We start from the raw sequence: 230,686 nt of genomic DNA, 5'->3' as shown, positions 1-230,686 counted from the left end.
GGGACGCTTCTCGAAGTGCTTGACGGCCTTCGGGGTGAGCGCGATGCCCAGCGCGCGGCTCAGGCGGACCTGGCGGCGCGAACGGGTCACTGAAGACATAGAGAGTTCTTCCGTTCCTGTCGTGGATGTCGATCACACGCCGCTGCGGTGCAGCAGCGTGCGGGACCAGCCGACGGAGACCCACGATCGTGCTCGAGCGGGTCTCACCGGGCCGAGGTCCCAGGCGGTCGCCCCAGAGGGCAACCTGAGAAGTCTAGCACCGGGGACGGGCAGCTCCGGCCGGAGTGGTCGGAGAGGTCGGAGGGACGAGACGACCCGCTCAGCCTGGTTCGCCGCGCAAGATCTTCTTGACCCGCTCCATGCGCTCGGACACCGACCGCTCGAAGCCACGGTCGCTCGGCCTGTAGTACGTCGTGCCGACGAGGTCGTCCGGGAGGTACTGCTGCGTCGCGACGGCGTGCGGGGCGTCGTGGGCGTACCTGTAGCTCTGCCCGTGCCCGAGAGCCTTGGCCCCCGAGTAGTGGGCGTCCCGCAGGTGCGGCGGGACCGTACCGACCTTGCCGGCCCTGACGTCGGCGAGGGCCGCGTCGATCGCCATGTAGGCGGCGTTGGACTTCGGGGCCGACGCGATGTGCACGACAGCCTCGGCAAGGATGATCCGCGCCTCGGGCATGCCGATGAGCGCGACAGCGTTCGCCGCGGCCGTCGCGGTCTGCAGCGCGCTCGGGTCCGCCATGCCGACCTCTTCGGCCGCGGCGATGACGATGCGCCGCGCGATGAACCGGGGATCCTCCCCCGCAGCGATCATCCGGGCGAGGTAGTGCAGCGAGGCGTCGACGTCGGAACCACGCATGGACTTGATGAAGGCGCTGATGACGTCGTAGTGCTGGTCGCCGTCCCGGTCGTAGCGGACAGCGGCCACGTCGATCGCGCGTTCCATCGTCGCGAGGTCGACGACCACAGGCGGGTCGTCGGCACCGGCGACGGGGTCACCAGTCCTGTCATGGTCGGAGAGCGCCGCCCCGGCGGCCGCCTCGAGGATCGTCAGCGCCTTGCGGGCGTCTCCTCCGGCGAGCCGCAGCAGGTGGTCCTCGGCGTCGTCGTCGAGGGTGACGGTCCCGCCGAGCCCGCGCTCGTCGGCCACAGCGCGACGCACGAGCACCCGCACGTCGTCGGTCGTCAACGGCTGGAGGGTCAGCAGCAGGGAGCGGGAGAGCAGCGGGGAGTTGACCGAGAAGCTCGGGTTCTCGGTCGTGGCCGCCACGAGCGTGACCCAGCGGTTCTCGACGCTCGGCAGCAGCGCGTCCTGCTGCGACTTGGAGAACCTGTGCACCTCGTCGATGAACAGGACGGTCTCCGACCCCCCGGTCGCGAGCCGCCGCCGGGCGTCCTCGATCACCGAGCGGACGTCCTTGACACCCGCGGTCACAGCCGAGAGCTCGACGAAGCGCCGCCCAGAGCTGGTCGCGATGAGGTACGCGAGCGTCGTCTTGCCGGTGCCGGGCGGACCCCAGAGGATCACCGAGCCCGGTGCGGCACGTCGGGAAGAGTCGTCGGCGGGCTCGACGAGCCTGCGCAGCGGCGAGCCCTGGACGAGCAGGTGCTTCTGCCCGGCGACCTCGGCGAGGGAGGCCGGGCGCATGCGGACGGCGAGCGGAGACCCGGAACCGACCCTCGGGACACCGCTCACGTCCTGCGTCGTCGAGTCGAACAGGTCCATGGCTCCAGCCTAGGCGCTCCCACCGACGCCGGCGGTCGACCCCGCACGCCGCAGACCTCTCGCGTAGCCCTCGACCCCTCCGGGATGGGATGCTGGCCAGCGTGTTCGAGAACCTAGGACGTCGCGTGAGCGACCACCCCCGCACCACCATCTCCGTCTGGGCCGTGCTGACGGTCCTGGGCATCGCGCTCGCGCTCTTCGGGGTGCACGGCGAGAGCCTGTTCTCGAGGCTCACGACGGGTGACCCGACGGTCGCCGGGTCGGAGAGCTCGGAGGGTCAGGAGATCCTCGCGGCGATCGGCGACGACGGCGAAGACGTGACGCTCATCGTCGATGGTCTGCCGCCCACGACCGAGGGCGTGTCCGAAGTCCTCCAGCCCGCCCTCGCAGCCGTCATCGCGATCGACGGGGTCGAGACCGTCCTCGACCCGGTCTCGCTCCCCGACGGCCCGACGAGCGAAGCAGGGAAGCTGCTGACGGCGGACGACGGCGACGGCTTCGTCGTCATCGTCTCCCTCGACCCGGCGCTGAGCGAGGACGACGCGTCGTCGGCCGTCGCCGCCGTGGTCACCGCCCTCGACGCGACCACCTCGGCGCTCCAGGAGCTGGAGCCCGCCACGACAGGCCTCGTCGGCTCGACATCGCTGGTCATCGATGCCATCACGCACCAGGTCGAGCAAGACCTCGCGACGGGCGAGACCGTCGCGCTGCCGGTGGCGCTGCTCATCATGGTCCTCGTCTTCGGCGGCTTCCTCGCCGCGGCGATGCCCATGGCGGGGGCGCTCGCCTCGATCGGCACGGGGCTCGGTGTCCTGCTCGGGCTCTCCTACCTCATGGAGGTCGACGCCTCGATCGTGAACGTCGTCACGGTCCTCGGGCTCGGGCTGTCGATCGACTACGGCCTGCTCATCGTCTCGCGCTTCCGTGAAGAGCTCACCCGCCTCGACGGTCTCGAGGGGTCCGAGCCTGCGGACGCGCCACGACGGCGCAGCCGCAAGGACACCCGGGTCGCCGACGCGCTGATCCGGACGATGGCCACAGCCGGGCGCACCGTCGCCTTCTCGGCACTGACCGTCGCCATCTCGATCGCCGGGCTCATGGTCTTCCGCCCCGACATCCTGCGGGCCATCGGTGCTGGCGGGCTCTCGATCATCCTCGTGGCTGTCGCGACGGCCCTCACCCTCGTGCCGGCGCTGCTGCGCCTGGCAGGCCGGCGGCTCGTGCGGCCCGGTCTGCTCACCAAGATCCCCGGGGCGGAGCGCGTGCTGCGCCACACCGCCGCCGTCGACAGCGACGAGGGCGTGTTCTCTAGGCTCGCGGCGCGGGTCCAGCGACGCCCGGGGTGGGTGGCCGTCGGCTGTGTCGTCGTGCTGCTCGGCCTCGCCTCCCCGGTCCTCGGGCTGCAGATGCGCAACTCGGGGATCGAGATGCTGCCGACGTCCTCCGACCAGCGGCAGTTCGTCACGCGGCTCGCCGAGCAGTTCCCGTCGACGTCCTCCCCCGAGATCGTGGTCGTCGCAGACGTCGACGTCTCCGAGGAGGTCGACGCCGACGGCGCGATCACCGGGCCGCTCGCCGACTGGGGCGTCGCCGTCACCGAGATCGAGGGTGTGGACACCGTCACCCCGCCCTCGCCCGAGGGCCGCTACTCGGTGGTCGGGATCACCCTCGACTCGGGCGACGCCGGAGGCCAGCAGGCCCTCGACGTGGTCGCCGAGATCCGGGCTCTCGACCCCGGGTTCGACACCTGGGTCACCGGTCAGGCGGCCAGCCAGGCCGACTTCGTCTCAGCCCTCGCCGACAGGGTCTGGTGGGCCGTGGCGATCGTCGTCCTGGCCACCTTCGTGCTGCTGTTCCTCATGACCGGGTCAGTGGTGATCCCCCTCAAGGCGCTGCTCACCAACGCGATCTCGATCTCCGCGTCGATGGGGATCCTCGTCTGGGTGTTCCAGGAGGGGCACCTGTCAGGTCTGCTCGGCTTCACGTCGACGGGCGGGATCGAGACCTTCGTCGTCGCGCTCGTGGTGGCCTTCGCCTTCGGGCTCGCGATGGACTACGAGGTGTTCCTGCTCTCGCGGATCAAAGAGCTCTACGACGAGGGAGTCGACCCGGAGACCTCGGTGCGCCTGGGGCTCCAGCGCTCGGGCCGGATCATCACCTCGGCCGCGGCGATCATCATCGTGGTCTTCGCAGGGTTCGTGCTCGGCGACCTGCTGATCATCAAGCAGGTGGGCTTCGCGCTGGCCGTCGCCGTCTTCATCGACGCGACCCTCGTCCGGATGCTGCTGGTCCCGGCGACCATGACCCTCCTGGGCCGGTGGAACTGGTGGGCTCCGGCTCCGCTGCGGAGGGTGCACGAGCGGCTGGCGATCATCCACTGAGCGGGAGCCTGTGAGCTGGTGGGGCCTCGCGCGGAGACCCCACCAGGATCACCTGCTCGCCCTGAGACGCACGCCAGGCCGGCTCAGCCTGGAGCGCGCCGCACCGACATGAACTGGTGGTCGAGGCTGAACCCGAGGCGCTGGTACACACGCCGGGCACGGTCGTTCGTCGCGTAGAGCCCGAGGTGGACCATCGGACCGCCGACACGAGGCGTCCGCCGCAGACCGTCGTCGACGGCCGCTGCGAGCACGAGACCGGCCAGCCCTCGGCCACGGTGCGCAGGGTCGACACCGAGCGAGACGAGGTGCGGGGGCGCGCCGGGGAAGATGTCGAGAGCACCGACGGTCGCGACGAGAGCCCCGTCCTCGCTCTCGCGCACACCCCACCAGCCGGTGAGTCTGGGGTCGCCGGGCAGCGTCGACGCGATCGGGTGCGCCCTGTCGAGGCAGTCGGTCACGAGCGCGTCGGTCTCCGGACCCGGGGTGAACCTCTCGACCGTCACCTCACGCGACCCGGACCCGTCGGGCAGGACGACCGGCGCGTCGGGCAGGACCAGCGGTGCGCGGGTCGACATCCAGTCCCACTCCGACGTCGTCGTCGACGGCCCGGCGAGCTGGTCGCGGACCTCGCCGTCGACAAGCTCCCACGACCCCCGGGCGAGGGTGAGCGTCTGCGGCGCGGGCGCGGCGAAGGCCGCCGCCGACTGCGTGAGCAGCCGGGCGACGGCCTCCGGGCGTCCGATGCCGACGAGCGACCGACCCGGGTGGCCGTCGAGGACCAGCACGCACGCCTCGTCGTCGCAGGCGTGCGCGTGGAGCTCGTCGTCAGCGCGTTCCCCCACCAGGTAGGGGTCCGCGTCCCACGGGGTCGGCAGCGAGCCGACGGTCCTCACTCGACAGGAGCCTTCGGGACGCTGTCGACACCTGCTTCCTTGCGCTGCTGGGCCGTGATCGGCGCAGGAGCCTGGGTGAGCGGGTCGAAGCCGCCACCGGACTTCGGGAAGGCGATGACGTCGCGGATCGACTCCGAGCCCGTGAGCAGAGCGAGGATGCGGTCCCAGCCGAAGGCGATCCCGCCGTGGGGCGGTGCACCGAAGGCGAAGGCGTCGAGCAGGAAGCCGAACTTCTCCTGCGCCTCCTCCTCGCCGATCCCCATGACCGCGAAGACGCGCTCCTGGACGTCGCGGCGGTGGATACGGATCGACCCACCACCGATCTCGTTGCCGTTGCAGACGATGTCGTAGGCGTAGGCGAGAGCCTCGCCCGGGTTCTCCTCGAAGGTGTCGATCCACTCCGGGGTGGGCGACGTGAAGGCGTGGTGGACCGCGGTCCACGCGCCCTCGCCGACAGCGACGTCGTCGTCCTCACCCGTGGGCTTGAACAGCGGGGCGTCGACGACCCAGACGAAGGCCCAGGCGCTCTCGTCGATGAGCTCGGCCTTCTTGCCGATCTCCAGACGAGCCGCACCGAGGAGGGCACGCGCGTCGGTCGGCTTGCCAGCAGCGAAGAACACGGCGTCACCGGGCTTGGCGCCCGTCGCAGCCGCGAGGCCCTCGCGCTCGGAGTCCGAGAGGTTCTTCGCGACGGGGCCGCCGAGCTCGCCGTCCTCGGTGAAGGTGACGTACGCGAGGCCCTTGGCGCCGCGCTGCTTGGCCCACTCCTGCCAGGCGTCGAAGCCACGGCGCGGCGTCGAGGCACCGCCGGGGAACACGACGGCACCCACGTACGGCGCCTGGAACACGCGGAAGGGGGTCTCGCTGAAGTACTCGGTCAGCTCGACGAGCTCGAGACCGAAGCGCAGGTCCGGCTTGTCGGAGCCGTAGCGCTCCATCGCGTCCTTGAAGGTCATCCGCGGGATCGGCGTCGGGATCGTGACCCCGATGAGGTCCCAGAGGGCGACGACCAGCTGCTCGCCGAGGGCGATGACGTCGTCCTGCTCGACAAAGCTCATCTCGACGTCGAGCTGGGTGAACTCCGGCTGACGGTCCGCACGGAAGTCCTCGTCGCGGTAGCAGCGGGCGATCTGGTAGTAGCGCTCCATGCCAGCGACCATGAGCAGCTGCTTGAACAGCTGCGGGGACTGCGGCAGCGCGTACCAGGACCCGGGGGCCAGGCGCGCGGGCACGACGAAGTCGCGGGCACCCTCGGGGGTCGACCGGGTGAGGGTCGGCGTCTCGATCTCGACGAACTCCTGCGCGTCGAGCACGCGGCGCGCGGCAGCGTTGGCCTTGGCGCGCAGACGCAGGGCACGGGCGGGCGCCGGGCGGCGCAGGTCGAGGTAGCGGTGCTTGAGGCGGGCCTCTTCACCGATGGTCTCCGTGCCGTCGAGGGCCGTGGACACCTGGAAGGGCAGCGGCGCGGACTCGTTGAGCACGACGACCTCGGCCGCGACGACCTCGATCTGGCCCGTCGCGAGGTTCGTGTTCTCGTTGCCGTCGGGACGGCGCGAGACCTCTCCGGTCACCTGCAGGACGAACTCGGCGCGCAGCGGGTGCGCCACGGCCTCGTCACGGATGACGACCTGGGCCACACCGCTCGCATCACGCAGATCGATGAAGGCGACGCCTCCGTGGTCACGACGACGGTCGACCCACCCGGTCAGGGTGACGGTCGTGCCGATGTCCTCGGCGCGCAGCGATCCGGCGGTGTGGGTGCGTAGCACGAAGAAGCCTCTCAGACGTAGGGTTCCCGTCCGGTCGGACCGGACGGTCGGGGTCGAGTCTAGTGCTAGCCGACGGGCAGGACCCGCGGCCACCAGTCCTCGGCCGAGGGCTCCCACGTCGCGGGGTCGGCCTCGACCTGCTCCCCCGAGCGGATGTCCTTGACCTGGTGCGGGACAGGCTCGCCGTCGTGCCCGAGCCCGGCCGGGAACCAGACGAAGGGCACCCCGCGGCGGTCCGCGTACTTGATCTGCTTGCCGAACTTCGCCGCAGCCGGGGCCACCTCGACGGGGATGCCGCGGGCACGCAGTGCTGTCGCGACGGCCTCGGAGGCTGGGCGGGTCTCGTCGGAGGTCACGGCGACCACGACCGCGCTCGGCACCGACCGTGACGCCTGGACTAGGCCCGCGCCCAGCAGACGCGAGACGAGCCTGGAGATGCCGATCGACAGACCGACCCCCGGATAGGTGTTCGCCCCGTCGGAGGCGAGGGTGTCGTAGCGTCCGCCCGAGCAGATCGAGCCGAGCTCTTCGTGGCCGACCAGGACGGTCTCGTAGACCGACCCTGTGTAGTAGTCGAGGCCACGGGCGATCTTGAGGTCCGCGACGACGACGCCCGGGGCGCGCACAGCAGCCGCCTCGATGAGCGCACCGAGCTCGACGAGGCCCTCGTCGAGGAGCTCGGACTCGACGCCGTGCGTCTGGGCCAGCGCTCGCACGCGGTCGACGACCGTGAGGTCCTCACCCGAGATCGACGCGAGCTCGAGGCACGCCTGAGCCTGCTCGTCGCTCGCCCCGAGGTCGGCGACGAGAGCCGCAGCGACCTTCTGCGGTCCGATCTTGTCGAGCTTGTCGATGATCTGCAGGACACCGTCGACGGCCTCGAGCCCGAGCCCGCGGTAGAAGCCCTCGGCGACCTTGCGGTTGTTGACGAGGATGCGGACCGGCGGCACGCCCACGGCGCGCAGCGCACCGAGCGCCTCGGCCATGACCAGGGGGACCTCGACCTCGAAGTGGTAGGGCAGCGCACCGGCGCCGACGACGTCGATGTCGGCCTGCACGAACTCGCGGAACCGGCCGTCCTGGGGGCGCTCGCCGCGCCACACCTTCTGGATCTGGTAGCGCTTGAACGGGAAGGCGAGGTGGCCGGCGTTCTCGAGCACGTACCGCGCGAAGGGCACGGTGAGGTCGAAGTGCAGACCGAGACCCTGCTTGTCGGCCGCCGAGAGGTTCGCCTCGGCCTGCTCGTCCTCCGTCGCCTGCAGACGCTTGAGCACGTAGACCTCCTTGGAGGTCTCACCCTTGCGCAAGAGCTGGTCGAGGGGCTCGACGGCGCGGGTCTCGATGCCGACGAAGCCGTGGAGCTCGAAGGTGCGACGCACCGAGTCCAGGACGTGCTGCTCGACGATGCGAGCCGCGGGGAGCCATTCGGGGAAGCCGGAGAGGGGTGTGGGGCGTGCCATGAGACGACATTCTTCCAGAACTCCCGGTCCCCTCCGAGCACGGCGACCGGGCCCCGCCGCACCCTGGGCGACCCTCGCGAGCCCTCAGGCGCGCGACGACTGTGAAATACGTCAGCACATCGGCGCATACTTCCCTAGACTGTGGGCAGTCCGTGGTGCGGGCGCGGCCTGCGCGCGCTCACGGACGGATCGCACACATCGGCCTGGGGCACCCCAGGCAGTCGCTGGCCCCGCGGGAGCTCGTCTTGCGCGCAGGAGCCATCATCCAAGGAGTTGAGCCCCAATGAGCGAGAGCACCGACAGCACGACGGATGCCGTCCCGGACGCTGCAGCGACAGCAGACGACGCTCAGGGAGCGTCGACCACGCAGCAGCCCCAGGCTGACGAGGCTCCTGCCGAGGCAGCAGTCGTCGCCGAGAAGGTCGAGGACGCACCGGCGGACGACGCGCCGGCCGCAGAGCCCTCGGCCGCAGAGCCGGCCGCAGCCGAGCCGTCCGCGCCTGAGGGGGACGCACCCGCGGAGGACGCGACCACCGCAGACAGCGCCGCACCTGAGGCGCCCGAGGCACCCGAGGCAGCGACCGCCACCGCAGAGCCGGCAGCGGCTCCCGAGGCACCCGCTGCCTCGTCCCGCCCGACTCCTCGTCCCGTCCCGCGCCCGGTCCCACGTCCCGCGGCGCGTCCGCAGGCCGTCGCGACGCCGAGCGCCGCCACGGAGCAGCCCTCCGCACCGGCCCCTGACGAGAGCGCCCAGACCCAGGCCGCCCTCGCCTTCGGTCGTGTGGAGGAGGACGGCACGGTCTACGTGACCGAGGCCGCCGGAGAGCGCACCGTGGGCCAGTTCCCCGGTGTCTCGACGGACGAGGCCATCGGCCTGTACGTGCGACGGTTCCTCGACCTCCAGGCGAAGGTCGCGCTCTTCGAGGCTCGCCTCGGCACCGCGGACCTCACCACCAAGGAGATCGACTCGACGCTGGCCAAGCTCGGCGCCGAGGTAGCCGAGCCCGCCGCTGTCGGCGACCTCGACGGGCTCCGCGCCCGCGTCGAGGCGCTCCGCACGGTCGCGGCCGGTCGCCGCGCCGAGCTCGAGCAGGAGCGCTCGGCCGCCAAGGCTGTGGCCCTCGCCGCCCGCACCGCGATCGTCGAGGCTGCCGAGAAGCTCGCCTCGACCGACCCCTCACGCATCCAGTGGAAGCCCGCCGGCGAAGAGCTCCGCTCGCTCCTCGACACGTGGAAGGACGCCCAGCGCAACGGACCGCGTCTGGACCGCCCGAGCGAAGAGGCCCTGTGGAAGAGGTTCAGCCACGCCCGGACCACCTTCGACCGTGAGCGCCGGCACTTCTTCGCCGAGCTCGAGAAGCAGAACTCCGGGGCCAAGGCCACCAAGGCTGCTCTGGTCGAGGAGGCCGAGAAGCTCTCGACCAGCACCGAGTGGGGCGCGACGGCAGGTGCCTACCGCGACCTCATGGCCCGGTGGAAGTCCGCTGGCCGTGCGAACCGCAAGGACGACGACGCGCTGTGGGCCCGCTTCCGCGCCGCTCAGGACGCGTTCTTCGCGGCCCGCGACGCCTCCAACGCAGAGATCGACGCCGAGTACGGCGAGAACCTCGTCGTCAAGGAGGCCATCCTGGCCGAGGCCGAGGCGCTCGTCCCCGTGAAGGACCTGGCTCAGGCCAAGGTCACCCTGCGCACGCTGCAGGACCGCTGGGAAGCCGCAGGCAAGGTCCCGCGTGGCGACGTGCAGCGTGTCGAGGGCCGCATGCGCGCCGTCGAGACCGCCGTCCGCGACGCGGAGCAGGCGAAGTGGACGCGGACCAACCCCGAGACGCGTGCGCGCGCCGAGGGTGCGGCCGCGCAGCTCGAGGCCGCGATCGTCGGTCTCGAGGAAGACCTCGCCAAGGCCCAGGCCAAGGGCGACGCTCGCAAGATCAAGGACGCCGAGGCGGCCCTCGAGGCACGCCGGTCCTGGCTCGAGCAGGTCGTCAAGGCTGCCGAGGACGCTCAGGGCTGACACCCTCAGCCCTGGAGCAAGACATCCAGCACCGGAGGCGGTGCTCGTCCACAGGACGGGCACCGCCTCTGGCGTCTGCTGGCCGTGACGGGCAGGGTGAGCCCGTGCCCCCCACCCTCAGCGAGCTGCTCCGTCGCCCGCCCGAGGTGGGACGGATGCTCTCCCCCGCGTCGCTGGGCTGCTCGCGGGTCACCTGGCAGGTGCTCTGCCGCGACGGCGCTGTCGTCGAGCTCCGCCCAGGCTTCGCGTTGCTCGCGGGCGTCACGCCGACCCCTGCCGACCGTGCTCAGACGCTGGTGGGCGCCGTGCCAGCAGGTGTGGTGGTCGCCCGGGCCTGGGCTGTGTGGATCCACGCCGGTGGACCTCCTCCGACCCCGCCGAGACGGGTCGGGGTCGTCTACAGGCCGGGTACCTCACGGCCTCGGTCGATGCCTGGTCTCGAGCCCGTCCAGACGTCCCTGCGTCCCTGGGACGTGGTGCTGGTCGGAGACCTCCCAGTCACCAGCCCGGTGCGCACCGCGATGGACGTCGCCACCTGGTCGACAGGTGCCGAGGCGGCCCGAGATCTCGTCAGGCTGCGGACGAGCGGGGCAGACCTGCCTGCAGGGATGGCGGAGCTCAGGCGCGTCACCGGCTGGCGCGGGTCGCTGCAGGCGGTCCGCAGGATCGAGGCAGCAACCCTGGTCGCTCTCGGCACGGCTGACGTCTAGCCGGACAGCGGTCCCCCGATCACCAGAGAGCCGGTCGACCGGGAGCCGCTCGAGCGCCGGTCGCTCGAGCGGCAGCCGGAGCGTCCGTCGGTAGAGCGGCCGCGGGCCGGGAGCCAGCTGGTCAGAGACTCAGGTCAGGCGTGCACCACGTTCTCGGCAGCCTTGGAGCCGGTGATGCGGTAGACGTCGAACACGCCGTCGATCTTGCGCACAGCCGTGAGGACCGAGGCGAGGTGCCCGGGCTCGGCCATCTCGAAGACGAACTTCGACAGCGCGACCCTGTCGCTCGACGTCGAGACCGTCGCCGAGAGGATGTTGACGTGGTGGTCGGACAGCACCCGGGTGACGTCGGAGAGCAGACGAGACCTGTCGAGGGCCTCGACCTGGATCTGCACGAGGAACAGCGCGCTGCTGCCCGTGGTCCACTCGACGTCGACGATCCGCTCGGGCTGCGACTTGAGCGCCTCGAAGTTCGCGCAGTCCGTCCTGTGCACGCTGACACCCTGGCCGCGGGTGATGAAGCCGACGATCTTGTCGCCGGGGACAGGGGTGCAGCACTTGGCGAGCTTGACCCAGATGTCGTCGACACCCTTGACGATGACGCCCGGGTCTCCCGTACGTGCGCGTCGCTGCGGGTGCCCCGGGCGGGCGATCTCGGCGAGGTCTTCGGCATTGTTGTCCTCGCCGCCCATGGCCTGGACGAGCTTGTGCACGACGTTCGCGGCCGAGAGCTGCCCCTCGCCGACGGCGGCGTAGAGCGCGGAGACGTCGGCGAAGCGCATCTCGTGCGCGGTCGTGACGATCGACTCGTGCGAGAGGATCCGCTGGATCGGCAGGTTCTGCTTGCGCATCGCCTTCGCGATCGCGTCCTTGCCCTGCTCGATGGCCTCTTCGCGGCGCTCCTTGGAGAACCACTGGCGAATCTTGTTCTTGGCACGAGGGCTCTTGACGAAGGCCATCCAGTCGCGGCTCGGCCCGGCGGTCTCAGACTTCGACGTGAGCACGTCGACCACGTCGCCGTTGTCGAGCGCCGAGTCGAGCGGCACGAGACGCCCGTTGACGCGCGCGCCCATCGTCCGGTGCCCGACCTCGGTGTGGACCGTGTACGCGAAGTCCACGGGGGTCGACCCAGCGGGAAGGGCGACGACGTCGCCCTTCGGTGTGAAGACGTAGACCTCGGCGCCGCTGATCTCGAAGCGCAGCGAGTCCAGGAACTCCGACGGGTCGGCGGTCTCCCGCTGCCAGTCGACGAGCTGACGCAGCCACTGCATATCGTTGCCGGCAGCGTCGGCGCCGTCCTTGGCAGCCTCTTTGTACTTCCAGTGGGCCGCGACGCCGTACTCCGCACGCCGGTGCATCTCGTGCGTCCGGATCTGGATCTCGACAGGCTTGCCGCCAGGCCCGATCACCGTGGTGTGCAGCGACTGGTACATGTTGAACTTCGGCATCGCGATGTAGTCCTTGAAACGCCCGGGGACGGGGTTCCACCGCGCGTGCAGGGCTCCGAGGGTCGCGTAGCAGTCGCGTACCGAGTCGACGAGGACACGGGTGCCCACGAGGTCGTAGATGTCGGCGAAGTCGTGGCCGCGCACGATCATCTTCTGGTAGATCGAGTAGTAGTGCTTCGGCCGGCCGGTGACCGTCGCCTTGATCTTCGACGACCGGAGGTCGGCGGTGATCTGCTCGCGGACGAGGGCGAGGTACTCCTCGCGTGCCGGGGCGCGCTCGCTCACCAGGTGCACGATCTCGTCGTAGACCTTGGGGTAGAGGGTCTGGAAGGAGAGGTCTTCGAGCTCCCACTTGATGGTGTTCATGCCGAGCCTGTGCGCGAGCGGCGCGTAGATCTCGATGGTCTCGCGCGCCTTGCGCTGCGCCGACGACGACGGCACGAACTTCCAGGTACGGGCGTTGTGCAGGCGGTCCGCGAGCTTGATGACGAGCACGCGGATGTCGCGCGCCATCGCGACGACCATCTTGCGGACGGTCTCGGCCTGCGCGGCGTCCCCGTAGGTGACCTTGTCGAGCTTGGTGACGCCGTCGACGAGCATGGCGATCTCGTCGCCGTAGTCGCGGCGCAGCTGGTCGAGGGAGTAGTCGGTGTCCTCGACGGTGTCGTGCAGGAGGGCCGCGGCGAGGGTCGGCGGGGTCATGCCGAGCTCGGCGAGGATGGTCGAGACGGCGACGGGGTGGGTGATGTACGGGTCGCCGCTCTTGCGCATCTGGCCGCGGTGGGCCTTCTCGGCCGTGACGTAGGCACGCTCGATGATCGAGACGTCGGCCTTGGGGTGGTTGGCGCGGACAGCGCGCAGCAACGGCTCGAGGGCCGGAGTCCCGACGGCGTGGCGCGAGCCGAAGCGCACGAGGCGCGACCTGACCCGGCTGGCCGAGCTGATGCCGAGCGGCGGCGTGGTCACGGCCGCGGGCTCGGTGGGCGCGTCTGTCGAGCGGGTGTCCTCAGTCATGCGCGCCTCCTCGTCCGGCATCGGGTCGAGCCCCGAAGATGCGATTCTACGACCCGGCCAGCAGCACCGTGGACACGGAGCGCCCGGCCAGCCTCTCGCGGCCGCCCAGGCCCTCGAGCTCGAGCAGGAACGCGAGGCCGACGACCTCGGCCCCGAGCTGCTCGAGCAGCTCGGCACCTGCAGCGGCCGTGCCACCTGTCGCCAGGACGTCGTCGACGAGCATCACGCGCGCGCCGACCGGGACAGTGCCCTCGCGGATCTCGACCGTCGCCTCCCCGTACTCGAGCCCGTAGGTGAGGCTGCGGGTGGGCGGCGGCAGCTTGCCGGCCTTGCGGACGGGCACGAAGCCGACACCGAGCCTGAAGGCGAGGGCGGCGCCGACGATGAAGCCGCGCGCTTCCATGCCCGAGACGAGGTCGACGTCGTCGGGCACCAGGGCTGCGAGCCTCTCGACGGCCTCGGAGAGCGCCTTCGGGTCGACGAGCAGACCGGTGATGTCCTTGAACATGATGCCGTCGTTCGGGTAGTCCGGGACGTCCCGGACGAAGCCTGAGAGCTCGGCGTCCGACATGATGCGGGCGGTCATCGTGAACCCTTGCGACGACGCGGCTGGGCCGCGTGACCCTGGTGCGAGCCCGGGCTCAGCTGACCGACGAGCTGGATCTTGGCGTCAGGCGTCCCGGCCACGGGCTCCCCGGAGGCGTCGGTCCCGGCGGCGAGGGCCTCGCGGCGCTTCTCGAGCACGAGCGCCGTGTGCTTCGCGATCGTGGGCTCGCTGGTACGCAGCGTGACCTCGAGCGGCGTGGCGAGGAAGATCGACGAGTACGTGCCGACGGCCATGCCGATGAACAGCGCGAGGGCAATGTCGCGCAGCGTGCCGGCCCCGAGGATGAACGCACCGATGAAGAGGATCGAGGCCACGGGCAGCAGCGCGACGACCGACGTGTTGATCGAGCGGACCAGGGTCTGGTTGACGGCCAGGTTCGCGCGCTCCGCGTAGGTGCTGCGGGTCTGGTCGGTGATCCCCGCGGTGTTCTCGCGCACCTTGTCGAAGACCACGACCGTGTCGTAGATCGAGTACCCCAAGATCGTGAGGAAGCCGATCACCGTCGCCGGGGTGACCTCCCAGCCGATGAGCGCGTACACGCCCGCCGTGATGACGAGGTCGTGGAAGAGCGCGACGAGCGCCGCTGCCGCCATGCGCCACGCACGGAAGTAGGCGGACATGACCAGCCCGACGAGCACGAGGAAGACCACGAGTCCCGTGATGGCCTTCTTGGACACGTCGGCGCCCCACGAGGGTCCGATGAAGGAGCTCGTCACCTCGTCGGCGCTCACGCCGTAGGCGGAGGCGAGGGCGTCGCGGACCGCGACCACCTCGTCTTCGCCGAGCTCGGCGGTCTGGATGCGCAGGGAGGTCGCCCCGACGCTCGAGATGCGCGGCTGCTCGGTCGGCGCGACCGAGGCCACGGCGTCCGCAGCCTCCTGCTGGCTGAGGCTCGTGAGCCCGGAGACCGTGAACTCAGAGCCGCCACGGAACTCGATGCCGAGGTTGAAACCACGGGTCAGGAGCACCACGAGGCTGAGCACCACGAGGACGATCGAGACGATGTAGAACTTGCGGCGCTTGCCGACGATGTCGTACGACGTCCGGCCTGTGTAGAGGTCGTTGCCCCACTGGGCGAATCCGACGGCCATCAGAGGTTCCCGTCCTTGCGCTCGTCGGACGCCGGCGTGCCGTCGGTCCGTGTCTCGTCTGCCGACGGTGCGTCGGTCGGTGCTGTCGTGCTCTCGGGTGCCTGGGCCTGTGCCTCGTCGGCGACCGAGCCGGTCGCAGCCGGCTCGGCTGCGGTGGCCTCAGCGGGCGTCGAAGCCTCCGAGGAGGTCGTCGCAGCTGCCGCGGCGGCTGCACGACGCTCGGCGATGGTCATCGCCGGGCGGGCCGCAGCCGGAGCCCCTGCCCCGACCAGCTGCTTCTTCTTCGGGCGCTTGCCCGTGCCCTCGGCCGGGCTCTCGTCCTTGGCCAGGCTCGTCGAGCCAGCGGTCTTCGAGACTGCCGGCTGCACGACCCGTCCGCGACCCGCGTAGCGGACCCCTGTGGCACCCAGTCGGTGCGGGTCGAGGCCCGAGGCCGGGTGACCGTCCGCGAAGAATCGCGTCTTGGCGAGCAGCTTCATGAGCGGGTGCGTGAAGAAGAACACGACGACCAGGTCGACCAGGGTCGTCAGACCGAGGGTGAAGGCGAAGCCGCGCACCCCGCCGACGGCGAGGAAGTAGAGCACGACGGCCGCGAGGAAGTTGACGGTGTCCGAGGCCAAGATCGTTCGGCGTGCACGGTCCCAGCCGGTGTCGACGGCCGAGGTCAGCGAGCGACCGTCGCGCAGCTCGTCACGGATGCGTTCGAAGTACACGATGAAGGAGTCCGCCGTGATGCCGATCGCGACGATCAGTCCTGCGACACCCGGGAGCGAGAGCCTGTAGCCCTGCGTCCACGAGAGGAGCGTGATGAGCCCGTAGGTGATCACCCCGGCGAAGAGCAGCGAGGCCACGGTCACCAGGCCGAGCGCGCGGTACTGGAACAGCGAGTACACGACGACGAGGGCGAGACCGATGAGACCGGCCAGCATGCCCTTCTCGAGCTGCTCGCTGCCGAGCGTCGCCGAGATCTGCTGCTCGCTCTGCACCTCGAAGGTCAGCGGGAGCGCGCCGAAGTTCAGCTGGTTGGCGAGCGCCGTGGCGGTCTCGCGGGTGAAGGACCCGGTGATCTCCGCGCGACCGTCAGGGATGGTGCTCGTGACGCCCGGGGCCGAGATCACCTGGTTGTCGAGCACCATGGCGAACATGTTCGGCGCCTGGGTGGGGTTCTCGGTCGAGATCCAGGTGGTGTAGGTCGGCAGGGTCGACAGACGCGTGGTGACGTCGGCGAACTTGTCGGTCCCGGCTGCCGTGAAGCGCAGGTTGACCGCCCACGTGTTGAGCGTGACGCCCTGGGAGTTGACCTGGAGGCCTGAGGAGGCGCTGTCGATGTCGGTCCCGGCGATCTCCATCGGGCCGAGGATGTACTTCATCGTGCCGTCGACCGAGCAGACGGCGATCGGCGACGCCGGGTCCTTGGGGGCTGTGCCCGCGGCGCTCGAGTCGGGGGTGCAGGTCAGCGCCTGGAACTCGGCGGCGAGCTCAGGGGTGATCTGCGCGAGGTCGCTCGGGTTCGTCGGCGTCGTGGCCGCCGGAGCCGTGGGCTCGACAGCGGGCTCGGTCGGCTCGACGGCGGGGTCCGCGGGGGCCTCGGTCGCCGGGGCTGTCGCCGGGTCGGTCGCGGTGGACGCGAGTGCCGCGCCCCCGCCTGAACCGGCGGGGTCCGTCGTGGCCTCGCCCGCGGGGTCAGTCGTCGCTCCCTCGGCAGGCTCGGTGGCGGCATCCGTCGGAGCCGCCGTCGTGGGCGCGTCGGTCGGGGCGAGCGGACCGACCGCGGGGTCCTCGACCTCGCCGACGGACGGGGTGACCATCGCGAAGGAGAGGACGGGCCGGAACTGCATCTGCGCGGACTCGCGCACGAGGTCGAGGGTCGCCTCGCTCGGACGCCCCGGGAGGGCCACCACGATGTTGCTGCCACCCTGGCTGGTGATCTCCGCCTCGGAGACTCCCGAGGAGTCGACCCGCTGACGGATGATCTCGATCGCCTGGTTGATGTCCTCGGACGTCACCTCCTGACCGTCGGTCGTGACGGGCTGCAGGATGATCTGCGTGCCGCCCTCGAGGTCGAGCGCGAGCTTCGGCGTCCAGGACGCGTCAGACTTCCATGCGCCGATGCCGATGGTCGCGAAGAGGACCAGGACGATGAGCCCGAGCCCCAGGAGGGTCCGTCCCGGGCGGGAGGTGGAGCGGTTGGTGGTGGCCAACGGAGTGTCTCTTCTCGTGCGCGCACCTGGCCTTCGGGCGGCAACAGGCGCTCAGACCACGCCCCGCCCTGCCCGGGCGGGAGCGTGGGACGGGTGGGTGGGCCTACTTGCCGTTCTCGTCGGTCTTCTTCTTGTCGATGAGGCTCGAGATGTCCTCAGGGATGTCGAAGGCGCGGGCGTTCTCCGCGTCGATCTGCGCAGCGGCCTCGGCCGAGGAGCCCTCGACGACGACAGCGTCAGCCGGCGGGTCGACGAGCTTGGCGATCGCGGCGCGGAGCCAGCGGGAGGTGTTGCCCGGGGTGGTCTCGAGCGTGATCGCGTCGTCCTCGACGGCGACGATCCGGCCGAAGTAGCCCGAGCCGGTCATGACCTCCTGGCCGACAGCCAGGTTGTCCCGGAAGGACATGGCCTCTTTCTGACGCTTGCGCGAGCTACGGGTCATGAAGACCATCGCGACTGCTGCCAGCACGAGGATGAAGATCGTAGTCATGACGTGGGATCACGTCTCCGTTCTGCGTAGGGAACTATCGGAGTCTAGGCGCAGAGGCGCCCAAGTCACTAACGACCCGGGGCACCGGAAAGTGCCCAGCACGTCTCGAGGGTTCCCGCGACCCGGGCCGCGACGCAGCACCTCGCCGATCGGCTAGCCGAAGAGCGTCGCGCCGTCCGCCGGCGGGGTCAGGCCCAGGTGGGCCCAGGCCGCGGGGGTCGCGACCCGACCTCGAGACGTGCGCCCGATCAGTCCCTCGCGGACCAGGAAGGGCTCCGCGACGGTCTCGACGGTCTCGGGTTCCTCACCCACGGTCACCGCGAGCGTGGTGAGCCCGACGGGGCCGCCCCCGAAGCGGGTGCACAGCGCACGCAGGACAGCGCGGTCGAGCCTGTCGAGCCCGAGGGCGTCGACCTCGTAGACCTCGAGTGCGGCGCGCGCCGCACGCAGGTCCATCGAGCCGTCGCCGCGCACCTGCGCCCAGTCGCGGACGCGGCGCAGCAGACGGTTCGCGATACGGGGTGTCCCCCGCGACCTGGAGGCGAGCTCGCTCGCCGCCTCGGCCTGGAGCTCGGAGCCGAGCAGCCCGGCCGAGCGGACCAGCACCCGCTCGAGCTCGTCGGAGGAGTAGAAGTCGAGGTGGCCTGTGAACCCGAACCTGTCGCGCAGCGGCGCGGGCAGCAGGCCCGCGCGGGTTGTCGCACCGACGACCGTGAACCTGGGGAGGGTGAGCGGTATGGCGCTCGCACCCGCGCCCTTGCCGACGACCACGTCGACCCGGAAGTCTTCCATCGCGACGTACAGGAGCTCTTCGGCCGGACGCGCGAGCCTGTGGATCTCGTCGATGAACAGCACCTCGCCCTCGTCGAGGGACGAGAGCACCGCCGCGAGGTCGCCCGCGTGCTGGATCGCCGGGCCCGAGGTCACGCGCAGGGACGCGCCGAGCTCGGCGGCGATGATCATCGCGAGGGTGGTCTTGCCGAGCCCGGGCGGGCCGGAGAGCAGGACGTGGTCGGGCGACGAGCCACGACCGAGGGCGGCGTCGAGGACGAGGGAGAGCTGGTCGCGGACCACGCGCTGCCCCACGAACTCCTCGAGCCGGCGCGGGCGCAGGGCGGCCTCGGCAGCGCGCTCGAGGTCGTCAGCCCCCGAGCCTGTCATCCGGTCTGCCGGGAGGTCGACCCCGTAGACGTCAGGGTCGACGTCATCCACGGTGGCCGCCGAGCACCTTGAGCGAGGACCTGAGCACGACGGGGACGTCTGCCGTGGTGACAGTCGTGGCGCCCGACTCGTCGAGCACCGTCGCGATCGCGTCCTCGGCCACCTTGGCCGACCACCCGAGGCTGACGAGCGCCTGGACGACCTGCTCGCGCTGGTCGCCGAGGGCCGCCGTGGGCGCCACGCCTGCGGCGTCGAGGCCCGTCGGCTGGCCGAGCTTGTCGCCGAGCTCGAGGATCAGCCGCTGGGCTCCCTTGGCACCGATGCCCGGGACACGGGTCAGCGCCTTGACGTCTCCCCCGGCCAGCGCGCGGCGCAGACCGTCGGGGGTGTGCACGGCGAGCATCGCCAGCGCGAGCCGCGGCCCGACTCCGCTGACGGTCTGCGAGGCCTCGAAGACCGAGCGCTCGTCGTCGTCGGTGAAGCCGTAGAGGGTCAGGGAGTCTTCGCGGACCACGAGCGAGGTGGACAGCGACGCCTCGGCGCCGACCCGCAGCGTGGCGAGGGTGGCCGGCGTGGCGTACACGAGGTAGCCGATGCCGGCGACGCTCAGGACGGCACTGTCCAGACGGACGGTCTGGACGGTTCCGGACAGGGACGCGATCACGGGCTCACCGATCTGCTGGGACGAACATGTGTACGAACAACCCTAGCAACGCTACCGGGTGCCCTTCGCGCGGCGCGCCGACTGCTCGGCCGCGGCCCAGGCGCGCTGGGCCGGCGTCTGCGCGAAGCGCTCGGCCTTGTCGAGGATCGCGGAGGGTCGCCACAGGTGGCAGATGGCCAGGGCCAGCGCGTCGGCGGCGTCGGCCGGTCGCGGCACCTCGGAGAGCCCGAGGATCTGCGCGACCATCTTCTGCACCTGCTCCTTGCCGGCCCGGCCGCTCCCCGTCACCGCTGCCTTGACCTCGCTCGGCGTGTGCATCGCGACCGGGACCCCTCGGCGGGCCGCTGCGACCATCGCGAGACCGGCAACCTGCGCCGTGCCCATGACCGTGGAGACGTTGTGCTGGGCGAAGACCCTCTCGACCGCGACCACGTCAGGGGTGTGCGCGTCCATCCAGGTGTCGAGCTCGTCGGCGATCTGCAGCAGCCGCGCGTCGACGGTCGACGAGGGCGGCGACATGGCGACACCGACGGCGACCAGACGCGCGCGGCGCCCGGTCACGGAGTCGACGACGCCGATGCCGCAGCGGGTCAGGCCGGGGTCGACTCCGAGGACGCGCACGCGTGGCGTCAGTCGTCGTTCTCGAGCTCGGCCATGACCTCGTCGGAGGCGTCGAAGTTCGCGTAGACGTTCTGCACGTCGTCGGAGTCTTCGAGGGCGTCGATGAGCCGGAGCACCTTGCGGGCACCCTCGGCGTCGACCTCGACCTGCATCGACGGGTGGAAGACGACGTCGGCGGAGTCGTACTCGATCCCGGCCTCCTGGAGCGCTGTGCGCACGGGCACCAGGTCGGTCGCCTCGCACAGGACCTCGAAGGCCTCGCCGAGGTCGTTGACCTCTTCGCCGCCGGCGTCGAGCACGGCCTCGAGGACGGAGTCTTCGTCGGTGCCCTCCTTCGGGACGACGACGATGCCCTTGCGGGAGAACAGGTACGCGACAGAACCCGGGTCGGCGAGCTGGCCGCCGTTGCGCGTGAAGGCGATGCGGACCTCGGCGGCCGCGCGGTTCTTGTTGTCCGTCAGACACTCGACGAGGAAGGCGATCCCACCGGGGCCGTAGCCCTCGTACATGATCGTCTGGTAGTCGGCGCCGCCGGCCTCCTGGCCGGAACCACGCTTGAGCGCGCGCTCGATGTTGTCGTTGGGGACCGAGGTCTTCTTGGCCTTCTGGACCGCGTCGAAGAGCGTCGGGTTGCCGCTGATGTCAGCACCGCCCGTGCGGGCGGCCACCTCGATGTTCTTGATGAGCTTGGCGAAGAGCTTGCCACGCCTGGCGTCGATGACCGCCTTCTTGTGCTTCGTGGTGGCCCATTTGGAGTGACCTGACATGCCTGAGTACTCCTTGCGAACGATCGGTGCGGACGTCTTCGATGACGTGGCCGGGTCGAGCGCGAGACCGCTGCGGGCTGCGCAGGCAGCTCCCGGACGGGTCAGGGCTCGGCGCAGCCGCGCCGGACTGCGTCGATCTTACCGGGGCGAGAGCCCCGGCGTGCGCCTGGCGCGCGCCGACGGTGCTCGGCGGGGGCCCGGCGAGCCCTCGGTGGGTGCTGCGACGCGGCCCCTGCGGGCTCTCGGCGCGGTCGCGGACCCACATGTGGCTACGGCTGCACACGGCTCAGAGCGCTACGCTCGGCGGACCTGCACCCCCTGTGCGTCCGCTCGCGACGGTCTGCACCTGCACCGAGGAGTCCCATGAGCCAGCCGTACCAGCCGCCCCACCCGGGGGCGTGGCAGCCCCAGGGGCCGTACATGCCTGCCCCGCCCAAGACGTCGACCCGGGGTGCGCGCGTGCTCACCCTGATCGGCGTGCTGGCGCTCGTGGTGGCCGTGGTCGTCGGGGTCGTGGGGATCACCATGCTCCGCGACGCCGTGACCGACCCCCTCAGGCCGTCGGCAGGGTCGGTGGTCATCGCACGCGGGCCCTCGGACCAGGCGCTCACCCTCGACGCCGAGGCAGGACGGACCTATTCGCTGGTCTCGCTCGACGCGACGAGCGCCGCGGGTGTCGGCGCCACGGCCGAGGTCACCGGGCCCGACGGCGAGCCGGTCCGGGTCCTCCCCGTCGACGAGTCGACCCATCTCTCCGTCGACGGGTACACGGTCTCGCGCTTCGCCTCCTTCACCACGACCACGGCCGGCACCTACACGATCGACGTCGTCTCGAGCGTCACGCGGGACTGGGACGTGGCTGTCGCCGACCCCGGGGCCGTCGACGACCTCGCACGGGACCTCGTCGTGGGTGTCGCGCTCGTCGTCGCCGGGGTCATCGGTGCCGGGATCGGGCTGGTGCTGTCGATCGCCGGCTGGATCTGGTGGGCGGTCCGCAGGTCCAACCAGCGCAAGGTGGCAGCCGTGCAGGCCGGGGCCTACGGCTACCCGCCGCAGCGGTACTGAGACGGGAGCACCGCGCAGTCCACGCGGACTCGGAGCACTCCGCAGTCCGCGCGGGCTCCGAGCACTCCGCAGTCCGCGCGGACACGGTGCCGCCGCGGCGCACCGGCAGGACGGACCCGCACAGCACCGGTCCGTCCGCGCGAGGTGGTGCAGGCTCGTGCCGGTCAGGACGTCGGACGCCGCGGGCGGCCAGCGCCCGGCTTGCCCTTCGCAGCCTTGCCCTTCGCAGCGTCGCCCTTCGCCGCCTTGCCCTTCGCAGCGTTGCCCTTCGCAGTCGCACCGCGCTGGGGTGCGGGGGCCTTCCTCGAGGCAGCCCCGTCCGTCGAGGCCCCCCTCCCCTGCGTCCTGCCCTCGCCCCGGGTCCCGGAGTCTTCGCGGGCAGCATGCCCGACGGGCAGCTCGGGGTCCCGGGCGCCGCGCTGGCCGACGGCGCGCGCCGAGCGCAGGGCCTGACCCGCGCCTGTCGTCTTGGACGGGCGCACGTACGGGGCGACCTCCCCGACCAGCCGGGTGACGACGGCGTCACCGGCGACGACCTTCTGGGGCTTGGCCTTGATCTGGGCGAGCCGCATGAGGTCGCGGACCTCGCCCGCCTGCTCGGGCAGCATGATCGTCACGACGTCACCGCCGCGCCCGGCCCGGGCGGTGCGCCCCGAGCGGTGCAGGTAGGACTTGTGCTCGGCCGGCGGGTCGATGTGGACCACCAGCTCGACCTCGTCGACGTGGATGCCCCGCGCCGCGACGTCCGTCGCGACGAGCACCCGCACGATGCCTGACGTGAAGGCGGCGAGGTTGCGCTCACGGGCGTTCTGGGCGAGGTCGCCGTGCAGCTCGACCGCGGGGATCCCCTGGGCCGTGAGGATCTTGGCGAGGTTCTTGGCCTGGACCCGGGTCCGGGTGAACAGCACGCGTCGGCCGGTGCCCGAGGCGAGGCGCGCGACGACAGCGCTCTTGTCTGCGGGGTCGACGGCGAAGACGTGGTGCGTCATGGCGGCGACGGGCGAGCGGGCGCTGTCGACCGAGTGGACCGCAGGGCGGACGAGATACCTGTCGACGAGCTGGTCGACGTCTCCGTCGAGGGTCGCGCTGAACATCATCCGCTGGCCGCCCCGGGGCGTCTTGTTCAGCAGGCGCCGCACGCCGGGCAAGAACCCGAGCTCGGCCATGTGGTCAGCCTCGTCGAGGACCGTGACCTCGATGGTGTCGAGCGTGAGGGCCTTCTGCTTCAGCAGGTCTTCGAGACGCCCGGGGCAGGCGATGACGATGTCGACGCCCCCGTTGAGCGCCGAGATCTGGCGCTTGGGCGTGACGCCGCCGTAGATCACCGTCGTGACGAGGCCCGCTGCCCGGGCGATCGGGGCGACGGTCGCGTCGATCTGCTGCGCGAGCTCCCGCGTGGGGCAGAGCACGAGGCCGCGGGGCCGACGGACCGCCTGCTTGGTGCTCGACGCCGCGAGTCGCGTGACGAGCGGGAGCGCGAAGGCGAGGGTCTTGCCCGAGCCCGTGCGGCCGCGGCCGAGCACGTCGCGGCCCGCGAGGGTGTCCGGGAGCGTCGCGACCTGGATCGGGAAGGGGCTGTCGAGGCCCTGGCGCGCCAGCTCGTCGCGCACGGCGACGGGCAGGGCGAAGTCGTCGAAGCTCGTCATGTCAGGGTGCCTCTCGCGCCCGCGCCGGAGCTGGACGCCAGGCGTCCTGCCCGACCGGGGTGGTGTTCAGGGGTCGGGCGCACACTAGTCCCGCTCGAGACCTATCGCGCGCACCACGCCGTCCCAGCCGGCGAGGAGGTCGTCGACGATGTCGGGCAGGTCCCGCGGGAACACCTCGTCGGTGGTCGCGCGGAGCTCGGTGGTCGTGAGCCAGGCCATCTCGTCGATGAACCCGGTCTCGATCTCGGTCCACCCGTCGCGGACCAGGCGCCCGTCGTGGGTGAGGCGGACGAAGAAGAACTCTTCGTGCTGGAGGCAGCTCTCGCGGGCGAAGTCGAAGATCGCCGACCGCGTGACGACAGGACCCACGAGGTCCTCGGGCGCGACCCGCAGACCGGACTCCTCGAAGACCTCACGGACCGCAGCCTCGTGGGCGCTCTCCCCAGGGTCGATGCCCCCGCCGACGGTGAACCACCAGTGGCGTGAGGGCTCGTCGGCGTCGTGGCCGCGCACGACGAGCACGCGGTCCTGGTCGTCGACGAGCAGCACGCGGGCCGCGTGGCGGGTCCGCATCCCGGTCGGTCCCACAGACCAGCCGGCGTCGAGCTGGACGCTGCGCTCCTGCGCCGCGACGAGCGCAGCCGCTGCGGCGTCCAGGGCGTCAGCAGGCTCCGGGGCAGCCCGGAAGTCTGACCGGTCGGCCCCGGGGGTGGCGTCCTCAGGCACCCGTCGTCGCCCCGGGGACGGCGCGTGGACGGCGCAGGGCCGGGGGCCAGCTGTCGTCGAGCTCGACGGTCTGAGGCATCGACGCACGTCCGGCGAGCCGCACGGCTCGGACGAAGACCTTGGCGCGCATCCGCTGAGCCTGGTCGACGGCCTCGTTGTGGAAGCGGCGGGCGAGCTGGACGCGGTACCAGGCCCCGGCGAGGGCGTCGAGGAGCGGTTCGGCCTCGGGGAGCGAGTAGAGCTCGTCGACCTCGTCTGGGTCGTCGAGGACAGCCCGCAGCGTCGAGGAGAGCGCACTCTCGGCCTGCGACCTCTCGTCGCCGAGGTCACCGTCGAGCGCGCGGGACACCGTGCCACGAGACGGTCCGCGGCCGGCGCGCCCGTCGGCGTCAGGGGCACGGACGAGCGGCTCGAGGTCGGGGACGGCGACGGCGAGCTCGCGCTCCCCGGCGTCCGAGCCTGACGACGCCTCACGGGCTGCCTCGAGGAGCAGCACCGAGCTGACAGGGTCGAGGACCCCTGAGGTCGCGATCTCGGTGGCGACGGCCGAGCGCCGGAGCAGCTGGGCGTCGAGGGCGAGCCTGGAGGCGACCACCTTGCGGTGCAGCCTGTCCAGGCGTGTCGCCGAGACCCACACGAGCCAGCCGAGCACCAGCACGACAGCCACGACGATCACCGCGGTCTCTGACCAGGTCATCGGGTCACCTCCGTCCAGCCGCCGCGTCGTCGCAGGCTGAGCGACGACGGGTCTTCTTCCACCCCACCGAGGGCGCGGGACGCCTCGAGGACCATCTCGTACACGGTGAGCACCTGGCTCGTGACGGTCGACCAGTCGTACTGGCGGACGGCGACCGACGCGAGTGCCGTGCGCCGTGCCCTGTCCTCGGGGTCGGCGAGGGCCGCCAGGACCGTGCGGGCGAGGTCGGCGCTGTCGCCCACCCGGAACACGTAGCCGGCGCGGCCGCCGTCGAGGACACGCTCGAAGGCTCCGAGGTCGCTCGCGACGACGCACGCGCCCGCGCTCATGGCCTCGACCAGGACGATGCCGAAGCTCTCTCCGCCGGTCTGCGGGGCGATGTACAGGTCGACCGACGAGAGCAGCGCGGCCTTCTCCTCGTCGGTGATCGACCCGAGGAACTCGACCGACGCGGCGTGCTCGCCGAGCTCGGCGAGGGCTGCGTCGCGGCCGTCGTCGCCGCGGCCGGCGACCAAGAACCGCGCACCCGGGATCACGCGGAGGATCTCGGGCACAGCCCGCGTGAGGACCGGCAGTCCCTTGCGCGGCTCGTCGAGACGACCGAGGAAGGCGATGGTCGGAGCGTCCGGGGTCCCCGTCCAGCGGGGGTCGGCCTCGGCGTCCTCGAAGGTGTCGACGTACACGCCGTTGGGGATCACCACGGCGTCCCCGCCCATGTGCTCGACGAGCGTGCGGCGGGCGTCCTCGGACACGGCGATCCGTGCGGAGATCTTCTCGAGGCTCTGCCGCACGAGCGGGTACGCAGCCTGCAGGGCGCGGGAGCGGATCAGGGCCGTGTGCATGGTGGCGACGATGGGGCCGCGGGCGATCCACAGCGCGAGCATGCTCAGGCTCGGTGTCACGGGCTCGTGCAGGTGGAGGACGTCGAACTCCCCCTCCTTGAGCCAGCGGCGGACCTTGGCAGCCGTGCGCGGGCCGAAGGTCATCCGCGCGACCGAGCCGTTGTACTTGACCGGGATCGCCTTGCCGGCCGACGTGATGTAGTCGGGGATGGGCGTGTCGTCGTCGGCCGGGGCCAGCACCGAGACGCTGTGGCCCTGGGCCATGAGGGCCTCGGCCAGGTCACGGATGTGGAACTGGACTCCGCCCGGGACGTCGAAGGAGTACGGGCAGACGATGCCGACCCTGAGGCTTCGCGTGGTCATCAGCTCTCCGACTTCTGCACGGTCTGTGCGTAGCGTGCGGCATCGAGGTCCTCGACGAAGACCTTCTGCAGCATGTGCCAGTCCTGCGGGTGGGCGCGGATGTCGTCGCCCAGGTCGTCGACCCACCGCTGGGTGACCGCCTGGATGCGTTCCTTGGTGCTGCCCTCGGTCGGCACGTCGATCGTCGGGTGGAACCTGATGACGATGCCCCACGGGGTGCCGGCCGCGGCGCGGCGCGCCCCGGTCAGCCGTTCGTAGTAGATGCCGGCGGCCACGAGCGGTGCGCCCGTGGAGACCGCGAGGGCCGCGGGTCCGACGGCGACCCGGGCGCGGGTGCCGAGGTAGTCGACCTCGACACCGCGGTGCGACAGGTCGCGGTCGGCCAGCAGGCAGATGATCCTGCCGGGCTTCTGGGCGGCGCGGAGCAGCGAGCGGAAGACGCCAGGGTCTCCTGCGGTGAGGATCTCCATGCCGAGGGCCTCGCGGAAGGCCTTGAACTCCTCGTACAGCTCGGGGGGCTCGAGACGCTCGGCGACGGTGAGGACCGGGGCGATGTGCTGGCTCGCGTAGACACCGGCGAGGTCCCAGTTGCCCTGGTGGGACAGCGCGACCACGGGGGTGATCCCCTGGCCGACGAGCTCGCGGACCTCGTCGTAGCCGACGACACGGACCCGGGCCTCGACCTGCTCGGGCGTCGCGTGCCGCATGACGAAGGCCTCGCCGTAGTAGCGCATGTACGAGCGCATGCCGGCACGCGCGAGCCTGCGGAGCTCTCGCTGCGAGGCGTTCGGGCGAGCGCGGGCGAGGTTGCGCGTCAGCTGCTGGACGCCCCCGGTGCGCAGCAACCAGGTCACGTCTGCCGCGGCGACAGTCACGGCGCGCAGCACGGGCGCCGGGACAGACCCGGCGTGCTGCCAGGCGAGGTGGAAGAGCCGACCGGCGTCGAGAGCCATGCCTCAGCCCTCGCTCGTCGCCGGGACGACCGCGGCGAGCGCCTGCCGGCGCACCGTCGCGATCCGCTGGCCGACGGTCACCAGGCTCGCGAGGGCGAGCACGACGAGCGCGACCACGAGCACGCCGACGGGGGCACCGAGACCCACGATCCCGGCGCACACGAGCGAGACCACGAGGCGCTCGGCGCGCTCGGCGATGCCGACGTTCGCGGTCATGCCCAGGCCCTCAGCACGCGCCCGCGCATAGGAGACCATCGATCCGATGACGAGGCAGGCGATCGCGGCGGTCGCGCCCCAGGCGCGGGTCGGACCCTCGTGGTGGAGCAAGAAGTACGCGGCGAGGCCGCAGAAGATCGCGGCGTCGGCGAGCCTGTCGAGCGTCGAGTCGAGGAAGGCACCCCAGCTGCCCGAGCGTCCCGCGAGACGCGCCATGGTCCCGTCGAGGGAGTCGAGGAAGGCGAAGAGCCCGATGATGATCGCCCCGGCCACGAGGTGGTCGGTCGGGAAGGCCCAGAGCGCCGTGACGAGCACGCCGAGGGTCCCGAAGACCGTCACGGCGTCGGGTGAGACCTTCGCGGCCAGCAGCGCCTTGGCGAGGGGGTGGAAGAGACGCCCCATGAGGCCTCTCAGACGGCTCAGCACGGATCGTCCTCCGTCGATGTGGTGGGCGCTGCGTGCGCACCCGGCCAGGCGGCCGCGAAGAGCTCGCGGGTCTGGGACAAGAGCTGGGGCAGCGCCTTGGTCCGCCCGACGACGGGCAAGAAGTTGGCGTCGCCGGCCCACCGGGGCACCACGTGCTGGTGCAGGTGGGCTGCGATCCCGGCACCGGCCACGGCACCCTGGTTCATGCCCAGGTTGAAGCCGTGCGGCGCCGAGACCGCCCGGACGACCGTCATGGCCGTCCGGGTGAGCTCGGCGACCTCGACGACCTCGTCGGTCGTGAGGTCGGTGTAGTCCGCGACGTGCCTGTACGGGCACACGAGCAGGTGACCGGCGTTGTACGGGTAGAGGTTGAGCACGACGTAGGCGTGCTCGCCGCGCGCGACGACCAGCCCGTCTTCGTCGCTGCGCGAGGGGACTGCGCAGAAGGGGCACTCCCCCGGCGTGGCGTCGGCCGGCTTGTCCTGCCCACCGATGTAGACCATCCGGTGCGGGGTCCAGAGCCGCTCGAGACCGTCGGGCTCACCCGGGTGGTCGGTCGCCTGCTCGCTCACACCTGGACCCGGTCCCGCACGGCAGCGAGCACACGCTCGATCGCCTCGGCGACGGGGATGCCGTTCTCCTGGCGACCGTCACGGTAGCGGAAGGAGACGGCCCCGGCCTCGACGTCCTCGCCACCCGCGATGAGCACGAAGGGGATCTTCTGCGTGCTGGCGGTGCGGATCTTCTTGGCGAACCTGTCGCTGCTGTCGTCGAGGTCGGCGCGGATGCCGGCCTTGCGCAGCTGCGCGACGACGTCGGCGAGGTAGTCGTTGAAGGGCTCGGCGACGGGGACCGCGAGGACCTGGACCGGGGCGAGCCAGGCCGGGAAGGCACCTGCGTAGTGCTCGGTGAGCACGGCGAAGAACCGCTCGATCGAGCCGAAGAGAGCGCGGTGGATCATCACCGGGCGCTGACGGGTGCCGTCCGCGGCGGCGAACTCGAGGTCGAACTTCTCGGGGAGGTTGAAGTCGAGCTGGATGGTCGACATCTGCCACGTACGGCCGATCGCGTCCTTGGCCTGGACCGAGATCTTCGGGCCGTAGAAGGCTGCGCCGCCCGGGTCGGGCACGAGGTCGAGACCCGAGGCGATCGCGACCTCTTCGAGGGTGCGGGTCGCCTCCTCCCACGCGTCGTCCGTGCCGACGGACTTCTCGGGGTCACGGGTCGACAGCTCGAGGTAGAAGTCGTCGAGGCCGTAGTCCTTGAGCAGGCCGAGGACGAAGTTGAGCGAGGTGGTGAGCTCGTCCTTCATCTGCTCGCGGGTGCAGTAGATGTGCGCGTCGTCCTGGGTGAAGCCACGGCCACGGGCCAGGCCGTGCACGACGCCGGACTTCTCGTAGCGGTACACCGTGCCGAACTCGAAGAGGCGCAGCGGCAGCTCGCGGTAGGAGCGTCCGCGCGAGGCGAAGATGAGGTTGTGCATCGGGCAGTTCATGGGCTTGAGGTAGTAGTTCTGCCCGGCCTTGCGCACGGTGCCGTCGGCGTCGAGCTCTTCGTCGAGGTGCATGGGCGGGTACATGCCGTCGGCGTACCAGTCCAGGTGCCCGGACGTGAGGAACAGCTGCTCCTTGGTGATGTGCGGGGTGTTGACGAAGGAGTAGCCCTCTTCGACGTGCCGCTTGCGCGAGTACTGCTCCATCTCGGAGCGGATGATGCCGCCCTTGGGGTGGAACACCGCGAGTCCGGAGCCGATCTCGTCGGGGAAGGAGAAGAGGTCGAGCTCGGTCCCCAGGCGGCGGTGGTCGCGGCGCTCGGCCTCGGCGAGGCGCTCGAGGTGCGCCTTGAGCTCGTCCTTGGTGGGCCACGCGGTGCCGTAGACACGCTGGAGCTGCGGGTTCTTCTCGCTGCCGCGCCAGTAGGCGGCGGCCGAGCGCATGAGCTGGAAGCCGTTGCCGATCAGGCGGGTGCTCGGCAGGTGCGGGCCGCGGCAGAGGTCCTCCCACGCGACGTCACCGTTGCGCTTGACGTTCTGGTAGATGCTCAGCTCGCCGGCGCCGACCTCGACCGAGGCGCCCTCGGCCGCGGTGTCGCTCGAGCCCTTGAGGCTCACGAGCTCGATCTTGTAGGGCTCGTCGGCGAGGTCGACGAGCGCCTCTGCCTCGGTGACCACGCGGCGCCGGAAGGTCTGGCCCTCCTTGACGATCCGCATCATGGCCTTCTCGAGGGCCTTGAGGTCCTCCGGGGTGAAGGGCTCGGCGACGTCGAAGTCGTAGTAGAAGCCGTCCTTGATGGGCGGGCCGATGCCGAGCTTCGCGGTCGGGTTGACCTGCTGGACCGCCTGAGCCAGCACGTGCGCTGCCGAGTGGCGCAGCACGTCGAGGCCGTCGGGCGAGTCGATGGTCACCGACTCGACGACGTCACCGTGGGCGAAGGTGCTCGCGAGGTCCTTGAGCTGGCCGCCCACGCGCACCACGACGACGTCCTTGCGGTCCGCGAAGAGCTCGGTGCCGGTGGTCGTGGTGGTCACGGTCGTCTGCGTGCCGTCGAGGGTGATGGTGACGTCGGGGGGCAGCACTGACGACTCAGGCACGGTGGTCTTCTCCTAGGACGATCGAGGGGCGCCCTCGTCCGAAGGCGCCCCTCGATGGTACCGACACCTGTGCGGCCCGTGGGGCAGGCTGCCCAGCCGCGTCGTCACCCGCCCGCGTCGTCGCGGACCAGGTGGGACGCCGGGTCGGGTCTGAGCCCGCGCACCCTGAGGTGCTGGCGACCAGGTGGTGTCAGTCGTTGGCCTTCTTGGCCTTCTCTGCCAGCTGGTCCACCTTGGCGTCGACGGAGTCCGGCGCGACAGACTTGATCGCGTCGGCCACCGAGTCGATCTTGTCGTCGGTGAGGAACTCTTTCGCCTTGCCCGCGAACTCTCCGAGCCCGCCCTTGCCCTGCTCGCTCATGTCCTGCTCCCTCGCTGCTGGTGAGCACCGGCGGACGCCGGGTCTAGGACCGAACCTAACCCCGTGACGGAGGTCACGCAGCCGGGAGCACGTCGACGGCGTGCAGCCACGACAGGACGGTGTCGGCCTCGAGGTCGTCGACCGTCGCGATCTTGGTCGATGCCATCTGGGCCGAGCCGGCCGCGGCCAGACGGCCCGTGGGGTCCTCGATCCGCTGCCCCTGCCAGAGCATGAGGGTGACGTAGGAGCTGTAGGCCTTGAAGCCGGCGACGGGGGTCTTGCCGTCCATCCACACGGGATGCCCGTGCCACATGACTCCTTCACGCCCGACGAGGCCGGAGTCGAGGATCTCGACGAGACGTCCGCCGACCTCCCTCAACGGCTCGGCGAGCCCAGCGACGTAGGTGGAGACGGGGATCGATGCCATGGCGGTCCTGCCCTTCGGTCGGAGCCTCGACGCCCGGAGGCTCATGACCAGCAGCATCGCACCGGGGCCTGCGTCGCGCCCGTCGGGGACAGACCGCGGCTCTCCCCGGGACTTTCGTCCTGGTTGCGGCCGATCAACGGAGAAGGTGACATGTGTCCGCAGTCAGGTGCAGCATGGAGGCATGATCCCGGTCTACTACTACTCGAGCGCGTCAGGGACGGTGCGGCTGTTCGCCGAGCGCCTCGGGCGGCCCGCGTACCCCCTCAGCGAGCGTGGTGTCCGACGGTCCGTCCCCGACGGGCCCTGGGTCCTCGTGACGCCCTCGTACAAGACCGGCAACCCGCAGAACGACACGATCCCCGAACCCGTCCGACGGTTCTTGTCGGACCCGCAGACACGGCGGCTGATGGTCGGGGTCATGGGGTCGGGCAACCGGAACTTCGGAGAGCACTACCAGGCCGCGTGCCGCCAGATCGCCGCCGCCTCGGGGCGACCCGTCCTGTTCGAGTTCGAGCTGCAGGGCACGCAGTGGGACGTGGCCGAGGCGCAGCAGATCCTCGCCGACCTCGACACGGCGATCGAGGCACACGGGGTCGGTCAGGCTCGGGAACCGCAGGGGACGCGACAGGTCCGACCGAGCGAGCGAATGAGCGACTGAGCGACTGAGCGACTGAGCGACTGAGCGACTGAGCGAGGAGATGATGACCGTCCTCACCCCAGCCCGGCCACCGCTCCCCCGGTGCTGACAGCACTCGCAGCGCTCCCGATGCGCCCGATGAGCTGACCCGCAGCGACCACGACCAGTGCCCCGGCGTAGAGGCTCAGGACAGCGGTCAGCGCCTGCTCGCGCGCCGACCCCGTCCGCCCGAGGACAGGCAGCGCGACATAGCCGTTGGCCAACCAGATCCGCCGGAGCACCGGAGCCTTGCGGAGCCTGCGCGGCGGCTTGACCAGGAAGGGCCACAGCAGCGGCAACCCGCCCGTGGTGATCAGGTCCCCGACCAGGTGCACGACGAAGCCCACCAGCACGGCCTGCGGCAACCACTCGAGCTGCTCGGGCGCCCAGGCGAGCACGGCCACGGTGACGAGAGCCGCCCCCGCCCAGAGGTTGACCACACCGGACCTCCCGAGGTCGAGGGCCTTGTTGGCGAAGGCGACGAGCGCGAGCAGCACGAGCGCCGAGCCGAGCGGGATGGTCCCCAGCAGCGGGACCGTAGCCGTGAGCCGGTCCGCGAATCCCGTGAGCAGAGCCGCGCCCACGGCCGCGAGCGCCGTGTGGAGCCCGTGGCGGTGACCGCCCGAGGCTGCCCCCGCCGCGCCGGCGAGGCCGCGGGTGAGGAAACCACCGGAGCGGGCGATGGTCGCGGAGTGGTGGTCGGCGTCGGGCAGCAGGGCTGCGCCGGCGGTGACGAGGGCTCCGAGGATCACGCCCTGGGGTTCGAGGGGGTGGGTACCGAGCGCGATGGGCGCTGTCGAGGTGAGCGCGACCCAGGCCGCTGCGCCGGAGACGGCGTGGCTGGCCCCCATCATCGGGCGGCGCTCCGGGCTGTGTGCTCGGAGGGGACGAGGGCCGCTGTGGGCGGGGGGTTCACGGTGGGGTCTCCTCGGATTCTTCGGGGTGGGGCCACGGGTGCGTCGCCGCTGGTGGTGGGCCTGCGGCTGGGCTTCGGGCCTGTCCGGACGCTGCGACCTGTGTGGTCGAGGTGCCGAGATTATCACCCGTCCGAACAGGTGTTCGACAGAGGTCTTCACCCGGTCCGTGGCGAGACCGTGCGAGACCATGGGGAGATGTACAGCGAACGTCCGGCACAGCTCCGCGGCGCTGCCCTGTGGCAGGTCACGGCTGGCTCGCCCGGTCCTGCTGGCGCGCTGGAGGACCGCTCGGGACCTGCGGACCTGGGCCCCGCGGCCTCGTCCGCGAGCGCTGACCAGACACCCTTGGCAGCGCGTGAGGCCACGCCCACGTTTGCGGCATCGGCATCGGCATCGGCATCGGCATCGGCATCAGCATCGGCATCGGCATCGGCATCGGCATCAGCATCGGCATCGGCATCGGCATCAGCATCAGCATCGGCATCAGCCTCGGGGTCGGCGTCGGCCGAGCTGGTGCTCCCTGACGCGTGCATGGACATCGTGTGGACGGGTGGGCGGCTCGTCGTAGCCGGCCCGGACACACGGGCGCACAGCGTCGAGATGCGGGCCGGCGAGGTGGCGGCTGGGCTCCGTCTCGCCCCGGGGACGGCCCCGGCACTGCTGGGGGTGGTGGCCCACGAGCTGCGCGACCAGCGGGTCCCGCTCGACGAGGTGTGGTCGGCGCGGGCGTCCAGGGGCGTCGCCGAGGCTGTCGAGCGGGCTGCGCCTCGCGGTCCTGGTGCTGTGGCGGCGGCGATCGAGGGCACCCTCCTGGGTCTGTCTCCGCTGCGGCAGGGCGTGAGCGGGCAGGTGATGCTGACGATGTCGGCCCGCGGCGCCGAGGTCACCGAGATCGCCCGGGAGACGGGTTGGTCAGAGCGTCAGCTGCGTCGGCACAGCCACGAGCTCTTCGGCTACGGGTTGGCGACGTTGCGCAGGGTGCTGAGGCTGCAGGCTGCGGTGCGGCTCGCCGGGACCGAGACCTCGCTGGCTGCTGTGGCGGGCGGGGCGGGCTACAGCGACCAGGCGCACCTAGCCCGGGACGTCCGCGCCCTGACGGGGACCACGCCCACGGCGTTGTTCGCTGGCCGTCTGGCAGCCGGGTAGGACCTTCCACGATTCGCCGGTCCCCCGTCCCCCGCTCGTGCGTCCCCTGTGGGCCACGAGCCGGGGGACGCACAGCGTGGTCAGCTCGAACGGTGGGCTCACCCGAGCGGTGCGGTCAGCCCCGCAGCGGGGTCACCCGAGGGGCGCGAAGAGGTCGACGGGGGTCCCGTCGGGGTCGAGGACCGTGGCGTAGCGCTGTCCCCAGAACGCGTCCCAGGGCTCGTGGTGGACCGTGGCCCCGGCGGCCTCGAGCGCGTGGGTCACGGAGTCGACCTCGGCGGGTGAGTCGCACAGGAAGGCGAGCGCGCTGCGGTGCCCTCCTGTGGGCGGTGTCCATGACGGGTCGAAGCTGTGGATGGTCTCGACGGTGTCCCAGGCGAGGCGCAGTCCCGAGTCCAGGGTGATCTCGACGTGGGGCTCGGTGTCTGCGTCGGCGGGGATGTCGAGGCCGAGGCGGCGGTAGAAGGCGAGGGTGGCGGGCATGTCGGTCGTCACGAGGCCGACCATGTCGAGTCGAAGTGTCATGCCCCCAGGCTAGGCGCGCCGCTCCCCCGTCGTCTTGGACAGAACGGCCGTCGTCGGTCTGTCCCCCTCCGGTCCCGTGGGCCGGGACCCGGACGTCCGTCGGGCTCAGATCTGCAAGGCGGCCCTGTCACTGCGGACACGGGCTCCGACGAGACGCTGCCGCGCGCGCCAGGGGTGAGATGGGACGATGGGGCGCGTGAGCCCGTCCTGCACCTGTCCTGCGCCGTCGTCCCTCCTCTCCCAGAGGCTGGTCACCACGTGGGTCCGGTGAGGCGGGTCGTCGCACGCGTCGACTGGTTCGTCGTCTCGTTGCTGCTCGCAGTCGTCGTCGCGTCGTTCTTCCCGGTGCGCGGGCAGGCGGCCGAGGGGCTCGAGGTGGCTGTGGTGGTCGCCGTCGGGTGGTTGTTCTTCCTCTACGGGGTGCGGCTGCCGACCAAGGAGGCTGTCGACGCGCTCCGCGACTGGCGCCTGCACGGGTCTGTGCTCGCGGTGACCTTCATAGTCTTCCCGCTGCTGGGTCTGGCGGTCCAGCTGGTGCCGTCCTCGGTCGTCCCGCACGACCTCAAGCTCGGTCTGCTGTTCCTCACGCTCTTGCCCTCGACCGTGCAGTCCTCGATCGCCTTCACGTCGATCGCCCGTGGCAACGTCGCCGGAGCCGTGGTCGCCGCGTCCTTCTCGAACCTCGCAGGGGTGGTGCTCACCCCGCTGCTGGTCGCCGGGCTCCTGGGTGGGGCTGTCGGGTTCTCGGTCGACTCGATCGGAACGATCGGGCTGCAGCTCTTGGCACCCTTCGTCGCCGGTCAGCTGCTGCGGCGCTGGATCGCCCCGTGGGTGCTGGCGCACAAGCGGCTCACGACCCTGACCGACCGCGGGTCTGTCCTGCTCGTCGTGTACTCGGCGTTCAGCCACGGCGTGGTCGACGGCATCTGGACGACAGTCGACGTCGGGTCCGTCGTGGCTGTCGTGGTCCTGTGCTGCGTGGTCCTGGCGGTCGTGCTGACCTTCACCAGCGTCCTGGGCAAGAAGCTGGGCTTCAGCCGCGCGGACCGGGTGGTGCTGCTCATGTGCGGGTCGAAGAAGTCCCTCGCGAGCGGGGTCCCGATGGCCACGGTCCTGCTGCCCGCCGCGAGCGTGGGGATCATGGTCCTGCCGCTGATGATCTTCCACCAGATCCAGCTGATCGTCTGCGCGGTCATCGCCCGGCGCATGGGCGACGCCGCAGAGCCGGAGCCCGCGCGCACCTGAGGCCTGGCCGGAGCCAGACCTCAGGTGCGCGGGATGCCGACGGGTCGCTGGACGGCTCAGGCCTGTCGAGCCTGCGCGCTGTCTCGTGCGGCCTTGGCGAGGATGTTGCGGGCCATCGACGGGAAGATCAGCCCGTGGAAGGGCCACACGCCCCACCAGTACAGCTTGCCGAACAGGCCTCGGGGGAAGTAGATCGCCCGCTGGCGGTAGCGGGTGCCGTCGCCGTCGGGCTCGGCGGTGAGCTCGAGCCACGCCTCGCCGGGAACCAGCATCTCCGCGCGCAGACGTAGCTGGCGTCCGGGCTCGATGTGCTCGACGCGCCACCAGTCGACGGCGTCGCCGACGACGAGGGTCTTGGGGTTGCGGCGCCCGCGGTTGTGGCCCGCCCCGCCGAGGACCTTGTCGGCCAGGCCGCGGATCACCCACGCGGCCGGCAGGGAGTACCAGCCGTTCTCGGCGCCGATGCCCTCGATGACCGACCACACAGCCTCGGGCGGGGCCTCGCCCGTGCGCGACCTGTCGTCGACGTACACGGTGCGACCGGCCCAGTCGGGGTCGCTCGGCAGGGGCTCGTAGGGCTTGCCCGAGGAGGCCCCGGTCCAGGACGTCTCGACCTCGCCGTTCTCGATCCTGCTGAGCGCGAGGCGCACGGCGTGCCTGTACCCCGTCAGCCCGGCCGCGGGGGGCGCGATGACGTCGTCGACGTCGTGCTCCTGCGCGACGGCGTCGTGCTGGAGCGACTGGACGAGCGGCACGGCCATCGAGTGCGGGATGGGCGTGACGAGCGCGACCCACCACCCGGCGAGCATCGGGGCCGGGATGGGCAGGGCGTAGATGCGGCGGTGCGGGAGACCCGCCTCGTAGCCGTAGCCGTACATCAGGGCCGCGTAGGTCAGGACGTCGCGGGACCCGATGTCGAAGGTGCGGTTGACGTCGGCGTCGACCAGCGGTGCGTGCACCAGGTAGTGCAGGACGTCGCGGATCGCGATCGGCTCGATCTTGTTCTGCACCCAGCTCGGGGCAGGCATCAGCGGGACGTTCTCCGTGAGGTGACGGATCATCTCGAAGGACGCCGAGCCCGAGCCGATGACGACCCCGGCCTGGAACACGATCGCGGGGACCGGGCTGTCGAGGAAGACCTTGCCCACGGCCGTCCGCGAGCGCATGTGCGTCGACAGCTCGACGCCCTCGGGGTGCAGTCCGCCGAGGTAGACCAGGCGGGAGACCCCGGAGCGTTCTGCGGCGTCGGCGACGAGCTGGGCGGTGTCGCGCTCCTGCTCTTCGAAGTCTGAGCCTGAACCCATCGAGTGCACGAGGTAGAAGACCGTGTGGACGTCCTGGCAGGCCTTCTCGGTGTCCTCGGGCGAGCTGAGGTCGCCCTCGACGATCTCGACCTGGTCGTGCCACGGGACGCCTTCGAGCTTGGCGGGGGTGCGGACCAGGACCCTGACGGCAAATCCTTGTGCGAGGAGGCGTGGGACGAGGCGGCCGCCGATGTATCCGGTCGCGCCCGTCACGAGGACGAGGGTGGGTGAGGTCATCTCCTGATGGTAGGTACGGGTCAGCGTCCTCGCGCGGGCTAGGAGTCGTCGTCTGCGGGGCCGGTCTCGTCGCTGTGGCGTCCTTGGCGCTGGGCCTCGAGGCGGATGGCGCGGCCCTCGGCGACGTCGTCGGCCATCTTGGTGGCGCGCTTCTCGATCCCGCGGGTGTCGCGCGGGGGCAGCTGGAGGGTGCCCTCGGCCGGCAGGCCGGACTGGAGCTCGCGGCCGCGCTCGAGCTCGGAGTCGATCTCGGCGCCGAAGAGCAGCGCGAGGTTGGTGATCCACAGCCACAGGAGGAAGACGATGACCGTCCCCAGGGTGCCGTAGGTCGAGCCGTAGGACCCGAGGGTCGCGACGTAGACGCCGAAGCCTGCCGAGGCGATCGCCCAGACGAGGATCGCGACGCCGGCGCCGACGCTGAGCCACCGGAACTTCGGCTGCTTGACGTTCGGCGTGGAGTGGTAGAGGAGCGCGACCATGACGATCACGACGAGCAGGACGACGGGCCACTTCGCGATGCTCCACACCGTGAGGGCGGCGCCACCCAGCCCGATCGTGTCGCCCACGGCCTGCGCGATCCCGCCGGACAGGACGAGCGCGACGACCACCAGGGCCGCGCCGACGGCGACGGCGAGGGTGATGAGGAGGTTGACGGGGCGCAGCTTCCAGATCGGGCGCCCCTCCTCGACCTCGTAGACGCGGTTGAGTGCCCGGCCGAAGGCCCCGACGTACCCGGAGGCCGACCAGAGGGCACCGGCCAGACCGACGACCAGGGCGAGGCCTGCGCCCGAAGACTGGCTCGCGACCTGGTCGATGAGGGGTTCGACCGTGGCGAGGGTCTCCTCGGGCAGGACGGAGGAGACGATGCCCAGCACGTCGTCGACGAGCTGTCCGCCGTCGCCGACGAGTCCCAGGATCGAGACGAGGGCGAGCAGCGCGGGGGCTGAGGCCAGGACCGCGTAGTACGTCAGGGCTGCGGCGAGGTCGAGGCACTGGTCGCGTGTGAACTGGCGCAGGCTCGTGCGGAGCACCAGCTTCCAGGACCTCTTGGTGAGGTCGGTAGGCGAGTCGGGGTGCGTCGCTCCGGCCGAGCCGGCCGGGCCTGACGGCTCGTCGGTCGACCTGCTCGCACCGGCTGGGTCGGTGCCTGTCGAGCCGGTCTGGTGCGGGTGGCTGTCCCCGGTGGCAGGCATGGGTCCTCCGTCGTGTCGCTGTCTCGGTGTCGCTGTGCCGGTGCGCGCCGACGTCGTGCGCGGGCCGCGGGCCTGATCCGACCCTAGGGACTCCCCGGGTCGGCACAACACGAAGGGCTGTGGACATCCGCCGTGCTGGCGGTTGTCCACAGCCCTCGAGCGCCTTCGGGCGCGCAGGCGACCCGTGCTGTCAGCGAGCGGTGAGCGCCGCGTCGACCTCGCGCAGGAAGTCGTCGAGGTCGTCCGGGGTGCGGGAGGTCACCAGGGTCCAGCCGTCGGTCGTGTCGGCGACCACGGACTGGTCCTGCCACGTGCCGCCGGCGTTACGGACGTCGGTCTGCAGGGACGGGTACGACGTGAGGGTCTTGCCCGAGGCGAGCCCGGCCTCGACGACGAGCCACGGTCCGTGGCAGATCGCGGCGACGGGACGCCCGGAGCGGGCGAAGGTGGTCACGGCGGCGACGGCCTTCTCCTCCAGGCGCAGGCTGTCCGCGTTGAGCGTCCCCCCGGGCACCAGGAGCAGGTCGTAGGAGTCGAGGTCGACGTCAGCGAGCGCGAGGTCGACCTCGACGGAGCGGCCGGGGTCCTTGTCGCCGACGAGGGTCTGGACGGTGTCCTTGCTCGGGGCGGCGACGTCGACGTGGGCTCCTGCGGAGCGCAGGTGCTCGAGGGGGACGACGAGCTCGTCCTGCTCGACGCCGTAGGTGGTGACGACGGCGAGGACGCGGCGGCCGGTGAGGTCGGTGGTCATGGTGGTGCTCCTCTCGGTGGCGGCGCGGGGCCGGCAGGGGTGGTGCTGGGTGTCCTTCGACCCTAGGCCGATCTGACGGGGTCACAACCTGGGCACTGGTGACGACCACCACGCCGACGAGGCGCAGGGCTGGCGCGAGGCTGGTTCGCCGCTCGGGCGCCCTCCCCCAGGTGCTCGCCCCTCGTGCGAAGATCGCGACCATGAGCGACCTGGGCCCCGAGGCCGACGGCACCGCAGGTGCAGCAGACCACCCCACCCGTAGCGCCGCCCCCGCGCGCACCCCAGGCACGTGGGGGCTGCGGGCCGACCTGCTGCGCCACGGAGCCGGGCACAGCTCGGACAAGGTCGGCTACGTCGAGCTGTTCTTCGACCTCGTCTTCGTCTTCGCCGTCACCCAGCTCTCCCACTCGCTCATCGCACACCCTGACGTGGAGACCCTGCTGCACACGCTGATCCTCGGCGCGGCAGTCTGGTACCTGTGGATCGACACCACGTGGGTGACCAACTGGCTGGACCCTGACCGTCTGCCGGTCCGCACGATGCTCATCGTCCTCATGGCGCTCGGGCTGGTGATGTCCAGCGCGATCCCGGAGGCCTTCGACTCCAAGGCGCTGCTCTTCGCCGTCCCGTACGTGACCATCCAGGTCGGGCGGTCGGTGTTCGCGGCGCTGGCGCTCAACCGGAGCTGGTCGGAGAACGGTGCCGGGTTCCTGCGCATCACTGCGTGGGTGTCGGTCTCCGGGATCTTGTGGATCACCGGGGCGCTGGTCGACGACGGCCTGCGCCTGACGCTGTGGGGTGCGGCTGTGCTCATCGACTACGCGGGACCGCGCGCGATGTTCGCCGTGCCGTTCTTCGGCCGCACCGACCCGCGCACCTGGACCGTCCGCGCGGACCACATGGCCGAGCGGGTCAGCCTGTTCGTCATCATCAGCCTCGGTGAGTCGATCATCATCACCGGGACGGCCTTCGCCGAGCTCGAGGTCACGGCGGTGACCCTGCTGTCCTTCGGGGCGGCCTTCGCCAGCACGGTCCTCATGTGGTTGCTGTACTTCGACAGGTCCGAGCGGCGCGCGACGGAGTTCTTCGCGCGTGCTGACTCGACCACGGGGATGGTCGCGCAGACGGCGTACACCTACGTGCCGTTGCTCCTGGTCCTCGGGATCGTGCTCACGGCCGTCGCCGACGAGCTCGTGCTGCTGGCCCCGACGGGTGGTGCCGGTGGCGCGGAGCACGCCGGGGGCGTGGCCGCAGGGGCGCTCGACCACGCCGGGACTGTCGCGGGCAGCGCCGCGACGCACGGGAGCGACCCGTGGACGGCCGGCCTGGTGTGCGGGGCAGCCGCCGTGTACCTGCTCGGCAACCTGCTGTTCCGCAGGTCGACGGGCGGACGCTGGTCGCTCCCCCACCTGGTCGGCATCGTCGCCGTCGCCGCGCTGTTCGCGGCGCACCCCTGGGCAGCGCCTCTCACGCTCAACTGGGTGTCGAACGCCGTGCTGCTCGCGGTGATCGTCGGCGACGTGGTCGTCTCCAGGCGCGAGCCTGCGCAGGAGCGGGCGTAGCGCCGACGGCTGGTCGAAGCAGACGAGCGGCGCCAGACCTCGTCGGTCTAGCGCCGGTCACGACATCCTCCGTCGCGGCATCCACCATCGTGCCGTCCCCGAGGCCAGCCTCGTGCTCAGGTCCTCGTCGCCTGCATCGGCGGGCTGGCAAGCCCCTCCATAGACGCCAGACCGTGCAGCAGGTCTTCGAGGGTGTCCGCAGCACTGTGCTGCGGCTCCCACCCGAGGAGGCTGCGCGCCCGGTCTGTGCTCATGAGCGGTGCGCCCATCGCCATGTCCAGCCACCCGGGGTCTGTGGGGATCAGGCGCAGGTCGTAGGCGATCGAGACGAGCCTGCGCAGCAGGGCCGGGGGCACCCCGACCGACCTGCCGTGGTCGAGGATGCTCGCGAGCTCGTCGGCCCGCAGCACCTGGTCGTGCGCGATGTTGAAGGCACCCCGCGCGGCGTCGCGGTGCAGGACCGCCGCGAGGTAGGCACGGCCCACGTCGTCGGCGTGGACCACCTGCAGACGCAGGCCCGTCGGCAGCGGGACGACCGGCAGCACCCCGGGTCGCAAGACTGACCGGGGCACGAGAGGACCGAGGAAGTACCGTGCGATCTCGGCCCCGGCGTCTGGCTGGAAGATCAGCGCGGGTCGCAGCCGCGTGACGACCATCTCCGGGTGGGCGGCCTCGACGTCGTCGAGCACCCGCTCCTGCGCTGCTTTGTCCACGCTGTAGTGCGACGTCGGGATGCCACCCGTGGACCACGACTCGTCGCGCGGGCTGTCGTCGTCGACAGGAGAGTACGCACCCACCGAGGACGCGACCACCAGGTGGGGCACCCCGGCCGCAGCGGCGGCGAGGGCCACGTGCCGGGTGCCCTCGACGTTGGTGCGCCGCAAGAGCTCGCGGTCCCGGTTCGGCTGGATCAGCCACGCCAGGTGCACCACGGCGTCAGCACCGGTGAAGACCTGCGCGAGGTCGTCGACGAGCACCCGTTCCCTGGAGCCGTCCCGCGTGAGGTCCTCGAGGGCGACATCGCGCTGGAACCACTCGACCCCGCGGAAAGGCTCGGCGTCGAGGTCGGGGCGCCGACGCGACACCCCGACGACCGACGTGACCTCGGGGGCTGCGTGCAGGGCGCGGAGCAGACCTGTCCCTGCGTTACCGCTCGCACCGACGACCACGACCCTCACGCGTGGCGTCCGGCGGGGGCGTCGTGGGGCTCGGCCGTCTGCGCCGTCTCACCGGCAGCGGTGCCCGGGAGCGTCGGGTCGAGAACCACCTTGATGCAGCCGTCCTCCTTCTTCTGGAAGGTCGAGTAGGCGGCGGGGGCGTCTTCGAGGGCGACCCTGTGGGTGCGCAGGTCCAGGACGCCGAGAGGGTCGGTGTCGTCCGAGACGAGCGGGAGGATCTGGTCGGTCCAGCGGTGGACGTTCGCCTGCCCCATCCGCAGCGTGACCTGCTTGTCGAACATCTCCATGAGGGGCATCGGGTCGATCGCGCCCCCGTACACGCCAGAGATCGACACGGTGCCGCCGCGGCGGACCGTCGAGATCGCCGTGTGCAGGGCAGCCAGCCTGTCGATCCCGGCCTTCTCGATCATCGGGCGGGCGAGCGCGTCGGGGAGCATCCCCGCGCCGATCTGCGCGGCCTTGCCGACCGGGGAGCCGTGCGCCTCCATCCCGACGGCGTCGATGACCGAGTCGGTCCCGCGACCGTGGGTGAGTGCCTTGACGGCCTCCGGGACCGAGTCGACCTCGCGCAGGTCGATCACGTCGATCCCGTGCCGGCGTGCCATGGCCAGACGCTCGGGGACGAGGTCGACCCCGATGACCTGCCCGGCCCCGCGGTGCCGGGCGATCCGCGCGGACATCTGGCCGATCGGACCGAGACCCAGGACCGTCACCGACCCGCCGTCGGGGACCTGCGCGTACTCCACGGCCTGCCAGGCGGTGGGCACCACGTCGGAGAGGTAGAGGTACTTCTCGTCAGGAGCACCGTCGTCGGGCACCTTGATCGGTCCGTAGTGGGCCTGCGGGACGCGCAGGTACTCGGCCTGACCGCCGGCGACCTGGCCGTAGAGCTTGGTGTAGCCGAGCAGCGCGGCACCCTTGTCCTGGGAGCGCACCTGGGTGGTCTCGCACTGGGACTGCAGGCCGCGCGTGCACATCCAGCAGCGCCCGCACGAGATGTTGAAGGGGACGACGACGCGATCCCCCGGGGCGATGTGCGTGACCTCGGGACCGACGGCCTCGACGATGCCCATCGGCTCGTGGCCGAGGATGTCACCGGGGTCGATGAAGGCGCCGAGGACGCTGTAGAGGTGGAGGTCAGACCCGCAGATGGCGGTCGAGGTGACCCGGATGACGGCGTCGGTCGCCTCGACGATGGTGGGGTCGGGGACGGTCTCGACGCTGACGTTCTCGCGTCCCTGCCAGGTGAGTGCGCGCACTGTGTGCTCCTCGGGTGATCCAGACGGCCCGGTGGTCCGGGTGGTGCAGCGGATAGGTACGGCGAGGCCCCCGTGCCCGTGCGTCCAGCACGGGCCCGGGGGCCTGAGGTGTCACGGGGCGGGCGTGCCGCCGTTGACGTTGAGCGTCTCGCCGAGCACGTAGCTCGACTCGGGCGAGGCGAGGAACACGTACGCGGGGGCGAGCTCGGTCGGCTGACCGGCACGGCCCAGGGGCGTCTGCTGCCCGAACTCGGGGAGCGCGTCGGCCGGCTGGCCGCCTGTCGGCTGGAGCGGCGTCCAGATCGGCCCGGGGGCGACAGCGTTGACACGGATGCCCTTCGGGGCGAGCTGCTGGGCCAGTCCCTTGGTGAAGTTGTTGATCGCAGCCTTCGTCGACGCGTAGTCGATGAGGTTCGGCGAGGGGTTGTACGCCTGGATCGACGTCGTGTTGATGATCGCCGACCCCGCGGGCAGCACCTTGGCGGCGTCACGCGAGATGCGGATCATCGCCTCGATGTTGATCGTGAAGGTCTGGGTGATCTGCTCGTCCGTGAGGTCCTCGATCGACTCGACGGCCATCTGCTTGCCTGCGTTGTTGACGAGGATGTCCAGCCCGCCGAGGCCGTCGACGGCAGCCTGGACCAGGCCCGCGGTGTACTCGGGGTCCATGAGGTCCCCGGGCAGCGCGACAGCCGTGCGGCCCGCCTCTTCGATGATGCGGACGATGTTCTCGGCGTCGCTCTCCTCGACCGGCAGGTACGCGATCGCGACGTCGGCGCCCTCGCGGGCGAAGGCGATGGCGGTGGCCGCCCCGATGCCGGAGTCACCTCCGGTGATGAGTGCCTTGCGGCCCTCGAGACGACCCGTGCCGCGGTAGGAGTGCTCGCCGAGGTCTGCCTCCGGGGTGAGATCGGAGTCGAGACCCGGTTCCGGCTTCTTCTCGGCCGGCGGCTCGATGGCCTCGAACCTCGAGACCGGGTCCTGGAAGGTCAGCTGGTCGTTCGTGCCCGACGAGCGGGTGCTCGCAGAAGTCATGTGGATGGACCTCCAAGGTCGTGATGGGGTCTTCCCACTGTGCGGTCGGCAGGCCGCTCACGCATCCGGGAGGTCTGTGGACCACTACCGAGGTCGCGGCGCTCAGGTGCCTCGTCGCGTCCAGTCTCACGTCGAGGCGTCGCCCGGGCCCAGCACGAGACGTCCGTCGAGGAGGTCGGAGACCACAGCGGCGACAGTGGTGCCCTGGGCGTAGGCGTGCGCCCGGATCAGGGTGAGCGCGTCGTCCGGGCTCACCCGCAGCTGGGCGATCACCATGCCCGTGGCCTGGTGCACCCGCGCCCGCGCAGGCCAGCCGCTGAGCATCGTCGAGGACTCGTCGTCGACGTCGCGCAGCAACGCTCCCCCGATGATCGAGGCGACCACGAGGGCCTCGTCGTCCTCCCGCGTGAGCCTGGTCTCGGACGGCGTGTGGACGCTCAGCACACCGAGGACCGCCCCGGCCACGAGCATCGGGAAAGAGCTGACACGGAGCGGGCCGACAGCGGCCCGGAGCTCTTGCGCGAGCGAGGACGGCGCGTCAGGGGCGTCCCCCACGACGAGCGTCGCCGGTCTCGCCGTCCGCTGCGCCTCGACGCGCGGCCCGGCCCCGAGCACCTCCTGGAGAGACTCCACCCGTTCCGCGACACGGTCCGTCGTCGCCAGGACGAAGGGCGCGCCCGGGGTCGAGGTGAGCGTCACCGACCCTCCGCTCGCCCCGAGCAGGGTCGCCCCGGCGCTGCACAGCCGCAGCGCGAGCGGGTTCTCGGGCGGCAGGCGGGCGACGTACAGGGCGAGCTCCGCGAGCACGCTGACGTCGTTGACCATCTGCTGCTCCCTCGTGCTGGCGTACCTGTCGTGGACGGTCTGTGCGAGGCGTGCTGCGCGCCGGCTAGAGGTGGAGGACGACGACGGGCGCGGGTCTTGCCCGCACGCGGGCGTCCGGCTCCTGCAGGCGGCCCGAGCACCGTCTTGTGCGTCACACTACGCCTGAGCCTGGTCGCGGGTCTCCCAGCCCTGTGGACGACGGCCGGCGGTCGGCCACGAAGGAGCCGTCCCGCCCGACCTGGCCTGCTCTGGCCCCTCCTGTCGCACCTGCGTGCCCGCCCCGGGAACGCACGAGGCGCCCGACCAGCGAGACCCGGAGGGGGTGGGGTCTCGCCGGTCGCGCGCCGGTTCGTGGGGGTCGCCGCCCCTGTCAGGGGCGGCGACCGGTCGGTCACCCGAAGGTGGCCGTGAAGATCTGGACGTCCTTCGGGAGCTCCAGCTCGACGGTGCCTGTCGTCGCAGCATCGCCCTCGAGGACCGGATAGAGGTTCGGGTTGCCCGAGACCTCGATCTCCTTGGTGTCGACGGTCTTGCCGTCGGCGTCCTTGATCGTCGCCTTCACGGTGCCTTCTCCGCCGAGGACTGTGAAGACGTTGGTGCCCGAGTAGGCGAGCTGGACGGTCGCACCGTCCGCGGCCGCCGTGGCGCCCTGGGGGTCAAGGGTCCAGGAGCCACCGAGGGAGAAGGTGTCCTTCGGCTGGTCAGAGTTGACCGTGAACTCACCGGTCTTGTAGTCCTGCTCGCCGGAGTAGTTGACGACCTTCGTCGAGGAGAAGTACGTCTCGGGAGTCGTCTTGTCCTGCGGGGTGCCGTCGTCGACCGAGGTCTCGGGCGGCAGCTCGACACCGGGGTTGGCCTGCTCGAGGAGCTCACGGACCAGCTTCTCGGTGTTCTCGTAGCCACCCTCGCCGAAGCGGATGTGGCGGACCGTGCCGTCGGAGTCGATGAGGTACTGCGCCGGCCAGTAGCGGTTGCGGTACTTGGTCCAGGTCGAGTACGCGTTGTCCTGGGCGACCGGGTACGTCACGCCGAGCTGCTCGGCACCGGCGACCACGTTGCGGGTCTCACGCTCGAAGGCGAACTCCGGGGTGTGGACACCGATGACCTCGAAGCCCTTGCCGACGTCCTTGTACTGGTCGTACCAGGCGTTCACGTGCGGGATCGCACGCTGGCAGTTGATGCAGGAGTAGGCCCAGAAGTCGACGAGGACGACCTTGCCCTCCTGCTTGAGGTCGGAGAGGTTCAGCGCCTCGTCACCGGGCGTGTTGAACCAGTTGTTGATGCCGCTCAGCTGGGGCGCGGGGCCACAGCTCTCGAGCTCGGACGCTCCGTTGGAGCAGTTGGACAGCTCACGGTTCTCGTCGGTGACGATGCCACCGAGGTCGAGGGCCTCCTGCACGGTGCCCGACTCGTTGATCTGGGACTGCAGTGAACCCGTGTAGTCGGGCAGTGCGCGCTGCAGGTACTGCGGGAGGTTGAAGGCCAGACCGATCGCCAGCAGGATCATGGTCACTCCGCCGAAGATGCGGATGCCCTTGGTGTGACGCTTGAAGGCACCCACGCGCTCGGCGACCCTGCGGCCGGCCAGCGCGAAGATCAGCAGCGGGATGGCCGCACCCACCGCGAAGGAGACCGTCAGGGCGACGGTGTCAGCCCCGATGTTCCCGGTCGCACCGGCGACGGTGATCGCCGCGAGGACCGGACCAGCACACGGCACGTACAGGACCCCGAGGCCCAGGCCGAGGAGAAAGGCCCCGCGGTCCTGTCGCGCCGAACCGCGCCGTGCACCCAGTGCTGCGATGCGTTGGAACGGTCGTTCGATGACCTCCTCGAGGCGCGGCACGATCATCCCGATACCGATGATGGCCAGCAGCGAGAGCCCGACCCAGCGCAGCAGGTCCTGAGGGAGACCGAGCGCGTTGAGGATCAGAGAACCGAGGAGGGTGAAGAAGGAGAAGCTCAGCACGAGGCCGGAGATGACGAGGTAGGGGCGCAGAGACTTCCGTCGCGCGGAGACCTCCTTGGCGGGCTTGCCGTCAGCAGGCTTGCCGTTCGTGCCCTTGCCCTTGCCGATGCCGACAGAGTCGCCGGCACCCACCTTGGGCCGGTCTGCCACGGCGACGGTGCCGCGGCTGTTGATGGTGACCGCGCCCGGCGCCCCTGCGAAGAGGGACGAGGTGGGCGTGGAGCTGGTCGACGTGCCCTCGGCGGGTGCCGATGCTCCGTCTGTGCCTTCGCCCGGAGAGCCAGGACGAGCGCCCTGGATACCTCCTGCGAAGAAGATCACCGGGAGCATCGGAAGGATGCACGGTGAGATACCGGTGATGAGGCCACCGATGAGCCCGATGAGAATGAGCGTTTCCATGGCAGCGGTTCGTTCTCAGAGGCCGCCCGGATGGGTCTGAGAAATATTCAGGTCCCACCCATCCGGACCCGCCACCGGCTCCGAACTGTCCGTGAGTCGCCCCGGAGAGGGAGGCCGAGAAAAAAGATTCTCGTCCACACCCATCCAGCGTCACGGCGGCTCCGAACTGATCGTGAGACGCCCCGCAGACGTGGGGCGGCAGAGCTGAGGAGAGACCGATGAACGTTCTTACCCGCAAGTCCTACGCAGTCACCAGCGTCGCAGTCCTCGCCCTCTTCGGACTGTCGGCATGTTCGTCCGACGACACCGCTGACGACAGCGCGTCGGTCAACGCCACGACCGAGGCGCCGGCCATGACCGACGACCCCACCACGGACGCCATGACGGACGACGCGACCGAAGACGCCACCGACGGCGCCATGATGGACCCGGCCGCCAACCTCGTCGGCCCCGGCTGCGCCGCCTACGCCGAGGCTGTCCCGGACGGCGCCGGCTCCGTGACCGGCATGTCGACCGACCCCGTCGCCGTGGCCGCGTCGAACAACCCGCTCCTGACCACGCTCACCGCAGCGGTCAGCGGCCAGCTCAACCCGGACGTCAACCTCGTCGACACCCTCAACGGTGGTGACTTCACGGTCTTCGCACCTGTCGACGACGCCTTCGCCAAGATCGACCCCGCCACCATCGAGGGCCTCAAGACCGACGCCGACACCCTCACCAAGATCCTCACCTACCACGTGGTCCCCGGCCAGCTGACCCCGGACCAGATCGTCGGTGAGCACGAGACCGTCGAGGGCGGCATGGTCAACGTCACCGGTTCCGGTGACGAGCTCATGGTCAACGACGCCAACGTCATCTGCGGTGGAGTCGTCACCGCCAACGCGACCGTCTACCTCGTCGACTCGGTCCTGATGCCGACGATGTGACCCTGACGTAGGTGCCTCACGGCACCGGCACGGCGTCAGCGCACCAGAAGGGCCCGCTCCCCCCGCCCGGGGAGCGGGCCCTTCTGCTGTGCCCGAGCGCTCCTGCTGTGCCCCGGCGCTTCTGCTGTGCCTGGACGCGAGCGCGGACGGAGTCCCCCGCGTGCCCTGCCGTCACCGCGGGCTGCAGGTCAGGCCAGGAAGACACCCAGGGACCGCTCGAACGGGCCGATCTCCGAATCGTCGCCGACGAGCCCGATGCGGCCGTGCGCCTCGACGAGGAAGACACCGGTCTCCCGCTCGGCGCGCTCTCGCAGCCCGGTGACCCACTCGGTCTCGTGCTGGTAGACCACGACCCGGACACCTTTCTGGACGAGCGCGACGACGACGTCGTAGGTCGCGGTGCCGGGCACGGCTCCAGTGAGCAAGAGCCGTTCGAGCCGAGGCATCTCCAGCAGGAACGAGCAGTCGGCCCCGTCCAGGTCGAGACGTAGTCGTCGTACCGGGAGAGCTGCCAGCGCCGTGAGATCGGCGTCGTGCGTCTTCTCGGTCAGGTGCAGCTCGGTCAGCTCGGTCAGGCCGAGCAGCGGAGCCACGCTGAGCAGGCCGGGCTCGAACGGCGAGGCGACCCAGAGTGTCGTCAGCCCGGTGCACTCGGCCAGCGGTGACAGGTCCGCCGGACCGCTGAACCCCACCTTGAGGCTGGTCAGACCGCTCACCGCGCCGATGCCCTCGACGGACGAGGCGAACCCGAGATCGAGACGCCACGGAGCCTGTCGGAACATCGCTGCCGCGAAGGCGCGCCGGTCGAACCGTCCCCAGGCCGTGTGCAGCTCGTCGAGGACCTTGTCCGGATAGCTGTCGGACGCGTACTGCCCGAGCACCTCCAAGGCCTGCGGTGTGGCGATCTCGCCCAGGGCACGGATGGCTGCAGTGCGGGCTGTCGCCTTCTGCTTGTCGTACGGAGCCAGGACGCTCACGTCGACGCCACCGTGCGTGCCCAGCCAGGCCTTGACCTCGGAAACCCGCTGCGGTGCGTCCGGGTGCGCCGCCTGTGGAGCCGGCGCACCCGCCGTGGGCCGGTCAGCTGCTGCGTGCCTGGCGGCGCCGCGACGGATCATCTCCAGGTGCGTCTCGTCCCAGCTCACTCCGCCGACCATGCCAGCGACCCGGTCCACCACCCCGAGGTCCGCACGAGCGGCCAGGGTCAGCAGCCCCAGGGTCGTCGTACCCACGCTCAGGACGGCCACCGCCCTCGCAAGGGTGGGGTCCGTCCCCGCGGCAGGCGACGAGACCAGGCCGAGGTCGGTGGCCATGCTCGGGTCGTCGATCAGGGCCAGCGCAGCGGCCTCGAGGTCAGGGGTCGCCGGCATCGCGGAGATACCTCTGATGAGGTTCGGCCAGCTCGCGTAGCGCGACGCCTTGGCGGTGAAGTGTGTCGCCGCACCGAGCCCGACATGCCGGGCCAGAGCGGTCGTGACGGGGGCGTCGGCCATGGCCAGTCCTCCGGTGTCGTCGGTGCACGGCGTGAGCGGCCACGCAGGCACGCGGCTCGAGACCACACGGTAGCAGCGCCGATGTCGGAGGCGGCGGACCCGCTCTCACGGCTCCACGCCGCGCTGCTCCTCGACCAGGTGTCCCCTGCCCGCAGGGGCCGGTCTCGGACGGGCCGAGCCCACTGCCTGGCCGTGGTGCGTCGTCGACCATCGAGCGTGGACACGGCCAGGCACAGGCTCCATCCCGGCGGGACGCACGGCAGAGGCGGGCGACCGGAGTGGTCGCCCGCCTCTGCGAGGAGCCGTCGTGCCGCCCTGCTGGGCGGCACGCGGTGTGCGGGTCGCGTCAGATCTCGACGGCGACGATCGGGTCCGTGGTGGGCTGCTCCGAGCCTCCACGGGGTTCGACGGTGACAGCCAGCGTCGAACCTGAACCGGCCTCGACGAGGGCCGAGGTCGAGCCGTCTTCGGGGTGCATCAGACCGAGCGAGCTGATCTGCTCCCCGTCGATGACCCAGAGCTGGTAGTCGCTGTCGGAGTCGGCGTCGGCCATCTCCGAGGTGGAGAGGAACACGCGGTCGGCCGAGACCAGAGCACTGACCTCGCCACCTCCCTCGACCTCGGCCCGCAGGACTCGTGACGTCGGGTCGGCGACCATCTGGGCGACGACGTCAGCCTCGGCCTGCAGCTGCTGCTGCTGGGAGTGCGACTGCACGGCGATGCTCGTCGGGACCGCGATCCCCGCGGCCACGGCTGCGGCGACGCCGAGGGTGACCCATCGGCGACGCGCTGCAGACGGGCGTCCTGCGGCGGACGGCTTGTGCCGCTTCTCGGCGAGCCGCACCGGTGCCGCCGCCGGCTGCGCGATCGACGCGAGCACCTGGCTGCGCATCGACGCCGGAGGTGCGGTGTCGACGGTGAAGGCCGCGACGACCTCACGGAACTCGTCGAGCTCCCGGCGTGCGTCGGGGTCGGCGGCGACGAGCCGCTCGACCTGGCGCCGTTCGAGGTCGTCGACGTGGTCGAAGACGTACGGGGCGATGAGGTCCCGAGGGCCTTCGGGGGTCTGGTCGTCTGTGTCAGGCATGGTCCACCCCCAAGCAGTTGCGAAGCCGGATGAGACCGTCGCGGATGCGGCTCTTGACGGTCGGGAGGGAGGCGCCGAGGTCTTCGGCCACCTCGCGGTACGTACGGTCGCCGTAGTAGGCACGCATGACGGCATCACGCTGGGTGTCGGTCAGAGACCCCAGACACCTGCGGACGCCTGCGGCCTCGAGCCGCTGCTCCACGTGCTCGGCAACCATGTCGTACTCACCTCCTGCGCCCTTCTCGTCCGTGTCCTTCTGGTCACGGTGTCGTCGGGCTTGCTCTGAACGGACCCTGTCGACAGCTCTGCGTCGCGCGAGGGTGACCACCCAGGTACGGGCGGACCCGCGGGCGGGGTCGAACCGTGCGGCTGTCTGCCACACCTCGACCATCACCTCCTGGGCCACCTCTGCGGCATGATCCGGGTCACGGAGCACACCGAGAGCCGTTCCGTAGGCTGCAGGCGCAAGCGAGTCGTAGACGGGGGCGAACAGCTCCGGGTTGCCGTCGGCGCACGCGCTCAGCGCTGCGTCGATCGCATCGGGTTGACTCGTCCTCGGGTTTGGCACCCGCTCAGTCTGCCTCACGTCCTGGGATTCGTTCGATCTGGACACCCCGGCGACGCCGGGGATATCAGAGGTTCGGAGCCCTCGCACGCCCGGATGGGTCAGAGTTGCCGAACTGTGACGCAGACCCGTGTGACATCCGTGACCACGCCTCGCGCGGCACAGTCGGGAGGGCTCCCGGCGATCACGTGCACAGCCTGGCGACCGTGGCCGGACCGGCACGGTACGTCCGCACAGACAGCAGCGGCCCACCCCCGTGTTACTGGGGCGGGCCGCTTCTCTATGTCATGAGACCAACAGCTGTTACCACATCGCCTGCTCAGGCATTTGTTCTCATCCCTGAGCTTGAACCGCTCCCGGCAAGCTTGGGAGCCATCGTGTGGTGCCTTCGGTTCACATGTTGTCCGTAGCCAACCGACATACGCAACCATGTGCCGAACCGGGTCGTTGGGCGGGTGTTGGCACCGCGCATCGAACCGAAGTGTGATTCCTGCGTGCCAGTTGAACGGCACCTGCAAGGATCGCCGGGCTAACCCGACTTCGTAGAACTTAGCACAGGTTCGTCGAGGCGCGCAAGGGTCGTCTGCGCGAGGTCATCGCACCTGCACGACAGGGCCGACGGTCGACCGCGCCCACGACAGATAGGCGAAGCCTGTCGGGGCGGTCGCCGAGACCACACCGATCCTCAGCGCAGCGACCGAGTAGGTCGGGCTCGTGTACGGCAGCGCGCCGGGCACCGGGACGGTCCCCGGCGGCGCACCGGCGACGTCGGGCTGGACGTTCACAGCGATCGCCACGGCACCCGGCATGCGGTTCGCCACAGCTTGGACCGCGGTGACCAGGGTGCCCCGCCGGGTCGTCAGCGTGGTCCCGAGCGTCGTGACCTGCCCGACAGGTTGTGCCGTGAGCGAGCTGTTCATCGCTGTCAGGAGAGCAGCCGGGAGGGCGGCTCGCATCCTGGTCGCGTAGGAGTTCACGGTCAGACCTGGCATGAGAGCCGACAGGATCGGGTTGACCACCCCGGCCAGGCCCGTCTCCGTGACGACAGGGGTGAAGACAGCACTCCGGTCGAGATAGGCGCCGATGGTCCCAACGTGCTGCGAGCGGGTCGACGTCACGTCGAGGAGCCCCGCGGTCCTGGAGGCCACGGTCACGTCAGAGGTCACCGTCACCGCCCGGACCGCCGAGAGCAGGGCCGCAGAGACCTGGTTCGACCAGGTCTGGACGAGGGCGTCGACCCGCGTGGCGATCGACGCGACAGCCGCGCTGCTCAGCTGGAGCGAAGAGTTCGGCGCCAACCCGTTCAACCCCGCCGCGTCACTGCCGAGGAGGGTCGCGAGGTTGACCGTCACCCGACCGTTCACGAGGTCGACAGTCACCTTCCCGTCCGTCAGCGGGGTGGTGCGCAGCGCCCCCAGGGCCGTGGTGAAGTTTGGTGTCGAGACCGTCACCGTGCTCGAGGTCCGAGCCGCGGTGAGCCCGGTGACGACAGAGTTCGAGGCGTTCTGCACGCCGTTCGTGATCGCGACGGCAACCTGCCCGTTCGTCCCGCCGAGGGCCGTCACTGCCGTACCGAGGGAGGTGACCGTCGCGTTGACGTCGGTCACGAGCGCCGCGACCGTCGGGCTGTCGATCTGCAGGCCGAGGCCCGCCACCCCGTAGCTGCGGGTGATCCCGGTGACAGTCCCGGGGCCCCAGAGGTCGTCGAGGAGAGACGAGCAGAAGTCGAGGGACGCGTTCGACCCTGTCGCCCCGACCGACATCCTCGTGGCGGTCACGTTCGTGATCCCCGAGAACACCGACGAGAGGTCCAGGACGGCCGGCTGCGGGAGCTGGTTCGCGGGGGTCGACGCGCCGACGAGAACAGCACCTGTCGCGTCCACGAGACCTGAGGCGGCGGCGGCGCGGCCCTTGGTCGTGACCTGCGCGACCTGGTTGAGGGCACCGGCCGACCCCGTCGGCAGCCCTGTGCCCAGACCCGAGACGGTGAGCCCGGTGATCCCGGTCAGGCCGGTGACCGCGAGCGGGTTGCCGTAGGTGTCGAGTGTCGGGTCGCCGTCGTTGACGCCCAGGTCCGTCGCCGTCGACGGGGTCGGGACGGCCGCCGTGGTCGGGGTGCGCACGAGACTCATGCCCTGCGCCGCCGCGAGCCCTTCGAGGTCGGTCCCCAGGAACGACCCGCCGAGCGCCTTGGACTGGGCCTGCGCCCGGAAGTTCGTGTCGGTGCCGCAGCGGATCTGCGAGGTCCCGACGGTCCCGTGCGTCCACTCCTGGTCGGTCCACGACGCGAGGGTCGGCACCGCGCGCAGCGCTCCGCCGACCACGAGCACGCAGGCGAGCAGGCAGACGAGGACGGCGTCCCAGCGCACCCTGCCGAGCGCGCCTGGGCTGAGAGGCTCGAGCCTGCGCCGGGTCGTCATCGTCGGTCTCCACGAGCCGGAGCGGCAGCCTCGACAGCGGGTCGGCGGCGCCCTGCGGCGTGGGCGGTCGTGAGCACCCCGCCGGCGACGAGCGCCAGCCCGGCGACCCAGAGGAGCAGAGCGCCGCCCGCGCCGGTGGTGGGGAGCAGACCGGCAGCCCCTCGACCGGGGAGGTCTCCCCCACCGTCACCCGCCGGTGGGGTGCCGCCGCCGTCTCCCGGGCCGCCGGGAGCACCTGGCGAGCCTGACGGGCCGCCGGTCGGCTCGCCCGTCGGAGATCCGGTCGGGTTCCCCGTCGGCTCGCTCGTCGGCGGGTCCGTCGGCGGGTCGGTGGGCGGGACTGTCGGCGGATCGGTGGGCGGCTCTGTCGGCGGGTCGGTCTCGCCGGGGATCGCCTCGACAGCCGTGATCCCGAGCCCGAGCGAGCCCGTGAGACCCATGAGGGCCGCGTCCGCCCGGTTCTCCGGGGTGTCCTCGATCGACAGCGTGACCATCACGTACGAGGGGTCCCGGGAGTCGACGGCGTCCAACCAGTACCGCGGGCTGGACGTCGACAGGTCGTCGTCGGGGGTCGCCGTGGCGACTACGGTCCGCCCGAGGTCGCAGGACGGACCCCCAGGCCCGTCGACCCACTCGACCGAGCAGCGCTCGACCACGACGACCACGCCGTTGGGGACCTCCATGAGCGCGCCGTCCTTGCGGATCTGGAGCGTGAGCCTGGCGCCGGCCACACCGTCGACCGCGGCATCGACGAACCAGTAGGCCGGCTGCCCGGGCCTGAGGTCGGACAGCTCGGCGATCCCCCAGTCCGAGGACACCAGCAGCTCCGGATCGGCCTCCGCCACCTCGAGCGCAGCCGGCGACGGGACGGTCAGGACGTCGGCGCGGGCGGCGAGGACTGCTCCGAGGACGATCATGAGCGCACCCACGGAGGCGAGCGCCACGCGGCGCGCCTTCGTCCTCTCACGTCCACGGACCTGCCCCTCCCCTGGCACCCTGCTCACCCTCCTGCCCCTTCCTCAGGCGTCCCGCCTGCGGTCGCCGGTCAGGTCGGTCTCTCGTGCGTCGTCGGCGGTGGTCGCAGTCCCTCGCGCAGCATGGCGCGTGTCGTCCCGGGCGCAGAGCCGACGGTGGTGCCAGCCGGTGCCAGGCCGTCGCTCTGCGTCGCACCGTCCTCTGCCTGCTCCGGCTCTCCGTCTGCGTCGTCCTCGTCGCGCGGCCAGAAGACCCACACGGTGAGCGCAGCGACCACCGTCGTGAGGATCGCGAGGGTCTTGGGCTGGGCGAGCAGCGTCACGGCGTACCCGACGTAGGGGGCGCCGACGACGACCCTGTCCGCCCCGGTCACCGTGTAGACCTCGAGGTCTTGCGTCGCGTTGTCGTCGCCCTTGAGCACGAGCTCCCGCGCCCCGTCTCCGGTGCCCGGGTCCGCGACCGACACGACGCGGTGGGTCACCGGGAGCCCGCCTGCGGCGCGCGGGACCGTGACGACGTCCCCGGGCTCGATCTCGTCGGCCGCCACGGGGACCGCGACGGCTGCGGCACCTGTCGGGTAGGTCGGTGCCATCGACCCTGTCTTGAACAGGACGAGGGACCAGCCGAGGAGGAGGGAGAGCAAGAACCAGAGGATCGCGAGCGCCCCGACGACGCTCGCGACGTTCAGGCAGGCCTGCTGGACGCGTCCCGACCCACGGGACGCGCGGGTCACCCGGAGACCGCCGAGAAGTTCCAGGCGGGCGCCGCGGTGCGGCCCTGGAGCGCGCTGAGCGCGGTCCCGTTGGGGAGCGTCGGGTTGGCCGGCAGCGTGATCTCGAAGCAGTAGTGCTGCACGTTGCCTCCAGCTGCGCTCAGCGCCTGACCGGCGCTCGCGCCTGTCGTGGCGAGCGGACCGTTGGCGATGATCGTCCCGGCGGTGAAGGCCGCGGCGTTGCAGGTGGTGGTCGTCGCGCTCACGGCGACGCGGACGGTGAGGGCGTTGAACAGCGCCTGGTTCGCGTCCGTGACGGTGATCCCGGTCGCCGGGACAGCGGGCTGCAGCGTGACGGTGCCGGCGATCGACCCGGTGACGGTCCGCAGCGCGACGGGTGCGTAGACCGCGTCCCCGGGGGTGAGCGTCAGCGCGGAGACCCCGAACTGGACGGCCCCACCCGGGTTCGTCTCGTTCTGGACGAAGGACGCCTCGGTGTACGGGTTGGTGACGTTCTGCTCGACCTCGAAGACCGACGTCCCCAGGCCCGGCCCGTTGCCGGCGGCGTTGCCGGCGAAGACCCACTCGGTGTCCGTCCAGGCTGCCAGGGTGACGGTGGCGCCGAGCCCGAGGACGGCGCCCCCGGCCAGCATCGCCTTGAACTTCGAGCTCCGACGCGTCCCTCGTGAGACCTTCGCCATACGCCGTCCTGTCATGGTGCTCCCCTTGTGACGTGTGGTGCTCTTCCGGTGCCCCCTGGTCACCGGAAGAGCGGCGGCGCGACGTGGTGCGCCAGCCATGAGACGACGCTAGGTCGGGCCCGGCCGATCACCATGCGTCTGGGCGTGATACCGGTAGCGGGTGGCGACCATCCACGCAGTACGGGTGAGTCTCGGGGAGCGGGACCAGTAGTCCCCCAGTAGTGTTCGCAGTGTCGAGCGTCACATCCGCGGTCCGGACGCAGCACCCCGGTCGCACCCACCCCCGGGGACAGACCTGGCCGACGGTGGGTCGTGCCGCGAGCACGGGCACCGATCTGCGGGGGGCAGAGATGACCGACGGGGCGAACGCCAGAGAGCGAGTGAGCGGACAGCGAGCACCCGGGGCTGCTGGGCGGCGAGGACGAGCACCCAGGCCGGTTCGCGACCAGCTGGTGCTGGAGGCAGAGCGCCACGTGCGCGCCGGGACGAGCGTGGTGGTCCTCGGAGTCCCGGGCTCTGGGCGGTCCTACTTCGCAGCACGGGTCGTCGAGTCTGTGCCGGACCTCAAGGTCGTGGCGGTCCGATCGGCCACGTCGACCCCAGGGCTCATCGTCTCGTCCGTGCACGACCCGGCCCGGGCGGCCGGGTCGGGCTCGGTCCGCCGGATACCCACGGTCGCTGCGGGCGCCGAGGACCTCACCGCCCTCGGCGGGACCTCGTCGGCCGCCGGGGCGACCGTCGTCCTCGCGGACGACGCCCACCTCCTCGACGAGGACCACCTGCAGATGCTCTGCGACCTGGCCTCCGACGGCCGGGTCGTGCTGGTCGCCACGACCGACACGCCCTCGACGGCGCCGACGGCCCGCGCTGCCGCGGTCGCCAGGCTCACGTCGCTCTGGCTGGACGCGGGTGCTGGGCGCATCGACCTCACGGGCCTCTCGGACGCCGACGGGCACGACCTCGTCAGGTCTGTCGCGGGCAGCGGTCGCCTCGACCTCGCGGTCCAGCACGCGATCCTCGCCGCGAGCGGTGGTTCCCCCGTGACGATCCGCGAGCTGACCCTCGACGCGCTGCGCAGAGACCGGGCAGCCGCTGACCGCGACCTGCTGGGAATCCACGGCACAGGGCACCTGCCACCGCGGGTCGCCGAGCGGGCCAGGCGCCGGCTCGCGAGCCTGTCGACCGAGGACCGGCGGGCTCTCGTGCTGCTCTGGCGGCTGGACGGCTTCGATCCGGAGCGGGCCGCCCGGTACGTCGGCGAGGGCACGCTGCGCCGGCTCGTCCGGCACGGGTGCGTCACCCCCACCGGGGCGGGGTCCTCGACGCTGCGGGCGACCCCCGTTGACGCCGAGGCCGTGCTGCTAGACGACCCTGACGGGTCCTCTGGTCCACAGCTGGCCCGTGCGCTGCGGTCGATGATCGAGCTCGACGGTGCAGGAGTCGTGCTCGGCCCCTTCGAGTGTCTCGTGCTGTCGGACGCATGGGTCGAGTCAGCCGGGGGCCCGCAGTCCGTGACCCCCTCGGTCACCCCGCAGCAGGTGAGGCGGATCTCGACAGAGGCCGCACGCAAGGCCAACGCCATGCTCCAGCACTACGGTGCGCTGTCGCACGCGATGCTCGCCCTCGACAGCGCCGTCAGCCCCGACAGCCCTGACAGCCCTGACAGCGGTGACCGCACCGGCAGCGACGCGCTCGGCGGCAGCGGCCGTGCTGCTGCGGCTGTCGAGGCGTCTCGGGCGCTGGCCGCCCTCGGCAGCGTCCGTGCTGCCCACGACATCCTCGACCGAGGCCTCGGAGGGCTCCCGGTGCCGCGCGTGCAAGACGCCGGGGAGGGACCGACAGCTGGCGACCCAGCCGGTCCGCTCTCGGCGCCGGGGCCGAGCGAGGAGCTCGAGCTCCTCGCCCTGTGGCGTGCCGAGCTCGACGACTGGGACGGCGTCCGTGGTGAGGGAGCTGGTGGTGACCAGGCCTGTTCCGACGCCGCCGACAAGCCCGTCCGGTCCGTCGAGACCCTGCGCTCTGCGGTCCACGCGCTGCGCGCCATGCACTGGCGCGAGGCGCTCGAGCACGCCCGCTCCCTCATGGAGGACGACAGCGCCGCCCTCGTCCTCAGGTTGCGCGCCTGCGCGCTGGCGGGGACGTCGGCTGCCTTCCTCGGTCACGGCGCCCGGCTCGAGTCGATCACCACGAGCGGTCGACAGCTGCATGCACGCCTCGTCGCGCAGGCGGGCTCCCCCACCGCGCAGCGCGTGGTCGACGAGGGGACCGCGTTCTTCTCGGCGTCGCTCGCCGCGCACCTGGCCTGCGCCGTCGGGCTGGTCGACACGCCGTCGCGCCTGGACGCCCTCATGCAGCGTGCCGTGGCCGCCCGGGACGTCGCGCACACGAGCACACTCAGCGCTCTCGCGGGGTACGTCGCCCTCGCTGCAGGCGACGACGTGACGGCTGAGACCGAGGTCGGCGCAGCGCTCGCCAGGGCCCCACGCCCCTCGACCCACGAGACGCACGCGTGGTTCGTGACGATGCGGGCAGCGGCCCTGGCCCGACTCGGCCGGACCGCTGAGGCCGACGAGCTCTGCGCAGCCGTCGAAGCCCCGGGGGTCACGACCTCACGGTGGTCGCGCTATCTCGTGAACTCCGTCCGGCGTCTCGTGGACCCGGCCACCACCCCACCTCCTGTCGCGCCGACCCCGTGGCGTGCCGCCGAGGCCGCAGCCCAGCCGACCATCGCGCTCCTCGCGGCGGCGGAGGCTGCGTCGAGCGTCGACGGCTCGGTGCGGCGCCAAGACCTCGTCGACGCCGCGACGGCCGCTCGCGAGCAGACCGACATCGGGTCGTTGCAGGCGGTCGCGGACTACGTCATCGCAGCGTCGACAGCCGACGCAGCGACGCTGGCCGACCTCACCCGGACCTTCGAGGGGCTGGGCATGCGCCAGCTCGCGGACGCGTGCGAGGAGCAGGCTGTCAGGCTGCTCGACCCTGACAGCCCGCACGCGCTCTCGGCGTGGCGGGACCGGGCAGCCCGGTCGGACGGAGACGAGTCAGAGGAGGCGCTGACCACCCGCGAGCGAGAGGTCGCGGTGCTCGCCGGGCGGGGGTTGAGCAACCGCGAGATCGCCGGTCGGCTGTTCTTGTCGGTGCGGACCGTCGAGTCGCACGTCTACCTCGCGCGCCGAAAGCTCGGAGCCGCGTCCAGGCGGGACCTGGCGGGACGGCTGGCGGAGCTCGACGGGCACCACCGGTCCTGAGGTCCGCAGTTCACACTGCAAGACCTGCGCCTTGGTGCGGGACCTGCGCGTGTCTGCCCAGTCGCTCCTGTGGGCTGCGCCACGAAGTTTCAGAACTTCTGAACGACCAACTAAGGTGAGCCTTCACTAAGCCGCATCCTGCGGCCTCGGACGAAAGGCTCCACCCATGCTCGCTCTCCCCTCAGCGCGCCGGCCCGTGCTCGCGGCAGCGCTCGTCGCCGGAGCCGTCGCCCTCGCCGGCTGCGGGTCCGCCGACAGCACCGCCGAGTCGTCGACAGGCACACCGGCCACGACCGACGGCGCCTTCCCCGTCACCATCGAGAGCGCCCTGGGCGACGCGGTCGTCGAGAGCACCCCCGAGCGGGTCGTCACCCTCGGCATGGGGTCGGCAGAGACCGCCATCGCGCTCGGTGTCACCCCCGTCGGGATCGAGGAGTACCCCTGGGGCTCCGACGACACCGGCTACCTGCCGTGGATCCACGAAGCGCTCGAGGAGTCCGGCGAAGACCTCCCGGCGCAGTTCACCGGCGGGACGGAGATCGACATCGAGGCGATCCTCGAGCTCGAGCCCGACCTCATCCTCGCGCCGTGGTCCGGGATCACGCAGGAGCAGTTCGACACGCTCTCCGAGATCGCCCCGACGGTCGCCTACCCCGACCTCGCGTGGAGCATCGACTGGGACGAACAGATCACCACGATCGGTGAGGCCCTCGGTCAGCCTGACGAGGCGCAGGACCTCATCACCGACATCGAAGACCAGTTCGCCGAGGCCGCCGCGGCGCACCCCGAGTACGCCGACGTGACCTTCTCGTACATCTACACCACCGATCCCGGCTCGCTCGGGGTGTTCCTGCCCGACGAGCAGCGCGTCGCGATGGTCCGCGGGCTCGGACTCACCGTCGACCCCGTCGTGGAGACCTTCGACGAGACCGAGGGCACCGACTCCGCGCTCATCGGGCTCGAGAACGCCGACAAGCTCGCCGGCTCCGACCTGATCTTCACCTTCTACTCCGACGCCGACGCACGCGCCGAGACCGAGGCCCAGCCGCTCTACCAGGCCATCCCCGCGATCAGCCGCGGGTCTGTCGTCGCACCGACCGACCAGAGCTTCGTCACCGGCTCCTCGATCATCAACCCGCTCACGGTCCCGTGGGCCCTCGAGCGCTTCGTGCCGATGATCGACGAGGCCGTCGGCAAGATCGAGCAGTAGCAGCAGAGCGGGTCAGGGCAGCAGGGCGGTCAGGGCAGCAGGGCGGTCAGGGCACCACAGCGGTCAGGGCCGGGGCGGGTTCTCGTCCGCCTCGGCCAGACCCTCCTTGTGCCGCGCCCACTCCGACCGCAGCGTGCCGTAGTAGCCGAGCAGCCACTCCATGTACCCGTGCATGTTGCGGATCCGCTCGTGCGCCGGTCCGGAGGGCGGCATGAGCTCGAGCGCCGTGCTCGCGAGCTCTCTCTGCTTGACGAGGTAGGCGTGCTCGTTGTCCAGGAAGCCACCCCACACGTCGGCGTCCATGACGAAATAGTGCGAGCGGTCCCCCGGACGCCTCACGCGGCGGACGAAGCCGATCTCGACCAGCCGCCGTGTGTACGTCGAGACCGAACCGCGGCTCGCCCCCGAGGCCTTGGCCAGCTCGTCCGCCGAGACCGGCTGGTCGCTCAGCAAGAGGTGCCCGACCATCCGTCCCTCGATGACCGAGAGGCCCTGCGACGACCAGTACTGCGCGTAGCGGTCCACGAACCAGGGCTCGAGCTCGGCTCGGTCACGCGGGGCGGAGTCGTCGCGTGGGGCGGAGTCGTCGCGTGGGGCGGAGTCGTCGTCACGCTGGGCGAGGTCGTCACGGGTCGGGTCAGGCATCTGCCGATCTTCTCAGGCGCGCGTGACCCTCGCCGCGGTGCCACGCGGGGCCTGGCCGGACCTCAGGCCTCGGGCCTCAGGCCTCGGCAGCACGTCACCGCTCCCCCGCGTCCCGGGCGACGAGGGCCGCCTGCACACGCGAGCTCACCCCGAGCTTCATGAGGACACGCGAGACGTGGGTCTTCGCCGTCGCGGCACTGACGAACAGCTCGGTCGCGATCTGCTGGTTCGTCAGCCCGCGGCCGAGCGCCTCGAGCACGTCGCGCTCCCGCGGCGTCAGGTCGCCGAGCCGGGCGACCGGGTCGCTCACAGGGTCGGTCGCAGACTGTCGCCGCGGCGGGGCCTCGGCCGACGGCAGTGCTGACGGGTGCGGCTGACCCGGCTGGTCCGACCGTCCTGCGAGGGCTGGCAAGACTGGTGCGGGCTGAGCCGCGGCCAGCGCCCGGATGACGCGTCGCGTCACCTCGGGGGCGAGGACCCCGTCACCGTCCGCGACCCGACGGACCGCGTCGACCAGCTCGTGCGGCTCGGCCGACTTCAGCAGGTACCCGGCGGCGCCGGCGCCGAGCGCTCCTGTCACGTACTCGTCGAGGTCGAAGGTGGTCAGGACGAGCACCTCGGCGAGCCCCTCGGCGGTGATGGTCGAGGTCGCGGTGATGCCGTCGGTGCCAGGCATCCGCACGTCCATGAGCACGACGTCGGGGCGCAGCCGTCGCGCCTGCTCGACGGCCGCGGCACCGTCACCGACCTCGGCCACGACCTCGATGTCCGGGGCCGTCTCGAGCAGGAACCGCAGGCCTGCCCGCACAGCAGCGTGGTCGTCTGCCAGCAGGACCCGGATCATCGGGCACCTTCCTCTGGGCGCGACGCCGGGATCGTGGCCTGCACCGACCAGACACCCGCGGCAGGTCCGGCGGTCAAGGTACCCCCGAGACTCTCTGCCCGCTCGCGCATGCCGAGCAGGCCTGTGCCAGGGCTGGCAGGGAGACCGGAGGGTGCTGGCGTCGTGGCCGGCTCGCGGTCACCGACGCCGGCGGCGTCTCGGAGCGGGCTGGTGATCCTCACGACGAGCACGCCGTCGCCAGGCTCCAGCACGACGCGCACCTCTCCGGCCGCTCCGTGCTTCGCGGCGTTCGTCAACGCTTCCTGGACGATCCGCAGCGCGGCCTGCTGGACAGCCGCCGGCAGAGCCCGGGGAGCCCTGTCGTCGAGGAGAGCCACCATCCCGGGACCTTGGTGGGCCGCGACGACAGCCGCCAGGTCGTCGAGGGTGCCCGGTGCGCTCACCGGGCCGCCGGCACGGTCGTCGGCGCGCAGCAGGACGATCATGGTGCGCATCTCCGCGAGGGCCCGCAGGCTCGTCTCGCGGGCCATCTCCAGGGTCTCTCGCTCGTGGCCTGCGGGTCCTGCGAGGGCCGCACCCGTGCGGATCGCGATGGCCGAGACGTGACCGGCGACCACGTCGTGCAGGTCCCGGGCCATCGTGCGGCGCTCTGCTTGGACGGCCTCCCGGCGGTCGAGCTCGGCGATGCGCTCGAGACTGTCGGCGTGGGCCCGGGCGAGCGTCGCCCGCTCCTCGGCGAGGGCTGCGAGCTCAGACGACGTCCGGACGTTCGCCGCCCACCACAGCGGCACCACGAGGAAGCCGACGGCCTGGATCGCACCCATCACCACGGCCCGCGGGTCGCCCTCGGAGGACACGCCGGCGACCACCGCCGACACCCCGACGAGGCACCACGCCGTGACGACGAGCACCTGGCGCCCCGTGCGTGAGGAGAAGAGGGCCGCCGAGTAGAGCAGGTCGAGCACGACGACCACGGTCCCGAGGCTGCCGCCCAGGGCTGTGTCGACGGCGAGCAGCACCACGCCCACGAGGAGGGCCAGCAGGGGCCGCCGCCGCTTGCCGACCATGACCGCGGCACCGAGCACGAGCGGGACCGCGTGCCACCAGCGGTCCGGGTCGAGGGCCTCGTCCTGCGCCCACAGGCCCGACAGCCCGACGGCCAGCAGCACGAGGCCCGCGACGAGCACGGCGACGGCGACCCGCAGGTCGGTCCGGAACCACCCGGGCTCGGTCCGCCGGGCGAGCGTCAGCCTGTCGTCGAGGTCACGGGTGAGCGCCACAGCGTCGTCAGAGGGCAGATGGTCAGAGGGCAGGCGAACGTCGAGCGGACTCTCGGGCGGTCGGTCAGACGCTGGGGACCGGGGTGGGGAGGCGGGCTGCACCCGTCGATTCGACCACATCGCGATCGCGTGCGCGTCGCCCGAAGGATGTACGGCGTGCCTGCTCCGGGCTGCCCGAGGATCGCCCGGTCGGCCGACGACCCGGCCGGGCGCGCCGAGCAGGATCGAGGCATGGAAGACCTGCTCTCGGAGAACCCCCTCGTCCTGCTCGTGATCGCCTGCGAGATCGGCTTCTGGGTCGTGCTCGCGGCCGGGCTCGTCGCCCGCTACCCGTTGCGCCGGCCGCGGCTCGGCGGGATCTTGCTGGTGTGCGTGCCGGTCGTCGACCTGGTGCTCGTCACGGCCTCGGTCGTCGACGTCGCACGAGGGACCCCGCCCGGCTTCTCGCACGGGCTCGCGGCCGTGTACCTCGGGTTCACCGTGGCCTTCGGGCACTCCCTGGTGCGCTGGGCCGACGTGCGGTTCGCGCACAGGTACGCCGACGGCCCCGCACCGGTCCGGGGCCCGCGCGACGGGATCGCCGCCCTGCCCAGAGAGCTGCGGGACTTCGGCAAGGCCGTGCTGGCCGCGGTGATCGCCGGCGCTGTGCTCCTCGTGCTGAGCCTGGTCGCCGGGTCAGGCGTCCCACCGGTCACGGCGTGGCCCGGAGACGCGCTGTGGAGCTGGATGGCACGCATCGGCGTGGTGCTCGCGATCTGGTTCGTGACCGGCCCTGTGTGGGTCGCGCTCGGTCCGCGGACGGGGCGCGCGTAGGCCCGGAGGTCGCGGTCCCAGCCGTCCGTCAGCCGCTCACCGGGGCCCCTCTGCCACTCGGGAGAGGAACGCGCTGTAGTCGTCGACCGCTCCCGGGGCGAGGAGCGCACGTGGCCAGACCGTGCCGGTGACGAGCCCGACGAGCTCGTCGTCCTCCATCACGGGTCGGGCCAGGGAGTGTGCTCCGTCGACGCGGGTGACGGAGAGCCGGGAGCCGAAGATCGACCTGTAGGTCTCTTCGGTCTCGGCCACGTCGACGTTGCGGTCGTGCGTGCCGACAATGAGGTGCACGGGGATCGCGCGCGAGGCTGAGGCGACGAGGTCGTCGGTCGCGTCGGAGTCCACGTTCTGCCGGACGAATCCCCAGCGGGCCTCTGTCATGGGGTCGGTGCTGGCCGTCGTTGCCAGGTACTCCTCGTAGGAGGCGCCGCGTCCGAGCAGGACCCGGGTCTGGTCGCTGTCCGCGAGAGCCCTCGCTCGCCCTCGCGCGTCTGCGCCGTCGTGCTCGAGCTCGGCGAGGAGGTTGAAGCGCCCCTGCCGGAGCCAGCTGATCGCGGTCCCGACGGCGACGACGCCGTCGATGTCGTCCCGTTCCTGGGTGACCTTGGGGAGCACCCAGCCCGCCTGGCTCGCTCCCCAGAGCACGATCGTCCCGGTCGGGACGTCGTCGCGCCCCTGAGCCCAGTCGACAGCGGCGGAGACCTCGCTCGCCCGGTCCTGCATCGACTGCGAGAGCCAGTCTCCCTCGGAACCTCCGACGCCTGGCTTGCTCCACGAGAGCGTGGCGTACCCCGCGTCCGCTGCACCCTCGAACCACGGGGAGTAGAGACCGCCCTGGGTCGCCTCGACCGGTCCGTCACCATGGACCATCACCACGAGGCCCCGGGCTGTGCCCTCGGGCGGAAGGGTCAGGACACCGACGAGGTCACCGTCGGGTCCTGGGATCGTGACAGCCCTCAGCTCGAAGCGATAGCTGTTGCCGACGAGCCCGACACCGACGAGGACCGCCGTGACCGTCAGGAGGCTGACGAGCACGGTGAGGATGCGCTGACGTTTCTTATGCTGCACGTTCGTAGCCTATGCGATAGGTTTGGCACATGGAAGACATGACTGTCGGAGAAGGCTTCAGCGAGGCTGAGCGCGGGCACGTCGCAGCGCTCTACTGGGAGGCCTTCGGACGCAAGCTCCGACCAGCCTTCACCGACGAGCCGACAGGGCTGGCGGTCGTGCGGGCCGCTCTGCGCAGCGACCGCCTGCTCGTCGCCCGTCAGTCAGGCCGTGTCGTGGGAGCCTGCGGCTTCTACCAGGCCGGCGTCGGAGCCGCAGACCTTCGGTGGTCTCCCCTGAGAGAGTCGCTCTCGACCCTGGCAGCCCTCCGCGCGACACTCGTCCTGTCGGTGCTCGCGCGCTCAGACCGCCCCGGCGCACTCGTGCTCGACGGCATCTGCGTCGACCACGCCGCCCGTGGACGCGGCACCGGGACGGCACTGCTGAGCGCAGCCGCCGACAAGGCTCGGCGGACCGGTGCGAGCAGGGTCAGGCTCTCCGTGGTCGACGACAACCCCAGGGCTCGCGCCCTCTACGAACGACGCGGGTTCACGCCGACGGGTCGTGGGACCCTCGGCCCCCTCTCGTCCGTGTACGGGTTCGACGGGTACACCACGATGGAGCTCGAGGTCCGCCGGTGAGACCGCAGATCTCCCCACGGACAGTCGTCGAGGCCTTCCTGCCACCTGCTGGCGGCACACTCCTGGCAGACGTGTACGACACCGCCAATCTCGCAGGGCTCGCAGACCAGCCCGTCCGGCTGGCGATCCGGCGCCTGATCGCGAGCGGCGACGTCGAGCAGACAGGGCGCGGACGCGCGGGCACGCTCAGCCTCACCAGCACCGGACGGCGACGCCTGCAGCGCGACCGGGAGAGCCTGGCCCTCGCCCGCGCCCAGGACGCGGGCGACGCCCCGTGGGACGGGCACTGGCGGTTGATGGCGGTAACGACACCTGAACGCGAGCGGGCAGTCCGCGACACGCTCCGACGTGGGCTCCACGAGTTCGGCGCTGTCGCCATCTCGACGGGCCTCTACGTGAGTCCCCACGACCTGGTCACCGAGCTCCCCGGCGACGCCCGCCCGTACCTGTCGACGGCCACGACCAGCGACCTCGACGTCCGAGGCACCACCAGCCCGACCGCGATCGCCGAGACGCTGTGGCCCAGCGAGCCCACCATCGCCGCCTACGCGGCACTCGACGAAGCACTTCGCCGAGACGCCGCCGACCCCGAGGTGCCGGTCGTCGTGCGCATGCTCCTGCTCGCCGACGCCCTCGAGGTCGCGATCCGCGACGACCCGCTGCTCCCCCTCGAGCTGCGAGGAGCCCCGTGGGCTCCGTCGCGGACCCGAGAGCGCTGGGCGGACCGATGGGAGACGCTCTCGAAGGAGAGCCCCACCCCCGTCTACCGAGGGTGGTGGCCTCCGGCAGCACAGGCCTAGCCGTCCGGACACCGTGAGCCGAGGGGTTCAGGGCCGGGCGTCCGCGGACGACCGCGTCAGGCGACGCCGGGGACCGGCACCGGCTCGACGCCGCCGAGGGTCGGTACGACCGCCCGGATGCTCCCGTCCTCCTCGAAGACCAGCCTGTCGATCGTCGTCTCGCGGTGGGTCCCGTCGCCGTCCGGGATCGCGAAGCGGTGGTAGGCGATGAACCACTCGTCGGTCCCGGGCACCTGGACGATCGAGTGGTGCCCGGTCCCCCGGATCCCCTGCTCGAGGTCCTTGGCGAGGATCACCCCGCGGTTCGTCCACGGCCCGTAGACCGAGGGGCCCGTCGCGTAGGCGACGCGGTAGTCCTCCGAGCGGGTGTCGTCGACCGACCAGGACAGGTAGTACGTGCCGTGGCGCTCGACGAGGAACAGCGCCTCACGGAAGTCGTCGATCCCCTCGACGACCCTCACCTCGGCGGGGTCGTACCCGGCCATCGTGTCGTCGAGCGGGACGACGTAGCCGGTCGTGTTGCCCCACAGCAGGTAGTGCTGGCCGTCGGTGTCGACGAAGACCGCCGGGTCGATCTGCTGGCCGTCGCCGTAGTCGCGCTTGTCGACGAGGGGGCGGCCGAGCATCTCCTGGAAGGGGCCCGTGGGTGAGTCGGCGACAGCCACCCCGACAGACTGCTCGGCTGTGAAGTAGAAGTAGGTCTTGCCGTCCCGCTCGATCGCGGCCGGGGCCCACGCGTGCTGGGTCGCCCAGGAGACGTCGGTCCCGAGGGTGAGGATGGTGCCGCGGTTGGTCCACGTCGCGAGGTCCGGCGACTCCCACACCTCGAAGTGCGTCCCGCCCCACCCCTCGTAGCCGTCGGTCGTCGCGTAGACGTAGTACCTGTCACCGATCGCGAGGATGTTTGGGTCTGCGTAGTACCCCGGGAGCACCGGGGAGGTCTGTGTACCCACGCCGTCGTGGGGGTGCTCGGTAGTCACCGGACCACCGTACCGGAAAGCGCTCGCCAGGCTCACGAGACGGCGCCGGCCCGCTCCTCGGGCAAGAAGTCACCTCGTGGCAACACGCCAGGCCCAGAGGCAACGCCCCGGAAACACAGCGCGGGCCCCCGCGAAACATGTGTCCAGGACTGTATACATCCATGAGCACAGAACTGGACCCGGTGGTGTCGACACCCCCGCAGCGCCCCGCCTCGAGGCGCGAGCAGGTGTACCTGGCGCTCCGCGACGAGCTGATGAACGGCCGCATCTCGCCGTACGAGAGGCTTGCCGAGGAGCGCATCGCCGAGCGCCACGACGTCTCCCGCACCCCGGTGCGCGAGGCCCTCGCCAGGCTCCAGGCCGACGGCCTCGTGGAGAAGCGCGACGGCGGTCTCTACCTCTACCTGCCGAGCTTCCACGAGCTCGCGGGGCTCTACGAGCTCCGCGTGACGCTCGAGCTGCGCGGCATCGAGCGGGCCATCGCCGAGGTGGACATCCACCACGACCGCACCCGTCTCGAGGCCGAGCTCGACCGCTGGTACGGCCACCGTGACCACCGCCCCACCCCCGACGCCGGGTTCGTCGCCGAGGACGAGCAGTTCCACACGACGCTCGTCGACGCCTCGGGCAACCCCGCGCTCACCCAGGCGCTGGTCCAGGTGAACAGTCGGATCCGCTCCGTGCGCATGTACGACTACCTGACCGAGAACCGGATGACGGCCACGATCACCGAGCACATCGAGATCGCCGAGCTCGTCGTCCGCGACCGCCTCCCAGCAGCGCTCGACGCGCTGCGCCACCACGTCGGCGCCTCCCAGGACGTCGTCATGGAGCGCGCCGCGAACGCCCTGGCCATGACCCGGATGATGACGTGAGAGGACTCTCGATGACCCCCGTGACAGACCTGACAGACGTACCGACCGCGAGCGCGGGCACCGCGCTCCCGGGATCCGGGGACCTTCCCGGCGAGACCATGACCATCGCAGAGACCGCCCCCGCCGAGCAGGTCTCGGGACCTGCGGTCCGCAGGGTCCTGGCAGCCTTCGAGGCTCTCGACGCCGCCGATCACCCGGAGGTGTGGACGCACGTGCGCCCTGTCGCCGACGTCGTGGCCGAGGCCGCCGAGATCGACGCCCGGGTCGCCGCCGGTGAGCGGCTGCCGCTCGCCGGGACGGTCTTCGGGGTCAAGGACAACATCGACGTCGCGAGCCTGCCGACCACAGCAGCCCACCCGGCCTACGCCCGGGTGCCCGCGCGGTCGGCGAGCGTGGTCGCCCAGCTGGTCGGGGCGGGTGCGCTCGTGCTCGGCAAGACGAACCTCGACCAGTTCGCGACAGGTCTGACGGGCTCGCGCAGCCCTTACGGCGTGGTCCGCAGCGCCGTCGTGCCGGAGAGGGTCTCGGGCGGGTCGTCCTCAGGGTCGGCCGTCGCCGTCGGGCTGGGGATCGTGGACTTCGCCCTCGGGACCGACACCGCCGGCTCAGGTCGTGTTCCTGCGGCCTTCAACGGTCTGGTCGGGATCAAGCCAACCCTGGGCCTCGTGCCCAAGGACGGGGTCGTGCCAGCCTGCGAGTCCTTTGACTGCGTGACAGTCCTGGCTCCGACGCTCGACACCGCCCGGACCGTGCTGGGGCACATGACGGCGACGAGCCCTCTCGACCCGTCCTCGCGCAGCTGGCCCGCCGGCACCCGACTGGCTGCCCCGCAGGCTGCACGTGTCGCGGTCCCGCGGGACGAAGACCTCGTGCTGCTGTCGGCCGAGTCCCGCACCCGCTTCGACGAGGCGCGGGAGCGTCTGGAGGCGACGGGAGCGACGACAGCGCCGATCGACCTCACGCCGTTCTTGCGGGCGGCGTCGCTGCTCTACGACGGCGGTCTGGTGGCCGAACGCTACGCGGCCTACGGGGAGTTCCTCGCGGGGCACCCCGAGCACGCGGACCCGACGGTCGCCCGGATCGCTGCGGCGGCCGGCGAGGTGACTGCGGCCGAGTACCTCGCGGCGCAGTCCGCCCTCGCGGAGTACAGGCTCGAGGCGATGGCGCTGCTGGAGGGTTTCGACGCCCTCCTGGCGCCGACGGCGCCCGAGCACCCGACTGTCGCGGCCGTGGCGGCCGACCCGCTCGGGACCAACGCCCGTCTGGGCACCTACACGAACTTCGTCAACCTCTTCGACATGGCCGGCGTGGCCGTCCCGGCCGGCGAGGCCGACGGCGGGCTGTTCGGCGTGAGCCTGCTGGTGCGGGCCTTCGACGACCAGGTCGCGCTCGACCTGGCGGAGCGGATGCTCGCGGTCGGGTCCGGCGCACCCGAGTCCGCAGCGGCAGGGTCTGAAGCGACCGGGCCGGGCACGCCCTCCACGCCCTATCCCACGACAGGCACGAGTCTCGTCGTCTTCGGTGCGCACCTGACGGGCGAGCCCCTCAACGGCGACCTCGTCGCCCTCGGCGCCCGCTACGTCGGACCTGTCGAGACCGCCCCCGACTACAGGATGCACGCCCTCGCGACCACCCCCGCGAAGCCCCTGCTCGCGGCCGTCGCCCCCGGGACGGGCACCCGCCTGGCCGGCGAGGAGTGGTTGCTCACCCCGCACGGGCTCGGGCAGCTGCTCACCACGATCCCCCGTCCGCTCGCCCTCGGCGCGGTCACCCTCGACGACGGACGCGAGGTCGTCGGCTTCGTCGGCTCGCTCCCGGCGACAGGGGACGTCCCGCCCGACGTGTCCCACCACGGCGGATGGCGCACGTACCGCGCGTCGCTCGCCTGAAGACCTTCCCTGCACGCTCTGCCAGCTCTGCACCCCCCTGCACGCACAGCACCCGACAGAAGAGAGACTCCCGTGAAGACCTCCCGCACCCTGGTCGCCCTCGCGACCACGATGCTCGCAGCCGCCTCCCTCACCGCCTGCTCGGGCGACGCCACGGCTGACGCCGACGGCAACACCATCGTGAAGGTCGGCACCCTCAAGGGTCAGCCGCACCTGTACGCCCCGTACTTCTACGAGGAGAACGCCCCCGAGGGCGTCACCTTCGAGATCGTCACCTTCGACACCTCCCCCGACATCAAGAACGCCGTGGTCAGCGGCAGCATCGACTTCGGTGTCGCCGGTGTCCCCTCGGCCATCTCGGGAGCCTCGGCCGGTCAGGACGTCGTGGTGGTCGCCGCGGCGGCCGACGGCGGCTCGGGGATCATCGGCAAGGAGGGGCTCGAGGGTGTCGAGTCGCTCGCCGGGCTCAAGGTCGGGTACCCGAAGGGCTCCTCGCAGGAGATCCTGCTGCGCATGACCCTCGACCAGGCGGGCATGGACGCGGACTCCGACGTCGAGCTCGTCAACCTCCCGTTCTCCGACATGGCGAGCGCTCTCGCCGCCGGACGGATCGACGCGTTCTCCTCGGCCGAGCTCGGCCCGTCGACAGCCCTGCAGTCCGGCGCCGTCCAGGTCGCCTCGCCCTACGAGACGCCCGTGGGCAAGGTGAACATCGGCCTGTACACGACAGGCGCGCTCATCGACGAAGACCCCGAGCTCGTGCAGGACGTCGTCGACGCGCACATCGCGGCCACCGAGCACATGGCCGACGACCCGGCCGACTGGGCCGCCGGTGTGGTCGACACCTTCGGGATCGACGCGGCTGTCGTCGACACCGCCGTGACGAACATCTGGCCGCGCTGGGAGATCGACGCCGAGTACACCGACCAGGTCACCGCGCTGATCGGCCAGATGGCCGGCCTCAAGCAGATCGAGTCCGAGCCCGACGTCGCGACGCTGATCGACACGACCTTCGTCGACGCGCACGCCTCCTCCTGAGTCCGCGGACTCTTCGTACCTCACGCACTCGCGTACCTCGCGCGCACTGCGTACCCCTGGCGCTCCGGCCGGCCGCACGTCGGCCGGAGCGCCCCGGCTCGTCCCGAGAGGGAAGTGACATGACCGCACGCACGGACGCCCCGTCCACCACGGACACCCCGACCGGAACCTCCCCAGCACGCTCGTCCGCGAGCAGCACCGCGACCTCAGCACCCTCCACCACGTCGGCACCTGCCACGACCTCGGCGACCGCCGAGCGTCCGGCCTCAGGTTCCGCGACTCCCGTCCCGCCCGGCAAGCCCGCGACGTCCTCGAGGTCGCGCCGCCTGCGTCTGCCAGACCGGAGCAGCTGGACCACGCTCCTGCTCGCCCTGCCAGTGCCGATCATCGGGCTCCTGCTGTGGAACCTCGGCGTGAAGCAGGCCTGGACGCTGCCCTTCGGCATCCAGATGGGATTCCTGCCGACACCCGTCGAGGTCGCCCAGCGGATCCTCGACCTCGCCGGCGCCGGCTCGATCGACGACGCCTTCAGCGGCACGCTCCTCGACCACCTCGGAGCCTCGACGGTCCGGGTGCTCTCAGGCTTCGGGCTCGCCGCGCTGCTCGCCATCCCGCTCGGCGTGATCATGGGCCGCTTCTCCCTGGCCTTCAAGATGCTCGACCCGACGGTCAACCTCACGCGACCGATCCCGGTGACCGCCTGGGCCCCGCTGACCCTGCTGATCATCGGCTACGGCGACGGCTCGGCGATCTTCCTCGTGTTCCTCGCCGCGTTCTTCCCGATCCTGCTCAACACCATCTCCGGGGTCCGGCAGGTGCCCGTGCGTCTCGTCGAGGCCGCGTCCATGCTCGGCACCCGGTCCGGGCAGGTCCTCTACAAGGTGATCCTGCCTGCCTCGATGCGCTCGATCGTCGGCGGTCTGCGCATCGCGCTCGGGCTGTCCTGGGTGATCCTCGTGGTCGGCGAGACCGTCGGCATCAGCACAGGGCTCGGCGCGATGATCACGCAGGCCCGAGACATGTCCAAGACCGACCTCATCGTCGCCGGGATGGTGATCATCGGCCTCGCCGGCTTCGTCGCCGACCGTGTCCTCGTCGGCCTCGTCAAGCTCGTGACGCGCAGCCGTCCGACCCTGTCCTAGAAGGAGCCCGTCATGCCTCGCATCGGAACCATCCGCCCCACCCGCCCCGCTGACATCGAGATCTCCGACCTCGGCAAGCGCTACGGCCGCGCCGGCTCAGGCATCTTCGCGATGGACGGCGTCGACCTGAGCGTCCCGGCCGGAGAGTTCGTCTGCGTCGTCGGCGCGAGCGGCTGCGGCAAGAGCACGCTGCTGCGCATCCTCGCCGGCTTCGAACCCGCCACCAAGGGCACAGTCACCGTCGCCGGAGAAGCCGTGTCCAAGCCCGACCCGGAGCGCGGTGTCGTGTTCCAGGACTACGGGTTGTTCCCGTGGCTCTCGGTGAGCGAGAACATCGCCTACGGGCCACGCCAGGCACGCCTCCCCCGCGACGTGGTCCGCGAGCGCACCAGCCGCTTCCTCGAGGCTGTCGGTCTCACGCGCTTCGCGGCGAAGTTCCCGCACGAGCTGTCGGGCGGGATGCAGCAGCGGGTCGCGATCGCGCGGGTGCTGGCCAACGACCCGTCGGTGATGCTCATGGACGAGCCCTTCGGGGCGCTCGACGCGCTGACACGCTCGTCGCTCCAGGCTGAGCTCTCGCGGATCCACCGCGAGACGGGGACGACGGTCGTGTTCGTCACGCACTCGATCGAAGAGGCCGTGTTCCTCGCCGACCGCGTGGTCGTGATGGCCGGCGGCGCCTCGCACGGGGTGCCCGGGCACATCCGGGAGATCGTGCCGATCGACCTGGGGACCGACCGTGACGTGACGTCACCGGAGTTCAACGAGCTCAAGCGGCACATCTCGTCCCTGGTCCACCAGGGCGTCGAGGCCGCGGCCTGAGACCCTCGGGTCCGTGACCTGCGCGCCCAGCAGCGTCCTTCCCTCCATGGCGGGAAGGACGCTGCTGCCGTGTCAGGGCGTGTCCTCTCGTCGCGCCTGCTGCCCACCGGCGTGCCTCTGCAGGCGAGGTTCAGCCGAGGACCGTCTGGAGCCTGTCGAGCCACTCCGCGGTGCCCTGCTCGCGCCAGGCGGGTTCTTCGAGGTGGTCGAGGAAGACGTCGTGCTCGGTCAGGACGAGGGCGCTCCCCGAGCCGCGCTCGGCGATCTCCACGCAGGTGAGGGACACCGTCGCGACCCGCCCGGCGTGGGCGAGCGTCGAGGAGTAGACGAGGCGCGCGCCCAGCTGGATCTCCTCGTACGTCGAGGTGAAGACGAAGGGGACGTCAGGGTCAGGTCCGCCGCGGGTGGTCTCGATGCCGCCGACACGGAAGTCGAGGGAGTGCTCGGCTCCGGGGCTGACGAACCAACGTGCCTTGATGGCCGGGTCTGCCCAGGCGGCGAAGACCTGCTCGGGCGGCGCGTCGTAGCTGCGCTCGAGGGTGAAGGTGGCGTGCTCCGCGGGGTGCATGGAGGTCATGGCATCTCTCCCGGTGCTCGTGGTCGCTCTCCACAGTCCCACGCGCACCTTCACGCCGCACCACCGCAGGAGTACGGTCGAAGGATGGTCAACGACGACCCGACCCTCACGAATCCCGACCACTACAGGACGCTCTGGGAGAACGAGCACGTCAGGGTGCTCGAGTACACCGACGTCCCCGGCGACGCCACGACGCCGCACGACCACCCGAACTCGGTCATGGTGACCCTCAGCGCCTTCGACCGCAGGTTGTCGGCGGGCGACCGCGTCTTCGACACCCGGCTCCCCGCCGGAGCCGCCGTGTGGATCCCGGCGCAGAGGCACTCGGGCGAGAACACCGGTGGGACGCCGACGCACACGATCCTCGTCGAGCTCAAGGGCGAGGCAGCCGGCGTCGCGCAGGAGACGACTCTCGGTCCTGGACGGCCGTCAGGACCCGCCTGAGCGACAGCCCCACGACCTGAGACGAGACGAATGCGGTCCAGTCGCCGCCACCGCTGGTGGACATCAGCCCGACCTCCCGGTCGAGGTCAGGTCGCCCTGGTCGTCGTGCCCCTGCCGCCGCTACAGCTGGAGCGCTGCGCCCTTGAGCCGCTCGTACTCGTCGGGAGTGATCGTGCCGGCGTCCAGCAGCGCCTTGGCCTTCATGATCTCGTCCGACGGGCTCGACCCGGCGACCCCACGGATGTAGTCGTCCGCTGCGCGCTGCGCCTGGGCGGCTCCGCGCTCGCTGCGCTCGGCCATGCCGGGTCCCCGGGCGACGAGGTAGACGAGGACTGTCAGGAACGGGACGAAGACGAGGCACACCAACCACACCGCCTTCCCCCACCCCCCGAGTGCGTGGTCACGGAAGAGGTCGCTGACCACGGCGAACAGCGCGAAGAGGTAGGAGATGAAGGCGAAGCTCCAGAAGAAGAACCAGACGATGCTCCAGAAGTTGTCCCACATGATGAGGTCCTCTCGGTCAGCGGTGCGCGTCCGGAGAGCCCGGAGTCCTCCCACGATGGCGAACGCAGACCTCCCGGGCCTCATCCCTCGCGGATGATCTGGGATGGTGCGCCGGCGCAGCGCCCCAGGCAGGTCAGCCCCGGTGGGTCAGGCTGGTCGGCCGTCGTCGCGCCCGACCGGGTCTTCAGGACCACCTGGACCGTCGGGCACGACGGGGTCGTCGAGCGCCTGCTCTTGCATCCGGAAGGCCGCGACGAGGCTGGCGACGAGCGTCGCGAGGAAGATCTGCCCCACGAGCGCCTCGAGGGTCGCAAAGCCTCGGGCTGCCCCCGTGGTCACGGTGAGGTCACCGTAGCCGAGGGTGGTGAGCGTCGTGAACGAGAAGTACTGGAGGTCTGGGGCAGCCTGGGACGCACTCGAGACGAAGAAGGGGTCCGGCCCCACCCAGGCCAGGACCGCGTAGAGGCTCGTGAAGGTCATGCCGATGAGCAGGTAGGCGCTCAGCGCCCCGGCGATGGTCTGGATCGTCACGGTGCGGTGGAGGAGGACACGACTGACCACCAGGACGAGGGTGAGCGCGAGCACCGCGGTGACCATCACGTCGACGACCCCCTGGGCGTCCTCGACGGGGAGCACCAGGAAGCCTGCACCGGCCACGACCAGCCCACAGGCGACCAGCCACCGCATCGCCCGGCGTTGGCGGGATGTGGGGTCGGAGGCCTGCACCGTGACGACGAGGGCCACGACGTAGATGAGCGCCACGAGCACCCGGACCCGACGGTCGGAGGTCACCGCGAAGAGCAGGTAGCTGACGCCCAGCAACCAGAGCACGACCACGAAGTCGTCTGGCCTGCCGTGCACCCGACGCCGACGACGCCGTCGGTGGTCCTGGGCACGGCTCGTCACGAGGAGCACCTGCCGCCGGTCCCTGCCACGCCAGCTCCTCCCGGTCGGCACGATCACCTTCGTGCTGCAAGCCCGCTGCGCGGTAGCATGAGTGACCTGGGTCTCAGTCTGCGCTCGCCCCTCGGGGACGGGCATCATCCGAAGGTCATGAGACGCGACCGTCTGGGGGGACGATCATGATCACCATCCCGGCAGGTTCCTCCACAGCGTCCTCACCAGGCCTCGACGTCCGGGACCGCCCGCACCTCACGCACCCGGAGCCCGACGTCGTGCAGCAGGACCACCACCCCCGACAGGCCGGAGGCGTCCTGCACACGGCACCGCAAGACCGTCGACCCGCCGTCCTCGGAGGCCGTCGCATCGACGAAGTCGAGCAGGGCGACGGTGTCGACAGCCCCGTCCACCGTGATCTCGTAGAGCATCTGCGCTCCTCTCTCTCCAGGCCGGTCCTTCCTCGTCACCACCGTGCACCCCGGGTGGCCGCCCGCACCTCACGCGCGAAGGATGACAGCGACCCGTCCACGACACGCACGGTCCCCCCACGACGGCCCGTACCCGATGGCGCCGAGGCGGTGGGGCGCCGGTGAGCGCCACGTGGGGGAACCGTCCGGCGCACCGGGTACCGGCTCGCAAGATCCACCCTCCACCGCCGCCGACCCCGCACGTCGTCCGCGAGCGCATCGGTGCCCGACCGGAGACCGAAGCCGTCGGCAGCCGGCCCGTGACGCTCGTCTCCGCCCCGACCGGCTACGGCAAGTCCACCTTCCTCGCCGCGTGGGCGAGGACCTCGACCACCCGGGTCGCGTGGCTCGGCCTCGACGACCTCGACAACGACCCGCAGACCCTCTGGCACGGGATCGTCTCGAGCATCGAGGCCGCGGACGTCCGCACGACGGGCCGCAGCGGCCCCTGGCCCCTCGACGACCTGTGGGGCCCAGGGCACGAAGACGGCGGTCCTGTCGACAGGTTGATCTCCGTCATCGACGACAGCACCGAACCCGTCGTGCTCGTCCTGGACGACGTCGACGAGATCCGGTCGGACGGGGCGCGGGCTACCCTCGACCGCCTGCTCCGCTATCTGCCCGACCAGCTGCGTGTGGTGCTCGCCGGGCGCTTCGACCCGCCGCTCGCGCTCCAGCGCCTGCGCGCCCACGGCGACCTCACAGAGTTCCGTGCTGCAGACCTCCGGTTCACCCGCAAGGACGTCCAGACCCTCGGCGAGCTGTCTGGGGTCACCCTGACGACCGACGACCAGCACGAGCTCCACGAGGCGACGAGCGGATGGCCGGTCGCCGTCCGGATGGCGCTCGTCACGGCCCGAGACACGCCCGTCGGTCCGACCCTGCAGCGGCTACTCAGTCCCCGGAGCCCTGTCGCCGACCTCCTCGTCGCGGACCTCCTGGCGAGCCTGCGACCCGACCTCGCCCGCTTCGTGCTCCGCGCGACCACCTGCCGGCGGATCGACGCCGAGCTCGCCGACGCGCTCTCGGGCAGCCCGGACGGGTCGCGGCTGCTCCTCGAGTGCGTCGACCGCGGGCTCTTCCTCGAGCGGGAGCCCGAGATCCCTGGCACGAGCGCCGTCTACAGGTGGCACGACCTCTTCCGGGCCCAGTGCCAGGCGCGGCTCGCCGCATCAGAACCCTCCACGTGGCGGTCCCTGCACCGGACCGCGTCGCACCACTGGCGCGACCGCGACCTCGAGGAGGCTGTCGACCATGCGCTCGCAGGCGGGCGGCCCGCGCTGGCCGCGCAGTGCATCAGCGAGCAGTGGATCGAGCTGGTCCTGCGCGGGCAGCACGCCCTGCTGCTCTCCCTGTGCCTGCGGGTGCCCCCGCCCTTCGACGAGAACCCTGACCTGCTGCTGCTGGTCGCCGTGTGCCGGTATCTGGAGGGGAACCCGGTCCAGGCTGATCTCCAGGTCCGACGAGCACACGCTCGGGCTGCGGCTGACCCTCCGGTCACCGACGGCGGCCGCTTCGTCCTGCTCGAGAGCCTCCTGCGCCTCCTGCTCGCGGTCGACGCCCCGGACCTCGTCGAGATGGCACGGCGCGGCAGGGAGCTGCTCTCACCCGGGTCCGCGACGACCGACGACACAGCGACGGCCGGCGCGGAGTACATCGTCGGCCAGCTGCTCTGCCGGGTCGGCGAGCGCGCCACCGGGGTCGCGCTCCTCGAGGCGTCGGCGACGATCGCGACGAGCCGCCGGATGACCGCGCTGCGCCTGGCGTGCGAGGCCGAGCTCGCTCTCGTCGCGAGCACCGTCGACGGGGTCGGTGCCGGGCGCACACGGGCCCGACGGGTCCTGGACGAGGCGGCGACGCTCGGGTGGCAGTCCGCGGCGACGATCTCCCCCGCTGTGCTGGCGCTCGCCCGGGCAGCTTTCGAGCGCGACGACCTCGACGAGGCGCGAACCCTCGCGGCCCGGTCAGCCTCGCGGAACCAGCCGACCGACCACTACCTGCGCGTCTGCTCCCAGGCGCTGCTGCTCGAGGTCGCGCTCGCGGCTGGCGAGCCTGCGGGGGCCGAGGCCCTGCACAGCTCGCTGCTGCGCCGCGAGCACGACATGTTCTTGCCGGCCACCTGGCCCGTGGTCGCCTTGATGCTCGACGCCCGGTGGTCCTACGCCCACGGCTCGTCGTCCGACGCCCGGCAGACCGCCGAGAAGGCCGCCTTCGACGTGATGCTGCCCCACCACCCCGACTCGCTCGTCTGGTGCGCCGACCTGCTCCGCCTCGACGGGGACCTCGTCGGTGCCCGGGCTGTCCTCGACCTGCTGCCGGGAGGATGCCGGGCGAGCCACTCGCTCGTCGCACACCGGGTGGTGGGAGCGTTGCTCGCCGACGCCGAGGAGCAGCCCGACAAGGCCCACAGGCTCCTCGAGCAGGCGATCGCCCTGGCCGAGGTCGACGACGTCCGCCGACCCTTCGTCGACAGGTCGTGCCAGGTCCTGCCGCTGCTCCGTGCGCACCTCGGCTGGGGCAGCCTGCACACGGCCTACACCGTGACGCTCCTCGACCACCTGTCCGGGGTGCGGCCTCCGGCGCCGCTGGTGCCGTCCTTCTGGTCTCTGACGCCGCGTGAGCACGAGGTCCTGGTCTACCTGCGGTCGGCGATGACGGCCGCCGACATCGCCGCAGCGGTGTTCCTGTCGGTCAACACCGTGAAGACCCACCAGCGGGCCATCTACCGCAAGCTCGGCGTCGTCGGACGGCGTGAGGCCGTCGAGGTCGCCGCGGAACGCGGGCTCCTCTAGACACCGGGAAGGACGACTGCTGTCTCGACGACCTCTCAGCCCGTGAGCATCGCCGGTCGGCGTGCGTCGTCCACCCGGACGGCCACGTCGGCCGCCCTCTCGGGCTCGACCTCGATGGCGTAGCGCGTGTACGCGTCGAGGGTCCAACGGTCCTCGTCGGCCGTGCGCCGGGCGATGGTCGACGTGCGCAGCGACAGGTGGACCGTGAGGTCCACGTCGAGCCAGCGGCCCATCGCGAGCGAGCCGTCGAGCAGCACGACCAGCCCGGGCGGTGCCTCGAGGTATCCGGCGCGCGTCGCCCGGTCGGTGACGGGGTCCCGCAACGACGGCAGGTAGCGTCCTTGCCCACCGGGGCCGACCGCGCTGAGCACCTCACGATTGAGACCCGAGACGTCGATCCACGCGTCCAGCAGGCTGTCGGGGTCGTGACGGCCCATCTCGAGGCGCAGAGACGCCGGGCGCAAGAAGTCCTCGGCACGGATCCGCGCTGTCGGTCGACCTGCCGCACGCAGCGGCTCCACGAGGGCGTCTGCCAGCGCCCCGGGAACGGTCGACGGATGCCCGTCGAGCAAGACGCGCACCGCAGCCGGCGCCGGCTCGGCGAGGATGCGGGCGACGAGACGGGCGCGGAGCACGTCCTCGCTCACGGGTTCGACACGCATGGTCCCAGGATGCCCGGTCGACGCTCCGCCGGGCGAGCCGAGGCGACGACGTGACATCACGGGTCCCTGTGGCTAACCTCACACGACCTGTGGGAAGTGTGCGACCGCTCTTCTCCGTTGACGCCACCATGAGCGCAGAGACCTTCACCCCGACCGACGCAGCCTTCGACGAGCTGCTCGAGATCGACGCCGCGACCGCAGACCTGCTGTTCCGCGAGGCGCGCTCCGTCAACGCCTTCGACGACACCGAGGTGCCTGACGAGAAGATCCAGGCGGCCTACGACCTGGTCCGGTGGGGTCCTACCGCGATGAACACGGTCCCGCTGCGCCTGCTCGTGCTGCGCGACCCGGCTGCGCGGGCCCGCCTCGTCGAGCACATGGCAGAGGGCAACAAGGCCAAGACGCTCGCCGCTCCGCTGACCATCGTCGCGGCGGCGGACACACGCTTCCACGAGCACATGGACGTCCTCGCCCCGTACATGGAGGGCGCCCGTGAGCGCTTCGAGGCCGCCGGTGAAGAGTCCCGAACCGGCACGGCCCGCACCTCCTCGCTCCTCCAGGTCGGCTATCTCATCGTCGGTCTGCGGGCAGCTGGTCTGCACGTCGGGCCCCTCGGCGGCTTCGACGCCGCGGCGGTCGACGCCGAGTTCTTCAGCAAGAACGGCTGGCGCTCCCTGGTCGTCCTCAACGTCGGGACACCCGCCGAGGAGGGCGCGACCCGCCCGCGCCAGACCCGCCTGCGCTACGACCAGGTGACGCAGACCCTCTGAGCCTGGTGGCCTAGGAGGAGGTGTGCGCCCGAGGCCTCTCGTCAGGCGTCGAAAGCCTGCGCCCCGACCACCCGCAGCAGGTCGAGGCTCGCGCGCGCCTCGGTGTCCTCCGGGGCGGCGGTCAGCACCAGCAGCGACTGCGTCTGGTCCTCGGTGAACAGCGCCTGGCAGTCGAGCTCGAGCGGGCCGACCTCCGGGTGCAGGAGCGTCTTGTGGTCGGCGAACCTGCGCGCCACCTCGTGCTCGGCCCACAGGTCGACGAACTCGCTGCTCTCCAGGCTCAGCGCCGCGACCAGCGCACCGGCCCGGGAGCTCGCTCCCGAGCGCCCGTAGGCGACCCGGAGCGAGGCGACGAGGGCCCGCCCCTGCCTGTCGTGGTCGTCCCGCGGGTAGATGTCCCGCGAGGCAGGCTCGGTGAACCATCGATAGATGTCGCTGCACGCCCACCCTGTCCGGCCGAGCACGTCACCGAACAGGGCGACGGCCATCGCGTTCGCGGCGAGCGGCTCGCACAGCTCGGAGAGGATCAGCGCGGGGCTGTCCGAGAGCCTGTCGAGCACCCTCAGGAGCGCTGGTGCGACGTGCGACGACATGCTCCTCCGGTCCGGCGCAGGGTGACCGGCGGCGCGGAACAGGTAGTCCCGACCGTCTGCGGTGAGCCTGAGCGTGCGGGCCAGCGCCGCGAGCATCTGCGTGCTCGGCTGGGGACCCCGGCCCTGCTCGAGCCGCGCGTAGTAGTCGGTCGACATGCCCGTCAGCGCAGCCACCTCCTCACGCCGCAACCCCGGTGCGCGACGGCGAGCGCCCGGCGGCAAGCCGACGTCGCCTGGCTGGAGCGCCTCGCGCCGGGCACGGAGGAAGGCTGCGAGCTCGTCTCGGTCCATCGCACCATCATCGTGGGGTGCGCGTCCCGACAACCAGGGATCGGCGGTCCCTGGTTCACCAGGTCTCTCCCGCTCGCGCCCCACGGGTCGCAGGGTGGAGGCATGAACATCACCGGAAGCACCATCTTCGTCCCCGGCGCCACGAGCGGCATCGGGCTCGCCCTCGCCCTGAGGCTGCAGACCCGAGGGAACACCGTCGTCGTCGGCGGGAGGCGCACCGAGATGCTCGAGCAGATCGCCGCCGAGCACCCCGGCATCGGCACCGTGCAGATCGACGTCGCCGACCCGGAGAGCATCACGAGAGCGGCCGCCGAGGTCCTGGCCGCCTACCCCGAGCTCGACGTCCTGGTCGCGATGGCGGGCATCATGCGGACCGAAGACTGGCGCACGCCGGCCTTCCTCGCCGACGCCGAGGCGATCGTCACGACCAACCTGCTCGGCCCGATCCGGCTGGTCGCCGCCTTCGTCGAGCACCTGCAGTCGCGGCCTGACGCGACCATCGTCACGGTCTCGAGCGGGCTGGCCCACGCCCCGCTGCGCGTCACCCCGACGTACAACGCGACCAAGGCCGCGATCCACATGCTGACCGAGTCCCTCCGCCTCCAGCTCGCCGGCACCACCGTGAGCGTCCTGGAGATCGTGCCGCCCGCGGTCCGCACCGACCTCATGCCCGGGCAGGCCGAGAGCCCCGTCGCGATGCCCCTAGACGCCTTCGTCGACGAGGTCCTCACCCTCGTCGAGGAGCAGCCCGACGCGCACGAGATCCTCGTGAAGACCGTGAAGTTCCTCAGGTACGGCGAGGTGCGCGGGGACTACGAGCAGGTGGTCGCCGCGCTCAACGCCTCCGACCCGCACGCGGCGCTCTAGCGCCAGCGCGCCTCGTCCTGGGCCCAGCCTGCGGGCCGGGTCAGGCAGGGCCGGGCAGGGCCGGGCCGAGCCGAGGGCAGACGAGCGCGCGGACGGGCGGGGCCCGCTGGGGCCGGGCGGGGCCACCTCTGCCCGGCCCGTCTCCAACTTTCGTCGGAGCCGTCCGTAGCCCGTGGTCTCTGTCGTCCGTGCGTCGCCCCGTCCTACTGTGGTCGGGTGCCAGCCCCCGCCCCGCCCGTCCCTGCCTCTGCCTCTGCCGCAGCCCGACAGACGCCGTCGAGCGCTCCTGCGAACCACGGCGTCCCGCGCACGCCGAAGGCCTCGTCAGGCGACGAGCCCTTCGTCTCCCCGCCGCTCACGCTCTGGGGCAAGACCTGGCGGATGCTGCTCGCCTTCACCGTCGGGTTCGTCGCCTTCGGAGCCGTGCTCTCCGAGTCCGCCCCCTCCGACGCCGCCGCAGCCCTCGACCTCCTGGCCGGGCTCGTCGCGCTCGGCCTGCTGCCGTTCCGGCGCCGCGCCCCGCTGCTCGTCGCCTGCCTCATCACCGTCCTCGCGTCGGTGTCGTCCTTCAGCATCGGTGCTCTCGTCATCGCGACGGTGTCGCTCGCGACCCGGCGGCGGTGGCGTGAGGTGCTGCCCGTGGCGGTGCTGTGGTTCCTCTCGACCATGGTCTTCGAGGTCGTCACCGAGCCCGCAGACCCTCTCGAGCTCTGGGTCGTCGCGCTCTTCACCCTCGCGGTCCTCGTGCCGACGGTCCTCGCGGGGTTTTCCATCGGCGGTCGGCGCGAGCTCTTCGCCGTCCTGCAGGCCAGGGCCGAGACCGCCGAGCGTGAGCAGTCGGCGCGCGTCGCCCAGGCGCGGACCGCCGAGCGGGCGGCCATCGCCCGCGAGATGCACGACGTCCTCGCCCACCGCATCTCCCTCGTCGCCATGCACTCCGGCGCCCTGGCGTACAGGAACGACCTCACCGCCGACGAGACCACCGAGGTCGCCACAGTCATCCGCGACAACGCGCACCTCGCGCTCACCGAGCTCCGCGAGGTCCTCGGGGTGCTGCGCGCACCCGAGGTCCGCTGGTCCACGGCGACAGGTCCTGCCGCACCGCCCGCAAGCACGCCCCGGGTCGCCCGGTGACCCTCACGATCGACGGCGCACCCGGCTCGAGGCTGACGATCGTCGCGAGCAACACGACCGACGGCCCACCGCGCGCTCTCGGTGAGCCTGCGCTGCCGTCCTCGGGTCTAGGTCTCACAGGTCTGGCCGAACGTGTGAACCTCGCGGGCGGTCACCTCGAGCACGGGGTCGACGACCACGGCACCTTCACCGTGAGAGCCTGGGTCCCGTGGACCTCATGACCAGCACGCCGTCACAGCCGGTCTCCGTGCTGCTCGTCGACGACGACGCCCTCGTCCGCTCGGCCCTGCGCCTGATCCTCGGCGGCGACCCGGCGATCACCGTCGTCGGCGAGGCCTGCGACGGCCTCGAGGGTGTCGCCCTCGTCGAGTCGCTACGACCCGACGTGGTCCTCATGGACATCCGCATGCCGAGGCTCGACGGCCTCGCCGCGACCGAGCGGGCACTCGCCCTCCAGCCCGACCTCGTCGTGGTCGTGCTCACCACCTTCGACACCGATGACATGGTCCTGAGCGCCTTGCGACTCGGCGCGCGCGGGTTCTTGCTCAAGGACACCCCGCCCGCCGATCTCGTCGCGGCCGTCCGTGCCGCGGCGGCAGGGCAGCCGATGCTCTCGCCGAGCGTCACCGGGCAGCTCATCGCCGCCGTCGCCGCGACAGGGCCCCGCCAGGACGCCGAGGCACGGGCCCGGCTCGCGACCCTCACCGAGCGCGAGCACGAGGTCGCGCTCGCCGTCGCGCGCGGGCAGTCGAACGCCGAGATCGCCGCGAGCCTGTTCATGAGCGTCGCGACCGTCAAGTCCCACGTCGGACGGCTCTTCGGCAAGCTCGGGGTCGAGAACCGCGTCCAGGTCGCGATCTGCGTGCACGAGGCCGGGCTCTGAGAGCTGGGCTGTTGCCCCAGCCTCCGGCTCCTCGCCGGTCGTGGCACGACCACGGCTCTGCGCTCGCTACAGTCGACCAGGTGAACCAGGAGATCCCCTCGGACGTCGCCGCCCCGCAGCAGCCCCGCGGAGGTGCGCCGGGCGCGTCGGGCACGTCGGCGACGGTCACCGAGGCTGCGCCCGCGCCACGTCGGGGTCGCCCCCGAGACCCCCTGCTCGACGATCGCGCGCTCCAGGCGACCCTCGACGTCTTCGGTGAGAAGGGGTGGGCAGGACTCACCTACGACGAGGTCGCTGCCCGGGCCAAGGTCGGCAAGTCCTCCCTCTACCTCAGATGGCCGACCAAAGAACGGCTGCTGGCCGACGCGCTCCGCCGCACCCAGCAGCAGAGCGCCCCGCAGCAGGTCTCCGGCGACGCGGATGCAGGTGCGGGTGCGGGTGCAGACGGCGCCTCGGGGCCCGGCACCTCGTCGGGACCGCCTGACGTGCCGACGGCAGCAGCTGCCGCTGCCTCGACCACGGCGGCGGACGTGTCCCTGCGGTCCTACCTCGTCCACCACGCGATGCGCAGAGCAGAGCTGTACGTCGGTGAGCACGGTCTGGCCATGCTCCGTCTGTACGTCGAGGCGCGGGCTCTGCCCGAGGTGTTCGCCGAGATCCAGAAAGAGGCGATCACATCCTTCGTCCTCGCGCAGCGGCACAGGGTCGAAGAGGCGATCGCCGAGGGAGACCTCAGCGAGGGCGCCTCGGTGGTCCAGCTGCTCGACGCGATCGAGGGAGCCGTGCTCATGCACGTGCTGGTCACACCACCCGAGCTCACTGCGCGCATGCGCCAGACCCTCCCGGAGTACGTGGAGACCCTCGTCGACACCCAGCTGAGAGCAGCAGCAGGCCCGGGGTCACGTGCCCCCGGGCCTGCGAGTGCTGGCTGAGCAGCCGAGCAGGGCGTCACCCCTGGCGGAAGGTCACCCCGAAGCCGCCGCGCGGGTACGTCCAGGTGAGCGCGCCAGGGGTCGCCACCGCGAGGCAGGTGCCGCACTCGAGGCACGCCGCGTAGTCGACGAGGATCTCGCCGTCCTTCTCGCTGTAGACCCCCGCCGGGCAGACCGCGATGATCCGTCGCCCGGTGCCGGTGCTCCGGCAGAGCTCCTGGTCGACGACGATGTGCGACTGCTCCTCGTCGATCTCGAACCTGTCGACGGCCAACCGCGCCGACACCGTGCTCTTCGTACCGTTCGTCACGTCGTTCGTCACATCGTTCGTCACATCGTTCGTCACAGTGCTCGCACCCCCGCCCATCCGTCGCTGACCAGCTGCCTGACGCTCACCCTCGACGCCTTGAGCGCCTGCCGCGCGACCGAGACGAGGTGCTTGCGCGGGCTCCCGTCGAGGGAGAACACGTCGTGGAAGATCCCCGCCGCGAGCTCGCCGTAGTCGCCGTACATCCCGGTCCGCTCGAGGAACTTCGGTGCCTTCGCGTAGGTCTTCATGTCCTGGAGCACGAAGCCCTCCTCGAGGCGGCGCCTGTACCCGGCCAGGCCTGCCGCTGACGTGTCACCCGATGAGAGAGCCTCGACGATCGCGTCGCCCGCGGCGAGCCCCGACCCGATCGCCAGGTCCATGCCGCGGACCGTGAGCCCGCTGTTGATGGTCAGACCGGCCGCCTCCCCGACGACTGCGAAGCCGTCCGCGACCAGGTCGCCGACGCTCTCGTACCCGCCCTCGGCGACCAGGTGCGAGCCATACTCGACGATCTCGCCACCCGCCAGGAGGTGCGCCAGGCCCGGGTGCTCGAGCAGGTGCTCGAAGACCTCGATCGCCGTGCGCCCCGAGAGGACGAGGTCGTCGAGCCTGAGGACGACCCCCACGGAGAGCGACTCCGTGTTGGTGTAGAGGAAGGCACCCCCGCCGATGCCGAGCGTGCAGTCACCGACGACCGCGTGGGCAGCACCGGCGTCGCCGACGACCCCGAACCTGTCCTCGATCATGCTGCGAGGCATGGCCAGGACGGCCTTGACACCGACAGCCATGTGGTTGCTCGGCTCCTTGCGACGCAGGCCCGCTCCTCGGGCGAGGAAGGAGTTGACGCCGTCGGCCGCGACGACCAAGTGCGCCCGGAGCTGGTCATCTCCGGCCTGCACCCCGACGACCCGGCGATCGCCGTCCGACCCGGGCTCGGTGAGCAGGGCGTCGACGCGCACGCCAGGCATGAGGAAGGCACCAGCCTCTTCAGCCTTGCCTGCGAGCCACGGGTCGAAGCGCGCCCGCAGCACGGTCACGGCATTGACGGGCTCGGTCAGGGTGGCCGACGCGTAGTCGATGCCGACCGAGGAGTCTGCCGTGAGGAAGGTCGTCACGTGCCGGGTGATCCGTCGTTCGACCGGAGCCTCGTCAACCCACCCGGGGAAGACGTCGTCGAGCACGCGACCGTAGAGGACACCGCCGCTGAGGTTCTTGGCACCGGGCGCGTCACCACGCTCGACGAGCACGACCGAGCGGCCCTGCTCGGCGATGCGGTACGCAGCCGCGGCACCGGCCGGGCCGGCTCCGACGACGATGACGTCGAAGTCCGGCTCGGTCTCGGTCCCGGTCACTGCCGGGCGTCCCGCACCGCGGCGGTGAGCGCCGGGAGCAGCGTGTAGAGGTCGCCGACGATGCCGAGGTCGCAGGCACCGAAGATCGGCGCCGAGGGGTCGGAGTTGATCGCGACGACCACCTTCGCGTCCCGCACCCCGACCATGTGCTGCAGCTGTCCAGAGATCCCCGCGGCGATGTAGAGGTCCGGGGCGATGTGCTGCCCGGAGATCCCGATATAGCGCTCCTTGGCGACCCAGTCGACACCCTCGGCGAGCGGGCGCGAGCAGGCGAGCTCGCCGCCGAGCGCCGCCGCGAGGTCTTCCACGATCCCGAGGTCTTCGCGTGCCTTGAGCCCGCGGCCGATACCGACCACCGTCGACGCTGCGCCGATGCTCACGCCCTGCTGCTCGGTCCGTCGGAGGTCGACGACCGTGACCCCGTCGAGCGGCTGAGCCTGGACCTCCTCGATCGGGGCCGCGGCAGCATCACCTGCGCCTGCGGCAGTGTCCGCCGTGTCGCCGGCGCTCTCAGGAGCGAGGGTGAAGAGCACGGGTGCTCTGTCGACGGTCTCGGTGCGGCGGGCGATCCCGCCGTGCGCGAGCCTGTCGACGACAACCCAAGCGCCGTCGAGCCGCACCGACTCAGCAGCCAGCACGGGAGCACCGCACCGACCGGCCACGGCTCCGAGGAGCGCACGGCCGGTGCTCGTCGCCGCAGCGACGACGGCTCGGGGACGCGCCTCGGCGACGAGACGAGCCACGTCGGGCCCGTAGGCCTCGAGGGGGGTGCCCGGTGCGGGCTCACCGAGCCACACGACCCTGTCGACGCCGGAGCCGGCGACGGCCTCGGCGACGGCGCGGGTCCCGGCGACGAGCACCACGACCTCCTCACCGAGCCGCCGTGCGGCCTCGACCAGGCTGCCGACCGTCGGGTCGTCTGCGACGACCACCCACACCGACCCGTCCTGGGGGGAGTCACTCATGCCAGTCACCTCTTCGTCCATCGGTTCAGCGGGCCGGGCGAGGGCGTGCGCGCCCCGCCTGGCAGGGTCGTCGTGCTCACAGCACACCGGACTGGCGCAGCGCGGACACGAGGGCAGACGCTGCGGCCGCAGGGTCGGCAGCGTCGATCATCACGGCGCGGCGGGTGCCCTGGTCGGGGCGGGCCTGGTCGAGCAGCGTGACGGGGACCGTCTCGGTGACGTCGAGGCCGTGGAGTGCGAGCACCTCCGTCGGCTTCTTGGCCGCACCGAGGATGTCCTTCATCCCGGGGACGCGCGGCACCGCGGCGTCTGCGGTGACAGCGAGCACAGCGGGTGCGTCCAGGCGCAGCGTCTCGGTGCCACCGGGACGGTCCCGCTCGACGAGCAGCCCTTCTGGGCCGTGCTCTAGGGAGCGGACGCCGGCGAGCGAGACCCAGCCGAGCGCGCCCGCGAGGGTCGCGGGGACCTGTCCCTCGCCCACGTCGACCGAGGACTCTCCGGCGAGGACGAGGTCGACCTCGCCGATCGCGCGGACGGCAGCGGCCAGGACGACGGCGAGCCGGGTCCCGGAGGCGCCGACGAGCGCGTCGTCGGCGACGACCACCAGCCTGTCGAGCCCCTTCGACAGGGCGGCCTTGCGGGCGAGCGGCGAGTCGATCGAGGCGGCACCGACGGTGAGGCCGACCACCTGTCCCCCGGCCGCGTCGACGAGGCGTCGGGCGAGCTCGAAGGCGACGGGGTCGTACTCGCTCACCCCGGACCGGGCCTTGCTCCAGTCGACGGTCCCGTCGCTCAGGACCTGGGCGTCCTGGGGGTCGGGTGCCCACTTGTAGGTGACGACGATCTTCATGCGGTGTCCTCCTTCACAGGCTCAGGCCTGAGGTCTCAGCTGTGGTCTCTGACGATCTGACGGCCCGCGATGTGGACCATGATCTCGTCCGTCCCACCGCCGAACCTGTGCCCGCGCAGGTCACGCCACAGGCGTGAGACGCGGGTCCCGACGGTGACGCCGACGCCGCCGAAGATCTGCATGGCCTCGTCGGCCACCTCGAAGGCCGCCATCGCCGTGTAGCGCTTGCAGAGGGCCCCCTGGCTCTTGAGCGGGAGCCCTTGGTCGACCATCCACGCCGTCTTGAGCACGAAGTTGCGCATGTTCTCGAGCTTGATCGCCATGTCGGTGAGCTTGAGCTGGATGAGCTGGAAGCTGCCGATCGGCTTGCCGAACTGCACGCGCTGCGCTGCGTAGGACGCCGCGTCGTCGAAGGCGCACTGCGCCTGGCCGAGGCAGTTCGCGGCGATCACCAGCCGCTCGAGCTCAAAGTTGCGCATGAGCTGCTTGAAGCCGGCGCCCTTGACCCCGACGAGGCAGCTCTCGGGGATGGTCACGTCGTCGAGGAAGATCTCGCAGGAGTCGGAGATCTGCCAGACGATCTTCTCGAGGCGGTTGGTCGTGATGCCGGGCGCGTCCATCGGCACGAGGTACATCGAGATGGCCTCGCGGGCGTTCTCGACGGCCGGGTCCTTGGCCATGAGCAGCAGGTACTTCGACTGCAGGGCGTTGGTGATCAGGGTCTTGGTGCCGTTGAAGGTCACCTGGCCGTCGTGGTGGACGGCCGTGGTGGCCATCGCCGAGCTGTCCGAGCCAGCACCGGGCTCGGTGAAGCCGAGCGCGAAGGGCACGTCGCCCGAGGCGAGCAGGCCGAGCACCTCCTGGCGCTGCTCTTCGGAGCCGAACTCGAGGATGTCTGTCGCCTGGAGCAGCTCGAGGCCGTAGCCGTTGTTGAGGCCCTTGCGGGCGACCCGCTCGGTGAGCAGGCACAGCGTGACGGCGTCGGACGGCGTCCCGCCGTACTCCTCGGGGAAGCCGAGGGAGCCGAAGCCTGCCTCGTGCATGGCACGACGGAAGGTCGTCGGGGGGCGGTGGGTCGCGTCGAGGTCTGCGACGTACGACTCGGAGCACTCTCGCTCGAGCAGCTCGTCGAGGCTCTCGAGGAGCAGCTCCTGCTCGTCGGTGAGGGCAAGGTCCATGGGGGTTGACGCCTTTCGTGTGCACCCAGGGCACGCCGCGTCGCTGCGCTCTCGCGCCACGTCGCAGGGCTCTCTGGACTGTCGTCCGGGGGCTGTCCACCCATCGTGCTGCGGGGGCGGCGACGATTCCTTGGGACGATGGTCCCTATTTCCGACGAGGATCGTCGGGAATTGTTGGCAGTGACGCCGGCCACACCTCCGAGGCCGCCCACGTCCCCGAGACACGCCCCGCGAGAACCGCCCCCGAGCCCCCCGGCCCGCCGACGACGACGCGCGACGACCCGGCGGCACCACCGCCGGGCGGGACCCCCGACTCTCCGACGAAGGAGCAGCGCACGTGGCCCAGATCATCACCGCAGAGCAGGCAGCCGAGCTCGTCCGCGACGGCGACACCGTCGCGATCAGCGGCTTCGGCCTCGCCTGCGTCAACGAGGAGACCCTCGCCGCCGTCGAACGCAGGTTCCTCGCGACAGGCTCACCCCGCGACCTCACAGCAGTCCACGCGAGCGCCGTCGGCGACCGCCGCACCAAGGGCATGAGCCACTGGGGGCACCGTGGCCTCCTCAAGCGCTGGGTCGGCGGCATCGCGATCGCCTCCCCGACCCTCGCCAAGCTCATCGAGGAGGACGGCTGCGAGGCCTACAACCTCCCCCAGGGCGTCATCACCCAGCTCTACCGCGAGATCGCCGCCGGCCGCCCCGGGGTCGTCACCAAGGTGGGCACAGGGACCTTCGTCGACCCCCGGGTCGAGGGCGCCCGCATGTCCCCGTCCTCGGTCGAGGACGTCGTCGAGGTCGTCGAGCTCGCGGGCGAGGAATGGCTGCTCTACAGGTCCTTCCCGCTCCAGGTCGGGCTGATCCGCGGCACCGTCGCCGACGAGCACGGCAACCTCACCCTCGACCACGAGGGACTCAAGATGGAGGTCCTGCCGATCGCGCAGGCCGTCCACAACTCCGGCGGGATCGTCATCGCGCAGGTCGAGTCCGTCGCCCGCGCCGGCTCCCTCGACCCCAACACCGTGCGCGTCCCCGGGATCCTCGTCGACTACGTCGTCGTGTCCGAGCCGGAGAACCACTTCCAGACCGAGAACACCCGCTACAACCCCTCGTTCTCCGGCCAGCTGCGCGTCCCGCTCTCCTCCGTCACCCCCATCCCGCTCAGCGAGCGCAAGATCGTCGCGCGGCGCTGCGCGATGGAGATCACCAGCGGGGACATCCTCAACCTCGGCGTCGGCATCCCCGCAGACGTCGGGACCGTCGTCGCCGAAGAGGGCGTCACGGACGAGGTCGTCCTGACGACCGAGGCCGGCGCCGTCGGCGGCGTCCCCGCAGGGCTCAAGGACTTCGGCCACGCCTACAACCCCGAGGCCCTGGTCGACATGCACGCCCAGTTCGACTTCTACGACGGCGGCGGGCTCGACCTCTGCGTCCTCGGGCTCGCGCAGACCGACCGCGACGGCAACGTCAACGTGTCGAAGTTCGGCAGCCGGGTCGCCGGCTGCGGCGGCTTCATCAACATCTCGCAGGCCGCCAAGAAGCTCGTCTTCGCCGGGACCTTCACAGCGGGCGGTCTCGACGTCGCCGTCGTCGACGGAGCCCTCGAGATCCGCACGGAGGGCCGTGCCCGCAAGTTCCTCGACCACGTCGAGCAGATCACCTTCTCCGGGCGCTACGCCGCCGGGACGGGCCAGACCGTCCTCTACGTCACCGAGCGCGCGGTCTTCGAGCTGCTCGACGGCGTCATGACCCTCGTCGAGATCGCCCCGGGCATCGACCTCCAGACCCAGGTGCTCGACCTCATGGACTTCGTCCCGGCTGTCTCCCCCGACCTGCGCACCATGCCCGCCGGGATCTTCCGCGAGCAGTGGGGCGAGCTCGCCTCCCTCGTCCGGACCACCACAGCACCCCTGAAGGGCTGACCATGTCCGTCATCGCACCGACGGCTCGCAACGACGCGACCGTCAACCGCTGGGCCGTCCTCTGGGGCTCGGTCGCCATCCTCCTGTGCACAGGGGCCATCTACTCCTTCTCCGTCTTCGCCGGCCCCCTCGGCGAGGCCCACGGCTGGGACAAGCCGGCCGTGATGATGGCCTTCACCATCAACGCGGCGATCGGCCCGGTCCCGATGATCCTCGGCGGCTACATCGTCGACCGCGGCGGGGCACGGCTGTCGATCCTCGTCGGCGGGGTCCTCTTCGCGAGCGGCTTCATGCTCGCCGGTGTCGCCACCACCACGACGATGCTCTACCTCTCCTACGGACTCCTCGCCGGGCTCGGGCAGGGCCTGGCGTACTCCGGCTGCCTCAACAACACCCTCAAGCTCTTCCCCGACCGCCGAGGGCAGGCCGCAGGTCTCATCACCGGCGGCATGGGTCTGGCCTCGGTCGTGGCAGCCCCGGTCGCCCAGTGGATCATCCGCGAGCACTCGGTCCGCACGGCCTTCGTCGCGATGGGTGCCGTCTACCTCGTCGTGGTCCTCGTGGCCTCGACCTTCGTCCGCAAGGCCCCCGTCGGCTACGTCCCACCAGGGTGGACACCACCGTCAGGAGCCGCGGCCCAGGTGAACGTCAGCTGGACCGGGATGATCCAGACCCCGGCGTTCTACCTCATCTTCCTCATGATGGGCGTCGGCGCGTTCTCCGGCCTCATGATCGCCTCGAACGCCTCCCCCATCGGCCAGAGCATGTTCGGTCTCACCGCAGCGACAGCAGCCCTCTTCGTCAGCGCCTACTCGGCCTCCAACGCCCTGGGCCGCGTCGTCTGGGGCGCGGTGTCCGACCGCCTCGGCTACCTCAACGCGCTCATGGTCATCTACGGGGTCGTCGCCCTGTCGCTGCTGGTCCTCGTGGCCGTCGACTCCGTCATCGGCTTCGCCGTGGGCATCGTCGGCCTGGGGCTCTGCTTCGGTGGGGTCATGGGGGTCTTCCCGGCGCTCGTCATGAAGAACTTCGGTCCCAGGTTCCAGGGCATCAACTACGGGATCATGTTCACGGCCTACTCTCTCGCAGCGTTCTTCGCCCCGAGGATCGCCGCGAGCATGGCCGACGCGCACGACGGCGACTTCACCGTGGCCTTCTTCATCGCGATCGCGCTCGCAGCGGTCGGGCTGTTCCTGACCCTCGTCTTCGTCAGGTACTCCGCCCGGCGAGCACCCTCGCAGGCTCCGACCGCGAGCGCCCAGCCCCGCTGACCGTCTTCCCCGCGGTGCACGGGCAGGCCATCGCCCCGCGCGCCCGTACCCCCCATCCGGCGGTGCCCGAGCTCCCCTCCTCGGGCACCGCCACCACAGACGACGGAGGCCCCCTGATCGTCGACGCCCTCAGCCCCGCCGCGGCAGTCGCCTCGCTCGCACTGTCCGCTCCGCAGACCCTGTCGATCACCTCGGACCGTGGCGACCTCAGCGCGGCTGCCCTGACCGACCAGGCCTCGCGGCTCGCCGCCCACCTCACCGCGATCGGCACCCGCCCTGGAGACAGGGTCGCGTACGTCGGTCGCAACAGCCCCGCGACCCTCGTCACCGTCCTGGCCTGCGCGTGGACCGGCGCTGTCGCGGTGCCGTTGAGCTTCAGGCTCGCCCCCGCCGAGCTGGCCACGACCCTCGCGCACTGCGGTGCCACGGCCGTGGTGGTGGGGCGGGGCTCGGTCGCCACGGCAGTCGAGGCGCAGCCGCTCCTCGGTCACGTCCGATGGATCGTCGACGACGAGCACCAGAGCACGAGCTCGGCACCCGCGCCGGGCACCGTCCTCGCTGGGCGCGAGCCTGACGTGACGGTGCGCGCACCCGATCCCACGATGCGCAACCCTGACCTCGTCGGCTGGGTCAGCCCGGGGTGGGACAGGCGCGGGTGGGACAGCCTCAGCGCCCTGGGCGAGGTCCCCGACGCCACCCGCACGGCTCCCCTGCCTCGCGACGGCGACGACCTCGCCGTCCTGCTCTACACCTCGGGAACCTCCGGGCGCCCTAAAGGGATCATGCTCACCTGGGGGAACCTCGCCTGGGCGACCCGCAACATCGAGTCCGAGATCGAGACCCGTCCCGACGACGTGACGCTCGCCGTAGCCCCGATGTTCCACGTCGGCGGGCTCAACGCCCTCACCCTCAGCACCCTCGTCCGCGGTGGGACTGTCGTGGTCCGGGAGACCTTCGACGCGCAGCGCACCCTGGACGACCTGCGCGACGGTCAGATCACGTCGGTCTTCGGCGTCCCCGCGATGTTCGCCGCCGTCGCGCGATGCCCGGACTTCGCCACGAGCGACCTGTCAGGGGTCCGAGCGGCTCTGGTCGCCGGCGCCCTCGTGCCCGAGGCGCTGCTGGCCGACTACCTGAGCCGCGGCATCAGGCTCCAGACGTCCTGGGGCATGACCGAGACAGCCCCAGCGGTCACCTGCGTCCCCAGGCACCTCACGGCGAGCAAGCCCGGGTCCGCGGGTCGACCGCTCCCGTACACCGAGGTACGCCTGCGAGACCGGGCTGGTGACCTTGTCACCGAGCCTGGGACGACAGGCGAGATCACGGTCCGTGGCCCGAACGTCACCCGCGGCTACTGGGCTGACGCCGAGGCGACGTCAGCGGTCCTCTCCCCCGACGGCTGGCTGCGCACAGGCGACCTCGCACGCTGGGACCAGGACGGCTTCGTGACGATCGTGGGCCGCTGCACCGACATGATCAACACCGGCGGCGAGAAGGTCTACCCGGCGGAGGTCGAGCGGGCGCTGCGCGACCTGCCCGGGGTGAGCGAGGTCGTCGTCCTCGGGGTCCCGGACCCGACCTGGGGCGAGACCGTCGCCGCCGTGCTCGAGTGCCCGGTCGCTGTCGACATCGAGGTGGTGCAGGCCGTCGCGGCCCGGACGATCGCCCGCTACAAGCTGCCCCGCGTCCTGCTGTGCCTGCCCGAGCTCCCGCGGACCGACTCCGGCAAGGTCGACAGGCGCGGGCTCAGAGACACACTGAACGCTGCCGTACGTGACTCCCCGCCCGCACCGGCGTCGCCCTGAGCTTAGGAGTACCCGGGCGCCTCGTGCCCTCAGCGCTGCCCGTCCGCCTGACGCGCGAGCTCGGCGAGACGGGCGTTGTACGCCTCGAGCTCGGCGTCGCCGTCCCGCTCGGCCTGCCGGTCGTAGCGCTTGGCGTCCCGTGCGTCCGAGCGCGTCCACTGGAACACGACGATGAGCGCTGCGAAGACGACAGGCAGCTCACCTGCGCCCCACGCGATCCCGCCCCCGGTCTGCTGGTCGACGAGCAGTGCCGCCTGGTCGTCGCCGCCCATCGCCCGCCACCAGTCTGGGGCGAGCAGCGTGGTGGACTCCATGACCGCGACCCCGAAGAACGCGTGGAAGGCCATCGTCACGAGCAGCACGACGAGACGGATCGGCGGGCTGGCCTTCGGCGGGCCCGGGTCGACGCCCACGAGCATCCAGAAGAACAGGTACCCGCTCGCCAGGAAGTGCACCTGCATGAGCACGTGCCCCTGGTGCTTGAACAGCGCGAAGTCGAACCACCCCGTGTAGTAGAACGCGACGAGGCTCCCGGCGAAGATCACCCCGGCGACGGGCGGCTTGGACAGCACCTGCATGTAGCGGGAGTGGACCAGCACGAGGATCCACTCGCGTGGCCCGCGGCTCGCGTCCGTGCGGTGCGGGAGCACCCGCAGCAAGAGCAGGACCGGCCCGCCGAGGACGAGCGGGAGCGGGGCGAACATCATCAGCCCCATGTGCTGGATCATGTGCGTGCTGAAGTGCACCGAGCCGTACACGGCCGGACCGCCGCTCGTCACGAAGGCCAGCACGAGGCAGCCGACCAGCCACGAGACCGTGCGCCCGAGGGGCCACGCGTCTCCTCTGCGCCGCAGCCGCACCACGCAGGCCACGTACCCACCTGCGAGCACGCACACGAGGGCGAGCCACGCCCAGTCGACGTGCACCTGCGTGAGCATGTTCCGCACCGAGACGGGCTCCGGGTACGGGAAGCCGAGCAGCGCGTGGCGAGGGTCGCCGACCACAGGGTTCTGCGGGACGGGCGGCGCAGACCGTGACAGCGCGACCGACGCCCCCATCGTCACCGCCATGACGACCACCTCGGTGACCGCGAGCCTGACGAAGGCGCGCGAGCTGCGTGCCGGGTCCTCCAGCTGCGGGAGGATGCGACGACGCTGCGCCCAGCCGGCCGCGCCCAGCAGGCACAGGGCGAGGGTCTTGCCGACGAGCAGCAGCCCGTAGGGCGTCGCGAGGTCGTCCAGACCGTCGAGCCGCAACGACGCGTTGACGACTCCCGAGAAGGCGACCGCGACGAAGGCCCAGCCGGCGAGCGTCGAGTACCGGGCGACGACAGCTGCCAGGTGCGGGCCGACCCGTCGGCGCAGCAGCACCAGCCCGACGAGCCCGCCGACCCACGCGGTCACGCCGACGAGGTGGATCGCGAGAGAGTTGACGGCGTTCGCGTGCTCGTCGGCGCCCGCGGCGTGGCCGCTGAGCGAGAGCGGCAGGAGCGACAGGACGCTCAGCGCCGTGGCGACGGCCACCCACGACACCTTGCGGCTGGCGAGCAGCACGACGAGCGCGAGCGCGACGCAGCCGGCTGAGACGACCATGGTCTGCCCCAGCTCGATCCCTGTCGCGAAGTACCGCAGCTGGCCTGCGAAGCCGGGCGACGAGACCGGCGCACCGATCGCGTCGGCCGTGGTGAGCACGAGGACGGCGATCGCCGCAGCGAGCCACCCGGCCGCAGCCCGCGCGGCCCACCGCGCAGCAGTCCACTGCGAATAGCTGACGATGCCGGGCAGCTCGCGCTGGCCTGGCAGGACGAAGGTCGCGAGGATCAGCAGCCCGATGGTCACGGCCGCGAGCGCGTCGTGCAGGGCACGCGCAGCGGGCAGACCGTAGGTGACCAGGTCACCCGGACCGCCGAAGACGCTCGGCGCGAACTCCCCCGTGAGCAGCAGCCCGGCGAGGGCGACCACCACGGTCAGGGGCAGGCAGAGCAGCAGCACGACCTCGTCGGTGCGCAGCGTCGGGAAGCGGAAGGGTTCAGGGGTCGGGTCGGCGGTCTCGTCCTGCCCGGTCGGTGGGCTCGGCGCGGGCAGCGTGCTCGAGGTGACCGGGGCGCTGGGAGCGCTCGCGGTCGGCGCGCAGTCAGGCTGGGGTCTGCTGGTGCTCATGGGGGTCCTGTCCTGGGCACGGCGAGCGTGCGCACGCCGAGAGCGCGCGCGAGCGCCGTCGGGCGGTTCGTGCTGAGTGGTCGCGTCAGGTGCTGCGCGGCACCGGAGGACCACGGCGAGCAAGGCTCTCGGCCAGCACCTCGAGGGACCGGACGACCACGGGCACGGTGCCGACTGGACCATGCTGGCGCTTCAGGATGGGCACACCCGCTGCGGACCGTCGGGGCAGAGCCCAGCCGAGCACCGCCGTCGCGAGCCGGCGCAGCTGCGCGAGGAGCCTCTCGCCTCGGTGCAGGGTGAAGACGGTGAGGGCAGCAGCACCGGCGTGCGCCAACCACATCCCGACAGTGGTGTGGGCTGCGTGACCGGGGCCCCCGCTGCCGCCGACCACCGAGACGAGGACCGTGCCCTCGTGCGCGGCGTGCGAGTCGTGCCCTGCCCGCACGACGGCCGAGGCCCCCGCAGGGACGGTGCCGAGCACGAAGAGCGTGTGGAACAGCACCTGGCTGACAGCGACCGAGACGCTGAGCCGCAAGGCCAAGAGCCGGACCCCGGCGAGCACCGTGCACACCGAGACCGCGAAGACCAGCGGTACGACGACACCCAGGAACCCCGGGAGCGCAGCCCCGGCGAGCAGGTGCGAGGCGAGGGCGACGGCTGTCGACACCGAAGCCGCCGCTGCCCCGCGGACGAGCCGCGTCCCGCCGTCACCGCGAGCACCTGCCGCGGGCACCGGGACGGCTGTCCCGTGCGCGGGTGGTCGGGCGGCAGGCATGCCGACGAGCCTAACCGAGTCGCCTGACAGTGGGACCTGAGAGAGCGCGATGCCCTCGAGGCAGCCTGCGACCTCCCCGGCTGCCGGCCAGGTGACCGTGCCGCCTGCCGACCTCGGTGGGGCACAGGTCGTCCCTCAGCCGCCCCTCTGAGCAGGAGTTACGCCCCGGAAACACCGGCGAAACCGTGCGCGGCACACGGCCCGGTTAGCGTGACGCCACCTGCACCACCTCCGAGCGGTCTGCTCGACCCGGGCTGGGCGACGACGCTCTGACATCAGCCGAGGCGTCCCCCTGGACGTCTCCTCGGCGTGCGCTGAAACCCTCCCTCCGGTCGACGGACACCGTCTCCCGATCGCGAAGGTTGGCCCGACATCCCCATGCTCGAACACCCCCTGAAGGCGCGCTCCCGGCGCCGCACCCCGATCCTGGTCGCCTGCGGCCTCAGCCTGGGGCTCACCGTCCTGGCAGCCTCCCCAGCCTCGGCCGAGCCGACCGTGACGTCCACGACGCTCACGGCCACGCCCTCCGTCACCGTCGGTGACGCCGTCACCGTCGACCTCGGCCTTGCCGGCGCCACCGGTGTCTACGCCTACGAGGTGACGCTCACCTTCGACCCCGAGCTGCTCACCTACGCCCCCGGCACAGAGACCGGTCCCGCAGGAGGCTTCGACACGATCAAGACCGGGGACGGCACTCTCACGCTGGTGCACAGCCGGCTCGGCACCTCGCCGAGCCTGACCGGCGACCTCACCGCCGCTGTCGGCCTCACCGCCGTAGACGACGGAGACGCGACAGTCTCGGCAGCCGTGACCCTCGTCGACTCGGACGGCACGAGCACGCAGACGAGCCCCGCACCCGCAGCCGTCGAGATCGCGGCCGTGGCCGTCGAACCCACCCCGGGACCGACTCCGGAGCCCACCCCGACCCCCGACCCGACCGCGGCGCCCACGACCCCGGCACCGTCCGCGACACCCGAGGCCACCCCCACGCCTGGCGGGACAGGGAGCACACCACCGTCCGGCGGAGCAGGCACAGTCCCGGGCGCCACCCCCGACAACCCGCTCGCGAGCACGGGCTTCGGAGCAGCCACGCTCGTGCTGGTCGCCGCAGCCGCGACAGCCGCCGGCGTCGTGCTCCGTCGCCGTTCGGCAGGTGCCCGATGACCCCGCTCCGCCCGGGCGCGCAGACGCCCGCCCACCCCCGCACCTCCCCGAGGAAGAGCCCTGTGACCACACGCCCTGTCCGCACCGCAGCCGCGACCACCGGCGCCTTCGCCCTCCTCGCGGCCAGCGCCCTCGGGGCCCTCCCCGCCTCGGCCGACGACGTCGCGGCGGTCCCGTCAGGCGTCATGCTGGCCCCGTACTACACAGATCTCGACCTCACCGGCGACCGCCAGGTGACCCAGACCGACCTCGACGTGGTCGCCGAGCACCTCGGCGAGACGACCGCGAGCCCTGGCTGGTCCGCCGTGGCGACAGCCGACGTCGACGCCGACGGGGTCATCACCGTCACCGACCTCGCCGCCGTGTCCGGCCGGATGATCTACGACGACGGCCCCTTCGACCTGATCGAGGCGACGACCGTCGACATGCAGGCGGCCATGAACGCCGGGGTGACCACCTCTGTCGAGATCACCCAGGCGTACATCGACAGGATCGCCGCCTACGACTCGACGGTCGTCCCGGGCGGTGCGCGTCCGCTCAGCTCGATCATCACCGTCAACGACAAGGCGCTGGCCGCGGCAGCCGCGGCCGACACGGTCCGAGCGTCGCAGGGCATGACGAGCATGCTGCTCGGTGTCCCCGTCGCGGTGAAGGACAACTACGACACCCTCGACATGCCCACGACCGGTGGTTGCGGCTGCTGGGACGCCAACCAGACGTCGACCGACGCCGCGATGGTCGGCGGGCTGCGGGCCGAGGGCGCCGTGATCCTCGCCAAGGCCAGCCTCGACGAGTTCGCCTACGGCTTCGTCTCGGAGTTCTCAGCCTTCCAGCCTGCTGGCAGCACGAGGCTCGTCGCGAGCCCCTACGACACCACCAAGTCTGCCGGCGGCTCGAGCGGCGGCACAGGCTCGTCGGTGTCCGCGAACCTCGCCGGGATCGGGTTCGGGACCGACACCGGCGGGTCGATCCGCATCCCGTCCACCTACAACCAGCTCGTCGGCGTCCGCCCGACGGTCGGTCTGACGAGCCGGGACGGCATCATCCCGCTCGCCCTGAGCCAGGACACCGGCGGTCCGATGACCCGCAGCGTCACCGACGCCGCGGTCGCCCTGGACGCCGTGGTCGGGATCGACCCCGCCGACCCTGTGACGCTCGAGCAGACCGGGAAGGTCCCCGAGTCGTACACGGCCTCGCTCGACGTCGACGCCCTGGACGGCGCGCGCATCGGGTTCGTGCCCTCGATGATCGGGACGAACCCCACGAACGTCCGGCTCTGGGCGCAGACCCGCGCGACCCTCGAGTCGCTCGGCGCGACTGTCGTCGAGATCACACCGCCGGCTCAGTTCGCCGCTGTGCTCAACGAGGGCTCGGGCAGCACCAACGAGTTCAAGCACGACCTGGCTGTCTACGTCCAGAACCACCTCGCACCCGAGGTGACCAGCCGCACCATCACCGACATCGTCGCATCAGGCGCCTTCGTGACCTCACGGACCGGCATCTACCAGCAGCGCGATGCCGTCACCGAGGACACGTACCAGGCGTGGGCGGGCCCGCTCGGCACGCACACGGCCCAGATCGAGGCCGGTCACGTGCTCGTCACCTCGATGATGGACAGCCAGGACCTCGACGCGATCGCCTACCCGTCGGGCACCCCCTACGGCACGCAGGGCACGAACATGCGCCTGAGCCCGAACACCGGCATGCCCGCCGTCACCGTCCCGATGGGACAGGCCATCCCGGCCGACGGCACGACCCCTGGGGCAGGCGTGAACCTCGAGCTCCTGGGCCGGGACTACTCCGAGGGCGACCTGCTCGGCCTCGCGTACTCCTTCGAGCAGGCCACCCACCTGCGCACGACCCCGGCGCTGTACGGGGCGCTCGACTGATCTGAGGGGTCGTATCGCAGCCGCGGTCGTGGGCGCCCCGGGAGACCCGTCTCCCGGGGCGTCTGTGCGTCCGGGCACACAGGCTGACCCCTGCCGATCCTCGACGCCCAGCACAGAGACAGAAGAGGCCGCCCCCGAACCGGGGACGGCCTCTGACCTGCTGCTACCTGCTGTGGGCGATACTGGGTTCGAACCAGTGACCTCTTCGGTGTGAACGAAGCGCGCTACCACTGCGCCAATCGCCCGTACGTGTACGGCAAGCTCCTGCGACAGTGCGCGGTGTGCTCGTGGAAGAGCGTAACCGGTCGAGGGCCTCTGACGCGAACTGGCTCGCCGACACGGGGTCTCAGGGGTCGATGCCCTCGGCCAGACGGCGACCGAACAGCTCCTGAGCAGCGACGACGAGCGGCCCCGGGACGACGTCCTTGCCGTCGAGGGAGACCACGGGGGCGACGTTGCGGATGCTGCCCGCGAGCGCCAGGCTGACGCCCCGCTCTCCCGTCACCCCGCCGATCGTCCCGCCGCCCGCGAGCGTCACCTCGTCGAGGATACCGAAGGGCAGCTCGTCGATCCGGGCCTCACGGGCGGGGAGTCCCTCGTCGCGCGCCCACTCGAGCATGAGCTCGCGGGTGATGCCCGCCAGGCAGCCGGTCTCGAGGTGGGGGGTCAGCAGCTCGCCGCCGATCTCGACGAAGACGTTCGAGGCCGTCCCCTCGCAGAGCGCACCGACGGTGTTGGCCATGAGACCTTCGTCACCGCCCCGCTCGCTCGCGTAGGCGTAGCCGACGACGTTCTCGGCGTAGGACGTGGTCTTGAGGCCTGCGACGGCCGAGCGCTCGTTGCGCACCCACGGCAGGCGCACCGCGCGCGAGACGGAGGACGGCGACGCAGGTCCAGCAGCGACGAGCAAGGAGAGCGGGCCGTCTCCGCGCATCGAGCCGAGCGGCGCCGGTCCTCCGGTCACCGTGATGCGCAGCCGCCCGGAGTCGGGGGCCGCGGCGAGGACCTGGGCGACGGCGTCGCGGACCAGCTGTTCCTCGGGGGCGACGAGCCCGATCCCTGCTGCGGAGCGGGCGAGCCTGCGCAGGTGACGGGTCAGCGCGAAGGCCTGTCCCCCGTAGACCGCGCAGGTCTCGAAGACACCGTCTCCGACCGTGATGCCGTGGTCGACAGCGCTGAGCGCTGGCTCCTCGGGCGTGAGCAGATGGCCGTCGGACCAGATCACAACTGTCATGGACCTCAGTCTGCCGCAGATGCCAGAGCGATCAACCGGGCGGCCTTGAGCTCGGTCTCCTCCCACTCCCGCACGGGGTCGCTCCCCCACGTGATGCCAGCACCGGTGCCGAAGCGCAGGCGCTCGTCCTGGGACCACCAGAAGGTCCGGATGCCCACAGCGAGCTCTGCGGTCCCGGCGTCGGCGTCGACCCAGCCGACGGCCCCGCAGTACGGGCCACGCGGCGCGGTCTCGAGCTCGTCGATGATCCGCAGCGCCGAGGACTTCGGGGCACCGGACACCGAGGCCGGCGGGAAGGTGGCCGTGAGCAGACGCGCCCAGAGGTCGTCGGCCGTGGCCACCTGCGGGCGCAGCACCCCGGTGACCGTCGAGACCAGGTGGACGAGTCCCGGGTGCTCCTCGACGTCGAGGAGGGTGGTCACCGCGACGGTCCCCGGGACGCAGACGCGCTGGAGGTCGTTGCGGACGAGGTCTGTGATCATCACGTTCTCCGCCTCGTCCTTGGCCGTCAGGCCCTCGACGGTGCGGGCCGTCCCCTTGATCGGGGCGGAGGTGAGGGTCGCCGGTCCCGGACCGACCAGGCCCTCGACGCGGAGGTAGAGCTCGGGCGAGGCCGTGACGACCCAGACAGGGTCGAGGGCCGGCGCAGCTGCACCTGGGACGTGCACCACCCCCTGGTACGGGGCAGGGTTGCCCGCCGCGAGCCTGTCGGCAAGGGCACGGGGATCAGGTTCGTGGCCCTCGACCCGCAGGAGGGGGGCGTCGAGCACCCGGCAGATGTTCGCCTGGTAGACCGTCCCCGCCCGGACGTGCTCACGCACGCGCCGAACGGCGTCCACGTAGGCGTCACGGTCGAGCGAGGTGGACCACGACTGCGTGGTGGGCCCCCGCCAGGCGGCCGGCAGGCCCTCCGAACCGGCGACACCTGGCTGGTCTGCTGCGACGCGCGTCACGTCCGCGAACCGCCATGCGCGGGCGGGCCCCTCGAACTCGGCGACCACGAACCAGGTCCCGCCGCGGCGCAGCGCCTGGGGGTCTCGCGCGAGGTCGACCATCTCGACGGGCCGTCGAGCCTCGACCCCGGCGAATCGCGCGTATCCCTGCTGGTTGTCCACGCGGCCACGCTACCCAGAGTCCGTCGGGACCGGGCTCGCGTCCGCCCCGTCGGTGCCCCGCGACGCCCGAGCCCCACCTCGGGACACTCTCTTTCCGCAGGTTCCTGCGCTTCCTGACCTGCGACGACGAGCCAGTTGGACTCAGGACCGAAAGTTCAATAGAGTCTGTGACGCGCCAAGAACACCGACGCAGTTCGAACGGTGTCCTGAAGCAGCATGCGGACGTGGCTCAGTGGTAGAGCATCACCTTGCCAAGGTGAGGGTCGCGGGTTCGAATCCCGTCGTCCGCTCGGAGATAGACCTTCCGAGCAATCTGAAGATCTGTGTCTCTACGGTGGAGTGGCCGAGAGGCGAGGCAGCGGCCTGCAAAGCCGTCCACACGGGTTCGAATCCCGTCTCCACCTCGCAGAACGACACGAAGTACCGGTAGTTCAGCACGGCAGCATCACTCTGGGCGATTGGCGCAGCGGTAGCGCGCTTCCCTGACACGGAAGAGGTCACTGGTTCGATCCCAGTATCGCCCACAGAGCAGGACAAGAAAGACCCCCTCGGATCTCTCCGAGCGGGTCTTTCTGCGTCTCGGTGCCGCACGAGCCGTGCCGCACGAGCCTGTGAGACCAGCATCACCGTGCTGCCTCAGCCAGTCCCCCGGCCGCCTTCCTCGCGCCGGTCAGGGCCGAGAAGCGGTCCTCGCCCAGGCTGTGGGACTCGCGCTTCTGGCGGGATCCCGGGCCTCAGCAGCGGTCCCAACCCCCCGCCGTGACGCCGGTTTGGGGGAACGCAAAACCTGGTCTACTGTAATCCACGCACCGGACGGCGCTGAGAGATCAGCCCAGAAGGCGTGCGGACGTGGCTCAGTGGTAGAGCATCACCTTGCCAAGGTGAGGGTCGCGGGTTCGAATCCCGTCGTCCGCTCGGAGATCGGTTCTCAGGTTCGCCTGGTACCCGTTCGACTACGGTGGAGTGGCCGAGAGGCGAGGCAGCGGCCTGCAAAGCCGTCCACACGGGTTCGAATCCCGTCTCCACCTCTCAGCACCACCTCCCGCAGCACGACCGCGGGAGCAGCACGACAGCATCACCCCGCGGGACACCCCGGGCGATTGGCGCAGCGGTAGCGCGCTTCCCTGACACGGAAGAGGTCACTGGTTCGATCCCAGTATCGCCCACCACAGCACGACTCAGCAGGCCGTCCCGGAGCATCCGGGGCGGCCTTCGTGGTTCCTCCCCCACAACTTCCACCCGCTCGGCGCTCGATCATCAGCCGTCGTGCGTCGCCCCCACCAGTTACCGTGAGGCCGTGAAGCGCACACCGATCCCCGACCAGGACCACGGCACAGCCGCGTCCTCGGACAGGCGCGGTCCGCAGATCAACCGCTCGGTCATCTTGTCCCAGCTGCTGTTCGGGTCGGCCGTGCTCAGCGTCCTCACACTCATCCAGTGGTTCGCGCCGGGGCGCCTCACCGACCACGTCATGTTCATCGGGGTCGTCCTGGCCTTCGTCGCGACGGGTGCGGCCCTGCTGGTCCCCTGGAACAGGTTCGACAAGCGCTGGATCATGATCCTGCCGGTCACGGACATGGTCGCGATCCTCCTTCTGCGCATCGAGACTCCGGAGATGGGCCTCGGTGTGCTCTGGTTCCTCCCGGTCATCTGGTTGTCGACCTATTTCGGCCTCACGGGCACCATCACCGCGGTCGCTCTGGCGACCCTGGGCAGCTGGGCGACGGTCGCGATCGAGCCGAGCGCCATCACGCTCTCGTCCTTCACCCTGCTCGTCCTGCTGCCCCTCGTGCTGTCCATCGTCGCGGCGTCGACGCACATCAGCTCCCGCCGCGACCACGCGCAGCGCACGCTCATGCGCAAGCAGGCCTCCTTGCTCAACGAGGCCTTCGTCTCCGCGCGCCACCACGAGCAGCTGCTCACCGAGGTGCTCAACACCGTGACCTTCGGTGTCGTGCGCTTCGACCGTGACGGTGTCATCACCTTCGCGAACAGTGCGCACACCCGGATGCACGACCGCGACTCGGCACTGCCCGACAGGCCGCGCCACGAGGTCGTCTACCAGGCTGACCGCACGACACCGTTCCGCGAGGAAGAGCGTCCATTCTTCCGCTCGCAGCGCGGCGAGGCCTTCGACGACGTCCTCATCTGGGTGGGCAACCCGGGCGAAGACCGCCACGCGTACTTCATGACCTCCCGCCGTCTCGTTGACGCCCGCGACGGGTCCTTCGACGGCACGATCCTGGTCTCGGGCGAGGTGACGACCGAGCTCAACGCGATCTCGGCCCGCGACGACCTCATCGCCTCGGTCTCCCACGAGCTCCGCACGCCTCTCACCTCGATCCTCGGGTACCTCGAGCTCGTCCTCGACGACGACCTTCCCGACCACGCCCGCCCGTCCCTCGAGATCGTGGAGCGCAACAGCAACCGCCTCCTCGACCTCGTCACCGAGATCCTCTCGGCCTCGCGCCAGGCGTCCAAGCCGCTCGAGATCACCCCGGTCCCCGTCGACCTGGGCACCACGGTCTTGCAGTCGGCGGAGTCGCTCCTCCCCCGGGCCCGCGAGCGTGACGTGGTCGTCGACACGAGCGGCGTCCGCAACGTCCTCACCGTCGCCGACCCCTTCCGCATGCGGCAGGTCATCGACAACGTCCTGTCGAACGCCATCAAGTACAACGTCGACCACGGTCGGGTGGACCTCGCGCTGCGCCAGCAGGGCGAGGAGCTGGTGCTCACGGTCCGCGACACGGGGATCGGGATCTCAGGCGAAGAGCTGCCGAAGCTCTTCGAGCACTTCTTCCGCTCCGCCGCCGTGCGGAACTCCGCTGTCCACGGCAGCGGGCTCGGCATGGGGATCGCCCGCGAGATCGTGCGCAAGCACGGCGGCGACCTCACCGTCGAGAGCACGCTCGGCAGCGGGACCACAGTCACCGTCACCGTCCCCACGAGAGCCGCGACATGACCCTCGACCAGCAGACCCTCAGCCTCGCCACAGGGATCGTCGTCCTGACCGCCGGCCTCCTCTTCGTCGTCGAGACGGTGTTCAGGCGCGACAGCACGACGAGCCGGCTGTGGTCGCTCGGGTACCTGGCCGGCATCCTCACGGCCTTCTCGTACCTGCTGTGGGCGAGCTCGCCGAGCATGTGGTGGGCCGTCGCCGTGGGCAACGCCGCCTTCGTCGTGAGCGCGGGAGCGATCTGGAACGGCAACAGGTCGTACAACGGGCGCCGCAGCTACGTCGAGGTCACGCTCCTGCTCGCCGTCATCACCGGCTTCGCCGCCGGGATCGCCGGTCCTGACGGGGGTGACTGGGCCGGTGCTCCAGTCTGGTTCGGCTCGGTGGCCGTGCTCGCGGGCCTAGGCGCTGCCGAGACGTGGCGTGGCGCGCTGCGCAAGGACGTCAACGCGCGCGGCCTGTCTGTCGTGCTGACCGTCGAGTCCCTGCTCTTCGCGGCACGGTTCGTGACGTACTTCGCCTTCGGCACCAGCAGCTATGTCTTCACCGACGTCCTGGGGACGGCGACGGCGTCGATCCTCACCATGGTCCTCATGGTCGTGGCCGCGGTCTCGATGTCGGTGCTGCGGTCCGAGACGTCCTTCGCGCACGCCCGGCGCCGTTCGACGCCGGTGTTCACGGCACGCCGGCTCGTCGACGACCAGTCCTTCCAGCAGGTCGCGGCCGACAGGCTCGAGCGCGCCCACAACCACGACGAGAGGGTCGCGCTGCTGCACGTCGACCTCGACGACCTCGAGACCATCAACACGGCCTTCGGCAGGTCCGTCGCGGACCTCGTCATCACGGCCTACGCGACGACGGTCCGCAACGGGACGCCGACCTCGTCGGTCATCGGCGAGGTCGGCGCGGGCCGGATCTCGATCGTCTTCACCGAAGCCCAGCCCGGCGCTGGTCTCTCGACAGCCACGGCCCTGCGCCGAGCCCTCCTCGACACCGACGTCCCCGAGGCACCTGGTGCGAGCCTCACCGCGAGCATCGGCGTCGCGACGACGGAGCACTTCGGCTACGACCTCGAACCGCTCCACCAGGCCGCGCGGCGCGCCGCGGACGACGCGAGCGCGGCGGGTGGCAACAGGGTGAGCGACGCCTGGCTGCTCGAGGTGTCCAAGCGGCCCGACTGGCACTGAGCCTCGCGCAGGGTTATCCCCTGCTGCGAGCATGCAGGCCTGTGACCTGTGCGGCAGCATGGTCGGGACAGGCGCCGGCGACCGTCGGCGTCGCCCACAGGTGCCGAGAGGACGTGCCCGCGTATGCGGTCGAGGTCGACCCCGAGAGAGATCCTGCTGGTCAGGCACGGTGAGAGCGTCGCGAACGTCGCGAGCATGGAGGCCGAGCGGTCGGGCTCCCAGCGCCTCGACGTCACGAGCCGAGAGGCCGACGTCCCCTTGTCGGAGCAGGGCGAGCAGCAGGCCGACGCCGTCGGGAGGTGGCTGCGAGACCTCGACCCCGACGACACCCCTCAGGCTGTGTGGTCCTCCCCGTACCTGCGGGCACACGACACCGCACGGCGCGCGCTCCGGGCGGCCGGGTCAGACCTCCAGGTGCGGCTGGACGAGAGGCTCCGCGACCGCGACCTCGGCGTCTTCGACAGGCTCTCGACCGCCGGGATCAAGGCTCTCGAGCCTGACGAGGCCGAGCGCCGGGCGTGGCACGGCAAGTTCTACCACCGCCCGGGCGGCGGGGAGTCGTGGACCGACCTGGCCGCGCGGGTCCGCGCCTTCCTCGCGGACCTGGAGAGCCTCGCCGACCCGCCAGAACGTGTGCTCATCACCTGCCACGACGCTGTCATCATGACCTTCCGCTATGTCTGCGAGGGCCTCACCGAGGAAGAGGTCCTCGCGCTGGCCCGTGACAGGCCCGTGGGCAACGCCTCGCTCACGCTGCTGCGCCGCGACGACAGCGACCCGCTCGCGCTGGCCGGCTCGTGGCACGCGGTCCTCACCCAGGCGGACGACCACCTCACGGGCGACGCCGCCGAGCACACCGACGAACCTGGGAGCTCCGATGTCTGACACCACGCCCCGCGCCCTGACTCCCGCCGTCCTGCGCAGCTGGGGGCTGCCGACCGAGGCCGGCTCGAAGTACGACCGAGGGACGGTCCTCGTCGTCGGCGGAGCCGCGGGGACCCCGGGCGCGGCGATGCTCGCCGGGATCTCGGCGCTGCGAGTCGGTGCCGGGCGGCTCACCCTGGCCGTCGCGGAGGGTGTCGCGGCGGCTGTCGCCGTCGCGGTCCCCGAGTCGGGCGTGGTGCCGCTGCCCCAGTCGGAGGACGGCACCGTCCTCGGGTCCGATGCTGGACGGCTCGAGACGGAGGCCTCCTCCTCGGACGTGGTGGTCGTCGGGCCGGGCCTCGACGACGCCGACGAGACCGCCGAGCTGCTCCGCGGGCTCGTCCCGCTCCTCGGCGACAGCACGGTCCTCGCGCTCGACGCCTACGCCCTCGGCGTGCTGCCCGGCCTGGGTGACCTCCTGGACCCGCTGCGTGGTCGGATCGTCCTCACGCCGAACCCGACCGAGGCCGGGCTGCTGCTCGGAGGAGACCCTGGTGACGACTCGGGCTCTGACGGTTCGGAGGACGAGCCCGACGTCGCCGAGCAGACCACCTCGATCGCCCGCCGCTTCGGCGCCGTCGTCTCGTGCCAGGGGATCGTCGCCGATCCCGACGGCGGGCTCTGGGAGGGGACCACGGGCACCTCGGGGCTCGCGACCTCCGGGTCGGGCGACGTCCTGGTCGGAGCGATCGCCGGGATCGCAGCCCGCTCTGTGCCGCTCGACCAGGCAGCGTGCTGGGGCACCCACCTGCACGCCGTGAGCGGCGACAGGCTGGCAGCCTCGGTCGGCACCGTGGGCTACCTGGCACGCGAGCTCGCCGAGCAGCTGCCGCACGCCCTCGCCGAGCTCTCCACCTGACCATCACGCACCCCTGCCCTGGATCACCCGCACCGACCTCTCGAAGGAGCACCCATGTCGACGACGATCGAACCGCGCCTGCTCTCCATCTACCTCAACGACCACGTCACCGGGGCGACAGCCGGGCTGCAGCGCGTCCAGCGGATGGCGAGCGCCTACGACCGTCCCTCGCTCGCGGCGGCGCTGAGCCGCTTCGAGCAGGAGTTCACCGAAGAACGGCAGTGGCTGGTGCGCACCGCGGTCTCCCTCGGGGTGACGCGCAACAAGCCCAAGGCGCTGCTCGCCTCGGTCGCCGAGAAGGTCGGTCGGCTCAAGCTCAACGGCCGGGCTGTCGAGCAGTCGCCGCTGAGCCCGCTGCTCGAGCTCGAGATCCTGCGCGGAGCCGTGCTCGGCAAGCTGAGCGGCTGGCAGACGCTCGAGGCCCACGCCGCAGGGCTGGGCCTCTCCCCCGAGCAGGTGGACCACCTCCACCACCTCCAGCGCCAGGCTGTCGCGCAGAAGGACACCATCTCGGCGCTGCTGGAGGAGATCCGGCCCGAGGCCTTCTCAGGCTGACGGCCAGGCCCGGACGAGGTACCGGCCCGACAGCTCGTCCTGGTGAGAGCGCGGACGATCTCCGGCAGGAGCGTCGTCCAGGCTGCGGACCCGGCGGACCCGCACTAGCGTCGACCCATGAGCACCGACACCGTGAAAGCCTCGAAGTCAGCAAAGATCCTCTATCGCCCCTTCGGCCTCGTGAGCTCCATGGTCGGGGGACTCCTCGCCGGCCAGCTCTTCAAGCAGGTCTACAAGCGCGTCTCCCGCGCCGAGCACGACGAGTCGCCCGGCCCCCTCGCCTCGGAGTACCCGCTCAAGGAGCTGCTCGTCGCCTCCCTCATCCAGGGAGCCATCTACGCGGCGGTCAAGGCCCTCATCGACCGTGGTGGAGCACGTGCCTTCCAGCGCTGGACAGGTGAGTGGCCGGGCAAGTGACGCCCGACGGGTCACAGAGCGGCAGGTGACACTGACCCTCGGTCCGCGGCTAGAGAGCCCGGTCCGGGGGTCGCTCTGTTTCTCGAGCCTCGGACATCCCGACAGATCGAGCCAATCCCGTCTGGTGCGCACCGTCCAGCGGGCCATTGTGGCGAACATCACCTCGACTGGGCTCGAGGCTCCCCGCGTTCGACCGCGGCGGCGCGGTCTCACGTCGATGGGATGTTCCAGTCCCCGGAGCGAGGTGCGCGGGGCGCAACTGTCTCGCGGCTCTGCGGGCAGCTGCCGACACTGAGCTCTCTGGTCGAGCCGCCGTTGACCGGCTGCGCTCAGATCTCCTCGGGGTTGTCCCAGTCGTCCCCGGCGAGGATCGCACCCTTCTTGGCCTGCCGTTCTGCCTCGCGCAGCGACCTGGGTGCCTTGCTCGCGTCGCCGCCGGCGACGGTGTCACCCATGCCCGGCTGGTCCGAGTCGTAGTAACGGTCGTCACGTACGTCGGGGACCGGGGTCGCGCGCCGGCGCGGGGTGATCTTGGCCTTCTCGCCGGCGGCCTGACCCGTCGCCAGGTCCCCGTCCCGGCCTGTGCCCTCGGTCTGGTCGCTCTCCTGCTGTGCCCACGGTGAAGAGATCATGTGGTCCATCCCACCAAAATCTCGGCCCGAGCGCCAGAGGAAGAGGCCGTCCCCAGCACCTCCGCCCCGGTTCCTCACCCGTCCCTCACCCGTCATCGCAGGACGGAGCGACGAACCTAGGGCAGTCTTACGCCATGCAGATCTGGCCAGGACATCCCTACCCGCTCGGTGCGACCTTCGACGGCAGCGGGACCAACTTCGCGATCTTCTCCGAGGTCGCCGAGCGTATCGAGCTGTGCCTCTTCGACCCGTTGGGCGAGGAGACACGCATCGACCTCGTCGAGGTCGACTCCTTCGTGTGGCACGCGTACCTCCCCACAGTCCAGCCCGGGCAGCTCTACGGCTTCCGCGTGCACGGCCCGTACGAGCCCGAGAACGGCCTGCGGTGCAACCCGGCGAAGCTCCTGCTGGACCCCTACGCCAAGGCGATCGACGGCGAGGTGGACGGCGACCAGAGCCTCTTCTCCTACACCTTCGGCGACCCGGACTCCCGCAACGACGAGGACTCCGCCGCCCACACCATGAAGTCCGTGGTCATCAACCCGTTCTTCGACTGGGGCCACGACCGCCCGCCGAACCACGAGTACCACGAGAGCGTCATCTACGAGGCGCACGTCAAGGGCATGACGCAGAACCACCCGGCCGTCCCCGAGGAGCAGCGCGGCACGTACGCCGGCATGGCGCACCCCGCCGTCATCGCGCACCTCGTGGACCTGGGCGTGACAGCCGTCGAGCTCATGCCGGTCCACCAGTTCGTCAACGACTCGACCCTCGTCGAGAAGGGCCTGTCGAACTACTGGGGCTACAACACCATCGGGTTCTTCGCCCCGCACAACAAGTACTCGTCCTCGGGCACCGACGGCCAGCAGGTCCAGGAGTTCAAGCTCCTCGTCAAGGCCCTGCACGAGGCCAACATCGAGGTCATCCTCGACGTCGTCTACAACCACACCGCCGAGGGCAACCACCTGGGCCCCACGCTCAGCTTCCGCGGGATCGACAACCAGGCGTACTACCGCCTGGTCGACGAGGAGCAGCAGCACTACTTCGACACCACGGGCACCGGAAACTCGCTGCTCATGCGCCACCCGCACGTGCTCCAGCTCATCATGGACTCGCTGCGCTACTGGGTCACCGAGATGCACGTCGACGGCTTCCGCTTCGACCTCGCCTCGACCCTCGCCCGCCAGTTCCACGAGGTCGACAGGCTCTCAGCCTTCTTCGACCTCGTGCACCAGGACCCGATCGTCTCGCAGGTGAAGCTCATCGCGGAGCCGTGGGACCTCGGTGACGGCGGCTACCAGGTCGGCGGGTTCCCGTCGATGTGGAGCGAGTGGAACGGCAAGTACCGCGACACGGTCCGCGACTTCTGGCGCGGGGAGCCCTCGACGCTCGCGGAGTTCGCCAGCCGGATCACCGGCTCCTCGGACCTCTACGAGCACACCGGCCGCAAGCCGATCTCGTCGATCAACTTCGTCATCGCGCACGACGGCTTCACGCTCGCCGACCTCGTGTCGTACAACGAGAAGCACAACGACGCCAACGGCGAGGGCAACAACGACGGTGAGAGCCACAACTCGTCGTGGAACTGCGGCGTCGAGGGCCCCACGGACGACCCGGAGATCCTCTCGCTGCGTGCCCGCCAGCAGCGCAACATCCTCGCGACCCTCCTGCTCTCGCAGGGTGTGCCGATGATCGCGCACGGCGACGAGATCGGCCGGACCCAGCAGGGCAACAACAACGTCTACTGCCAGGACAACGAGCTGTCCTGGATGGACTGGGACCTCGACCCGGCCCGCGAAGACCTGCTGACCTTCGCCCAGCAGGTCGTCCACCTGCGCCTGCGCCACCCGGTCCTGCGTCGCCGCCGGTTCTTCTCCGGCGACGACAACTGGTCCGACGACCAGCTCGGCGACATCGCCTGGCTGAACATCGGTGGCGACCACATGCGCGACGAGGAGTGGAACGAGGGGTACGCCCGCTCGGTCGCGGTGTTCCTCAACGGCGAGGCGATCGGCGAGCCCGACGCACGCGGTGAGCGGATCGTCGACGACAGCTTCCTCATCCTCTTCAACGCCTACTCCGAAGAGCTCGAGTTCACAGTCCCGCCCGAGCACTTCGGGTCGGAGTGGTCGATCGTCTTCGACACCTCGCGCACCTCGACCGAGTCCGTCACCCCGGTGACCCAGGAGACGGCCATCGAGCCCGTCGACGGGCCGCACACCGCGACGGCCGGGTCGACCCTGTCTGTCAAGGGACGCAGCATCGTGCTGCTCACCCGGTCACCCCTCGGCGACTGACCTCGCGGTCACCGCGCTCCAGGCTCCACGAGGAGCGGGGTGACCACCTGAGGAACCCAGCAGCATCCACAGCACCGCGCTCGAAACCCGCCGGCGAGGCCCCGCACCTGCGGTGGCCTCGCCGGCAGACGTCTCTGCAGCCCCCTCCAGGACAAGGACCCACCATGACCGACGACGTCACCACCGAGGCCCGCACCGCAGGTCAGCGGGCCGCCGACCGCCGCTTCCCGGCACCCGGCAAGCCGTTGCCCGTCTCGACGTACCGCCTCCAGCTCGGTGCGGACCTCACCTTCGACGACGTCGCCGCCCGTCTGCCGTACTACGCAGACCTCGGCGTCACCCACCTGTACCTCTCCCCCATCTTGGCCGCGGCGCCCGGGTCGACGCACGGCTACGACGTGGTCGACCACACCCGGGTGAGCGACGTCCTCGGCGGGCGCGAGCGCCTCGAGGCCCTCGCCGAGCAGGCCCACGCCGTCGGCCTCGGCATGATCCTCGACATCGTCCCGAACCACATGGCCGTCCCGACGCCGGCGTGGCACAACCTGCCCCTGTGGTCGGTCCTGGCGCACGGCGCAGACTCGCCCTACGCCCGGTGGTTCGACGTCGACTGGTCCTCGGGTGACGGCTCCCTCCTCATGCCGGTGCTCGGCAGCCGCATCGGTGACGTCCTGGCCGGCGACGAGCTGAGCCTCGACGTCGCCGACGTCCCTGGTGTCGGTGAGCAGCAGACCGTCCTGCGGTACTACGACCACGTGTTCCCGGTCCGCCCGGGCACGGAGAGCCTGCCGCTCGCCGAGCTCGTCGACCGCCAGCACTACCGCCTCGCGCACTGGAAGGTCGGCGACGAAGAGCTCAACTACCGCCGGTTCTTCGACGTCGGGACGCTCGCGGCGATCCGGGTCGAGGACCCCGAGGTCTTCGACGAGTCCCACGCGCTGATCCTCGAGCTGCTCCGCGACGGCGTCATCGACGGGCTGCGCATCGACCACCCGGACGGTCTCGCGGACCCCTCGGGCTACCTGTCCAGGCTCGCCGAGGCGACGGGCGGCGCCTGGGTGGCCGTCGAGAAGATCCTCGCGGGCGAAGAAGAGGTCCCGCGCGACTGGGAGACCGTGGGGACCACCGGCTACGAGGGCCTCTGGCGGCTCCAGGCGACCTTCGTGGAGCCCTCGGGCGAGTCCCGCCTGGCGAGCCTCATGCACCGCGTGACCGGCGACGAGGGCGACGGCCTGGAGGCCCTCGTCGAGACCTCCAAACGTGAGGTCGTCGACGGCCCGCTCTATGCCGAGGTGCACCGCCTCACCGATCTCGCCGCGACGATCTGCCGTGACGACCTCCGCCTGCGCGACCACTCGTGGCGCGCGCTGCGCGAGTGCCTCGTCGAGCTCCTCGTCGCCTTCGACCGCTACCGCGCCTACGTGGTCCCGGGCGAGCAGCCCTCGCGCGACGCGCTGGCCGCGATGGACGAGGCCGCGAAGATCGCGCGCCGCCACGTCGGGGCCGACCGCGCCGAGACTCTCGACGTGCTCGTCGAGCTGCTGCTCGGCCGCGAGGTCGGCAGCGCCGGCCGCCGGCGCGAGCCGCGCCGCGACGAGCTCGCCGTGAGGTTCCAGCAGGTGTGCGGCGCCGTCATGGCCAAGGGCGTCGAGGACACCGCCTTCTACAGGTGGACCCACCTCGTGTCGCTGTGCGAGGTGGGTGGCGAGCCGAGCCGCTTCGCGCTGAGCGCCGACGAGCTCCACGCCTTCGCAGCGCGTGCCGCCGACCACTCCCCGGCCGCGATGACCACGGGGTCGACCCACGACACCAAGCGCAACGAGGACACCCGCGCCGCGACGAGCGTGCTCTCCGAGCACGCCGTGGAGTGGACCGAGACCGTGGGCCGGCTGCGGTCGGTCTCGGCCCGGGCACGCACGGCGCTCGTCGACGGCCGCACGGAGAACCTCGTGTGGCAGACGCTCGTGGGCACGTGGGCCGACGGGCCGATCTCCGTCGACCGCATCCAGGAGTACCTGCGCAAGGCTGTCCGCGAGGCCAAGACGCACACCACGTGGACAGCGCCCGACGAGGCCTACGAAGACGCCGTGCTCGGCTTCGCAGCCTGGGCCGTGACCGACGAGGCCGTGCTGGACATCGCCGCCGGGTGGGCCGCGACGGTCGCTCCGTCGGTCCGGGCCACCAGCCTGGGCATCAAGCTCGTCCAGCTGACCATGCCGGGTGTCGCCGACGTCTACCAGGGCACCGAGCTGTTCGTCCCGACCCTGGTGGACCCTGACAACCGTCGTCCCGTCGACGCCGCCGACCTGCACGAGCGCCTCGCCCGTCTCGACGCCGGCAGCCGCCCCCGCGACCTCGGCGAGGAGAAGCTGCTGGTCACCTCGGGCGCGCTGCGCACCCGGCGCAGGTTCCCCGACGCCTTCGTGGGCCCGGACTCGGGCTACAGGCCCGTCGCGGCGTCGTCGGGCAGCGCGCTCGCCTTCGCCCGCACGCAGGGTGACAGCCCGCGCATCGTGACGCTCGCGACGCGCGGCGCGGCGACCCTCGCCCGCCTCGGCGGGTGGCGGGACCACATGATCGCCCTGCCCGAGGGCCGCTGGCACGACGTGCTCAGCGGAGCCGTCGTCGACGGCGGCCACCAACCCGTCGCACCGCTGCTCGAGCAGCTGCCGGTCGCACTGTTCGTCCCCGAGGAGGATGCATGAGCACCAGGACCACCTTCGCCGTCTGGGCACCCGAGGCCGAGCGCGTCGACCTCGTGCGCGTGGCGCCCGACCGCCAGGACTTCTCGTCCGCCGACGAGGTCTCCCCCCTCGTGCCTGACCCTGCCCGGGGCTCGGGCTGGTGGTCGAGCACGGAGGGTGCCCACGACGGTGACCTCTACGGCTTCTCGGTCGACGGCAGTCCCGCCCGGCCCGACCCGCGGAGCATGCGGCAGCCCTTCGGCGTGCACGGCCCCAGCCAGGTCTTCGACGCGGCCGCCCACGTGTGGACGGACCAGTCGTGGGCGGGGCAGCAGGTCGGCGGGTCGGTCGTCTACGAGCTGCACCTGGGGACCTTCACCCCTGAGGGCACCCTCGACGCGGCGATCTCGCGGCTCGGCCACCTCGCCGAGCTGGGCGTCGACCTCGTCGAGCTCATGCCCGTCGCAGCCTTCGACGGTGCGCACGGGTGGGGCTACGACGGCGTGCACCTCTTCGCCGTCCACGAGCCCTACGGCGGTCCCGCCGCCCTCCAGCGCTTCGTCGACGCCTCGCACGCCGCCGGGATGGGTGTCGTGCTCGACGTCGTCTACAACCACCTGGGGCCGAGCGGGAACTACACGGCGACCTTCGGGCCGTACTTCACCGACGACCACTCGACCCCGTGGGGCGCGGGCCTGCACCTCGACGGCGACGGCTCGCACGAGGTGCGCCGCTGGGTGATCGACAACGCGCTGCGCTGGTTCCGCGACTTCCACCTCGACGGCCTCCGTCTGGACGCCGTGCACGCGCTCGTCGACGACTCGGAGCGGCACCTGCTGGCCGAGCTCTCCGACGAGACCGCGGCCCTGGCCCAGGCGCTCGGCCGACCGCTCGGGCTGATCGCGGAGTCCGACGAGAACGACCCGGCGACGGTCGCGCCGACGGGCGGTGCGGGTGCTGCGGGTGCTGACGGTGCCGACGGGACCGGGAGCGGCGCTGTCGCGACGCGGCCCAAGGGCATGACGGCGCAGTGGGCTGACGACGTCCACCACGCGATCCACGCGCTGCTCACGGGCGAGCGCCACGGGTACTACGTCGACTTCGGCTCCCCCGAGGTGCTGCGGACCACGCTGACCGAGGTGTTCCTGCACGCGGGCACCTTCTCGACCTTCCGCGGCGAGACGTGGGGCCACAAGGTCCCAGGCGACGTCGACGGTCACAGCTTCGTGGTGTTCTCGACCGACCACGACCAGGTCGGCAACAGGGCCCTCGGCGACAGGCCCGGTCGCCCTGCGCACCCCGGCACAGGAGAGGTCGACCTCGACCTGCTCGCCGCGTCGGCCGCGATCGTCCTCACCTCGGCGTACACGCCGATGCTGTTCATGGGTGAGGAGTGGGGTGCGACCACACCGTGGCAGTTCTTCACGGACTTCACCGACCCCGAGCTCGGCCGGCTGGTGACCGAGGGGCGGACCCGCGAGTTCTCAGGGCACGATTGGTCAGGGATCTACGGGGACGACGTATCGGTCCCTGACCCCCAGGACCGCGCGACCTTCGACGGCAGCAAGATCCGCTGGGACGAGACCACGGCCCCGGGCCACAGCGCGCTCCTCGAGTGGCACAGGGTCCTCATCGCGCTCCGTCGCTCCGAGCCGGACCTCGCATCCGGTGACAGGTCGCAGATCGAGGTGACCTGGGCCGGGACGGCCGCCGAGGACGGCACACCGGCTGTCCTCGCCCTGCGGCACGGCAGCGTGCTGACAGTGCTCAACCTCTCCGACGAGGAGCAGGAGCACGCGCTCGACGGTACGGGCGCAGGCGACGGGGTGGGCGCGTCATCAGCAGGACCGGAGGTCCTCGCAGGGTGGAAGGAGCCGGTGCTCACGGCAGGCTCGTTGCGACTCGCAGCCGGGGCCGTCGCCGTCGTCCGGGTCTGAGGCACCAGCACCGCAGCACGCAGCACGCAGCACGCAGCACGATCAGAGGCCGGCCCGGACGTCAGTCCAGGCCGGCCTCTCCCACGACACGAGGCACCACGACGAGGCACCTCGGTGCCCGCGTCTCCCAAGGTCGCACTCCCGACCCCAAGGTCGCCCTCCCGCACCGAGGTCGCATCTCCCGCGCCGAGGTCGCATCTCCCGGGCCGAGGTCGCATCTCCCGGGCCGAGGTCGCATCTCCTGCGCCGAGGTCGCCTCTCCTGCGCCGAGGTCGCACAGACACGCCAGATGGGAGCCTTCGGCCACGCCCGTTGGCGTGTCCGTACGACCTCGCGGTCAGACGTACGACCTGGTGGGGTGCGGGATGAGCGCGAAGCCTCGCTCAGGGGCTCAGGGGCTCAGGGGCTCAGGGGCTCAGGGGCTCAGGGGCTCAGGGCAGGAGCATCGACTTGATCGCGCGGCGCTCGTCCATCGCGGCGTAGGCCTCGGCGACCTCGGCGAGCGGGACCGTCAGGTCGAAGACGCGGCCCGGGTTGACGGTCCCCGCGTAGACGTCGGCCATGAGCTCGGGGATGTAGCCGCGCACCGGGGCCACGCCGCCGTTGACGCCGACGTTCGAGGAGAACATCTGGCGCACGGGGAGCTCAGGACCGCCCGCGGGGACACCGACGAAGCCGACCTTCCCGCCGGGGCGGGCGGAGTCGAGGGCCTGCTGCATCGACTCCTTGGTGCCGACGCACTCGAGCGCGCAGTCGACACCGACACCGTCGGTCAGCTCCATGAGCTCGGCGACACCGTCGGCCCCACGAGCAGCGATGATGTCGGTCGCACCGAACTCGCGGGCGACGACCTGGCGCGACTCGTGGCGCGACATGGCGATGATGCGCCCGGCGCCGAGCCGCTGCGCGGCGAGCACTGCCGAGAGGCCGACGGCCCCGTCTCCGATGACCGCTACGGTCGAGCCGACCTTGACCCCGGCGCTCACGGCCGCGTGGTGGCCCGTGCCGAAGACGTCGGCGAGGGCGAGGACGCTGGGCAGGAGCTCGTCCGAGGGGTGCTCAGGGGTCGCCACGAGCGTGCCGTCAGCCATCGGCACCCGGACGAACTCACCCTGACCGCCATCGGTCGGCAGGTCGTCCTGGTCGGTCGAGCCCCACCAGGCGAGGTTGGTGCACGAGGTGTGGACGCCGTTGCGGCAGTGCACGCAGGTGTTGTCGCAGATCGAGAAGGGCGCGACGACGAACTGCCCAGGACGGATCTGCGTGACCTGCGGCCCGACCTCTTCGACGACGCCCACGAACTCGTGACCGATCCGGCTCGGCTTCGTCACCTCGTTGACGCCGCGGTACTGCCACAGGTCCGAGCCGCAGACGCAGGACGCCACGACGCGGACGATCGCGTCGGTCGGGCGGAGGATCTGGGGGTCCGGGACAGTCTCCAGGCGGACGTCACGGGTGCCGTGGATGACGGTTGCTCGCATGGTTCGAGCCTCTCTGAGAGGTGTGGAAGGCCTCGCCGAGCCTAGACCTGCCACCTGTGCGGCGGCACGCCGAACGAGGCCTCGGACGGCAACGTCACACCGCGCCCGCCGACGTCACGCAGCCGCGTCGAGGACGGCCCGTCCGTCCTGCGCGAGCGACCCGAGGCGTGAGAGCGCACGCAGGTACTTCTTGCGGTAGCCGCCGTTGATCATCTGCTCGCTGAACAGGTCTTCGAGGCCTGTGCCGCCGAGCAGGACGGGGACGTCGCGGTCGTAGAGCCTGTCGACGAGCACCACGAAGCGCAGACCCTGCGACTGGTCCACGAGCGGGCGCACCGCTGTGAGACCGAGCAGCTGGACACCGTCGAGCATCGCGCCGTACCGGCTCGGGTGGACGTGGGAGAGGTGCGTCAGCAGGACGTCGAAGTCGTCGAGCATCGCTCCGGGCTGCCCGTCGACCGCCCGCTCCACGGCGTCGTCAGGCGTCGCGGTGCCGGTCGTCACGAGCGTGCGCTGGCGGTAGTCCTCACCGTCGACGCGCATCACCTCGAAGCGCGCGGAGAGCGCCTGGATCTCTCGCAAGAAGTCCTCGGCGGCGAACCGGCCCTCGCCGAGGGAGTCGGGCAGGGTGTTCGAGGTGGCCGCGAGCGCGACGCCGCGGTCTGCGAGCTCGCGGAGCAGGCGGGACATGAGGACGGTGTCGCCCGGGTCGTCGAGCTCGAACTCGTCGATGCACACGAGGGTCTTGGTCGCGAGGGCCTCGACGGTCTTGGCGAAGCCGAGCGCGCCGACGAGGTTGGTGTACTCGACGAAGGTGCCGTAGGCGCTCGCCCCGGCACCGACCGAGTGCGCGAGGGAGGTGAGCAGGTGCGTCTTGCCGACACCGAAGCCACCGTCGAGGTACACGGCGGGGGGCGTCTTGCGCGCCTTGAGCCGCTTGAAGAACCCGCCGCTGCTGCCGGTCAGCTGCGCGGCGACCTCTGTGAGCCTGTCGACGGTGGCCTGCTGGCTCGGGAAGGCGGGGTTCGCGCGGTAGGTCGCGAAGGACGCGTCGGCGAAGTGGCGCGGGGGGACGAGGTCTGCCAGGAGCCGGTCTGCGGGGACGCTCGGGTGGACGTCGCTGAGGTGTGGGGTGGTGACGGTCACGATCTCCGAGGGTACCGGGGAGACGGCTGGCGCGACGGGCCAGACGGAGGGCCCGCGACGTGGTGCGCAGCACAGTCGCAGACGGCGCCGGCCGCGCAGACGTCCTAGGCTGGACGGGTGAGCACACCTCCCCCCGCAGACGTCGCCCTCCCGTCCGCCCTCGCCGAGCTGGCCGAGGACTTCCTCGCCCTGCCCGCGGCCCAGCGTCTCGAGATGCTCGTCGAGATGGGCGCGAGCGTCGAGGACGTCCCCGAGCGCTACACCTCCGACCTCTCGACGATGGAGCGGGTCGTGGAGTGCCAGTCGCCCGTGTACGTCGCGGTCGAGGTGGAGGACCAGAGCCCCCACACCGTCACCCTGCACGTGGTGGCGCCCCAGGAGGCGCCGACCACGCGCGGGTTCGCCGGGGTCCTGTCCGAGGGGCTCGCGGGCTGCACCGCCGAGCAGGTGCTCGCCCTCCCCCACGACCTCCCGACGCGCCTGGGCCTGCACGACCTCGTGAGCCCGTTGCGCACAGCGGGTATGGCGTCGATGCAGGGCCGGGTCCAGCGCCAGGTGCTCGAGCGTCTCGAGGCTCTCGGCGTCGCCCCGGCACGCGAGCACCCCACGTCCGACGGCGGCACAGACGCGGGCACCGACGCTGGCGCCGAGCGTGCCTGACACCGGCTCCGGACGTCCGTCTCTCGACGTCCTCGTCGTCGACGGTCGTCCTGTCGAGTCCGCGCGCTGCGTCGAGCCCGACCCGGGTGAGGCCGAGCTCGCGACGCTGTACGCGCACCCTGACCCCGCAGACGGTCGACAGACCTGGGTCCGCGCCAACATGATCAGCACCCTCGACGGTGCCGCGACCGGGGCCGGTGGGGTCTCCGGCGGCATCAACGGCGACGCCGACTACCGCGTGTTCAGGGTCCTGCGGGCCCTCGCCGACGTGGTGCTCGTCGGTGCCGGGACCGTCCGCGCCGAGCGGTACACGCCGCTGTCTGTGCCCGGCGGCCTCGCCGACCTCCGGGCCACCTCAGGCCGCGCTCAGGCGATCGAGCTCGCGATCGTCACGCGCTCCGGCGACCTGCCCGCGCAGATCACCGACGTCGCGCAGCACCCGGCCGGGACCGTGCCGCCGATCGTCCTCACCACCTCGGCCGGAGCCGCACGACTCACCGGGTACCCCGCCGACAGGGTGGTCGTCACCGGGGAGGACTCCGTCGACCTGCAGGCCGCGCTCGACGCTCTCGCCGACCGCGGGCTGGTCCGGGTGCTCGCCGAAGGCGGGCCGTCGCTGCTCGGCGACCTGGCTGACAGCGATCACCTCGACGAGCTGTGCCTGACGACGAGCCCACTGGTCGTCGGCGGTCCCGCGCCGCGGATCGTCACCTCGGGCTCCTACCTCGGCAAGGGCGGTGCACCGGCCCGGCTCGTGCAGATCCTGCACTCTGGCGGGTCGCTGCTCGCGCGCTGGGCGCTCCGCGCAGATCCCGTCCCTGCTCACCCGGCCAGCGGGTCTGCGCACCGGTAGAGTCGAGTGCGTGACTGACACCATCCTCGTGCTGACCGAAGACACACTCGCGACCACCGACGTGCAGAACATCGTCAACCTCTACGGCGACGAGGACCTGGCCTTCCAGGTGCTCGTCCCCGCGGACACCGAGCAGAACCTGCTCGGGGCGATCTTCAACCACCTCGGGTCGGGCCAGTTCAAGGAGGCGTGGGAGACCGCGACCGAGGGCGTCCCCTCGCGCACCGAGGCGACGGCCGAGGCGAGCGAGCAGCTCGCCACGAGCATCGCCGAGTTCGAGGCCGCCGGCTACACGGCGTCCGGGTCGCTCGTCGAGGAGGACCCGCTGCCCGCGCTGCGGTCTGCCGTCGCCGGTGGCGGGGTCCGCGAGGTCGTCGTCGTCACGTACCCGAACATCGTCGAAGACACCTTCCACCGCGACTGGGCCTCCAAGGCCCGCGAAGAGCTCCAGGTCCCCGTGCTGCACCTGTACTCGGGCACCTCCGAGCTCGGCTGAGACCCCGCCGCACGGCACGACCTGGTCCGACACCGCTCCACCCCCGGCACAACCGACGAGAAGAGGCACCATGTACCGCGCACTCTGGAACGGCACAGTCATCGCTGAGTCTGACGCGACCCAGGTCGTCGAGGGCAACCAGTACTTCCCGCCGGACTCGATCGTCCGGGAGCTGTACACGTCGACCGACACCACGACGGTCTGCCCGTGGAAGGGCACCGCGACGTACTTCACGGTGACCGTCGACGGGCAGGAGAACCGCGACGCGGCGTGGACGTACACCGACCCGAAGCCCGAGGCCGAGAAGATCCGTGACCACGTGGCCTTCTGGAAGGGCGTCGAGGTCGTCGAGGTCTGACCTGCGAGGGCGCGGACCTGTGGTTACGGTGAGCTGATGAAGATCTCCCGCACGTCCTCTCTGCCTGTCGTCACCTCAGGTGCGCTCGCTCTCGTGCTCCTCGGTGGGTGCGCCTCGGAGTCCCAGACGCCCGGGACCACGTCACCGGCGTCGACCGAGACCGCTGGGCCGAGCACCCCAGGCTCGCCGTCGGCGAGCGGCCCGAGCTCTGAGCCCGCCGAGCCCTCGGCGACGACGCCCTCTGACTCCCCTGAAGCCCAGGCGCAGACCGTCGTCCTGGACTACCTGGCGACGATCGCCGCGGGCGACGACACCGCAGCCTTCGCCCTGCTCTCGCCAGAGACCCAGAAGTGGTACGTCGACGCCGCCGGTTTCTCCACGACACGGGAGAACGACGGCTCGATCTCCCCCGTCGACGCGGCCTCCGCTCTCGACGGCACCGTCACCACCACGGCTGGCCCCGACGACGGCTCCACGGTCGTGACCGTCTCCTCGGGGGACGTGGCCGACGCCTTCGTCGTACGGGCTGAGGGCTCCGGCATGGTGATCGACGACCCGGGCAGCCCCCTCACAGGTCCCACAGCCTGGGAGTGGAAGAACCCTCCCGTCGGGCCTGACGACATGCGTCAGCCCGCCACCTACGTCGGGTCGTCGTCTCCCTCGGTGCTCTTCGCGACAGTCGTCGACGCCGGTGGCGAGGTGCTGGTCGAGCCTCCGCAGTCGGCTTTCGGGGTGATCGGGGGCACCGAAGTTCCCGTGACCGTCGCCCCGGACGAGGGGCAGGGCGCGCTCGCCACCCTCGGAGACCCGGGAGTGACCAGCGGTGAGGTGGCGACCATCGTGTGGCAGCCAGACTCGACCTCCCCGATGTGGCGTTCGAGCACGGTCCTGCTCACCGAGTAGCAGCATCCTCGAGCAGGTCGAGGACGCCGAGGGTGACGAGCGGCTCGCGGGTCTCGACCGGCTCGAAGGTCTCGACCCGCTCGAGGGTCACGCCGCTGTCGAGCGGTTCGTGGCCTGAGCCACCCTGTCGCCAGGGAGGGTCTCGACAGCAGCGCTCCGCCATCCGGCGGGCAGCGCCGCGTCGAGCGCGGCACGCGCGGCAGCGTAGGCCGCACCGGCCGTGGCGAGGCGACCTGCCTCGTCGCCGAGGCCCGTCTCGCCCGCCTGCGGGAGGCCCTTGCTCGGGCTGTCGGCCGTGGTGTCGAGTTCCTGTCCGGTGAGGTGCGCACGAGTGACCATGCACGAACCGTAGGACGAGCCACCGACACGACCCTCTAGGGTTGCTCGTATGACAGAGGTGCGTGAGACGTCCGTGGTGACCGCTGCGTCGGACGAGGGTGACACCGTTGCGCTGCTCGGCGCGACTGTCAAAGCTGCCCGCAAGCAGCTCGACCTCTCGGTCCAGGGTCTGGCGCAGCGCGCCGGTGTGAGCCTCGGGCTCGTCAGCCAGCTCGAGCGCGGGCTCGGCAACCCGTCCTTGCACTCGATCCAGCGTCTCGCCTCGGCCCTCGGCGTCTCCGTGACCCGGCTGCTGGAACCACCTGCCGAAGAGCTCGTCGTGGTCCGTGCGGGGCGTCCGCACGTGCTCCCACCCGCGCCCGGGACCCCCGACGACGGCCAGGCCGTCCGCGAGCTGCTCTCACCGCGCGGTGAGACGGCGATCCAGCTGATCCGCACGACCCTGCCACCAGCCTTCACCAACGTCGAGCGGCCGTTCCGGCACCTGGGCACCGAGACCGTCACCGTGCTCAGCGGTCGGCTGCACATCACGCACGGCGACCGCCAGATCGACCTCGAGCCCGGCGACACCGCGACCTACGGGTGCTCGACACCCCACTGGTGGGCCAACGGGCACGACGGCGAGACCGTGGTCCTGGGCGCGGTCGCCCCGTCGGAGCGCTGACGGTCCCGCACGCGGCCCACCAGCCGACCCTCACACGCCACCGTCCGACAGCTGAGACGTCCTTAACCCTCGCCGCACCCCGGTACGACCTCTCTCACGCCGCCGGAGCGTCCGCGCTCAGCGCCGCTCGACCTGCAGCCGGAGCAGCCGCACCAGCTCGCCGACAGGCTCCTCGTGGTCGTCCGAGCGCAGGTCGACCTCGAGCATCGGGGGGTGCTCCCGCTCGTCGGTCACGCAGGTCGCGACCACGGCCGCGCTCTGCCGTCCGCGGGAGTCGCCCCCGGCACGGTCTCCAGCGTCGAGCGCCGCGAGGAGACGTGCGGCGAAGCCGAGCGACGACCTCGGGTCGATCCCGTCGATGCCCAGCCCGGCCGCGAAGGCGCGGCTCATCGCGTCGAGGACCTTCCGCCCGACGAGCAGGTTGCCGAGCACAGCGTGGTCCCCGGCGACGCTGTGACCAGCCCAACCACTGGTGTTCTCACCAGTGGCGGCCGCGATCCCGCAGTGCAGGTCGAGGGCAGCGACCTGCCGCAGCCCTGGTTCGGCGTCCCAGCCGGGCAGCCTGTCCACGGCTTCCTGCGCGCTCGCCCCCGCGGCCATGGCCTCGAGCATCTGGTGGCGCAGCCTGCGGTTGGTCCAGGCCTGGCTCGCGACCACGCCGACGGCCGGGTCGACGGCGATGACGGCGTTGCCGACGGCCAAGGAGCGGCTGGCCGTAGCAGCCCCGAGCAGCCCGTGCTCACGGTCGACGGCGATGAGTGTGAAGGTCAATCGATCCCCCTGGAGATGCGGCCCGTGGACGGCGGGACGGTGTGTTTCGATCGTGTTTCGCGGCTTGTCCCCCCGACAAGCGTGACACATACTGATCGAATCATCATCAGAATGATCGAACGGAGACCGCGATGCGAGCACGATCTGCAGCCCTGGCGACAGCCGCGGCGGGCGCACTGATCCTCACCAGCTGCTCCTCGGGAGAGAGCGTCGACCTCGGCGGCGGCTCCGGCACGCCAGCCCAGGGCGCGGTCCTGCGCGCAGCGATCGGCGGGGAGCCCGACCAGCTCGACCCGCACCGCACGAGCTCCTACTTCAGCTTCCAGGTCCTCGAGAACGTCTTCGACACCCTCGTCGAGCCCGACGAGAACCTCGAGATGCAGCCCGCCCTCGCGGAGAGCTGGACCGTCAGCGACGACCAGCTCACCTGGACCTTCGAGCTGCGCGACGGTGTCACCTTCCACGACGGCAGCGCGTTCACAGCCGAGGACGTCGTGTACTCCTACGACCGCATCGTCGACGAAGAGCTCGCCAACGCCTGGAAGTTCGCGGCCGTCACCGACGTCGTCGCCGTCGACGAGGACACCGTCACGATCACCGTGGCCCAGCCCACCCCGAACCTGCTGTCGAACCTCGGCGGCTTCAAGGGCATGGCGATCGTCAGCGAGGAGAACGTCACCTCGGGCGACATCCAGACCAAGCCCATCGGCACGGGCCCCTTCAAGGTCGACTCCGTGGTCAGCGGCGACAGCATCACCCTCACGGCAAACGCCGACTACTGGGGCGGCGCACCGGCCCTGGGCGGCGTGACCTTCAGCTTCATCTCCGAGCCGGCGACAGCCCTCGCGGCGCTGCGCAGCGGTGAGGTCGACTGGACCGACGTCGTGCCCGACCAGCAGGTCGCCGAGCTTCAGGAGAACGAAGATCTGACACTCGAGACCAGCCCGTCGAGCGACTACTGGTACCTCGCGCTCAACGAGAACAAGGCCCCGTGGGACGACGTCCGGGTCCGCCAGGCCATCGCCTACGCGATCGACCGCGAGGCCATCGTCCAGGCGACGAGCTACGGCACCGCGCAGGAGAACCAGCTCGCGATCCCCGAGGACAGCGTCTGGTTCACCGGGTACGACACGTACAGCACCGACCTCGACAAGGCGAAGCAGCTCCTCGACGAGGCAGGCTTCACCGGCGGGACCCTCGACTTCCTCGCCACGAGCGACTACCCCGAGACCGTCACTGCCGCGCAGATCATCGCCTCGAACCTCGAGCCTCTCGGCATCGACGTGCAGATCCGCCAGCCTGACTTCTCGACCTGGCTCGACGAGCAGAACTCCGGGAACTTCGACCTGCTGATGATGGGCTGGCTCGGCAACATCGACCCTGACGACTTCTACTACGCCCAGCACCACACCACCGGTGGAAGCAACGCGCAGGGGTACTCCAACCCGCAGGTCGACGAGCTGCTCGACGCCGGCCGCACCGAGACCGACGAGGCGACCCGTAAGGACCTCTACGCGCAGGCGGCGACGATCATCGCGGACGAGGCCAGCTACATCTACCTCTACAACCCGTCGGTCATCCAGGCGTGGAGCCCCAAGGTCGAGGGCTATGCGGTCCGCTCCGACGCGGCCATCCGCTTCCGCGACACCTCGCTCACCGAGTAGGGGGTGAGGACCGTATGAGGATGTCTCTCGGCTCGACAGCCCGGTTCCTCGGACGGCGGGTACTCTCCTCCGCGGTCGTCCTGCTCGGTGTGCTGGTCGTGGTCTTCGCGATCGTGCAGCTGGTGCCCGGTGACCCTGTGCGCCTCGCCCTCGGCACCCGGTACACCCAAGAGGCCTACGACGCGCTCAACACCGCGTCGGGCCTCGACAGGCCGCTTATGGAGCAGTTCTTCTCCTACGTCGGCGGAGCGCTGACCGGTGACCTCGGGGTGAGCTTCCGCAACGGGCAGCCGGTCAGCCAGCTGCTCCTCGAGCGGCTCCCCGCGACGCTCTCCCTCGCAGCTGCGGGCATCGTCATCGCGCTGCTCATCGCCGTCCCGGCTGGCATCTGGTCGGCCCTGCGCGAGGGCCGAGCCTCGGACGCGATCGTCCGCCTGGGCAGCCAGGCCGGGGTCAGCATCCCCGACTTCTGGCTCGGCCTGCTGCTCATCGGGCTGTTCTCGACCACCCTCGGCTGGCTGCCGCCGAGCGGGTACACAGCCCTCGCCGACGACCCGCTCGAGTGGCTGCGACGCGTCGCCCTGCCGGGCCTGACCGTCGGGCTCGTCGCCGGGGCGATCATGACCCGGTACATCCGCTCGGCCGTGCTCGACGTGGCCTCGGCCGGCTACGTGCGGACCGCACGCTCCAAGGGCCTCGCCCCCTCCGTCGTCACCGGACGGCACATCGTCCGCGGTGCGCTCGTCCCCGTGCTCACCATCGCCGGCATCCAGCTCGCGACGATCCTCGGCGGCGTGATCGTCGTCGAGGTCGTCTTCGCCTGGCCCGGGCTCGGCCGGCTCGTCTTCGACTCGGTCTCGGCCCGCGACTACCCGATGATCCAGGGCTCGGTCCTGCTCATCGCCGTCATGTTCCTGATCGTCAACCTGATCGTGGACGTGCTCTACGCCGTCGTCGACCCGAGGATCCGTCTCGCATGAGTGACACCACAGGACACGAGAGCGCCCCCAGCGCACACGGCACGACACCGGTGCCTCCGGCGGCGGCCAGCATCCCGCCCGAGAAGAGCCCCGCCTCCGCCGGCCCGGCAGACGACTCCGGTCGTGTGGCCGCCTGGCGGCTGCTCGCCGGCAACCCGGTGACGCTGATCAGCGGCATCGCGCTCGCCGTGATCGTCCTCGTCTCGGTGCTCGCGCCGTGGGTCGCGCCCTACGGCATCAACGACGTCAACGTCGTCGACGCCCTGCAGGGCCCCAGCGGCGCGCACTGGTTCGGCACTGACGACCTCGGCCGCGACATCTTCTCGCGCGTGCTCATCGCCGGCGGGACGAGCCTGCGGATCGCGGTCGTCTCGGTCGCCTTCGCCTTCGTGGTCGGGGTGCCCGTCGGCATCGTCTCCGGGTACACGGGCGGGATCCTCGACACCGTGCTCATGCGCGTCGTCGACGTGATGTTCGCCTTCCCCGTGCTGCTGCTCGCGCTCGCCATCGTCGCGATCCTCGAGCCCGGCGAGCTGACGACCATGCTCGCGATCGGCATCGTCTACACCCCGATCTTCGCCCGCGTCGCCCGGGCCTCGACGCTGTCGGTGCGTGTCGAGCCCTACGTCCAGGTCTCCCAGACCATGGGAACCCCGGCCCGCACGATCCTCGTCCGGCACGTGCTGCCGAACATCACCGGGCCGATCGTCGTGCAGACGTCGCTGTCCCTGGCCTTCGCGATCCTCTCCGAGGCCGCGCTCTCCTTCCTCGGTCTCGGCATCCAACCACCCGACCCGAGCTGGGGCGGCATGCTCTTCAACGCGCAGGGCTTCATCAGCCAGGCCTGGTGGATGAGCATCTTCCCCGGCGCCGCGATCTTCGTCACCGTGCTGGCCTGCAACCTCCTCGGCGACGGCCTGCGCGACGTCCTCGACCCCAAGCAGCGCACGCTCGCCGAGCAGAGGAGGATGCGATGAGCACCCCCGTCCTGTCCGTCACGGACCTGACAGTGTCGATCGGCCGACGCGAGATCGTCCACGGCCTGAGCTTCGACGTGGAGCCCGGCGGAACCCTCGGCATCGTCGGCGAGTCGGGCTCCGGCAAGTCGCTCTCTGTGCTCGCCGCGACCGGGCTGCTCGACGCCCCGGGTGCGCGGGTCACCGGCAGCAGCCTGCTGCGTGCTGGTGCTGGTGCTGGTGCTGGTGCTGGTGCTGGTGCTGGTGCTGGTGGCAGCGTAGGGCCGCGAACCTCCGGTCATGGCACCGCCAAGGGTTCCGACTCCGGGATCCAGCTCGTCGGCGCCTCCCCCAAGGCGCTGCGCCGCGTCCACGGCGACGCGATCGGTTTTGTCTTCCAGGACCCCAGCACCTCGCTGCACCCGTTGCTCACCCTCGAGCGGCAGATCACCGAGACGCTCGAGACGCACCGCAAGCTCTCACGTCGCCAGGCGCGCGTGCGCGCCCTCGAGCTGCTCGAGGCCGTCGGCCTGCCGGACCCCGAGCGCCGCCTCGACTCCTACCCGCACCAGCTGTCGGGTGGTCAGCGCCAGCGCGTGATGATCGCGATCGCCCTGGCCTGCGACCCCGTGCTGCTCGTCGCCGACGAGCCGACCACAGCGCTCGACGTCACCACCCAGGCGCAGATCATCAGCCTGGTCCAGCAGCTCCAGCACGACAGCGGCACCGCCGTCGTGTGGATCAGCCACGACCTCGGGGTCGTCGGGCAGGTCGCCGACGACGTCCTCGTGCTGCGCGACGGCGAGGCCGTCGAGCACCGCCCGGTCCTCGACCTGCTCGACTCACCGCAGCACCCGTACACGCAGAAGCTGCTCGAAGCACGGCCGCGCCTCGGCAAGGTCGCTCCCCCGGCACCCGAGGGCGAGGTGCTGCTCTCCGTGCGGGACCTCGACGTGAAGTTCCCCGTCCAGACGCCCGTGGGCAAGACGGTGGTGCACGCCGTCGACGGGGTGTCCTTCGACGTGCAGCGCGGTCGGACTCTCGGGATCGTCGGAGAGTCCGGGTCCGGCAAGTCGACCATCGCCAACGCCCTCACCGGGCTGGTCGCCCCCGAGTCCGGGACGGCGACGCTCGGCGGAGCAGACCTGCTCCGCGCCGACCGCAGCCTGCGGCGCAGGCTCGCGATGGTGTTCCAAGACCCGTTCTCGTCCCTGGACCCCCGCATGCGCGTCGGCGACTCGATCGACGAGCCGCTGCGCGTCCACGGCCTGCCGTCCTCGGGGACCCGGGCCGAGCGGATCGCGGAGCTGCTCGACCTCGTCGACCTGCCCGCCGACTTCGCGACCCGCTACCCCCACGAGCTCTCGGGCGGTCAGCGGCAGCGCATCTCGATCGCCCGGGCGCTCGCCCTCGAACCCGACGTGATCATCCTGGACGAGGCGACGGCGTCGTTGGACGTGTCGATCCAGGCCCGGGTGCTCGAGCTGCTGCGCCGCCTGCAGGCCGAGCTCGGGCTGACCTACGTGTTCATCGCCCACGACCTCGCGATCGTCCAGGAGATGAGCCACGACGTGCTCGTGATGCAGCACGGACGGGCAGTCGAGCAGGCGCCGGCCGGACGGTTGTTCGCCGAACCCGCCGAGGAGTACACGCGGGCGCTGCTCGCGGCGGTCCCGCCGGAGCGGCCCGTGCGGTAACGAAGCCTCGGCACATCGACAGGTCCTGTGTACGATCTGCCTCATCGACGTGTAGCTCAGCAGCAGAGCATCGGGCTTCGGACCCGAGGGCGCGGGGGCAGGACCCGCCACGTCGGCTCGCGCTCGGCCTGACCGAGACTCGGTGGACCGACCAGGAGAGCCATGTCTTACGCCCACGACCGTCTCGCCGACGCCCTCTCGACAGCCAGGTCTCACACCGACGGACCGACCCGCGAGCGTGGCCGCGTCCGTGCGGAGAAGTGGGCGGCACACCTGCGTGGTGTCACGAGCGGAGCCCTGGACGTCGGATCTCGGACGCCGACGACGTATCCGGCCTGGGTCACGCTCGAGGTGCTGCGCGGTGGGTTCGTCTCGGGATCGGCCGCGTCTGCCGGAGCACCGACCCGCGACGAGATCAAGCTCGCCGACGCACTCGGTGTCCCCGCGGAGCGGTCCGAGATCTTCCGCGCCCTGCTCTCCGAGCCGGGTGCGGCCCGCCTGGACGCCAAGCTCGACGACGGCAGCTATTCGCTCGCGTGCGCGGAAGAGTCCGTGGTGCTCGTCATCGCCTGGTTGCTCCGCCACGGGCACGACGACGACGCGCGGCGGCTGGTGGCGGAGGTCGCGTCATGGTCAGGGCTCCTCAGGCTCTGGCCCTCGAAGCTCGCGGACGCTCAGAGCGTCGAGCCTGTCGGGAGCCACGACAGCAGGACGCAGGTCCACAGGACGTCGGTCGAGGAGGCCCGCTCCGTGCTGCGCGGGCGCACGACACCACCCGCGGTCCAGGCGCAACGAGAAGCTCTCACGGTGTGGGCGCCGCTCGCCGACCGGATGCTGGGACTGTGGTGGACGACGGTCGAAGGGGCTGTCGTCGACTCCCGACGTCCAGCAGGGTGGCTCGCCGAGTGCGAGGCGGTGCTCCTCGACTACAACACCGCACGGTCGCACCACACGCGGTGCTCCCAGCACACCGACCCGAAGGAGAATCTCGGAGTCCTGGTCGAGGCGACCCGAGAAGGCGTGAGCGGCAGGCTCAGCCCACTGCTGCGCCGACGGCTCCAGCGGGCTGTCGACGCCATGGTGCTCAAGCGCGGCGTCCCTGGTTCAGACGCCCTCGCCTCTGTCCGCTCGGCCCAGCTCACAGCAGTGACTGCTCCGCACGCCACCCTCGCCGCTGTCGTCGCCGAGCGCCTCGACGCCCTCCCCGGCCCGTCGGGCGTGCCCGACCCCGCTGTGGTCCTCGCGCCGGTGCACGCGGCCGAGGCGTCGCACGATGCCCGTGCCGGGACACCCGTGCCGGAGTCGGTCCGCAGAGCCGTGCTCCGAGCGCACGCCGCGACCATCGACGACCTGGTCGCCGAGCACGTCATCACGTCGGCCGAGGTGCTCGCCGAGGTCGCACCGCAGATCGTGGCCCACGCCTGGAGCGCCGGGTATGCCGACCCAGCGCTCCGGACCCTCATGAGCCGCACCTACACGGCGTTCAGGTCGAGACGTTCGGTCTTGCTGGTCGGTCTTGCGGCGCAGGTCCGCATCGACGAGCTCCCCTGGGTTCGCGCCGTGCGCGACCACGACGGCATCGGAGAGTCGGCGGCCTCGCACGAGGCGCTGCTCACCCTCGGCCGCGCCTACCTCGACCACTTCCCCGGGCAGATCATGCCGAACCGCCTCGTCGTGGAGCTGGCAGCACTGTCCAGGCGAGCACACGTCGATGCCACGTTCTTGCCCGAGCTCGCCGCAGACATCTTCGAGATGGACTTCGCCCCTCGGTTCTCCGATGCTGCGACGACCGCTGCATCAGTGATGCGGGGCACCGTCTACGACACCTACTACGGGCTGAGCCTGGCTGCCGCAGCGCAGTCAGCCATGACCACACCTCCTCCAGCCCGCTGGACGGAGCGCCTCGGGCTGTCGCGACCTGAGGCGGCGCCGGTCGTGGCGACAGAGCGCGACGCCTTCACCCAGGTCTGTCGTGATCGTGCGCGGGTCGCAGGACCCCACGACGACCTCCAGCCTGGTGGGCGAGGTTCGGTCGCAGGGAGAGGGGCCGTGATCGAACAGGCCCAGGTGCTCACCACGCACGGGCTCGTGACACTCCTGGGGCTCGGCATCACCCCCACGCGTGGCTGGGAGGCAGCCGCGACCGCTTCCTTCGAGGTCGTCCGGTCGTCGCTCGCTCACGCACACGCACACGCACACGCACACGCACACGCACACGCACACGCACACGCACACGCATCGACGATGCCAGCGGAGTCGGGCCCCGCTGAGCTCTCGGCGAGCCTGCGTGAGGTGAAGAAGGCCGCGTACGCATGGCGACAGACCGTCTTCTTCGTGTCCCAGCTCGAGCCAGAGGCGGCTCGGCGAGTCGTCGAGGCGATGCACCACGTCCACTCTCGCCCGACCAGCACCGAGCACTCCGGCAGGAGCGTCCCTCCTGCCACGAACGCGGTCCTGGCCTGGCTGGTCTCCGAGCTGGACGATGCGCTCGACGGGAGAGCACCCGCTCAGCCGTTCCTAGGGTGGACAGTCGGACCGCACCCAGCCCTGACGATGCACTGACCTACGGCGACCGGGCGCCGCTACGACGACCGCTTGCGGACGACCGAGCGGAGCGCCTCACGGTCCGGGTTCATGCCGAGTGCGGTGAGCTCAGCCACCAGGTCGTCGACCTGCTCGTCCTCGCTCTTGCGATGGTCCACCGCAAGGTTCACCGGCTCGATGCGTCCGCCTGCGCGTGCGCTGTCGTCGCCCTGTGATGTGCCACTCATGTCGTCCCTCTCGTCCTGCACGTCGTGAGTCTTTCCGAGGTTCGAGCCTAGATCCTGCTGGCCAGTCGTCAGTCCCCTCCGACTGTCCAGCAGGCCAGACCTGACCATCCTGGACCGAGCGAGCGCTGCCTCCTCGAGCCGACCGAGCTGGGCTCCCTGCGCCAGAGATGTCGCCCGAGACGTCGCCTGGGTGCTTGTCGGACGCAGACGCACCGCCAGCACCACCCGCACGCAGGAGAGCGCCCCGCTGCTGCGGGACGCTCTCCTGGTGTCGTGCTCGGGCCTAGATCAGTACCCGGTCTCAGTAGCCTCCGGGTAGTACTGCTTGTACTTCCGCCAGAAGTTCGCGGTCATCAGCTCGATGACCAGGCGCCTCTTGAGCCCGCCGTCGCCGCGGTACCGCAGCGGGTGCACCACGCCCTTGCGCTTGACGACACCCTTGAGCCGGGACTTGAGCCCGGGCTCGAGGATGTACCGCATGAGCAGCTTGACCGGCACGACGGTGTACAGCACCTCGCCCGTGGCGCGCACGGGTTCGATGCGGTTGCCGTGCACCTGATCTTCGACGAGCACCCGTGCCGGGTTGGCCCCGGCGGCGGTGACGTAGTAGTTGTTGCGGCCGATGCGCGGGTTCATCTCGAAGTACACGTGGCGCCCGGTGCGCGAGTCCCACTTGTAGTCGAAGTTGGCGAACCCCAGGTACCCGACGCGGTCGAGGAATCTGCTGGCCGCCTCCATGGCGTCCTCGTACTGCTCGGTGAGGATCGCCGCGGGGATGCCGAGCGTGCCGGGCGTGTGCTCTTCGAGGAGCACCCGCCCGGTCGCGAGCAGCGTGATGTCTCCGTGCGAGTCGCGGTACGCGGTGAGCGAGCGCATCTGCGTCTCGTCACCGGGGATGAACTCCTGCACGAGGAAGGTCCCGGTGTACCCGGCGTCGACGAGGTGCCCGAGCAGCTCGTCGAGCTCCGCCCGGGTCTCGACGTGGTGGATCTTCTTCTTGCCCGGGAACGAGATGTAGTGGTACTCGGCGCTCGACGACGGCTTCGCGACGACCGGGAACTCCAGGTCGACCTCGAGGCCTGCGACGAGCGACCGTCCTCCCCGTGCCGTGAGGTCGGCGACGTCGACCGCGACGGTCCGCGGTGTCGGGATGTCGAGCTCAGCGCACACCTCGGCGAAGGCCTCCTTGGAGGAGACCACGTCGAGGACGTCGAGCGTGCAGAACGGGATGAGGTAGTGCTTCTCGAGCCGTTCGCGGTGCTCGATGATGGCGCGCACGTACCAGTCCGCGTTCGTCAGCAGCAGCAGCCGGGCACCAGGGTGCTCCGCTGCGACCTTCTCGAGCGCCGCGACGAGAGTCTCGGGCTCGTCGATGCCGGGCGTGACGACGTTCGTGATGAACGTCGAGTCCGTCATCGCACGGGTCGCGACGCTCGAGAGGACGAGCGAGCGCGAGCCGTACTGCTCGTGGAAGGCGCGCAGCAGCGCGTAGACGCCGATGTCACCGCCGACGGCTACGGGGAGGAAGTCGACCATCTTCTCAGGACTCGGTCGACTCGCTGCGGTCGAGCGACCACTCCGTGTGGAACACGCCAGCCTTGTCGGTCCGCTGGTACGTGTGCGCACCGAAGAAGTCGCGCTGAGCCTGGATGAGGTTGGCCGGGAGGCGGTCCGCACGGACACCGTCGTAGTACGACAGCGACGAGGCGAAGGCCGGGGTCGGCACACCGTTGAGCGCAGCCTGCGCGACGATGCGACGCCAGGCGCTGACACCGTGGCCGACAGCGGAGACGAAGTACTCGTCAGCGAGCAGCAGCGGCAGGTTCGCGTCGCGCTCGTAGGCCTCGGTGATGCGGTTGAGGAAGCGGGCCCGGATGATGCAGCCACCGCGCCAGATCCGAGCCATCGCACCACGGTCGATGTCCCAGCCGAACTCCTCGGAGGCGGCGGCGATCTGGTCGAAGCCCTGCGAGTACGCGACGACCTTGGAGGCGTACAGCGCGAGGCGCACGTCTTCGATGAAGGCCTCGCGGTCGGTGACGTCCCACGTGCCTGCGTGCGCCTCGAGGACACCGTTAGCGGCGGTGCGCTGCGGCACGGAGCCGGAGAGCGCGCGGGCGAAGGTCGCCTCGGCGATGCCGGTGATCGGGACACCGAGGTCGAGGGCGTTCTGAACCGTCCAGCGGCCGGTGCCCTTCTGCTCGGCCCGGTCGAGGATGATGTCGACGAAGGCGCTGCCGGTCTTCGCGTCGACGTGCTGGAGCACGTCGGCGGTGATCTCGATGAGGAAGGACTCGAGGTCGCCCTTGTTCCACTCGGCGAAGATCTCGCCGATCTCCTTCGCGGAGGCACCCAGACCCTGCTTCAGCAGGTCGTAGGCCTCGGCGATCAGCTGCATGTCGGCGTACTCGATGCCGTTGTGCACCATCTTGACGAAGTGGCCAGCACCGTCGGAGCCGACGTAGGTGCAGCAGGGGACGCCGTCGACCTTCGCGGAGATGTCCTCGAGGATCGGGCCGAGCCACTCGTAGGACTCCTTGGAGCCACCGGGCATGATGCTCGGGCCGTTGAGCGCGCCCTCTTCGCCGCCGGACACGCCGGTGCCGACGAAGTGCAGGCCGTGCTCCTTGAGCTCTGCCTCGCGGCGACGGGTGTCGGGGAAGTGCGCGTTGCCGGCGTCGATGACGATGTCACCCTCGTCGAGCAGCGGGATGAGCTCCTGGATGACAGCGTCGGTCGGGCCGCCGGCCTTGACCATGATGACGACCTTGCGCGGCTGGGCGAGCGACGCGACGAAGTCCTTCATGGACTCCGACGGGATGAAGTCACCGTCGGTCCCGTGGTCCGCGATGAGCGACTCGGTCTTGGCGTAGGAGCGGTTGTGCACGGCGACGGTGTACCCGTGCCGGGCGAAGTTCCTCGCGAGGTTGCGACCCATGACTGCGAGTCCTGTGACGCCGATCTGTGCGCGTGCTGACATCCGAGCTCTCTCCTTGGCCTCCGACGGGCTTTCACCTGTCACGACATGCTTCCTTCCCACCCTAGCCTCGGGTGCCGACGGCGCTCGCTGAGTATCACGATGCGTACGTCACGCTCCCGGCTCCTGCACGCCGCCCAGCGGTCGTCGCCGAGCCGGGTACACCCGCGGACCTGCGCGGACGTAACGATCTAGACACGCTCCGGGGCGCGGGCGTGGCACGGCGGCTTTGTCGCACGCCAGCCCTACAGTGCCAGTGTGATCACCACCGCAGGCGCCCAGGTCCCGCAGGCCTTCGTGCGCGCCCTGCAGTCGCTACGACGTCCGCGCCTGAGGCCGGGTCTCGAGCTCGAAGAGGTTCCCGCCCCCGTGCGCGTGGCCCCCTTCGCCGCGGCCCTTGCCGGGACGCTCGCGCACGTGGCGCGCCCCGACGAGGAGCTCGCCGACGGCAGGTTCATCGTCCTGCACGACCCCGAGGGCCGAGACGACTGGCAGGGCGACTTCCGCGTCGTGACCCTCGTCCGCGCCGAGATCGAGCCCGACCTGAGCACCGACGGGCTGCTCGGCGACGTCGCCTGGAGCTGGTTGCTCGAGTCTCTCGCCGACAGGGTCGGCGAGGTCGTCGCGCTCGGCGGGACGGTCACCCGCTCGATCAACCAGAGCTTCGGGGCCCTCGACGAGCAGCCCGACACGATCGAGCTCGAGATCCGCGCCTCGTGGACCCCCACCTCCCCGGACCTCACCGCGCACCTGCACGCCTGGTCCGACCTCCTCGGCGCCGTCGCCGGTCAGCCGCACCTGCCCGAGGGCATCACCTCCCTCGACGAGCACCGATGACGTCGACCACCCCGGACAGCACGTGCCAGACGGCTACGGAGCCGTCGACCCACCGGCCGGGCAGACCCGTGCCGGTCCCACGACGCAATACCGTTGTCTCATGACCTCGACAGCACCCGTCGGAGAGCCGGGCTCCCCGACGACAGGAGCAGCGCCGACAGACGACCCGCAGGGCTCTGCCCAGACCACCCCTGAGGTGACCCCGCTGACAGCACCGGCCGACGGCGTGCCCCGCGTCCTCGACAGCCCCTCCGGGCTCGCGCGCGCCGTCACCGCCTTCGCGGCCGGCACCGGTCCTGTGGCCGTCGACGCCGAGCGCGCGTCGGGCTACAGGTACGGGCAGGCGACGTATCTGGTCCAGATGCGCCGCGAGGGCGCTGGGACGATCCTGATCGACCCTGTCGCGCTGCCCGACCTCTCGTCGCTGAGCGAGGCCCTCGACGGGGTCGAGTGGGTGCTGCACGCCGCCTCGCAGGACCTGCCGGGCCTCGCCGAGCAGAATCTCGTCCCGTCGGCGATCTTCGACACCGAGCTCGCCGCCCGCATCCTCGGCATGGAGCGGGTCGGCCTGGCAGCCGTCGTGGCCGAGGTCCTCGGGCTGGGGCTCGCCAAGGAGCACTCGGCCGTCGACTGGTCGACCCGCCCGCTCCCCGAGGCCTGGTTGCTGTACGCGGCCCTCGACGTCGAGGTGCTCGTCGAGCTCCGCGACCGCATGGCCGAGCGTCTCGAGGCCGCCGGCAAGACCGAGTGGGCGCGACAGGAGTTCGAGGCCGTGCGCCTCGCCGCTCCTGCGGCGCCACGCGTCGATCCGTGGCGCCGCGTCTCCGGGAGCCACACGCTGCGTCAGGCCCGCCAGCTCGCCGTCGTGCGTGAGCTCTGGACCACCCGGGACGAGAACGCCCGCAAGCGTGACGTCGCCCCGGGCCGGGTGCTGCCCGACCGCGCGATCGTCGCCGCAGCCCAGGCCATGCCGCGCACCGTCCCTGCGCTGACCGCCCTGCCGGCGTTCTCGGGCAAGGGCACCCAGCGTCGCGCCGTGCTCTGGCAGTCGGCGATCGACAGGGCGCTGGCTCTCCCCCAGTCCGAGCTCCCGACCCTCCACGGTCCACGCTCGGACGCCCCGCCGTCCCCGCGCGCCTGGGTCGACCGTGACCCCCTCGCCGCCGCACGCCTCGATGCCGCCCGCGACCTCGTCACCCGCATGGGTGAGGAGCACCACATCCCGGTCGAGAACCTGCTGCAGCCGGACGCGCTGCGACGTCTCTGCTGGACACCCCCGGAGCCCATCACCCCTGAGACGGTGACAGAGTTCTTGCGCGGACGCGGTGCCCGCGCCTGGCAGACCGACCTGCTCGCGGGACCGCTCGCGACAGCGCTCACCGAGGCGAAGGTCGCCCCGCCGCAGGCCCCCGCAGCCTCTGCCTGACGGTAGGGTCTCAGGAATGCTCAGCATCGACGTCGTCACCGACCAGCCCACCTGGGACGAGGAGGTCCTCGCCCTCGGCGGCCACCCCCTCCAGCTCTGGGGCTGGGGCGAGCTCAAGGCCGCGCACGGCTGGCGCGCCCTGCGTCTGCGGGTCGTCGAGCAGGACGGCTCTGCCGGCGAGGTCGGAGAGCCACGCACCGTCGGGCTCGCCCAGGTGCTCGTGCGCCCCCTGCCGAGCGTGTTCCGCGCCCTCAGCTATGTCGCCCGCGGACCCGTCGTGGTCCACGAGGCCGACCGCGCGCGGGTCTGCGACGCCGTCGCGGACCACTGCCGCACGAGCGTCCGGGGCGTCGGGATCACCTTCGAGCCCGACTGGGACGCCGACGACGCCGCCCTCGACATCACCGGCGGACGCGTCGCCGAGAACCCGATCCTCTACCCCGAGACGCTGATCGTCGACCTCACGCAGAGCGAGGACGAGCTCCAGGCCGTCATGTCGAAGTCGACGCGCTACGACATCCGCAAGGCCGGGCGGTCCGGGCTGGACGTGCGGCGCGTGACCGACGAGGAGACCGTCAAGGCCGTCCTCGGCGTCTACCACGAGACCGCCGAACGCGCCGGGTTCGCCCTGCACACCGACGAGTACTACCTCGACATCCACAGGCTCCTCGGTGAGCACTCCGTCGTGGTGGCCGCCTTCGACGACGACGGGTCGCCTGTGGCCTTCGTCTGGTGCATCAGCTCGGCGACCACCTCCTTCGAGCTCTACGGGGGGATCAACGACCGCGGCCGCAAGCTGCGGGCCAACGCCCCCGTCAAGTGGGAGTCGATGATGGAGGCCAAGCGCAGCGGCCTGAGCCGCTACGACATGAACGGTCTGCTCAACGACGGCATCTCCGACTTCAAGCGGAGCTTCGCCCAGCACACCGACACGCTCGTGGGCAGCATCGACGTGCCGTTCTCCTTCTGGTACTCGACCTGGAACCGTGCGCTGCCGACAGCCAAGAAGGTCTTGCGCTCAGTCTCGCACTGACCTCGCGCGGACCGACCGCAGCACCATAGGCTGCCTCCGTGCCCACGGACCGCGTGCTCCCAGACCTGACCGTCGCCCTCCTCCAGGCAGAGTCGGCCCCCGGCGACATCGAGGCGAACGTCTCGTCGGTCGTCGCAGCGACCGAGGCGGCCCGCGAGTTCGGCGCCCGCCTCCTCGTGCTGCCCGAGCTCGCGCTCACGGGCTACGAGCTCGACCTGCTCGGCGACGACGACCTCTGGCTGACTGTCGACGACCCGCGGCTCGCGCCGCTGCGCGCGACCGTCGCCGACACGGGGGTGACCATCGTGCTCACGGCGGCCCTCGTACTGGTCGACGGGACCCGCCAGCTGGCTGCGCTCGCCTGCCTCGCGGACGGCTCCGTGGTCACGCAGGGCAAGCAGCACCTGCACGGTCAGGAGCACGACCTCTTCTCCCCTGGCTCCCCTGCGACCGAGACCGTCGACGTCGACGGCTGGGCGGTAGCCCTCGCGGTCTGCCTCGACGTCGCGCACCCGAGCCACGCGGCGCACGCCCGCGGGCTCGGGGCCGACCTCTACACCTGCTCGACCCTCTACACCGAGGGCGAAGAACGCCGGGTCGACGTGCACGGAGCGGCCCGGGCCATGGACAACCGGATGTTCTCCGCGATCGCCAACCATGTCTGTGCGACCGGAGCGGGGTTCGCCTGCGGCTCGAGCGGTGCGTGGGCTCCTGACGGCGAGCGCATCGCCGCAGCCGGCACGAGCACGGGTCTCACGCTCGCCACGCTCGACGCGGCACTCCTCGTCGTGCCGACCTCGGCCGTCGAGGCCGCGGTGACACCTGCGGTCCCCGTCTTCTGACCCCGCCGGGCCGACCTCCTGCATCTGACTGAGACTGCCGGTAGCATGTACCGCGCCGGCACGTCGCCGGCCCTGGACACCGTCGTCCACCAGTCAGGAGTCTCCCGATGACGACCTCTGCTCGTCGCCCTACAGCCCGTGACGTCGTCTTCGTCGACGGGGTGCGCACCCCCTTCGGCAAGGCCCGTCCCGACGGCCTCTACGCCCACACCCGAGCCGACGACCTCGCCGTGAAGTCGGTCCGCGAGCTCGTCCGCCGCCATCCTGGGCTGCCGCCCGAGCGGATCGACGAGGTCGCGATCGCCGCAACGACCCAGACCGGCGACCAGGGCCTGACGCTCGGCAGGTCCGTCGCCGTGCTGGCCGGTCTGCCGAGGTCTGTCCCGGGCTTCGCCGTGGACCGGATGTGCGCGGGTGCGATGACAGCCGTGACAGCCACGGCCTCGGCGATCGGCTTCGGCCAGCAGGACGTCGCGATCGCCGGCGGGGTCGAGCACATGGGTCACCACCCGATGGGCTTCGACGCCGACCCCAACCCGAGGTTCGTCTCCGAGCGCCTCGTCGACCCGACGGCGCTCGTCATGGGTTCGACGGCCGAGAACCTCCACGACAGGTTCCCCGGGCTCACCAAGGAACGGGCCGACAGGTACGCCGTCGCGAGCCAGGAGCGCTACGCGGCGGCTGTCGCCGACGGTCACATCGCCCCCGACCTGGTCCCCGTCGCCGTCCGCTCCCCCGAGCTCGGCTGGGGTCTGGCGACTGCCGACGAGCTCGCCCGGCCCGGGACCACTCTCGCCGACCTCGCGCACCTCAAGACCCCCTTCCGCCCCGGCGGTAAGGTCACCGCGGGCAACGCCTCACCGCTCACCGACGGCGCCGCCATGTGCCTCGTCGCCGCGGGCGACACCGCCGCCGAGCTCGGGCTCCCCGTCCGGATGCGCCTGGTGTCCTTCGCCTACGCCGGCGTCGCCCCCGAGATCATGGGCATCGGCCCCGTCCCGTCGACCGAGCGTGCGCTGCAGACAGCCGGTCTGACCATGGACGACATCGGCATCATCGAGGTGAACGAGGCCTTCGCCGTGCAGGTGCTCAGCCTGCTCGACCACTTCGGCATCGCCGACGACGACCCTCGGGTCAACCCCTACGGCGGGGCCATCGCCGTCGGTCACCCGCTCGCGGCGTCCGGGGTCCGGCTCATGACGCAGCTCGCCCGGCAGTTCGCCGCCCGCCCCGACGTGCGGTACGGGATCACGACCATGTGCGTCGGTCTCGGCATGGGCGGCACCGTCGTGTGGGAGAACCCGCAGCACGCCGACTACTCAGGCCACACCACCACGTCGCACGAGAGCTGAGGAGACACCATGACCGGAACGACCTCGACCCAGTCCCCCGGCGCCGACTCTGCGAGCGCGACCCCCGGCACGGACGCGCAGCCCACGACGGGCACCGCGGCCCGCGCAGAGAGGGTCACGCACTCTCTCGTGCGCGACGTGACGCTCCCGAGCGGCGGGACCCTCGCCCTCGTGACCCTCGACAACGGTCTCGACCACACGAAGCCCTCGACCCTCGGGCCGCTCGGCGTCGCCGAGCTGCACGACACTCTCTCTGCGGTCTCCGGACGGGCTGCCCGCGGCGAGATCGTCGCGGCTGCGGTGACCGGGAAGCCCTTCGTCCTCGCGGCCGGCGCCGACCTGACCGCCGTGAGCTCCGTGTCCGACCGCGATGCGGCGCACGCCCTCGGGGTGGCCGGTCACGCCGCCTACGACCTGCTCGACCGCATGGCAGTGCCGACCTTCGCCTTCATCAACGGTGTCGCCCTCGGCGGCGGCCTCGAGCTCGCGCTCGCCTGCACCTACCGCACCGTCGCGACCGACGTCGCGGCCGTCGCGCTGCCCGAGACCTCGCTCGGCCTCGTCCCCGGCTGGGGCGGCTGCTACAGGGTCCCGCGCCTCGTCGGGATCGAGAAGGCGATCGACGTCATCCTCACCCGCCCCGCAGCGAACAAGCCCTTCACAGGTGCGCAGGCCTACGAGACCGGGCTCGCCGACGCGCTCTTCGACGCCGCGGACTTCCTCGAGCAGTCTCTCGTGTGGGCCGACGCCGTGCTGCGTGGCGAGGTCACCGTCGAGCGACCGCCGCTCGCCCCGGCCGCGCAGTGGCAGGCGACGGTCGACGCCGCACGCGAACGGCTGGACGCCGTGCTGCACGGCTCCCGTCCAGCCCCGTACAGGGCGCTCGACCTCCTGGCTACCGCGCGCGACGCCGACCCGGTGTCCGCCTTCGCCGCGGAGGACGACGCCCTCGCCGACCTCATCATGAGCGACGAGATGCGGGCGTCGGTCTACGCCTTCCAGACCGTCAACGCCGGCAAGAAGCCCGTCGGTGCACCGTCGAAGGACCTCGCCCGGCCCGTGACCCGGGTCGGCATCGTCGGTGCGGGACTCATGGCCGCCCAGCTCGCGCTGCTCTTCGCCCAGCGGCTCGGTGTCCCCGTCGTGATGCGCGACCTCGACGACGCACGGGTGCAGCACGGGCTGGACCACGTGCGCAGCACCGTCGAGAAGCTGGTGTCGACCGGGCGCATGCCTGCCGACAAGGCCACCGCGATCTCGGCGGGCGTCCGTGGGACGACAGACCTAGGCGAGCTCGCCGGCTGCGATCTTGTCGTCGAGGCGATCACCGAGGTGCTCGACCTCAAGAAGCGGGTCTTCGCCGAGCTCGAGGGCGTGGTCTCCGCCGAGGCGATCCTCGTGACGAACACCTCAGCCCTCTCGGTGACGAAGATGGCCGCAGACCTCCAGCATCCCGAGCGGGTCGTCGGGCTGCACTTCTTCAACCCTGTCGCCCAGATGCCCCTGGTCGAGGTCGTCCGCGCGGAGGAGTCCTCCGACGAGGCAGTCGCCACGGCCTTCGCCGTCGCGAAGACGCTCCGCAAGACCGCGGTCCTCGTGCGGGACAGGCCAGGTTTTGTCGTCAACAGGTTGCTCGTCCTGCTGCTCGGCGAGATCGTCGGTGCTGTCGAGTCGGGGACACCGGTCGAGGTGGCCGACAGGGCGCTGCGCCCGCTCGGGCTGCCGATGGGGCCGTTCGCGCTCTTCGACCTCGTCGGGCCGGCGGTCGGTCTGCACGTCCTCACGTCGCTGCGTGAGGACCTGGGAGACAGGTTCCCGGCGTCACCGGGACTGGAGAAGATCGTCTCCGAGTCGATCCCTGTCGTCCTGCCGTCCCCCGCCCGCGGTGTTCCCGCCTCGGTCGACCCGGCGCTCCAGGCGGTCTTCGACAGCGTGCGCGACCCGGCGCGCGCTGCCGATACCCTCGACGAGGCCGGGGTCCTCGACGCCGTGCTGCGATCCCTCGCCCGCGAGGTCGGGCTGATGCTCGACGAGGGGGTCGTCTCCGAGCCGTCGCAGATCGACCTCTGCATGATCCTCGGTGCTGGCTGGCCCTTCAGCGCAGGCGGGATCACGCCGTACCTCGACCGCTCGGGGGCTTCTGAGGCTGTCCTCGGGCGACGCCTGCTCCCGGACGGTGTCGCGAACGTGCCTGCCTGACCGCAGACGGCTGACGTGCAGAGGGACCCCGGCGGGTGCCGGGGTCCCTCTGCACGTCAGTGAGCTCAGGAGTCAGGGCTCGTGGCTCGTGACTCGAGTGCCCGTGAGCCCGGGAGGAAGTGGGCTCGTGATGTGGCGGGCTCGTGAGGTGGTGGGCTTGCTCAGATGAGCACCCGGTTCGTCGTGTGCTGCAGGACGATGCCGTTGCCGTCAGGGTCGTCGAAGGTGGCGAAGCGTCCCCACGGCTGCTCGTCGATCCCGCTGGTGAAGGTCACACCCGCCTCCGTGAGCCTGGTGACGTCGCCGTCGAGGTCGTCGGTCTCGACGACGATGCCCTTGAGGTCCCCCGGCTGCATCGTCGGGAACCACGTGACGAGGGTGATGCTCGTGTCTCCGCGGGGCGGAGCCAGCTGGAGCCACCGCATCTCGGGGGTCAGCTGGCGGTCGCCGAGGACCTGGAAACCGAGGACGTCACGGTAGAAGTCGCGCGAACGGTCCTGGTCGGAGACGGGGACCGAGAAGAGCTGGATCTGTGTGATTGCCATGCTCCACTCTGGCACCGCCCGAGCTCACGGGCACCTCGGGCGCGACTCTCCCCAGCTCTGCCTGACCAGACACCGCAGCATCCTCTGAGCGGTACCGCGTGCTCGTGCCCGGCTCGGCCAGCAGGTCGGGTCGGGTCGGCGAGACGGGTCGGGCCAGCGGGACGAGTCAGGTTGGCGGAACGGGTCGGGTCAGCAGGACCTGCTGACGGCGACCGCGGGTCAGTAGACGGTCAGACCCTTGCTGCGGAACTGGTCGCGCACCCGCTCGAGCAGCTCTTTGCTCGGCGGTTCGGCGTCGGCGAGCTCGTACTTCAGCCCGAGCGTCTTCCACTTGTCCAGCCCCATCTGGTGGAAGGGAAGCACCTCCACGCGGGAGACGGACGACAGCGTGGCAGCGTACTGCGCGACCTTCTCGACGTTCTCGACGTCGTCGGTCAGCCCCGGGACGAGGACGAACCTCAGCCAGATCTCGATGTCCTTGGCGGCCAGCCGCCGACCGAAGTCGAGGGTCGGCTGGAGCTCACGCCCGGTGACCCTCTTGTAGGTCGCCTCGTCACCCGACTTCACGTCGAGCAGGACGAGGTCGATGTTCTCGAGCATCTCGTCGGTGCACGACGCACCGAGGTACCCGGAGGTGTCGATCGTGGTGTGGATGCCTTCAGCCTTGGCGCCCTTGAGGATCGTCGCGGCGAAGGCCGGCTGCATGAGCACCTCGCCGCCGGAGATCGTCAGCCCGCCGCCTGTCGCGCGGAACAGGGCCCTGTAACGCCGGATCCGTCGCAGCAGCTCGTCGGAGGTGACAGACTCCCCGTCCTTCATCTTGAAGGTGTCGGGGTTGTGGCAGTAGAGGCAGCGCAGAGGGCACCCTGCGAAGAAGACCGTCATCCGGGTACCGGGCCCGTCGACCGCCGTCACGAGCTCCCAGGAGTGGATCGACCCGAGAGTTCCTTCTCGCATCTGGGTGAGCCTGTCGCCGTGGCTCGCACCCGAGATCGCCAGACCTTCGGTTCCTGCGCCGACGGTCCTGCGCTCCGGGGCCTCGAAGTCTTTGTCGAAGGTCGACTCTGCGGGTCCCGCTGCCTGGACGCCCCGCATCCCTGGAACCTGCTGCGCGCTCCCGACTGCCTCGCCGGTGGTCTGGGTGCTCATGGTGCGTCCCTTCGAAGGGTGGACGGCTGTCCGGTGGTCCGCGCCGCTGGCGCGGAGCCTGGTGTGTCCGGCGGCGGCCGCTCGTCTCGAGCAGCCGCCGCCGTCGGGTCACCTCCGCGGGCGGAGGTGGCGGCTCACGCCGACTGGTGGAACGTGCGGGCCAAGACGTCCATCTGCTGCTCGCGCGTCAGCTTGACGAAGTTCACCGCGTAGCCGGAGACCCGGACCGTGAGGTTGGGGTAGTTCTCCGGGTTCTCGATCGCGTCCTCGAGGGTCTCCCTGTTGAGGACGTTGATGTTCGCGTGGAAGAGGCCCTCGGTCATCCCGGCGTCCAGGATGCCGACGAGGTTGCCGACCTGCTCCTCCTTGTTCCGGCCGAGGCCGGAGGGGGTGATCGTGTTCGTCAGCGAGATGCCGTCGAGCGCGTCGTTGTAGTCGAGCTTGCCCACCGAGAGCATGGAGGCGACCATACCGTGCGTGTCCATGCCGTTCTCGGGGTTGGCCCCCGGGGAGAAGGGCTCGCCCTTGCGGTGACCGGAGGGGAAGCTGCCGGTCGCCTTGCCGTAGACCACGTTGGACGTGATCGTCAGGACGGACTGGGTCGGGACGGCGTCGCGGTAGAGCGGCAGCGCCCGGATCTTGTCCATGACTGTCTTGACGACCAGCTGGGCGATCTCGTCGGCCTTGTCGTCGTCGTTGCCGTAGACGGGGAAGTCGCCCTCGGTGATGTAGTCGACGACAAGACCGGTCTCGTCGCGGACCGGGGTGACCGTCGCGTACTTGATGGCCGACAGGCTGTCGGTGACGATCGACAGGCCGGCGATGCCGCAGCCCATCGTGCGCACGATCTCGGAGTCGTGGAGCGCCATCTCGATCGACTCGTAGGCGTACTTGTCGTGGCTGTAGTGGATGATGTTGAGCGCCTCGACGTAGGTCTGGACGACCCAGTCGAGCATGGCGTCGTACTTCGCCCACACCTCGTCGTAGCTGAGCGGCTCGTCGGAGGTGATGCCCTCGAAGCCTGTGACGATCTGCTTGCCGCTCATCTCGTCGCGCCCACCGTTGACCGCGTAAAGCAGGCTCTTGGCAGCGTTGACGCGGGCCCCGAAGAACTGCATCTGCTTGCCGACCCGCATCGGGGACACGCAGCAGGCGATCGCGGCGTCGTCACCCCAGTGCTGGCGGATCTGCGCGTCGGACTCGTACTGGATGGCCGAGGTCTCGATCGAGATCGCGGCGCAGAAGTCCTTGTAGCCCTGGGGCAGGTCTTCGTGCCAGAAGATCGTGATGTTCGGCTCGGGAGCCGGACCGAGGTTGCGGAGCGTCTGGAGCAGGCGGAACGAGGTCTTGGTGACCTGCGTGCGGCCGTCGTCGCCGAAGCCGGCGTCGGACCAGGTGGCCCAGTACGGGTCGCCAGAGAAGATCTGGTCGTAGTCGATGGTCCGCAGGAAGCGCGTGATGCGCAGCTTGATGACCAGGGCGTCGATGAGCTCCTGAGCCTCGGACTCCGTGAGGGTGCCCTCGGCGAAGTCACGCTCGACGTAGGTGTCGAGGAAGGCGGAGAGGCGACCGATGCTCATGGCCGCACCGTCCTGGGACTTCACGGCGGCGAGGTAGCCGAAGTACGTCCACTGGACGGCTTCCTTGGCCGTGGCCGCCGGGCGACCGAGGTCGAAGCCGTACTGCTCGCCGAGGTTCTTGAGCTTCTTGAGCGCCTTGATCTGCTCGGAGTGCTCTTCGCGGTAGCGCGCCCAGCTCTCGGTGAAGCCCTGGTCTGCGACGAGGTCCTTGTCCTTCATCTTCTCGGAGATGAGGAAGTCGACGCCGTAGAGCGCGACACGACGGTAGTCGCCGATGATGCGGCCGCGGCCGTAGGAGTCGGGAAGGCCGGTGATGATGTGGGACGAGCGGGCTGCACGGATGCGCGGGGTGTAGATGTCGAAGACACCCTCGTTGTGGGTCTTGCGGTACTTGGTGAAGATCTCCTTCACCTGCGGGTCGGGCTCGAGGCCGGCCTCCTTGATGGCGGTCTCGACCATGCGCCAGCCGCCGTACGGCATCATCGCGCGCTTGAGCGGGACGTCGGTCTGCAGCCCGACGACGACGTCGTCGTCAGCGCTGATGTAACCGGCCGGGAAGGCGTCCACGTCCGCGGGGATGTGGGTGTCGACGTCGAAGACGCGCTTGGCGCGCTCGACCGACAGGTACTCCTTCTCGAGGGTGTCCCACACGGCCAGCGTCTTGGCTGTGGGCCCCGCGAGGAACGAGGCGTCGCCCTCGTAGGGGGTGTAGTTGCGCTGCATGAAGTCGCGGACGTCGACGGACTCCGTCCACGGCCCGGTCTCGAACGTCCGCCACGCTGCGGGAGCGGTAGCACCGGCCGTCGTGGCCGAGCCGTCTGCGGTTGTAGTCATCGTCGTCTCCTTCGTCCTGCTCGACCGTTCTGATCGTGCTCTCAGACTATGGAGATATTCATAGGACGACTTGGGACCTTAGGCCCTCGGTCCATCGGCCGAGGGAGGCGTGCGTCACACCGAGCCGGGCGCGTCCAGATCAGAGGTAGACAGGGCCAAGGTCACTTGCGCAGGGCTTCCCCTCACCCCCGGACCCAGGCTCTCACGACGCTGCTCCCAGAGCGCCGCGCACGATCGAGTCCCCGGAGTGCCCGGGGTCCCCGTCGAGAGGCTCTTGAGACACGTCCACGAGCGAGAAGCGCGAGACGTCGAGGCCGGCGGGGACGTCGAAGCGGCCCTGGTTCCCCTCGAGCACACCGAGACTCACCAGACCGCTCAGGTCGTCGGCGAGCAACCAGACCTCGCGGTACCCACCGGGGGTCGCGGCTGCGTCGACGTCGACGACCACCTGCCGCAGCCCGTCCGCCGACTCTTCGAGCCTGGCCTGCCCGGAGGCGTCGGGCCAGGCCGGCAGCGCGTCGAGCGACGCCGAGGCCAGCGTGACCTCGGCTCCGGTCGACTCCTGGCGCTCCCAGAACACTCCTCCAGCCACTCCGACGACCAGCGCCGCAGCAGCGGCAGCCGACACCCAGGGCAAAAGCCTGCGCTGCCTGGGCGCGCTCGTGGGCGGGGCGGTGTCCCGGACGACGCTCAGGCGTCGGTCCCCGTCGTCGACGGGCGGCGCGAGAGGCTCGCGGACCGGGTTCTCAGGACCGACGTCGCGGAGCCCGAGCTCGGCGTGGATCCGCTGCCACACCGCAGCGCCCGGCGCCACGAGGACGTCGGCGGCAGTGACCGTGGTGGCCACCTGCGACACCTCCGAGAGCGCCGAGAGCTCGGTGCTGCAGGCTGCGCAGGCGTCCAGGTGCGCCCGGTCTGCGTCTGTCGACACGTCGCCGGGGTGCTCCCCGAGCGCGAGCAGCGCCAGGGTCTCAGGGTCGAGATGCTGCACCGTCCACCTCCAACCGTGTGCGCAACCGCGTCAGGCTGCGTCGGACGTGACTCTTGACGGTGCCCAGGGGCAGCCTCATCTCGTCGGCGATCTGGACGTGCGTGAGGTCGCGGAAGAAGGCTAGCCGCAGGATCGTCCCCGCAGGCTCCCCCAGCCTGTCGAGCTCGTCGGCGACCAGGAGCCGCAGCGTGGTCTGCTCTGCCATGCGGTCGGTCGTCACCTCCTCGGGGATCGCGGTGGCTGTCGCCTCGACGACAGTACGGTGGCGCGCCGCAGCGGCGTGCGCGTCGGCGATCTTGAACCGGGCGATGCCCATCACCCAGGTCGACAGCCGTGCTCGCCCGGGGTCGTAGCCGTCCCTCCCCCGCCAGGCGGCGACGAAGACCTGCTGCGTCACGTCCTCGGCGTCGGCGGCGCTCCCCAGGGAACGGAGCGCGACCGAGTACACGAGGGACGACCACCGACCGTAGGCGTCGGCGAGAGCGCTCTCGTCACCGCCCGCGAAACGAGCAGCGAGGTCGTCGGCGTGCAGGTCGACCGTGTCACCCACCCTGAGCCCTCCCTGGTCGCCATCCGCTCGGAACGCACGGTGCTCTCGCTGCTCTCGGGGCCCTTGCAGTCCACCGTCCACCGAGGTGAGCGGCCCGGACGACCCGCTCACGACGCCGGCACAGCGGTGACGACGACGTTGTCCACATAGTGTCCTGTGCTTCGGTCGAAGACGCCACCACAGGTGACGAGCACGAGACGCCGTGGCCCCTCCCTGCTGAAGAGGTCGTCGAGGGCGATCTCCGACTTGGCCACCTGGGCCCTCTCCGTGACCGTGTAGGTGACGTCCTCGCCGCTCTCGTCGGTGACGACCACAGCACTGCCGACCTCGGCGTCCACGAGCCTCGCGAAGGGACCGAGACCTGTCGACCGGGTGTCGGCATGAGCTGCCAGGAGCGTCACCCCGGCGGCGCTGGACGGCGCGGAACCGTACCTGTACCAGGCTGCCCGCAGCCCGGTCTCCGGGAGCTCCATGGTGCCGTCGGGGGCGACCCCGAGGGCCTCGACCTCCATGTCGATGTCGAGCGCGTCGACGACGACCCTGACTGGTCTCGGGAGCTCGCCTGCGAGCGCGTCTGCGGCGGGGCGGACAGGGATGTCAGCGGGGTCCGGTGCCGGAGCAGGCACCCGCGGTGACGAGGGTCGTGACGGCTGGGGCTCGTCTGGCACCGGGGGCGTCGTGGGCGTGCCCGGCGTCGAGGGCTCGACGACCTGCGTCCCGGCCGTGGCTGGGGGCGGCTCGACCTGCCGGGCACAGCCGGAGGAGATCACGATCAGGAGCGCGAGCGACCCGGCGAGCAGCAGCCTGCTGCTGCTCGCCGGGTGGGCGCCCGTGGGCGTCAGACGCATTGCGGGACGGGTGCTCAGACGCGCGCCCGGCTGCGCCGGACCGTGAGGAGGACCACCGAGGCGGCGGCCACGAGAACCAGTCCTGCGCTCACCACGACCCAGGGCGACGGGCCGTCAGAGGTGAATCCTGTCGCCGCCAGCCCGACCTCCCCGGCCTGGATGGCCGACGGCGCCGAGTGCAGGCCGTCGACGGTCTGCGTCGCGAGCGCGAGGGTGCCGTCCGCCAGGCTGCCGTAGGCGTACGCGATGGTGTTGACCCCTTCGGCGACGGTCACGTCGACAGGGCCGAGGACCGGCTCCGTCGTACCGGCTGCTGCCACGGCGACCGACAGCGTCGAGGCCGGGAGGTCGAGGACCTGCTCTGCGGGGTTCTCGAGCCCGCTGATCACGGCTGTGCCCCCTGCGAGGACGTCGACAGCCGGCGCGGCGGCGACGTGGCGCACGGTGAGGCGTCCCTCTCCGGCCGCCGTGGTCGAGGTGTCGTTGGTGAAGAGCGTGGCGGTCGGGGTTCCCGCAGCGTCGAGGTGGGCGACAGCCGTGTAGCTCGTCCCGGCGGCGAGCGGGAGGTCGACGGGGCCGATGGCCGGTGCGCTCGCGTCGACAGCGTCGGCCGCCGTGATGGCGACGCTGTAGGTGCCGGCGGGGAGGTCGAGGGGGCCGGCGAGGGTGCCGGGCTCGAAGTCGTCCAGGGTCCGCTCGCCGTTGACCCAGACGTCGACGGTGAGCCCAGGGACACCGTGCAGCACAGACAGGGAGGCGTCTGCACCCTCGGTCTGGGCCTGTGCGGGGGCCACGAGGAGTCCAGCTCCTCCGGCGGTCAGTGCGGCGACAGCCACTGAGGTGATGACGCGGTCTCGAGCTCGCATGAGTACTCCAGATGTCGAACGTCCCCAGCGGGGTGGCGTGGGGAGCTCCGGTGTTCCTTCTGACACCTGTAGTTCTCCCGCGCGGGCGCCCACGGATGCACCTCGGGCCAAGAAAGTTCTCCGCAGGCTCCGGGCACGACAGACCGTGCCCTCACCGTCGACGCACCTGTCGGTAGCGTCGCGGGTGCCCTGGCGCACGGCCTGACCGGCAGCTCCCGGCCGTCACGACGGCCGGGAGGGCAGTCAGCGGGCCAGCAGGTCCAGCACGTCCCGGGCGATGTCAGGAGCGGTGAGCCTGTTCGCCGTGACGATCTGGTCGCGGGTCGCGTGGTCGAGGAAGGCGGACGGCAGACCCACGGTGTGCACGGGTGTGCGCACCCCCGCCTGCGCGGCCCGCTCGCCGAGCAGCGCACCGATCCCGCCCTCGGCGAGACCGTCCTCGATCGTCACGACGAGATCGTGCTCCCCCGTCATCTTGACGAGCATCGACGGCATCGGGAGGACCCAGGTCGGCGAGGCGACTGTCGTGTCCAGGCCGTGGGCGGACAAGATCGAGCTCACCTCGAGGGCTGTCGTGGCCATCGAGCCGATCCCCACGACGAGCACCTTGCGGGCCGCGACACCGTCGGCCGACGCGGGCTGGGTCTCGCGCCCGATGACGTCGACCCCGTCGGTCGTGTCGAGGGCCGGGATCGGGTCGCCGACGGAGCCCTTCGGGTAGCGCACGACGCTCGGGGCGTCGTCGACGTCGACTGCGGCGCGCAGGGCCGCGCGCAGGGTTGCCTCGTCGCGCGGGGCGGCGAGGTGGACGCCCGGCACGATGCGCAGCATCGCCATGTCCCACATGCCGTTGTGGCTCGCACCGTCGTCGCCGGTGATCCCCGCACGGTCGAGGACGAAGGTCACTCCGGCCTTGTGCAGCGCCACGTCCATGAGGACCTGGTCGAAGGCCCGGTTGAGGAAGGTCGCGTAGAGCGCGACGACGGGGTGCAGGCCCGCGAAGGCCATCCCGGCGGCGCTCGTCGCGGCGTGCTGCTCGGCGATGCCCACGTCGAAGGTGCGGTGCGGGAAGGCCTTCTCGAAGGGCGCCAGCCCGACCGGGGCGAGCATCGCCGCGGTGATCGCGACCACGTCGGGCCGGGCGCGGCCGATCGAGACGATCTCGTCGGCGAAGACCTTCGTCCACCCGAAGCGCGAGGGCGCGACAGGTAGTCCGGTCTCCGGGTGGATCTGGCCGACGGCGTGGAAGCGGTCTGCGACGTCCTGCTCGGCCGGGCTGTAGCCGCGGCCCTTCTCGGTGATGACGTGCACGAGCACCGGGGCACCGAAGGACTTCGCGCTCGTCAGGGCGCGCTCGACGGCCTCGACGTCGTGCCCGTCGACCGGGCCGATGTACTTGATGCCCAGGTCCTCGAACATGCCCTGGGGTGCGACGACGTCCTTGATGCCCTTCTTCAGGCCGTGCAGCGCGTCGTAGGCGACGCGACCGGGAGGGCCCGAGCGGCGCAGCGTGCGTCGACCCCACGAGAGCATGCTCTCGTAGCCCTGGGTGGTGCGCAGCGTGTCGAGGTGGTGCGCCATGCCGCCGATGGTCGGCGCGTAGGAGCGGCCGTTGTCGTTGACGACGAGGACGAGACGGCGGTCGTGACCGTCGGCGATGTTGTTGAGGGCCTCCCAGGCCATCCCGCCGGTCAGGGCGCCGTCGCCCATCACGGCGACCACGTGGCGGTCGTCGAGCCCACGGACCACGTTGGCCTTGGCGATGCCGTCGGCCCAGCTGAGCGCTGTCGAGGCGTGGGAGTTCTCGACGATGTCGTGCACGGACTCGGCCCGGCTCGGGTAGCCCGAGAGGCCCTCGCGGCGGCGCAGGTCGCCGAAGTTCTGGCGGCCTGTCAGCAGCTTGTGCACGTAGGACTGGTGGCCCGTGTCGAAGACGAAGGAGTCCTTGGGCGAGGCGAAGACGCGGTGCATCGCGACTGTGAGCTCGACGACGCCGAGGTTCGGTCCGAGGTGCCCGCCTGTGCGCGAGACCGACTGGACCAGGAACGTCCGGATCTCGGCGGAGAGCTGTTCGAGCTGCGCCGGGCTCAGCCGACGGAGGTCTGCCGGCGACGTGATGGTCTCCAGGACTGCCATGGCCATTCCTCCTTGCTGCGTGCGCTGCGCCCGCAGGGCCCGCACACGCCGTCGTCGTGCGGATGCACGGTGAACCACTCTATAAGCGTGCGCGCGCGAGCACCGCCTGGGCGCGGGCGAGATGCCCGGAAGGTCGCAGAGTGTCGCCATGCTCACACAGTCCCGTCACGTCCCCGCACCTTCGTACACTGGACCCATGCGCTTCTTGGACGGACAGACACCCACGACCGACCTCACCTACGGAGACGTGTTCCTCGTCCCCGGCCGGTCCGAGGTCACCTCCCGCTTCGACGTCGACCTCTCGAGCACCGACGGGACCGGCACGACCATCCCGCTCGTCGTCGCCAACATGACTGCCGTCGCCGGGCGACGCATGGCCGAGACGACGGCCCGCCGCGGTGGCATCACCGTGATCCCCCAGGACATCCCGACCGACGTCGTCGCCGACGTGGTCGCGAGCGTCAAGGCGAAGGATCCCGTCGTCGAGACACCCGTCGTGGTCTCCCCGACCGACACCGTCCACACAGCGCTCACCCTCATCGGCAAGCGCGCGCACGGCGCCGCGGTCGTCGTCGACGGCGACCGCCCCGTCGGTGTCATCACCGCCTCCGACTGCACGGGCGTCGACCGCTTCACGCAGGTCCACCAGGTCATGTCCGCGAACCCGACGTCGATCGACGCCGGCGTCCTCGAGGCCGCGGGCGCCGACGGTCTGCGCCGCGCCTTCGACCAGCTGCACGAGTCGCGCCGCAAGCTCGCCCCGGTGGTCCGCGACGGGCGCCTGGTCGGCGTCCTCACCCGGGTGGGTGCGCTCCGCTCGAGCATCTACGACCCCGCGCTCGACGGCTCGGGCCGGCTGCGCGTCGCGGCAGCCGTCGGCATCAACGGGGACGTCGCCTCGAAGACCGAAGAGCTGCTCGCAGCCGGTGTCGACGTCCTGGTCGTCGACACCGCGCACGGGCACCAGTCCAAGATGATCTCCGCCCTCAAGGCCGTGCGGTCCGTCTCCCCGAAGGTCCCCGTGGTGGCGGGGAACATCGTGACCGCCCAGGGCGTCGAAGACCTCATCGAGGCTGGCGCCGACATCATCAAGGTCGGTGTGGGCCCGGGCGCGATGTGCACCACCCGCATGATGACGGGCGTCGGTCGCCCGCAGTTCTCCGCGGTCCTCGAGTGCGCCGCCAAGGCCACCGAGCTCGGCAAGCACGTCTGGGCCGACGGCGGGGTCCGCCACCCTCGCGACGTCGCGCTGGCCCTGGCCGCCGGTGCCTCGCAGGTGATGATCGGGTCCTGGTTCGCCGGTACCCACGAGAGCCCCGGCGACCTGCACGACGACGGCAGCGGCCGCCTGTACAAGGAGAGCTTCGGCATGGCCTCGGCGCGAGCCGTCGCCGCCCGCACCGCCGGTGGCTCGCCCTTCGACAGGGCCCGCAAGTCCCTGTTCGAGGAGGGCATCTCGTCCTCGCGCATGTACATCGACCCGAAGCGTCCCGGGGTCGAGGACCTCATCGACGAGATCACCTCGGGCCTGCGGTCGTCGTGCACCTACGCGGGCGCCACGAGCCTCGCCGAGTTCGCAGAGCGCGCCGTGGTCGGCATCCAGTCCGCGGCCGGCTACGAAGAGGGCCGTCCGCTCCCCGCAGGCTGGTGACGGAGCCCGACGGGGCCGGTCCGGCGCACCCCGTCCGGACCGCGCTCGGCACGCTCGTCCGGGCCGGGGTCGACTGGGGCTGGCGCACAGGCCCGGTGCCCGGTGAGCGCGCGACGCTCCACGACCGTCCGACCAGCAGGACGCCGCCGGCCGTGAGCCGGCCGGCGGCTGTGCTCGTCCTGCTCGGCGAGCGGCCGACCGGTGGTGCGGACCGCGCCCTCGACGTGCTCCTCGTGGAGCGTGCGGCCTCGCTCAACCACCACCCTGGCCAGATCGCCTTCCCGGGCGGTCGCCTCGACCCCGAGGACGACGGCCCTGTGGACGCCGCCCTCCGCGAGGCCGTCGAGGAGACGGGCCTCGACCGCTCCGGCGTCGACGTCGTCGGCACGCTCGGCGGTCTGCCGCTCCCCGTGAGCAACCACGTCGTGACACCGGTGCTGGCCTGGTGGGCGCGTCCGTCGGCCGTCGGCGTGGTCGACGCGGGCGAGTCCGCCGCCGTGTTCAAGGTCTCGGTCGACGACCTCCTCGACCCCGCGAACCGTCGCCTCGCCCGGGTGAGCCGCGGCGGCCGCTCCCTCGACAGCCCGGCCTTCCTCGTCGACGGACGCCTGGTGTGGGGCTTCACGGGCATCGTGCTCGACAGGGTGCTCGACGGCCTCGGCTGGACCCGCCCGTGGGAGCAGCGCGTGCTCGACGTCCCCGTCTGACGCGGCGCCGGTCCCACCGCCGGGAGACGGGCGACGGCGGCGTCTCCCTCCTCGCCCAGCCCTGTGAGCGTGACGTCGCCCTGCTCCCCGTGCGGTCTCTCGCCTAGTGGTGGAAGGCAGACTTCTCCACGACGTGCGGCAGCGGCCCGGGCAGCCTGTCGAGGGCGGCTGTCTCCTCCTCGACGACCTCGAGGAGCGAGGCGGCGAGATCCATGCTCATGCCGTTGCGCACGACGATCCGCTGGACCGTGAGGTTGCTCAGCGAGTCGGGCATCGGATAGGCCGGGACGAGCCACCCTCGGGCGCGCAGCCGGTCCGAGAGGTCGTAGAGCGTCCAGCTCTCCGTGTGCCCCTCGCGCAGCCGCCAGGCGAAGACAGGGATGTCGGAGCCGTCGTTCCACAGCTCGAAGGCCGGGATCTTGGCGATCCCCGAGGAGAGGTACAGCGCGACGTCCTGGGCCGCCTGCTGGACTGCCGTGTAGCCGCTGCGGCCGAGCCGCAGGAACAGGTAGAACTGCAGCAGCACCTGCGCGCCGGGCCGAGAGAAGTTGAGCGCGAAGGTCGGCATCTCGCCGCCGAGATAGCTGACCCTGAACACGAGGTCCTCGGGCAGGTACTCGGCCGAACGCCAGACGACCCAGCCGAGGCCTGGGTACACGAGTCCGTACTTGTGGCCCGAGGTGCTGACGGAGTGGACGCGCGGCAGCCGGAAGTCCCACACGAGGTCAGGCTGGAGGAACGGCGCGATCATCGCCCCAGAGGCACCGTCGACGTGGATCGGCACGTCGAGCCCGGTGCTGGCCTGGATGACGTCGAGGGCCGCCGAGATCTTCTCGACGGGCTCGTACATCCCCGTGTACGTGACGCCGAGGATCGCCACGACGCCGATCGTGTTCTCGTCGACGTAGGAGGCGAGGTCGTGACCGTCGAGCGTCTTGTGCTCCTCGGTGATGGGCACGTAGCGCGCCTCGACGTCCCAGTAGTTGCAGAACTTCTCCCAGCACACCTGGACCGCCGAGCTCATCACGAGGTTCGGCCTGTCGGTCGGGCGACCAGCGGCGCGACGAGCGTGCTGCCACCGCCGCTTGAAGGCGAGGCCGGCCAGCATGCAGGCCTCGGAGGAGCCGACCGTCGAGGTCCCGAGGGCCTTCTCCGGATCGGGTGCGTTCCACAGGTCGGCGAGGATCCGCCACCCGTAGGTCTCGATCGCGGCGGTCTGCGGGTACTCGTCCTTGTCGATCATGTTCTTGTCGAAGGACTCGGCGTAGAGCTTCTCGGCGTGCGGGTCCATCCAGGTGCTCACGAAGGTCGCGAGGTTGAGCCGTGCGTTGCCATCGAGCATGGTCTCGTCGTGCACGATCTGGTAAGCCGTCTCAGGCAGCATGCCGTCGTCCTCGAGGTGGTACTTCGAGGCGACCGAGTCTTCCCCCGGCCGGGCGAAGAGCGGGTTGACGCTCACGTGGTCGCTGTGGTGGTCACGGTGGTGGTGCTGGTCTTCAGGGGACATCGTCGTCTCTCCTCGGGATGTGTCGGCAGCGCGCACAGGCGATGCTCCCCCGGAAGACACTGACGGACGAGCCACGACTGAGGTCGTCGCCCAGCCTGCTGGCCGAGAGTGCGTCGTCTCCGAGTCTCGACCTCTGCGGAGGTTGCAGCAAGCGGTCGACGCCCGCACGACCCGCCACGTCACACGCTCGCGGGCGCCCCGTCTCCCGGACGAGCCGCGTCCTGGCCCTCGGCAGCACTGTTGGCCGGGCTGGTCGCGAGCACGACGCACGCGGCGAGGGCGACCGCGAGCGCGAGGACCGCCGGCACAGCCCAGCCGTCACGGACGACGTCGCCGAGGACAGCGACGCCGATGCCGCCGGGGACAACCACCTCGAGCACCGACACGGTCGCTGCTGTCCCGCCGACGCTGCCCTGCTCGAGGGCCCGCAGGTAGGCGACGGCACCGACCACGCCACCGAGCACGACTGCCACGGCGACGGGCTGCAGGACCGTGCCGAGCAGGTCGTCGGCTGCGTGCGCCGTGCGGGCTCCGAGCGCGGCCACCGAGTACCCCAGCCCCGCGGCGACGGAGAGCGCCCTGGAGGACCCCGACCTGTAGAGCGGCACCGTGGCGAGGGCGAGCAGCACGCTGCCCGTGACGAGCACGGCCACGAAGCCTGCGGGTGGGGCTGTCGCGGGCTGCTCGCCGCCTGCTGCGCCGATGACGACGAGCGCGAGGACGACGGCGACCACAGCCACGACGTCGACCCTGCGCAGGCGGGCTCCGAGGAACCAGCGGGCGAGCAGCACGACGACCACCACGGAACCGGCGAGGACCGCCTGCACCAGGAAGAGCGGCAGCCTGTCGAGGGCGACGAGGGAGAGCAGCCACGCGAGGCCGTCGACGAGGAGGGCGGCGACCACGAGGGGCGTGGTGACGGCTGCGAGGCCGTGGGTGCTGCGGGTGGCGACGGCCTGCATGATCGTGCTGACGCCGTAGCCGACGGCGGCGGCCAGGGCGGCCGCGAGGGAGAGGATCATCGCGCGGTGCCCACAGCACCGAGGAAGCGCCCGATGACGGGGATCTCGGTGACCCCCTCGGCGCCTGCGAGCACGACGGCCTGCGTCGCGATCAGCTCGGCGGAGTCGAGGACCACGTAGCGGGGCACCCAGGTGGGCTCGAACTTGTCGTTGAACTTGCCGAGGGTCTCCATCTGGGTGCCGCGCGAGAGCCTCTGCAGCAGGGGCCTGGTCACCTGGTCCAGCCTGGACGCGCTGTCGTCGGACTCGAGCACCTCGCGCATGACCGCGAAGTTGAGGCCGAGCCCACGCTCGCCGCGCCGGACGAGCTCGGTGACTGTGTGCACGATGGTCGTGTCGACGAGCCCGTTGGGGATGTCGTCGGTGTCGAGGCGCCGGCGCATGACGTCGAGCGACCAGCCGTCGACGGCGGCTGCGGGTACCCACTGGCAGAAGGCGTCGACCCGCCCTTCGGCGGAGCGGGTGACGGAGAGCATGAGACCGGTGTCGGCGGGGTCGAAGAGGCGAGACAGGGTCATGGAGAATCCGCGCTCGTCCTCGCCCCGGCGGGACTCCTCGGCCATCTCGGAGATCGCGGTGCGCAGGTCGGCGTCGAGGGTCGCCGGGTCGTGGAAGGTCGTGGTGTAGCCGGCGCGCTCGACCCTGTTGACAGCCTGGCGCAGCGACTTGTGCGCGCTGCCCGCCAGGGTGAAGGTCGGGCAGTCCACGACGGCCTCGTCGCCGAAGTACACGACGTGCAGGCCGCTCGCCTCGTAGACAGGGAGCCAGTCGGCGCTCGCGGCGACGACCGCCACGGACCAGCCGTTCGACGACGCCATGCTGAGGAACTCGGCCCACACCAGCTCACGCTCGTCGGCGGGTCCGATCGGGTCGGGCGAGACGAGGCACACGCCGCCCCGGACGGAGAAGGCGACGACAGAGTCGGCGACGAAGAACCAGTCTTTGTCGTCACGGAGCGCGAAGTAGTCGAGGGTCCCTCCCCCGTGGCGCTCCACGACGTGCCGGGCGTGCTCACGCTCCTTGACGTGGTCTGCCGGGCTCAGGCGCACGGCGTCCCGGGGTGAGGTGAGCGCCCAGAGCATCGTCACGACGAAGACGAGCGTGAGCGCGAAGGAGACGGGGTGCACGATGCTCCCGAGCTCTTCGGCCCGGGCCCGGCCGGAGTGCTCGGGCACGAGGGTCGCGACGAGGGCCACGGCTCCGGCGAGGCCTGCTGTCGACAGACCGGTGACCCACGCGGCCCGGCGCACGGCCCGACGGGTCGGCAGCACGGGGAACGCGCTCCACCGCGAGGCGAGCCAGACGAGGGCGGCGAGGAGGACGAGGGTCTCGAAGACGTCGACGCCCTTGAGCAGGTGGAGCACGGCCGACAGCGCCAAAACCCCGAGAGCGAGGACCCATGAGAGCCTGTGCCCCTTGCGCAGGCCGCGCGCCGTGATGAGCAGGGCGATCGAGACGAGCAGGAGCGTCGGGCGGGCTGTCGCCTCGGTGAGACCGGGGACGAGGTCGGCGACGGGGCTGAAGACGCGCCGCAGGCCGTGGGCGACCGCGGACACCAGTCCGAGGACGGCGAGGACGACGACCACCCGCGAGGCCAGGACCCGGGTCTCGACCCGCCGCCGGTGCGCCTCGACGGGGCTGGGCCCGCGCCGAGGCAGGAGGATCCCGTTGCTGCTCGCTGACATCTGCGTCCGTCCCCGTGGTCGAGTCGTGCTGTGTCTGTGCCGTGCCGTGCTGGGCCGATCTGTGCCCGCCGCCCGGCTGGTCGCTGGTCGGCTCGTCGGCACCTGGCCCACCGGGCGCTCAACCTACAGCGCGTGCTCGGCTGCCGTCATCTGCTGCTCGAAGAGCTCGAGGCCGTAGGGCACGGCTGTCATCGCGGTGACCCAGCTGTGGCCCAGCCCTGGTTCGGTCCGCAGCTCGACGGGCTGTCCGCGTGCCTCGAGCCGTCGTGCGAGGTCCTGAGCCGTCGCGGGCACCTGGGCGTCGGTGTCGGTGGCGCCGTAGTCGAGGAAGACGGCTGTGGGATCGGTCAGGTCGATCGTGCTGACGTAGTCGCTCGGGCTGTGGGCAGCGACCTCAGCGTCCGTCGAGAGGCCGGCACCTCGCATGTCCCCGGGATCGCCGTAGGGCATGATCGCGAGGATCGTCCCGAAGTCCGCAGAGTGCCGCAACCCTTGGTCGAGGGCGCAGTACGCCCCTGCGGACATGCCCCCGATCGCCTGGTACTCCCGCCCGGTCGCGACGGGGTAGCGCTGGTCGACCCACGGGAGCACGACGTCACGCAGGTAGGTCTCGGTCTGGGAGCCGCCGCGGGTCGAGTCGAGGCAGGAGACCTCGCTCTGGCCACGGCCGTTCATGTCCGGGGCGACGACGATCATGGGTCGGATCTTCCCCGAGGTGATGAGAGAGTCGAGGACCGCCGGGAGGCCTGCACCGAACCAGTCGGCGGACCCTCCAGGGGAACCGTGGACGAGCACCACGAGCGGGTACAGGGTCTTGCCCGAGGGGTCGAAGCCCGGGGGCGTGTAGATCCAGGTGTCGCTCGGGTCGACACGGAGGTCGGCAGGCGCCGCGATCTTCACAGCGCCGAAGGCACCTGTCCCCGTCGGCGGGTCTGCAGAGATCGTCGCGACGGTCGCGCCCGGGACAGGGGCTGCCCGGACCGCAGGCACCTCGAGCCGTGGGCCGAGGCCGAGGTGGATCGCAAGAGCGTCGACCGTCGGGATGTACCCGACCCACGTGTTGACACCGACACCGACGGCGAGCAGGAGCGCGCAGGCCCCCGCCAGGAGGAGGTGCCAGGTGCGGGGGCGCCGGACCTGCGGTGCGTCCGTGGGCGCGGCTGGCGCGGCGTCGACCAGAGCCGCACGGGTCGTGCGCCTGTGCCGGACGCGACGGCGGACCGCGAGCACGACCGCGACCACAGCGACGACGCCCAGCACCGCGACGGTCCACCACGACGAGATCGCGTCGGTCGGGACAGGGGGGCCCACGACAGCGGGACCAGCAGCACCTGCAGCGACCTGACCGTCCACCCGACGACGCTCCTCACGAGCCTGTGGCTCTTCATGACGAGCCTAGATCGTCCCCCGCAGACCTGGACGTGAGCCGAGAGGCTGCAGACAGGCGCCTGGGACCGCTTAGCCTGGTCCCATGCCCCTCACACCTCGACCGTCCGTCGCATGAGCACCATTCCTGTCCCTGACCCGTCGCCCGCCGTCCTGGTCATCCAGCACGCCGCGTGGGAAGGGCCCGGCCTCGTGGGCCGCGCCCTCGACGAGCGCAGCATCGCCTGGCGTTCGGTGACCGTCCTCGACGACGCGGCACCTGAGCTCCCCGACGCCCGGTCGCTCGCCGGCCTGGTCGTCATGGGAGGAGGCATGGGAGCGCTGGACGACACGGCGCACCCTGGGCTCTCCGCCGAGCGCAGGCTGCTCGCCGACGCGACGGCCGCTGGTGTCCCGGTCCTCGGGATCTGCCTCGGGATGCAGCTGCTCGCCGTCGCCCTCGGTGGCGACCTGCTCACAGCGCACGGCGAGGAGATCGGTGTCGCGCCGGTCTCGCTCACCGGCGCGGGCCTGCGGGACGCGTACCTGTACCCGCTGACGGTCGACGCCTCGCCCGACCCGGAGGTGCTGCACTGGCACGCAGACGCCGTCACCGCTCCTCCGGGCGCGACAGTCCTCGCCTCGACACCCCTCACCCCCGTGCAGGCCTTCAGGTCAGGCAGTGCCGTCGGGCTCCAGTTCCACCTCGAGATCGACGGGGCGCACCTCGACGAGTGGCTCGCGACCCCCGAGATGGCTGCCGAGCTCGCGCCGGGCGTCGCCGACACGATGCGCGCCGACGCAGCCGTGCGGCTGACGAGCCTCGTCCCGCGCGCCCTCGTGGTCTTCGGTGCCTTCGCCGACGAGGTCCGGGCCCGTCGCGACAGCGTGACGCACGCGGGTGGCTGACCGCCCGGCCGCCGAGGTCGTCGTCGACACCACGCTGGTCCGGCGGCTGCTCGACGAGCAGTGCCCCACCCTGCCCGGTGCCGGCCCGACGGCCGACCTGAGCCTCGAGGTCGTCTCCGAGGGGTGGGACAACGTGATGCTCCGACTGGGGACCTCACTGGCGGTCCGGGTCCCGCGGCGCGCGGTCGGGGCACGTCTGCTCGTCAACGAGCAGCGGTGGCTCCCTCGTCTCGCAGAGCGTCTCGACGTGCTGGTCCCCGCGCCGGTCGTCGCGGGCGTCCCCGGCGCAGGCTACCCGTGGCACTGGAGCGTCGTGCCGTGGATCGACGGCACGGCCGCCGGCACGGTCGACCGCGCCCGGCTGCAGGGTGTCGCGGAGCCGCTGGCTGCCTTCTTCGGCGCGCTGCACTTGGCCGCCCCGGCGGACGCACCGGTCAACGAGGTCCGCGGCGGCCCGCTCGAGGAGCGCGACGACGCGGTGCGTGAACGGCTGTCGCGCGTCGACCACCCCCGCGTCGCCGGGCTTACCGCCGTCTGGGAGGCAGGGCTCGACGCCCCCGCATGGGGCGGACCGCCGCTGTGGCTGCACGGCGACCCGCACCCCTTCAACCTCGTGGTCTCCGACGAGCCGGCGGGTGAGGTGAGCCTGCGAGCCGTGGTCGACTTCGGGGACATGACCTCGGGTGACCCCGCGTGCGACCTCGCCGCGGCCTGGCTCGTCTTCGACCGCGCCGGGCGGGAGCGGTTCGTGGCGGCCGTCGAGAGAGCGTGGGACGACGGGGCCAGCGGCGACCTCCCGCACCAGGGTCGGTCGCCTGAGGCCCTCCGCGCCCGAGAGGCACTCTGGGGCCGCGCGCGCGGCTGGGCCGTCGCGATGGGGACCGCGCTGCTCGCGCACAGCGACGACGACCCGACCTTCGCCGCGCTCGGTGCGCGGGTCGCCGACGAGCTGCTCCAGGACGACTGACCGCCTGGGGCGGCCGGCCGGGGCTGGTGCGCGGCGCGGCACGACGTGGGACCGCAGCGCAGCGCGGCAGATGGACCGCCTCCGTCGCCGAGGCCGCTCCGGCTACCCTTCTCGGCCGACGACCGCCGCGTACGACGTGCGAGCCAGCTCTTCGAGGACGTCGAGGTCGATCGTCGTGAGGTCCTTGAGGTACAGGCAGGAGCTGCCGAGGGTGTGCGGCCCGAGGCGGGCGAGCATGTCACCGCGGTCCTCGAAGCCGTCCATGAGGTAGACCGTGGTCGCCGCCTTGCGCGGGGAGAAGCCCAGGGCCAACCAGTCGCCCTCACGGCCGGTGGCGTAGACGAAGTGGTAGCTCCCGAAGCCCACGATGCTGGTCCCCCACATCCGCGCGGGCTCACCGGTGACACGCTCCATGAGCGCGAGCACGGTGAACGCGTCGCGTCTGCGGACCGGGTGCGTCACCCCGTCGAGGAACTCGGTCACCGAGCCGTCGTTCTCCACCGTCACCGCAGATGAGGCCATCGCCCCAGTGTGCCGTCCCAGGAGCCCGGGCGACAGCCCGAGCCGACCTGTCCCCCACCGCTCTCGGCCGCACCAGAGCTGAGCACTGCCCCGTCGCAGCACGACGAGGGCGCCTGAGCGGGCACTGCAGGGACGCACAGCGGGGCGCCCACCCGGTGAAGGATGGACGCCCCGCTCTGGTACCGCTGGTGTCAGGTCACTTCTGGACGAGCGACCGGAGCACGTACTGCAGGATCCCGCCGTTGCGGTAGTAGTCCGCCTCGCCCGGGGTGTCGATGCGCACCACGGCGTCGAACTCGACGAGCGTGCCGTCGGTCTTCGTCGCGGCGACCTTGACGGTCGACGGGGTCGAGCCGTCGTTGAGGACGGTGACACCCGAGATGTCGAAGGTCTCCGTGCCGTCGAGCCCGAGGGACTCGGCGTTCTCCCCAGCCGGGAACTGCAGCGGCAGGACGCCCATGCCGATGAGGTTCGAGCGGTGGATCCGCTCGAAGCTCTCGGTGATGACAGCCTTGACGCCGAGGAGCGCCGTGCCCTTGGCAGCCCAGTCGCGCGACGAGCCGGAGCCGTACTCCTTGCCACCGAGGATGACGAGCGGGGTGCCCTGCGCGGCGTAGTCCTGCGCGGCGTCGTAGATGAACGACTGCTGGCCCGTGACGAAGTTGAAGGTGTAGCCACCCTCGACGTTCTCCAGGAGCTGGTTGCGCAGGCGGATGTTCGCGAAGGTCCCGCGGATCATCACCTCGTGGTTCCCGCGGCGCGAGCCGTAGGAGTTGAAGTCACGACGCTCGACACCGTTGCCCGCGAGGTACTCCGCGGCCGGGGTGCCCGGCTTGATCGCACCAGCAGGGCTGATGTGGTCGGTCGTGACCGAGTCGCCGAGCTTGGCGAGGACACGAGCACCGGAGATGTCGGTGACAGGGTCGGGGGTCATCGACATGCCGTCGAAGTACGGGGGCTTGCGCACGTACGTCGACTCGGAGTCCCACGCGAAGGTGTTGCCCTCGGGGGTGGGCAGGGCGCGCCAGCGCTCGTCACCGGCGAAGACGTCCGCGTAGTCGGTCGTGAACATCTCGCGGTTGATCGACGTGTCGATCGTCCGCTGCACCTCGTCGGCCGAGGGCCAGATGTCGGCGAGGAACACGTCCGCGCCGTCCTGGTCCTGGCCGAGGGGCTCGGCGACGAAGTCGAAGTCCATCGTGCCCGCGAGGGCGTAGGCGATGACCAGCGGCGGCGACGCGAGGTAGTTCATCTTCACGTCGGGGTTGATGCGACCCTCGAAGTTGCGGTTGCCCGAGAGCACCGAGACGACCGACAGGTCGTGCTCGTTGACCGCGGCGGAGACCTCTTCGGGCAGCGGACCGGAGTTGCCGATGCAGGTCGCGCAGCCGTAGCCGACGAGGTGGAAGCCGAGCTTCTCGAGGTAGGGCCACAGGCCCGCCTTCTCGTAGTAGTCGGTGACGACCTTGGACCCGGGGGCCATCGACGTCTTGACCCACGGCTGGGCCACGAGGCCCTTCTCGACAGCCTTCTTGGCCAGGAGCGCCGCGGCGAGCATGACCGAGGGGTTCGAGGTGTTGGTGCACGACGTGATCGAGGCGATGACGACCTTGCCGTGGTCCAGCTCGGTCTCCGTGCCGTCGGCGAGCGTCAGGGGCACACGCTTGTGCGGGCGCTTGGACGAGTCACCGTTCGGGACGTGGTCGGGCGCGTCGCTCGCGTCGTGGTGCTCACCCGCGGCGATGGGGTCAGAGGCCGGGAAGGTCTCGTCGACCGACTCGTCGAGGCCCGTGAACGGGGCTGCAGCGGCGGCGTCAACGTAGTCGAGGATCGACGTCGCGAAAGAGCTCTTCGCGTCGGTGAGCTCGATCCGGTCCTGCGGACGCTTGGGCCCGGCGATGCTCGGGACGACCGTGGAGAGGTCGAGCTCGAGGTACTCGGAGAACTTCGGCTCGATGTAGGACTCGGCCGAGGGGTCGAGCCACATGCCCTGCTCCTTGGCGTACGCCTCGACGAGAGCGAGCTGCTCTGCGGAGCGTCCGGTGAGGCGCAGGTAGTCGAGCGTGACGCCGTCGATCGGGAAGATCGCCGCGGTCGAGCCGAACTCGGGGCTCATGTTGCCGATGGTCGCACGGTTGGCGAGCGGCACGGCCGCGACACCTTCTCCGTAGAACTCGACGAACTTGCCGACGACACCATGCTCGCGCAGCTGCTGCGTGATCGTCAGGACGACGTCGGTCGCGGTGACGGCTGCGGGGATCTCGCCCGTGAGCTTGAAGCCCACGACGCGCGGGATGAGCATCGAGACGGGCTGACCGAGCATCGCGGCCTCGGCCTCGATGCCACCGACGCCCCAGCCGAGCACGCCGAGGCCGTTGACCATCGTCGTGTGCGAGTCGGTGCCGACGCAGGTGTCGGGGTAGGCGCGCAGGACCCCGTCGACCTCGCGGGTCATGATGGTGCGGGCCAGGTACTCGATGTTGACCTGGTGGACGATCCCGGTGCCCGGAGGGACGACCTTGAAGTCGTCGAAGGCCGTCTGGCCCCAGCGCAGGAACTGGTAGCGCTCACGGTTGCGCTCGTACTCGAGCTCGACGTTGCGCTCGAAGGCGTCGGCGCGACCGGCGACGTCGATCTGGACCGAGTGGTCGATGACGAGCTCGGCAGGTGCGAGCGGGTTCACACGCTCCGGGTCGCCGCCGAGGTCGGCGACGGCCTCGCGCATGGTGGCGAGGTCGACGACGCAGGGCACACCCGTGAAGTCCTGCATGATCACGCGCGCAGGGGTGAACTGGATCTCGGTGTCCGGCTGCGCGTCGGGGTCCCAGGAGGCCAGGGCGTTGACGTGGTCAGCGGTGATGTTCGCGCCGTCTTCGGTGCGGAGGAGGTTCTCGGCGAGAACCTTGAGGCTGAACGGAAGCTTGTCCGTCCCTTCAACTGCGGAGAGCCGGAAGATCTCGTACGAGGTGCCATCGACCTCGAGAGTTCCCTTCGACCCGAACGTGTCCACGCTGCTCACGTAGGCTCCTTCATCTTCGGCGAGACAGGTGCGCGAGGGAGTCGGCGAGACGTCCGCCCGGTGGTGCACCTGGTACTTGGGGGCTTCGCCCAGCGTAGCCGGGCAGTGCTCGACGAGCCGCTCGAGGCGCTGTCGTCGAATCCGGGACAAGCATACCGCATGTATCTTGACGTCAAGATATATGCGGGTGCGAGTCTCTCCGGTGCGCGGCCTCGTCAGCCGCGGCGACGGCCGCCCTCCGCGGGCGACCGCCGGAGCGCGTCGTCTAGGCCGAGCGCGCAGGCGTAGCGGTCTAGACGACCAGCGTCTCGGGCGTGCGGGCGCGACCGACGAGCCACGGCGTGAACCACCTGTGGATCGCCTCGACGGCGAGGCACCCGAGGACCGCTGTCGCCGCGATCCACGGCGCGGACTCGCGGCTCGGGTACTCGAGGCTGACGAGCTCGCGCACGGGCTCGACGAGGAGCACCCCGACGGCGGCACCCGCCAGCAGGACGATCATGGCGACCTTCCACGCCTGCCAGGGGCGCGCGAGCACACCCACGACCCACAGGCCGACCGAGACGAGGACGATGAACACGGCCGTGCGCCCCTGGACCAGGGAGTCGGCGTCCCAGACGAAGGCGTAGATGCCCAGGACGAGCGAGCCGACGACGATCCCCACAGGCATGGCGAAGGACAGGCACCGCCTGAGGAAGCCGGCGACGAAGCGCTGGTTGTTCGGCGGCAGGGACAGCAGGAAGGCTGGGATGCCGATGGTCAGCGCGCCGATGATCGTCATGTGGCGCGGCAAGAACGGGTAGTCCCAGGAGAGCAGCACGACGACCACGGCGAGCAGCGCGGCGTACGTCGTCTTGGAGAGGAACAGCGTCGCGACGCGCTCCATGTTCGCCATGATCCGGCGCCCCTGGCCGAGGACGCCGGGCAGGGTCGAGAACGCTCCGTCGACGAGCACGATGCGGGCGACGGCCTTGCTCGCCCCGGCGCCGTTGCCCATCGCGATGCCGAGGTCGGCGTCCTTGAGCGCGAGGGCGTCGTTGACGCCGTCGCCTGTCATCGCGACGACGTGCCCGTCGGACTGGAGGGCGTGGACCAGGTCCCGCTTCTGCTCGGGCGACACCCGGCCGAAGACGTCGTAGTCGCGGGCGACCTGAGCGAGCGCCGCCGGGTCGTCGACGGGGAGGTCCCTGGCGTCGAAGCCGTCGACCACCACGCCCTCGCCGCGCAGGCCGACCCGGGTCGCGATCGCGGCCACGGTCTCGGGGTTGTCACCCGAGATGATCGTGGTCCGCACACCCTGCTCGCGGAAGTAGGCGAGGGTCTGCGCGGCGTCAGGTCGCACCCGCTCCCCCAGCACGGCGACGACAGCAGGTTGCAGGTCGCCGGGCAGGTCGCCGTCGGGAGCCGGGAGCGGCTCGTCGGTGCGGGCGAGCAGGACCACGCGCGCGCCCGTCCCGGCCTCCCGGGCCACGACGGTCCGGGCGCGGGCAGCGCCGTCGTCGTCGCGTCGTCCGAGCAGGAGCTCAGGAGCGCCCATGACCCAGACGCCGTCGGCGGTCTCGAGCGCGCTCCACTTGCGGGCCGAGGAGAAGGGCACGGCGGCGAGGACCTGGGCGGGGACGACGGCGGCGACCCCCGCGGCGATCGCCTTCGACGTGGCGTTGCCCTCGCGGTCTGTCGCGATCGCGGCGAGCGCCTCGAGGGCCCCGGGCAGCTCGGCGAGCGTCTCGAGGCTGGTGAGCGAGACTGTGCCGTCGGTGATCGTGCCGGTCTTGTCCAGGCAGAGCACGTCGACACGAGCGAGGATCTCGACGGCGGCAAGCTCCTGCACGAGGACCTTCTGCCGGGCGAGGATCATCGCGGCGAGCGCGAAGTTGAGAGAGGTGAGGAGCACGAGCCCCTCGGGGATCATGCCGACAACGCCTGCGACGGCCGCGACGACGGCGTCCTTCCAGTGCCCGTCCTCGAAGGCGGTGTCCCAGCCGCCCGTCGCACGGAGCTGGCTCCACGCGAGGAGCAGGGCGATCGGGACGATCGCGAACGACACCACCCGCAAGACCTTGTTGACCCCGTCGCGCAGGTCGGACTGGACTGTCGAGTACTGCTTGGCCACCGCGGTGATCTTGTTGGCATAGCCGTCGATCCCCACGCGCGTCACACGGAAGGCCGCGCTCCCCGCCACGACGGAGGACCCTGAGAGCACCTCGTCGTCGACGGCCTTGTGGACCGACCGAGACTCGCCCGTGAGCATCGACTCGTCGATCTCGAGGCCGGCCGAGCTCAGCACGGTGCCGTCGGCCGGCACCTGGTCCCCGGTGCCGAGGTGCACCACGTCGTCCTGGACGATCTCCTCGAGACGCACCTGCTGCTCAGCACCGTCGCGGAGCACCCGCGCGAAGGGCGCGTCGAGGATCGCCAGGTTGTCCAGGGTCCGCTTGGCGCGGTACTCCGTGACGATGCCGATCGCGGCGTTGATGACGATGACGAAGCCGAACAGCGCGTCCGCCCACCGCCCTGTGAGCAGCACGAGCACGAGCGCGACCAGGAGGATGCCGTTGAAGAGCGTGAAGACGTTCTCGCGGAGGATGTCGACGAAGGAGCGAGAGGTGGTCGTGTCGACCGTGTTGACGAGGCCCTGCGACCTCCGGTCGGCGACCTCTTCGGACGTCAGTCCGTGCACTGGCGTTCTCCCTGCGTGAAGGTGTGGGGCATCACCATACCTGGGCACCCTGACCGTCGACCTGGAGCCGCCCAGCCCGTGACCTGCTCACGGCAGCTCTTCCTCACCGCGGGCCCGCAGGAGCTCTTCGCGCTCGGAGTCCACGAGGGTGGCGAGCCGGATCCGCACGGTCTCGACGTCCACCCACAGCTCGTCGGCGAGCTCCCCCCACGACCTCGCCCAGCGTGCTGCCTGCACGAGGTCGTCGAGAGAGACGAGCCACCGCGCGGCCAGGGCACCGGCCTCTCTCTCCTCGCGCTCCGTGCAGCCTGGACCGTGACGCAGCTCGAGGTGGGCGAGCTCGTGCGCGAGGGTCGAACGCCGTTGGGCCTGGGACTGGTGCGGGTGGAGCTGGATCGCCCGGACCCCGTCCGTGGCGCCGAGGACACCGGGCACGACGACCCACCGGAGCTCGACATGGTCGAGCTCACGCAGGCGCCGCCACGGGTTGAACACAGGTGCGACGCTACGTGGGCCTGCGGCTCCAGGACCGTCGTCCACAGCCCCGGGTCCCCCAGGGGTCTCCGGCACGATGCTCCGTCACACGAGGACCGGGCTCTCCGGGTCGTCCTGCACGCCGTCGCCAGGCGGCTGGTCCGCGCTGCCGTCGACCAGACCCGGTGACTGGTCCGGCTCACCTGTCCTCGCCGCCCACGTCCCGGTCTCGGACGTCGAGGTCAGGGCGTCCGAGCCCTCGGGCTCGATGCCCGTGCCGACAGGGTCTGCGAGGACGAGCGAGAGCCGCGGACCGCCGTCCTCGGCGGACCGTGCTGCCGAAGCAGCCCTGAGCCTGCGCGTCAGCTCACGGATGAGCTCGTCGTCGGCCACCCCACGGGCGTCGTACACCACCTGGACCTCGCCGCCGGGCAGACCCATCTCCTCGGCGATCGCCGCCCGGACGACCCCGACGTGGACCTGGAGGGCCCTGGCGAGCCCTTCGACGGTCGTGTCCCTCAAGAGCCGCGCGATCGGGGCCCTGCCCTCGCGCAAGAGCTTCGACACGACCTGCTTGGACAGACCCGACTCACGCGCCAGGTCTGACTGGTTCCACCCTCTGCGTTCGAGACCGTCCCGCAGGAGTCTCTGGAGTGCGTGCATCGATCTTTGCCCTTCGTCGGCGACGCACACCGGCCGGTCCCGGAGATCCGAGGAGAGCCGTCGCGTGTCGCGGGAGATCAGGGCGAGCGGGTGCCGCGCCTGCGGCACAAAGATATGTCAACCAGGATGGACCGTGCGGGAAGGGACAATCACCCGCGTGGCGCTCATCGGGCGCAAGGCCCCGTCAACCCGAACGGAATGGACAGTCGCCAAAGGGTTGACTCGGGTCAAAACAGACGCAAGCATAGAAACATCACAGACCGCAGAGAGAGGACGGCGATGAGGCTGCGTGACCCGAGGCTCCTCAAGGCCTACATGATGCTCGCCGGCATCAACCAGGCTCGTCTGGGACGCCGCGCAGGGTGCTCACGTCAGTTCATCCACATGCTGCTGACGGGAGAGAAGCGCAGCTGCCGCCCCGATGTCGCCGAACGCATCGAGGAGGCCGTCCGTGTCCGCAGCGGCACGCTCTTCACGGTGTCCGAGCGCGCCGTGGAGCGGAACGTGACCCATGTCCGACCCGTAGGAACACGTCCACCTGTGTGACACCACCAATCTGCCGCCGGCGAGGAACCCCTGCCCTCCCGGCGGTGCACCACCATCTGAGGCACCGGTCGTCCGCTGCGTGCGGTCGACCGGTGCCTCAGGTGGCTTCACGGCACTGCTCAGGGAGAGCGCTGATGACTCTGCGCTCTCAGCAGCCTGGCGATCGTCAGCCCGGCGCGCTGAGCGATCGGGCGCTCGTCGACCCGGCGCGCTCGGCGGGCTGAGGGATCAGCGCGTCAGGACAGCCACGCACTCCACGTGGTGCGTCATCGGGAAGAGGTCGAAGGCGCGGACGCTCTCGAGCTCGTAGCCGTCCTTCGCGAGGTACGCGATGTCACGGGCGAGCGCCGCTGGGTCGCACGCGACGTACACGATGCGGCTCGGCGAGAGCGCCACGATCTGCGCGACGGTCTTGGCTCCCGCACCTGTGCGCGGCGGGTCGAGGACGACGACGTCGGCCCCGGCGATCGCGCCGTGCCCGGCGGTCCGCAGCACCGTGTCGACCTGGCCGACGTGCAGCTCGACCTGCTCGTAGGCGTGAGCGTTGCGGCGCGCGTCCTTCACGGCGCGCTCGTCACCCTCGACAGCGACGACGCGTCCGACAGGCCCGACGGCCTTGGCGAGCGGGACCGTGAACAGCCCGGCCCCTGAGTAGAGGTCGACGACCGTGGCGTCGGTGAGGTCGCCGTCCGCTCCCCCGCGGGCAGCGTCGAGCACCACCTGCGCGAGGAGCGAGGGGGCCTCGCGGTGGACCTGCCAGAACCCGTCGGCGGCGACCTTGTACGTGAAGGCCTCGCCGTCGACGGTCACCGTCTCGGTGACCGAGCGGCGCACGTTCGGACGGGTGTCGAGGTGGCCGTTGCGCAGGACCTGCCCGTCGAGCAGCACGATCGGGTCTGAGCCGTCGGCCGGGGCCACGACCTCGATCTCGGCGCCGGGGGTCCAGCGCTTCGCGAAGATCTTCTCGGCATCGGCGGCAGCAAGGACCTCCGGGGTGGCCAGGGGCATGGTGCTCAGCGGGAGCACGTCGTGCGACCGGAACTGGCGCATGCCGGCGCGGCCGTCCGCGTCGGCGACGAGGTCGATGCGGGTACGCCATCCGAGGCCGCCGCGCTCGTCGTCGCCCGGGGCGGGCTCGACGACCACGGTGCGCTCGATCTTCGCGAGGCGCTGCAGCTGCTCTTCGACGACCCCGGCCTTCCAGCGGCGCTGCGCCTCGAGGGAGACGTGCGCGAGCTCTCCGCCGCCGACGCCGTCGGCCCCGGCCTGCGGCCAGGCCGACCGGACCCGGTCCGGGGAGGCGACGAGGATCTCGACGGCGTCCGCGCGCCAGAACTTCGAGGTCTCCCCCGAGTCGGTGAGGCGCGCGCGGACGGTCTCACCGGGCAGCGTGTGCCGCACGAAGACGACCCGACCGTCGTACCGCGCGACGCAGTGCCCACCGTGGGCGATGCGGCCGATCTCGAGCTCGACCAGCGGAGCGGTCTCAGGGGTGTCGGCGGCGTCGTTCAGGGCTTCGGATGACTCAGGGGTGGTAGGCACCCGACAAGTATCCCAGGCGTCTGGCCCGCGTCCCACCAGACGTCGACCTAGTAGCCGACCCTGCGCTTCTTCGCGGCGTACCCGGTGCCCTCCAGGCCCGTCTGCCCCTGGCTCGACGAGAGCTGCCACGGGACCGAGGCCACGACCACACCGGGGGTGAAGAGCAGACGCCCCTTGAGCCGCAGCGCGCTCTGGTTGTGGAGCAGCTGCTCCCACCAGTGCCCGACCACGTACTCGGGGATGTACACCACGACGAGGTCACGGGGGCTCTCGCGACGCACCGACCGGACGTACCCGAGGATCGGCCGGGTGATCTCACGGAACGGGGAGTCGAGGACCCGCAGCGGGACGGGGATGTCCAGGCTCTCCCACTGGGCTGTGAGGCGCTCGACGTCCTCGGCGTCGACGCCCACGGTGAGCGCCTCGAGCGTGTTGGGCCGCGACGCGCGGGCGTAGGCGATCGCCCGCATCGTCGGCTTGTGCAGCTTGGACACGAGCACGATCGCGTGCACCCGGCTCGGCAGCGCCCGAGAGGACGACGGGTCCTCGCCGAGCTCGATCTCCTCAGACACCGAGTCGTAGTGCTTGCGGATCGACTTCATCAGCACGAACACAGCAGCCATCGCGAGCAGCGCGATCCACGCGCCGTGCGTGAACTTGGTGAGCAGCACGATGACCAGCACGGTCCCGGTCATCGCGAAACCGATCGAGTTGACGATCCTCGAGCGCGTCATCTGCGACCGCACCTTCGGGTCTGTCTCGGTCCGCAGCTTGTCGGTCCAGTGCCGGACCATGCCCAGCTGAGACAGCGTGAAGGAGACGAAGACACCCACGATGTACAGCTGGATCAGGCGGGTGACCTCGGCGTCGAAGGCCCAGATGAGGATGATCGCCCCGGCCGCCAGGGTGAGGATGCCGTTGGAGAAGGCGAGCCTGTCACCGCGGGTGTGGAGCTGGCGCGGGAGGTAGCCGTCCTTGGCGAGGATGGATCCGAGCACCGGGAAGCCGTTGAAGGCCGTGTTCGCCGCGAGCACGAGGATGAGCCCTGTCACCGCCGAGACGATGTAGAAGGCCACTGGCACTCCCTGGAACACGGCCTCGGCGAGCTGGCCGATCACCGGGTGCTGCACGTAGTCGACCGGGAGGGCCTGCCCACCGGAGGTCAGCTGCTCGTGAGGGTTCTCCGCATAGTGCACACCTGTGAGCTTCGCGAGGAAGAGGATGACGAGGATCATCAGGGCCGAGATGCCACCGAGGAGCGCGAGGGTCGTCGCCGCGTTCTTGGACTTGGGCTTCTGGAAGGCCGGGACACCGTTGCTGATGGCCTCGACACCCGTCAGGGCTGCGCAGCCCGAGGCGAAGGCCCGCGCGATGAGGAAGGCTCCGGCCAGACCTGTCAGCCCCTCGTCGAAGCCAGGCTGGGCGACGAGCTCGAAGGTCGCGCTCTCTGCCATCGGCAGGTTGCCGGTCAGGTGCCGCAAGAACCCGACGACGGCGGTGACCCCGATCGCGAACATGAAGAGGTACACGGGGATCGCGAAGAACCGCCCGGACTCCTTGACCCCTCGCAGGTTCACGAGCGTCAGCAGCGCGACGAGCACGATCGCGAAGGTGGCTTCGTGGTCCCGCAGCGCTGGGATCGCGCTCGCCGCGTACTGCGCGCCGGAGGAGATCGACACAGCGACGGTGAGGACGTAGTCGACCATGAGCGCGCTCGCGACGCCGACACCGGCGCTCGGGCCGAGGTTCTCGGTCGCGACCTCGTAGTCACCGCCGCCCGAGGGGTAGGCGTGCACGTTCTGCCTGTACGAGGCGACGACGGTGATCAGCACGAGGACGACGGCGAGGCCGACCCACGGGGAGATCGTCGTGGCGGTGAACCCGGCGACCGCGAGGGTCAGCAGGATCTCGTCGGGGGCGTAGGCGACGGACGAGAGCGCGTCCGAGGCGAAGACCGGCAGCGCGATGCGCTTCGGCAGGAGGGTATGCCCCAGGTGTTCGCTGCGGACTGGACGTCCGAGGAGGAGCCGCTTGGCGGCATCAGCAATGTCCGACACGTTGAGCAATGCTAGGCCCGTTTTGGCGGTCTGGGGACGGATCTGCGGTCACGGTCTGGTCAGCAGTCCCGTCAGGGAGTCGCCCGCGGCTCCGCAGCCGGTCACAGAGGCGGGCTGCTGGCCCGTCGCACGGCCGTGGCAGGCCCGTCGCAGGTACCCACGGGCGTGAACCTGGAGTAGCGTTCCGGCTTGTGCACTTCGTCATCATGGGATGTGGGCGCGTCGGCGCCACTCTGGCCCAGTCGCTCGAGAACAACGGTCACTCCGTCGCGGTCATCGACCAGAACGCTGACGCGTTCCGTCGGTTGAGCCCCGACTTCGGTGGGAAGAAGGTGACCGGTCTCGGCTTCGACCGCGACACCCTCCACCAGGCGGGGATCGACGACACCTACGGATTTGCGGCCGTCTCGGACGGCGACAACTCGAACATCCTCGCGGCCCGCGTGGTCCGTGAGACCTACGGGATCGAGAACGTCGTCGCCCGGATCTACGACCCCCACAGGGCCGAGATCTACCAGCGCCTGGGGATCTCGACGGTCGCGACGGTCCGCTGGACCGCCGACCAGATGCTCCGCCGGATGCTCCCCATGGGAGCCACCGACGAGTACCGAGACCCCTCCGGTCAGATCCGCCTCGCCCAGGTCGACGTGCACCCCGGCTGGTACGGCCGCTCGATCCGCGCGATCGACGAGGCCAGCGGCGCGAAGTCGGCCTTCGTCACGCGCTACGGCGACGGCGTGATCGTCCAGCCCGAGACCGTGCTGCAGGAGAACGACATCTTGCACGTCCTGGTCCACACCGATGCGTCGACCACGATGGAGCGCATCCTCACCCACGCCCCGAAGGTAGAGGTCTGATGCGCGTCGTCATCGCCGGAGCAGGATCTGTCGGTCGGTCGATCGCCCGAGAGCTCATCGCCAACGACCACGACGTGACGATCATCGACCACCAGCCGACGTCGATGCGTGTCGCCCAGGTGCCCGAGGCCGAGTGGCTGCTCGCCGACGCCTGCGAGCTGCCGACGCTCACCGAGGCCAAGGTGGACGAGTGCGACGTCATCGTCGCGGCGACAGGCGACGACAAGGCCAACCTGGTCATCTCGTTGCTCGCCAAGACCGAGTTCGGCGTGCCGCGCACGGTCGCTCGCGTGAACAACCCCAAGAACGAGTGGATGTTCGACGAGTCGTGGGGCGTGGACGTCGCCGTCTCGACCCCGCGGATCATGACCGCGATGGTCGAGGAGGCCGTGTCGGTCGGCGACCTCGTGAAGATCTTCACCTTCCACCAGTCCGGCGCGGACATCCTCGAGATCACCCTGCCGGCGGACTCGGTCCTGGCCGGTCAGCGCCTCGGCGACATCACGTGGCCCAAGGACACCGTGCTCGCGGCGATCGTGCGGGGCACGCTCCCGATCGCGCCGACGGCCGACGACACCCTCGAGGCTGGCGACGAGCTGCTGATCGTCACGGGTCAGGAGTCGACGCTCACCGAGCTGCAGGCGCTGCTGGTCGGCGGACCAGCAACCACGTCCCCCACAGGACCAGCGCCCACAGCGGGACGCCCATCACCAGCCGAGCAGTCCCCAGCCATCCCACCGACGAGCTGAAGTACAGCGGGATCTGGACCGCGAGACGCAGGGCGAACATGCCGATCCAGAGCCACGTCGCGAGGGTGTACCGGCGCAGGAGCGCAGGGTCCCTGCGCCACGCCGTCGAGAAGACGGGTGCGGGGGCGGTGGCCTCGACAGGCTCGTCGTGCGTCTGATCAGCCTGCTCCGTCACCGGGCCAGGCTGACGAGACGGTTGAGACGTCGCACCGAACCCACCACGGAGCGCCTCGACGACCACACCGACGATCGGCCACGACACGGCGACCGAGATCAGCATGACGGCCAGGTACGCGCCGTTGGTCCACAGGCCGTAGGCGAAGTACTGGGTGGCGTCGCCGGACCTCCAGGCCCAGAACACGCCGATCGCGACACCGAAGAGGCCCCCGAAGGCCTGGGTCACCGGCGTGCGCTGGACCAGCCGCGCGACGACGGCTGCCACGGCGACGGCCAGCGACGCGACGAGCGGCGGCATGAGCTCGCGGGTCGCGACGTAGAGCACCACGAAGACGAGCCCTGGGGCCATCGCCTCGACGACCCCGCGGATGCCGCCGACCGAGTCGACCATCGAGAAGTCGTCTGAGGCGAGGGCGCGGACACCGGCTCCTGCGGTCGCCGCGCCAGGGGCTCCAGAGCTGTCCCCGGCCCCCGCCTGGGAGGTGACCGGCGGCGGGACCTGGCCCGGGTCTCCTGCGCGGCCCGCGCCGTCACTCACCGGGTCGGGCCCGGAGCTCGTAGCGCGGGTTGTAGATGGTCGCCCGGTCACCCATCTGGCAGACCAGCCCAGACACGCGCGCACGCCGACCGGGTTCGATCCCCGCGATGCGGCGGCGTCCCAGCCACACGAGGTCGATCGAGGCCGACCCGTCGTACAGCTCGGCCTCAAGCGCGGGGACACCGTCGCGCGGGCGCAGGACGACCGAGCGGATGACTCCGGAGAGCTCGACCTGGACGCGGTTGCCCGCCGTCGCGGCGGCGATGCAGCCGACCTGCGCGGACGAGTCGGTCCGCTCTTCGACAGCCGCGATCTCTTCCTGGGAGGCGAGCACAGAGTGCAGCGCCGTGCGCAGGCTCATCAGCGGATCTCGGTGATCTCGGGACCGCGGTTCAACGGGTCGAAGGTCGGCGGGGCGACGGGCGTCTCGGGCTGGCGCTTGCCGGGCAGCGTGAGCGAGAGGAGGTCGCGCGGCGGGCGTGCGTCATCCCCACGGACCACGACGATCTGCCGGAACAGCCCCTCGAGCGTCTTGGCCTCCTCGACGTCGACCGCCGCCTTGCCGCTGATGACACCACGGAGGAACCAGCGCGGGCCGTCGTGCCCGATGAAGCGTGCGGGACGGTGCCCGGTCCGTCCGTCGGGGGTGCGGGCGGGCAGGCGTGCGAGGAGCTCTCGTCCGAAGGGGCCAGGGACGTCGTCGACAGACCCGCCCTGCTTGACGATCGAGTCGGCGATCTCTGCACGGATCTCGTCCCAGATGCCGTCGGTGCGCGGGGCCGCGAAGGCCTGCACCTGGAGCGCCGACCCCTCGAGGGCGAGACCTGCACCGGTCACCCGGTTGGTCTTCTGGTCGACCTCCATGCGCAGCTCCATGCCGGCCACACCAGGCACGCGGAGTGCCCCGAGGTCGACACGGGCCCCGAGCTCGGGGACCTCGGAGACGTCGAAGGGGCCGACGGCGTCGGCGGTGCCGTCCCCCTCTGGTCCGGTCGAGTCGGCGCCGGCGGTCGGCGCAGCGCCGTCCTGTGCCGGAGCGGATTCGGTCTCGGCACCGGGAGCCTGCGCTGTCGCGTCAGCCCCCTTGGTGCCGCGTCGGAACAGAGCCACTGGTTCGTCTCCTTCGGATGGGTGCACGTGCGTCGCACGTGGCACGGCGGGACGTCGACCTCTCGGTCGGCGCGATCCTGGTCCGCCGTGACCTGCTTGTGACAAGACTATGCCGCAGCGCGGCGCGTGAACTACTTCTGTGCTGAGGGTGAACCTGACCATCCGCCGCTCGACCCGAACCCGCCCGCACCGCGCGCAGAGCCGGGCAGCCGCTCCGCCTGGACGAACCTGGCGCGCGCGACCTGCTGGACCACGAGCTGGGCGATCCTGTCGCCCCTGGACAGCGTGAGCGTCTCGGTCGGGTCGGAGTTGCAGAGCGTCACCGCGATCTCGCCGCGGTAGCCCGCGTCGACGGTGCCGGGCGCGTTGACGATCGTCAGGCCGTGCCGCGCGGCGAGCCCCGACCTCGGGTGCACGAAGGCCGCGTAGCCGTCAGGCAGCGCGATCGAGACTCCCGTCGGCACCGTCGACCTCTCGAAGGGAGCCAGCGTCACGTCGACCCGGGTCACCAGGTCGGCACCGGCGTCGCCGGGGTGCGCGTAGGACGGCATCGGGATGCCGTCGTCGAGCAGGGTGATGAGGACCTCGGGGTTCTGCGTAGTCACGGTAGGTGACTCTAACGGCTCGCGGAGGCGCGCACGACGACCCTGTGGACGAGGACTGCGGGCACGGCACGCCTGCGATGATGGAGGCATGACCTCAGCACCGTCGCACGAGCCCCACGCCGACCGCCCAGAGAGCAGCCCGCGCTCCCCCGCGAGCCCCGCAGGTGGCCTGCCGGCACCTGCAGCACCGCCCGCGCACGCAGCCTCGTCGGGCCCGACGGGGGGCTCCAGGCCGGCCTCGGGCGTGCTGCACTCCGAGCGTCTCCTGCCCAGCCTCGCCGGGTGGTTCGGCATCGTGGCCTTCGCGCTGGTCCTCGGTGTCGCGCTGACCGTCGCCGGGCCTGTCGCCGCCGTGGTCACCGCTGTCGTGACTCTGGTCGTCGGCTGCGCGGTCGCGTGGTGGACAGCCCCTGTCGTCGAGGTCCGCGACGGGGTCCTGCGCGCTGGCGGTACCGAGATCCCGACGAGCCTGCTGGCCGACGTCGTGACGCTCGACCGCGAGGGGGTCCGGGAGCAGATGGGGACCGGGTGGGACGCACGCGCCTTCGCGTGCCTGCGGACGTGGACCGGTGGTGCGATCCGGGCGGACGTGGTCGACCCTGCCGACCCGACGCCGTTCTGGGTCGTCTCGACCCGGAGGCCAGACGACCTGGCGGCTGCCGTCACGGCCCAGGGGTGACCTGGACCAGACGCAGCCGCCCTGTCGAGCATGAGTGCGAGTCCGACGGTGTCAGGCAGCGCACTCCGAGCAGATCTGCTGGCCGTTCTTCTCGCTGGCCAGCTGGCTGCGGTGGTGGACGAGGAAGCAGCTCGCGCAGGTGAACTCGTCAGCCTGGCGCGGGAGCACCCGGACGGAGAGCTCTTCGCCCGAGAGGTCGGCACCGGGAAGCTCGAAGCCTTCGGCCGCTTCCGTCTCGTCCTCGTCGACAACGCCTGAGCTCTTGTCGGAACGACGCGCCTTGAGCTCTTCGAGCGAGTCCTCGCTGAGGTCTTCCTCTGTCTTGCGGGGGGCGTCGTAGTCAGTTGCCATGTGTGGGCTCACACTCCAGTGCAGATGTATCGGTGGTCGCCGAGGTGACTCGCACGTCACTCGGTGTGTCGCAACTCAGTGCTGGTGCTCCGGGATTGCTAGTGCTGTAATGCTCGCGCCCGCCCGGTTGTTCCCGGGTGGCGATGGGATTGTCCATCATTTCCGGGCGCAGCGCACCTCACGTCGAGATCTCCACCCGCGTCGGCACGCGACGGACCCGGGCGCGGACGCTCGGAGCGGGGTGGAGCCGCCCACCCTAGTGCACCGGAGACACCCCTCGGTCCACCGTCAGGCGCCGCTGTCTGCGTCCAGCCCGGTGAGCAGCGTGACCAGCGCGTCGACCGACGGACCAGGCCCGGCGACGGTCATGTCCGGGCTCGCGCCACGTCCCCGCAGACCCGACACGGTCCCGCCCGCCTCGGTCACCAGCAGCGCACCGGCGGCCATGTCCCACGGGTTCAGCCCGCGCTCGTACACGAGGTCGAGCTGCCCCTCCGCGACCATGCAGAGATCGAGGGCGGCAGACCCGATCCGCCGGATGTCGCGCACCCTGGGCAGGACCTGCGTGAGCACCTGGGCCTGGGCGGCCCGGCGTTCTGAGGCGTACCCGAAGCCCGTGCCGACCAGGCTCAGCGAGAGGTCTGTCGGCTCGTTGACGTGGATCGGCTCGCCGTCGACCGTCGCGCCCTCGCCCCTCCCCGCGGACCACGAGCGACCGTCCGGGACGCGCACGACGCACCCGGCGAGGGCCTCCCACTCCTCGGGGTCGCCCGACCCGGCGACCACCGCGACCGACACCGCGTAGGCCGGGATGCCGTAGAGGTAGTTGACGGTGCCGTCGATCGGGTCGACCACCCACGTCAACCCGCTCGTCCCGGCGACGTGACCGTCTTCCTCCCCCAAGATCGCGTCGTCGGGGCGGGCCTCGAGGATCAGCCGGCGCAGCAGCGCCTCGGAGGCGGCGTCCATCGCCGTGACGACGTCGACGGGCGAGGACTTGGTCGCGGCGACCTCGACGCGGGCCGGGCTGGTGGTCCGGACGAGGTCGGCCGCCTCGGCAGCGACCCGCTCGGCGAGACGGCGCAGCTCGCTGACGAGCGCGGCGTCGGGGACTGGAGCAGAGGCAGGAGCGGCAGGAGAGGTCATGACCTCATCCTGCCCGACGTGACAATCTGGTGCCGCGGCACACCGACCCGGGTGCGCGGGTGCGGGGTGAAGAGGTGGCACGCTGGCACCTTCAGGTGCCACAGGAGGACCAATGGCTGAGCAGGATGCAGGTGAGCTGCGACTCGTCGGGCTGCACGACGACGGGGAGCACCTCGTGCTGTCGCGCCCCGGGGGCGAGACGTTCCGTCTGGCGATCACCGACGGCTTGCGCGCAGCGGTGCGACGCGACCGCTCGCGTCTGGAGCACCTCAAGACGCAGGAGCAGGGATTCCTCGCCCCGCGCGAGATCCAGGCGCGGGTCCGTTCTGGGCTGACCGCCGAGGAGATCGCGGCCGAGTCGGGGATCACCGTCGCGCAGGTGCGCCGCTACGAGGGCCCCGTGCTCGCCGAGCGCCAGTTCATCGCGCAGCAGGCCGCCGCGACCCGGGTGGGCCGTGACAACAGCTCGCCGAGCCTCGGCGACCTCGTGACCGACAGGCTCGCGGCCCGCGGCGTCGAGACCTCGGAGCTCGAGTGGGACGCCTCGCGTCCCGACGGCCACGGCTGGATCGTGTCGGTCGCCTTCAGCGTCGGCGGTCAGGACCGCCTCGCCCGCTGGACCTTCGACCCGCCCGCACGCTCTCTGCACGCCCTCGAGGACGAGGCCCGCTGGCTCTCGGAGACCGAGATCGCCGACGAGCCGATCCCGCGCCGCCACCTCGCGTCGGTGCGCTCGTCCGTGTACGACCTCGAGTCCGACGGCTCGGTCCGTCCGGTCCTCGACGCCGTCGACCTGGACCCGAGGCTGCTGCGCCCCTCCGAACCCCAGGCTCCCGAGACGCCGAGCGAGCTGGACCAGACCGCCGCGATCCTCGACGACCTCCAGGGCCGCCGTGGTGTCCGTCAGCAGCTCGAGCTCGGTGAGGACGAGGCGCTGTTCGAGGGCTTCGGCCCGGCGACGGCCTTCGCCGACCACGACGACGACCTGCCGGTCGGCGACGTGCCCGGAGCGCACCCGGCCGAGCCGGGGACAGGCCTGCTGGAGGCCCGCGTCTACGCGCTCCCCCCGCTGTCGATGCCTGTCGACGACGCTGAGAGCACCGCCGACGAGGCAGCCGAGACCGAGACACCCGCCGAGGCACCCGAGGCCGAGCCTGCGGCGGAGAAGACCCCAGCCCGCCCGACCCGCCGTGGTCGCTCGAAGGTGCCCAGCTGGGACGAGATCGTGTTCGGCGGCAAGCAGGACTGAGCACCTGCGCGAGCCCCCGGACGGCGAGAGGCCCGGTCCGTGCGGACCGGGCCTCTCGGCGTCTGCTGTCCTCAGACCGTGAAGGTCAGGTACGGGACACGCATCTCGCGCGGGGTCAACGAGCCGTGCACACCCACGAGGGCGATCGACCGGGGTGACTGCACCCTCGAGTCGACGACGGTCGCCCGGCCGCGCGCCGCGACGAGCACGTCGCCGATCCACGGCTCGACGTGCTCGGCGACCTCGCCGAACCAGCCTGCCTCGATCACCTCGGCCTTGGTCGCCACGAGGGCGTCGTCGCCCAGGACGTCCCGCCAGCGCTCGGCGAGCGACACGGCGTTCTTGCGCTTGGTCGCGTGCAGGTGGACGGCACGCGGCTCCCCCGCCACGACCTTGACACCTTCGTGCAGCGCTGCGACCTGGGCGACGTCACGCTGACGAGCCCTGTCGACGTCGACCATCCCGTGGTCGGCGGTCACGACGACCTGGGTCCCCGGCGGGAGGACGGTCTGCAGACGAGCGAGCTCGCGGTCGGCGAGCTCGAGGGCGTCGCCCCACTGCCACGACTCCGAGCCCTCGTGGTGGCCGACCTTGTCGACGTCGCCCCAGTACAGGTAGACGAGACCGGGGGTCATGAGCTCGAAGGCAGCAGCGTCGACGCGCGACTCCAGGCTCTCGGCGTTCCAGTACCTGGCCCCACGCAGCGCCGCACGGGTCATGCCCGACGCCGCGAAGCGCTCCGGTCCGATCGACGTCACCCGCACTCCGGCGGAGCTGAGCTGCTCGAAGACCGTGGGCTCCCGCTGGAGGTCCATGGGCTCGGGAGCGCCGTCCCACGAGACGAGGTTCGCGAGCGTCCCGGTGTGCGGGTTGCGCACCGTGTAGCCGAGCATGCCCGTGCGCCCGGGACCGGACCCCGTCCCGAAGATGCCCATCGACACCGCGGTCGTGGACGGGAAGCCGCAGGTGATGACGGCGTCGTCGCGCAGCAGAGACCTGAGGAAGGGCGCGTGCCCGCTGCGCTCGCTGAGGTTGTCGAAGCCCAGGCCGTCGACGAGCACCACGCACACACGCTCGGCGGACGGGAGCCCGAGAGCAGCCTGCGCGGCGGCGTTGCGCCCGGCGTCGTCGACGACCCCGAGGGCCGCAGCGGCGGCCGGCAGGACCGACGCGAGAGAACGGCCCGTGCGGTCGGGGACGAGGAGCCCGAGGGCCTCGGCTGTCGCGGTGAGGGGCGCAGGCCCGTCGGTCACCGTCGCCCGCCGTGCGCTGCGTAGCCCGTCGCAGCCGAGAGCGCCTTCGCGAAGGCGACCGCCGAGCGGACAGCCTCGACTCCCTCAGCCTGCGCGCTCACGCGCACGAGCACGTCGTCGTTGGCCATCGACCCTGTGAGGCCGTGGTCTGCCTCGCACTGCGGGTCGGGGCACTGGGCGGGCTCGAGGTCGATGCGGGAGACCGCACCCCAGCCGACGGCCAGGGTCAGCTCGGTCGGCGCAGCGCCGGAGACGTGCTTCTCGGGGGCGTCGACCATGTGGGTGAGGACGACCGAGGTGATCTTGGCGAGCGGCACGGCCTCGGTCGTCGCCGCGGCGCTCGAGCGGGCGTCCTGCTGCCCGGCCTCGGGGTCCTCGGAGGCGTGGTCGTCGACGTGCGCGAGGACCAGCCGCGACGACGTGAGGACGAGCACCGTCACGTGGCGGCGGACCTCAGAGGTCGCGAAGGTCGTCTCGACATGCACGAGGTGAGCCTCGACGGGCTCGTCGGCGATGGCGACGTCGAGGACGTCGGCGACGAGCTCGGGGTAGTACCCGGCCCTGTCGAGCTGTCGGCGGAGGTCTGCGGAGAGGTCACGGCTGCTGGTCGAGGACACCCGACCATCCTAGTCACCTCGCCCTGGTCACCCGGCCCGGGTCGCTCCGCCCTGACCGACCCGGCTCAGTCCGGCAGCGCCCGGCGCAGGCCGTCCTTGCGGTTGGCAGACTCGACGGTGACGCGCGCGCTGAGCACGGCGGCCCCGCGCTCGGCGACGACGACGGGGTAGAGCTCGAGGGACCGGACCTCGGGGTGATCGTCGGCGAGCTCGCTGACCCGTCCGATGAGGTCTTCGATCGCCGCAGCGTCGGCCGGCGGCAGACCCTTGTAGCCGAAGAGGCGCGGTGCCGCGCGGACCGAGCGCACCATGTGGGCCACGTCGGTCGTCGTGAGCGGCGGCACGCCATAGCTGACGTCGCCGAGCAGGTCGACGGCGTCGCCCGAGAGCCCGAAGGACACGACGGGTCCGTAGAGCTCGTCCTCGGTCGACCGGATGACGCAGGCGACCCCCGCAGGGGCCATGCGCTGGACCTCGAGCGGACGGGCTGCGGGGTGGCGGAGCTCGGGCACGTGGTCGACGAGCGACGACTGCATCTGCGCCACGTCGGTGCGCAGCTCGGCCTCGTCGAGGATGTCGAGGCGCACACCTCCCAGGTCGGCGCGGTGGCGCAAGGACTCGGCCGTGCTCTTGAGGGCGACGGGCCAGCCGAGCTGGTGCGCGGCCGCGACGGCCTCGTCGGCGTCCCGGACGGGCACGGACTCCCAGACGTCGATGCCGTAGCAGGCGAGCAGCGCCCTGACCTCGTCGGCCGGGAGCGCCGTGCGTCGGCCCTCGACGGTGTGCCTGTCGATCACCGCACGGGCCCCGGCCACGTCGACGTCGGAGTAGGTGAGCGGGGTGCCGTGGTCCTGGTGGCGCCACGTGGCGTAGCGCACGACGGCGCCGAGCGCCTGGACGGCGTCCTCGGGCGTGGAGTACGCAGGCACCGTGACGGTGCGCGCAGCCGACCCGCCCTCGGCGGCTGCCGCAGGCGCCGGTGCGGGGACGTCCCCCTGGTCGGCGCGCTCGGCCGGGACCTCGACGGTGAGCTCGGGCAGCAGCCCGTGCAGACCGAGGACGCTCGCGACGGTCGGTCGGCCCGAGCGGGCCGCAGCCTGTGCGACGGCGGCGCAGAACCTCGCGTCGGTCCCGCCGAGGACGGGCACGTGGACGGCGACCACCACGTCGCAGGCCCCCTCGGCGTAGACGGCGTCGATCGCCGCGAGGTTCTCCTCCTCGGTCGCGTCCTCCCGCACGACGGCGACGTGGCTGGTCACCACGAGCCCGGCGGTGCCGGCGGCCTCCGCGACGATCGCCGAGAGCGGCGCCGAGCCGGCGACGATCCCGACGCGTCGACCCGAGGGCAGCGGCTGGTGCGCGAAGAGCTGGATGATGTCGAGCATCTGGTGGGTGTTCTCGGCGCGGACGACCCCGGACTGGCGGAACATCTCTTCGAGGGTGCGGCGCGGGGCCCGCGTCGGCCGCACGGCGTGGCCGGCCGGGACGACGTGCCCCGAGCGGCCTGCGGTGACCACCACGACGGGCTTGACGAGCGAGAGGCGTCGGGCGATCCGAGAGAACTTGCGCGGGTTGCCGATCGACTCGAGGTACAGCCCGGCGACGTCGGTCGACTCGTCGTCCTGCCAGAACTGCATGAGGTCGTTGCCCGACACGTCGGCCCGGTTGCCGGCCGAGACGAAGGACGAGACCCCCACGCCGCGCCGCCACACGGTCGCGAGGACGGTGACAGCCATCGGCGCCGACTGGCAGAAGATCCCGACCGTGCCGGCCGGTGGGAGCACAGGGGCGAGCGAGGCGTTGAAGACGCCCTCGGGCCGGCGGGCGAACATCCCGTACGAGCCCGGGCCGACCACGCGCATCCCGGCGGCGTGCGCGGTCCGGACGATCTCGCGCTGGAGCGCGAGCCCTTCGGCTCCGGTCTCGGCATACCCGGGGCCGGAGACGACGACGCCTCGGACTCCGAGGCGGGCGAGGGAGCGGACGGTCGCGAGCGTGTCGGCGGGGTGCGCGACGACGAGCGCCAGGTCGACGGGCGCCTCGACGTCGTCGAGGGTGTCGACGAAGCGCAGGCCTGTCGGGTCGCCGATCTCGGCGCGCAGCGCGTCGGTCGCCCCGACGACGGTCATGGTGACGTCACCGTCGCGCAGGTGGGCGCTGATCGCCCGGGCGGCCATCCGCGCCTGCAGGCTAGTCGCGTCGGCGTCGCCAGGCGGGACCACGACGATCGAGCGCGGGGTGAACAGCCCGACCATGCTGCGGGCCTCGGCGCGGTGCTCCCGGTCGATCATCACCTGCCGCGAGCGCTCGGTCGGGTCGAGGTCGATGCTCACGGTGACGATGCCGTCGTCGACGTGCTGGGTGGTCTCGTACCCGGCCTCTCGGAAGACGGCGAGCATCTTGCCGTTCTGCGGCAGGACCTCCGCCGTGAAGTGCGTGATGCCGACCTCGCGGGCCGCGGCGGCGATGTGCTCGAGCAGCGCGGAGCCGAGCCCCCGGCCCTGGTGGGAGTCGGCGATGTTGAAGGCGACCTCGGCCTCGCGGGGCGCGATGGTGTCGAAGCGGGCGACGCCGATGATCTGCTCGGAGCCGTCCGCAGCCGAGGTCACCGCGACGAGGGCGACCCTGTCACGGTGGTCCAGGACGGTGAAGCGGGTGAGGTCACGGGCCGAGAGGCGTTCCATCGCGGCGAAGAACCGCATGTAGGTGGACCGTTCGGACTGCGCGGTGTGGAAGCGCTGCAGCGCGTCGCGGTCGGCCGCGGTGATCGGGCGCAGGTGGGCGGTGGTCCCGTCCGAGAGGACGACGTCGGCCTCCCACTCCTGCGGGTAGCCGGCCTCTGTCGCGACGCCGTCGTCGGCGGAAGAGTCAGGTGGGGTGGTCACAGGTACAGGCTATGCGCCCGTGGGCGCGGCTCGGGGGCTGGCACACCGGCTCTCGTGCGAAACTGTGGGCCAGAACCCTCCGCGCCTCCCCCGCGCACCCCACAGCACCCCCGCACCACCCAGGAGCCCAGAGACAGATGGCACGCACCTCGACGCGGTCCGGCTCGACGACAGAACCCGGTGACTTCACCGAGAACATCGTCGACATCGACGTCGCCCAGGAGATGGAGGGCTCGTTCCTCGAGTACGCCTACTCCGTCATCTACGCGCGCGCCCTGCCCGACGCCCGCGACGGGCTCAAGCCCGTCCAGCGCCGCATCCTCTTCCAGATGTCCGACATGGGTCTGCGACCCGACCGTGGGCACGTGAAGTCCGCGCGCGTCGTGGGCGAGGTCATGGGGAAGCTGCACCCGCACGGCGACACGGCGATCTACGACGCCCTGGTGCGCATGGCGCAGCCTTTCTCGCTGCGGCTGCCGATGGTCGACGGTCACGGGAACTTCGGATCTCTCGACGACGGCCCTGCTGCCCCTCGGTACACCGAGGCGCGCCTCGCACCGGCCGCGCTGGTGATGACCACGGGTCTCGACGAGGACGTCGTGGACTTCGTGCCGAACTACGACAACAAGCTGGTCCAGCCCGAGGTCCTGCCGGCCGCGATCCCGAACCTGCTCGTCAACGGTGCGTCGGGCATCGCCGTCGGCATGGCGACCAACCTGGCCCCGCACAACCTCATCGAGGTGATCGCGGCGGCGCGGTTCCTCGTCGCGAACCCGAAGGCCTCCCTCGAAGACCTCATGCGCTTCGTGCCCGGACCCGACCTGCCCACGGGTGGAAAGATCGTCGGCCTCGAGGGCATCCGCGACGCGTACAGGACGGGTCGCGGGTCCTTCAAGACGCGTGCCACGGTCCGGGTCGAGAACGTCACGCCCAAGCGCAAGGGGCTCGTGGTCACCGAGCTGCCCTACCTCGTGGGTCCCGAGAAGGTCGTCGAGAAGATCAAGGAAGGCGTCCAGGCCAAGAAGCTCTCGGGGATCACGGCCGTCACCGACCTCACCGACAGGTCGCACGGGCTGCGCCTGGTCATCGAGATCAAGACGGGATTCAACCCCGAGGCCGTCCTCGAGCAGCTGTACAGGTACACGCCGATGGAGGACTCCTTCGGCATGAACAACGTGGCGCTCGTCGACGGTCAGCCGCGCACGCTCGGCCTGCGCGAGATGCTGTCCGTCTGGGTCGACCACCGCATCGACGTGGTACGCCGCCGCTCGCAGTTCCGGCTGACCAAGCGCCTCGACAGGCTGCACCTGGTCGAAGGCCTGCTGCTCGCGATCGTCGACATCGACGAGGTCATCCAGGTGATCCGCAGCTCGGACGACGCCGACACGGCGCGCGGACGCCTGCGCGAGGTCTTCGACCTGTCCGAGGCGCAGTCCGAGTACATCCTCGAGCTGCGGCTGCGACGCCTCACCAAGTTCTCGCGGATCGAGCTCGAGAAGGAGCAGTCGGCCCTCGTCGAGGAGATCGAGCAGCTGCGTGCGATCCTCGGGGATGACGCGCTGCTGCGCCGCGTGGTGAGCGAGGAGATGGCCGAGGTCGCGAAGGTCTACGGGACGCCGCGACGGACGATCTTGCTCGACTCGGCAGGTGGTGGCGTGACGGGCGCTCCAGGGCTCCCGGGGCCACGTGGCAGCCAGGTGTCGCTCGAGATCGAGGACACCCCGTGCTGGGTGCTGCTGTCCTCGACGGGTCTCCTCGCCCGGACCTCCGACGACACCGTCCCCGTCCGCGACGACCACCGGCACGCCCACGACGTGCTGAGCACGTCGCTGCTGTCGTCGGTGCGCAGCGAGGTCGGTGCGCTGACCTCGGCCGGACGGGTCGTGCGGGTCTCGGTCCTCGACCTCCCGTCGCTGCCGCCCACCCAGGGCGCACCGAGCCTGTCGGGCGGGGTGCCCGTCGCCGAGGTCTGCACGCTCGAGCCGGGTGAGCAGCTCGTCACCCTCGTCTCCCTTTCCGAGGACGCACCGACCCTCGCCCTCGGGACCGCCGGTGGCACCGTCAAGCGGGTCGCCCAGGGCGACGTGCCGAGCAAGGACAGCTGGGAGGTCGTCTCCCTCAAGCCCGGTGACACCGTGGTCGGCGCCGTGCCGGTCTCCGACGACGACGAGCTCGTCTTCATCAGCTCCGAGGCGAGCCTGCTGCACTTCTCCGCGAGCGCCGTGCGCCCCCAGGGCCGGACGGCCGGCGGCATGGCCGGCATCAAGCTCACCGGCGACCAGCGTGCGGTGTTCTTCGGTGCTGTCCCCGCGGGCCAGGCCGAGCAGTGCGCGGTGGTGACGATCGCCGGTGCGTCGGACGCCCTGCCGGGGACCCAGACGGGGAGCGTCAAGACGACGGCCTTCGAGGTGTACCCGGGCAAGGGTCGCGCGACGGGCGGGGTGCGGGCGCACAGGTTCCTCAAGGGCGAAGACACGCTGCTGCTCGCGTGGGTGGGCACGGCACCGCCGCACGCGACAGGGGCCGCCGGGCAGCCCCTCGACCTGCCGCCCGCCGACCCGCGGCGCGACGGCTCGGGCACGATGCTCGACGCGCCGGTCCACGCCGTGGGCTGACGCGGCGCCGGTGCGGCGGCCGGTGCGGCGGCCGGCTGGACGGCCACAGGGGTGGACGGCCCAGCCGACCGGGTGGAAGTTCTCCCCATCGACGGTCTCGCCGTGCGGGGACGACGATGGGCAGCGAGAATTCACCGACCGCGTGATGCACGTCGCGGCCCCCCACCCCCCTGGAGCACCCTCATGCGCACCTCCCTCCTCGTCCGTTCGTCCGCAGCGCTCCTCGCGACAGGGATGGTGCTCAGCGGCTGCTCGAGCGACGGTGACGAGAAGGTCGCCTCGCCCGTCTCCGCCGAGGCGACAGACGACGCCACCGACGAGAGCACCGACGAGCCGACGGAGGACGCGGACGACGACTCGACCGAGGACGCGACCGACGAGGCGACCGAGGACAGCACTGACGACGCCGACGACTCGGGCGACGGGTCGGTCGACGGCACCCAGGTGATCGACGTCGACGGGTCCGACAAGGACCTCACCCTCGAGATCCCCACGGGGTGGCAGCCCTCCGACGCGATGGACAGCTCACCCTTCATCATCTTCGTGGCGGTCTCCCCCGAGGTGTACGAGGCCTTCAGCCCGAACGTCGTCGTGACCGTCGAGGACGTCCCGTCCGGGGCGTCCGAGGACGACATCTTCGCCGACCACACGGCGGCCGCGCTGAGCCTCGACTCGACCGAGCCCGACGGCAGCACGGGCACTGTCGGCGGTTACCCGTCGCACACTGTCTCCGGGCTGCGCGAGGGGCCCTCGGGTGAACAGCTCGCGCAGAGCTCGACCCTCGTGATCGTCGAGGGCGACGACGGCTCGACGGTCGCCCTGGCCCTCGCGCTGACCACCCACGCGGACGACTCGGCCGGGCGCGACGTGCTCAGCGGCGTGCTGTCGTCGGCCACGATCAGCTGACGGGACGGCACCCATGGACCAGGCACGACGGGTCGTCGTCACCGGCGGCAGCGGAAAGCTCGGGCGCGCGTGCGTCGCGGACCTCCTCGAGCACGGCTACGAGGTGGTCAACGTCGACGTGGCACCTCCGCCCGCAGACCAGGGCTGCGCCTACGTGCGCGCCGACCTCACCGACCTCGGGCAGACCCTCGCCGTGCTCACGGGCGTGGACGACAGGTACCGGGGCGTCGACGCCGTCGTGCACCTGGCCGCGATCCCCGCACCGGGCGGGTTCCCGGACCACGTGATCTTCGAGACCAACACCGTCTCGACGTACAACGTGTTCTCCGCGGCACGGACGGCCGGGATCCGCACGGTCGTGTGGGCCTCGAGCGAGACCGTCCTCGGTCTGCCCTTCGAGACCCCTCCCCCGTACCTGCCGGTCGACGAGGAGTACCCGGGCCGGCCGGAGTCCTCGTACTCGCTGTCCAAGCTGCTCGGTGAGCACACGGCCGCGCAGATGTGCCGGCAGGACCCGTCGCTGATGATCCACGCGCTGCGGTTCTCCAACGTCATGGAACCCCACGACTACGCGGCGTTCCCGGGCTTCGACGCCGACCCGTCGCTGCGCCGCTGGAACGCGTGGGGGTACATCGACGCCCGTGACGGCGCGCAGGCCATCCGTCGGTCGCTCGAGCACGGGCACCCTGGCTTCGAGGTGTTCGTCATCGCCAACGCCGACACCGTGATGAGCCGCAGCAGCACCGAGCTGGCCGCGGCCGAGTTCCCCGGCGTCCCGCTGCGTGACGGGCTCGGCACGCACGAGACTCTGCTGTCGATCGACAAGGCGCGACGGGTGCTCGGCTTCGACCCGCAGCACTCGTGGCGCGACCAGGTCTGAGCAGCCCCTGGCCCGCGGCTCGCGGGGACGCCGCCCCGGGTGGGCGGCACCCTGCGAGCGCCACCGCCACGGGCCGACGCGCGGCGGGCGACCACCTGGCGGTCGCCCGCCGGTCTGTCGGCCGTCGTCCCTAGACTGACCCCATGCTCACCGCGCGCGCTGCTGCCCTGAAGTCCGCCATCGCCTCGCGCGTCGTCGTCGCCGACGGGGCGATGGGCACGATGCTCCAGGCGGCCGACCTCTCCCTCGACGACTTCCAGGGGCTCGAGGGCTGCAACGAGATCCTCAACGTCACCCGCCCCGACGTGGTCGAGTCGGTCCACGACGCGTACTTCGCCGTCGGTGTCGACTGCGTCGAGACCAACACCTTCGGGGCCAACTGGTCGAACCTCGGGGACTACGGCATCGACGACCGCATCTTCGAGCTCGCCGAGGCGGGCGCGCGGGTCGCGCGCCGCAGCGCTGACAAGCACGCCACGCCCGACAAGCCCCGCTGGGTCCTCGGCTCGATGGGACCGGGCACCAAGCTGCCGAGCCTCGGGCACACGAGCTACGCGCACCTGCGCGACACCTTCGCCCAGCAGGCTGCCGGTCTGGTCTCCGGCGGCGCCGACGCGATCCTCGTCGAGACCAGCCAGGACCTCCTCCAGACCAAGGCGGCCGTCAACGGCTCGAAGAAGGCCATGGCGGAGTCGGGTGTCGAGGTGCCGATCTTCGTCCAGGTGACCGTCGAGGCGACGGGCACCATGCTCATGGGCTCCGAGATCGGCGCCGCCCTCACGACGCTCGCGGCGCTCGGTATCGACTCGATCGGCCTGAACTGCGCGACCGGCCCGGCCGAGATGAGCGAGCACCTGCGCCACCTCGCCAAGCACTCGGCCGTCCCCGTCACCTGCATGCCCAACGCGGGGCTGCCCGTGCTCGGTGCGAACGGTGCGCACTACCCGCTGAGCCCGGCCGAGCTCGCAGCAGCGCACCAGCAGTTCGTCCGGGAGTTCGGTCTCGGGCTCGTGGGCGGCTGCTGCGGGACGACGCCCGAGCACCTGCGCGCCGTGGTCGAGGCCGTCGGCGGGGTGCCCGTGGTCGAGCGCTCCCCCGAGCCCGAGAAGGGCGTCGCGAGCCTCTACACGCACGTGGACTTCGACCAGGACGCGTCGTTCTTGGCGATCGGCGAGCGCACCAACGCGAACGGCTCGAAGGCCTTCCGTGAGGCGATGCTCGCCGAGGACTGGGACGAGTGCGTGCAGATCGCCCGGGCGCAGACCCGCGACGGCGCGCACCTGCTCGACGTCTGCGTGGACTACGTGGGGCGCGACGGCGTCGCCGACGTGCGGTCTGTCGTGTCCCGCCTCGCGTCGGCGTCGACGCTGCCCCTGGTCATCGACTCGACCGAGCCACCCGTCATCCAGGCCGGTCTCGAGCTCGTCGGCGGGCGCGGGGTCGTCAACTCGGTGAACTTCGAGGACGGCGACGGCGAGACGTCGCGCTACGGGCGCATCATGCCGCTGGTCAAGGAGCACGGCGCGGCGGTCATCGCGCTCACCATCGACGAAGAGGGCCAGGCGCGCACAGCCGAGACCAAGCTCGCGATCGCGAGCCGCCTGGTCGACGACCTCACCGGCCGCTGGGGCATGGACGTCGCCGACATCATCGTCGACACCCTCACCTTCCCGATCGCCACGGGACAGGAGGAGACCCGCCGCGACGCCATCGAGACCATCGAGGCGATCCGCGCGCTCAAGGCGAAGTACCCCGGGGTGCACACGACGCTCGGCGTCTCGAACGTCTCCTTCGGGCTCAACCCGGCCGCACGTGTCGTGCTCAACTCGGTGTTCCTGCACGAGGCCGTCCAGGCCGGGCTCGACTCGGCGATCGTGCACGCCGCGAAGATCCTCCCCCTCGCGAAGATCCCCGACGAGCAGCGCCAGGCCGCCCTCGACCTCGTCTGGGACCGCCGCGAGTACGACGCCGACGGCGCGATGACCTTCGACCCGCTCGCACGCCTGCTCGACCTCTTCGCCGGGGTCGACACCGCAGCCCTCAAGGACCAGCGCGCCGCCGAGCTCGCGGCGCTCCCCCTCGGCGAGCGGCTCGAGCGTCGCATCCTCGACGGCGACCTCAAAGGTCTCGACACCGACCTCGACCAGGCGCTCGGCGAGGGCATGACGGCCCTGGCGATCATCAACGACCACCTGCTCGCCGGGATGAAGGTCGTCGGAGAGCTCTTCGGCAAGGGCGAGATGCAGCTGCCCTTCGTGCTGCAGTCCGCCGAGGCCATGAAGACCGCCGTGGCCTACCTCGAGCCGCACATGGAGAAGACCGACGAGGCCGGCAAGGGCACCATCGTGCTCGCGACCGTCCGCGGGGACGTGCACGACATCGGCAAGAACCTCGTCGACATCATCCTCACCAACAACGGCTACACGGTCGTCAACATCGGGATCAAGCAGACCATCGCCGCGATGATCGAGGCGGCCGAGGAGCACCACGCCGACGTCATCGGCATGAGCGGGTTGCTGGTGAAGTCGACCGTCGTCATGCGGGAGAACCTCGAAGAGCTCAACGCACGAGGCCTCGCGCAGAAGTACCCGGTGCTGCTCGGCGGTGCCGCACTGACCCGCACCTACGTCGAGGACGACCTCGACGCCGTGTACGACGGCCAGGTCCGGTACGCCCGCGACGCCTTCGAGGGCCTGCGCCTCATGGAGCCCCTCGTGCGGGTCGCCCGCGGCGAGGACGTCGCCTCGGTCGGTCTCCCGCCGCTCAAGAAGCGCCGCCACGCTACCGTGACGGTCACCCAGACGGCCGACGAGGACCTCCCGCCGCGGTCCGACATCGACTCCGACAACCCTGTCCCGACACCGCCGTTCTGGGGGTCGCGGATCGTCAAGGGGATCCAGCTCGCCGACTACGCGGCGTTCCTGGACGAGCGCGCGACCTTCATGGGTCAGTGGGGTCTCAAGCCGTCTCGTGCCGACGACTCCGCGAGCTACGAAGAGCTGGTCGAGACCGAGGGGCGCCCGCGCCTGCGCGACTGGCTCGACCGCATCAAGACCGACAACATGTTCGACCCCTCGGTCGTCTACGGGTACTTCCCCGCGGTCGCCGAGGGTGACGACATGGTGATCCTGCACCACGAGGGCCCCGACGGCGGCTCGGGCGGCGAGCCCGGCACCGAGCGCATGCGCTTCACCTTCCCGCGGCAGCGCCGCGACAGGCACCTCTGCCTGGCGGACTTCGTCCGGCCGAAGGACTCGGGCGAGATCGACGTGGTCGCCTTCCAGCTCGTGACCGTCGGCGCCTCCGTGGACCCGCACACAGCCCGGCTCTTCGCCGAGAACAGGTACCGCGAGTACATGGAGCTGCACGGCCTCTCCGTCCAGCTCACCGAGTCCCTCGCCGAGTTCTGGCACTCCCGCGTCCGCGAGGAGCTCGGCTTCGCCGCCGAGGACCCGGCAGACCTCGACGGCATGTTCAAGGTCGACTACCGCGGCGCGAGGTTCTCCCTCGGCTACCCGGCCTGCCCCGACATGGAAGACCGCCGCAAGGTCATGGAGCTGCTGCGCGCCGAGCGCGTGGGTGTCGTGCTCTCCGACGAGCTCCAGCTGCACCCCGAGCAGTCGACCGACGCGATCGTGTTCCACCACCCTGCCGCGAAGTACTTCTCGGTGTGAGCGTGGTCGGCGGGTCAGCAGGACGGCCCGCCCCGGGCGGCTCCGTCCCGCAGGGAGCCACAGCGCTGCGTCCGGCCTGGGAGTCGCTCCCAGCCCAGGTCCGGCACATCGTCGAGTGGCGGCTCGGGTCGGCCGTGGTCGAGGCCCGGTCGCAAGACTCGGGCTTCACCCCTGGTCTCGCGTCACGGCTGCTCCTCGCAGACGGCCGGCGCGTCTTCGTCAAGGCGGCCTCGACCGAGATGGCTCCTTGGATCGTCGAGGCGTACAGGCGCGAGTGCGAGGTGACGGCGGCGCTGCCTGCAGGAGTTCACGCCCCGCGAGCCCGGTGGACCTGCGAGGAAGGACCGTGGTTCGTCGCCGTCATGGACGACGTCGAGGGGCACCACCCCCGCCGTCCGTGGCGCGCCGAGGAGCTCGCGACCGTCGTGGCGATGCTCGCCGAGAACGCCCGGGCGCTCACGCCCCCTCCCCACGGTCTGCACGTGCCGCTGCTCGCCGACGAGCTGGCCGCCGAGCTCGTCATGGTCCGCGATCTCGACCTCCCGTGGCGTGACACCTGCGTCGACCTCGCCGAGCGGATGCTCGCCTCCCCGCCGACCACGGTGGTCCACACCGACATCCGCGACGACAACGTCCTCCTGACCGAGCAGGGTGCTGTCACCGTCGACTGGAACTTCGTGGCCGCCGGACCAGCCTGGTTCGACACGGTGTCTCTGCTCGTCCAGGCGTACGGCGACGGGATCGACTGCGACAGCGTGCTCGCAGGTGACCCGTCCACCCGGGACCTCGACCCGGATCTCGTCGACGGTGTGCTCGCCCTGCTGCTGGGCTACTTCAGCTGGGCCGCCGCGCAGGAGCACGTCGAGACGTCTCCGTACCTGCGCAGCCACCAGGCCTGGTACCGGGACGCCACCTGGAAGTGGTTGTCGGACCGTCGCGGCTGGAGCACCGGCTGAGGCGCGTCACCGCCCGGCCAGCACCCCGCGGCGCTGGGCACGGCGCAGCGTCCCGAGGACGGGACGTCCCAGCAGCAGGACCGCGACGACGTTCGTCACGGCCCGCAGGGTGTCCCACGTGGGGGTCGAGGTCGTCAGCGTGAAGACCGCGAAGCGTCGCAGGTTCTCGATGAGCTCCCCACCAGGCACGTAGGAGACCCGCGTGCCGCCACCGAGCGCGAAGGGCCAGAACCACAGGTTCATCAGCGCGCCGAAGACGTAGGCGACGAAAGCGGCGTACACGGCGAGCGCGCCGATCTCGACCCATCCGCGGGGACGGACCCGCCGGGCCAGCACGCGTCCCAGCAGACCTGCTCCGAGCCCGATCCAGCCGGCTGCCATCATCTGGAACGGCAGCCACGGACCGACTCCCGCGGTGATCAGTGCCGAGGCCGCGAGCGACACCGTGCCGAGCAAGAACCCGAAGGTCGGGCCGAAGACGTACCCCGCGAGGACGAGGAGGAAGAACACGAGCTCGATGCCCCCGGTCCCCGCGCTCAGCAGCCGCAGCGCCGCGTTGACCGCCGACAGCACACCGAGGAGCGCCAGCGTCCGTGGGTCCAGCTCACCGCCGGTGAGCTGGACGAGCAGCAGGACGAGCACGACCGGGAGCAGGACGACGAGCAGCCACGGTGCGCTCTGGCCGGAGGCCCGTGGGAGCACGCTCGCGACGAGAGGCCAGCAGAACATCACCAGCCCGAGCAGGCTCGTGAGGACGAGCAGCACTGTCGACGCCGACCGGGCCGCGGTCCCCCGGTACCCGACGAGCGGGTCTGCGACGGGCAGCCGAGCCTCAGCAGCCCGGTCTCTGCCTCGCGTCACAGCGCCGTGCTCCCGAGGACGTCGGACACGCGGAACCAGGGGCTGGGCGCGAAGACCTTGGCCACCTGGGGCGCGAAGCCCGTCGAGGCCGTGAGCATCTCGCGGGCCGGTCCGTCGGCGACGATCTCGCCCTGCGCCATGAGGACCACACGATCGGCGAGGTCAGCAGCGAGCTCGACGTCGTGGGTCGCGACCACGACCGCGGTCCCCTCGCGCGCGATCGTGCGCAGGGTGTCGACCAGAGTCGCCTTCGCCGCGTAGTCGAGGCCTCGGGTCGGCTCGTCGAGCAGGAGCACCCGTGCGGGCACGGCGAGGACCACCGCGAGGGCGAGCGCGAGCCGCTGCCCCTCGGACAGGTCACGGGGGTGGGTGCTGCCGTCGACCCCGCCGACCATCGACGCGAGGAGCGCGCGCGTCGTGCCGTCGGGCACAGCCGCGTCGTGGTCCGCCGCACGGCACTCGTCGTCGACGGTCTCGCAGAAGAACAGGACGGTCACGTCCTGCGGGACGAGGGCCACCAGGTCACGGGCTCTGCGCGGACCGACGTCGGCCGGGTCGCTCCCGTCGACCTGGACGTGGCCGCCGTCGCGGCGCCCGCTCCCCTGGAGCGCCCACAGCAGCGACGACTTGCCCGAGCCGTTACGGCCCATGAGGGCGACGACCTCCCCCGAGGACAGCTCGGTCGAGACAGATCGCACGGCCTCGAGGTCCCCGTAGCGGACGCTGACAGACCGGGCGACAAGCCGCGGGTCATCGTGCGCTGCTTCCCGCGGGCCTTCCAGAGGAGCAGCGGGCTCTCGCGCGGCCCCGTCGTCCCGGGCGACGAGCCGGGCAAAGGGACGCGCCGCGCGCACCGTCAGCGGAGCGGGGTCCCAGCCGAGCGCGTCGGCCAGTCGCAGCAGCGGTGGTGCGCTCGACGTGCCCCGCAGCAGCTCAGCAGCGCCGCCCGAGCGCACCGATCCGTCCCCCGGCAGGTAGAGGACCCCGTCAGCCGCGTGCAGGACACGCTCGAGCCTGTGCTCGGCCAGGACCACCGTGAGGCCGAGATCCTCCACGAGCCGACGGACGATCGCGAGCACCTCTTCGGCGCCGACGGGATCGAGGGCCGAGGTCGGTTCGTCGAGGACCAGCACCTGCGGTGCCGCCGTCAGCACCGCACCGATCGCCACGCGCTGCTGCTGGCCGAAGGAGAGCGAGCGCAGCGGGCGGTCCCGCAGGTCGGCGAGCCCGACGAGGTCGAGCGTCTCCTCGACACGGCGGCGCATGGCTGCCGGGGACACCCCGCGCTGCTCCATGGAGAAGGCGAGCTCAGACTCGACCTCGGAGGTCACGAAGCCGTGCGCAGGATTCTGGTCGACGTAGCCGACGAGGTCGGCCAGGTCCCGGGGCCGCACGAGCCGCGTCGAGCGGCCGTCGACCGTCACCTCTCCCGTCATGACGCCGGGCGAGAAGTGCGGGACCAGACCGTCGACCATGGCCAGCAGCGTCGACTTGCCGGAGCCGGTGCCACCTGTGACGAGCGTGAGCTGACCCTGCTCGATCGTGGTCGAGACGTGGTCGAGGACGACCCGGCCGTCGTCGTGGACCAGGCTGACGTCGTCGAAGACGATCATGCGAGGACTTCCTCTCTCCGAGGACGGACCGCCGCCGTCGGGGGCGCGACAAGGACAGGCAGCGCCGTGAGGAGGGCGGCGGCGAGGCCGACCGCCGAGAGCGCCGGCAGGAGGACAGGACCGGGATGCGCGACACGCGGGCCGACTGCGACGACGAGCAGCCCCAGAGCAACCACCCCCGACGCGGCGACCAGCGCAGCCCGGACCGTCCAGCGCTCGGCTCTGTAGACCGTCCGGCGCGCTGTCGTGCCGGTGCGCAGCGCGACCACGCAGAGCAGGACCGCCAGGCAGGTCAGAGCAGGGGCAGCCCACCTGGGCCAGGACGCGTCGAAGAGCGCGTAGGTCGCGAGGGCGACGACACCCACGGCTCCGAGCAGCGAGATTGGCTGCACGAGCCGACGCACCGATGGACGCACCGAGGTGCGACGGAGCACCGACGCGGTCGAGGACGATGCAGGAGGCGGCACGGGCATCGCCCCGTAGCCGCGGGACTCCATGGCTGCGGCCAGCGCGGACGACCTGTCCATGGTCCCTTCCAGGACCGGGACGACGGTCCGGCGCAGCCCGGGACGCTTCCCGCGCAGGCGTGCGGCCTGCCGCACGTCGAGGACCGAGCGTCCCAGGGTCGGCAGCACCGAGACCGCGACGACCAGCGCCGTGGTGATCCCGGCGAGGGCGGACGGGGCGTGCCGCAGCAAACCGAGCGCGTCGGCGAGGGTGTGGGCGGCTCCGACCGCCAGGATCACGACGGCGAGCTGGAGGCCTCCGGTCAGGCCACCGAGCAACGCCTCGCGGGTCACCGTGCCGAAGAGCACGACGGGACCGACCGAGACCTCGGGCAGCCTCAGCACCCCGGTCCCCGCGCCCGCCGGCAGCACGACACGGAAGACCAGCCGGACCGCGACGGTCCAGCCTGCGACCCAGAGATAGGTGCGGAAGACCGACCCGCGACGGGCAGGGTCGGCGCACGACGCGACGACCGCGAGGACCGCGGCGACGAAGATCACCAGCACGACCAGGTGCGTGGTCGTCGTCGCTGCGGCAGCGACACCCAGACCCCACACCCACCACGCGGCGGGGTGGACCGGCACTCGGTGCCTCACTGTCGTCGACCCCGCGCTCGGGCTGCGGCGAGGCAGAGCAGTCCGCCGGCCAACCCGAGCCCCACCAGCGCCACGACCCCGGGCGAGGCATCGACAGACGGCGATGCGCTGGGTGAGACGAGGTCGCGGGTGGACCCCGGAGCATCGAGGACCTGCCCCTCGGCAACCGGACCGGTCGAGGCCCCTCCGGTCCCGAGAGCGCCCCACCCCTGCAGGCCGACACCCTCGATCGCACCCGCAGGGCTGACCTGCGGAGGCATGGCCTCGTCGGACGTCACGAAGACCAGACCTACGACGTCACCCGACGCGACCTCCGTCGAGGTCACCCCGCGCGTCGCATAGGTCCACGTCGATGCGTCGGTCGAGGTCCACAGCGCCCAGTAGGCCCCCTGGGACGGTGTACGCAGGCACGGTTCGGTCCCGACGCTGCCGTCGGCCCTCAGGACGTCTTCGTCGAGCGCTGGGCGTCCGTCGACCCTGCACACAAAAGCTGCTCCCCACTGCTCGGTCCCCTGGAGCTCGACTCCCGCCGCTGCCACGGCGTCGTAGGCCGTCACGGGCCCGTCGGCCGCAGCACAGCCGAGCCCGCTCACCGGCCCGAGCGCGGCTGTGTCGAGGGCACCCCCGTCGACCACCACCGTCACCCCGTCGCACGCCGTCAGGCCCGACGACGCACCCGGCCCCGGAGGACGGACTCCGACGCCACCCGAGAGACCGGCCACCACGGCAGGACGCGCCGCAGCACCACCGGTCAGCACCGCGTGCGCGGCTCCGGTGCCCGGCGTCGCCCCAGCCCCGGCACCGACCACGAGGGCCGGACCGAGGACGGCGGCGAGGACCAGGCTCTTCACGGCTCTGTGCTAGCCGAGCAGGTCGTCGAGACCTTCGCCCGCGAGGGCGACCGTCGCCTGGGCTGTGGTGCGCACGTCAGGCTCGTCGGCGAGGAGGAACGCTCCGGCGTCCTCACCGTCGGTCACCTGCTGGGCCACGAGCCACGCGATGCCCTGGCTCGCGTCGGCGTCGCCGTCCTCGAAGGCAGAGACCGCGACCGCGGTGCTGTTGACGCTCGGACCGTCGCTGTCGGCAGAGGCCCACGAGGTCCCGGCATCATCTGCAGCACCGACCGAGTCGAGCCACGCGAGAGCCTGCATGATGACGGGTGCGTCGTCGTCGGTCCCGGCCACGACGAGCGCTGAGACGGCGAAGGCTGTGGAGTCCACGTCCGAGACACAGTCGGCCGGGGCCGAGCTGGACAGCTGCGCCGGGAACCCGGCGCCCTCGCACTGCTGCGCGGCGAGGTAGTCGACGGCCTGCTGGGGTGCGGCGTCCTGGGTGGCGAGGGCGGCGACGGCCCACGACTGCGAGATCGTGTGCGAGTAGTCGTCGGCCCCGAGGTCGGAGAACCGGCCCTCGTCGGTCTGCAGGGCGAGGAGCTCCGCCGTGAGGTCCCGCCCGCCGATGCTCGTGGTCGGCAGGTCGGCCGCCTCGGTGATCGCGAGCAGCTTGCCGGTCGCACCTGCGTACTGCGCGGTGGTCCCGTCACCGACGTAGGCCGTGACGGCCTCGTCGGTGGTGAGCGCCTCGGCGTAGGTCTGGGCCGCGTCGTCCTGGTCCGCCGCGAGGAGCGCGAGCACCACGTCAGCGGTCAGTCCGTAGTCGTCGTAGGCGACGCCGTCGAACTCGGTCTGGAACACCGTGCCGGCCGCCGCCTGCGCCTGCAGCCACGTGGCAGCCGCGGCGGCCTGCACCTCGCTGTCGCCCGGACCCTGCGCGGGTCCGGTCGTCGCCGGTGCGCTCGTCGTGTCGCTCGTCGACGAGGCGGAGCCTGACGCCGACGGGGCAGCAGGAGTGTCGTCCGACGAGCAGCCGGCGAGCAGGCCGAGCGCGAGCGTCGCGGAGGTGGCGAGCAGCAGATGGGGTCGACGGTTCACTGAGGTCCTCTTCGGGTGGTGCGGGGCGAGGGCCACGCGCTCTCCGCGGACCCGACCGTGCCTGCTGACCGGTCGCGTGCAGTCTAGGTGGGCTCAGCCGTCCGGTCCGGGGCTGCCCGTCAGGCGAGCGGCACGCCTACGCGTTCGATCTCGATCGAGTACATCCTGGACCCCTGGGCCTTGGTGAAGCCGAGAGTCGAGTACAGCCCGAAGGCACCCGAGGGGTTGTCGGTGTCGACGTCGAGCTCCGCGTACTCCATGCCCGACGCCTTGTAGGCCTCCATCGCGGCACCGAGCAGTGCCACGGCGAGCTTGCGACCGCGGTACTGCCTGCGCACGCCCAGCGTCTCGATGTACCCGCTCGAGTACCCCGCGACAGGCCAGTCCTGCTCGTAGCGACCCGACAGCAGGTACGCCGCGACGTCAGGGGTCCCGGCGCTGTCGTCGAGCGCGACGAAGCTCCAGCCCGGTGCGAACATGGACCGTCCCTGAGCCCACGACTCCGGGGTCGCGGGCTCGCTCCCCCAGTGGTCGCGGAAGGCGTCGTTGTGGGCGAGCCTCACGGCGTCGTCGAGCTCTTCGCTCCAGGGCACGATCCGCAGGCCGCCGTCGAGCTCGGGGTGGCGCACGGGCTCGCGGAGGTCACGCCGGAGGTTGGAGTAGAAGCGGTTCGCCTGGTAGCCCGCCGCCTCGTAGAGGTGCCAGTGGGAGGGCGAGGTGTCTTCGAGGTACGCCGCGATGCGGCCGGGGACGTCCTTGTCGGACGCCTCGAGGATGTCTTTGGCACGCCGGGTCATCCAGGCGACGAGCGCCCGGCCGACCCCGGCGCCGCGCGAGAGCGGGTGCACCCCGCCCATGACGAAGACCCGCTGGGTCGTCTCGTCACCGGGACGCGCCTCGAGGCACGCGTAGGCGCGGAGCACGCCGTCGGCGTCGAACCCGGCGACGGTGTCTGCCGGGATGTCCTTCCAGTCGCCCTCGAAGATCTCCTCGACCTCAGCATGGGACGTCCTGTAGGGCTGCTCGTCCGCGACCTCCATCGTGACGATGAGCTCGTAGAGGGCGTCGACGTCAGCGGTGCTGAGCGGACGCCAGGTGAGCCCGAGATCGCCGGGCAGCATCGCGACGCTCGCGCGCCTCGCAGCGGTCGGACCGCCAGGCTTCTCGTCTGTCATGAGGTCAGCGTAGGGACACCGGGCCGAGAGGGCACGGATATCAGCGGATCGTCGGCGCGTTGGGGGTCGTTTCGGGGTGCTTCACCCCGGTCCGACCACCGTCAGGCGTCGATGCGTGCCCTGTCGAGCTCGCTCGCCCCGGCGACGATGAAGTCCTTGCGCGGAGCGACGTCAGACCCCATGAGGAGCTCAAAGACTCGCTCGGCGTTCTCGGCGTGGGCGGCGGTGACACGCCGGAGCGTGCGGTGGCGCGGGTCCATCGTCGTCTCGGCCAGCTGGTCGGCGTCCATCTCACCCAGGCCCTTGTACCGCTGGATGTCTTCCTTGTACCGCTTGCCCGAGCGGTCGAGCTTCTTGAGGACAGCTGCGAGCTCGGCCTCGGAGTACGTGTAGATGTACTCGTTCTTGCGAGAGCCTGCCCCGATGACCTCGACCCTGTGCAGCGGCGGCACAGCCGCGTACACCCGACCGGAGTCGACGAGGGGTCGCATGTACCTGAAGAACAGGGTGAGCAGGAGCGTGCGGATGTGCGCGCCGTCGACGTCGGCGTCGGTCATGAGGACCACCTTGCCGTACCGGGCGGCCTGGAGATCGAAGGAGCGTCCCGAGCCTGCACCGAGGACCTGGATGATCGCCGCGCACTCGGCGTTGCGCAGCATGTCGCTCACCGAGGCCTTCTGCACGTTGAGGATCTTGCCGCGGATGGGCAGCAGCGCCTGGAAGTCCGAGGACCTGGCGAGCTTGGCGGTGCCGAGCGCGCTGTCACCCTCGACGATGAACAGCTCGGAGCGGGCGACGTCGTCGCTGCGGCAGTCCGCGAGCTTGGTGGGCAGCGAGCTCGTCTCGAGAGCGTTCTTGCGCCTCGAGATCTCTTTCTGCTTGCGGGCAGACAGGCGCGCGCGCATCTCGGCGACGACCTTGTCCATCAGCAGGGACGCCTGGGTCTTCTCGTCACGTTTGGCAGAGGTGAGCATCGCACCGATCTGCTGCTCGACGACCCGCGCGACGATGGCCCGGACGGGTGCGGTCCCGAGGATCTCCTTCGTCTGTCCCTCGAACTGGGGCTCGGCGAGACGGACCGTCAGCACCGCGGTCAGACCCGCCAGGACGTCGTCCTTCTCGATGCGCTCTGCCGAGTCCTTCGTCGAGACCTTGAGGCGTCGGGCGTTCGTCTCGACGGCCTTGCGCATGACCTTGAGCAGACCGGCCTCGAAGCCCGACAGGTGCGACCCGCCCTTGGGCGTCGAGATGATGTTGACGAAGCTGCGCACCTCGGTCTCGTAACCCGTGCCCCAGCGCAGGGCCAGGTCGACCTCGCAGTCGCGCGAGACCTCCTGGGCGACCATGTGCCCCCGGTCGTCGAGGACCGGGACGGTCTCCTTGAAGCTGCCGGAGCCGGTGAGGTGCCACGTGGCGGTCACCGGGGTGTCCGGCGCGAGGAACTCGACGAAATCGACTGTCCCGCCGTGGTGCACGAAGGTCTCCTCGTGCGGGCCGTCAGCACCCGGCGTCCCCTCGAGGCCGCGCTCGTCCCGGACGGTGATCGTCAGCCCGGGGACGAGGAACGTGGTCTGGCGCACTCGGGTGACCAGCTCGTCGTAGGCGAACACGGCCGTCTTGGGGAACACCTGGCGGTCGGCCCAGTAGCGCACCCGGGTTCCGGTCGTCCCCCGCTTGGCCTTGCCGACGACCGCGAGCTCAGAGGTGCTGACGAAGGGCGTGAAGGGCGAGTCGGGGCTCGGGCCGCTCTTCGGGTCCTCGAACTGGCCGGGCTCTCCGCGCCGGAAGGTCATCCTGTGCACCTTGCTCGACCTGTCCACCTCGACGTCGAGGCGGGCCGAGAGCGCGTTGACGACCGACGCGCCGACACCGTGCAGACCGCCCGATGCCGTGTACGAGCCACCGCCGAACTTCCCGCCGGCGTGCAGCTTGGTGAACACGACCTCGACACCGCTCAGACCGGTCTTCGACTCGATGTCGACGGGGATGCCACGGCCGTCGTCGGTGACGGTCACGGAGGTGTCAGCGTGGAGGATGATGCCGATCCGCGTGCAGTGGCCGGCGAGCGCCTCGTCGACAGAGTTATCGATGATCTCCCACAGGCAGTGCATGAGACCGCGCGAGTCTGTCGAGCCGATGTACATGCCCGGTCGCTTGCGGACGGCCTCGAGCCCTTCGAGGACAGAGAGGTGCCGAGAGGTGTAGCTGGATTCAGCGGATGCGGTCGTCACGACCCTGAGCCTAATCGGTGCCACCGACACGGGGCCCGCGACCGGCCGCAGGCGCGACGACGGGCACGCTGCCGCGAATACGCGCGGAGCGAACCGAGTCGTCCTGAGGGGAATGATCTGGCGCGGGGATGGTTACATACTGATGTGACTACCTCATCGACCGAAGCCATGACAGTGGCCGACCGCTGCGATCGCTGCGGCGCTCAGGCCTACGTACGAGTGCAGCTCCCCTCCGGCGAGCTCTTCTTCTGCGCCCACCACGCGCGTGCCCACTCCGAAGCCTTCTCCTCGGTCGCGACCCACGTCCAGGACGAGACGGACCGTCTGCTTGCCGAGCACGGAGCCGGGTCCGCCGCGCGCGGCTGACTGCTCCCACGCCTGACCGACGACGCGCCGGTCGTGACACTGCCACCGCGGTGCACGGCCGGCGCGTCGTGCGTCCGCAGGTGACCGAGACCACGGGCATTCGCGGCCGCGCGTGTCAACCGCTCCTCACCCCGCATGAGAGGGTCGGAGGATGAAATTCCGAACCCCCGGCCTGCTCGTGGCCGTGCTCCTCGCGACCTCCCTCGCGGCATGCTCCGACAGCGCAGAGACCCCGTCCCCCACCACCCCAGCGGCGCCGACGACGACGGCCCCGGCGGAACCTCCGGAGCAGCAGGTCCCCGTGCCCGGCGAGCCCCTCACGGTCCTCTTCATGGACTACGCCCCCGCTGCCGAGGGCGACGAGGCCTTCGCCCCGACGATCACGGGACTCGCTGAGCTGGGCTACGACGTCGCGCCGATCGACGTGAGCTGCGTGGAGGGCGGTGCCAAGATGCTCGGGGTCGAGGACGACCCGACGAGCCGCGCCGTCGTCCTGTACTTCGACAGCTTCGAGACTGCCGACACGTTCTCGACCCTGTGGTCGGGCAACATCTACGGCTCCCTCGAGACCACGGTCTGCGAGCAGGCCGCGGGCTGAGAACGGCCCTGGGGCCGCACGGTCGCGTCCCGACGCACAGCACCACCGTCACGCGAGAGAGCCCGGTCACGTCATCGACGTGACCGGGCTCTCTCGCGTGCGCGACTGACGACAGTCAGTCGAGATAGTCGCGCAGCACCTGCGAACGGCTGGGGTGACGCAGCTTCGACATCGTCTTGGACTCGATCTGGCGGATCCGCTCGCGCGTGACCCCGTAGACCTTGCCGATCTCGTCGAGGGTCTTCGGCTGGCCGTCTGTCAGCCCGAACCGCATCGACACGACGCCAGCCTCACGCTCGGAGAGCGTGTCGAGGACCTGGTGCAGCTGCTCCTGGAGCAGCGTGAAGCTCACAGCGTCGGCAGGGACGACGGCCTCGGAGTCTTCGATGAGGTCACCGAACTCGCTGTCGCCGTCTTCACCGAGCGGGGTGTGCAGCGAGATGGGCTCACGCCCGTACTTCTGCACCTCGACGACCTTCTCGGGCGTCATGTCGAGCTCTTTGGCGAGCTCTTCCGGGGTCGGCTCGCGGCCGAGGTCCTGGAGCATCTGGCGCTGGACCCGGGCGAGCTTGTTGATGACCTCGACCATGTGCACAGGGATGCGGATGGTGCGGGCCTGGTCGGCCATCGCACGGGTGATCGCCTGACGGATCCACCACGTGGCGTAGGTCGAGAACTTGTAGCCCTTGGTGTAGTCGAACTTCTCGACCGCACGGATGAGCCCGAGGTTGCCCTCCTGGATCAGGTCGAGGAACAGCATCCCGCGGCCGGTGTAGCGCTTCGCCAGCGACACCACGAGGCGGAGGTTCGCCTCGAGCAGGTGGTTCTTGGCGCGACGCCCGTCACCCGCGATCCACTCGAGCTCGCGGCGGGCCTTGGGCTCGAACTTGGCGTCCGGCGCGCTCAGGCGCTCTTCGGCGAACAGGCCCGCCTCGATGCGCTTGGCGAGGTCGACCTCCTGCTCGGCGTTCAGCAGGGCGACCTTGCCGATCTGCTTGAGGTAGTCCTTGACAGGGTCGGCCGTCGCACCGGCGGTGACGACCTGCTGGGCCGGCTGGTCGTCGTCGTCGGAGTCGGAGAAGACGAAGCCGCGCGACTCGTCGGCCTCTTCGGGCTTCTTCGTCGCGGTGGTCGTCTCGTCCGTGTCGTCGCCCTCGACCTCGACCTGGTCGGCCTCGTCGACGTCGTCGGCCTTGCGGCGACCGCGCTTGACGGGCGCGGCCTTGGCGGCGGTCTTGCGCGGTGCACGCTTGGTCGTGGTGACAGGTGCGGCGTCGTCAGCCGTGGCGGCAGAGCCGTCAGCCGGAGCGGCGGTGCCGCTGCCGGTGACGACAGGCTCGGGTGCGGGCTGGCCGACCGTGCGGGTCGTGATCGCTGCGGCCTTCTTGGGTGCGGCCTTCTTGACGGCGCGAGCGGTGGTGCTCGTGGCGCGGGTCGTCGACGCTGCGGCCACCGTCGAGGTCGGGAGGTCGACGTCGACCCCGGCGGTCACGAGAGCACGGAAGACAGTCTTGAGACGCTTGGCGTCACCGACCTGCGCCTGCTCGCAGGCATCGCGGAAGGACTCCGCGTCGACACGACCGTGGGTCGCACCACGACGGAGGAGTTCTTGGAGAGCGGGGTGCTCGAATTCACGCGGGAGGGCGGGATTCGCAGAGATGGGCGCCACAAACGACCTTTCGGCATCTCAGGGAGTCAGAGTCGGCTGGCTTGAGCGATGGTCCACGAGGACGCATCGACGCTGCCGTAGAACGACCATTATAGTCGGTCGGCCGCCCGATCGGTGCGGGGCAAGGGATTTTCAGCCCTCCTCCGAGCACCTCAGGCACCTGCTCCCGGGGCGACGTGCGGGCAGTCCGGGTCGAGCGCCGGGCACACCGTGCACGGTGCACGACGGGCGTCGCGCACTGAAGACGTCAACGAGCCGCACGACGGGAAGATTCCCGGTCTGCCGCTCGGGTCCGGTCTGCCGCGGCCTCGCGTCCGAGCCGCCGCCGCAGGCTCAGGAGCCGGGCGTCCGGGCGGGCTTGACCGCGAGCACGGGACACGGGCTCCCGAGCAGGATCCGCTGGGCGTTCGAGCCGAGGATCAGCTTGCCGACAGGGCTGCGACGACGCAGACCGATGACGATCACGTCGGCGTCGATCTCCTCAGCCACGGAGATGAGGTCTTCGGCGACGTCACGCTTCTCGCCGAGGATGCGGATCTCGACCTCGACGCCGACTCCCTGGGCGTCGCGCCGCAGCACCTCGAGCTCGAGGTCACGCTGCTCGACGGCGTCAGGAGCGGGTGTGCCACCCTTCTCGGTCACGACGACCACGAGCCCGGTGCCTCTGCGCTCAGCCTCGACGACGGCGGCCTCGAGCCCCTGACGTCCCTCCACAGTGGCGAGATAACCGACGACGACGCTCATGCAGCCCTCCGAAGAACACAGATCCACTCCGCAACCTGGTCGGCAGCGGCCACCCTGAAACTACCCGACCGCTGGCGTCGTGGCACCCAGGGCCCTCGTCATCGCCCCGCCGGCCGTGGGACGGCCGCCCACCCGGGCGGCATCCCGGCGTCGAGAGCAGTGCGCAGCAGCCTGGCGAGCCTGTAGTCCTGCTCACCGCAGACCTGGTCCAGGTGGGCTGCGGCGAGCGCGGCGTCCCCGTGCCACCAGGCCACGAGGGCGAGCAGCGTGCGGCCGGGCGCAGCGCGGGGGTCGTGGTGCGCGACCACCCGCTCGAGCGCACTGCGCCCCCGCTCGGTCTCGCTGTCAGGTCGCACGCCGGCGGCAGGGTCGAGGAGCGCCGCGACAGCCCTGCCCACGGCGTCGCTCGTCGCGGTGTCCTGCGGAGGTGACCCGGCCTCCTGGACGATCTTCTCGGGGAGGCGACCCGAACCTGGGACGAGCGAGACGAGGACAGCATCCCGGAGCACCACGTCGTCGAGCGCCGCAGCCACCTGCCCGAGCTCTGCAGGAACCGCCGAGCCCTCGACCGCCCGGTGCCAGGCCACGAGGCTGCGCTCGAGCCAGTCGGCGTGGGCCGGGCCACGCAGCCCGTCGGCAGACCGCGCCCTCCTCCACGCGACGGCTGCGGCCCGCGCTCGTCGCCTGTCGTCCTCGGGGACCGGCGCGAGGCCGGCCAGCTGGTCCCGGCTCGCCCGCACTGTCGCACCGGCGAGCACCATGTGCGCCCCCACCTGCGTCGACTCGAGGTCCTCGAGAGTTCGCCCCTGCGCGGGGCAGCAGAGCTTGTCAGCGCAGTCGAGACGGCGGTACCCGGCCCGCCCCACCACCCAGACGCTCGCGACGCCAGGTGGCTCGGCTGCGCTCGCGACGGTCGCCGCAGCCACCCAGGGGCGCGAGCCGTCGGGCGCCGCACCTGGCAGGGCGTCGTCTGCGTAGACGACTGCCAGGACGGTCGCAGCGCCGTCGGAGCGCAGGTGGTCGACGAGCCGGGCGGCTACCGCCGGACCCGCGACGGGGTCGCAGACGTCGTCCAGGTCGGCCCGCGCCACGAGACCGACGCGACCGTCGGGGCCACGCAGGCTCACCAGGACGAGGCTCTCGCGGGGCTGGAAACCGAGCTGGAAGGGGACGAGGGCGAGCAGCTCACGCGGCTCGCAGACTTCGAGTGTGATGGTCATGACCCGAGCCTGAGGTCCGCGCCCCGTCCTGTCCGCCGCCTCGTGCGAGCCTGTGGCTCGCGACGGTGCCCACGGCCCCTGTGGACGACCTGCTGGCACGTGACGACGGGCGACACACGGTTCGCGGTGCTGCTGTCGTCGGCCTCGCCGCCTAGGCTCAGCGCATGCCCTCTCACGCCTCTGCGCTCGTCGACCGCGAAGACCTCCGACAGCAGGTGGACGGACGGCTCCGGTCGGTCCTCTCCGAGCAGGCGGACGTCCTGGCCCGCATCAGCCCTGACGCCGAGCCGCTCGTCGACGCCTGGACCCAGATGCTCGTCGGCGGGAAGCGTCTGCGAGCCGCCTTCGCCTACTGGTCTTGGCGCGCCCACGGTGGTCGCCCCGGCACGGCCGAGGCGACAGCGCTCGTCGGGGTGGGTGCCGCTCTCGAGCTCTTCCAGGCCGCCGCGCTCTTCCACGACGACGTCATGGACCGGTCGGACACCCGCCGCGGCATCCCCACAGCGCACCGGACCTTTGCGGCCCGCCACCGAGACTCCGGGTGGTCCGGCGACGCCGACCAGTTCGGGCTCTCCTCGGCGATCTTGCTGGGTGACCTCAGCCTCGTGGCGAGCGAGGACGAGTTCTTGCGGGCTGTCCACGAGATGCCGTCGGCGCAGACAGACCCGGCGCGCAGGCTGTTCACCCAGATGCGCACCGAGGTGACGGTCGGGCAGTACCTCGACATGCACGCGCAGATGCTGCCGTGGACCGACGACTTCGACGCCGACGAGCGCCGCGCCCGCGAGGTCGTGCGGTCCAAGTCGGCGCGCTACAGCGTCGAGAGCCCGATCCTGCTCGGCGCAGCCCTCGCCGGTGCGACGACTCGCCAGATGGAGGTCTGCAGCGCCGTCGGCCTGCCGCTGGGTGAGGCCTTCCAGCTCCGCGACGACCTGCTCGGCGCCTTCGGCGACCCGGCGACCACGGGCAAGCCTGCTGGTGACGACCTGCGTGAGGGCAAGCGGACGCTGCTCGTGGTCCGCGCGATGCGTGCGCTCGACCCGGGCGCGCGGACCAGGCTCGCGTCGCTGCTCGGCGCGCCAGACCTGACCGCGGCGGACGTCGACGAGATGCAGCAGACCATCCGGGCGACCGGTGCACCCGAAGAGGTCGAGACGCTGATCGAGACCCTCCGCGACTCCGCGCTCTCCGCCCTCGACACGTCAGGGCTCGACGGGCCGGCCGCCGAGACGCTCACGGCTCTCGCCCTCGCAGCCGTCCAGCGCGCCGCCTGAAGCACCTGCACGCACGAAGACCCGCCGCCTCCACGAGGCGGCGGGTCTTCGTGCGTCGAGGTGCTCCGAGGACGGCGAGCGTCCGCGGTCGTGCGGCGTGCGGGCGTCGCGCCGGACCAGATCGGGGGTGTCCTACCCCAAGGACTGTGCGGCGCGTCGCACCGCGCTCTTGCGTCCCGCCAGGAGCGCCGCCATCGGCGTCTCGCCGAGCATCTCGTCCTCGGAGAAGAGCCACGAGACGATCTCCTCGTCGCTGAGCCCCTGGTCCCCGAGGAGGATCACCGTGCCCTTGAGCGAGGGCAGGATGATGATCTTCTCGGAACCCTCGGCCGTGAGGCGAGGCGTCTTGACGTCGGCCGGGTTGGAGAGGTGCGCCGGCACGAGGAACGCGGCGGGGATCGCGAAGACGTTCCGCTCGCCGCGTCGCATGCCGACGATGCGGCGGTCGCCGAGCGCGTTGCGGATCGACGTGACAGCCGTCCCGAGCTTCTCCGCCACGACGGGCAGGCTCAGCCACTCCCCGACCAGCGCGTCGATGCGCGCGGTCTCGAGCTCGTGCGCGGTCGGCGCGTCTTCAGGGTCGACAGGAGGGTGCTCGGTCGTGTTCACGTGCACAGCCTACGGCGATCCCCCGCACGCGTGCGTCCTCCGGTGGTCTCACGGGTGACCCACCCGCCTTGACGATCCCACCTGAGCGCGACAAAGATCACTCCAGTACCATCAGTCACACGAGCACCACCATGCTCAGGTGTCACACACCCTCAGTGCTCACCGACATGCCACACCCTGTGCCTCCGGCACCGGACGACAGATCGGATTCCCCCCATGCCAGCTCGCAGCAGCGCCACGCTCGCGGCAGACGTCCCCGCACCGAGCCTCCAGCGCACCATCGGTCGCTACGCGCTCCGCTACGGCACCACGGGCGTCGCCCTCGCCGCAGCGTCGATCGCCGCCTCGGCGACAGCAGCCTCCGCAGACGACAGCTACGAGGTCCGCTCGGGCGACACCGTCAGCCAGATCGCCCGCGACACCGGGACCAGCGCGCAGGCCATCCGCGCCGCCAACAGCCTCGACGCCCAGCTGCGGATCCGGGCGGGTCAGACCCTCACCATCCCGTCGGGACAGGCGTCCACAGCCCCGGCGCAGGCCTCGGCAGCCGCACCTGCTGGCTCCCACACCGTCGTCACAGGCGACACGGTCTCCGGGATCGCCCGCTCCTACGGCACGACCGCCTCGGCGATCGTCTCGGCCAACGGCCTCGACTCCCGCGCCTTCATCCGCGCCGGCCAGGTCCTGACGATCCCCTCGGGCCAGTCCTCGTCCGCCCCGGCACAGACCTCCACGACGTCCACGGCCAGCGGCTCCTCGCACACGGTCGTCGCTGGAGACACGGTCTCCGGTATCGCGCGGGCCTACGGCACCACGCAGTCGGCGATCGTCTCGGCCAACGGCCTCGACGCCCGTGGGTTCATCCGCGCCGGCCAGACCCTCACGATCCCCGGCGCGGGTGGCGGTGCCGGCCAGACGGTCTCGACGGTGTCGTCACCGACCGCTGCGCCGGCCCCGACCCAGCAGCTGGTCGGCGACACCTTCCTGGGACGCACGTACTCCCGCGACGTCGTGTCCGCCGCGAACACCAACAAGGCAACCCTCAACGCGAGCCAGGTGCCCTCGAAGAGCGACATGAAGGACCTGGTCCGCAGCACCGCCCGGGCCCACGGGGTCGACCCTGCGCTCGCCCTCGCGATCGCGACCCAGGAGTCCGGCTTCGACCAGCGCGCGGTCTCCCCCGCCAACGCGATCGGCACCATGCAGGTCATCCCGAGCTCGGGCGACTGGGCCTCCGAGATGGTCGGGCGCGAGCTCAACCTGCTCGACCCGCAGGACAACGTCACAGCCGGTGTGGCGATCCTGGGTCGTCTGCTCGCCACGAGCCCTTCGACCGACACCGCGATCGCCGGCTACTACCAGGGTCAGTCCTCGGTCCGGAACAACGGCATGTTCGACGACACCCGTCGGTACGTGGCCAACGTCCAGACCTTGGCGAACCAGTACAGGTGACCCAGATGCGCACGAACAGTCCGCAGGGGGCCTGTTCGTGTGTGGAGAACCTGCACGCAGGGTGCGCGCATCCCCGCGTTCCCCCGACCCTCACCGTAGGATCTTCGCCGTGGGAAGCACTGTGACTGATGCACTCGTCGGCCGTCTGGTCGACGGGCGCTACGAGGTGCTCGAACGCATCGCGCGCGGCGGCATGGCGACCGTCTACCTGGCGAGCGACCGTCGCCTCGACCGCGAGGTCGCGGTCAAGGTGATGCACCCGCACCTCGCCGACGGTGCGTCAGGTGCCGACTTCGTCTCGCGCTTCCGACGTGAGGCCCGCGCCGCTGCACGGCTCACGCACCCCGGCCTCGTCGCCGTCTACGACCAGGGCGTCGACGGCGAGACGAGCTACCTGACGATGGAGTACATCGACGGGACGAACCTGCGCCACCGGATCCAGGACGAGGGCCCGTTCACCGTCGCCGACGCCCTCGACGTCGTCGAGCACGTGCTCGACGCCCTCGCAGCCGCGCACAGGCACGACCTCGTGCACAGGGACATCAAGCCCGAGAACATCCTGCTCGCGACCGACGGACGCATCAAGGTCGCCGACTTCGGTCTCGCGCGTGCCGTCACCGAGGTCACCTCGACGACCACCGGGACCATCCTCGGTACCGTCGCCTACCTCGGCCCGGAGCTGATCGCGACAGGACAGTGCGACACGCGCACCGACGTCTACGCCGTCGGCGTCATGCTCTACGAGATGCTCACCGGGACGCAGCCCTTCACGGGCTCGACGCCGATCCAGGTGGCCTTCCAGCACGTCAACGGCTCGGTCCCCGAACCGTCCGACACCCTCCCCTGGCTCCCCGCTGAGATCGACGAGCTCACCTGCGCGCTCGCCGCGAAGAGCCCGGAGGACCGCCCCGCCGACGCGACCGCGGCCCTCGCCTACGTCCGCCGTGTCCGGGCCGAGCTCTCTGACGACGTCCTCGGTCGCAAGGGCGAGAAGCCCGTGGTGGCACCCTCGCCTGCGAGCGACGACCCTGACGACGACGTGACGGCAGGAGACGCCGAGGCAGCGGGCGGTCAGACGACAGGTACCGACGCTCGCGGCGAGGAGTCGGCCGACATCTCGGCCCTGCTCGACGCGACCGGTGTGGTCCGGGTCTCCTCGCCGTCGACCTCAGCCCGGGCTGCCACGACATCGACGAGCCGCACCGACCCCGGGTCGTCCTCCGAGAACCTCACACAGAGCCTCTCGCACGCGAGCTCAGGCTCGACCATCGCCCTGAGCATCGGCTCGGGCCAGATCTCCGACGAGAACGCTCCCGACGAGCCGCCGGTGCCGCGTCGCCGAAGGCGAGCCCTGGCATGGGTCCTCGTCCTCGTCCTCGTGCTCGGAGGGGGTGGCGCCGCCGGCACGTACTGGTGGTACACCGCCGGCCCCGGCCACTACACGGAGGTCCCGGCGGGTCTGACGGCCGTACCGTCGGACGACGCCGTGGCGACGCTGACGACCGCCGGTCTCGGTGCCGACACGTCCGAGGCCTACAGCGACACGGTCCCCGCGGGCACCGTCGTCGACGTGCGCCCCGCCGAGGGCGAGCAGATCCCCAAGGACGGGACCGTCGAGCTGACAGTGTCTCTCGGCATCGAGAACTTCGTGGTCCCCGCGGGGCTCACGAACATCGCCGCCACCGACGCCGAGGCGTCCTTGCGCGCGACAGGATTCACCCAGGTGACCAGCGAGGAGCAGTGGAGCACCGACGTCCCTGCAGGCACGGTCCTCAGCCTGTCGGCCGCCGAGGGTGCCACGCTCCCCCACAACGAGCCGATCGTCCTCACGGTCTCGAAGGGACCGGAGCCCGTCACCGTGCCCCAGCTGGTCCCGCTGTCGCTCGAAGAGGCGACCGAACAGCTCGCCGCGATCGACATCTCGGTCGTCACGACCGAGGAGTACAGCGACACCGTCCCCGAGGGCAAGGTGATCTCGCAGAGCATCGAGCAGGGCACGCAGGCCTTCCGCGGGGACGAGGCCACCCTCGTCGTCTCGCTCGGCATGCCCTACGTCGAGGTCCCGAGCGTCATCACCAAGCCTGTCGCGGAGGCGCGCGCCGAGCTCGAGGCCGCCGGCTTCAAGGTCGACGTCGCGTACTGGCTCGGGCTCTTCGGCAACGAGGTGCGCGAGCAGAGCGCCGCACCCGGCAGCGAGCTGCGCAAGGGATCGACCATCACCTTGAAGCTCTGACCCACGCAGGCGCTGTCCCTCGCAGTCCCTGCCCCGCGCAGGATCGGCTCGATCCGCCCGACGCCTCAGCAGCAGGGGACGACCACCAGCCGAGCACCGACGACTCGCACACGACGAAGGACCTGACCTCAGGGAGAGGTCAGGTCCTTCGTCGTCCGGGCAGTGCCCCTGGTGCGACAGTCCCGGCTCAGCGGGCCTGCAGCATCTGCGCGACCTGGAAGGCCATCTCGAGCGACTGCTGGTGGTTCAGGCGCGGGTCGACAAGAGTCTCGTACCGCAGCGCGAGACCTGCGTCGTCGATCTCCTCGGAGCCGCCGAGAACCTCGGTGACGTCGTCACCCGTGAGCTCGACGTGCAGCCCACCAGGGACCGATCCGAGACCGCGGTGCACCTCGAAGAAGCCGCGCACCTCGTCCAGCACGTCCTCCAGCCGTCGGGTCTTGTAGCCCGAGTCGGAGGTGATGGTGTTGCCGTGCATCGGGTCGGTCACCCAGGTGACCGGACCACCCTCGCGGGTGACCTTCTCGACGATCGGCGGCAGCGCCTCGCGAATCTTCGAGGCGCCCATGCGGGTGATGAAGGTGAGCCGGCCCGGCACCCCGTCGGGGTTGAGCCGCTCCTGCAGGCGCAGCGCGTCGTCACCGGTCGTGGTCGGACCGAGCTTGACACCGATCGGGTTCGAGATCCGCGAGAGGAAGTCGACGTGCGCGCCGTCGAGCTGGCGCGTCCGCTCCCCGATCCAGAGGAAGTGCCCGGACGAGTCGTACGGCAGACCCGTCTGCGACGACACCCGCGTGAGCGCGCGCTCGTAGTCGAGCAGGAGCGCCTCGTGGCTGACGAAGAACTCGACGGTGCGCAGCGCCTCGAAGTCGGCCCCGCACGCCGCCATGAACCGGATCGCGCGGTCGATCTCCGCAGCGGTCTGCTCGTACCTCGCGTAGGCGGGGTTCGTCATGAAGCCACGGTTCCACTCGTGCACCTGACGCAGGTCGGCGAAGCCGCCCGTCGTCAGGGCACGGATGACGTTGAGGGTCGCCGCCGAGATCGTGTAGCCCTGCAGCAGGCGCTCGGGGTCCGGCACGCGCGCACCCTCGGTGAAGGCGTGGCCGTTCACCATGTCGCCGCGGTACGCGGGCAGCGTCACGCCGTCGCGGGTCTCGTCGTTCGAGCTGCGCGGCTTGGCGTACTGCCCGGCCATGCGTCCCATCTTGACGACGGGCATGCTGGCGCCGTGCGTGAGCACGACAGCCATCTGCAGGATGGTCCGCACCTTGTTGCGCACACGGTCGGCGTTCGCCTCGGCGAAGGTCTCGGCGCAGTCCCCGCCCTGGAGCAAGAACGCCTCGCCGCGCCCGGCAGCCGCGAGACGCTCGGTGAGCGTCTCGAGCTGCGCGGGCACGACGAGCGGCGGCACGGCCGCGAGGCGCTCGCTCACCGAGCGCAGGTGCTCGGCGTCGGGCCACACGGGCTGCTGCCCGGCGACGAGGGTGCGGAAGTGGTCGAGCCCCGCAGCGATCTCGGGATCGACAGTCACGCTCATGAGTGGGCGGGGGCGGGCACCAGGTCCTGGCCGATCTCGCCGAGCAGCTCGCCGAACCACTGCTGCTGCACGTCGAAGGCCTTGCCACCGGCGATGCGCGGGAACGCGATCGCCTTGAGACGGTCGCCGTCCTCCTCGTCGTGCCCGATCACGCCGGACTCGTTGCGGAAGGCGCAGTCGACGGCGAGGTCGGTCATCGACTTGATGAGGCGCAGGTCCTCGGCGTTGGCGGCCGCGGCGCGCGAGTAGTAGCCCGACTTCTGGACCATGGTCTTCTCGGCACCGAGGAGCTCGGCGAACTGCTTGGCGAACCAGGCGCCGGGGTTGATCGTGTCGAGCTTGACGTGACCGAAGGGGTCGCGCTCGACAGTCTCGCCCGAGGCCTCGAGCTGGGCGACGATCTCGTTCATGCCCGCACCCTCAGAGAGGAAGATGTTGACGTTGCCGACCTCGTCCATGACCGTGCGCAGACGCTTCGCCTCAGCCTCGATGTCGAGCGCGAGCTCGGGCAGGAACACCGCGTGGATGTCCCACCGCTCTTTGGTGAGGCCGATGCCCGGGACCCACTCCTTGGTGTCGAGGTTCTTGCGGTAGACCGCAGCCGAGGCCGCCGTGAGCCAGCCGCAGTGCCGGCCCATGACCTCGTGCACGATGAGCATGCGCGGGCCCGAGCGGTGCTCGCCGATGACGTTCTCCGCGAAGTGCGCGGCCTCTTCGGCAGCGGTCCAGGCACCGAGGGACTGCTTGATCGGCACCACGTCGTTGTCGATCGTCTTGGGGAGCCCGACGACCGTGAGGTGGTAGCCGTTCTCCTCGAGGTACGCGGCGAGGTCGGCAGCCGTCGTGTTGGTGTCGTCGCCACCGATGGTGTGCAGGACGTCGACGCCGTCGGCCTTGAGGCGCTCGGCTGCGACGGTCAGCGGGTTCTCGCCCTCCTGGACGAGCCCACGCTTGACGCAGTCTGCGGCGTTGGTGAGCTTGACACGGCTGTTGCCGATCGGCGAGCCACCGAAGCGGTGCAGCACACCGGCGTTCTTGCGGGTCTCGGCGTCGATGACGATCTTGTTCCCGGTCAGCAGGCCGTGGTAGCCGTGCTGGTAGGCGATGATCTCGACCTCGGGTGCAAGCTCCGTGTAGCGCTCGATGAGCCCACCTACAGCGGACGAAAGACACGGGGCGAAGCCGCCTGCCGTGAGGAGCGCAACGCGACGGACCGTCATGGGAACAACCTCTCATCGTGCCCGGCCGCGAGCGCGCAGGTGCGTGCTGGTCGGGCGCTGGAATCGTACGTAAGACCGGGCGTCAGTCTACCGACGGCCCGGGGGTCTCCTGGGGCGGTTCCGGCACCTGGACGTCAGGTGCTCGGCGTCCGCCCGGCGCGCTCGGCGCAGCCGTGCCCGCCTGGGTGGCCTTGACGCCGGCAGCGAGGCGCGCCTTCTGCGTCGCGGCGTAGATGTCGACGTACTCCTGGCCCGAGATGCTCATGAGCGAGTAGAGGATCTCGTCGGTCACCGAGCGCAGGATGAAGCGGTCGTTCTCCATCCCCGCGTAGCGGGAGAAGTCGAGGGGCTCGCCGATGACGATCCCGATCCGCATGGGCTTCGGGAGGCGCTTGCCGATCGGCTGGGCCTTGTCGGTGCCGATCATCGCGACGGGGATGACCGGGGCGCCGGACTCGAGCGCGAGGCGGGCGACGCCGGTCTTGCCGCGGTAGAGGCGGCCGTCGGGGCTGCGGGTGCCCTCAGGGTAGATGCCGAAGAGGCCGCCGTCGGCGAGCCTGTTGAGCCCTGTCCGCAGCGCTGCCTCGCTCGCCTTGCCCCCGGAGCGGTCCACGGGGATCGTGCCGACACCGCGCATGAAGCCTGCGGTGAGGCGTCCTTTGAGGCCTGTCCCGGAGAAGTACTCGGCCTTGCCGATGAAGACGATCTCGCGGTCCAGGACGAGCGGGAGGACGAAGGAGTCGATCACGGCGAGGTGGTTGCTGGCGATGATCGCCGGACCGTCGCCAGGGATGTTCTCGAGCCCGCGCACCCACGGTCGGAACATGAGTCTCAGAAGCGGCCCGACCAGGACTCGCTTCATCAGCCAGTAGAACAACCCGCCTCCTCGTGCGCCTCGCCCCTGCGGGACTCGCATCCGACTCTAGAGTGATCTCCATGTCAGGAACCACCGATGACCCCGCGAACCCGCCGGGTGAGCAGCCGGACCCGCCCGAGCAGCCGGACGGCGAGACCGCCGCGCCCGCTGACGACGACACCCAGGACCCGGAGCACGAGCAGCCACGAGGCTACAGTGCGCGGGACCGCGGCCCGATGGACCAGCGCCAGACCGATGCGGCCTGGGAGGAGATCGTCGCAGAACTCTCCGATCTTTCCACGGATCGGGCCGGTGATCTAACCGCGTCACCTGCGGCGGAGGCTGGCGGGTTCGACTTCCCGGTCGCGCCCTGGGTCGACCAGCCCTCGGACGAGGCCGAGCCTCAGGGACCCGCTGCCCCGCGCGTGCACCCCTCGGGGCACCGGAGCTGGGTCGTCAGCGACGAGGCTCAGGCGGCCCGCGAGGCCGAGGGTGACTTCGTCCCGCCGGACCCGGACTTCGAGCTGAGCGCAGACAGGCTGAGGAACCTCGGGTGGTTCGCCGTCGTCGCGGCGCCCGTCCTGGCCGTGCTCGCGATCGTCCTGTGGCGCGACGCCCCGACCTCGGCCTACGTCACGCTCGTCGGCGTGTTCCTCGCGGGCGCGGCCCTGCTGGTGTGGCGCATGCCCACGCACCGCGACGACGACTCGGGGGACGGCGGCGCCGTCGTCTGACGGGCAGCGCCGTCTGACGGGCAGCGCCATATGACGAGCAGGACCGTCTGGCGGGCTCGGCCGCCCGGTCGGCGTCGTCGTCTGACGGACGCCGTCGCCCCAGGAGCAGGCCAGCCGTCGCCCACGCCTGCCAGACCTCAGACGCAGCAGGAGCCCCTCACCCGGCACGGGTGAGGGGCTCCTGCTGCGTCTGGGCTGCCCCCGGAGGGCCACCAGGTCCGGTCAGCTGCGGGCGAGGTCCGCCGCGCCGACGATGCCGGCCTCGTTGCCCAGCGCTGCGAGGTCGATGCGCGCCTCGGGGCGGTGCCCACGGGCCGGGAGCGCCTGGCCGTAGGCCTCGCGCGCCGGCTTGACCAGCAGGTCGCCGGCTGCGCCGACCCCTCCTCCGATGACGATCAGCTCGGGGTCCAGGAGTGCGGCGACCGACGCGGCCCCCTCGCCGATCCAGCGTCCGAGCTCGGCGAGCAGCTCGATCGAGAGCGGGTCGCCTGACTGTGCGGCCATCGTGACGAGCGGGCCGTTGATGTCGTCGGCCTTGCCGTCGACGAGGTCGAGCAGGTGCGCCGCCTCGCGCGGGCGGGCGACGGCCGCAGCACGGGCGTCACGGACGAGGGCGGAACCGGAGGCGTACTGCTCCCAGCAGCCCTCGTGGCCGCAGCCGCAGTAGTGACCGCTCGGCACGACGCGCATGTGGCCGACCTCGGCGGCGACGCCCCAGCGTCCGCGGACGAGCTGGTTGCCGACGATGATCGCGCCGCCGAGCCCTGTGCCCACGGTGAGCATGAGCATGTCGCTCGCGTCGCGGCCGACCCCGAAGCGGAACTCGGCCCAGCCGGCCGCGTTCGCGTCGTTCTCGACGACGATCGGCACGTCGGTGCCGATGAGGTCTCCGACGCGCGCGGCGATCGGGTAGTCGCGCCACGCGATGTTGGGGGCGAAGTTCACCGAGGTCCGGTCCGAGCTGACGAAGCCGGCGGCGGCGAGGCCGACAGCGCCGATCTCGTAGTCCTTGGACAGCTCGCGGTACACCTCGGCGATGGCCCGGTCGATGCTCGACGCGTCGTCAGGCTCTGTGCTCACCCGGGTCTGAGCGAGGATCTGACCCTTCTCGTCCACCACCCCAGCCGCGATCTTCGTCCCGCCGATGTCGACCCCGATGGCGTGCATGAACAATTCCTCACTCACTCGACGTGTGACGCATCCCTGTGCGACCCGCACAGCAGCGTACTCAGGTCTGAGGTGTCGCCGCACACTCGATGACCGGCTAGTCTCGGACCCCCGTCGACCACTGCCACTGGAGTCAGCATGGACGAGTTCCACACCCCCGCCCTCATCACCGTCGATCCGGGCAAGAACCTCAACGATCTGCTGGCCAGCAGGGTCGAGGTGTCGGGTGACGAACCGTTGATGGAACGCAAGGAGGAGAGCGGGTCGTGGACGTCGGTCTCAGCCCGCGAGTTCGACTCGCAGGTCGTCGCTGTCGCGAAGGGCCTCGTGGCCCTAGGGGTCGCCCCTGGCGACCACGTCGGCATCATGTCGCGCACCCGCTACGAGTGGTCGCTGCTCGACTGGGCCATCTGGCGCGCCGGAGCCGTGACCGTGCCGTTGTACGAGACGTCGAGCGCCGACCAGGTCGAGTGGATCTTGTCGGACGCCGACGTCAGGCTGCTCGTCGTCGAGACCTCCGAGCACGCGAGCACCGTCGAGGCCGCGCGGACGGGTGCCCCGGGGCTGCGGTCTGTCCACACCATCGACGACGGTGCGATCGACGAGCTCGTGGCGGCCGGGGCGAGCGTCCCGGACGAGGAGATCCTCCGTCGTCGCAGCCTCGCAGGCCTCGAGGACGTCGCGACGATCATCTACACCTCGGGCACGACGGGCCGCCCCAAGGGCGCCGAGCTCACGCACGGCAACTTCTACGTGCTCACGGTCAACGCCTCAGAGGGCCTGCGCGAGGTCCTGCACCACGGACGCCGCCGCACGCTGCTGTTCATGCCGCTCGCGCACGTCTTCGCACGGTTCATCCACGTGCTCGTCGTCCCGGCAGGATCGGTGCTCGGCCACACCCCCGACACCGCGACGCTGCTCGAGGACCTCGCCGGCTTCCAGCCCTCGTACATCCTCTCGGTCCCGAGGGTCTTCGAGAAGGTCTACAACTCCTCCGAGCAGAAGGCTGCGGCGGGCGGCAAGGTCAAGATCTTCCGGTGGGCGGCCTCGACGGCGATCGCCTACTCCCGCGCGCTCGACGAGGAGGGCGGGCCCGGGCTGGCGCTGCGGGCTCGGCACAGGCTCGCCGACGTGCTCGTCCTCGGCAAGCTGCGCACAGCCCTCGGCGGGCACGTCAAGCACGCTGTCTCGGGCGGCGCCGCGCTCGGGGAGCGCCTCGGGCACTTCTATCGCGGGGTCGGGCTCGTCGTCCTCGAGGGCTACGGGCTCACCGAGACCACCGCCCCCACGAGCGTGAACCTGCCGGGCCTGAGCAAGATCGGGACCGTCGGTCCTCCCCTGCCCGGGCACGGCGTGAGGCTCGAGGCCGACGGCGAGATCTTGCTCAAGGGGCCGCACGTGTTCCGCGGGTACCACGGCAACCCTGAGGCCACGGCCGAGGCCTTCACAGCCGACGGCTGGTTCCGCACGGGGGACATCGGCTCCCTCGACGAGCAGGGCTACCTGCGCATCACCGGCCGCAAGAAGGAGATCATCGTGACCGCGGGCGGCAAGAACGTCGCGCCCGCAGTCCTCGAAGACCGTCTGCGCTCGCACCCGCTGGTCAGCCAGGTCGTCGTGGTGGGTGACGCCAAGCCGTTCATCGCGGCCCTGGTGACCCTCGACGTGGAGAGCCTCCCAGGCTGGCTCAGCTCCCACGGCAAGCCCGCGATGTCCCTCGAGGAGGCTCTCGTCGACACCGACGTGCTCACCTCGATCGACGCCGGCGTGCAGCGCGCCAACCGGGCCGTCTCCCGAGCGGAGTCGATCCGCAAGTTCACGCTGCTCCCCTCGGACTTCACGGTGGCCAACGGATACCTCACCCCCTCGCTCAAGGTGAAGCGCTCCCTGGTCCTCGTCGACTTCGACGACGCCGTCGAGGCGCTCTACGCGGACGGCTCCGAGCAGCACGGCTAGCCCAGTTCGCTGACGCCTCCCGGGCACCTGCCGGCAGCTCTGTCGGTGGGTGCCCGTAGTCTCGCCGGCATGCACGCGCAGCGCTCGAACGACCTCCGCCCAGCCCCTGGCCCCCGGGACGCCGGGAAGCGGCTGCCGGGTTCCCTGCGGACCGTCAGCGGGACGCTGCGCTCCCCGGGACCCGTCGACATGTCCGGCACCCCCGTGCAGCTCGGGCTCGACGAGCTCGGCACACCTCTGAGCGACGTGACCTTCGTCGTCGTCGACCTCGAGACCACCGGCGGTTCGTCGAAGGACTCGGGGATCACCGAGATCGGTGCGGTCAAGGTCCGGGGCGGCGAGGTGATCGGCGAGTTCCAGTCTCTGGTCAACCCAGGTGTGCCCGTGCCGGCCTTCATCGCCCGGCTGACAGGCATCACGACCCTCATGGTCGCGAGCGCACCCGGCATCGAGCTGGTGCTGCCGTCCTTCCTCGAGTTCGCCCGCGGGGCCGTGCTGGTCGCCCACAACGCCCCCTTCGACATCTCCTTCCTCAAGGCGGCCGCACGTCGCATGGACCTCGCATGGCCCGGCAACCAGGTGCTCGACACCGTGCCGCTCGCCCGACGGGTAGTGACCCGCGACGAGGCCCCGAACCACAAGCTCGGCACGCTCGCGGCCCTCTTCCGGGCGACAGTCACCCCGGACCACCGGGCGCTCTCGGACGCCCGGGCGACGGTCGACGTGATGCACGCGCTCTTCGACCGGATGGCGCCCCTGGGCATCACGCACCTCGAAGACCTCGCCACGGCCACAGACCCCGTCCCGGACGACATCCGCAAGCGCCGGCACCTCGCCGACGACATGCCGAGCGGTCCGGGGGTCTACATGTTCGTCGGGCCGGCCGACGAGGTGCTCTACGTCGGGACGTCGAAGAACGTGCGCACCCGGGTGCGCAGCTATTTCACGGCCGCCGAGAAGCGCAGCCGCATGACCGAGATGATCCGGCTGGCCGTGAGCGTGCGCGCCGTGCCGTGCGCGACAGACCTCGAAGCCCGGGTGCGCGAGCTCAGGCTCATCACCGAGCACGCGCCGCGGTACAACCGGCGGTCCAAGCACCCGGAGCGCATGCACTGGGTGCGGTTGTCCGCGGAGGCGTACCCGCGGCTCACCGTCGTGCGCGACGGCGCCGCCGGCCCCGGGGAGGCTGTCGTCGGGCCCTTCGTCTCGAGGTCCAGGGCGACCGAGGCAGTCGAGGCCCTCCAGTCGGCGCACCAGGTGCGCCAGTGCACCAAGAAGCTCCCCGCTGTGCCCTCCGCCTCAGCCTCAGCCTGCGTCCTCGCCGAGATGGGCCGCTGCTCGGCCCCGTGCGTCCGCCCCGAGGCCCGTCCCGCGACGGCTCCGGCCGACGACTACGCCGACGTCGTGGCCGGGCTGGCCCGGTCGATGGCGCACGACCCGAGCCCCGTCGTGACAGCGCTCGCCCGGCGCATCGCCGAGCACGTCGAGCAGCAGCGCTTCGAGGACGCCGGGACCGACCGCGACAGGCTCGAGGCCTTCCTCGCCGGCGCCTCGCGCGCCCAGCGGCTCGCTCCCGTCGTGGCCAGCCCGCAGATCGTCGCCGCCCGACCGACCGAGTCCGCCGGCTGGGAGATCGTCGTCGTGCGGTACGGGCGGCTCGCGACGACGGCGGTCTGCACGCACGGCCACGACCCGCTCGCGGCCGTCGCGGCCGCCGTCGCCGTCGCCGAGCACGTCGTCCCCCCGACCTCGGCAGGTCCTGCGTGCCACCCCGAGGAGACCGACCTCGTCGTCGCCTGGTTGCGGTCCCCCGGCGTGCGGCTCGTCGAGACCGACCTGCCACTCACCTGCCCTGTCTCGGGAGCCGAGAAGTACGTCGTCGGCAGGTCGACGGCCGAGGTCGTCTCGGCCGCGGGCTGAGCGCGGCATACTGAGACGAGCACAGCCCGACCCGCCGGCTCCGAGGAGACAGATCGTGCCCACAGCCATCGTCATGATCGACACCGACCAGGCCCTCATCCCCGAGGCCGCGACGAAGATCGCCGAGGTCGAGGGCGTCTCGGCCGTCTACTCGGTCACCGGCGAGGTCGACCTCATCGCGATGGTCCACGTGCAGGACCACAACCAGTTCGCCGACGTCATCGCCGACAGGATCAGCAAGGTCCCTGGCGTGCGGCGCACGCGGACCTATCTCGCCTTCCGCGAGTTCTCGAGCAGCGACCTCGACGCGGCCTTCGCCCTGGGTCTCGAAGACTGACTCCTCGCCGCACCCGGCTCAGGCCGCGGCGGCAGCCCAGCGGTCGAGGACTCCGCGGGCGCTGCCCGAGTCGATCGACTCGGCCGCGTGCCGCATCCCGGCGGTGAGCCGCTCGACGAGCGTGCCCTCCGAGGTCCCCTCGAGGCTGCCGTCCGCGACGAGCGCCGCTGCGGCGTTGAGCAGGACGGTCTCGCGCACGGGGCCCGTCGAGCCGTCGAGCAGCGCCTGGGCGACACCGGCGTTGTAGGCGGCGTCGGCCCCCCGGAGGTCCTCGACCGAGATCGGGGTGAGCCCGAGGTCTCCGACAGCGTCGAGCGTCGAGGTGGTCACGACCCCGTCGCGCACCTCCCACACGTCCGCGAGCGAGGTCGCGGCGAGCTCGTCGAGGCCGTCCTGGCCGCGGAAGACGAGAGCCTGCGTCCCCCGGCTGCCGAAGACGCCGGCGACGATGGGCGCCATCCGCGCGTCGGCGACCCCGACGGCCGTGGCACGCGGCTGCGACGGGTTGGTCAACGGACCGAGGAAGTTGAACGCCGTCGGGATCCCGAGGTCACGGCGGGCTGCGGCAGCGTGCTTCATCGACGGGTGGAACACCTGGGCGAAGCAGAACGTGATGCCGACCTCGGAGGCGATCTCCGCGACGCGCCGTGCGGGCTGGTCGAGCCGGATGCCGAGGGCCTCGAGGACATCGGCCGACCCTGAGGACGACGACGACGCGCGGTTGCCGTGCTTGACCACGGTGATCCCGGTCCCGGCCAGGACGATCGCCGACATGGTCGAGATGTTCACGGTGTGGGCGCGGTCGCCGCCGGTCCCGACGATGTCGAGGGTGGGGCCGTCGACACGGCACGGCACCGAGTGGTCGAGCATGGCGTCCGCGAGCCCCGTGAGCTCCGCGACGGTCTCACCCTTGGAGCGGAGCGCGACGAGGAAGCCAGCCAGCTGGACCGGGGTCGCAGCGCCAGACATCACCGAGTCCATGGCCCACGCGGTCTGGCGCGCGGAGAGGTCCTGGCCCGCGACGAGCACCGAGGTGAGGTCGGGCCACGACGACGGGACGTCGGACGACGCCAGCGTGCGGGGAGCGGAGGTCGGGCGCGACGCGGGTGCCGCGGTCACAGGGCCGCACCGGCGACGACCTCGCCGGCCAGCACGCGACGGACCGCACGCTGGAGCTCGATCGGGTCGATGGGCCTGGGCACAGCGACGTCGGCGAGCGACCAGGACGCGAGCCAGGCATCCTGGGGGCGGCCTGTGAGCAGCAGGACCGGCGGGCACTCGAAGATCTCGTTCTTGAGCTGACGGCACACACCCATGCCACCGGCCTTGTCGGCCTCCCCGTCGAGGATCATCAGGTCGATCCCCCCGAGGTCTGCGCGTCGGACGACCTCGGCGTGCGTGGCGACGTCGAGCCACTCGATCACGGTGCCGGCTGAGTCGGCGACCGACCCGACGGCGCCGCGGACGGTCTCACGCACCGAGGAGTCGTCCGAGTAGAGCAGGATCGTGCGTACGGGAGCTACGGTCGCCATGAGTCCTAGGTCCTCGCTGTCGCTGGTCGGCACCCCTGCCGACGAGCTGTCGCGCGGCCAGGATGTGGGTCTCCTGAGCATCTTGGCACGGATCCGACCCGCCGTGCGGCCCCGTTTTGGTGACAGTTGTGAACGCTCCGTCACGAGATGGCCACAGAACCGCCCGCCGTTGCAGCATTGTGAGATTCAGCGGCCTGAATCGGTGGGTCCTAGGGCCCACCATCCCCCGTTCGTCAGCCATAATGATGGGGTGTCGACTGCAACGGCTGCCCCCAGCACCCACACCCACGTCAGCGTGAACCGTCCGAACCCCGTGTCGGTCGGAACCATCGTCTGGCTCGCGAGCGAACTCATGTTCTTCGCGGGCCTCTTCGCGATGTACTTCACCATCCGGGCGACGATCTCTCCTGAGGAGTGGGCGGAGGGTACCTCCCACCTCAACCTCACCTTCGCCGCGATCAACACCTCCGTCCTGGTCCTGTCATCGGTGACCTGCCAGATGGGCGTGTGGGCCGCAGAGCGGATGCAGCCGCGCCGCTCCGGCTCGATCTTCGCCGTGAACCGGTGGGGCATGAACGAGTGGATGACGCTCACCTACCTCATGGGCTCGTTCTTCGTGGCCGGTCAGATCTTCGAGTACTCGGAGCTTGTCGAGGCGGGTCTGACGATCTCGTCGAGCCCGTACGGCTCGGTCTTCTACCTCGCGACGGGCTTCCACGGCCTCCACGTGGTCGGTGGGCTCATCGCCTTCCTGTTCCTGCTCGGTCGGTCCTTCACCGCCAAGAACTTCGGTCACCACGAGGCCACCACGGCGATCGTCGTGTCGTACTACTGGCACTTCGTCGACGTCGTGTGGATCGCGCTCTTCGGCGTCATCTACTTCCTCCGGTGACGACACCCTCCCCGCACCACCTGCTCCACCCCGAGAACCCCAGTCCGGCTCCCCAGCCGGCCACAGCCCCCGAACACCCATCTTGTGAGACGAGGATCCATCCGTGAAGGCACTCGCCGCCCGCCGACACCACCGGCTCACGCCGGTCGTGCTGATGCTGCTGGCGCTGCTGGTGACCGGCGGCCTGTACGCCGTCCTGTCGCCCACGTCGGCCAGCGCCGACACTGCTGCGACCACTGACATCGAAGCCGGTGAAAAACTCTTCCAGGCGAACTGCGCCACGTGCCACGGCATCAACGCCGAAGGCCGTGACGAGGTCCCCTCGCTCATCGGTGTGGGTGCAGCCTCGGTGAACTTCCAGGTGGGCACCGGCCGTATGCCGATGCAGATGAACAGCCCGCAGGCTCCGGCCAAGCCGGCCCAGTTCGACGCCGAGCAGACCAACCAGCTCGCCGCCTACGTCGCCTCGCTGGGCCCCGGCCCCGCCACGCCGACCGAGGAGCAGGTCAACCCTGAGCTCGGCGACGCGTCGAACGGCTCGGCGATCTTCCGCACCAACTGCGCCATGTGCCACAACGCCGTCGGCGCCGGTGGAGCACTCTCCGAGGGCAAGTACGCACCCGCCCTCACGGGGACCACCCCGACGCACATCTACGAGGCCATGCTCACCGGCCCGCAGTCGATGCCCGTCTTCAACGACGCGACCATCACCCCCGAGGAGAAGCGCGACGTCATCGCGTACCTCGTCGAGCAGCGCGAGGGATCCGCCGGCGGCGCAGACCTCGGCAACCTCGGGCCTGTCAGCGAGGGCCTGTGGGTGTGGATCGTCGGCATCGGAGCCCTCATCGGGTGCGCAGTGTGGATCGGAGCGAAGTCCTCATGACCGAGCACAACTCGTCGGAGCTCACCACCTCGACCGGTGGGCAGCAGCTCGAGACCTTCCCGGACCCGGGCGTCCCGGAGCACAAGCTCCGCATGGCCGACAAGGACCCGAAGGCCGCCAAGCGCGCCGAGCGCCAGACAGTGGTGCTGTTCGCGATCTCGATCCTGGGCACCATCGGCATGATCGTCGCCTTCTTCGTGTTCCGCCTCGAGGGCACGACCGAGAGCACCCGCAACGCGAACCTCGCCGTGGGTCTCGGGCTCTTCTTCGCGCTCATGGGCATCGGCCTCGCCGCCGTGCACTGGGCCAAGACCCTCATGTCCGACCACGAGCACGTCGACGAGCGCCACCCGCAGCGTGGCTCTGACGACGTCCGCGAGGCCGCGATCGCCGAGCTCAAGGCTGGCGCCGAAGACTCCGGCATCGCCCGCCGCCCGGTGCTCAAGGGCGCAGTGGTCACCGCGCTCGCACTCTTCCCGCTCACCATCGCCGTGCCGCTCGTCAGCTCGGTCGGCGGGGACTGGGACATCAGCAAGTTCAAGCACACCATCTGGAAGCGCGGCACCCGCCTCGCCATCGACCCCAACGGCCGTCTCATCAAGGCCGCTGACGTCACCATCGGCTCTGTCGTCCACGTCATCCCTGACGTGCCCGAGGAAGAGCGTCGATCGCACGAGTGGATCACGGAGAAGGCCAAAGCGGTCGTGCTCCTGGTCCGTCTCGACCCTGCAGACCTGAAAGAGTCCGAAGAGCGCAAGACGTGGTCCCACGAGGGCATCGTCGCGTACTCGAAGATCTGCACCCACGTCGGCTGCCCCGTCGCGCTCTACGAGCAGCAGACACACCACCTCCTGTGCCCGTGCCACCAGTCGACCTTCGATGTCGCCGACGGTGCAAAGGTTGTCTTCGGTCCTGCGAAGCGCCCGCTGCCCCAGCTGCCCATCGCCGTCGACGACGAGGGCTACCTCATCGCACAGGACGACTTCGACGAGCCTGTGGGCCCGAGCTACTGGGGACGCCTGAAATGACAACAACCCAAGCACCGAAGCCGGTGGCTGCGACCGCCGACTACCTCGACCAGCGCACGGGCATCTCGCACGCGGTCAAGGGGTTCGCCCGCAAGGTGTTCCCCGACCACTGGTCCTTCCTCCTGGGCGAGGTCGCCCTCTACTCCTTCGTGGTGCTGCTCATCTCGGGTGTCTTCCTGACGATGTTCTTCGTGCCCTCGATGGGCCTCGTCGAGTACCACGGTCCGTTGTCCTCGATGAGCGGCCAGCTGATGTCCGAGGCCTTCGCCTCGACGCTCAAGCTGTCCTTCGAGGTCCGCGGCGGTCTGCTGATGCGCCAGATCCACCACTGGGCTGCGCTGCTCTTCATGGCGTCGATCGTCACGCACATGATGCGCGTGTTCTTCACGGGCGCCTTCCGCAAGCCGCGTGAGCTCAACTGGATGGTCGGCTTCGTGCTGATGATCCTCGGTCTGCTCGCCGGCTTCACCGGCTACTCGCTCCCCGACGACGTGCTCTCCGGCAACGGTCTGCGCATCACCGACGGTGTCGTCAAGTCGATCCCGGTCATCGGGTCCTACCTGTCGTACTTCATCTTCGGCGGCGAGTTCCCTGGCGAGGACATCATCCCGAGGCTCTTCACGCTGCACATCCTCGTGGTGCCGGCGCTGATCCTCGCGCTGATCGGTCTCCACCTGCTGTTCGTCGTGCTGCACAAGCACACGCAGTACCCCGGTGGCGGCCGCACGAACAACAACGTGGTCGGCTTCCCGCTGTTCCCCGTCTACGTGGCCAAGGCCGGTGGCTTCTTCTTCATCGTCTTCGGCGTCATCGCCCTCATGGGTGCCACCATGGCGATCAACAACGTCTGGAACTACGGACCGTACGACCCCTCCCCCGTCGGCGCCGGTGCTCAGCCCGACTGGTACATGCTCTTCCTCGAGGGTTCGCTGCGACTCATGCCGGGCCAGCCCGAGTTCGTCATCGCCGGCTGGACGCTGTCGCTCAACGTCCTCATCCCCGCGGTGGTCATCCCCGGTCTGCTGTTCACCTTCCTCGCGGTGTACCCCTTCGTCGAGGCGGCCGTCACCAAGGACAAGCGCGAGCACCACGTGCTCGACCGCCCGCGCAACGTCCCGGTCCGCACCGGTCTGGG

Annotated in this window: 198 protein-coding genes, 8 tRNA genes and 1 pseudogene (2 of these 207 only partly in view); 92 read left to right on the top strand and 115 right to left on the bottom strand. The window is 71.0% G+C overall.

What is annotated here, in order from left to right; all coding sequences use genetic code 11:
* A protein-coding gene (gene rpsD / locus ASG53_RS10725) for a 30S ribosomal protein S4 (protein WP_056132569.1) crosses the window boundary here: on the bottom strand, positions 1-99 show its start. The gene continues 528 nt to the left of window position 1, outside the view; the window shows 99 of its 627 coding nt (coding positions 1-99); it begins with the start codon at positions 97-99; the stop codon falls past the left edge of the window.
* 220 nt (positions 100-319) lie between these two features.
* Positions 320-1,720: a replication-associated recombination protein A gene (locus ASG53_RS10720; RefSeq protein WP_056132566.1), complete on the bottom strand. Its 1,401-nt coding sequence runs from the start codon at positions 1,718-1,720 to the stop codon at positions 320-322.
* 125 nt (positions 1,721-1,845) lie between these two features.
* Between ASG53_RS10720 and ASG53_RS10715 the strand changes: the two genes are divergently transcribed.
* Positions 1,846-4,101 carry an MMPL family transporter gene (locus ASG53_RS10715; protein WP_327286730.1) on the top strand — a complete coding sequence of 752 codons (2,256 nt, stop codon included), beginning with the start codon at positions 1,846-1,848 and terminating at the stop codon, positions 4,099-4,101.
* An 83-nt stretch (positions 4,102-4,184) separates the two neighbouring features.
* Here ASG53_RS10715 and ASG53_RS10710 read toward each other — a convergent pair whose 3' ends face one another.
* From ASG53_RS10710 to hisS, 3 genes are all read right to left on the bottom strand, one after another.
* Positions 4,185-4,994: a GNAT family N-acetyltransferase gene (locus ASG53_RS10710; protein WP_056132560.1), complete on the bottom strand. Its 810-nt coding sequence runs from the start codon at positions 4,992-4,994 to the stop codon at positions 4,185-4,187.
* Positions 4,991-6,763, bottom strand: coding sequence for an aspartate--tRNA ligase (aspS, locus tag ASG53_RS10705; RefSeq protein ID WP_056134110.1), 1,773 nt, complete (start codon positions 6,761-6,763; stop codon positions 4,991-4,993). Before aspS ends, ASG53_RS10710 begins: the two co-directional genes overlap by 4 nt.
* Positions 6,764-6,828: 65 nt before the next feature.
* Positions 6,829-8,223 (bottom strand): histidine--tRNA ligase, encoded by a 1,395-nt coding sequence (gene hisS, locus ASG53_RS10700; RefSeq protein WP_056132557.1) that lies wholly within the window; start codon positions 8,221-8,223, stop codon positions 6,829-6,831.
* 283 nt (positions 8,224-8,506) lie between these two features.
* Here hisS and ASG53_RS10695 point away from each other — a divergent pair, with 283 nt between their 5' ends.
* The gene (locus ASG53_RS10695) at positions 8,507-10,234 is read left to right on the top strand and encodes a DUF349 domain-containing protein (protein ID WP_056132554.1); all 1,728 of its coding nucleotides are present in this window, start codon (positions 8,507-8,509) and stop codon (positions 10,232-10,234) included.
* 104 nt (positions 10,235-10,338) lie between these two features.
* Positions 10,339-10,944, top strand: a complete 606-nt coding sequence (locus ASG53_RS10690) for a hypothetical protein (RefSeq protein WP_156382751.1) — start codon at positions 10,339-10,341, stop codon at positions 10,942-10,944.
* A 134-nt stretch (positions 10,945-11,078) separates the two neighbouring features.
* On the opposite strand, the gene ASG53_RS10685 is transcribed toward ASG53_RS10690, so the two are convergent.
* From ASG53_RS10685 to ASG53_RS10645, 9 genes are all read right to left on the bottom strand, one after another.
* Positions 11,079-13,406, bottom strand: a complete 2,328-nt coding sequence (locus tag ASG53_RS10685; protein WP_056134107.1) for a RelA/SpoT family protein — start codon at positions 13,404-13,406, stop codon at positions 11,079-11,081.
* Positions 13,407-13,452: 46 nt separating this feature from the next.
* The gene (locus ASG53_RS10680) at positions 13,453-13,992 is read right to left on the bottom strand and encodes an adenine phosphoribosyltransferase (RefSeq protein WP_056132547.1); all 540 of its coding nucleotides are present in this window, start codon (positions 13,990-13,992) and stop codon (positions 13,453-13,455) included.
* Positions 13,989-15,104 (bottom strand): protein translocase subunit SecF, encoded by a 1,116-nt coding sequence (gene secF, locus ASG53_RS10675; protein ID WP_056132545.1) that lies wholly within the window; start codon positions 15,102-15,104, stop codon positions 13,989-13,991. The genes ASG53_RS10680 and secF overlap by 4 nt, the downstream gene beginning before the upstream one ends.
* Entirely contained in the window at positions 15,104-17,305 is a 2,202-nt protein-coding gene (secD, locus tag ASG53_RS10670; protein ID WP_056132542.1) for a protein translocase subunit SecD, read from the bottom strand. Before secD ends, secF begins: the two co-directional genes overlap by 1 nt.
* Positions 17,306-17,408: 103 nt before the next feature.
* Positions 17,409-17,795 carry a preprotein translocase subunit YajC gene (gene yajC / locus ASG53_RS10665; protein ID WP_056132537.1) on the bottom strand — a complete coding sequence of 129 codons (387 nt, stop codon included), beginning with the start codon at positions 17,793-17,795 and terminating at the stop codon, positions 17,409-17,411.
* Between the two features lie 153 nt (positions 17,796-17,948).
* A complete protein-coding gene (gene ruvB / locus ASG53_RS10660) occupies positions 17,949-18,956 on the bottom strand; it encodes a Holliday junction branch migration DNA helicase RuvB (RefSeq protein WP_056134104.1) in 1,008 nt (335 codons plus the stop codon).
* A 43-nt stretch (positions 18,957-18,999) separates the two neighbouring features.
* On the bottom strand, positions 19,000-19,620 hold the full coding sequence (ruvA, locus tag ASG53_RS10655) for a Holliday junction branch migration protein RuvA (RefSeq protein WP_056132535.1): 621 nt from the start codon (positions 19,618-19,620) through the stop codon (positions 19,000-19,002).
* 51 nt (positions 19,621-19,671) lie between these two features.
* Entirely contained in the window at positions 19,672-20,241 is a 570-nt protein-coding gene (ruvC, locus tag ASG53_RS10650; RefSeq protein ID WP_056132532.1) for a crossover junction endodeoxyribonuclease RuvC, read from the bottom strand.
* A gap of 8 nt (positions 20,242-20,249) precedes the next feature.
* Positions 20,250-21,008: a YebC/PmpR family DNA-binding transcriptional regulator gene (locus tag ASG53_RS10645; RefSeq protein ID WP_056132529.1), complete on the bottom strand. Its 759-nt coding sequence runs from the start codon at positions 21,006-21,008 to the stop codon at positions 20,250-20,252.
* A gap of 363 nt (positions 21,009-21,371) precedes the next feature.
* Here ASG53_RS10645 and ASG53_RS10640 point away from each other — a divergent pair, with 363 nt between their 5' ends.
* The gene (locus tag ASG53_RS10640; RefSeq protein WP_056132526.1) at positions 21,372-22,073 is read left to right on the top strand and encodes a hypothetical protein; all 702 of its coding nucleotides are present in this window, start codon (positions 21,372-21,374) and stop codon (positions 22,071-22,073) included.
* Between the two features lie 164 nt (positions 22,074-22,237).
* On the opposite strand, the gene ASG53_RS10635 is transcribed toward ASG53_RS10640, so the two are convergent.
* The 10 genes from ASG53_RS10635 to ASG53_RS10595 form a co-directional block, all read right to left on the bottom strand.
* Positions 22,238-23,719 carry a DEAD/DEAH box helicase gene (locus tag ASG53_RS10635; RefSeq protein WP_082543973.1) on the bottom strand — a complete coding sequence of 494 codons (1,482 nt, stop codon included), beginning with the start codon at positions 23,717-23,719 and terminating at the stop codon, positions 22,238-22,240.
* Positions 23,720-23,803: 84 nt separating this feature from the next.
* A complete protein-coding gene (locus tag ASG53_RS10630) occupies positions 23,804-24,445 on the bottom strand; it encodes an NUDIX hydrolase (RefSeq protein WP_235533904.1) in 642 nt (213 codons plus the stop codon).
* Positions 24,438-25,142 carry a hypothetical protein gene (locus ASG53_RS10625; protein WP_056132524.1) on the bottom strand — a complete coding sequence of 235 codons (705 nt, stop codon included), beginning with the start codon at positions 25,140-25,142 and terminating at the stop codon, positions 24,438-24,440. Before ASG53_RS10625 ends, ASG53_RS10630 begins: the two co-directional genes overlap by 8 nt.
* Positions 25,139-26,347, bottom strand: a complete 1,209-nt coding sequence (locus tag ASG53_RS10620) for a glycosyltransferase family 4 protein (RefSeq protein ID WP_056132521.1) — start codon at positions 26,345-26,347, stop codon at positions 25,139-25,141. The genes ASG53_RS10625 and ASG53_RS10620 overlap by 4 nt, the downstream gene beginning before the upstream one ends.
* On the bottom strand, positions 26,347-27,300 hold the full coding sequence (locus ASG53_RS10615) for a phosphatidylinositol mannoside acyltransferase (RefSeq protein ID WP_056132519.1): 954 nt from the start codon (positions 27,298-27,300) through the stop codon (positions 26,347-26,349). Before ASG53_RS10615 ends, ASG53_RS10620 begins: the two co-directional genes overlap by 1 nt.
* 3 nt (positions 27,301-27,303) lie before the next feature.
* On the bottom strand, positions 27,304-27,942 hold the full coding sequence (gene pgsA, locus ASG53_RS10610) for a phosphatidylinositol phosphate synthase (protein WP_056132516.1): 639 nt from the start codon (positions 27,940-27,942) through the stop codon (positions 27,304-27,306).
* Positions 27,936-28,514 carry an HIT family protein gene (locus ASG53_RS10605; protein WP_056132513.1) on the bottom strand — a complete coding sequence of 193 codons (579 nt, stop codon included), beginning with the start codon at positions 28,512-28,514 and terminating at the stop codon, positions 27,936-27,938. The genes pgsA and ASG53_RS10605 overlap by 7 nt, the downstream gene beginning before the upstream one ends.
* The gene (gene thrS, locus ASG53_RS10600) at positions 28,511-30,532 is read right to left on the bottom strand and encodes a threonine--tRNA ligase (RefSeq protein ID WP_442983372.1); all 2,022 of its coding nucleotides are present in this window, start codon (positions 30,530-30,532) and stop codon (positions 28,511-28,513) included. The genes ASG53_RS10605 and thrS overlap by 4 nt, the downstream gene beginning before the upstream one ends.
* 190 nt (positions 30,533-30,722) lie before the next feature.
* Complete coding sequence (locus ASG53_RS20125) at positions 30,723-30,893, bottom strand: hypothetical protein (RefSeq protein WP_179912991.1); 171 nt, start codon at positions 30,891-30,893, stop codon at positions 30,723-30,725.
* 73 nt (positions 30,894-30,966) lie between these two features.
* Positions 30,967-31,320, bottom strand: coding sequence for a DUF1801 domain-containing protein (locus ASG53_RS10595; RefSeq protein ID WP_056132511.1), 354 nt, complete (start codon positions 31,318-31,320; stop codon positions 30,967-30,969).
* Between the two features lie 181 nt (positions 31,321-31,501).
* Here ASG53_RS10595 and nrdI point away from each other — a divergent pair, with 181 nt between their 5' ends.
* Positions 31,502-31,978: a class Ib ribonucleoside-diphosphate reductase assembly flavoprotein NrdI gene (nrdI, locus tag ASG53_RS10590; protein WP_082543972.1), complete on the top strand. Its 477-nt coding sequence runs from the start codon at positions 31,502-31,504 to the stop codon at positions 31,976-31,978.
* A gap of 53 nt (positions 31,979-32,031) precedes the next feature.
* Here nrdI and ASG53_RS10585 read toward each other — a convergent pair whose 3' ends face one another.
* The gene (locus ASG53_RS10585; RefSeq protein WP_056132508.1) at positions 32,032-32,850 is read right to left on the bottom strand and encodes a metal-dependent hydrolase; all 819 of its coding nucleotides are present in this window, start codon (positions 32,848-32,850) and stop codon (positions 32,032-32,034) included.
* Positions 32,851-33,108: 258 nt separating this feature from the next.
* Here ASG53_RS10585 and ASG53_RS20605 point away from each other — a divergent pair, with 258 nt between their 5' ends.
* Positions 33,109-34,059, top strand: a complete 951-nt coding sequence (locus ASG53_RS20605; protein WP_327286729.1) for a helix-turn-helix domain-containing protein — start codon at positions 33,109-33,111, stop codon at positions 34,057-34,059.
* A gap of 132 nt (positions 34,060-34,191) precedes the next feature.
* Here the strand turns inward: ASG53_RS20605 and ASG53_RS10575 are convergent, their stop codons facing one another.
* Positions 34,192-34,584: a VOC family protein gene (locus ASG53_RS10575; RefSeq protein WP_056132505.1), complete on the bottom strand. Its 393-nt coding sequence runs from the start codon at positions 34,582-34,584 to the stop codon at positions 34,192-34,194.
* Between the two features lie 267 nt (positions 34,585-34,851).
* On the opposite strand from ASG53_RS10575, the gene ASG53_RS10570 reads away from it, so the two are divergent.
* Positions 34,852-35,829 (top strand): bile acid:sodium symporter family protein, encoded by a 978-nt coding sequence (locus ASG53_RS10570; protein WP_056134092.1) that lies wholly within the window; start codon positions 34,852-34,854, stop codon positions 35,827-35,829.
* A gap of 56 nt (positions 35,830-35,885) precedes the next feature.
* Here the strand turns inward: ASG53_RS10570 and ASG53_RS10565 are convergent, their stop codons facing one another.
* The 3 genes from ASG53_RS10565 to ASG53_RS10555 all read right to left on the bottom strand — a co-directional run bounded on the left by ASG53_RS10565 (position 35,886) and on the right by ASG53_RS10555 (position 39,314).
* Positions 35,886-37,370 carry an SDR family oxidoreductase gene (locus tag ASG53_RS10565; RefSeq protein ID WP_056132502.1) on the bottom strand — a complete coding sequence of 495 codons (1,485 nt, stop codon included), beginning with the start codon at positions 37,368-37,370 and terminating at the stop codon, positions 35,886-35,888.
* A 38-nt stretch (positions 37,371-37,408) separates the two neighbouring features.
* The gene (locus ASG53_RS10560; RefSeq protein ID WP_056132499.1) at positions 37,409-38,563 is read right to left on the bottom strand and encodes a YihY/virulence factor BrkB family protein; all 1,155 of its coding nucleotides are present in this window, start codon (positions 38,561-38,563) and stop codon (positions 37,409-37,411) included.
* A 190-nt stretch (positions 38,564-38,753) separates the two neighbouring features.
* The gene (locus ASG53_RS10555) at positions 38,754-39,314 is read right to left on the bottom strand and encodes a type 1 glutamine amidotransferase domain-containing protein (protein ID WP_056132497.1); all 561 of its coding nucleotides are present in this window, start codon (positions 39,312-39,314) and stop codon (positions 38,754-38,756) included.
* Positions 39,315-39,514: 200 nt separating this feature from the next.
* Here ASG53_RS10555 and ASG53_RS10550 point away from each other — a divergent pair, with 200 nt between their 5' ends.
* Complete coding sequence (locus tag ASG53_RS10550) at positions 39,515-40,876, top strand: low temperature requirement protein A (RefSeq protein WP_156382749.1); 1,362 nt, start codon at positions 39,515-39,517, stop codon at positions 40,874-40,876.
* Positions 40,877-40,992: 116 nt separating this feature from the next.
* On the opposite strand, the gene ASG53_RS10545 is transcribed toward ASG53_RS10550, so the two are convergent.
* The 5 genes from ASG53_RS10545 to ASG53_RS10525 all read right to left on the bottom strand — a co-directional run bounded on the left by ASG53_RS10545 (position 40,993) and on the right by ASG53_RS10525 (position 47,538).
* Complete coding sequence (locus ASG53_RS10545) at positions 40,993-42,054, bottom strand: NAD-dependent epimerase/dehydratase family protein (protein WP_056132491.1); 1,062 nt, start codon at positions 42,052-42,054, stop codon at positions 40,993-40,995.
* Positions 42,051-43,313: a zinc-dependent alcohol dehydrogenase gene (locus ASG53_RS10540; protein WP_056132489.1), complete on the bottom strand. Its 1,263-nt coding sequence runs from the start codon at positions 43,311-43,313 to the stop codon at positions 42,051-42,053. The genes ASG53_RS10545 and ASG53_RS10540 overlap by 4 nt, the downstream gene beginning before the upstream one ends.
* Before the next feature lie 111 nt (positions 43,314-43,424).
* Positions 43,425-44,348 carry an SDR family oxidoreductase gene (locus tag ASG53_RS10535; protein ID WP_056132485.1) on the bottom strand — a complete coding sequence of 308 codons (924 nt, stop codon included), beginning with the start codon at positions 44,346-44,348 and terminating at the stop codon, positions 43,425-43,427.
* A 126-nt stretch (positions 44,349-44,474) separates the two neighbouring features.
* Positions 44,475-45,173 (bottom strand): GAF and ANTAR domain-containing protein, encoded by a 699-nt coding sequence (locus ASG53_RS10530; protein ID WP_056132483.1) that lies wholly within the window; start codon positions 45,171-45,173, stop codon positions 44,475-44,477.
* 391 nt (positions 45,174-45,564) lie between these two features.
* Positions 45,565-47,538, bottom strand: coding sequence for a cytochrome c biogenesis protein CcdA (locus ASG53_RS10525; RefSeq protein ID WP_056132480.1), 1,974 nt, complete (start codon positions 47,536-47,538; stop codon positions 45,565-45,567).
* A 218-nt stretch (positions 47,539-47,756) separates the two neighbouring features.
* Between ASG53_RS10525 and ASG53_RS10520 the strand changes: the two genes are divergently transcribed.
* Positions 47,757-48,464, top strand: coding sequence for a fasciclin domain-containing protein (locus tag ASG53_RS10520; protein WP_056132477.1), 708 nt, complete (start codon positions 47,757-47,759; stop codon positions 48,462-48,464).
* Between the two features lie 188 nt (positions 48,465-48,652).
* Here the strand turns inward: ASG53_RS10520 and ASG53_RS10515 are convergent, their stop codons facing one another.
* The 7 genes from ASG53_RS10515 to ASG53_RS10485 form a co-directional block, all read right to left on the bottom strand.
* Complete coding sequence (locus ASG53_RS10515; protein ID WP_056132474.1) at positions 48,653-49,957, bottom strand: hypothetical protein; 1,305 nt, start codon at positions 49,955-49,957, stop codon at positions 48,653-48,655.
* Between the two features lie 346 nt (positions 49,958-50,303).
* A complete protein-coding gene (locus ASG53_RS10510; protein ID WP_056132471.1) occupies positions 50,304-51,044 on the bottom strand; it encodes an anti-sigma factor in 741 nt (246 codons plus the stop codon).
* On the bottom strand, positions 51,037-51,612 hold the full coding sequence (gene sigK, locus ASG53_RS10505) for an ECF RNA polymerase sigma factor SigK (protein WP_056132469.1): 576 nt from the start codon (positions 51,610-51,612) through the stop codon (positions 51,037-51,039). Before sigK ends, ASG53_RS10510 begins: the two co-directional genes overlap by 8 nt.
* 590 nt (positions 51,613-52,202) lie before the next feature.
* Positions 52,203-54,029 (bottom strand): choice-of-anchor G family protein, encoded by a 1,827-nt coding sequence (locus ASG53_RS10500; RefSeq protein WP_056132466.1) that lies wholly within the window; start codon positions 54,027-54,029, stop codon positions 52,203-52,205.
* Entirely contained in the window at positions 54,026-54,973 is a 948-nt protein-coding gene (locus ASG53_RS10495; RefSeq protein WP_056132463.1) for a hypothetical protein, read from the bottom strand. Before ASG53_RS10495 ends, ASG53_RS10500 begins: the two co-directional genes overlap by 4 nt.
* A 101-nt stretch (positions 54,974-55,074) precedes the next feature.
* A complete protein-coding gene (locus ASG53_RS10490) occupies positions 55,075-55,737 on the bottom strand; it encodes a signal peptidase I (RefSeq protein ID WP_056132460.1) in 663 nt (220 codons plus the stop codon).
* The gene (locus ASG53_RS10485; protein WP_235533903.1) at positions 55,734-56,432 is read right to left on the bottom strand and encodes a SipW-dependent-type signal peptide-containing protein; all 699 of its coding nucleotides are present in this window, start codon (positions 56,430-56,432) and stop codon (positions 55,734-55,736) included. Before ASG53_RS10485 ends, ASG53_RS10490 begins: the two co-directional genes overlap by 4 nt.
* A gap of 437 nt (positions 56,433-56,869) precedes the next feature.
* On the opposite strand from ASG53_RS10485, the gene ASG53_RS10480 reads away from it, so the two are divergent.
* Positions 56,870-59,665: a helix-turn-helix transcriptional regulator gene (locus tag ASG53_RS10480; RefSeq protein ID WP_056132458.1), complete on the top strand. Its 2,796-nt coding sequence runs from the start codon at positions 56,870-56,872 to the stop codon at positions 59,663-59,665.
* Positions 59,666-59,831: 166 nt separating this feature from the next.
* The gene (locus ASG53_RS10475) at positions 59,832-60,875 is read left to right on the top strand and encodes an iron-siderophore ABC transporter substrate-binding protein (RefSeq protein WP_056132455.1); all 1,044 of its coding nucleotides are present in this window, start codon (positions 59,832-59,834) and stop codon (positions 60,873-60,875) included.
* A gap of 63 nt (positions 60,876-60,938) precedes the next feature.
* Here the strand turns inward: ASG53_RS10475 and ASG53_RS10470 are convergent, their stop codons facing one another.
* The 3 genes from ASG53_RS10470 to ASG53_RS10460 form a co-directional block, all read right to left on the bottom strand.
* The gene (locus ASG53_RS10470; protein WP_082543967.1) at positions 60,939-61,520 is read right to left on the bottom strand and encodes a GbsR/MarR family transcriptional regulator; all 582 of its coding nucleotides are present in this window, start codon (positions 61,518-61,520) and stop codon (positions 60,939-60,941) included.
* Positions 61,521-61,614: 94 nt separating this feature from the next.
* The gene (locus tag ASG53_RS10465) at positions 61,615-62,364 is read right to left on the bottom strand and encodes a response regulator transcription factor (protein ID WP_056132452.1); all 750 of its coding nucleotides are present in this window, start codon (positions 62,362-62,364) and stop codon (positions 61,615-61,617) included.
* Positions 62,361-63,644, bottom strand: coding sequence for a sensor histidine kinase (locus tag ASG53_RS10460; RefSeq protein WP_056132451.1), 1,284 nt, complete (start codon positions 63,642-63,644; stop codon positions 62,361-62,363). The genes ASG53_RS10465 and ASG53_RS10460 overlap by 4 nt, the downstream gene beginning before the upstream one ends.
* Positions 63,645-63,800: 156 nt before the next feature.
* On the opposite strand from ASG53_RS10460, the gene ASG53_RS10455 reads away from it, so the two are divergent.
* Positions 63,801-64,457: a hypothetical protein gene (locus tag ASG53_RS10455; RefSeq protein ID WP_235533902.1), complete on the top strand. Its 657-nt coding sequence runs from the start codon at positions 63,801-63,803 to the stop codon at positions 64,455-64,457.
* 36 nt (positions 64,458-64,493) lie between these two features.
* Here the strand turns inward: ASG53_RS10455 and ASG53_RS10450 are convergent, their stop codons facing one another.
* The gene (locus tag ASG53_RS10450) at positions 64,494-65,525 is read right to left on the bottom strand and encodes an alpha/beta hydrolase family protein (protein ID WP_235533901.1); all 1,032 of its coding nucleotides are present in this window, start codon (positions 65,523-65,525) and stop codon (positions 64,494-64,496) included.
* Positions 65,526-65,554: 29 nt separating this feature from the next.
* Here ASG53_RS10450 and ASG53_RS10445 point away from each other — a divergent pair, with 29 nt between their 5' ends.
* A complete protein-coding gene (locus tag ASG53_RS10445) occupies positions 65,555-66,145 on the top strand; it encodes a GNAT family N-acetyltransferase (RefSeq protein ID WP_056132442.1) in 591 nt (196 codons plus the stop codon).
* A complete protein-coding gene (locus ASG53_RS10440) occupies positions 66,142-66,945 on the top strand; it encodes a PaaX family transcriptional regulator (protein ID WP_056132439.1) in 804 nt (267 codons plus the stop codon). Before ASG53_RS10445 ends, ASG53_RS10440 begins: the two co-directional genes overlap by 4 nt.
* Positions 66,946-67,001: 56 nt before the next feature.
* On the opposite strand, the gene ASG53_RS10435 is transcribed toward ASG53_RS10440, so the two are convergent.
* Positions 67,002-67,925 (bottom strand): family 43 glycosylhydrolase, encoded by a 924-nt coding sequence (locus ASG53_RS10435; RefSeq protein ID WP_056134083.1) that lies wholly within the window; start codon positions 67,923-67,925, stop codon positions 67,002-67,004.
* A 161-nt stretch (positions 67,926-68,086) separates the two neighbouring features.
* Between ASG53_RS10435 and ASG53_RS10430 the strand changes: the two genes are divergently transcribed.
* From ASG53_RS10430 to ASG53_RS10410, 5 genes are all read left to right on the top strand, one after another.
* Positions 68,087-68,800: a GntR family transcriptional regulator gene (locus tag ASG53_RS10430; RefSeq protein ID WP_056132436.1), complete on the top strand. Its 714-nt coding sequence runs from the start codon at positions 68,087-68,089 to the stop codon at positions 68,798-68,800.
* Between the two features lie 11 nt (positions 68,801-68,811).
* Positions 68,812-70,689, top strand: coding sequence for an allophanate hydrolase (gene atzF / locus ASG53_RS10425; protein WP_082543966.1), 1,878 nt, complete (start codon positions 68,812-68,814; stop codon positions 70,687-70,689).
* 72 nt (positions 70,690-70,761) lie between these two features.
* Positions 70,762-71,727: an ABC transporter substrate-binding protein gene (locus ASG53_RS10420; protein ID WP_056132434.1), complete on the top strand. Its 966-nt coding sequence runs from the start codon at positions 70,762-70,764 to the stop codon at positions 71,725-71,727.
* A 119-nt stretch (positions 71,728-71,846) separates the two neighbouring features.
* The gene (locus ASG53_RS10415; protein WP_200945487.1) at positions 71,847-72,869 is read left to right on the top strand and encodes an ABC transporter permease; all 1,023 of its coding nucleotides are present in this window, start codon (positions 71,847-71,849) and stop codon (positions 72,867-72,869) included.
* A 12-nt stretch (positions 72,870-72,881) separates the two neighbouring features.
* Complete coding sequence (locus ASG53_RS10410; RefSeq protein ID WP_056132432.1) at positions 72,882-73,691, top strand: ABC transporter ATP-binding protein; 810 nt, start codon at positions 72,882-72,884, stop codon at positions 73,689-73,691.
* Positions 73,692-73,821: 130 nt separating this feature from the next.
* On the opposite strand, the gene ASG53_RS10405 is transcribed toward ASG53_RS10410, so the two are convergent.
* Positions 73,822-74,268: an SRPBCC family protein gene (locus ASG53_RS10405; protein WP_056132429.1), complete on the bottom strand. Its 447-nt coding sequence runs from the start codon at positions 74,266-74,268 to the stop codon at positions 73,822-73,824.
* A gap of 84 nt (positions 74,269-74,352) precedes the next feature.
* Between ASG53_RS10405 and ASG53_RS10400 the strand changes: the two genes are divergently transcribed.
* On the top strand, positions 74,353-74,712 hold the full coding sequence (locus tag ASG53_RS10400) for a hypothetical protein (RefSeq protein WP_056132426.1): 360 nt from the start codon (positions 74,353-74,355) through the stop codon (positions 74,710-74,712).
* A gap of 120 nt (positions 74,713-74,832) precedes the next feature.
* Here ASG53_RS10400 and ASG53_RS10395 read toward each other — a convergent pair whose 3' ends face one another.
* The 3 genes from ASG53_RS10395 to ASG53_RS10385 form a co-directional block, all read right to left on the bottom strand.
* Positions 74,833-75,216, bottom strand: a complete 384-nt coding sequence (locus ASG53_RS10395; protein WP_056132423.1) for an SHOCT domain-containing protein — start codon at positions 75,214-75,216, stop codon at positions 74,833-74,835.
* Between the two features lie 147 nt (positions 75,217-75,363).
* The gene (locus tag ASG53_RS10390; RefSeq protein ID WP_235533900.1) at positions 75,364-76,122 is read right to left on the bottom strand and encodes a potassium channel family protein; all 759 of its coding nucleotides are present in this window, start codon (positions 76,120-76,122) and stop codon (positions 75,364-75,366) included.
* A 212-nt stretch (positions 76,123-76,334) separates the two neighbouring features.
* On the bottom strand, positions 76,335-76,544 hold the full coding sequence (locus ASG53_RS10385) for a hypothetical protein (protein WP_056132420.1): 210 nt from the start codon (positions 76,542-76,544) through the stop codon (positions 76,335-76,337).
* 161 nt (positions 76,545-76,705) lie between these two features.
* Here ASG53_RS10385 and ASG53_RS10380 point away from each other — a divergent pair, with 161 nt between their 5' ends.
* Positions 76,706-79,375 (top strand): LuxR C-terminal-related transcriptional regulator, encoded by a 2,670-nt coding sequence (locus tag ASG53_RS10380; protein ID WP_056132417.1) that lies wholly within the window; start codon positions 76,706-76,708, stop codon positions 79,373-79,375.
* 35 nt (positions 79,376-79,410) lie between these two features.
* Here ASG53_RS10380 and ASG53_RS10375 read toward each other — a convergent pair whose 3' ends face one another.
* The gene (locus tag ASG53_RS10375; protein WP_056132414.1) at positions 79,411-80,037 is read right to left on the bottom strand and encodes a hypothetical protein; all 627 of its coding nucleotides are present in this window, start codon (positions 80,035-80,037) and stop codon (positions 79,411-79,413) included.
* A 128-nt stretch (positions 80,038-80,165) separates the two neighbouring features.
* On the opposite strand from ASG53_RS10375, the gene ASG53_RS10370 reads away from it, so the two are divergent.
* On the top strand, positions 80,166-80,807 hold the full coding sequence (locus ASG53_RS10370) for a malonic semialdehyde reductase (RefSeq protein WP_082544050.1): 642 nt from the start codon (positions 80,166-80,168) through the stop codon (positions 80,805-80,807).
* A gap of 41 nt (positions 80,808-80,848) precedes the next feature.
* Here ASG53_RS10370 and ASG53_RS10365 read toward each other — a convergent pair whose 3' ends face one another.
* Complete coding sequence (locus ASG53_RS10365) at positions 80,849-81,691, bottom strand: helix-turn-helix domain-containing protein (protein ID WP_056132411.1); 843 nt, start codon at positions 81,689-81,691, stop codon at positions 80,849-80,851.
* A gap of 102 nt (positions 81,692-81,793) precedes the next feature.
* Between ASG53_RS10365 and ASG53_RS10360 the strand changes: the two genes are divergently transcribed.
* The 5 genes from ASG53_RS10360 (at position 81,794) to ASG53_RS20120 (ending at position 85,507) form a co-directional block, all read left to right on the top strand.
* A complete protein-coding gene (locus ASG53_RS10360) occupies positions 81,794-82,558 on the top strand; it encodes an SDR family oxidoreductase (RefSeq protein WP_056132408.1) in 765 nt (254 codons plus the stop codon).
* A 216-nt stretch (positions 82,559-82,774) separates the two neighbouring features.
* Entirely contained in the window at positions 82,775-83,692 is a 918-nt protein-coding gene (locus ASG53_RS10355; RefSeq protein WP_056132404.1) for a sensor histidine kinase, read from the top strand.
* Positions 83,689-83,913 (top strand): hypothetical protein, encoded by a 225-nt coding sequence (locus ASG53_RS19865; RefSeq protein ID WP_056132401.1) that lies wholly within the window; start codon positions 83,689-83,691, stop codon positions 83,911-83,913. The genes ASG53_RS10355 and ASG53_RS19865 overlap by 4 nt, the downstream gene beginning before the upstream one ends.
* Positions 83,910-84,575, top strand: a complete 666-nt coding sequence (locus ASG53_RS10345; RefSeq protein ID WP_056134073.1) for a response regulator — start codon at positions 83,910-83,912, stop codon at positions 84,573-84,575. Before ASG53_RS19865 ends, ASG53_RS10345 begins: the two co-directional genes overlap by 4 nt.
* Positions 84,576-84,655: 80 nt before the next feature.
* On the top strand, positions 84,656-85,507 hold the full coding sequence (locus tag ASG53_RS20120) for a TetR/AcrR family transcriptional regulator (RefSeq protein ID WP_056132398.1): 852 nt from the start codon (positions 84,656-84,658) through the stop codon (positions 85,505-85,507).
* Positions 85,508-85,523: 16 nt separating this feature from the next.
* On the opposite strand, the gene ASG53_RS10335 is transcribed toward ASG53_RS20120, so the two are convergent.
* The 5 genes from ASG53_RS10335 to ASG53_RS10315 form a co-directional block, all read right to left on the bottom strand.
* On the bottom strand, positions 85,524-85,817 hold the full coding sequence (locus ASG53_RS10335) for a ferredoxin family protein (protein WP_056134070.1): 294 nt from the start codon (positions 85,815-85,817) through the stop codon (positions 85,524-85,526).
* Positions 85,818-85,849: 32 nt separating this feature from the next.
* Entirely contained in the window at positions 85,850-87,169 is a 1,320-nt protein-coding gene (locus ASG53_RS10330) for an FAD-dependent oxidoreductase (RefSeq protein ID WP_056132395.1), read from the bottom strand.
* Complete coding sequence (locus tag ASG53_RS10325) at positions 87,166-88,134, bottom strand: electron transfer flavoprotein subunit alpha/FixB family protein (RefSeq protein WP_056132392.1); 969 nt, start codon at positions 88,132-88,134, stop codon at positions 87,166-87,168. Before ASG53_RS10325 ends, ASG53_RS10330 begins: the two co-directional genes overlap by 4 nt.
* Before the next feature lie 76 nt (positions 88,135-88,210).
* Positions 88,211-88,984, bottom strand: coding sequence for an electron transfer flavoprotein subunit beta/FixA family protein (locus ASG53_RS10320; protein WP_056132390.1), 774 nt, complete (start codon positions 88,982-88,984; stop codon positions 88,211-88,213).
* A gap of 35 nt (positions 88,985-89,019) precedes the next feature.
* Positions 89,020-90,162, bottom strand: coding sequence for an acyl-CoA dehydrogenase family protein (locus tag ASG53_RS10315; RefSeq protein ID WP_056132387.1), 1,143 nt, complete (start codon positions 90,160-90,162; stop codon positions 89,020-89,022).
* Between the two features lie 337 nt (positions 90,163-90,499).
* Between ASG53_RS10315 and ASG53_RS10310 the strand changes: the two genes are divergently transcribed.
* The 3 genes from ASG53_RS10310 to ASG53_RS19855 all read left to right on the top strand — a co-directional run bounded on the left by ASG53_RS10310 (position 90,500) and on the right by ASG53_RS19855 (position 95,156).
* Positions 90,500-92,080 carry an acyl CoA:acetate/3-ketoacid CoA transferase gene (locus ASG53_RS10310; RefSeq protein WP_056132386.1) on the top strand — a complete coding sequence of 527 codons (1,581 nt, stop codon included), beginning with the start codon at positions 90,500-90,502 and terminating at the stop codon, positions 92,078-92,080.
* 2 nt (positions 92,081-92,082) lie between these two features.
* Positions 92,083-93,351, top strand: a complete 1,269-nt coding sequence (locus ASG53_RS10305; protein ID WP_056132383.1) for an L-lactate MFS transporter — start codon at positions 92,083-92,085, stop codon at positions 93,349-93,351.
* 62 nt (positions 93,352-93,413) lie between these two features.
* Positions 93,414-95,156 (top strand): class I adenylate-forming enzyme family protein, encoded by a 1,743-nt coding sequence (locus ASG53_RS19855; protein ID WP_056132380.1) that lies wholly within the window; start codon positions 93,414-93,416, stop codon positions 95,154-95,156.
* A gap of 29 nt (positions 95,157-95,185) precedes the next feature.
* On the opposite strand, the gene ASG53_RS10295 is transcribed toward ASG53_RS19855, so the two are convergent.
* A complete protein-coding gene (locus tag ASG53_RS10295; protein ID WP_056132377.1) occupies positions 95,186-97,315 on the bottom strand; it encodes a bifunctional copper resistance protein CopD/cytochrome c oxidase assembly protein in 2,130 nt (709 codons plus the stop codon).
* Between the two features lie 85 nt (positions 97,316-97,400).
* Positions 97,401-98,090 carry a hypothetical protein gene (locus ASG53_RS10290; protein WP_056132375.1) on the bottom strand — a complete coding sequence of 230 codons (690 nt, stop codon included), beginning with the start codon at positions 98,088-98,090 and terminating at the stop codon, positions 97,401-97,403.
* 378 nt (positions 98,091-98,468) lie between these two features.
* Here ASG53_RS10290 and ASG53_RS10285 point away from each other — a divergent pair, with 378 nt between their 5' ends.
* Together ASG53_RS10285 and ASG53_RS10280 are read left to right on the top strand one after the other, a co-directional pair.
* On the top strand, positions 98,469-99,254 hold the full coding sequence (locus ASG53_RS10285) for a cohesin domain-containing protein (protein ID WP_056132372.1): 786 nt from the start codon (positions 98,469-98,471) through the stop codon (positions 99,252-99,254).
* A gap of 62 nt (positions 99,255-99,316) precedes the next feature.
* Complete coding sequence (locus ASG53_RS10280) at positions 99,317-101,143, top strand: amidase family protein (protein ID WP_235533899.1); 1,827 nt, start codon at positions 99,317-99,319, stop codon at positions 101,141-101,143.
* Positions 101,144-101,316: 173 nt separating this feature from the next.
* On the opposite strand, the gene ASG53_RS10275 is transcribed toward ASG53_RS10280, so the two are convergent.
* From ASG53_RS10275 to ASG53_RS10265, 3 genes are all read right to left on the bottom strand, one after another.
* A tRNA-Val gene (locus ASG53_RS10275) sits at positions 101,317-101,388 on the bottom strand.
* A 101-nt stretch (positions 101,389-101,489) separates the two neighbouring features.
* Positions 101,490-102,377, bottom strand: a complete 888-nt coding sequence (locus tag ASG53_RS10270) for an aminotransferase class IV (RefSeq protein ID WP_056132366.1) — start codon at positions 102,375-102,377, stop codon at positions 101,490-101,492.
* Between the two features lie 5 nt (positions 102,378-102,382).
* The gene (locus tag ASG53_RS10265) at positions 102,383-103,492 is read right to left on the bottom strand and encodes a chorismate-binding protein (RefSeq protein ID WP_056132363.1); all 1,110 of its coding nucleotides are present in this window, start codon (positions 103,490-103,492) and stop codon (positions 102,383-102,385) included.
* Between the two features lie 218 nt (positions 103,493-103,710).
* Between ASG53_RS10265 and ASG53_RS10260 the strand changes: the two genes are divergently transcribed.
* From ASG53_RS10260 to ASG53_RS10205, 12 genes are all read left to right on the top strand, one after another.
* Positions 103,711-103,782: transfer RNA gene (locus ASG53_RS10260), tRNA-Gly, on the top strand.
* A gap of 43 nt (positions 103,783-103,825) precedes the next feature.
* Positions 103,826-103,896, top strand: a tRNA-Cys gene (locus ASG53_RS10255).
* A 48-nt stretch (positions 103,897-103,944) separates the two neighbouring features.
* A tRNA-Val gene (locus tag ASG53_RS10250) sits at positions 103,945-104,016 on the top strand.
* 319 nt (positions 104,017-104,335) lie between these two features.
* Positions 104,336-104,407: transfer RNA gene (locus tag ASG53_RS10245), tRNA-Gly, on the top strand.
* Positions 104,408-104,449: 42 nt separating this feature from the next.
* Positions 104,450-104,520 (top strand) — tRNA-Cys (locus ASG53_RS10240).
* Between the two features lie 66 nt (positions 104,521-104,586).
* Positions 104,587-104,661: transfer RNA gene (locus tag ASG53_RS10235), tRNA-Val, on the top strand.
* 128 nt (positions 104,662-104,789) lie between these two features.
* Complete coding sequence (locus ASG53_RS10230) at positions 104,790-106,454, top strand: sensor histidine kinase (protein ID WP_082543963.1); 1,665 nt, start codon at positions 104,790-104,792, stop codon at positions 106,452-106,454.
* The gene (locus tag ASG53_RS10225; protein ID WP_056132360.1) at positions 106,451-107,635 is read left to right on the top strand and encodes a GGDEF domain-containing protein; all 1,185 of its coding nucleotides are present in this window, start codon (positions 106,451-106,453) and stop codon (positions 107,633-107,635) included. Before ASG53_RS10230 ends, ASG53_RS10225 begins: the two co-directional genes overlap by 4 nt.
* 123 nt (positions 107,636-107,758) lie before the next feature.
* Positions 107,759-108,520: a histidine phosphatase family protein gene (locus ASG53_RS10220; protein WP_056132357.1), complete on the top strand. Its 762-nt coding sequence runs from the start codon at positions 107,759-107,761 to the stop codon at positions 108,518-108,520.
* Positions 108,513-109,418, top strand: a complete 906-nt coding sequence (locus ASG53_RS10215) for an NAD(P)H-hydrate dehydratase (protein WP_200945486.1) — start codon at positions 108,513-108,515, stop codon at positions 109,416-109,418. The genes ASG53_RS10220 and ASG53_RS10215 overlap by 8 nt, the downstream gene beginning before the upstream one ends.
* A gap of 54 nt (positions 109,419-109,472) precedes the next feature.
* A complete protein-coding gene (locus ASG53_RS10210) occupies positions 109,473-109,973 on the top strand; it encodes a hypothetical protein (RefSeq protein ID WP_056132354.1) in 501 nt (166 codons plus the stop codon).
* Positions 109,974-110,090: 117 nt separating this feature from the next.
* The gene (locus ASG53_RS10205; protein WP_056132351.1) at positions 110,091-110,390 is read left to right on the top strand and encodes a DUF4235 domain-containing protein; all 300 of its coding nucleotides are present in this window, start codon (positions 110,091-110,093) and stop codon (positions 110,388-110,390) included.
* Positions 110,391-110,719: 329 nt separating this feature from the next.
* Here the strand turns inward: ASG53_RS10205 and ASG53_RS10200 are convergent, their stop codons facing one another.
* Positions 110,720-111,022: a hypothetical protein gene (locus ASG53_RS10200; RefSeq protein ID WP_056132348.1), complete on the bottom strand. Its 303-nt coding sequence runs from the start codon at positions 111,020-111,022 to the stop codon at positions 110,720-110,722.
* Between the two features lie 134 nt (positions 111,023-111,156).
* Between ASG53_RS10200 and glgX the strand changes: the two genes are divergently transcribed.
* The 3 genes from glgX (at position 111,157) to treZ (ending at position 117,940) form a co-directional block, all read left to right on the top strand.
* Positions 111,157-113,319, top strand: a complete 2,163-nt coding sequence (glgX, locus tag ASG53_RS10195; protein WP_056132345.1) for a glycogen debranching protein GlgX — start codon at positions 111,157-111,159, stop codon at positions 113,317-113,319.
* 164 nt (positions 113,320-113,483) lie between these two features.
* The gene (treY, locus tag ASG53_RS10190) at positions 113,484-116,024 is read left to right on the top strand and encodes a malto-oligosyltrehalose synthase (RefSeq protein WP_056132342.1); all 2,541 of its coding nucleotides are present in this window, start codon (positions 113,484-113,486) and stop codon (positions 116,022-116,024) included.
* Positions 116,021-117,940, top strand: coding sequence for a malto-oligosyltrehalose trehalohydrolase (gene treZ / locus ASG53_RS10185; RefSeq protein WP_056132340.1), 1,920 nt, complete (start codon positions 116,021-116,023; stop codon positions 117,938-117,940). Before treY ends, treZ begins: the two co-directional genes overlap by 4 nt.
* Before the next feature lie 431 nt (positions 117,941-118,371).
* On the opposite strand, the gene ASG53_RS10180 is transcribed toward treZ, so the two are convergent.
* Both ASG53_RS10180 and zapE read right to left on the bottom strand, forming a co-directional pair.
* Positions 118,372-119,421 (bottom strand): zinc-dependent alcohol dehydrogenase family protein, encoded by a 1,050-nt coding sequence (locus ASG53_RS10180; RefSeq protein WP_056132336.1) that lies wholly within the window; start codon positions 119,419-119,421, stop codon positions 118,372-118,374.
* A 114-nt stretch (positions 119,422-119,535) separates the two neighbouring features.
* Entirely contained in the window at positions 119,536-120,567 is a 1,032-nt protein-coding gene (gene zapE, locus ASG53_RS10175; protein ID WP_235533897.1) for a cell division protein ZapE, read from the bottom strand.
* Positions 120,568-120,684: 117 nt separating this feature from the next.
* On the opposite strand from zapE, the gene ASG53_RS10170 reads away from it, so the two are divergent.
* From ASG53_RS10170 to ASG53_RS10150, 5 genes are all read left to right on the top strand, one after another.
* Entirely contained in the window at positions 120,685-121,227 is a 543-nt protein-coding gene (locus ASG53_RS10170; RefSeq protein WP_082544047.1) for a SufE family protein, read from the top strand.
* Positions 121,220-122,080, top strand: a complete 861-nt coding sequence (locus ASG53_RS10165; RefSeq protein WP_156382746.1) for a dihydrofolate reductase family protein — start codon at positions 121,220-121,222, stop codon at positions 122,078-122,080. Before ASG53_RS10170 ends, ASG53_RS10165 begins: the two co-directional genes overlap by 8 nt.
* A gap of 10 nt (positions 122,081-122,090) precedes the next feature.
* Positions 122,091-122,576 carry a hypothetical protein gene (locus ASG53_RS10160; protein WP_056132330.1) on the top strand — a complete coding sequence of 162 codons (486 nt, stop codon included), beginning with the start codon at positions 122,091-122,093 and terminating at the stop codon, positions 122,574-122,576.
* A gap of 70 nt (positions 122,577-122,646) precedes the next feature.
* The gene (locus ASG53_RS10155) at positions 122,647-122,934 is read left to right on the top strand and encodes a DUF427 domain-containing protein (RefSeq protein WP_056132329.1); all 288 of its coding nucleotides are present in this window, start codon (positions 122,647-122,649) and stop codon (positions 122,932-122,934) included.
* A gap of 36 nt (positions 122,935-122,970) precedes the next feature.
* Positions 122,971-123,837 (top strand): hypothetical protein, encoded by an 867-nt coding sequence (locus tag ASG53_RS10150; RefSeq protein ID WP_056132326.1) that lies wholly within the window; start codon positions 122,971-122,973, stop codon positions 123,835-123,837.
* 87 nt (positions 123,838-123,924) lie between these two features.
* Here ASG53_RS10150 and ASG53_RS10145 read toward each other — a convergent pair whose 3' ends face one another.
* Positions 123,925-124,176 carry a hypothetical protein gene (locus tag ASG53_RS10145; protein ID WP_056132323.1) on the bottom strand — a complete coding sequence of 84 codons (252 nt, stop codon included), beginning with the start codon at positions 124,174-124,176 and terminating at the stop codon, positions 123,925-123,927.
* Between the two features lie 49 nt (positions 124,177-124,225).
* On the opposite strand from ASG53_RS10145, the gene ASG53_RS10140 reads away from it, so the two are divergent.
* Positions 124,226-124,840: a helix-turn-helix domain-containing protein gene (locus ASG53_RS10140; RefSeq protein ID WP_056132320.1), complete on the top strand. Its 615-nt coding sequence runs from the start codon at positions 124,226-124,228 to the stop codon at positions 124,838-124,840.
* Positions 124,841-124,957: 117 nt separating this feature from the next.
* Here ASG53_RS10140 and ASG53_RS10135 read toward each other — a convergent pair whose 3' ends face one another.
* A complete protein-coding gene (locus ASG53_RS10135) occupies positions 124,958-125,611 on the bottom strand; it encodes a DUF1028 domain-containing protein (RefSeq protein WP_056132316.1) in 654 nt (217 codons plus the stop codon).
* 131 nt (positions 125,612-125,742) lie between these two features.
* Here ASG53_RS10135 and ASG53_RS10130 point away from each other — a divergent pair, with 131 nt between their 5' ends.
* The 6 genes from ASG53_RS10130 (at position 125,743) to ASG53_RS10105 (ending at position 133,470) form a co-directional block, all read left to right on the top strand.
* Positions 125,743-127,275: an ABC transporter substrate-binding protein gene (locus ASG53_RS10130; protein WP_056132313.1), complete on the top strand. Its 1,533-nt coding sequence runs from the start codon at positions 125,743-125,745 to the stop codon at positions 127,273-127,275.
* A 14-nt stretch (positions 127,276-127,289) separates the two neighbouring features.
* Complete coding sequence (locus ASG53_RS10125) at positions 127,290-128,255, top strand: ABC transporter permease (protein ID WP_056132311.1); 966 nt, start codon at positions 127,290-127,292, stop codon at positions 128,253-128,255.
* On the top strand, positions 128,252-129,232 hold the full coding sequence (locus ASG53_RS10120; RefSeq protein ID WP_200945485.1) for an ABC transporter permease: 981 nt from the start codon (positions 128,252-128,254) through the stop codon (positions 129,230-129,232). The genes ASG53_RS10125 and ASG53_RS10120 overlap by 4 nt, the downstream gene beginning before the upstream one ends.
* Positions 129,229-130,908, top strand: a complete 1,680-nt coding sequence (locus ASG53_RS10115) for an ABC transporter ATP-binding protein (RefSeq protein ID WP_056132308.1) — start codon at positions 129,229-129,231, stop codon at positions 130,906-130,908. The genes ASG53_RS10120 and ASG53_RS10115 overlap by 4 nt, the downstream gene beginning before the upstream one ends.
* Before the next feature lie 45 nt (positions 130,909-130,953).
* Positions 130,954-131,024: transfer RNA gene (locus ASG53_RS10110), tRNA-Arg, on the top strand.
* 46 nt (positions 131,025-131,070) lie between these two features.
* Entirely contained in the window at positions 131,071-133,470 is a 2,400-nt protein-coding gene (locus ASG53_RS10105; protein WP_056132305.1) for a hypothetical protein, read from the top strand.
* A gap of 20 nt (positions 133,471-133,490) precedes the next feature.
* Here ASG53_RS10105 and ASG53_RS10100 read toward each other — a convergent pair whose 3' ends face one another.
* The 3 genes from ASG53_RS10100 to gndA all read right to left on the bottom strand — a co-directional run bounded on the left by ASG53_RS10100 (position 133,491) and on the right by gndA (position 136,659).
* On the bottom strand, positions 133,491-133,679 hold the full coding sequence (locus tag ASG53_RS10100) for a hypothetical protein (RefSeq protein ID WP_156382745.1): 189 nt from the start codon (positions 133,677-133,679) through the stop codon (positions 133,491-133,493).
* 288 nt (positions 133,680-133,967) lie between these two features.
* Positions 133,968-135,215, bottom strand: coding sequence for a carboxylate--amine ligase (locus tag ASG53_RS10095; RefSeq protein ID WP_056132300.1), 1,248 nt, complete (start codon positions 135,213-135,215; stop codon positions 133,968-133,970).
* A 4-nt stretch (positions 135,216-135,219) separates the two neighbouring features.
* Positions 135,220-136,659, bottom strand: coding sequence for an NADP-dependent phosphogluconate dehydrogenase (gndA, locus tag ASG53_RS10090; protein WP_056132297.1), 1,440 nt, complete (start codon positions 136,657-136,659; stop codon positions 135,220-135,222).
* 255 nt (positions 136,660-136,914) lie between these two features.
* On the opposite strand from gndA, the gene ASG53_RS10085 reads away from it, so the two are divergent.
* The 6 genes from ASG53_RS10085 (at position 136,915) to ASG53_RS10060 (ending at position 144,345) form a co-directional block, all read left to right on the top strand.
* On the top strand, positions 136,915-137,493 hold the full coding sequence (locus tag ASG53_RS10085; protein ID WP_056132295.1) for a DUF3000 domain-containing protein: 579 nt from the start codon (positions 136,915-136,917) through the stop codon (positions 137,491-137,493).
* 100 nt (positions 137,494-137,593) lie between these two features.
* Complete coding sequence (locus ASG53_RS10080) at positions 137,594-138,919, top strand: HRDC domain-containing protein (RefSeq protein WP_082543962.1); 1,326 nt, start codon at positions 137,594-137,596, stop codon at positions 138,917-138,919.
* 16 nt (positions 138,920-138,935) lie between these two features.
* On the top strand, positions 138,936-139,952 hold the full coding sequence (locus ASG53_RS10075; protein WP_056132292.1) for a lipid II:glycine glycyltransferase FemX: 1,017 nt from the start codon (positions 138,936-138,938) through the stop codon (positions 139,950-139,952).
* 38 nt (positions 139,953-139,990) lie between these two features.
* A complete protein-coding gene (locus ASG53_RS10070; RefSeq protein WP_056132289.1) occupies positions 139,991-140,794 on the top strand; it encodes a carbon-nitrogen hydrolase family protein in 804 nt (267 codons plus the stop codon).
* Between the two features lie 107 nt (positions 140,795-140,901).
* Positions 140,902-142,146, top strand: a complete 1,245-nt coding sequence (locus ASG53_RS10065) for a thiolase family protein (RefSeq protein ID WP_056132286.1) — start codon at positions 140,902-140,904, stop codon at positions 142,144-142,146.
* Between the two features lie 9 nt (positions 142,147-142,155).
* Positions 142,156-144,345, top strand: coding sequence for a 3-hydroxyacyl-CoA dehydrogenase NAD-binding domain-containing protein (locus ASG53_RS10060; RefSeq protein ID WP_082543961.1), 2,190 nt, complete (start codon positions 142,156-142,158; stop codon positions 144,343-144,345).
* A gap of 161 nt (positions 144,346-144,506) precedes the next feature.
* Here ASG53_RS10060 and ASG53_RS10055 read toward each other — a convergent pair whose 3' ends face one another.
* The 8 genes from ASG53_RS10055 to dxs form a co-directional block, all read right to left on the bottom strand.
* Positions 144,507-144,890 (bottom strand): VOC family protein, encoded by a 384-nt coding sequence (locus tag ASG53_RS10055; protein ID WP_056132283.1) that lies wholly within the window; start codon positions 144,888-144,890, stop codon positions 144,507-144,509.
* A gap of 219 nt (positions 144,891-145,109) precedes the next feature.
* Positions 145,110-145,985: a pyruvate formate-lyase-activating protein gene (gene pflA / locus ASG53_RS10050; RefSeq protein WP_056134047.1), complete on the bottom strand. Its 876-nt coding sequence runs from the start codon at positions 145,983-145,985 to the stop codon at positions 145,110-145,112.
* 188 nt (positions 145,986-146,173) lie between these two features.
* Complete coding sequence (pflB, locus tag ASG53_RS10045; RefSeq protein ID WP_056132281.1) at positions 146,174-148,453, bottom strand: formate C-acetyltransferase; 2,280 nt, start codon at positions 148,451-148,453, stop codon at positions 146,174-146,176.
* A gap of 202 nt (positions 148,454-148,655) precedes the next feature.
* Positions 148,656-149,444, bottom strand: coding sequence for an anti-sigma factor (locus ASG53_RS10040; protein WP_056132278.1), 789 nt, complete (start codon positions 149,442-149,444; stop codon positions 148,656-148,658).
* Entirely contained in the window at positions 149,425-149,994 is a 570-nt protein-coding gene (locus ASG53_RS10035) for an RNA polymerase sigma factor (RefSeq protein ID WP_056132276.1), read from the bottom strand. Before ASG53_RS10035 ends, ASG53_RS10040 begins: the two co-directional genes overlap by 20 nt.
* A 107-nt stretch (positions 149,995-150,101) precedes the next feature.
* Complete coding sequence (locus tag ASG53_RS10030; protein ID WP_056132273.1) at positions 150,102-150,842, bottom strand: class F sortase; 741 nt, start codon at positions 150,840-150,842, stop codon at positions 150,102-150,104.
* Positions 150,843-150,856: 14 nt separating this feature from the next.
* Positions 150,857-151,708, bottom strand: coding sequence for a DUF4397 domain-containing protein (locus ASG53_RS10025; protein ID WP_056132270.1), 852 nt, complete (start codon positions 151,706-151,708; stop codon positions 150,857-150,859).
* A gap of 243 nt (positions 151,709-151,951) precedes the next feature.
* Positions 151,952-153,844, bottom strand: a complete 1,893-nt coding sequence (gene dxs, locus ASG53_RS10020) for a 1-deoxy-D-xylulose-5-phosphate synthase (protein ID WP_056134044.1) — start codon at positions 153,842-153,844, stop codon at positions 151,952-151,954.
* A gap of 196 nt (positions 153,845-154,040) precedes the next feature.
* On the opposite strand from dxs, the gene ASG53_RS10015 reads away from it, so the two are divergent.
* Both ASG53_RS10015 and ASG53_RS10010 read left to right on the top strand, forming a co-directional pair.
* Positions 154,041-155,495: a GuaB1 family IMP dehydrogenase-related protein gene (locus ASG53_RS10015; RefSeq protein WP_056132268.1), complete on the top strand. Its 1,455-nt coding sequence runs from the start codon at positions 154,041-154,043 to the stop codon at positions 155,493-155,495.
* On the top strand, positions 155,492-156,202 hold the full coding sequence (locus ASG53_RS10010) for an NUDIX hydrolase (RefSeq protein WP_056132265.1): 711 nt from the start codon (positions 155,492-155,494) through the stop codon (positions 156,200-156,202). The genes ASG53_RS10015 and ASG53_RS10010 overlap by 4 nt, the downstream gene beginning before the upstream one ends.
* 103 nt (positions 156,203-156,305) lie before the next feature.
* Here the strand turns inward: ASG53_RS10010 and ASG53_RS10005 are convergent, their stop codons facing one another.
* The 4 genes from ASG53_RS10005 to ASG53_RS09990 form a co-directional block, all read right to left on the bottom strand.
* The gene (locus ASG53_RS10005; protein WP_056132261.1) at positions 156,306-157,709 is read right to left on the bottom strand and encodes a glutamate decarboxylase; all 1,404 of its coding nucleotides are present in this window, start codon (positions 157,707-157,709) and stop codon (positions 156,306-156,308) included.
* A 179-nt stretch (positions 157,710-157,888) separates the two neighbouring features.
* A complete protein-coding gene (locus ASG53_RS10000) occupies positions 157,889-158,731 on the bottom strand; it encodes a hypothetical protein (RefSeq protein ID WP_056132258.1) in 843 nt (280 codons plus the stop codon).
* Positions 158,728-160,416 carry a bifunctional lysylphosphatidylglycerol flippase/synthetase MprF gene (locus ASG53_RS09995; protein ID WP_056132255.1) on the bottom strand — a complete coding sequence of 563 codons (1,689 nt, stop codon included), beginning with the start codon at positions 160,414-160,416 and terminating at the stop codon, positions 158,728-158,730. Before ASG53_RS09995 ends, ASG53_RS10000 begins: the two co-directional genes overlap by 4 nt.
* A gap of 123 nt (positions 160,417-160,539) precedes the next feature.
* Positions 160,540-161,769, bottom strand: coding sequence for an alpha/beta hydrolase (locus tag ASG53_RS09990; RefSeq protein WP_056132253.1), 1,230 nt, complete (start codon positions 161,767-161,769; stop codon positions 160,540-160,542).
* A gap of 147 nt (positions 161,770-161,916) precedes the next feature.
* Between ASG53_RS09990 and ASG53_RS09985 the strand changes: the two genes are divergently transcribed.
* Complete coding sequence (locus ASG53_RS09985) at positions 161,917-162,690, top strand: type 1 glutamine amidotransferase (RefSeq protein ID WP_056132249.1); 774 nt, start codon at positions 161,917-161,919, stop codon at positions 162,688-162,690.
* Entirely contained in the window at positions 162,683-163,657 is a 975-nt protein-coding gene (locus tag ASG53_RS09980) for an aminoglycoside phosphotransferase family protein (protein ID WP_056132246.1), read from the top strand. The genes ASG53_RS09985 and ASG53_RS09980 overlap by 8 nt, the downstream gene beginning before the upstream one ends.
* A 102-nt stretch (positions 163,658-163,759) precedes the next feature.
* On the opposite strand, the gene ASG53_RS09975 is transcribed toward ASG53_RS09980, so the two are convergent.
* The 5 genes from ASG53_RS09975 to ASG53_RS09955 all read right to left on the bottom strand — a co-directional run bounded on the left by ASG53_RS09975 (position 163,760) and on the right by ASG53_RS09955 (position 171,015).
* Positions 163,760-164,179, bottom strand: a complete 420-nt coding sequence (locus ASG53_RS09975; RefSeq protein ID WP_056132243.1) for a DUF1801 domain-containing protein — start codon at positions 164,177-164,179, stop codon at positions 163,760-163,762.
* 196 nt (positions 164,180-164,375) lie between these two features.
* The gene (locus ASG53_RS09970) at positions 164,376-167,198 is read right to left on the bottom strand and encodes an aconitate hydratase (protein ID WP_056132242.1); all 2,823 of its coding nucleotides are present in this window, start codon (positions 167,196-167,198) and stop codon (positions 164,376-164,378) included.
* A gap of 292 nt (positions 167,199-167,490) precedes the next feature.
* Positions 167,491-169,878: an HAD-IC family P-type ATPase gene (locus ASG53_RS09965; protein WP_056132239.1), complete on the bottom strand. Its 2,388-nt coding sequence runs from the start codon at positions 169,876-169,878 to the stop codon at positions 167,491-167,493.
* Between the two features lie 87 nt (positions 169,879-169,965).
* On the bottom strand, positions 169,966-170,373 hold the full coding sequence (locus ASG53_RS09960; RefSeq protein ID WP_056132236.1) for an ImmA/IrrE family metallo-endopeptidase: 408 nt from the start codon (positions 170,371-170,373) through the stop codon (positions 169,966-169,968).
* Positions 170,374-170,457: 84 nt separating this feature from the next.
* A complete protein-coding gene (locus ASG53_RS09955; RefSeq protein ID WP_056132233.1) occupies positions 170,458-171,015 on the bottom strand; it encodes a helix-turn-helix domain-containing protein in 558 nt (185 codons plus the stop codon).
* A 279-nt stretch (positions 171,016-171,294) separates the two neighbouring features.
* Between ASG53_RS09955 and ASG53_RS09950 the strand changes: the two genes are divergently transcribed.
* Positions 171,295-171,561, top strand: a complete 267-nt coding sequence (locus ASG53_RS09950) for a helix-turn-helix domain-containing protein (RefSeq protein WP_056132231.1) — start codon at positions 171,295-171,297, stop codon at positions 171,559-171,561.
* A 228-nt stretch (positions 171,562-171,789) separates the two neighbouring features.
* Here the strand turns inward: ASG53_RS09950 and ASG53_RS09945 are convergent, their stop codons facing one another.
* Together ASG53_RS09945 and ASG53_RS09940 are read right to left on the bottom strand one after the other, a co-directional pair.
* Entirely contained in the window at positions 171,790-173,103 is a 1,314-nt protein-coding gene (locus ASG53_RS09945) for a class I SAM-dependent RNA methyltransferase (RefSeq protein ID WP_082543959.1), read from the bottom strand.
* 47 nt (positions 173,104-173,150) lie between these two features.
* Complete coding sequence (locus tag ASG53_RS09940; protein ID WP_056134039.1) at positions 173,151-175,160, bottom strand: APC family permease; 2,010 nt, start codon at positions 175,158-175,160, stop codon at positions 173,151-173,153.
* Between the two features lie 206 nt (positions 175,161-175,366).
* Here ASG53_RS09940 and ASG53_RS09935 point away from each other — a divergent pair, with 206 nt between their 5' ends.
* Both ASG53_RS09935 and ASG53_RS09930 read left to right on the top strand, forming a co-directional pair.
* A complete protein-coding gene (locus ASG53_RS09935; protein ID WP_056134036.1) occupies positions 175,367-176,017 on the top strand; it encodes a potassium channel family protein in 651 nt (216 codons plus the stop codon).
* On the top strand, positions 176,017-176,766 hold the full coding sequence (locus ASG53_RS09930) for a potassium channel family protein (RefSeq protein WP_056132228.1): 750 nt from the start codon (positions 176,017-176,019) through the stop codon (positions 176,764-176,766). The genes ASG53_RS09935 and ASG53_RS09930 overlap by 1 nt, the downstream gene beginning before the upstream one ends.
* On the opposite strand, the pseudogene ASG53_RS19485 reads toward ASG53_RS09930, so the two are convergent.
* The 4 genes and pseudogenes from ASG53_RS19485 to dut form a co-directional block, all read right to left on the bottom strand.
* Positions 176,723-177,292: pseudogene (locus ASG53_RS19485) on the bottom strand (DUF3159 domain-containing protein); the annotation flags it as partial. The gene ASG53_RS09930 and the pseudogene ASG53_RS19485 sit on opposite strands and share 44 nt — an antisense overlap.
* 181 nt (positions 177,293-177,473) lie before the next feature.
* On the bottom strand, positions 177,474-177,842 hold the full coding sequence (locus tag ASG53_RS09925; protein ID WP_056132224.1) for an OB-fold nucleic acid binding domain-containing protein: 369 nt from the start codon (positions 177,840-177,842) through the stop codon (positions 177,474-177,476).
* Positions 177,842-178,591, bottom strand: a complete 750-nt coding sequence (locus ASG53_RS09920) for a DUF3710 domain-containing protein (RefSeq protein WP_056132220.1) — start codon at positions 178,589-178,591, stop codon at positions 177,842-177,844. Before ASG53_RS09920 ends, ASG53_RS09925 begins: the two co-directional genes overlap by 1 nt.
* A gap of 131 nt (positions 178,592-178,722) precedes the next feature.
* The gene (dut, locus tag ASG53_RS09915; protein WP_082543958.1) at positions 178,723-179,196 is read right to left on the bottom strand and encodes a dUTP diphosphatase; all 474 of its coding nucleotides are present in this window, start codon (positions 179,194-179,196) and stop codon (positions 178,723-178,725) included.
* 88 nt (positions 179,197-179,284) lie between these two features.
* Here dut and ASG53_RS09910 point away from each other — a divergent pair, with 88 nt between their 5' ends.
* Positions 179,285-179,875 (top strand): DUF3093 domain-containing protein, encoded by a 591-nt coding sequence (locus tag ASG53_RS09910; protein ID WP_056132216.1) that lies wholly within the window; start codon positions 179,285-179,287, stop codon positions 179,873-179,875.
* 51 nt (positions 179,876-179,926) lie between these two features.
* On the opposite strand, the gene ASG53_RS09905 is transcribed toward ASG53_RS09910, so the two are convergent.
* On the bottom strand, positions 179,927-180,226 hold the full coding sequence (locus ASG53_RS09905; RefSeq protein ID WP_056132214.1) for a DUF4193 domain-containing protein: 300 nt from the start codon (positions 180,224-180,226) through the stop codon (positions 179,927-179,929).
* Between the two features lie 288 nt (positions 180,227-180,514).
* Positions 180,515-181,372 (bottom strand): inositol monophosphatase family protein, encoded by an 858-nt coding sequence (locus tag ASG53_RS09900; RefSeq protein WP_056132212.1) that lies wholly within the window; start codon positions 181,370-181,372, stop codon positions 180,515-180,517.
* Positions 181,373-181,484: 112 nt separating this feature from the next.
* Here ASG53_RS09900 and sepH point away from each other — a divergent pair, with 112 nt between their 5' ends.
* A complete protein-coding gene (gene sepH / locus ASG53_RS09895; protein WP_056132209.1) occupies positions 181,485-182,621 on the top strand; it encodes a septation protein SepH in 1,137 nt (378 codons plus the stop codon).
* Between the two features lie 71 nt (positions 182,622-182,692).
* Here the strand turns inward: sepH and ASG53_RS09890 are convergent, their stop codons facing one another.
* The 3 genes from ASG53_RS09890 to ASG53_RS09880 form a co-directional block, all read right to left on the bottom strand.
* Positions 182,693-183,874: an alkaline phosphatase family protein gene (locus ASG53_RS09890; protein WP_056132208.1), complete on the bottom strand. Its 1,182-nt coding sequence runs from the start codon at positions 183,872-183,874 to the stop codon at positions 182,693-182,695.
* Positions 183,871-184,491, bottom strand: a complete 621-nt coding sequence (locus ASG53_RS09885) for a DUF5998 family protein (RefSeq protein WP_056132205.1) — start codon at positions 184,489-184,491, stop codon at positions 183,871-183,873. Before ASG53_RS09885 ends, ASG53_RS09890 begins: the two co-directional genes overlap by 4 nt.
* Positions 184,492-184,556: 65 nt before the next feature.
* Entirely contained in the window at positions 184,557-187,376 is a 2,820-nt protein-coding gene (locus ASG53_RS09880; RefSeq protein ID WP_056132200.1) for a bifunctional acetate--CoA ligase family protein/GNAT family N-acetyltransferase, read from the bottom strand.
* A gap of 137 nt (positions 187,377-187,513) precedes the next feature.
* Between ASG53_RS09880 and ASG53_RS09875 the strand changes: the two genes are divergently transcribed.
* The 5 genes from ASG53_RS09875 to ASG53_RS09855 all read left to right on the top strand — a co-directional run bounded on the left by ASG53_RS09875 (position 187,514) and on the right by ASG53_RS09855 (position 196,407).
* Entirely contained in the window at positions 187,514-189,991 is a 2,478-nt protein-coding gene (locus ASG53_RS09875) for a DNA gyrase/topoisomerase IV subunit A (protein WP_056132196.1), read from the top strand.
* 183 nt (positions 189,992-190,174) lie between these two features.
* Positions 190,175-190,897 carry an LpqN/LpqT family lipoprotein gene (locus ASG53_RS09870; RefSeq protein ID WP_056132192.1) on the top strand — a complete coding sequence of 241 codons (723 nt, stop codon included), beginning with the start codon at positions 190,175-190,177 and terminating at the stop codon, positions 190,895-190,897.
* A gap of 13 nt (positions 190,898-190,910) precedes the next feature.
* The gene (locus ASG53_RS09865) at positions 190,911-191,777 is read left to right on the top strand and encodes an NAD-dependent epimerase/dehydratase family protein (protein ID WP_056132188.1); all 867 of its coding nucleotides are present in this window, start codon (positions 190,911-190,913) and stop codon (positions 191,775-191,777) included.
* 143 nt (positions 191,778-191,920) lie between these two features.
* Positions 191,921-195,451, top strand: coding sequence for a methionine synthase (gene metH, locus ASG53_RS09860; protein WP_056132185.1), 3,531 nt, complete (start codon positions 191,921-191,923; stop codon positions 195,449-195,451).
* Entirely contained in the window at positions 195,448-196,407 is a 960-nt protein-coding gene (locus ASG53_RS09855; protein WP_156382743.1) for an aminoglycoside phosphotransferase family protein, read from the top strand. Before metH ends, ASG53_RS09855 begins: the two co-directional genes overlap by 4 nt.
* Before the next feature lie 6 nt (positions 196,408-196,413).
* Here the strand turns inward: ASG53_RS09855 and ASG53_RS09850 are convergent, their stop codons facing one another.
* The 7 genes from ASG53_RS09850 to ASG53_RS09820 all read right to left on the bottom strand — a co-directional run bounded on the left by ASG53_RS09850 (position 196,414) and on the right by ASG53_RS09820 (position 205,321).
* Positions 196,414-197,268, bottom strand: a complete 855-nt coding sequence (locus ASG53_RS09850) for an ECF transporter S component (protein WP_235533896.1) — start codon at positions 197,266-197,268, stop codon at positions 196,414-196,416.
* Positions 197,265-198,881, bottom strand: coding sequence for an ABC transporter ATP-binding protein (locus ASG53_RS09845; protein WP_056132181.1), 1,617 nt, complete (start codon positions 198,879-198,881; stop codon positions 197,265-197,267). The genes ASG53_RS09850 and ASG53_RS09845 overlap by 4 nt, the downstream gene beginning before the upstream one ends.
* Entirely contained in the window at positions 198,878-199,972 is a 1,095-nt protein-coding gene (locus ASG53_RS09840) for a CbiQ family ECF transporter T component (RefSeq protein ID WP_056132178.1), read from the bottom strand. The genes ASG53_RS09845 and ASG53_RS09840 overlap by 4 nt, the downstream gene beginning before the upstream one ends.
* 8 nt (positions 199,973-199,980) lie before the next feature.
* Positions 199,981-200,835, bottom strand: coding sequence for a hypothetical protein (locus tag ASG53_RS19990; RefSeq protein ID WP_056132175.1), 855 nt, complete (start codon positions 200,833-200,835; stop codon positions 199,981-199,983).
* A gap of 9 nt (positions 200,836-200,844) precedes the next feature.
* Positions 200,845-201,915 (bottom strand): prenyltransferase/squalene oxidase repeat-containing protein, encoded by a 1,071-nt coding sequence (locus ASG53_RS09830; protein WP_056132172.1) that lies wholly within the window; start codon positions 201,913-201,915, stop codon positions 200,845-200,847.
* A 119-nt stretch (positions 201,916-202,034) separates the two neighbouring features.
* On the bottom strand, positions 202,035-203,090 hold the full coding sequence (locus ASG53_RS09825; RefSeq protein ID WP_056132170.1) for a GNAT family N-acetyltransferase: 1,056 nt from the start codon (positions 203,088-203,090) through the stop codon (positions 202,035-202,037).
* Between the two features lie 101 nt (positions 203,091-203,191).
* Entirely contained in the window at positions 203,192-205,321 is a 2,130-nt protein-coding gene (locus ASG53_RS09820) for a DNA gyrase/topoisomerase IV subunit B (protein ID WP_056132167.1), read from the bottom strand.
* Positions 205,322-205,489: 168 nt separating this feature from the next.
* Between ASG53_RS09820 and ASG53_RS20325 the strand changes: the two genes are divergently transcribed.
* Positions 205,490-205,687, top strand: coding sequence for a DUF7455 domain-containing protein (locus ASG53_RS20325; RefSeq protein WP_056132166.1), 198 nt, complete (start codon positions 205,490-205,492; stop codon positions 205,685-205,687).
* Between the two features lie 151 nt (positions 205,688-205,838).
* Positions 205,839-206,285 carry a hypothetical protein gene (locus tag ASG53_RS09810; RefSeq protein ID WP_156382742.1) on the top strand — a complete coding sequence of 149 codons (447 nt, stop codon included), beginning with the start codon at positions 205,839-205,841 and terminating at the stop codon, positions 206,283-206,285.
* A 115-nt stretch (positions 206,286-206,400) separates the two neighbouring features.
* Here ASG53_RS09810 and ASG53_RS09805 read toward each other — a convergent pair whose 3' ends face one another.
* From ASG53_RS09805 to ASG53_RS09795, 3 genes are all read right to left on the bottom strand, one after another.
* Entirely contained in the window at positions 206,401-207,954 is a 1,554-nt protein-coding gene (locus ASG53_RS09805) for an RNA polymerase sigma factor (RefSeq protein ID WP_056132160.1), read from the bottom strand.
* Between the two features lie 333 nt (positions 207,955-208,287).
* A complete protein-coding gene (locus tag ASG53_RS09800) occupies positions 208,288-208,698 on the bottom strand; it encodes a universal stress protein (RefSeq protein ID WP_056132157.1) in 411 nt (136 codons plus the stop codon).
* A 98-nt stretch (positions 208,699-208,796) separates the two neighbouring features.
* Positions 208,797-209,918, bottom strand: a complete 1,122-nt coding sequence (locus ASG53_RS09795; RefSeq protein ID WP_056132154.1) for a DUF4192 domain-containing protein — start codon at positions 209,916-209,918, stop codon at positions 208,797-208,799.
* A 164-nt stretch (positions 209,919-210,082) separates the two neighbouring features.
* On the opposite strand from ASG53_RS09795, the gene ASG53_RS09790 reads away from it, so the two are divergent.
* Entirely contained in the window at positions 210,083-211,192 is a 1,110-nt protein-coding gene (locus tag ASG53_RS09790; RefSeq protein ID WP_056132149.1) for a polyprenyl synthetase family protein, read from the top strand.
* A gap of 132 nt (positions 211,193-211,324) precedes the next feature.
* On the opposite strand, the gene ASG53_RS09785 is transcribed toward ASG53_RS09790, so the two are convergent.
* On the bottom strand, positions 211,325-211,801 hold the full coding sequence (locus ASG53_RS09785; protein WP_056134026.1) for an Rv2175c family DNA-binding protein: 477 nt from the start codon (positions 211,799-211,801) through the stop codon (positions 211,325-211,327).
* 216 nt (positions 211,802-212,017) lie between these two features.
* On the opposite strand from ASG53_RS09785, the gene ASG53_RS09780 reads away from it, so the two are divergent.
* Both ASG53_RS09780 and pknB read left to right on the top strand, forming a co-directional pair.
* Positions 212,018-213,253 carry a LysM peptidoglycan-binding domain-containing protein gene (locus ASG53_RS09780; RefSeq protein WP_056132146.1) on the top strand — a complete coding sequence of 412 codons (1,236 nt, stop codon included), beginning with the start codon at positions 212,018-212,020 and terminating at the stop codon, positions 213,251-213,253.
* 109 nt (positions 213,254-213,362) lie between these two features.
* Positions 213,363-215,486: a Stk1 family PASTA domain-containing Ser/Thr kinase gene (pknB, locus tag ASG53_RS09775; protein ID WP_056132144.1), complete on the top strand. Its 2,124-nt coding sequence runs from the start codon at positions 213,363-213,365 to the stop codon at positions 215,484-215,486.
* Positions 215,487-215,673: 187 nt separating this feature from the next.
* On the opposite strand, the gene ASG53_RS09770 is transcribed toward pknB, so the two are convergent.
* The 3 genes from ASG53_RS09770 to ASG53_RS09760 all read right to left on the bottom strand — a co-directional run bounded on the left by ASG53_RS09770 (position 215,674) and on the right by ASG53_RS09760 (position 219,108).
* Entirely contained in the window at positions 215,674-217,026 is a 1,353-nt protein-coding gene (locus ASG53_RS09770; RefSeq protein ID WP_056132141.1) for a class II 3-deoxy-7-phosphoheptulonate synthase, read from the bottom strand.
* Complete coding sequence (locus ASG53_RS09765) at positions 217,023-218,246, bottom strand: pyrophosphate--fructose-6-phosphate 1-phosphotransferase (protein WP_056132138.1); 1,224 nt, start codon at positions 218,244-218,246, stop codon at positions 217,023-217,025. The genes ASG53_RS09770 and ASG53_RS09765 overlap by 4 nt, the downstream gene beginning before the upstream one ends.
* A gap of 82 nt (positions 218,247-218,328) precedes the next feature.
* Positions 218,329-219,108: a lysophospholipid acyltransferase family protein gene (locus ASG53_RS09760; protein WP_056134023.1), complete on the bottom strand. Its 780-nt coding sequence runs from the start codon at positions 219,106-219,108 to the stop codon at positions 218,329-218,331.
* A 74-nt stretch (positions 219,109-219,182) separates the two neighbouring features.
* Here ASG53_RS09760 and ASG53_RS09755 point away from each other — a divergent pair, with 74 nt between their 5' ends.
* Complete coding sequence (locus ASG53_RS09755; protein ID WP_056132136.1) at positions 219,183-219,836, top strand: hypothetical protein; 654 nt, start codon at positions 219,183-219,185, stop codon at positions 219,834-219,836.
* A gap of 222 nt (positions 219,837-220,058) precedes the next feature.
* Here the strand turns inward: ASG53_RS09755 and ASG53_RS09750 are convergent, their stop codons facing one another.
* Positions 220,059-221,003 (bottom strand): ROK family glucokinase, encoded by a 945-nt coding sequence (locus ASG53_RS09750; protein WP_056132133.1) that lies wholly within the window; start codon positions 221,001-221,003, stop codon positions 220,059-220,061.
* A gap of 138 nt (positions 221,004-221,141) precedes the next feature.
* Between ASG53_RS09750 and ASG53_RS09745 the strand changes: the two genes are divergently transcribed.
* From ASG53_RS09745 to ASG53_RS09735, 3 genes are all read left to right on the top strand, one after another.
* Positions 221,142-222,959 (top strand): AMP-dependent synthetase/ligase, encoded by a 1,818-nt coding sequence (locus ASG53_RS09745; RefSeq protein WP_056132130.1) that lies wholly within the window; start codon positions 221,142-221,144, stop codon positions 222,957-222,959.
* Positions 222,960-223,028: 69 nt separating this feature from the next.
* Positions 223,029-224,879: a DEDD exonuclease domain-containing protein gene (locus ASG53_RS09740; RefSeq protein ID WP_056132126.1), complete on the top strand. Its 1,851-nt coding sequence runs from the start codon at positions 223,029-223,031 to the stop codon at positions 224,877-224,879.
* Positions 224,880-224,934: 55 nt separating this feature from the next.
* Positions 224,935-225,216 (top strand): Lrp/AsnC family transcriptional regulator, encoded by a 282-nt coding sequence (locus ASG53_RS09735; RefSeq protein WP_012866578.1) that lies wholly within the window; start codon positions 224,935-224,937, stop codon positions 225,214-225,216.
* A gap of 18 nt (positions 225,217-225,234) precedes the next feature.
* On the opposite strand, the gene trpD is transcribed toward ASG53_RS09735, so the two are convergent.
* Entirely contained in the window at positions 225,235-226,290 is a 1,056-nt protein-coding gene (trpD, locus tag ASG53_RS09730) for an anthranilate phosphoribosyltransferase (RefSeq protein ID WP_056134020.1), read from the bottom strand.
* A gap of 41 nt (positions 226,291-226,331) precedes the next feature.
* Positions 226,332-226,748 (bottom strand): response regulator transcription factor, encoded by a 417-nt coding sequence (locus tag ASG53_RS09725; protein ID WP_056132122.1) that lies wholly within the window; start codon positions 226,746-226,748, stop codon positions 226,332-226,334.
* Between the two features lie 250 nt (positions 226,749-226,998).
* Between ASG53_RS09725 and ctaE the strand changes: the two genes are divergently transcribed.
* From ctaE to qcrB, 4 genes are all read left to right on the top strand, one after another.
* Complete coding sequence (gene ctaE / locus ASG53_RS09720; RefSeq protein WP_056132113.1) at positions 226,999-227,640, top strand: aa3-type cytochrome oxidase subunit III; 642 nt, start codon at positions 226,999-227,001, stop codon at positions 227,638-227,640.
* Positions 227,641-227,743: 103 nt separating this feature from the next.
* On the top strand, positions 227,744-228,523 hold the full coding sequence (qcrC, locus tag ASG53_RS09715; protein WP_056132109.1) for a cytochrome bc1 complex diheme cytochrome c subunit: 780 nt from the start codon (positions 227,744-227,746) through the stop codon (positions 228,521-228,523).
* A complete protein-coding gene (qcrA, locus tag ASG53_RS09710; protein ID WP_056132106.1) occupies positions 228,520-229,551 on the top strand; it encodes a cytochrome bc1 complex Rieske iron-sulfur subunit in 1,032 nt (343 codons plus the stop codon). The genes qcrC and qcrA overlap by 4 nt, the downstream gene beginning before the upstream one ends.
* Positions 229,548-230,686 carry the 5' portion of a cytochrome bc1 complex cytochrome b subunit gene (gene qcrB, locus ASG53_RS09705; protein ID WP_056132103.1) on the top strand. The gene runs 562 nt beyond the window's last position, so only the first 1,139 of its 1,701 coding nucleotides appear in the window; it begins with the start codon at positions 229,548-229,550; its stop codon lies off the right edge, out of view. The genes qcrA and qcrB overlap by 4 nt, the downstream gene beginning before the upstream one ends.

This window comes from Sanguibacter sp. Leaf3, from assembly GCF_001425965.1.
Taxonomy (GTDB): Bacteria; Actinomycetota; Actinomycetes; order Actinomycetales; family Cellulomonadaceae; genus Sanguibacter; species Sanguibacter inulinus.
Note: the sequence above shows the minus strand (reverse complement) of the source record. Positions and strands in the feature narration are given on the sequence as shown.

Excerpts from the sequence above, each read along its gene's own strand:
- secF (WP_056132545.1), bottom strand. The coding sequence starts at position 15,104 with ATGGCCGTCGGATTCGCCCAGTGGGGCAACGACCTCTACACAGGCCGG.
- ASG53_RS09825 (WP_056132170.1), bottom strand. The coding sequence starts at position 203,090 with ATGACAGACGAGAAGCCTGGCGGTCCGACCGCTGCGAGGCGCGCGAGC.
- ASG53_RS10290 (WP_056132375.1), bottom strand. The coding sequence starts at position 98,090 with ATGCCTGCCGCCCGACCACCCGCGCACGGGACAGCCGTCCCGGTGCCC.
- ASG53_RS09950 (WP_056132231.1), top strand. The coding sequence starts at position 171,295 with ATGAGGCTGCGTGACCCGAGGCTCCTCAAGGCCTACATGATGCTCGCC.
- ruvB (WP_056134104.1), bottom strand. The coding sequence starts at position 18,956 with ATGACAGGCTCGGGGGCTGACGACCTCGAGCGCGCTGCCGAGGCCGCC.
- ASG53_RS10000 (WP_056132258.1), bottom strand. The coding sequence starts at position 158,731 with ATGATCCTCTCCCTCGCGGCCGCCCTGGCCGCCGCCGTCGGCTACGGC.
- ASG53_RS10200 (WP_056132348.1), bottom strand. The coding sequence starts at position 111,022 with ATGATCTCTTCACCGTGGGCACAGCAGGAGAGCGACCAGACCGAGGGC.
- ASG53_RS10520 (WP_056132477.1), top strand. The coding sequence starts at position 47,757 with ATGAACGTTCTTACCCGCAAGTCCTACGCAGTCACCAGCGTCGCAGTC.
- ASG53_RS09870 (WP_056132192.1), top strand. The coding sequence starts at position 190,175 with ATGCGCACCTCCCTCCTCGTCCGTTCGTCCGCAGCGCTCCTCGCGACA.
- ASG53_RS09765 (WP_056132138.1), bottom strand. The coding sequence starts at position 218,246 with ATGACGGTCCGTCGCGTTGCGCTCCTCACGGCAGGCGGCTTCGCCCCG.
- ASG53_RS10415 (WP_200945487.1), top strand. The coding sequence starts at position 71,847 with ATGACCGCACGCACGGACGCCCCGTCCACCACGGACACCCCGACCGGA.
- ASG53_RS09770 (WP_056132141.1), bottom strand. The coding sequence starts at position 217,026 with ATGAGCGTGACTGTCGATCCCGAGATCGCTGCGGGGCTCGACCACTTC.
- ASG53_RS10055 (WP_056132283.1), bottom strand. The coding sequence starts at position 144,890 with ATGGCAATCACACAGATCCAGCTCTTCTCGGTCCCCGTCTCCGACCAG.
- ASG53_RS09875 (WP_056132196.1), top strand. The coding sequence starts at position 187,514 with ATGGCACGCACCTCGACGCGGTCCGGCTCGACGACAGAACCCGGTGAC.
- ASG53_RS10695 (WP_056132554.1), top strand. The coding sequence starts at position 8,507 with ATGAGCGAGAGCACCGACAGCACGACGGATGCCGTCCCGGACGCTGCA.
- ASG53_RS10320 (WP_056132390.1), bottom strand. The coding sequence starts at position 88,984 with ATGAAGATCGTCGTCACCTACAAGTGGGCACCCGACCCCCAGGACGCC.
- ASG53_RS09900 (WP_056132212.1), bottom strand. The coding sequence starts at position 181,372 with ATGACCTCTCCTGCCGCTCCTGCCTCTGCTCCAGTCCCCGACGCCGCG.
- ASG53_RS10180 (WP_056132336.1), bottom strand. The coding sequence starts at position 119,421 with ATGCGAGCAACCGTCATCCACGGCACCCGTGACGTCCGCCTGGAGACT.
- ASG53_RS10395 (WP_056132423.1), bottom strand. The coding sequence starts at position 75,216 with ATGTGGGACAACTTCTGGAGCATCGTCTGGTTCTTCTTCTGGAGCTTC.
- gndA (WP_056132297.1), bottom strand. The coding sequence starts at position 136,659 with ATGTCAGCACGCGCACAGATCGGCGTCACAGGACTCGCAGTCATGGGT.
- ASG53_RS10385 (WP_056132420.1), bottom strand. The coding sequence starts at position 76,544 with ATGCTCTACGAGATCACGGTGGACGGGGCTGTCGACACCGTCGCCCTG.
- ASG53_RS10525 (WP_056132480.1), bottom strand. The coding sequence starts at position 47,538 with ATGGAAACGCTCATTCTCATCGGGCTCATCGGTGGCCTCATCACCGGT.
- ASG53_RS09745 (WP_056132130.1), top strand. The coding sequence starts at position 221,142 with ATGGACGAGTTCCACACCCCCGCCCTCATCACCGTCGATCCGGGCAAG.
- ASG53_RS10060 (WP_082543961.1), top strand. The coding sequence starts at position 142,156 with ATGACCGGAACGACCTCGACCCAGTCCCCCGGCGCCGACTCTGCGAGC.
- ASG53_RS10080 (WP_082543962.1), top strand. The coding sequence starts at position 137,594 with ATGACCTCGACAGCACCCGTCGGAGAGCCGGGCTCCCCGACGACAGGA.
- treY (WP_056132342.1), top strand. The coding sequence starts at position 113,484 with ATGACCGACGACGTCACCACCGAGGCCCGCACCGCAGGTCAGCGGGCC.
- ASG53_RS10005 (WP_056132261.1), bottom strand. The coding sequence starts at position 157,709 with ATGTCCCCTGAAGACCAGCACCACCACCGTGACCACCACAGCGACCAC.
- ASG53_RS10485 (WP_235533903.1), bottom strand. The coding sequence starts at position 56,432 with ATGACAGGACGGCGTATGGCGAAGGTCTCACGAGGGACGCGTCGGAGC.
- ASG53_RS10305 (WP_056132383.1), top strand. The coding sequence starts at position 92,083 with ATGTCCGTCATCGCACCGACGGCTCGCAACGACGCGACCGTCAACCGC.
- ASG53_RS10220 (WP_056132357.1), top strand. The coding sequence starts at position 107,759 with ATGCGGTCGAGGTCGACCCCGAGAGAGATCCTGCTGGTCAGGCACGGT.
- ASG53_RS10575 (WP_056132505.1), bottom strand. The coding sequence starts at position 34,584 with ATGACACTTCGACTCGACATGGTCGGCCTCGTGACGACCGACATGCCC.
- qcrA (WP_056132106.1), top strand. The coding sequence starts at position 228,520 with ATGACCGAGCACAACTCGTCGGAGCTCACCACCTCGACCGGTGGGCAG.
- ASG53_RS10365 (WP_056132411.1), bottom strand. The coding sequence starts at position 81,691 with ATGGACCGAGACGAGCTCGCAGCCTTCCTCCGTGCCCGGCGCGAGGCG.
- ASG53_RS20605 (WP_327286729.1), top strand. The coding sequence starts at position 33,109 with ATGTACAGCGAACGTCCGGCACAGCTCCGCGGCGCTGCCCTGTGGCAG.
- ASG53_RS10105 (WP_056132305.1), top strand. The coding sequence starts at position 131,071 with ATGTCTTACGCCCACGACCGTCTCGCCGACGCCCTCTCGACAGCCAGG.
- ASG53_RS09740 (WP_056132126.1), top strand. The coding sequence starts at position 223,029 with ATGCACGCGCAGCGCTCGAACGACCTCCGCCCAGCCCCTGGCCCCCGG.
- ASG53_RS09760 (WP_056134023.1), bottom strand. The coding sequence starts at position 219,108 with ATGAAGCGAGTCCTGGTCGGGCCGCTTCTGAGACTCATGTTCCGACCG.
- ASG53_RS10375 (WP_056132414.1), bottom strand. The coding sequence starts at position 80,037 with ATGCGTGTCGAACCCGTGAGCGAGGACGTGCTCCGCGCCCGTCTCGTC.
- ASG53_RS09865 (WP_056132188.1), top strand. The coding sequence starts at position 190,911 with ATGGACCAGGCACGACGGGTCGTCGTCACCGGCGGCAGCGGAAAGCTC.
- ASG53_RS10025 (WP_056132270.1), bottom strand. The coding sequence starts at position 151,708 with ATGCGAGCTCGAGACCGCGTCATCACCTCAGTGGCTGTCGCCGCACTG.
- ASG53_RS10075 (WP_056132292.1), top strand. The coding sequence starts at position 138,936 with ATGCTCAGCATCGACGTCGTCACCGACCAGCCCACCTGGGACGAGGAG.
- ASG53_RS10620 (WP_056132521.1), bottom strand. The coding sequence starts at position 26,347 with ATGACCACGCGAAGCCTCAGGGTCGGCATCGTCTGCCCGTACTCCTTC.
- ASG53_RS10015 (WP_056132268.1), top strand. The coding sequence starts at position 154,041 with ATGCGCTTCTTGGACGGACAGACACCCACGACCGACCTCACCTACGGA.
- ASG53_RS10405 (WP_056132429.1), bottom strand. The coding sequence starts at position 74,268 with ATGACCTCCATGCACCCCGCGGAGCACGCCACCTTCACCCTCGAGCGC.
- ASG53_RS09975 (WP_056132243.1), bottom strand. The coding sequence starts at position 164,179 with ATGGCCTCATCTGCGGTGACGGTGGAGAACGACGGCTCGGTGACCGAG.
- ASG53_RS09780 (WP_056132146.1), top strand. The coding sequence starts at position 212,018 with ATGCCAGCTCGCAGCAGCGCCACGCTCGCGGCAGACGTCCCCGCACCG.
- ASG53_RS10140 (WP_056132320.1), top strand. The coding sequence starts at position 124,226 with ATGACAGAGGTGCGTGAGACGTCCGTGGTGACCGCTGCGTCGGACGAG.
- ASG53_RS10640 (WP_056132526.1), top strand. The coding sequence starts at position 21,372 with ATGAGCCAGCCGTACCAGCCGCCCCACCCGGGGGCGTGGCAGCCCCAG.
- ASG53_RS09910 (WP_056132216.1), top strand. The coding sequence starts at position 179,285 with ATGACCTCAGCACCGTCGCACGAGCCCCACGCCGACCGCCCAGAGAGC.
- ASG53_RS09795 (WP_056132154.1), bottom strand. The coding sequence starts at position 209,918 with ATGACCATCACACTCGAAGTCTGCGAGCCGCGTGAGCTGCTCGCCCTC.
- ASG53_RS10120 (WP_200945485.1), top strand. The coding sequence starts at position 128,252 with ATGAGTGACACCACAGGACACGAGAGCGCCCCCAGCGCACACGGCACG.
- ASG53_RS10510 (WP_056132471.1), bottom strand. The coding sequence starts at position 51,044 with ATGCCTGACACAGACGACCAGACCCCCGAAGGCCCTCGGGACCTCATC.
- ASG53_RS09935 (WP_056134036.1), top strand. The coding sequence starts at position 175,367 with ATGGGATGTGGGCGCGTCGGCGCCACTCTGGCCCAGTCGCTCGAGAAC.
- ASG53_RS10550 (WP_156382749.1), top strand. The coding sequence starts at position 39,515 with ATGAGCGACCTGGGCCCCGAGGCCGACGGCACCGCAGGTGCAGCAGAC.
- ASG53_RS10155 (WP_056132329.1), top strand. The coding sequence starts at position 122,647 with ATGTACCGCGCACTCTGGAACGGCACAGTCATCGCTGAGTCTGACGCG.
- ASG53_RS10285 (WP_056132372.1), top strand. The coding sequence starts at position 98,469 with ATGCTCGAACACCCCCTGAAGGCGCGCTCCCGGCGCCGCACCCCGATC.
- ASG53_RS10685 (WP_056134107.1), bottom strand. The coding sequence starts at position 13,406 with ATGACTGAGGACACCCGCTCGACAGACGCGCCCACCGAGCCCGCGGCC.
- ASG53_RS10475 (WP_056132455.1), top strand. The coding sequence starts at position 59,832 with ATGCTCGCTCTCCCCTCAGCGCGCCGGCCCGTGCTCGCGGCAGCGCTC.
- ASG53_RS09985 (WP_056132249.1), top strand. The coding sequence starts at position 161,917 with ATGAGCACCATTCCTGTCCCTGACCCGTCGCCCGCCGTCCTGGTCATC.
- ASG53_RS10210 (WP_056132354.1), top strand. The coding sequence starts at position 109,473 with ATGTCGACGACGATCGAACCGCGCCTGCTCTCCATCTACCTCAACGAC.
- ASG53_RS09755 (WP_056132136.1), top strand. The coding sequence starts at position 219,183 with ATGTCAGGAACCACCGATGACCCCGCGAACCCGCCGGGTGAGCAGCCG.
- ASG53_RS10270 (WP_056132366.1), bottom strand. The coding sequence starts at position 102,377 with ATGACAGTTGTGATCTGGTCCGACGGCCATCTGCTCACGCCCGAGGAG.
- ASG53_RS10125 (WP_056132311.1), top strand. The coding sequence starts at position 127,290 with ATGAGGATGTCTCTCGGCTCGACAGCCCGGTTCCTCGGACGGCGGGTA.
- ASG53_RS10530 (WP_056132483.1), bottom strand. The coding sequence starts at position 45,173 with ATGGTCAACGACGTCAGCGTGCTCGCGGAGCTCGCCCTGTACGTCGCC.
- ASG53_RS10500 (WP_056132466.1), bottom strand. The coding sequence starts at position 54,029 with ATGACGACCCGGCGCAGGCTCGAGCCTCTCAGCCCAGGCGCGCTCGGC.
- ASG53_RS10345 (WP_056134073.1), top strand. The coding sequence starts at position 83,910 with ATGACCAGCACGCCGTCACAGCCGGTCTCCGTGCTGCTCGTCGACGAC.
- atzF (WP_082543966.1), top strand. The coding sequence starts at position 68,812 with ATGACCCCCGTGACAGACCTGACAGACGTACCGACCGCGAGCGCGGGC.
- ASG53_RS10560 (WP_056132499.1), bottom strand. The coding sequence starts at position 38,563 with ATGCCTGCCACCGGGGACAGCCACCCGCACCAGACCGGCTCGACAGGC.
- ASG53_RS10720 (WP_056132566.1), bottom strand. The coding sequence starts at position 1,720 with ATGGACCTGTTCGACTCGACGACGCAGGACGTGAGCGGTGTCCCGAGG.
- ASG53_RS10295 (WP_056132377.1), bottom strand. The coding sequence starts at position 97,315 with ATGAGCACCAGCAGACCCCAGCCTGACTGCGCGCCGACCGCGAGCGCT.
- ASG53_RS10100 (WP_156382745.1), bottom strand. The coding sequence starts at position 133,679 with ATGAGTGGCACATCACAGGGCGACGACAGCGCACGCGCAGGCGGACGC.
- nrdI (WP_082543972.1), top strand. The coding sequence starts at position 31,502 with ATGATCCCGGTCTACTACTACTCGAGCGCGTCAGGGACGGTGCGGCTG.
- ASG53_RS09845 (WP_056132181.1), bottom strand. The coding sequence starts at position 198,881 with ATGATCGTCTTCGACGACGTCAGCCTGGTCCACGACGACGGCCGGGTC.
- ASG53_RS10645 (WP_056132529.1), bottom strand. The coding sequence starts at position 21,008 with ATGTCAGGTCACTCCAAATGGGCCACCACGAAGCACAAGAAGGCGGTC.
- ASG53_RS10585 (WP_056132508.1), bottom strand. The coding sequence starts at position 32,850 with ATGATGGGGGCCAGCCACGCCGTCTCCGGCGCAGCGGCCTGGGTCGCG.
- ASG53_RS10680 (WP_056132547.1), bottom strand. The coding sequence starts at position 13,992 with ATGACCGCCCGCATCATGTCGGACGCCGAGCTCTCAGGCTTCGTCCGG.
- ASG53_RS09995 (WP_056132255.1), bottom strand. The coding sequence starts at position 160,416 with ATGTCAGCGAGCAGCAACGGGATCCTCCTGCCTCGGCGCGGGCCCAGC.
- ASG53_RS10555 (WP_056132497.1), bottom strand. The coding sequence starts at position 39,314 with ATGACCACCGACCTCACCGGCCGCCGCGTCCTCGCCGTCGTCACCACC.
- ASG53_RS10205 (WP_056132351.1), top strand. The coding sequence starts at position 110,091 with ATGAGCACCGACACCGTGAAAGCCTCGAAGTCAGCAAAGATCCTCTAT.
- ASG53_RS10565 (WP_056132502.1), bottom strand. The coding sequence starts at position 37,370 with ATGACCTCACCCACCCTCGTCCTCGTGACGGGCGCGACCGGATACATC.
- ASG53_RS20325 (WP_056132166.1), top strand. The coding sequence starts at position 205,490 with ATGACAGTGGCCGACCGCTGCGATCGCTGCGGCGCTCAGGCCTACGTA.
- sepH (WP_056132209.1), top strand. The coding sequence starts at position 181,485 with ATGGCTGAGCAGGATGCAGGTGAGCTGCGACTCGTCGGGCTGCACGAC.
- treZ (WP_056132340.1), top strand. The coding sequence starts at position 116,021 with ATGAGCACCAGGACCACCTTCGCCGTCTGGGCACCCGAGGCCGAGCGC.
- ASG53_RS10470 (WP_082543967.1), bottom strand. The coding sequence starts at position 61,520 with ATGCCTGACCCGACCCGTGACGACCTCGCCCAGCGTGACGACGACTCC.
- ASG53_RS09750 (WP_056132133.1), bottom strand. The coding sequence starts at position 221,003 with ATGCACGCCATCGGGGTCGACATCGGCGGGACGAAGATCGCGGCTGGG.
- ASG53_RS10225 (WP_056132360.1), top strand. The coding sequence starts at position 106,451 with ATGACCCTCGACCAGCAGACCCTCAGCCTCGCCACAGGGATCGTCGTC.
- ASG53_RS10215 (WP_200945486.1), top strand. The coding sequence starts at position 108,513 with ATGTCTGACACCACGCCCCGCGCCCTGACTCCCGCCGTCCTGCGCAGC.
- ASG53_RS10325 (WP_056132392.1), bottom strand. The coding sequence starts at position 88,134 with ATGAGTGACTCCCCCCAGGACGGGTCGGTGTGGGTGGTCGTCGCAGAC.
- ASG53_RS09800 (WP_056132157.1), bottom strand. The coding sequence starts at position 208,698 with ATGAGCGTCGTCGTCGGTTATCTCGCCACTGTGGAGGGACGTCAGGGG.
- ASG53_RS09790 (WP_056132149.1), top strand. The coding sequence starts at position 210,083 with ATGCCCTCTCACGCCTCTGCGCTCGTCGACCGCGAAGACCTCCGACAG.
- ASG53_RS10315 (WP_056132387.1), bottom strand. The coding sequence starts at position 90,162 with ATGGACCTTGCCCTCACCGACGAGCAGGAGCTGCTCCTCGAGAGCCTC.
- metH (WP_056132185.1), top strand. The coding sequence starts at position 191,921 with ATGCTCACCGCGCGCGCTGCTGCCCTGAAGTCCGCCATCGCCTCGCGC.
- ASG53_RS10095 (WP_056132300.1), bottom strand. The coding sequence starts at position 135,215 with ATGGTCGACTTCCTCCCCGTAGCCGTCGGCGGTGACATCGGCGTCTAC.
- ASG53_RS10360 (WP_056132408.1), top strand. The coding sequence starts at position 81,794 with ATGAACATCACCGGAAGCACCATCTTCGTCCCCGGCGCCACGAGCGGC.
- ASG53_RS10635 (WP_082543973.1), bottom strand. The coding sequence starts at position 23,719 with ATGACGAGCTTCGACGACTTCGCCCTGCCCGTCGCCGTGCGCGACGAG.
- ASG53_RS10515 (WP_056132474.1), bottom strand. The coding sequence starts at position 49,957 with ATGGCCGACGCCCCCGTCACGACCGCTCTGGCCCGGCATGTCGGGCTC.
- ASG53_RS10400 (WP_056132426.1), top strand. The coding sequence starts at position 74,353 with ATGGTCAACGACGACCCGACCCTCACGAATCCCGACCACTACAGGACG.
- ASG53_RS10065 (WP_056132286.1), top strand. The coding sequence starts at position 140,902 with ATGACGACCTCTGCTCGTCGCCCTACAGCCCGTGACGTCGTCTTCGTC.
- pflA (WP_056134047.1), bottom strand. The coding sequence starts at position 145,985 with ATGCGGGGCGTCCAGGCAGCGGGACCCGCAGAGTCGACCTTCGACAAA.
- ASG53_RS10145 (WP_056132323.1), bottom strand. The coding sequence starts at position 124,176 with ATGGTCACTCGTGCGCACCTCACCGGACAGGAACTCGACACCACGGCC.
- ASG53_RS10150 (WP_056132326.1), top strand. The coding sequence starts at position 122,971 with ATGAAGATCTCCCGCACGTCCTCTCTGCCTGTCGTCACCTCAGGTGCG.
- ASG53_RS09955 (WP_056132233.1), bottom strand. The coding sequence starts at position 171,015 with ATGCACGCACTCCAGAGACTCCTGCGGGACGGTCTCGAACGCAGAGGG.
- ASG53_RS10030 (WP_056132273.1), bottom strand. The coding sequence starts at position 150,842 with ATGCGTCTGACGCCCACGGGCGCCCACCCGGCGAGCAGCAGCAGGCTG.
- ASG53_RS09905 (WP_056132214.1), bottom strand. The coding sequence starts at position 180,226 with ATGGCAACTGACTACGACGCCCCCCGCAAGACAGAGGAAGACCTCAGC.
- ASG53_RS10615 (WP_056132519.1), bottom strand. The coding sequence starts at position 27,300 with ATGGCTCTCGACGCCGGTCGGCTCTTCCACCTCGCCTGGCAGCACGCC.
- hisS (WP_056132557.1), bottom strand. The coding sequence starts at position 8,223 with ATGGCACGCCCCACACCCCTCTCCGGCTTCCCCGAATGGCTCCCCGCG.
- glgX (WP_056132345.1), top strand. The coding sequence starts at position 111,157 with ATGCAGATCTGGCCAGGACATCCCTACCCGCTCGGTGCGACCTTCGAC.
- dxs (WP_056134044.1), bottom strand. The coding sequence starts at position 153,844 with ATGGCAGTCCTGGAGACCATCACGTCGCCGGCAGACCTCCGTCGGCTG.
- ASG53_RS10430 (WP_056132436.1), top strand. The coding sequence starts at position 68,087 with ATGAGCACAGAACTGGACCCGGTGGTGTCGACACCCCCGCAGCGCCCC.
- pflB (WP_056132281.1), bottom strand. The coding sequence starts at position 148,453 with ATGACTACAACCGCAGACGGCTCGGCCACGACGGCCGGTGCTACCGCT.
- ASG53_RS10370 (WP_082544050.1), top strand. The coding sequence starts at position 80,166 with ATGAGCGCAGAGACCTTCACCCCGACCGACGCAGCCTTCGACGAGCTG.
- ASG53_RS10595 (WP_056132511.1), bottom strand. The coding sequence starts at position 31,320 with ATGGCATCGATCCCCGTCTCCACCTACGTCGCTGGGCTCGCCGAGCCG.
- ASG53_RS10130 (WP_056132313.1), top strand. The coding sequence starts at position 125,743 with ATGCGAGCACGATCTGCAGCCCTGGCGACAGCCGCGGCGGGCGCACTG.
- ASG53_RS10465 (WP_056132452.1), bottom strand. The coding sequence starts at position 62,364 with ATGATCCGGGTCCTGCTGGCAGACGACCACGCTGCTGTGCGGGCAGGC.
- ASG53_RS10115 (WP_056132308.1), top strand. The coding sequence starts at position 129,229 with ATGAGCACCCCCGTCCTGTCCGTCACGGACCTGACAGTGTCGATCGGC.
- ASG53_RS09725 (WP_056132122.1), bottom strand. The coding sequence starts at position 226,748 with ATGGCGACCGTAGCTCCCGTACGCACGATCCTGCTCTACTCGGACGAC.
- ASG53_RS10445 (WP_056132442.1), top strand. The coding sequence starts at position 65,555 with ATGGAAGACATGACTGTCGGAGAAGGCTTCAGCGAGGCTGAGCGCGGG.
- yajC (WP_056132537.1), bottom strand. The coding sequence starts at position 17,795 with ATGACTACGATCTTCATCCTCGTGCTGGCAGCAGTCGCGATGGTCTTC.
- ASG53_RS09925 (WP_056132224.1), bottom strand. The coding sequence starts at position 177,842 with ATGAGCCTGCGCACGGCGCTGCACTCTGTGCTCGCCTCCCAGGAAGAG.
- ASG53_RS10410 (WP_056132432.1), top strand. The coding sequence starts at position 72,882 with ATGCCTCGCATCGGAACCATCCGCCCCACCCGCCCCGCTGACATCGAG.
- ASG53_RS09810 (WP_156382742.1), top strand. The coding sequence starts at position 205,839 with ATGAAATTCCGAACCCCCGGCCTGCTCGTGGCCGTGCTCCTCGCGACC.
- ASG53_RS20125 (WP_179912991.1), bottom strand. The coding sequence starts at position 30,893 with ATGAGCGAGCAGGGCAAGGGCGGGCTCGGAGAGTTCGCGGGCAAGGCG.
- ASG53_RS09930 (WP_056132228.1), top strand. The coding sequence starts at position 176,017 with ATGCGCGTCGTCATCGCCGGAGCAGGATCTGTCGGTCGGTCGATCGCC.
- ASG53_RS10625 (WP_056132524.1), bottom strand. The coding sequence starts at position 25,142 with ATGACCTGGTCAGAGACCGCGGTGATCGTCGTGGCTGTCGTGCTGGTG.
- ASG53_RS10535 (WP_056132485.1), bottom strand. The coding sequence starts at position 44,348 with ATGACTTCTGCGAGCACCCGCTCGTCGGGCACGAACGACCAGCTGACC.